This window comes from Vibrio sp. PID23_8 (assembly GCF_003584965.1).
In the GTDB taxonomy this organism is placed as follows: domain Bacteria; phylum Pseudomonadota; class Gammaproteobacteria; order Enterobacterales; family Vibrionaceae; genus Vibrio.
Genome location: NZ_LIXE01000002.1, coordinates 230,687 through 461,372, shown reverse-complemented (window position 1 = coordinate 461,372; position 230,686 = coordinate 230,687). Strand labels below are relative to the sequence as shown.

At 45.1% G+C, this 230,686-nt stretch carries 202 protein-coding genes, 20 tRNA genes, 4 pseudogenes and 1 CRISPR repeat array (2 of these 227 cut by a window edge); of the genes and pseudogenes, 117 read left to right on the top strand and 109 right to left on the bottom strand.

Annotation, left to right across the window (positions count from 1 at the left end; all coding sequences use genetic code 11):
- The 18 genes from AK966_RS06075 to lolB all read right to left on the bottom strand — a co-directional run.
- A tRNA-Gln gene (locus AK966_RS06075) sits at nucleotides 1-48 on the bottom strand (it extends 27 nt beyond the left edge of the window).
- A 39-nt stretch (nucleotides 49-87) separates the two neighbouring features.
- A tRNA-Leu gene (locus AK966_RS06070) sits at nucleotides 88-172 on the bottom strand.
- A 53-nt stretch (nucleotides 173-225) separates the two neighbouring features.
- Nucleotides 226-302: transfer RNA gene (locus tag AK966_RS06065), tRNA-Met, on the bottom strand.
- Between the two features lie 22 nt (nucleotides 303-324).
- Nucleotides 325-409: transfer RNA gene (locus AK966_RS06060), tRNA-Leu, on the bottom strand.
- A 65-nt stretch (nucleotides 410-474) separates the two neighbouring features.
- Nucleotides 475-549 (bottom strand) — tRNA-Gln (locus AK966_RS06055).
- 31 nt (nucleotides 550-580) lie between these two features.
- Nucleotides 581-665: transfer RNA gene (locus tag AK966_RS06050), tRNA-Leu, on the bottom strand.
- Nucleotides 666-698: 33 nt separating this feature from the next.
- Nucleotides 699-773 (bottom strand) — tRNA-Gln (locus AK966_RS06045).
- A gap of 16 nt (nucleotides 774-789) precedes the next feature.
- A tRNA-Leu gene (locus tag AK966_RS06040) sits at nucleotides 790-874 on the bottom strand.
- Between the two features lie 26 nt (nucleotides 875-900).
- Nucleotides 901-985: transfer RNA gene (locus tag AK966_RS06035), tRNA-Leu, on the bottom strand.
- A gap of 67 nt (nucleotides 986-1,052) precedes the next feature.
- Nucleotides 1,053-1,129 (bottom strand) — tRNA-Met (locus AK966_RS06030).
- A 77-nt stretch (nucleotides 1,130-1,206) separates the two neighbouring features.
- Nucleotides 1,207-1,281, bottom strand: a tRNA-Gln gene (locus AK966_RS06025).
- 31 nt (nucleotides 1,282-1,312) lie between these two features.
- Nucleotides 1,313-1,397 (bottom strand) — tRNA-Leu (locus AK966_RS06020).
- A gap of 39 nt (nucleotides 1,398-1,436) precedes the next feature.
- Nucleotides 1,437-1,513, bottom strand: a tRNA-Met gene (locus AK966_RS06015).
- 285 nt (nucleotides 1,514-1,798) lie between these two features.
- Complete coding sequence (gene ychF / locus AK966_RS06005; protein WP_099079243.1) at nucleotides 1,799-2,890, bottom strand: redox-regulated ATPase YchF; 1,092 nt, start codon at nucleotides 2,888-2,890, stop codon at nucleotides 1,799-1,801.
- A 10-nt stretch (nucleotides 2,891-2,900) separates the two neighbouring features.
- Entirely contained in the window at nucleotides 2,901-3,491 is a 591-nt protein-coding gene (pth, locus tag AK966_RS06000) for an aminoacyl-tRNA hydrolase (RefSeq protein ID WP_099079244.1), read from the bottom strand.
- Nucleotides 3,492-3,643: 152 nt separating this feature from the next.
- Entirely contained in the window at nucleotides 3,644-4,588 is a 945-nt protein-coding gene (locus AK966_RS05995; RefSeq protein WP_005449254.1) for a ribose-phosphate pyrophosphokinase, read from the bottom strand.
- A gap of 28 nt (nucleotides 4,589-4,616) precedes the next feature.
- Nucleotides 4,617-5,489, bottom strand: coding sequence for a 4-(cytidine 5'-diphospho)-2-C-methyl-D-erythritol kinase (gene ispE / locus AK966_RS05990; RefSeq protein ID WP_172438113.1), 873 nt, complete (start codon nucleotides 5,487-5,489; stop codon nucleotides 4,617-4,619).
- Nucleotides 5,486-6,124, bottom strand: coding sequence for a lipoprotein insertase outer membrane protein LolB (gene lolB, locus AK966_RS05985; protein ID WP_099079246.1), 639 nt, complete (start codon nucleotides 6,122-6,124; stop codon nucleotides 5,486-5,488). The genes ispE and lolB overlap by 4 nt, the downstream gene beginning before the upstream one ends.
- Nucleotides 6,125-6,258: 134 nt before the next feature.
- Here lolB and hemA point away from each other — a divergent pair, with 134 nt between their 5' ends.
- The 8 genes from hemA (at nucleotide 6,259) to ybaK (ending at nucleotide 14,201) form a co-directional block, all read left to right on the top strand.
- A complete protein-coding gene (hemA, locus tag AK966_RS05980) occupies nucleotides 6,259-7,515 on the top strand; it encodes a glutamyl-tRNA reductase (protein ID WP_099079247.1) in 1,257 nt (418 codons plus the stop codon).
- Nucleotides 7,516-7,544: 29 nt separating this feature from the next.
- Nucleotides 7,545-8,633 (top strand): peptide chain release factor 1, encoded by a 1,089-nt coding sequence (gene prfA, locus AK966_RS05975; protein WP_119463723.1) that lies wholly within the window; start codon nucleotides 7,545-7,547, stop codon nucleotides 8,631-8,633.
- Nucleotides 8,634-8,636: 3 nt separating this feature from the next.
- A complete protein-coding gene (gene prmC, locus AK966_RS05970) occupies nucleotides 8,637-9,497 on the top strand; it encodes a peptide chain release factor N(5)-glutamine methyltransferase (protein ID WP_099079249.1) in 861 nt (286 codons plus the stop codon).
- 37 nt (nucleotides 9,498-9,534) lie between these two features.
- Nucleotides 9,535-9,918 (top strand): SirB2 family protein, encoded by a 384-nt coding sequence (locus tag AK966_RS05965; RefSeq protein ID WP_119463722.1) that lies wholly within the window; start codon nucleotides 9,535-9,537, stop codon nucleotides 9,916-9,918.
- A 5-nt stretch (nucleotides 9,919-9,923) separates the two neighbouring features.
- A complete protein-coding gene (locus tag AK966_RS05960; protein WP_119463721.1) occupies nucleotides 9,924-10,733 on the top strand; it encodes a SirB1 family protein in 810 nt (269 codons plus the stop codon).
- Between the two features lie 54 nt (nucleotides 10,734-10,787).
- Nucleotides 10,788-11,639, top strand: a complete 852-nt coding sequence (gene kdsA / locus AK966_RS05955; protein ID WP_099079252.1) for a 3-deoxy-8-phosphooctulonate synthase — start codon at nucleotides 10,788-10,790, stop codon at nucleotides 11,637-11,639.
- Between the two features lie 314 nt (nucleotides 11,640-11,953).
- Nucleotides 11,954-13,615: a bifunctional UDP-sugar hydrolase/5'-nucleotidase UshA gene (gene ushA, locus AK966_RS05950; RefSeq protein WP_119463720.1), complete on the top strand. Its 1,662-nt coding sequence runs from the start codon at nucleotides 11,954-11,956 to the stop codon at nucleotides 13,613-13,615.
- Nucleotides 13,616-13,727: 112 nt separating this feature from the next.
- Nucleotides 13,728-14,201, top strand: a complete 474-nt coding sequence (ybaK, locus tag AK966_RS05945) for a Cys-tRNA(Pro) deacylase (protein WP_099079254.1) — start codon at nucleotides 13,728-13,730, stop codon at nucleotides 14,199-14,201.
- A 64-nt stretch (nucleotides 14,202-14,265) separates the two neighbouring features.
- On the opposite strand, the gene rluF is transcribed toward ybaK, so the two are convergent.
- The 3 genes from rluF to AK966_RS05930 form a co-directional block, all read right to left on the bottom strand.
- Nucleotides 14,266-15,417: a 23S rRNA pseudouridine(2604) synthase RluF gene (gene rluF, locus AK966_RS05940; RefSeq protein WP_099079255.1), complete on the bottom strand. Its 1,152-nt coding sequence runs from the start codon at nucleotides 15,415-15,417 to the stop codon at nucleotides 14,266-14,268.
- A gap of 103 nt (nucleotides 15,418-15,520) precedes the next feature.
- Nucleotides 15,521-16,102 carry a DNA endonuclease SmrA gene (gene smrA, locus AK966_RS05935; RefSeq protein WP_119463719.1) on the bottom strand — a complete coding sequence of 194 codons (582 nt, stop codon included), beginning with the start codon at nucleotides 16,100-16,102 and terminating at the stop codon, nucleotides 15,521-15,523.
- 131 nt (nucleotides 16,103-16,233) lie between these two features.
- On the bottom strand, nucleotides 16,234-16,374 hold the full coding sequence (locus tag AK966_RS05930) for a DUF3149 domain-containing protein (protein WP_014231074.1): 141 nt from the start codon (nucleotides 16,372-16,374) through the stop codon (nucleotides 16,234-16,236).
- A 259-nt stretch (nucleotides 16,375-16,633) separates the two neighbouring features.
- On the opposite strand from AK966_RS05930, the gene AK966_RS05925 reads away from it, so the two are divergent.
- Nucleotides 16,634-16,710 (top strand) — tRNA-Pro (locus AK966_RS05925).
- A 259-nt stretch (nucleotides 16,711-16,969) separates the two neighbouring features.
- Here the strand turns inward: AK966_RS05925 and AK966_RS05920 are convergent.
- Nucleotides 16,970-17,842: a TraB/GumN family protein gene (locus AK966_RS05920; protein ID WP_119463718.1), complete on the bottom strand. Its 873-nt coding sequence runs from the start codon at nucleotides 17,840-17,842 to the stop codon at nucleotides 16,970-16,972.
- Nucleotides 17,843-18,300: 458 nt separating this feature from the next.
- Between AK966_RS05920 and AK966_RS05915 the strand changes: the two genes are divergently transcribed.
- Both AK966_RS05915 and AK966_RS05910 read left to right on the top strand, forming a co-directional pair.
- Entirely contained in the window at nucleotides 18,301-20,952 is a 2,652-nt protein-coding gene (locus tag AK966_RS05915) for a beta-N-acetylhexosaminidase (protein ID WP_099079258.1), read from the top strand.
- 449 nt (nucleotides 20,953-21,401) lie between these two features.
- On the top strand, nucleotides 21,402-22,055 hold the full coding sequence (locus AK966_RS05910; RefSeq protein ID WP_099079259.1) for an oligogalacturonate-specific porin KdgM family protein: 654 nt from the start codon (nucleotides 21,402-21,404) through the stop codon (nucleotides 22,053-22,055).
- 249 nt (nucleotides 22,056-22,304) lie between these two features.
- On the opposite strand, the gene AK966_RS05905 is transcribed toward AK966_RS05910, so the two are convergent.
- From AK966_RS05905 to AK966_RS05895, 3 genes are all read right to left on the bottom strand, one after another.
- Nucleotides 22,305-22,523: a PAS factor family protein gene (locus AK966_RS05905; RefSeq protein WP_099079260.1), complete on the bottom strand. Its 219-nt coding sequence runs from the start codon at nucleotides 22,521-22,523 to the stop codon at nucleotides 22,305-22,307.
- A gap of 141 nt (nucleotides 22,524-22,664) precedes the next feature.
- Nucleotides 22,665-23,114 carry a DUF411 domain-containing protein gene (locus tag AK966_RS05900; protein ID WP_099079261.1) on the bottom strand — a complete coding sequence of 150 codons (450 nt, stop codon included), beginning with the start codon at nucleotides 23,112-23,114 and terminating at the stop codon, nucleotides 22,665-22,667.
- A 24-nt stretch (nucleotides 23,115-23,138) separates the two neighbouring features.
- Complete coding sequence (locus tag AK966_RS05895; RefSeq protein WP_119463717.1) at nucleotides 23,139-25,835, bottom strand: copper-translocating P-type ATPase; 2,697 nt, start codon at nucleotides 25,833-25,835, stop codon at nucleotides 23,139-23,141.
- 296 nt (nucleotides 25,836-26,131) lie between these two features.
- Here AK966_RS05895 and gltX point away from each other — a divergent pair, with 296 nt between their 5' ends.
- Together gltX and AK966_RS05885 are read left to right on the top strand one after the other, a co-directional pair.
- Entirely contained in the window at nucleotides 26,132-27,556 is a 1,425-nt protein-coding gene (gltX, locus tag AK966_RS05890; RefSeq protein WP_099079263.1) for a glutamate--tRNA ligase, read from the top strand.
- Between the two features lie 306 nt (nucleotides 27,557-27,862).
- Nucleotides 27,863-28,092 (top strand): annotated as a pseudogene (locus tag AK966_RS05885) (OmpA family protein); the annotation flags it as partial.
- Nucleotides 28,093-28,193: 101 nt separating this feature from the next.
- Here AK966_RS05885 and AK966_RS05880 read toward each other — a convergent pair.
- On the bottom strand, nucleotides 28,194-28,700 hold the full coding sequence (locus AK966_RS05880; protein ID WP_099079264.1) for a Fe3+-citrate ABC transporter substrate-binding protein: 507 nt from the start codon (nucleotides 28,698-28,700) through the stop codon (nucleotides 28,194-28,196).
- 499 nt (nucleotides 28,701-29,199) lie between these two features.
- Between AK966_RS05880 and gadC the strand changes: the two genes are divergently transcribed.
- Genes gadC through kch form a run of 3 tightly spaced genes read left to right on the top strand, consistent with a single transcriptional unit; the run spans nucleotide 29,200 to nucleotide 32,872 of the window.
- Nucleotides 29,200-30,726, top strand: a complete 1,527-nt coding sequence (gadC, locus tag AK966_RS05875) for a putative glutamine/gamma-aminobutyrate antiporter GadC (protein WP_119463716.1) — start codon at nucleotides 29,200-29,202, stop codon at nucleotides 30,724-30,726.
- 13 nt (nucleotides 30,727-30,739) lie between these two features.
- The gene (gene glsA / locus AK966_RS05870; protein ID WP_119463715.1) at nucleotides 30,740-31,678 is read left to right on the top strand and encodes a glutaminase A; all 939 of its coding nucleotides are present in this window, start codon (nucleotides 30,740-30,742) and stop codon (nucleotides 31,676-31,678) included.
- Between the two features lie 42 nt (nucleotides 31,679-31,720).
- Entirely contained in the window at nucleotides 31,721-32,872 is a 1,152-nt protein-coding gene (gene kch / locus AK966_RS05865; RefSeq protein ID WP_182852595.1) for a voltage-gated potassium channel protein, read from the top strand.
- 21 nt (nucleotides 32,873-32,893) lie between these two features.
- Here kch and AK966_RS05860 read toward each other — a convergent pair.
- Nucleotides 32,894-32,970 (bottom strand) — tRNA-Arg (locus AK966_RS05860).
- 65 nt (nucleotides 32,971-33,035) lie between these two features.
- Nucleotides 33,036-34,169: a flagellar assembly protein FlgT gene (locus AK966_RS05855; RefSeq protein WP_119463714.1), complete on the bottom strand. Its 1,134-nt coding sequence runs from the start codon at nucleotides 34,167-34,169 to the stop codon at nucleotides 33,036-33,038.
- Nucleotides 34,170-34,339: 170 nt separating this feature from the next.
- Here AK966_RS05855 and AK966_RS05850 point away from each other — a divergent pair, with 170 nt between their 5' ends.
- Nucleotides 34,340-34,978, top strand: a complete 639-nt coding sequence (locus tag AK966_RS05850) for a FlgO family outer membrane protein (protein WP_099079266.1) — start codon at nucleotides 34,340-34,342, stop codon at nucleotides 34,976-34,978.
- Nucleotides 34,979-34,987: 9 nt separating this feature from the next.
- A complete protein-coding gene (flgP, locus tag AK966_RS05845; protein ID WP_099079267.1) occupies nucleotides 34,988-35,419 on the top strand; it encodes a flagellar assembly lipoprotein FlgP in 432 nt (143 codons plus the stop codon).
- 114 nt (nucleotides 35,420-35,533) lie between these two features.
- Here the strand turns inward: flgP and AK966_RS05840 are convergent, their stop codons facing one another.
- The 3 genes from AK966_RS05840 to flgA form a co-directional block, all read right to left on the bottom strand.
- Nucleotides 35,534-35,959 (bottom strand): flagella synthesis protein FlgN, encoded by a 426-nt coding sequence (locus AK966_RS05840; protein WP_099079268.1) that lies wholly within the window; start codon nucleotides 35,957-35,959, stop codon nucleotides 35,534-35,536.
- Nucleotides 35,960-35,985: 26 nt separating this feature from the next.
- Complete coding sequence (gene flgM, locus AK966_RS05835) at nucleotides 35,986-36,297, bottom strand: flagellar biosynthesis anti-sigma factor FlgM (RefSeq protein ID WP_099079269.1); 312 nt, start codon at nucleotides 36,295-36,297, stop codon at nucleotides 35,986-35,988.
- A 128-nt stretch (nucleotides 36,298-36,425) separates the two neighbouring features.
- On the bottom strand, nucleotides 36,426-37,172 hold the full coding sequence (flgA, locus tag AK966_RS05830; RefSeq protein WP_119463713.1) for a flagellar basal body P-ring formation chaperone FlgA: 747 nt from the start codon (nucleotides 37,170-37,172) through the stop codon (nucleotides 36,426-36,428).
- Between the two features lie 76 nt (nucleotides 37,173-37,248).
- On the opposite strand from flgA, the gene AK966_RS05825 reads away from it, so the two are divergent.
- The 14 genes from AK966_RS05825 (at nucleotide 37,249) to AK966_RS05760 (ending at nucleotide 51,907) form a co-directional block, all read left to right on the top strand.
- Nucleotides 37,249-38,175 carry a chemotaxis protein CheV gene (locus AK966_RS05825; RefSeq protein ID WP_099079271.1) on the top strand — a complete coding sequence of 309 codons (927 nt, stop codon included), beginning with the start codon at nucleotides 37,249-37,251 and terminating at the stop codon, nucleotides 38,173-38,175.
- An 11-nt stretch (nucleotides 38,176-38,186) separates the two neighbouring features.
- Nucleotides 38,187-39,014: a protein-glutamate O-methyltransferase gene (locus tag AK966_RS05820; protein ID WP_099079272.1), complete on the top strand. Its 828-nt coding sequence runs from the start codon at nucleotides 38,187-38,189 to the stop codon at nucleotides 39,012-39,014.
- 338 nt (nucleotides 39,015-39,352) lie between these two features.
- Nucleotides 39,353-39,748 carry a flagellar basal body rod protein FlgB gene (flgB, locus tag AK966_RS05815; RefSeq protein WP_099079273.1) on the top strand — a complete coding sequence of 132 codons (396 nt, stop codon included), beginning with the start codon at nucleotides 39,353-39,355 and terminating at the stop codon, nucleotides 39,746-39,748.
- Between the two features lie 5 nt (nucleotides 39,749-39,753).
- Nucleotides 39,754-40,167 carry a flagellar basal body rod protein FlgC gene (flgC, locus tag AK966_RS05810; RefSeq protein ID WP_099079274.1) on the top strand — a complete coding sequence of 138 codons (414 nt, stop codon included), beginning with the start codon at nucleotides 39,754-39,756 and terminating at the stop codon, nucleotides 40,165-40,167.
- A gap of 16 nt (nucleotides 40,168-40,183) precedes the next feature.
- Nucleotides 40,184-40,891, top strand: coding sequence for a flagellar hook assembly protein FlgD (flgD, locus tag AK966_RS05805; RefSeq protein ID WP_099079275.1), 708 nt, complete (start codon nucleotides 40,184-40,186; stop codon nucleotides 40,889-40,891).
- A 31-nt stretch (nucleotides 40,892-40,922) separates the two neighbouring features.
- Complete coding sequence (gene flgE / locus AK966_RS05800) at nucleotides 40,923-42,236, top strand: flagellar hook protein FlgE (protein ID WP_099079276.1); 1,314 nt, start codon at nucleotides 40,923-40,925, stop codon at nucleotides 42,234-42,236.
- A 315-nt stretch (nucleotides 42,237-42,551) separates the two neighbouring features.
- Nucleotides 42,552-43,301, top strand: a complete 750-nt coding sequence (locus AK966_RS05795; RefSeq protein WP_119463712.1) for a flagellar basal body rod protein FlgF — start codon at nucleotides 42,552-42,554, stop codon at nucleotides 43,299-43,301.
- Between the two features lie 18 nt (nucleotides 43,302-43,319).
- Entirely contained in the window at nucleotides 43,320-44,108 is a 789-nt protein-coding gene (flgG, locus tag AK966_RS05790) for a flagellar basal-body rod protein FlgG (protein ID WP_099079278.1), read from the top strand.
- Nucleotides 44,109-44,138: 30 nt separating this feature from the next.
- The gene (gene flgH / locus AK966_RS05785) at nucleotides 44,139-44,918 is read left to right on the top strand and encodes a flagellar basal body L-ring protein FlgH (protein WP_119463711.1); all 780 of its coding nucleotides are present in this window, start codon (nucleotides 44,139-44,141) and stop codon (nucleotides 44,916-44,918) included.
- A gap of 45 nt (nucleotides 44,919-44,963) precedes the next feature.
- Nucleotides 44,964-46,055, top strand: a complete 1,092-nt coding sequence (locus tag AK966_RS05780) for a flagellar basal body P-ring protein FlgI (protein ID WP_099079280.1) — start codon at nucleotides 44,964-44,966, stop codon at nucleotides 46,053-46,055.
- 18 nt (nucleotides 46,056-46,073) lie between these two features.
- Nucleotides 46,074-47,021: a flagellar assembly peptidoglycan hydrolase FlgJ gene (flgJ, locus tag AK966_RS05775; protein WP_119463710.1), complete on the top strand. Its 948-nt coding sequence runs from the start codon at nucleotides 46,074-46,076 to the stop codon at nucleotides 47,019-47,021.
- A 180-nt stretch (nucleotides 47,022-47,201) separates the two neighbouring features.
- On the top strand, nucleotides 47,202-49,118 hold the full coding sequence (gene flgK, locus AK966_RS05770) for a flagellar hook-associated protein FlgK (RefSeq protein ID WP_119463709.1): 1,917 nt from the start codon (nucleotides 47,202-47,204) through the stop codon (nucleotides 49,116-49,118).
- Nucleotides 49,119-49,130: 12 nt separating this feature from the next.
- Nucleotides 49,131-50,321, top strand: a complete 1,191-nt coding sequence (gene flgL / locus AK966_RS05765) for a flagellar hook-associated protein FlgL (protein WP_119463708.1) — start codon at nucleotides 49,131-49,133, stop codon at nucleotides 50,319-50,321.
- A 431-nt stretch (nucleotides 50,322-50,752) separates the two neighbouring features.
- A complete protein-coding gene (locus tag AK966_RS05760) occupies nucleotides 50,753-51,907 on the top strand; it encodes a flagellin (RefSeq protein WP_119463707.1) in 1,155 nt (384 codons plus the stop codon).
- 351 nt (nucleotides 51,908-52,258) lie between these two features.
- Here the strand turns inward: AK966_RS05760 and AK966_RS05755 are convergent, their stop codons facing one another.
- A complete protein-coding gene (locus AK966_RS05755) occupies nucleotides 52,259-53,407 on the bottom strand; it encodes a phage integrase Arm DNA-binding domain-containing protein (RefSeq protein ID WP_119463706.1) in 1,149 nt (382 codons plus the stop codon).
- Entirely contained in the window at nucleotides 53,397-53,648 is a 252-nt protein-coding gene (locus AK966_RS20420; protein ID WP_119463705.1) for an excisionase, read from the bottom strand. Before AK966_RS20420 ends, AK966_RS05755 begins: the two co-directional genes overlap by 11 nt.
- Before the next feature lie 153 nt (nucleotides 53,649-53,801).
- Between AK966_RS20420 and AK966_RS05745 the strand changes: the two genes are divergently transcribed.
- On the top strand, nucleotides 53,802-54,206 hold the full coding sequence (locus AK966_RS05745) for an Arc family DNA-binding protein (RefSeq protein WP_182852593.1): 405 nt from the start codon (nucleotides 53,802-53,804) through the stop codon (nucleotides 54,204-54,206).
- A 266-nt stretch (nucleotides 54,207-54,472) separates the two neighbouring features.
- Nucleotides 54,473-55,376: a CRISPR direct-repeat array (repeat unit 36 nt; unit sequence GCTTCAATGTGGCCGCGGCATTTACCACGGATTACC).
- Nucleotides 55,377-55,582: 206 nt separating this feature from the next.
- On the opposite strand, the gene cas2 is transcribed toward AK966_RS05745, so the two are convergent.
- From cas2 to AK966_RS05710, 7 genes are all read right to left on the bottom strand, one after another.
- Nucleotides 55,583-55,876, bottom strand: coding sequence for a CRISPR-associated endonuclease Cas2 (gene cas2 / locus AK966_RS05740; protein WP_119463703.1), 294 nt, complete (start codon nucleotides 55,874-55,876; stop codon nucleotides 55,583-55,585).
- A 20-nt stretch (nucleotides 55,877-55,896) separates the two neighbouring features.
- Entirely contained in the window at nucleotides 55,897-57,561 is a 1,665-nt protein-coding gene (cas1, locus tag AK966_RS05735; protein WP_220473342.1) for a CRISPR-associated endonuclease Cas1, read from the bottom strand.
- A 19-nt stretch (nucleotides 57,562-57,580) separates the two neighbouring features.
- Nucleotides 57,581-58,255, bottom strand: coding sequence for a hypothetical protein (locus AK966_RS05730; protein ID WP_119463702.1), 675 nt, complete (start codon nucleotides 58,253-58,255; stop codon nucleotides 57,581-57,583).
- Nucleotides 58,248-60,584 carry a type I-U CRISPR-associated helicase/endonuclease Cas3 gene (gene cas3u, locus AK966_RS05725; RefSeq protein ID WP_182852591.1) on the bottom strand — a complete coding sequence of 779 codons (2,337 nt, stop codon included), beginning with the start codon at nucleotides 60,582-60,584 and terminating at the stop codon, nucleotides 58,248-58,250. The genes AK966_RS05730 and cas3u overlap by 8 nt, the downstream gene beginning before the upstream one ends.
- Nucleotides 60,585-60,595: 11 nt before the next feature.
- The gene (gene csb2 / locus AK966_RS05720) at nucleotides 60,596-61,882 is read right to left on the bottom strand and encodes a type I-U CRISPR-associated protein Csb2 (protein WP_119463700.1); all 1,287 of its coding nucleotides are present in this window, start codon (nucleotides 61,880-61,882) and stop codon (nucleotides 60,596-60,598) included.
- Nucleotides 61,879-62,952: a type I-U CRISPR-associated RAMP protein Csb1/Cas7u gene (cas7u, locus tag AK966_RS05715; protein ID WP_119463699.1), complete on the bottom strand. Its 1,074-nt coding sequence runs from the start codon at nucleotides 62,950-62,952 to the stop codon at nucleotides 61,879-61,881. The genes csb2 and cas7u overlap by 4 nt, the downstream gene beginning before the upstream one ends.
- Nucleotides 62,953-64,426: 1,474 nt before the next feature.
- On the bottom strand, nucleotides 64,427-65,020 hold the full coding sequence (locus tag AK966_RS05710; RefSeq protein ID WP_147422372.1) for a hypothetical protein: 594 nt from the start codon (nucleotides 65,018-65,020) through the stop codon (nucleotides 64,427-64,429).
- A 691-nt stretch (nucleotides 65,021-65,711) separates the two neighbouring features.
- Here AK966_RS05710 and AK966_RS05700 point away from each other — a divergent pair.
- Together AK966_RS05700 and AK966_RS05695 are read left to right on the top strand one after the other, a co-directional pair.
- On the top strand, nucleotides 65,712-66,269 hold the full coding sequence (locus tag AK966_RS05700) for a recombinase family protein (protein ID WP_119463696.1): 558 nt from the start codon (nucleotides 65,712-65,714) through the stop codon (nucleotides 66,267-66,269).
- Between the two features lie 112 nt (nucleotides 66,270-66,381).
- Entirely contained in the window at nucleotides 66,382-67,185 is an 804-nt protein-coding gene (locus AK966_RS05695; protein WP_119463695.1) for a hypothetical protein, read from the top strand.
- A 236-nt stretch (nucleotides 67,186-67,421) separates the two neighbouring features.
- Here the strand turns inward: AK966_RS05695 and AK966_RS19895 are convergent, their stop codons facing one another.
- The 7 genes and pseudogenes from AK966_RS19895 to AK966_RS05670 all read right to left on the bottom strand — a co-directional run bounded on the left by AK966_RS19895 (nucleotide 67,422) and on the right by AK966_RS05670 (nucleotide 71,095).
- A complete protein-coding gene (locus AK966_RS19895; RefSeq protein ID WP_182852589.1) occupies nucleotides 67,422-67,598 on the bottom strand; it encodes a hypothetical protein in 177 nt (58 codons plus the stop codon).
- A gap of 448 nt (nucleotides 67,599-68,046) precedes the next feature.
- Nucleotides 68,047-68,307: a hypothetical protein gene (locus AK966_RS05690; protein WP_119463694.1), complete on the bottom strand. Its 261-nt coding sequence runs from the start codon at nucleotides 68,305-68,307 to the stop codon at nucleotides 68,047-68,049.
- Nucleotides 68,300-68,647 carry a hypothetical protein gene (locus AK966_RS05685; protein ID WP_119463693.1) on the bottom strand — a complete coding sequence of 116 codons (348 nt, stop codon included), beginning with the start codon at nucleotides 68,645-68,647 and terminating at the stop codon, nucleotides 68,300-68,302. The genes AK966_RS05690 and AK966_RS05685 overlap by 8 nt, the downstream gene beginning before the upstream one ends.
- Nucleotides 68,648-68,806: a hypothetical protein gene (locus AK966_RS19890; protein WP_182852587.1), complete on the bottom strand. Its 159-nt coding sequence runs from the start codon at nucleotides 68,804-68,806 to the stop codon at nucleotides 68,648-68,650.
- Nucleotides 68,807-68,940: 134 nt separating this feature from the next.
- The gene (locus tag AK966_RS05680) at nucleotides 68,941-69,258 is read right to left on the bottom strand and encodes a hypothetical protein (RefSeq protein ID WP_119463692.1); all 318 of its coding nucleotides are present in this window, start codon (nucleotides 69,256-69,258) and stop codon (nucleotides 68,941-68,943) included.
- A 255-nt stretch (nucleotides 69,259-69,513) separates the two neighbouring features.
- On the bottom strand, nucleotides 69,514-69,918 hold the full coding sequence (locus AK966_RS05675; RefSeq protein ID WP_182852585.1) for an Arc family DNA-binding protein: 405 nt from the start codon (nucleotides 69,916-69,918) through the stop codon (nucleotides 69,514-69,516).
- 219 nt (nucleotides 69,919-70,137) lie between these two features.
- A pseudogene (locus tag AK966_RS05670) lies at nucleotides 70,138-71,095 on the bottom strand (IS1595 family transposase).
- 837 nt (nucleotides 71,096-71,932) lie between these two features.
- Between AK966_RS05670 and AK966_RS05665 the strand changes: the two are divergent.
- Complete coding sequence (locus tag AK966_RS05665) at nucleotides 71,933-73,066, top strand: flagellin (protein ID WP_119463690.1); 1,134 nt, start codon at nucleotides 71,933-71,935, stop codon at nucleotides 73,064-73,066.
- A 73-nt stretch (nucleotides 73,067-73,139) separates the two neighbouring features.
- Nucleotides 73,140-74,264 carry a flagellin gene (locus AK966_RS05660; RefSeq protein WP_119463689.1) on the top strand — a complete coding sequence of 375 codons (1,125 nt, stop codon included), beginning with the start codon at nucleotides 73,140-73,142 and terminating at the stop codon, nucleotides 74,262-74,264.
- A gap of 64 nt (nucleotides 74,265-74,328) precedes the next feature.
- Here the strand turns inward: AK966_RS05660 and crr are convergent, their stop codons facing one another.
- The 5 genes from crr to cysZ form a co-directional block, all read right to left on the bottom strand.
- On the bottom strand, nucleotides 74,329-74,838 hold the full coding sequence (gene crr, locus AK966_RS05655; RefSeq protein ID WP_119463688.1) for a PTS glucose transporter subunit IIA: 510 nt from the start codon (nucleotides 74,836-74,838) through the stop codon (nucleotides 74,329-74,331).
- A 121-nt stretch (nucleotides 74,839-74,959) separates the two neighbouring features.
- The gene (gene ptsI / locus AK966_RS05650; RefSeq protein ID WP_099079288.1) at nucleotides 74,960-76,684 is read right to left on the bottom strand and encodes a phosphoenolpyruvate-protein phosphotransferase PtsI; all 1,725 of its coding nucleotides are present in this window, start codon (nucleotides 76,682-76,684) and stop codon (nucleotides 74,960-74,962) included.
- Between the two features lie 139 nt (nucleotides 76,685-76,823).
- A complete protein-coding gene (locus AK966_RS05645) occupies nucleotides 76,824-77,081 on the bottom strand; it encodes an HPr family phosphocarrier protein (protein ID WP_099079289.1) in 258 nt (85 codons plus the stop codon).
- A gap of 295 nt (nucleotides 77,082-77,376) precedes the next feature.
- The gene (gene cysK / locus AK966_RS05635; protein ID WP_119463687.1) at nucleotides 77,377-78,345 is read right to left on the bottom strand and encodes a cysteine synthase A; all 969 of its coding nucleotides are present in this window, start codon (nucleotides 78,343-78,345) and stop codon (nucleotides 77,377-77,379) included.
- A gap of 156 nt (nucleotides 78,346-78,501) precedes the next feature.
- Nucleotides 78,502-79,245: a sulfate transporter CysZ gene (cysZ, locus tag AK966_RS05630; RefSeq protein WP_119463755.1), complete on the bottom strand. Its 744-nt coding sequence runs from the start codon at nucleotides 79,243-79,245 to the stop codon at nucleotides 78,502-78,504.
- Nucleotides 79,246-79,495: 250 nt separating this feature from the next.
- Between cysZ and zipA the strand changes: the two genes are divergently transcribed.
- From zipA to AK966_RS05610, 4 genes are all read left to right on the top strand, one after another.
- The gene (zipA, locus tag AK966_RS05625) at nucleotides 79,496-80,422 is read left to right on the top strand and encodes a cell division protein ZipA (RefSeq protein WP_099079291.1); all 927 of its coding nucleotides are present in this window, start codon (nucleotides 79,496-79,498) and stop codon (nucleotides 80,420-80,422) included.
- Between the two features lie 89 nt (nucleotides 80,423-80,511).
- A complete protein-coding gene (ligA, locus tag AK966_RS05620; protein WP_119463686.1) occupies nucleotides 80,512-82,524 on the top strand; it encodes an NAD-dependent DNA ligase LigA in 2,013 nt (670 codons plus the stop codon).
- Nucleotides 82,525-83,035: 511 nt separating this feature from the next.
- Nucleotides 83,036-84,100, top strand: coding sequence for a porin (locus tag AK966_RS05615; RefSeq protein ID WP_119463685.1), 1,065 nt, complete (start codon nucleotides 83,036-83,038; stop codon nucleotides 84,098-84,100).
- 73 nt (nucleotides 84,101-84,173) lie between these two features.
- A complete protein-coding gene (locus tag AK966_RS05610) occupies nucleotides 84,174-84,950 on the top strand; it encodes a DUF2057 family protein (protein ID WP_119463684.1) in 777 nt (258 codons plus the stop codon).
- A gap of 551 nt (nucleotides 84,951-85,501) precedes the next feature.
- On the opposite strand, the gene AK966_RS05605 is transcribed toward AK966_RS05610, so the two are convergent.
- The 5 genes from AK966_RS05605 to AK966_RS05580 all read right to left on the bottom strand — a co-directional run bounded on the left by AK966_RS05605 (nucleotide 85,502) and on the right by AK966_RS05580 (nucleotide 90,122).
- A complete protein-coding gene (locus AK966_RS05605) occupies nucleotides 85,502-85,963 on the bottom strand; it encodes an NfeD family protein (RefSeq protein WP_119463683.1) in 462 nt (153 codons plus the stop codon).
- Nucleotides 85,963-86,877, bottom strand: coding sequence for an SPFH domain-containing protein (locus AK966_RS05600; protein WP_099079297.1), 915 nt, complete (start codon nucleotides 86,875-86,877; stop codon nucleotides 85,963-85,965). The genes AK966_RS05605 and AK966_RS05600 overlap by 1 nt, the downstream gene beginning before the upstream one ends.
- 154 nt (nucleotides 86,878-87,031) lie before the next feature.
- Nucleotides 87,032-87,886 (bottom strand): co-chaperone YbbN, encoded by an 855-nt coding sequence (locus tag AK966_RS05595; protein ID WP_099079298.1) that lies wholly within the window; start codon nucleotides 87,884-87,886, stop codon nucleotides 87,032-87,034.
- 454 nt (nucleotides 87,887-88,340) lie between these two features.
- Nucleotides 88,341-89,168 carry an SDR family oxidoreductase gene (locus tag AK966_RS05585; RefSeq protein ID WP_119463682.1) on the bottom strand — a complete coding sequence of 276 codons (828 nt, stop codon included), beginning with the start codon at nucleotides 89,166-89,168 and terminating at the stop codon, nucleotides 88,341-88,343.
- 36 nt (nucleotides 89,169-89,204) lie between these two features.
- Nucleotides 89,205-90,122: a TIGR01777 family oxidoreductase gene (locus AK966_RS05580; RefSeq protein ID WP_119463681.1), complete on the bottom strand. Its 918-nt coding sequence runs from the start codon at nucleotides 90,120-90,122 to the stop codon at nucleotides 89,205-89,207.
- Nucleotides 90,123-90,383: 261 nt separating this feature from the next.
- Here AK966_RS05580 and AK966_RS05575 point away from each other — a divergent pair, with 261 nt between their 5' ends.
- From AK966_RS05575 to yfcE, 6 genes are all read left to right on the top strand, one after another.
- Nucleotides 90,384-91,118: a DUF1538 domain-containing protein gene (locus AK966_RS05575; protein ID WP_099079301.1), complete on the top strand. Its 735-nt coding sequence runs from the start codon at nucleotides 90,384-90,386 to the stop codon at nucleotides 91,116-91,118.
- Entirely contained in the window at nucleotides 91,115-91,906 is a 792-nt protein-coding gene (locus AK966_RS05570) for a DUF1538 domain-containing protein (RefSeq protein ID WP_099079302.1), read from the top strand. The genes AK966_RS05575 and AK966_RS05570 overlap by 4 nt, the downstream gene beginning before the upstream one ends.
- On the top strand, nucleotides 91,896-92,246 hold the full coding sequence (locus AK966_RS05565) for a P-II family nitrogen regulator (protein ID WP_099079303.1): 351 nt from the start codon (nucleotides 91,896-91,898) through the stop codon (nucleotides 92,244-92,246). Before AK966_RS05570 ends, AK966_RS05565 begins: the two co-directional genes overlap by 11 nt.
- The gene (locus AK966_RS05560; RefSeq protein WP_099079304.1) at nucleotides 92,243-92,650 is read left to right on the top strand and encodes a CBS domain-containing protein; all 408 of its coding nucleotides are present in this window, start codon (nucleotides 92,243-92,245) and stop codon (nucleotides 92,648-92,650) included. The genes AK966_RS05565 and AK966_RS05560 overlap by 4 nt, the downstream gene beginning before the upstream one ends.
- 148 nt (nucleotides 92,651-92,798) lie before the next feature.
- On the top strand, nucleotides 92,799-93,008 hold the full coding sequence (locus AK966_RS05555) for a hypothetical protein (RefSeq protein WP_099079305.1): 210 nt from the start codon (nucleotides 92,799-92,801) through the stop codon (nucleotides 93,006-93,008).
- A gap of 70 nt (nucleotides 93,009-93,078) precedes the next feature.
- A complete protein-coding gene (gene yfcE, locus AK966_RS05550) occupies nucleotides 93,079-93,624 on the top strand; it encodes a phosphodiesterase (protein ID WP_099079306.1) in 546 nt (181 codons plus the stop codon).
- Between the two features lie 71 nt (nucleotides 93,625-93,695).
- Here yfcE and AK966_RS05545 read toward each other — a convergent pair whose 3' ends face one another.
- From AK966_RS05545 to AK966_RS05535, 3 genes are read right to left on the bottom strand one after another with little or no spacing between them, the layout of a single operon-like run.
- Complete coding sequence (locus AK966_RS05545; protein WP_099079307.1) at nucleotides 93,696-94,451, bottom strand: sulfite exporter TauE/SafE family protein; 756 nt, start codon at nucleotides 94,449-94,451, stop codon at nucleotides 93,696-93,698.
- Between the two features lie 45 nt (nucleotides 94,452-94,496).
- Nucleotides 94,497-95,012: a regulatory protein ToxS gene (locus tag AK966_RS05540; RefSeq protein WP_099079308.1), complete on the bottom strand. Its 516-nt coding sequence runs from the start codon at nucleotides 95,010-95,012 to the stop codon at nucleotides 94,497-94,499.
- A gap of 11 nt (nucleotides 95,013-95,023) precedes the next feature.
- Nucleotides 95,024-95,896, bottom strand: coding sequence for a transcriptional regulator (locus AK966_RS05535; RefSeq protein ID WP_099079309.1), 873 nt, complete (start codon nucleotides 95,894-95,896; stop codon nucleotides 95,024-95,026).
- Between the two features lie 271 nt (nucleotides 95,897-96,167).
- Here AK966_RS05535 and htpG point away from each other — a divergent pair, with 271 nt between their 5' ends.
- The 3 genes from htpG (at nucleotide 96,168) to hemH (ending at nucleotide 100,138) form a co-directional block, all read left to right on the top strand.
- Complete coding sequence (htpG, locus tag AK966_RS05530; protein WP_099079310.1) at nucleotides 96,168-98,072, top strand: molecular chaperone HtpG; 1,905 nt, start codon at nucleotides 96,168-96,170, stop codon at nucleotides 98,070-98,072.
- A 318-nt stretch (nucleotides 98,073-98,390) separates the two neighbouring features.
- Complete coding sequence (gene adk / locus AK966_RS05525) at nucleotides 98,391-99,035, top strand: adenylate kinase (RefSeq protein ID WP_119463680.1); 645 nt, start codon at nucleotides 98,391-98,393, stop codon at nucleotides 99,033-99,035.
- Between the two features lie 140 nt (nucleotides 99,036-99,175).
- The gene (gene hemH, locus AK966_RS05520) at nucleotides 99,176-100,138 is read left to right on the top strand and encodes a ferrochelatase (protein ID WP_119463679.1); all 963 of its coding nucleotides are present in this window, start codon (nucleotides 99,176-99,178) and stop codon (nucleotides 100,136-100,138) included.
- Between the two features lie 61 nt (nucleotides 100,139-100,199).
- Here hemH and AK966_RS05515 read toward each other — a convergent pair whose 3' ends face one another.
- Nucleotides 100,200-101,588, bottom strand: coding sequence for a peptide MFS transporter (locus tag AK966_RS05515; RefSeq protein WP_119463678.1), 1,389 nt, complete (start codon nucleotides 101,586-101,588; stop codon nucleotides 100,200-100,202).
- A 333-nt stretch (nucleotides 101,589-101,921) separates the two neighbouring features.
- Here AK966_RS05515 and rfaH point away from each other — a divergent pair, with 333 nt between their 5' ends.
- Nucleotides 101,922-102,422 carry a transcription/translation regulatory transformer protein RfaH gene (gene rfaH, locus AK966_RS05510; protein WP_099079314.1) on the top strand — a complete coding sequence of 167 codons (501 nt, stop codon included), beginning with the start codon at nucleotides 101,922-101,924 and terminating at the stop codon, nucleotides 102,420-102,422.
- Between the two features lie 111 nt (nucleotides 102,423-102,533).
- Here the strand turns inward: rfaH and asnB are convergent, their stop codons facing one another.
- From asnB to nagA, 4 genes are all read right to left on the bottom strand, one after another.
- Complete coding sequence (asnB, locus tag AK966_RS05505; RefSeq protein WP_119463677.1) at nucleotides 102,534-104,198, bottom strand: asparagine synthase B; 1,665 nt, start codon at nucleotides 104,196-104,198, stop codon at nucleotides 102,534-102,536.
- 229 nt (nucleotides 104,199-104,427) lie between these two features.
- A complete protein-coding gene (locus tag AK966_RS05500) occupies nucleotides 104,428-106,017 on the bottom strand; it encodes a cation:proton antiporter family protein (protein WP_119463676.1) in 1,590 nt (529 codons plus the stop codon).
- Between the two features lie 81 nt (nucleotides 106,018-106,098).
- Nucleotides 106,099-107,313, bottom strand: coding sequence for an ROK family protein (locus AK966_RS05495; protein ID WP_099079317.1), 1,215 nt, complete (start codon nucleotides 107,311-107,313; stop codon nucleotides 106,099-106,101).
- Nucleotides 107,314-107,315: 2 nt separating this feature from the next.
- Complete coding sequence (gene nagA / locus AK966_RS05490; protein WP_099079318.1) at nucleotides 107,316-108,452, bottom strand: N-acetylglucosamine-6-phosphate deacetylase; 1,137 nt, start codon at nucleotides 108,450-108,452, stop codon at nucleotides 107,316-107,318.
- Nucleotides 108,453-108,941: 489 nt separating this feature from the next.
- Here nagA and nagE point away from each other — a divergent pair, with 489 nt between their 5' ends.
- Both nagE and glnS read left to right on the top strand, forming a co-directional pair.
- Nucleotides 108,942-110,519: an N-acetylglucosamine-specific PTS transporter subunit IIBC gene (gene nagE / locus AK966_RS05480; RefSeq protein WP_099079319.1), complete on the top strand. Its 1,578-nt coding sequence runs from the start codon at nucleotides 108,942-108,944 to the stop codon at nucleotides 110,517-110,519.
- Nucleotides 110,520-110,754: 235 nt separating this feature from the next.
- A complete protein-coding gene (glnS, locus tag AK966_RS05475; RefSeq protein ID WP_099079320.1) occupies nucleotides 110,755-112,425 on the top strand; it encodes a glutamine--tRNA ligase in 1,671 nt (556 codons plus the stop codon).
- A gap of 122 nt (nucleotides 112,426-112,547) precedes the next feature.
- On the opposite strand, the gene fcrX is transcribed toward glnS, so the two are convergent.
- Nucleotides 112,548-112,997 (bottom strand): ferric iron uptake transcriptional regulator FcrX, encoded by a 450-nt coding sequence (gene fcrX / locus AK966_RS05470; RefSeq protein ID WP_099079321.1) that lies wholly within the window; start codon nucleotides 112,995-112,997, stop codon nucleotides 112,548-112,550.
- A 199-nt stretch (nucleotides 112,998-113,196) separates the two neighbouring features.
- Between fcrX and AK966_RS05465 the strand changes: the two genes are divergently transcribed.
- Nucleotides 113,197-113,700: a DUF4442 domain-containing protein gene (locus AK966_RS05465; RefSeq protein ID WP_099079322.1), complete on the top strand. Its 504-nt coding sequence runs from the start codon at nucleotides 113,197-113,199 to the stop codon at nucleotides 113,698-113,700.
- A gap of 52 nt (nucleotides 113,701-113,752) precedes the next feature.
- Here AK966_RS05465 and fldA read toward each other — a convergent pair whose 3' ends face one another.
- The 3 genes from fldA to AK966_RS05450 form a co-directional block, all read right to left on the bottom strand.
- Nucleotides 113,753-114,286 carry a flavodoxin FldA gene (gene fldA, locus AK966_RS05460; protein WP_099079323.1) on the bottom strand — a complete coding sequence of 178 codons (534 nt, stop codon included), beginning with the start codon at nucleotides 114,284-114,286 and terminating at the stop codon, nucleotides 113,753-113,755.
- 48 nt (nucleotides 114,287-114,334) lie between these two features.
- The gene (locus AK966_RS05455) at nucleotides 114,335-114,556 is read right to left on the bottom strand and encodes a DUF2788 domain-containing protein (RefSeq protein WP_099079324.1); all 222 of its coding nucleotides are present in this window, start codon (nucleotides 114,554-114,556) and stop codon (nucleotides 114,335-114,337) included.
- A 112-nt stretch (nucleotides 114,557-114,668) separates the two neighbouring features.
- Complete coding sequence (locus AK966_RS05450; RefSeq protein ID WP_119463675.1) at nucleotides 114,669-115,436, bottom strand: alpha/beta fold hydrolase; 768 nt, start codon at nucleotides 115,434-115,436, stop codon at nucleotides 114,669-114,671.
- Nucleotides 115,437-115,528: 92 nt separating this feature from the next.
- On the opposite strand from AK966_RS05450, the gene seqA reads away from it, so the two are divergent.
- A complete protein-coding gene (gene seqA, locus AK966_RS05445; RefSeq protein WP_099079326.1) occupies nucleotides 115,529-116,071 on the top strand; it encodes a replication initiation negative regulator SeqA in 543 nt (180 codons plus the stop codon).
- Between the two features lie 92 nt (nucleotides 116,072-116,163).
- Nucleotides 116,164-117,810: a phosphoglucomutase (alpha-D-glucose-1,6-bisphosphate-dependent) gene (gene pgm / locus AK966_RS05440; RefSeq protein ID WP_099079327.1), complete on the top strand. Its 1,647-nt coding sequence runs from the start codon at nucleotides 116,164-116,166 to the stop codon at nucleotides 117,808-117,810.
- A 145-nt stretch (nucleotides 117,811-117,955) separates the two neighbouring features.
- Here pgm and AK966_RS05435 read toward each other — a convergent pair whose 3' ends face one another.
- Nucleotides 117,956-118,714 (bottom strand): DUF1853 family protein, encoded by a 759-nt coding sequence (locus tag AK966_RS05435; RefSeq protein WP_119463674.1) that lies wholly within the window; start codon nucleotides 118,712-118,714, stop codon nucleotides 117,956-117,958.
- Between the two features lie 132 nt (nucleotides 118,715-118,846).
- Here AK966_RS05435 and AK966_RS05430 point away from each other — a divergent pair, with 132 nt between their 5' ends.
- Nucleotides 118,847-119,605, top strand: coding sequence for a Nif3-like dinuclear metal center hexameric protein (locus AK966_RS05430; protein WP_099079329.1), 759 nt, complete (start codon nucleotides 118,847-118,849; stop codon nucleotides 119,603-119,605).
- Nucleotides 119,606-119,722: 117 nt separating this feature from the next.
- Here AK966_RS05430 and AK966_RS05425 read toward each other — a convergent pair whose 3' ends face one another.
- Nucleotides 119,723-121,012, bottom strand: a complete 1,290-nt coding sequence (locus tag AK966_RS05425; RefSeq protein WP_099079330.1) for a citrate synthase — start codon at nucleotides 121,010-121,012, stop codon at nucleotides 119,723-119,725.
- 393 nt (nucleotides 121,013-121,405) lie between these two features.
- Between AK966_RS05425 and sdhC the strand changes: the two genes are divergently transcribed.
- From sdhC to sucD, 8 genes are all read left to right on the top strand, one after another.
- Complete coding sequence (sdhC, locus tag AK966_RS05420; protein WP_119463673.1) at nucleotides 121,406-121,798, top strand: succinate dehydrogenase cytochrome b556 subunit; 393 nt, start codon at nucleotides 121,406-121,408, stop codon at nucleotides 121,796-121,798.
- A complete protein-coding gene (sdhD, locus tag AK966_RS05415) occupies nucleotides 121,792-122,136 on the top strand; it encodes a succinate dehydrogenase, hydrophobic membrane anchor protein (protein ID WP_099079332.1) in 345 nt (114 codons plus the stop codon). Before sdhC ends, sdhD begins: the two co-directional genes overlap by 7 nt.
- Nucleotides 122,137-123,903, top strand: coding sequence for a succinate dehydrogenase flavoprotein subunit (gene sdhA, locus AK966_RS05410; RefSeq protein ID WP_099079333.1), 1,767 nt, complete (start codon nucleotides 122,137-122,139; stop codon nucleotides 123,901-123,903).
- 15 nt (nucleotides 123,904-123,918) lie between these two features.
- Nucleotides 123,919-124,629 carry a succinate dehydrogenase iron-sulfur subunit gene (locus AK966_RS05405; RefSeq protein WP_099079334.1) on the top strand — a complete coding sequence of 237 codons (711 nt, stop codon included), beginning with the start codon at nucleotides 123,919-123,921 and terminating at the stop codon, nucleotides 124,627-124,629.
- Nucleotides 124,630-124,721: 92 nt separating this feature from the next.
- Nucleotides 124,722-127,547: a 2-oxoglutarate dehydrogenase E1 component gene (gene sucA / locus AK966_RS05400; protein ID WP_099079335.1), complete on the top strand. Its 2,826-nt coding sequence runs from the start codon at nucleotides 124,722-124,724 to the stop codon at nucleotides 127,545-127,547.
- Nucleotides 127,548-127,575: 28 nt separating this feature from the next.
- Nucleotides 127,576-128,784: a 2-oxoglutarate dehydrogenase complex dihydrolipoyllysine-residue succinyltransferase gene (gene odhB, locus AK966_RS05395; RefSeq protein WP_099079336.1), complete on the top strand. Its 1,209-nt coding sequence runs from the start codon at nucleotides 127,576-127,578 to the stop codon at nucleotides 128,782-128,784.
- A 206-nt stretch (nucleotides 128,785-128,990) separates the two neighbouring features.
- The gene (sucC, locus tag AK966_RS05390) at nucleotides 128,991-130,157 is read left to right on the top strand and encodes an ADP-forming succinate--CoA ligase subunit beta (RefSeq protein ID WP_005426700.1); all 1,167 of its coding nucleotides are present in this window, start codon (nucleotides 128,991-128,993) and stop codon (nucleotides 130,155-130,157) included.
- Complete coding sequence (gene sucD, locus AK966_RS05385) at nucleotides 130,157-131,029, top strand: succinate--CoA ligase subunit alpha (protein WP_099079337.1); 873 nt, start codon at nucleotides 130,157-130,159, stop codon at nucleotides 131,027-131,029. The genes sucC and sucD overlap by 1 nt, the downstream gene beginning before the upstream one ends.
- A 119-nt stretch (nucleotides 131,030-131,148) precedes the next feature.
- Here sucD and znuB read toward each other — a convergent pair whose 3' ends face one another.
- Both znuB and znuC read right to left on the bottom strand, forming a co-directional pair.
- Nucleotides 131,149-131,934 (bottom strand): zinc ABC transporter permease subunit ZnuB, encoded by a 786-nt coding sequence (gene znuB / locus AK966_RS05380; RefSeq protein ID WP_099079338.1) that lies wholly within the window; start codon nucleotides 131,932-131,934, stop codon nucleotides 131,149-131,151.
- Nucleotides 131,927-132,715 (bottom strand): zinc ABC transporter ATP-binding protein ZnuC, encoded by a 789-nt coding sequence (znuC, locus tag AK966_RS05375; RefSeq protein ID WP_099079339.1) that lies wholly within the window; start codon nucleotides 132,713-132,715, stop codon nucleotides 131,927-131,929. The genes znuB and znuC overlap by 8 nt, the downstream gene beginning before the upstream one ends.
- Nucleotides 132,716-132,793: 78 nt before the next feature.
- Here znuC and AK966_RS05370 point away from each other — a divergent pair, with 78 nt between their 5' ends.
- The 5 genes from AK966_RS05370 to AK966_RS05340 all read left to right on the top strand — a co-directional run bounded on the left by AK966_RS05370 (nucleotide 132,794) and on the right by AK966_RS05340 (nucleotide 140,768).
- Nucleotides 132,794-133,669, top strand: coding sequence for a zinc ABC transporter substrate-binding protein ZnuA (locus tag AK966_RS05370; RefSeq protein WP_099079340.1), 876 nt, complete (start codon nucleotides 132,794-132,796; stop codon nucleotides 133,667-133,669).
- A 208-nt stretch (nucleotides 133,670-133,877) separates the two neighbouring features.
- Nucleotides 133,878-137,258 carry an AraC family transcriptional regulator gene (locus tag AK966_RS05365; RefSeq protein WP_099079341.1) on the top strand — a complete coding sequence of 1,127 codons (3,381 nt, stop codon included), beginning with the start codon at nucleotides 133,878-133,880 and terminating at the stop codon, nucleotides 137,256-137,258.
- Between the two features lie 782 nt (nucleotides 137,259-138,040).
- Nucleotides 138,041-138,268: a FeoA family protein gene (locus AK966_RS05350; RefSeq protein ID WP_099079343.1), complete on the top strand. Its 228-nt coding sequence runs from the start codon at nucleotides 138,041-138,043 to the stop codon at nucleotides 138,266-138,268.
- On the top strand, nucleotides 138,268-140,541 hold the full coding sequence (feoB, locus tag AK966_RS05345; RefSeq protein WP_119463670.1) for a Fe(2+) transporter permease subunit FeoB: 2,274 nt from the start codon (nucleotides 138,268-138,270) through the stop codon (nucleotides 140,539-140,541). Before AK966_RS05350 ends, feoB begins: the two co-directional genes overlap by 1 nt.
- A complete protein-coding gene (locus AK966_RS05340) occupies nucleotides 140,538-140,768 on the top strand; it encodes a FeoC-like transcriptional regulator (protein WP_099079345.1) in 231 nt (76 codons plus the stop codon). Before feoB ends, AK966_RS05340 begins: the two co-directional genes overlap by 4 nt.
- Before the next feature lie 94 nt (nucleotides 140,769-140,862).
- Here the strand turns inward: AK966_RS05340 and AK966_RS05335 are convergent, their stop codons facing one another.
- Together AK966_RS05335 and argS are read right to left on the bottom strand one after the other, a co-directional pair.
- Nucleotides 140,863-141,291: an HIT domain-containing protein gene (locus AK966_RS05335; RefSeq protein ID WP_119463669.1), complete on the bottom strand. Its 429-nt coding sequence runs from the start codon at nucleotides 141,289-141,291 to the stop codon at nucleotides 140,863-140,865.
- Nucleotides 141,292-141,401: 110 nt separating this feature from the next.
- Nucleotides 141,402-143,135: an arginine--tRNA ligase gene (gene argS, locus AK966_RS05330; protein ID WP_099079347.1), complete on the bottom strand. Its 1,734-nt coding sequence runs from the start codon at nucleotides 143,133-143,135 to the stop codon at nucleotides 141,402-141,404.
- 220 nt (nucleotides 143,136-143,355) lie between these two features.
- Between argS and AK966_RS05320 the strand changes: the two genes are divergently transcribed.
- Nucleotides 143,356-143,952 (top strand): VOC family protein, encoded by a 597-nt coding sequence (locus AK966_RS05320; RefSeq protein WP_099079348.1) that lies wholly within the window; start codon nucleotides 143,356-143,358, stop codon nucleotides 143,950-143,952.
- 78 nt (nucleotides 143,953-144,030) lie between these two features.
- Here AK966_RS05320 and purU read toward each other — a convergent pair whose 3' ends face one another.
- The gene (purU, locus tag AK966_RS05315; RefSeq protein ID WP_119463668.1) at nucleotides 144,031-144,864 is read right to left on the bottom strand and encodes a formyltetrahydrofolate deformylase; all 834 of its coding nucleotides are present in this window, start codon (nucleotides 144,862-144,864) and stop codon (nucleotides 144,031-144,033) included.
- A gap of 217 nt (nucleotides 144,865-145,081) precedes the next feature.
- On the opposite strand from purU, the gene AK966_RS05310 reads away from it, so the two are divergent.
- The 7 genes from AK966_RS05310 to rnd all read left to right on the top strand — a co-directional run bounded on the left by AK966_RS05310 (nucleotide 145,082) and on the right by rnd (nucleotide 152,552).
- Nucleotides 145,082-146,992 (top strand): ATP-dependent DNA helicase, encoded by a 1,911-nt coding sequence (locus AK966_RS05310; RefSeq protein WP_099079350.1) that lies wholly within the window; start codon nucleotides 145,082-145,084, stop codon nucleotides 146,990-146,992.
- Between the two features lie 58 nt (nucleotides 146,993-147,050).
- A complete protein-coding gene (gene tsaB / locus AK966_RS05305; RefSeq protein ID WP_099079351.1) occupies nucleotides 147,051-147,752 on the top strand; it encodes a tRNA (adenosine(37)-N6)-threonylcarbamoyltransferase complex dimerization subunit type 1 TsaB in 702 nt (233 codons plus the stop codon).
- A 49-nt stretch (nucleotides 147,753-147,801) separates the two neighbouring features.
- Nucleotides 147,802-148,107, top strand: a complete 306-nt coding sequence (locus tag AK966_RS05300; protein ID WP_099079352.1) for a chromosome partitioning protein ParA — start codon at nucleotides 147,802-147,804, stop codon at nucleotides 148,105-148,107.
- A gap of 24 nt (nucleotides 148,108-148,131) precedes the next feature.
- Entirely contained in the window at nucleotides 148,132-148,689 is a 558-nt protein-coding gene (locus tag AK966_RS05295; protein WP_099079353.1) for a Slp family lipoprotein, read from the top strand.
- 6 nt (nucleotides 148,690-148,695) lie between these two features.
- Nucleotides 148,696-149,550: an alpha/beta fold hydrolase gene (locus AK966_RS05290; RefSeq protein WP_099079359.1), complete on the top strand. Its 855-nt coding sequence runs from the start codon at nucleotides 148,696-148,698 to the stop codon at nucleotides 149,548-149,550.
- Nucleotides 149,551-149,655: 105 nt separating this feature from the next.
- Nucleotides 149,656-151,347: a long-chain-fatty-acid--CoA ligase FadD gene (gene fadD, locus AK966_RS05285; protein ID WP_099079354.1), complete on the top strand. Its 1,692-nt coding sequence runs from the start codon at nucleotides 149,656-149,658 to the stop codon at nucleotides 151,345-151,347.
- Between the two features lie 86 nt (nucleotides 151,348-151,433).
- On the top strand, nucleotides 151,434-152,552 hold the full coding sequence (rnd, locus tag AK966_RS05280) for a ribonuclease D (RefSeq protein WP_147422371.1): 1,119 nt from the start codon (nucleotides 151,434-151,436) through the stop codon (nucleotides 152,550-152,552).
- A 1,151-nt stretch (nucleotides 152,553-153,703) separates the two neighbouring features.
- Here rnd and minE read toward each other — a convergent pair.
- Genes minE through minC form a run of 3 tightly spaced genes read right to left on the bottom strand, consistent with a single transcriptional unit; the run spans nucleotide 153,704 to nucleotide 155,462 of the window.
- Nucleotides 153,704-153,967 (bottom strand): cell division topological specificity factor MinE, encoded by a 264-nt coding sequence (minE, locus tag AK966_RS05275; protein ID WP_099080352.1) that lies wholly within the window; start codon nucleotides 153,965-153,967, stop codon nucleotides 153,704-153,706.
- Between the two features lie 2 nt (nucleotides 153,968-153,969).
- Entirely contained in the window at nucleotides 153,970-154,782 is an 813-nt protein-coding gene (minD, locus tag AK966_RS05270; protein WP_099080351.1) for a septum site-determining protein MinD, read from the bottom strand.
- Nucleotides 154,783-154,799: 17 nt separating this feature from the next.
- The gene (minC, locus tag AK966_RS05265; RefSeq protein ID WP_119463666.1) at nucleotides 154,800-155,462 is read right to left on the bottom strand and encodes a septum site-determining protein MinC; all 663 of its coding nucleotides are present in this window, start codon (nucleotides 155,460-155,462) and stop codon (nucleotides 154,800-154,802) included.
- Between the two features lie 197 nt (nucleotides 155,463-155,659).
- On the opposite strand from minC, the gene AK966_RS05260 reads away from it, so the two are divergent.
- Nucleotides 155,660-155,944 (top strand): YcgL domain-containing protein, encoded by a 285-nt coding sequence (locus tag AK966_RS05260; protein ID WP_099080349.1) that lies wholly within the window; start codon nucleotides 155,660-155,662, stop codon nucleotides 155,942-155,944.
- Between the two features lie 45 nt (nucleotides 155,945-155,989).
- Nucleotides 155,990-156,961, top strand: coding sequence for a lytic transglycosylase domain-containing protein (locus AK966_RS05255; RefSeq protein ID WP_099080348.1), 972 nt, complete (start codon nucleotides 155,990-155,992; stop codon nucleotides 156,959-156,961).
- Between the two features lie 261 nt (nucleotides 156,962-157,222).
- Here AK966_RS05255 and folD read toward each other — a convergent pair whose 3' ends face one another.
- A complete protein-coding gene (gene folD / locus AK966_RS05250; protein ID WP_099080347.1) occupies nucleotides 157,223-158,083 on the bottom strand; it encodes a bifunctional methylenetetrahydrofolate dehydrogenase/methenyltetrahydrofolate cyclohydrolase FolD in 861 nt (286 codons plus the stop codon).
- A gap of 201 nt (nucleotides 158,084-158,284) precedes the next feature.
- On the opposite strand from folD, the gene AK966_RS05245 reads away from it, so the two are divergent.
- Nucleotides 158,285-158,361, top strand: a tRNA-Arg gene (locus AK966_RS05245).
- 161 nt (nucleotides 158,362-158,522) lie between these two features.
- The gene (locus tag AK966_RS05240; RefSeq protein ID WP_119463665.1) at nucleotides 158,523-160,214 is read left to right on the top strand and encodes a class I SAM-dependent methyltransferase; all 1,692 of its coding nucleotides are present in this window, start codon (nucleotides 158,523-158,525) and stop codon (nucleotides 160,212-160,214) included.
- A gap of 60 nt (nucleotides 160,215-160,274) precedes the next feature.
- Here AK966_RS05240 and AK966_RS05235 read toward each other — a convergent pair whose 3' ends face one another.
- Entirely contained in the window at nucleotides 160,275-161,576 is a 1,302-nt protein-coding gene (locus tag AK966_RS05235) for a hemolysin family protein (protein ID WP_119463664.1), read from the bottom strand.
- A gap of 217 nt (nucleotides 161,577-161,793) precedes the next feature.
- Here AK966_RS05235 and AK966_RS05230 point away from each other — a divergent pair, with 217 nt between their 5' ends.
- The 7 genes from AK966_RS05230 to AK966_RS05200 all read left to right on the top strand — a co-directional run bounded on the left by AK966_RS05230 (nucleotide 161,794) and on the right by AK966_RS05200 (nucleotide 170,451).
- The gene (locus AK966_RS05230; RefSeq protein ID WP_099080342.1) at nucleotides 161,794-163,029 is read left to right on the top strand and encodes a DEAD/DEAH box helicase; all 1,236 of its coding nucleotides are present in this window, start codon (nucleotides 161,794-161,796) and stop codon (nucleotides 163,027-163,029) included.
- A gap of 389 nt (nucleotides 163,030-163,418) precedes the next feature.
- A complete protein-coding gene (locus AK966_RS05225; protein WP_119463663.1) occupies nucleotides 163,419-164,081 on the top strand; it encodes a TrkA family potassium uptake protein in 663 nt (220 codons plus the stop codon).
- Nucleotides 164,078-165,445 (top strand): TrkH family potassium uptake protein, encoded by a 1,368-nt coding sequence (locus AK966_RS05220; protein WP_119463662.1) that lies wholly within the window; start codon nucleotides 164,078-164,080, stop codon nucleotides 165,443-165,445. The genes AK966_RS05225 and AK966_RS05220 overlap by 4 nt, the downstream gene beginning before the upstream one ends.
- Before the next feature lie 209 nt (nucleotides 165,446-165,654).
- Nucleotides 165,655-167,124, top strand: a complete 1,470-nt coding sequence (locus AK966_RS05215) for a protein adenylyltransferase SelO (protein ID WP_099080339.1) — start codon at nucleotides 165,655-165,657, stop codon at nucleotides 167,122-167,124.
- A gap of 216 nt (nucleotides 167,125-167,340) precedes the next feature.
- Nucleotides 167,341-168,339, top strand: coding sequence for a TRAP transporter substrate-binding protein (locus tag AK966_RS05210; RefSeq protein ID WP_099080338.1), 999 nt, complete (start codon nucleotides 167,341-167,343; stop codon nucleotides 168,337-168,339).
- Between the two features lie 72 nt (nucleotides 168,340-168,411).
- Complete coding sequence (locus AK966_RS05205; protein WP_099080337.1) at nucleotides 168,412-169,086, top strand: TRAP transporter small permease; 675 nt, start codon at nucleotides 168,412-168,414, stop codon at nucleotides 169,084-169,086.
- Between the two features lie 3 nt (nucleotides 169,087-169,089).
- Nucleotides 169,090-170,451 (top strand): TRAP transporter large permease, encoded by a 1,362-nt coding sequence (locus tag AK966_RS05200; RefSeq protein WP_099080336.1) that lies wholly within the window; start codon nucleotides 169,090-169,092, stop codon nucleotides 170,449-170,451.
- 37 nt (nucleotides 170,452-170,488) lie between these two features.
- On the opposite strand, the gene AK966_RS20080 is transcribed toward AK966_RS05200, so the two are convergent.
- The 3 genes from AK966_RS20080 to AK966_RS05185 all read right to left on the bottom strand — a co-directional run bounded on the left by AK966_RS20080 (nucleotide 170,489) and on the right by AK966_RS05185 (nucleotide 173,895).
- Nucleotides 170,489-170,671 (bottom strand): hypothetical protein, encoded by a 183-nt coding sequence (locus AK966_RS20080; protein ID WP_099080335.1) that lies wholly within the window; start codon nucleotides 170,669-170,671, stop codon nucleotides 170,489-170,491.
- 76 nt (nucleotides 170,672-170,747) lie between these two features.
- Nucleotides 170,748-172,085: a sigma-54 dependent transcriptional regulator gene (locus AK966_RS05190; protein ID WP_099080334.1), complete on the bottom strand. Its 1,338-nt coding sequence runs from the start codon at nucleotides 172,083-172,085 to the stop codon at nucleotides 170,748-170,750.
- A gap of 4 nt (nucleotides 172,086-172,089) precedes the next feature.
- Entirely contained in the window at nucleotides 172,090-173,895 is a 1,806-nt protein-coding gene (locus tag AK966_RS05185; RefSeq protein WP_099080333.1) for an ATP-binding protein, read from the bottom strand.
- Between the two features lie 523 nt (nucleotides 173,896-174,418).
- Between AK966_RS05185 and tig the strand changes: the two genes are divergently transcribed.
- The 7 genes from tig to AK966_RS05150 all read left to right on the top strand — a co-directional run bounded on the left by tig (nucleotide 174,419) and on the right by AK966_RS05150 (nucleotide 183,257).
- Nucleotides 174,419-175,723 carry a trigger factor gene (gene tig, locus AK966_RS05180; RefSeq protein WP_099080332.1) on the top strand — a complete coding sequence of 435 codons (1,305 nt, stop codon included), beginning with the start codon at nucleotides 174,419-174,421 and terminating at the stop codon, nucleotides 175,721-175,723.
- A 105-nt stretch (nucleotides 175,724-175,828) separates the two neighbouring features.
- Nucleotides 175,829-176,455, top strand: a complete 627-nt coding sequence (clpP, locus tag AK966_RS05175) for an ATP-dependent Clp endopeptidase proteolytic subunit ClpP (protein WP_099080331.1) — start codon at nucleotides 175,829-175,831, stop codon at nucleotides 176,453-176,455.
- A gap of 71 nt (nucleotides 176,456-176,526) precedes the next feature.
- Complete coding sequence (gene clpX, locus AK966_RS05170) at nucleotides 176,527-177,807, top strand: ATP-dependent protease ATP-binding subunit ClpX (RefSeq protein WP_099080330.1); 1,281 nt, start codon at nucleotides 176,527-176,529, stop codon at nucleotides 177,805-177,807.
- A 130-nt stretch (nucleotides 177,808-177,937) separates the two neighbouring features.
- Nucleotides 177,938-180,289, top strand: a complete 2,352-nt coding sequence (gene lon / locus AK966_RS05165) for an endopeptidase La (RefSeq protein ID WP_119463661.1) — start codon at nucleotides 177,938-177,940, stop codon at nucleotides 180,287-180,289.
- Between the two features lie 190 nt (nucleotides 180,290-180,479).
- Nucleotides 180,480-180,752, top strand: coding sequence for an HU family DNA-binding protein (locus AK966_RS05160; RefSeq protein ID WP_099080328.1), 273 nt, complete (start codon nucleotides 180,480-180,482; stop codon nucleotides 180,750-180,752).
- A 198-nt stretch (nucleotides 180,753-180,950) separates the two neighbouring features.
- Nucleotides 180,951-182,810 (top strand): peptidylprolyl isomerase, encoded by a 1,860-nt coding sequence (gene ppiD / locus AK966_RS05155; protein WP_099080327.1) that lies wholly within the window; start codon nucleotides 180,951-180,953, stop codon nucleotides 182,808-182,810.
- A 147-nt stretch (nucleotides 182,811-182,957) separates the two neighbouring features.
- A complete protein-coding gene (locus tag AK966_RS05150) occupies nucleotides 182,958-183,257 on the top strand; it encodes a ComEA family DNA-binding protein (protein ID WP_099080326.1) in 300 nt (99 codons plus the stop codon).
- 125 nt (nucleotides 183,258-183,382) lie between these two features.
- On the opposite strand, the gene rrtA is transcribed toward AK966_RS05150, so the two are convergent.
- Nucleotides 183,383-183,934, bottom strand: coding sequence for a rhombosortase (rrtA, locus tag AK966_RS05145; RefSeq protein ID WP_099080325.1), 552 nt, complete (start codon nucleotides 183,932-183,934; stop codon nucleotides 183,383-183,385).
- A 3-nt stretch (nucleotides 183,935-183,937) separates the two neighbouring features.
- Here rrtA and AK966_RS05140 point away from each other — a divergent pair, with 3 nt between their 5' ends.
- On the top strand, nucleotides 183,938-184,549 hold the full coding sequence (locus AK966_RS05140) for a tRNA-uridine aminocarboxypropyltransferase (RefSeq protein WP_099080324.1): 612 nt from the start codon (nucleotides 183,938-183,940) through the stop codon (nucleotides 184,547-184,549).
- Between the two features lie 7 nt (nucleotides 184,550-184,556).
- Here the strand turns inward: AK966_RS05140 and AK966_RS05135 are convergent, their stop codons facing one another.
- The 3 genes from AK966_RS05135 to AK966_RS05125 all read right to left on the bottom strand — a co-directional run bounded on the left by AK966_RS05135 (nucleotide 184,557) and on the right by AK966_RS05125 (nucleotide 187,809).
- Nucleotides 184,557-185,891 (bottom strand): anti-phage deoxyguanosine triphosphatase, encoded by a 1,335-nt coding sequence (locus AK966_RS05135; protein ID WP_182852582.1) that lies wholly within the window; start codon nucleotides 185,889-185,891, stop codon nucleotides 184,557-184,559.
- Between the two features lie 3 nt (nucleotides 185,892-185,894).
- Entirely contained in the window at nucleotides 185,895-186,479 is a 585-nt protein-coding gene (gene yfbR / locus AK966_RS05130; protein ID WP_099080322.1) for a 5'-deoxynucleotidase, read from the bottom strand.
- A 115-nt stretch (nucleotides 186,480-186,594) separates the two neighbouring features.
- On the bottom strand, nucleotides 186,595-187,809 hold the full coding sequence (locus tag AK966_RS05125; RefSeq protein ID WP_099080321.1) for a pyridoxal phosphate-dependent aminotransferase: 1,215 nt from the start codon (nucleotides 187,807-187,809) through the stop codon (nucleotides 186,595-186,597).
- A gap of 217 nt (nucleotides 187,810-188,026) precedes the next feature.
- Here AK966_RS05125 and AK966_RS05120 point away from each other — a divergent pair, with 217 nt between their 5' ends.
- From AK966_RS05120 to AK966_RS05090, 7 genes are all read left to right on the top strand, one after another.
- Nucleotides 188,027-189,334, top strand: coding sequence for an isochorismate synthase MenF (locus AK966_RS05120; protein WP_119463659.1), 1,308 nt, complete (start codon nucleotides 188,027-188,029; stop codon nucleotides 189,332-189,334).
- On the top strand, nucleotides 189,331-191,037 hold the full coding sequence (gene menD, locus AK966_RS05115) for a 2-succinyl-5-enolpyruvyl-6-hydroxy-3-cyclohexene-1-carboxylic-acid synthase (RefSeq protein ID WP_099080319.1): 1,707 nt from the start codon (nucleotides 189,331-189,333) through the stop codon (nucleotides 191,035-191,037). Before AK966_RS05120 ends, menD begins: the two co-directional genes overlap by 4 nt.
- On the top strand, nucleotides 191,024-191,818 hold the full coding sequence (gene menH, locus AK966_RS05110; RefSeq protein WP_119463658.1) for a 2-succinyl-6-hydroxy-2,4-cyclohexadiene-1-carboxylate synthase: 795 nt from the start codon (nucleotides 191,024-191,026) through the stop codon (nucleotides 191,816-191,818). The genes menD and menH overlap by 14 nt, the downstream gene beginning before the upstream one ends.
- A gap of 26 nt (nucleotides 191,819-191,844) precedes the next feature.
- Nucleotides 191,845-192,711, top strand: coding sequence for a 1,4-dihydroxy-2-naphthoyl-CoA synthase (gene menB / locus AK966_RS05105; protein WP_099080317.1), 867 nt, complete (start codon nucleotides 191,845-191,847; stop codon nucleotides 192,709-192,711).
- A 130-nt stretch (nucleotides 192,712-192,841) separates the two neighbouring features.
- The gene (gene menC / locus AK966_RS05100; protein ID WP_119463657.1) at nucleotides 192,842-193,831 is read left to right on the top strand and encodes an o-succinylbenzoate synthase; all 990 of its coding nucleotides are present in this window, start codon (nucleotides 192,842-192,844) and stop codon (nucleotides 193,829-193,831) included.
- Nucleotides 193,816-195,237 (top strand): o-succinylbenzoate--CoA ligase, encoded by a 1,422-nt coding sequence (gene menE, locus AK966_RS05095; protein WP_099080315.1) that lies wholly within the window; start codon nucleotides 193,816-193,818, stop codon nucleotides 195,235-195,237. Before menC ends, menE begins: the two co-directional genes overlap by 16 nt.
- Before the next feature lie 120 nt (nucleotides 195,238-195,357).
- On the top strand, nucleotides 195,358-195,558 hold the full coding sequence (locus AK966_RS05090) for a hypothetical protein (RefSeq protein ID WP_099080314.1): 201 nt from the start codon (nucleotides 195,358-195,360) through the stop codon (nucleotides 195,556-195,558).
- On the opposite strand, the gene AK966_RS05085 is transcribed toward AK966_RS05090, so the two are convergent.
- From AK966_RS05085 to AK966_RS05075, 3 genes are all read right to left on the bottom strand, one after another.
- Nucleotides 195,544-196,449 carry a YeiH family protein gene (locus AK966_RS05085; protein WP_182852604.1) on the bottom strand — a complete coding sequence of 302 codons (906 nt, stop codon included), beginning with the start codon at nucleotides 196,447-196,449 and terminating at the stop codon, nucleotides 195,544-195,546. The two genes, AK966_RS05090 and AK966_RS05085, sit on opposite strands and share 15 nt — an antisense overlap.
- 160 nt (nucleotides 196,450-196,609) lie before the next feature.
- Nucleotides 196,610-198,484: an MFS transporter gene (locus AK966_RS05080; RefSeq protein ID WP_119463655.1), complete on the bottom strand. Its 1,875-nt coding sequence runs from the start codon at nucleotides 198,482-198,484 to the stop codon at nucleotides 196,610-196,612.
- 14 nt (nucleotides 198,485-198,498) lie between these two features.
- On the bottom strand, nucleotides 198,499-199,089 hold the full coding sequence (locus AK966_RS05075) for a TetR/AcrR family transcriptional regulator (RefSeq protein WP_099080355.1): 591 nt from the start codon (nucleotides 199,087-199,089) through the stop codon (nucleotides 198,499-198,501).
- Between the two features lie 256 nt (nucleotides 199,090-199,345).
- Between AK966_RS05075 and AK966_RS05070 the strand changes: the two genes are divergently transcribed.
- Together AK966_RS05070 and AK966_RS20075 are read left to right on the top strand one after the other, a co-directional pair.
- Nucleotides 199,346-200,218, top strand: coding sequence for a Tim44 domain-containing protein (locus tag AK966_RS05070; RefSeq protein ID WP_099080311.1), 873 nt, complete (start codon nucleotides 199,346-199,348; stop codon nucleotides 200,216-200,218).
- A gap of 272 nt (nucleotides 200,219-200,490) precedes the next feature.
- Nucleotides 200,491-200,625 carry a hypothetical protein gene (locus AK966_RS20075; RefSeq protein ID WP_099080310.1) on the top strand — a complete coding sequence of 45 codons (135 nt, stop codon included), beginning with the start codon at nucleotides 200,491-200,493 and terminating at the stop codon, nucleotides 200,623-200,625.
- A gap of 64 nt (nucleotides 200,626-200,689) precedes the next feature.
- Here the strand turns inward: AK966_RS20075 and AK966_RS05065 are convergent.
- The 3 genes from AK966_RS05065 to AK966_RS05055 all read right to left on the bottom strand — a co-directional run bounded on the left by AK966_RS05065 (nucleotide 200,690) and on the right by AK966_RS05055 (nucleotide 201,138).
- Nucleotides 200,690-200,774, bottom strand: a tRNA-Tyr gene (locus AK966_RS05065).
- A 97-nt stretch (nucleotides 200,775-200,871) separates the two neighbouring features.
- Nucleotides 200,872-200,956: transfer RNA gene (locus tag AK966_RS05060), tRNA-Tyr, on the bottom strand.
- Between the two features lie 97 nt (nucleotides 200,957-201,053).
- A tRNA-Tyr gene (locus AK966_RS05055) sits at nucleotides 201,054-201,138 on the bottom strand.
- A gap of 293 nt (nucleotides 201,139-201,431) precedes the next feature.
- On the opposite strand from AK966_RS05055, the gene AK966_RS05050 reads away from it, so the two are divergent.
- A complete protein-coding gene (locus tag AK966_RS05050; protein WP_099080309.1) occupies nucleotides 201,432-202,520 on the top strand; it encodes an efflux RND transporter periplasmic adaptor subunit in 1,089 nt (362 codons plus the stop codon).
- Nucleotides 202,520-205,633, top strand: coding sequence for a multidrug efflux RND transporter permease subunit VmeF (vmeF, locus tag AK966_RS05045; protein WP_119463654.1), 3,114 nt, complete (start codon nucleotides 202,520-202,522; stop codon nucleotides 205,631-205,633). Before AK966_RS05050 ends, vmeF begins: the two co-directional genes overlap by 1 nt.
- Nucleotides 205,634-205,981: 348 nt before the next feature.
- Here vmeF and AK966_RS05040 read toward each other — a convergent pair.
- The 6 genes and pseudogenes from AK966_RS05040 to gap form a co-directional block, all read right to left on the bottom strand.
- A pseudogene (locus AK966_RS05040) lies at nucleotides 205,982-207,882 on the bottom strand (BCCT family transporter).
- 173 nt (nucleotides 207,883-208,055) lie between these two features.
- Nucleotides 208,056-208,277: pseudogene (locus tag AK966_RS05035) on the bottom strand (hypothetical protein); the annotation flags it as partial.
- A gap of 185 nt (nucleotides 208,278-208,462) precedes the next feature.
- A complete protein-coding gene (locus AK966_RS05030; protein WP_099080306.1) occupies nucleotides 208,463-209,410 on the bottom strand; it encodes a ChaN family lipoprotein in 948 nt (315 codons plus the stop codon).
- A 78-nt stretch (nucleotides 209,411-209,488) separates the two neighbouring features.
- Complete coding sequence (rlmA, locus tag AK966_RS05025; RefSeq protein WP_099080305.1) at nucleotides 209,489-210,331, bottom strand: 23S rRNA (guanine(745)-N(1))-methyltransferase; 843 nt, start codon at nucleotides 210,329-210,331, stop codon at nucleotides 209,489-209,491.
- A 115-nt stretch (nucleotides 210,332-210,446) separates the two neighbouring features.
- Nucleotides 210,447-211,331, bottom strand: coding sequence for a D-hexose-6-phosphate mutarotase (locus AK966_RS05020; protein ID WP_119463653.1), 885 nt, complete (start codon nucleotides 211,329-211,331; stop codon nucleotides 210,447-210,449).
- Between the two features lie 174 nt (nucleotides 211,332-211,505).
- Complete coding sequence (gene gap, locus AK966_RS05015) at nucleotides 211,506-212,501, bottom strand: type I glyceraldehyde-3-phosphate dehydrogenase (protein ID WP_099080303.1); 996 nt, start codon at nucleotides 212,499-212,501, stop codon at nucleotides 211,506-211,508.
- Between the two features lie 359 nt (nucleotides 212,502-212,860).
- On the opposite strand from gap, the gene msrB reads away from it, so the two are divergent.
- Nucleotides 212,861-213,247, top strand: a complete 387-nt coding sequence (gene msrB, locus AK966_RS05010; RefSeq protein ID WP_099080302.1) for a peptide-methionine (R)-S-oxide reductase MsrB — start codon at nucleotides 212,861-212,863, stop codon at nucleotides 213,245-213,247.
- A 105-nt stretch (nucleotides 213,248-213,352) separates the two neighbouring features.
- Here msrB and AK966_RS05005 read toward each other — a convergent pair whose 3' ends face one another.
- Nucleotides 213,353-214,174 carry a DUF2989 domain-containing protein gene (locus tag AK966_RS05005; protein WP_099080301.1) on the bottom strand — a complete coding sequence of 274 codons (822 nt, stop codon included), beginning with the start codon at nucleotides 214,172-214,174 and terminating at the stop codon, nucleotides 213,353-213,355.
- Between the two features lie 99 nt (nucleotides 214,175-214,273).
- Here AK966_RS05005 and AK966_RS05000 point away from each other — a divergent pair, with 99 nt between their 5' ends.
- Entirely contained in the window at nucleotides 214,274-214,558 is a 285-nt protein-coding gene (locus AK966_RS05000; protein WP_099080300.1) for a YeaC family protein, read from the top strand.
- 237 nt (nucleotides 214,559-214,795) lie between these two features.
- Here AK966_RS05000 and ansA read toward each other — a convergent pair whose 3' ends face one another.
- Both ansA and sppA read right to left on the bottom strand, forming a co-directional pair.
- A complete protein-coding gene (gene ansA / locus AK966_RS04995; protein WP_119463652.1) occupies nucleotides 214,796-215,809 on the bottom strand; it encodes an asparaginase in 1,014 nt (337 codons plus the stop codon).
- Between the two features lie 113 nt (nucleotides 215,810-215,922).
- The gene (sppA, locus tag AK966_RS04990; RefSeq protein WP_119463651.1) at nucleotides 215,923-217,773 is read right to left on the bottom strand and encodes a signal peptide peptidase SppA; all 1,851 of its coding nucleotides are present in this window, start codon (nucleotides 217,771-217,773) and stop codon (nucleotides 215,923-215,925) included.
- A 225-nt stretch (nucleotides 217,774-217,998) separates the two neighbouring features.
- Between sppA and AK966_RS04985 the strand changes: the two genes are divergently transcribed.
- The 3 genes from AK966_RS04985 to AK966_RS04970 all read left to right on the top strand — a co-directional run bounded on the left by AK966_RS04985 (nucleotide 217,999) and on the right by AK966_RS04970 (nucleotide 223,365).
- Nucleotides 217,999-220,011, top strand: coding sequence for an NADPH-dependent 2,4-dienoyl-CoA reductase (locus tag AK966_RS04985; protein ID WP_172438160.1), 2,013 nt, complete (start codon nucleotides 217,999-218,001; stop codon nucleotides 220,009-220,011).
- A 169-nt stretch (nucleotides 220,012-220,180) separates the two neighbouring features.
- Entirely contained in the window at nucleotides 220,181-220,729 is a 549-nt protein-coding gene (locus AK966_RS04980) for an NAD(P)H nitroreductase (protein WP_119463650.1), read from the top strand.
- Between the two features lie 671 nt (nucleotides 220,730-221,400).
- On the top strand, nucleotides 221,401-223,365 hold the full coding sequence (locus AK966_RS04970; protein WP_119463649.1) for a DNA topoisomerase III: 1,965 nt from the start codon (nucleotides 221,401-221,403) through the stop codon (nucleotides 223,363-223,365).
- 43 nt (nucleotides 223,366-223,408) lie between these two features.
- Here AK966_RS04970 and AK966_RS20070 read toward each other — a convergent pair whose 3' ends face one another.
- On the bottom strand, nucleotides 223,409-223,591 hold the full coding sequence (locus AK966_RS20070; RefSeq protein ID WP_099080295.1) for a hypothetical protein: 183 nt from the start codon (nucleotides 223,589-223,591) through the stop codon (nucleotides 223,409-223,411).
- Nucleotides 223,592-223,757: 166 nt separating this feature from the next.
- Here AK966_RS20070 and AK966_RS04960 point away from each other — a divergent pair, with 166 nt between their 5' ends.
- Complete coding sequence (locus AK966_RS04960; protein ID WP_099080294.1) at nucleotides 223,758-224,681, top strand: histone deacetylase; 924 nt, start codon at nucleotides 223,758-223,760, stop codon at nucleotides 224,679-224,681.
- 61 nt (nucleotides 224,682-224,742) lie between these two features.
- Here AK966_RS04960 and AK966_RS04955 read toward each other — a convergent pair whose 3' ends face one another.
- From AK966_RS04955 to AK966_RS04940, 5 genes are all read right to left on the bottom strand, one after another.
- Entirely contained in the window at nucleotides 224,743-225,309 is a 567-nt protein-coding gene (locus AK966_RS04955; protein WP_099080293.1) for a cytochrome b/b6 domain-containing protein, read from the bottom strand.
- 219 nt (nucleotides 225,310-225,528) lie between these two features.
- Nucleotides 225,529-225,678 carry a hypothetical protein gene (locus tag AK966_RS19885; RefSeq protein ID WP_172438159.1) on the bottom strand — a complete coding sequence of 50 codons (150 nt, stop codon included), beginning with the start codon at nucleotides 225,676-225,678 and terminating at the stop codon, nucleotides 225,529-225,531.
- Nucleotides 225,679-225,766: 88 nt separating this feature from the next.
- Nucleotides 225,767-225,857: transfer RNA gene (locus AK966_RS04950), tRNA-Ser, on the bottom strand.
- A gap of 139 nt (nucleotides 225,858-225,996) precedes the next feature.
- Nucleotides 225,997-227,805 (bottom strand): DUF3413 domain-containing protein, encoded by a 1,809-nt coding sequence (locus tag AK966_RS04945; RefSeq protein WP_119463648.1) that lies wholly within the window; start codon nucleotides 227,803-227,805, stop codon nucleotides 225,997-225,999.
- Between the two features lie 22 nt (nucleotides 227,806-227,827).
- Nucleotides 227,828-228,055 (bottom strand): YejL family protein, encoded by a 228-nt coding sequence (locus tag AK966_RS04940; protein WP_099080276.1) that lies wholly within the window; start codon nucleotides 228,053-228,055, stop codon nucleotides 227,828-227,830.
- Between the two features lie 85 nt (nucleotides 228,056-228,140).
- On the opposite strand from AK966_RS04940, the gene yejK reads away from it, so the two are divergent.
- The 3 genes from yejK to AK966_RS04925 all read left to right on the top strand — a co-directional run.
- A complete protein-coding gene (gene yejK / locus AK966_RS04935; protein ID WP_099080275.1) occupies nucleotides 228,141-229,139 on the top strand; it encodes a nucleoid-associated protein YejK in 999 nt (332 codons plus the stop codon).
- Nucleotides 229,140-229,304: 165 nt separating this feature from the next.
- Entirely contained in the window at nucleotides 229,305-229,658 is a 354-nt protein-coding gene (locus AK966_RS04930; protein WP_259343737.1) for an Hpt domain-containing protein, read from the top strand.
- Nucleotides 229,659-229,768: 110 nt separating this feature from the next.
- On the top strand, nucleotides 229,769-230,686 hold the 5' portion of the coding sequence (locus AK966_RS04925) for a chemotaxis protein (RefSeq protein ID WP_099079474.1). It continues 246 nt past the right edge of the window; the window shows 918 of its 1,164 coding nt (coding positions 1-918); it begins with the start codon at nucleotides 229,769-229,771; the stop codon falls past the right edge of the window.

The following is a 230,686-nucleotide window of genomic DNA, read 5'->3' as shown; positions in this document are numbered from 1 at the left end:
GGAATGGCGGCATCAAAAGCCGCTGCCTTACCGCTTGGCGATAGACCTACAGGCGATAGTCAAAAGACATATCAATTTAGAAAAGTATGGTGCGGTCGGAGAGACTTGAACTCTCACACCTTGCGGCGCCAGAACCTAAATCTGGTGCGTCTACCAATTCCGCCACGACCGCGACTTTTCTTTCAACGTTTAGATCAATTGGTGAGATCTAAATGTAGTTGTAAATGGTGGCTACGACGGGATTCGAACCTGTGACCCCATCATTATGAGTGATGTGCTCTAACCAGCTGAGCTACGTAGCCAAATTTTAACTCTTCATTAAGATGGTGCGGTCGGAGAGACTTGAACTCTCACACCTTACGGCGCCAGAACCTAAATCTGGTGCGTCTACCAATTCCGCCACGACCGCATCTTAATATTTATTGTTGAGAGAATTGGTAAAACCTCAACAACATCCCTATTTAGGGAGAATAATGGCAGGTCTACCTGGATTCGAACCAGGGAATGGCGGCATCAAAAGCCGCTGCCTTACCGCTTGGCGATAGACCTGCAGGCAGTAGTATTGCTACTACTTAAAATATGGTGCGGAAGGAGAGACTTGAACTCTCACACCTTGCGGCGCCAGAACCTAAATCTGGTGCGTCTACCAATTTCGCCACTTCCGCTTAATTACTGAGCATGCTCAATAATCAAAATAATGGCAGGTCTACCTGGATTCGAACCAGGGAATGGCGGCATCAAAAGCCGCTGCCTTACCGCTTGGCGATAGACCTGCAGGCAATAAATATATGGTGCGGTCGGAGAGACTTGAACTCTCACACCTTGCGGCGCCAGAACCTAAATCTGGTGCGTCTACCAATTCCGCCACGACCGCATATACTTACTTAAACTGTTTCAAGATGGTGCGGTCGGAGAGACTTGAACTCTCACACCTTACGGCGCCAGAACCTAAATCTGGTGCGTCTACCAATTCCGCCACGACCGCATCTTGAATTTTTACAATCATTAGTTAACTGGTAAAAACTAATGATCTTGTATTCTTATAAAAAGAATGGTGGCTACGACGGGATTCGAACCTGTGACCCCATCATTATGAGTGATGTGCTCTAACCAGCTGAGCTACGTAGCCATCTTTTTGAGCGAGACAATATAAACCTTCGCGCCCTAAGTGACAACCCTTTATTTAAGGAATCTCACTTTGAATAGTGGCAGGTCTACCTGGATTCGAACCAGGGAATGGCGGCATCAAAAGCCGCTGCCTTACCGCTTGGCGATAGACCTGCAGGCAGTAGTATTGCTACTACTTAAAACATGGTGCGGTCGGAGAGACTTGAACTCTCACACCTTACGGCGCCAGAACCTAAATCTGGTGCGTCTACCAATTCCGCCACGACCGCATCTATTCCTAACAATTCTTATGAAAGAATTGTTAGGAATGGTGGCTACGACGGGATTCGAACCTGTGACCCCATCATTATGAGTGATGTGCTCTAACCAGCTGAGCTACGTAGCCATAACCATGTATTGTTGTTCTCGTCGCCTTGTTGCCTTGTCGTCGGGAACGGCGCGCATTATGCGAAGTTGAGTGAGTTCCGTCAATAGTTTTTTTTAATAAATCTCGTAAAATCCATCGTTCGCTTTCTTTTTAAACAAAGAGGCGTGTTTATGATCTAAAACTGGAAATAAATTGGCTTGCAGTGCAGAAGTTAATTATTGGTCTATTATGACAGACATAAAAAAAGCCAGCGCGTTGGCTGACTTTTTATTTAAATGAATTGTTTGAAATTCATTCGTTTAATTATACGTTGAAACGGAAGTGTACAACGTCACCATCTTTTACGATGTACTCTTTACCTTCTAGACGCCATTTACCAGCGTCTTTCGCGCCGCTTTCACCGTTGAACTGGATGAAGTCCTCGTAACCTACTACTTCAGCACGGATGAAGCCTTTTTCAAAGTCCGTGTGGATTTTACCAGCAGCTTTTGGCGCAGTTGCACCAACAGGGATAGTCCAAGCACGAACTTCTTTTACGCCAGCAGTGAAGTAAGTGTGAAGGTTTAGCAGCTCGTAGCCCGCACGAATAACACGGTTTAGGCCTGGCTCTTCGATACCTAGGTCTGCTAGGAATTCTTCACGCTCGTCATCTTCTAGTTCCGCCATTTCTGACTCGATTGCAGCACATACAGGAACAACAACGTTGTTTTCTTTTTCTGCGTACTCACGTACAGCGTCTAGGTATGCATTGTCTTCAAAACCATCTTCGTTCACGTTAGCGATGTACATCGTTGGTTTTAGGGTTAGGAAGTTTAGGTAACCTACTGCTGCTAGTTCTTCTTTAGAAAGCTCAACAGTACGCGCCATGCCACCTTCTGTTAGCACAGGTAGTAGCTTTTCTAGAACGGTTAGTTCAAATTTTGCGTCTTTATCGCCGCCTTTTGCTTTTTTAGCGTTACGCTGGATCGCACGCTCACAAGCATCAAGGTCAGCCATTGCTAGCTCAAGGTTGATAACTTCAATATCTTCGATTGGTGATACTTTACCCGCTACGTGAACGATGTTGTCGTTTTCGAAACAACGTACAACGTGGCCGATTGCGTCAGTTTCACGGATGTTCGCTAGGAATTTGTTACCTAGACCTTCACCGCGAGATGCACCTGCAACTAGACCAGCAATGTCTACGAATTCCATTGTAGTAGGCAAAACTCTCTGTGGGTTAACGATCTTCGCTAGTGCATCTAGACGTAGATCTGGCACAGGAACCACACCAGTGTTTGGTTCAATGGTACAGAACGGGAAGTTTGCCGCTTCGATACCCGCTTTAGTTAGTGCGTTAAACAGAGTTGATTTACCAACGTTAGGTAGACCAACGATGCCACATTTAAAACCCATGATAGTAACCTTATTCAGCTTTGAACGTGTGGAGGCGATTTTGTGCTTTTGATAGACCATCCTTAATTAGGATATCTAGACAGCGTACTGATTCATCAGCTGCGGCGTCTAGTAGCTCTTGCTCTTTCGCTGGAGCCTTGCCTAGTACAAAACCTGCCACTTTATCTTTGTGTCCCGGATGGCCGATGCCGATACGAAGACGATAAAAATCTTTGTTATTGCCCAGTTTACTTATCGTGTCACGCAGGCCGTTATGACCACCGTGACCGCCACCTTTTTTAAACTTAGCGACACCTGGCGGTAAGTCTAGCTCGTCATGAGCAACCATGATCTCTTCTGGCTTAATTTGATAAAACTTCGCTAGTGCAGCGACAGCTTTGCCAGATAGGTTCATGAAGGTGGTTGGGATAAGCAAACGGAGATCCTGGCCGTTGACCATTATACGTCCGGTTAGGCCAAAGAACTTTGGTTCGTTCTTCAGGGTAACGTTGTGAACGCGTGCTAATTCTTCTACGACCCAAGCCCCCGCATTGTGGCGAGTTTTGGCGTATTCTGGTCCCGGATTAGCAAGACCAACGAGAAGTTTGATTGGTTGACTCAAGGTTAGGATCTCTCTGGAATCTCAAAAAGCGCAGTATGATAGCACAGAAAACTCACAGTGGGCGACCAAGCGCAATTCTCTCTTTTCATACAAATAAAAAAAACACCCCAAGGAGGGGTGTTTTTGAAATCAGTGTAACTGAAATGTTCGGATTAGTTGAACATTGCAGAGATTGACTCTTCGTTGCTAATACGACGAATCGCTTCAGCGAGCATGCGCGATAGGCTTAGTGTGGTTACTTTGCCTGTTGCAGCCATCTCTTTAGATAGAGAGATAGAGTCAGTGACGATAACTTGGTCAAGAACAGAGTTCTTAATGTTATCTGCAGCGTTACCAGAGAAAACAGCGTGAGTTGCGTAAGCGAACACGCGCTTAGCACCGCGCTCTTTTAGCGCTTCAGCGGCTTTACATAGTGTGCCACCTGTATCGATCATGTCGTCAACGATCACGCAGTCACGACCTTCAACGTCACCGATTAGGTTCATTACTTCAGAAACGTTTGCACGTGGACGACGTTTATCAACGATAGCGATATCGATATCACCTAGCGCTTTAGCTGTCGCACGAGCACGAACAACGCCACCTAGGTCAGGAGAAACCACTACTGGGTTTTCTAGACCACGAGATTGCATGTCTTCTAGAAGTACTGGTGTACCGAAGATGTTATCCACTGGTACATCGAAGAAGCCTTGGATTTGCTCTGCATGTAGGTCGATAGTAAGAACGCGGTCAACACCAACGTTAGATAGGAAATCAGCAACAACTTTTGCAGTGATTGGTACACGCGCAGAACGTACACGACGATCTTGACGAGCGTAACCGAAGTAAGGAATAACTGCAGTGATACGGCCTGCTGAAGCACGGCGCATTGCATCAATCATAACAACCAGTTCCATTAGGTTGTCGTTAGTTGGGGCACAAGTGGATTGAATGATGAAAACATCGCTACCACGAACATTCTCGTTGATTTGAACTGCAACTTCGCCATCAGAAAAGCGAGAAACAGATGCATCACCTAGAGAGATGTAAAGACGATCAGCAATACGTTGGGCTAGTTCAGGTGTTGCATTACCAGCAAATAGCTTCATATCAGGCACGGTGGAAACCTCGGGTTTGCGTCCAGTTTTAAATAGGTCGGTGTTGGGCTGATTGGTATTCAGCCAAAGTCTCTTTTAGTGGCGAAATATTGCGCCCTTGAGCGACAAATGCCGAGACATTATCAGAGAGTTGTGCAAGGAGAGTTTCTGCTTCAGATTTGCTCGAAAATTCAGCAAAAACGCAAGAACCTGTCCCCGTTAATCTTGACGGCGCGTATTGTAGCAGCCAAGAAAGTTGCTTATCAACCTCTGGGTAGAGCAATCGTACAATTTTTTCGCAATCGTTTACGCTTGGCGTGTTTAAAAGCGTATCTAAATCGCGCTTTGGCGTGTTTCGGATCAAATTTGGATGACCGAATATGTCCGCAGTTGCAATGGAAACGTTCGGTCTTACCACCAAATACCATTTCTCGTCAGGATGAGCAGGAGAAAGTTTCTCTCCTACACCTTCGGCAAAAGCAGAAAAACCACGAACAAAGACCGGCACATCAGCACCAAGTACCAAACCGATTTCCGCTAATTCGTCATCACTTAGGTTGGTTTGCCATAGGAAGTTTAGTGCAACTAGTGTGGTGGCTGCGTTTGAGGAACCACCACCAATACCACCACCCATAGGTAAGATCTTATGCAGATCAATCTGGGCACCGTATGAGCAGTTCGCATAGCGTTGTAGCGCCGTCGCTGCTTTCCAAATCAGATTGTCTTTTAATGGGACGTCTTTGAGCTCTGGGGAAATGGTAATCTCACCAGAGTTGTTGGCTTGAATGGTGAGCTCATCGCCGTGATCGACGAACTGGAATAGAGTTTGTAACTCGTGGTAGCCGTTTTCAGTGCGACCATTGATATATAGAAAGAGATTCAATTTCGCTGGTGATGGCCAGCGGGTTGAAAGATCGATCATTGGGTGATGTTCCATTTTGTGATCACTAAATTAATTTTTACGTCAGCGGTACTTAGCTTCAGTCTGTTCGGCAAAGGCAGCGTTTGCTCATGCCATTCCACGTCACCGTAGCGCTGGTAGGCTATGTTCCAATCGTTTACACCGATCTGTTTATCCAGTGCTTGCAATGTATTGGTTGGTGAAAGTTGGAAAGAGTCGGCATCTGTCGGTAAACCGAGTAGCCAATCCGGCATGTGGTCAACAGGCATCATCAAGCCCGTTAATCGGTAAATCAATTGGTTGGCATCACGGGCAGTAAGGACTTGGTCGTCGTAGGTTTCGACGGTTGCGCCTTGCGGGGTAATCGTGAGCTTTAGTGCCGTCTGGCCGAGTAACGTAGTTAAGCGTAGCTGACTCAGTGCGGCGGAGTGTTTCCAGAAGAAGTTTAAACTCTGCCTTTGATTTGGGCCAATGTAACCGAGTTTGCCCGTCGCTTGAAAATCATTGATGGTTTCAAGTCGCTGCTCGTGCGCTTGCCACTCGACGCTAGTGACGCTTTCAGGTACGGAGGTACAACCTGCAAGTACGATGCTCGATAAGAGCAAGATGAGAAAGGAGCGTAAGGTCATGTTTGATGGCTTATTAATCAGTTTCATCGGTAATCGTTCACAACTATAGCATTGAAAAGACGGAGTTAGGAAAACAAATCCGGCTTACCCTTTCAATAAATGCGTGCTTACAGTAAAATTCTGAACCTATTTTATAACCGATCTCAGAGATACCACGTTAGATGTCCTTGCTTGCTATTGGAATCAATCACAATACAGCGTCTGTTGACTTGCGAGAGAAAGTGGCATTTGGACCCGATAAACTGGGCCTAGCACTTGAGCAACTCAGGGACCATGAAGCTGTTAACAGCAGTGTGATTCTTTCAACCTGTAACCGTACCGAGGTGTACTGCGATGTTAAGCAGGAAACACGAGACGAGCTTATCGGCTGGTTAGCTCAGTTCCACCAAGTTAACCAAGAAGATTTGATGCCGAGCCTATATGTACATGAAGAGCAGGCTGCGATTACGCACTTGATGCGCGTTTCTTGTGGTCTGGATTCTCTGGTACTCGGTGAGCCTCAGATTTTGGGGCAGGTTAAACAAGCGTTTTTAGTTTCTCGCGAGTATCAGTCGGTTGACGCCTCGATGGATAAGCTTTTCCAAAAAACCTTTTCTGTCGCGAAGCGTGTTCGTACTGAAACGGATATCGGTGGTAACGCTGTGTCGGTGGCGTATGCCGCTTGCACATTGGCGAAGCATATCTTTGAATCCTTGTCTGAATCAACGGTACTGATGGTTGGCGCAGGTGAAACTATCGAGCTAGTGGCGAAACACTTAGCTGCTAACGGTTGCACCAAAATGATTGTTGCTAACCGAACTAAAGAGCGAGCGCGAGGGCTCGCTGAGCAGTTCGGTGCAGAAGTGATCAGTTTGAATGAAATACCTGATCACCTGCCGAGAGCGGATATTGTGATTAGTTCTACCGCTAGTCCACTGCCAATTATTGGTAAGGGGATGGTGGAAACCGCGCTGAAAAAACGTCGTCACCAGCCTATCTTGTTGGTGGATATTGCCGTTCCGCGTGACGTGGAGGCTCAAGTCGGTGAACTGAGTGATGCTTATTTGTATACTGTGGATGATTTGCAATCAATCATCGACAATAATATTGAGCAGCGCAAGGTGGAAGCGGTTCAAGCGGAAGCGATCGTCAACGAAGAAAGTGGCGTATTTATGACATGGCTACGTTCACTGCAAGCGGTGGACAGTATTCGAGACTATCGTCAGTCGGCGAATGAAATCCGGGAAGAGTTATTAAGCAAAAGTCTGCAATCTTTGGCAACGGGCGCTGACCCTGAGAAAGTATTGCGTGAACTTAGCAACAAACTCACCAACAAATTAATTCATGCCCCAACTCGCGCATTGCAAAGTGCGGCAGAGCAGGGCGAACAAGCAAAATTAACGGTTATCCGCCAAACACTTGGTCTGGATAATCTGTAACTCACGCTTTTTATTAAGAAAACGACACTATGAAAGCCTCTATTCTAACAAAGCTAGAATCACTAGTAGAACGTTACGAAGAAGTACAACACCTATTGGGTGATCCTGGCGTGATCGGCGATCAGGACAAATTCCGTGCATTATCAAAAGAGTATTCTCAACTCGAAGAAGTGACTAAGTGCTTCCAAGCTTATCAGCAAGCTCAAGAAGATCTTAACGCAGCAGAAGAGATGGCAAAAGAAGATGACGCAGAAATGCGTGAAATGGCTCAGGAAGAGATTAAAGAAGCAAAAGAAGCTATCGAGCGCTTAAACGATGAGCTGCAAATTTTGCTTCTGCCGAAAGATCCAAATGATGAGCGCAACTGTTTCCTAGAAATCCGTGCTGGTGCAGGTGGTGATGAAGCGGGCATCTTCGCGGGTAACCTTTTCCGCATGTATTCTAAATTCGCTGAGAAAAAAGGCTGGCGCATCGAAGTGATGAGCTGCAACGAGTCTGAACAAGGCGGTTATAAAGAGATGATCGCAAAAGTCAGTGGCGATGGTGCATATGGTGTGCTGAAGTTCGAGTCTGGCGGTCATCGTGTTCAACGCGTACCTGAAACCGAATCTCAAGGTCGTGTACACACGTCTGCGTGTACGGTTGCTGTGATGCCAGAAATTCCAGAAGCTGATCTACCAGAGATCAAGGCTGCGGATCTAAAAATCGATACATTCCGAGCATCAGGCGCGGGTGGTCAGCATGTTAACACCACGGATTCTGCAATCCGTATTACTCACTTACCAACGGGTACGGTTGTTGAGTGTCAGGACGAACGTTCACAACATAAGAACAAAGCGAAAGCGATGGCAGTGCTTGCTGCGCGTATCGTTCAAGCAGAAGAAGCCCGCCGTGCAGCGGAAGTTTCTGATACACGTCGCAACCTACTTGGTTCTGGTGACCGTAGTGACCGTATCCGAACTTATAACTACCCTCAAGGGCGTGTTTCTGATCACCGTATTAATCTAACGGTTTACCGTTTGAACGAGGTGATGGAAGGTGATTTAGCAAGCTTGATCGAGCCTGTAATTCAAGAGCACCAAGCGGATCAACTGGCTGCGTTGGCAGAGAATCACTAATTCATGAGCCCAGTTCAATCCATTGAGCAAGCGCTGAAAAGTGCGACGGCAATTTTGAGAGAAGGCGGCGATGAGTCGCCTTCTCTCGATGCAGCAGTCCTTCTTTGTCATGCACTCAACAAACCAAGAAGTTACTTACTCACTTGGCCAGAAAAATTGTTGGAAGCGGATCAGCAAGCGCATTTTGATGCATTGCTTGAACGTCGCATCTCGGGGGAGCCTGTCGCGTATATCATTGGCGAGCGTGAGTTTTGGTCATTGCCGCTTAGGGTTTCACCTTCAACGTTGATCCCAAGACCGGACACCGAGCGCTTGGTTGAGGTGGCGTTGGATAAAACCTATGAGCAAACGGGTCCCATCCTAGATTTAGGCACTGGTACCGGTGCGATTGCATTGGCGTTGGCCTCCGAGTTACCGAAGCGCCAAGTGATGGGGGTTGATCTAAAGCAAGAGGCGAAAGAACTGGCAGAGTTTAATGCCGAACAATTAAATATTAAAAATGTGACCTTTGACCAAGGTAGCTGGTTCGAGCCTATTGCCTGCGGTACAAAGTTTGCTTTAATTGTCTCCAATCCGCCGTATATCGACGAAAAAGATCCGCACTTATCTCAAGGTGATGTGCGTTTTGAGCCGAAATCGGCGCTCGTCGCGGATGAAAATGGCTTGGCGGATATTCGTCATATCTCTGATCTTGCTCGTCAATATCTGGAAGACGGCGGATGGCTCGCGTTTGAACATGGTTATGACCAAGGCGAAGCCGTTCGAGAGATCATGACGAACTTTGGTTATAAGCAAGTAGTCACGGAAAAAGACTACGGCGAGAATGACCGAGTGACGCTTGGTTGCTACACCGCACAATCATAACGAGCAAGTCAGCAGTAACTTATAAAAGAGAAAGAAAATGTACGTAGCTCTAAAACACATTCACTTAGTAACGATCGCATTGAGCGCGACGCTACTATCGATCCGATTTGCGTTGCTGATGATGGACTCGCCAAAACGCAATAATCGCTTCCTGAAAGTTTTCCCACACATTGTTGATACCGCGCTGTTGTTGTCTGGTATTGGCTTGATCATGGTGACTGGTTTTGTTCCATTTACGGATTCCGCACCTTGGCTAACCAACAAAATTACTTGTGTGCTCGCGTACATTGCTCTTGGCTTCTTCGCGCTTAAAATGGCGAAAAACAAGTTGCTGCGAATTTTTGCCTTCTTTGGCGCGTTAGGCTGGTTAGTGATGGCTGCCAATATTGCAGTATCTAAAAATCCAAACTTATTTGGGTAATCTTCATGCTTGAGTTTTTTGACGAAGATTTTGATAACATGGCGTTGGTGGAAGGCGCGTTAGAGTTAAATTATTCCATCAACCCTGACACCAATGTGCATTGGGCGAAACAAGAGTTAGAGCGCCTTTACCAAGAGGCGGAAGCAACATTGGTTCATGAGACTGATGAAGAGCAACGTTTCGATTCGTTCCTGCGTCTATTCTTTCATGAGTGGGGCTTTAAAGGCGACGAGCAAGAGTACTTTATTTCTGACAACAGCTTTATTGATAAAGTGCTAGAACGTAAAAAAGGCATTCCTGTCAGCCTTGGTGCTATCTTACTTTACTTGGGTAACCGTCTTGGCTTCCCAATGAAGGGGGTAACGTTCCCGACCCAATTTCTGATCAAAGTGGATTGGATGCACAAAACACCGGACTATATTAACCCGTTCAACGGTGAGTATGTCGGTGAGAAAATTCTTCAAGCTTGGTTAATTGGTCAAGAAGGCCCATTTGCGACACTTAAGCCTGAACATTTTGAAGAAGCAGACAACCCAACAGTGATTGGTCGATGGTTAGCACTCATAAAAAGCGCCATGCTGCGTGAAGAAAAATATACACTCGCGCTGCGTTGCACCAATCTTGCTTTAACGTTTGTACCTGATGACCCGTATGAAATTCGTGACCGTGGATTTATCTTCCAGCAGCTAGAATGTCATCAGGTGGCGGTGTCTGATTTTGAGTACTTTATTGACCAATGCCCGGACGATCCGGCATCAGAGCTACTAAAATCACAAGTTAACGTGATGAGCGAAAAGCACGTTACGCTTCACTAATTTTGTCGATACGCCAAATTGAGGCGTGTCGAAAACAGACATAAGAGAATCAAAATGGAACAGAAAATCGTTAATATTGGCGACATTCAGGTTGCGAACGACATGCCATTCACCCTATTTGCAGGAATGAACGTTCTTGAGTCTCGTGATCTTGCAATGCAGATCTGTGAGCACTACGTAAAAGTGACCGACAAGCTAGGCATTCCATACGTATTTAAAGCATCGTTCGATAAGGCAAACCGCAGTTCTGTTCATTCTTACCGTGGCCCAGGCCTTGAAGAAGGCATGAAAATCTTCCAAGAACTGAAAGATACATTCGGTGTGAAGATCATCACTGATGTTCATACAGAAGCGCAAGCTCAACCTGTGGCCGATGTGGTTGATGTCATTCAGCTTCCTGCATTCCTTGCGCGTCAAACTGATCTTGTTGAAGCAATGGCAAAAACAGGTGCAGTGATCAACGTGAAGAAACCTCAATTCATGAGCCCAGGTCAAGTTGGTAACATCGTTGAGAAATTCGCAGAATGCGGCAACGAAAACATCATCCTTTGTGAGCGTGGTTCTTGCCATGGTTACGACAACCTAGTGGTGGATATGCTTGGCTTTGGCGTGATGAAAAACGCATCAAAAGGTAGCCCAATCATCTTTGACGTAACGCACTCATTGCAAATGCGTGATCCATCAGGCGCAGCATCTGGCGGCCGTCGTGAGCAAACAGTAGAGCTTGCAAAAGCAGGTCTAGCAACAGGTATTGCGGGTCTATTTATCGAAGCGCACCCGAACCCAGATCAAGCACGTTGTGATGGTCCTTCTGCCCTACCTCTAGACAAACTAGAGCCATTCCTAGCACAAATGAAATCGCTTGATGATTTGATTAAAAGCTTTACGAATATCGACATCAAATAATCATTCTTATTTGAATGTTTCAATAAAGTGGTCAGCATTTGCTGGCCATTTTTGTTTTTACAACAGCACTCTGGTCTACTATAGCTTCTTGTTTTGTAACTATTATCTATAATCTTTCGAAACAACTGTTGCAAACTTCACCACCTAAAGCACTTATTAGTGATCTGCGTATCACAATAATGACATAACAATGCTATTAGCATAGCGTTCTTTTAAACTGCACCCGTTTATAGCGCCTCACTAGCTGGAATTTGATTCCTTTAGTTTCTATACAGCGCAATCTAGTGGACCTCAGAAGAGAATAAGGTAAAACAATGAAGCAACGTCTGATTGTAAAAACCGCTTTAAGCGCCGCGATTTTAGCGACTCTTGCTGGATGTGTAACGCAACCCGCGCACGAATGGAATGAAGATACAACATATAAATTGACGGTATTGCACACCAATGATCACCACGGTCGTTTTTGGCAAAACAAATACGGCGAATATGGTATGGCCGCACGTAAAACGCTGATTGATGAACTCCGCACTGAGATTCAAGCGGAAGGTGGTAGTGTATTACTTCTATCGGGTGGGGATATCAATACTGGTGTACCTGAGTCCGACTTGCAAGATGCGGAGCCTGACTTTAAAGGTATGAGTAAAATTGGTTATGACGCGATGGCGCTGGGTAATCATGAATTCGACAACCCACTAGAAGTGCTGTTCAAGCAGCAAGAGTGGGCAAACTTCCCGATGTTGTCAGCCAACATTTACGACAAAGAAACAGGCGAGCGCTTGTTCCAACCTTACGCGATGTTCAACAAGCAAGGCATCAAGATTGCCGTTATCGGTCTCACCACTGAGGACACCGCGAAACTGGGTAACCCAGAGTACATTGGTCAGGTAGACTTCCGCGATCCGAAAGAAGAAGCGAAAAAACTGATTGATGAGCTGAAAGAGACGGAAAAGCCAGACCTTATTTTTGCAGTAACGCACATGGGCCACTACGAAAACGGTAATCGCGGTGTGAATGCGCCGGGTGACGTTGCACTAGCGCGTTATTTGAATGAGGGTGATTTGGACATGATAGTGGGTGGTCACTCACAAGAGCCGGTTTGTATAGAAGGTCCAAACGTTATCAAGAAGAACTTCACACCAGGTGATGAGTGTAAACCAGATCAACAAAACGGTACTTACATCGTACAAGCGCACGAGTGGGGTAAGTTTGTTGGTCGTGCGGATTATGAGTTCCGTAACGGTGAACTATCCATGGTGAGCTATGATTTGATCCCGGTGAACCTGAAGAAGAAGATTAAGCTTGATGGTAAGTCTCAACGTGTATTTATCGAAGACGAAATTAAGCAAGATCAAGCATTATTAGAATTCTTGCGCCCATATCAAGAGCAAGGTCAAGACAAGCTTAACGTAAAGATTGCCGAATCTAATGGTAAATTGGAAGGTGATCGTAATGTGGTTCGTTTCCAACAAACTAACCTAGGTCGTCTCATTGCTACCGCACATATGGAACGAGCAAAAGCGGATTTCGCAGTCATGAATTCTGGTGGTGTTCGCAATTCGATAGAAGCGGGTGATATTACTTACAAAGACGTACTTATCGTTCAACCATTTGGTAATATGGTGTCCTACGTAGACATGTCGGGTAAGGAAGTATTGGACTACTTAAATGTCGTTGCGACAAAGCCGATTGATTCCGGTGCTTATGCTCAGTTTGCAGGCATTTCGATGACAGTGGAGAACGGTAAGGTTTCGGATGTCTTTATCGGTGAAAAACAACTTCGTTTAGATACTCAATACCGCTTTACTGTACCAAGCTACAATGCATCAGGCGGTGATGGTTACCCAAAAGTGGACACGCACTCAGGCTATGTAAACACGGGTTTTACGGATGCTGAAGTATTGAAAGAGTACCTTGAGTCACATAGCCCAATTGACGTAAATGCCTATGCACCGTCAGGTGAGATGATATACAAATAACCTGAGTGAGATGGCGTAAAAAGCGATTGACTCAAACTCACTGATATCATTAACTTAAAGCGCTGTTCCCAATCATGGGATCAGCGTTTTTTTGTTTTATAGGAGAATCTTGATGACTCCGGCCATTAATCTTGCGAAAAAGAAAAAAGTTCCACACATCATTCACCAGTACGAGCACGATCCTAGAGCGGATAGCTATGGATTAGAAGCGGCAGAAGTTCTGGGGCAAGACCCAAAGAAAGTATTTAAAACGCTGCTGTTCTGTTTGAACGGCGAACCGAAAAACCTTGCGGTTGCGATTATTCCTGTTGATCAAAAGCTGAATCTAAAACTGGCAGCGAAAGCCGCGAAGGGTAAGAAAGCGGATATGGCTGATCCAGAGATTGCACAAAAGGCCACAGGTTATGTTGTAGGTGGGATTAGCCCGTTGGGACAGAAGAAGGCATTGCCGACGTTTCTGCATGAGAGTGCGATGGCGCAAGACACTATTTGTGTCAGTGCGGGAAAGCGCGGCCTAGAAATAGAGTTGGCGCCAAAAGATTTACTGGGTCTAACGCGAGGTCAGTTTGCCCCTTTGTGTTTGTGAGTAGAGGACAAATAAGAAGGACGCTCATAAGCGTCCTTTTTTGATCTCGTCATCTAGTGAAGCGTTACTTCTTCAGACTCAATGTACCACCGGTATGTTTTGCTGGTTTGCTCGGCTTAGCGGTATTTGGGTTCATGTAATGCTGCTTAGGCTTTGATTGCGGTTTGTTTGATGAATGCGGCTTGTTCGCAGCATCTGGTTTATTCCGGTGCGATTTATCATACTCGCTTTGCGAATTACTGCGCTCACCTTGTGGCCTCACTTTGTAATGCTCTTTTGCTGGGCGTCCGTTTTCATCATTACGTTGACGACGTTGTTGGCCTTTGTTCGAGTTCGGTGCATGACGGAACTCATCAGCATTGTTACCACGGAAGGTACGCACTTTTTGGTTGCGTCGGGCGGTAGAAGCTTGGTTTTCTTCACGACTGTCAAATAGCTTAGCGTCGGTCGCTTTGCGAATGTTGCGGCCTTTCGCATCCAGTTTTGACGCTTCTTCTGTGCCGACAGAACCTTCGCACATGGCTAAGATTTCAGCCACTTCCGCATCACTGAGATAGCGCCATTTTCCGTTTGGGATGCCATCTAGAGAGATGTTCATAATACGGACGCGGCGTAGTTTAAATACTTCGTAACCTAGTGCTTCACACATACGACGGATTTGACGGTTTAAACCTTGAGTCAATACGATACGGAACGAGAACTTGGTCTCTTGGGTCACCTTGCAAGGTAGCGTAACCGTATCGAGAATATTGACGCCGCTCGACATCTGTTTGATGAACTCTTTGGTGATTGGCTTATCAACGCGTACAACGTACTCTTTCTCGTGGTTGTTGCCAGCTCGAAGGATCTTGTTCACGATGTCGCCATCGTTGGTTAAAAAGATCAAACCGTCAGATGGTTTATCCAAACGACCGATAGGGAAGATACGCTTTTTGTGACCGATGAAATCAACGATGTTGCCCGGGATATCACGCTCTGTCGTACAGGTAATGCCGGTTGGTTTATTCAACGCAATATAGACCGGTTTTTCTTTTGCTGCGACAGGGTTACCATCGACACAAACATCATCACCTGGGAGAACTTTCGTCCCCATTTCTGGCTGTTTGCCATTGATCGTGACACGACCTTGTTCGATTAGACGGTCTGCTTCGCGGCGCGAGCAAAACCCCGTTTCACTGATGAATTTATTTAAGCGTTTTGCGTTATCTTGTGACATGTTGCTCTCCTAACGTTTCACAACGGCGGTTAATAAAAGTTGCCTTCCCAATATTTTATAGGAAGGCGAGATAAGGTCGGGCATTCTAGCACCGAGCATCCGGTTAGCCTAAACGTTTTTGATGACGTTCACGCGTCTCCATTTTCTTTTCAGCACTCTTTCTCAGCAGTACGTACACTGCACCACTTCCTCCATGGAAGCGTTGTGCCGTATGGACGCATTGCACTTCACGGATTTGTTGCAGCCAACTACTGACAAAGCTCTTCATTAAGGCTGGCGGGTTAGAACGTTCGCCACGACCGTGCACGATCATCACGGTACGGATATCCATTTCAATGCATTGCTTGAGGAAAGTTACTACTTCGTCACGCGCTTCTTTTAGCGTCTTACGGTGTAAATCAAGGCGAGCTTGAATGGGGTACTTCCCAAGACGCAGCTTGCGGTACACGCCATCTTGTACACCATCACGTTTGAACTCGATGAAGTCGTCCGGCTTTAGCATTTCCGCGTGGTCGATAGATAAGTATTCGGGGTCGTCTTCTGTTAACCAGATCGCAGCCTCTTGTTTGGCAAGGTGTGCATCGGTCACCTGGTGGACTTTTTTATGTTCAGCTGTGTCGTGGGTAATTGGCTTAACGTCGCCCATCATCTGTTGGAACAGGTCAAAATCGTCGTCGTGAGACATAACGGCAATCTCATAAAGAACAGGATAAGTAGAGACAATTATATTAAGGAGGTGCTAAAAAAGATCAATAAAAAACCGGAGCAGGCAAATAACCAACTCCGGTGCGAAGCGTTTCTAGAGCTAAGCGAGATCTAGTGAGGAGATTTGTCGTTCATAATCTTGTACATGAAGAAACCGCCGTAAAACAACATCAGACCAATTGCCCCAAAGATTACAATCATTGATGATAGACCCACTGCATTACCAAATAGGAGATCAAGCCAAAAGTCCATATGTTTCCTCCAAGATATTTCCGACAAGGTTTAAACTAATGGCTGGTGTTTTTTGCACACTGATCTGGATCAATGATGTTGCACGAGTTAATAGGTTGTATTTTATTGTGAGTTATTAATCACAATTTACGTGCTAGTGCTCAGTAATTCAGCAATCAAATTAGAGCGTCATCTTTTTTTGAAAAAAGCGCTTGCGTCTCTTCGGATTATCCGTAATATACGCATCCGTTGACGGGGAAAAGTCCTTAGTTAAACATCTCGGTGAATAGCGCAGCTTGGTAGCGCATCTGGTTTGGGACCAGAGGGTCGGGGGTTCGAATCCCTCTTCACCGACCACTTTCAGAAAGCCTGCTCAATGAGCAGGCTTTCGTCGTTTGGCGCGAGCAAATTTTGACTTTGATAGTATCGAACCAAATGGGGTTCGCCTGAAGTTAGAATATGGCTCTTCACCGACCATTTTCAGAAAGCCTGCTCAATGAGCTGGCTTTCGTCGTTTTGGCGCGAGCAAATTTTGACTTTGATAGTATCGAACCAAATGGGGTTCGCCTGAAGTTAGAATATGGCTCTTCACCGACCACTTTTAGAAAGCCTGCCTTTAAATATCACATTTCGCATTTCTGGTGTTTGCTAATGGTTTGATCGCAAAACCGCGCTTTTCTAGTAATTCGATAAGACTGCCCTTACCAACTAAGTGTAAGCTGCCGACCACAACGGTGTAACGGCCTCCTTTCTTTGGTAATACGTTGCCAGAGTCTAATTTTTGTGCCCAATCTCGGTTACGAGAGTATAGAAAGGCTTCATTGAACTGTTCACTGGATTTTTCACTTAGCGATGCTTTTTCTAGCTGACTTCCGGCGCCACTTTTCCAGCTCTCGATTAAGCATTCGACAAGAGCTTCTCCACCATCATATTCTTCGATTGAAGAAAGCAGTAGCTCTTTGCCCCCCTCGGGTTGGCCTGTAATTAAATCGATTTGAAATTGCACCGATTCTAAAGAGAGGATGGGGACGTGTTTTTCTTCTGCCATATTAATTAAATGCATATCGACGCCATGACCTGCCACGTACCCCAATTTGTTAACGAGAGACAACTGAATCGTTAAGGCTGCTGCCCAAGGAGGTGCATTGAGTAATTGCGTTTGTTGCACACCAAGATCTTTGGCAATCTCAGCAAGATGTTGATGCTGCGTTTTATCCAAGACATCTTTGGCGAGAAACGCGGTTTTTGGGTAGGTCACGCCTTCAGTATTTCGAACATCGGTTTCGATGATTAATCCATCACTGTTTCTTAGGAATTGAGTAACGGCTTTAGGCAGCGGGTACATACTTGTATCCCCCACATGAATCGAACCAATAATCATGTATTCGGTATTGCCTTTCTTTGCCAACCAGTGCTGTGGTTCTGCTTGGGTAGAGTAAGAAGTAAAAAAGACAATGAGAGATGACATGACAGACAAGAGTCGAAACATATTTTGTTCCTCGAATTCGATATGCATCTTATCTATATCATGGTTCGACAAAAACGTCATTTTTAAAAATATTGACGTGTTTTGACGGTGACGAAATGAGAGCTAATTCACGAAAGTGTTTTAATTGAGTTTGTTGTTAATGGTAAGTCAAATGCTCTCTCGTGATCAAAATCCTATAAAATCATGCAAAACGCACCAGTTTTTGTGATTGAGATCGCAACAATCTCGTCAAAAAAAGTTGCTCGTTTTTGACAAGTTAAATAAGCAATTGAATTTCATGTATTTATGTTTTTAATCTCAAGACCAAATTTGAGCTGGATCACTTCTTACTTTTATTTATTTTACGTATTAAAATAACTGCTTGTATGTTGAATACAACTGTTAAGCGCCTCGCATTTAGGTGCTCACCATTTTTGATAAATGTCGTTTTGAACCACTGACTTTTTGGGGAAAGTAAGATGTTGAAACATAGTCTGATTGCTGCTTCTGTAATCGCTACATTGGCAGGCTGCTCTTCACTGCAGAACTCTGAGCAACAAGTTGTAAACTCACTGGCTGACAACCTTAATATTCAATATGAAGTACTTACAAACCACGGCGCAAATGAAGGTCTTGCATGTCAAGACATGGGCGCTGAGTGGGCGTCTTGTAATAAGGTTAACATGACGTTAATTAACCAAGGTGAAGCGGTTGACTCTAAAGATTGGGCTATCTACTTCCACAGCATTCGTCTGATTTTGGATGTAGACAACGAGCAGTTCAAAATCTCTCGTGTAACGGGTGACCTACACAAATTAGAACCAACAGATAAGTTTGACGGTTTCGCGGCAGGTGAAGAAGTCGTTCTGCCGCTGATTGGCGAATACTGGACATTGTTTGAAACTGATTTCATGCCAGGTGCATTTGTAACTGCGCCAAACGCAGAGCCTAAGATGATTGCGTCTCTAAATACAGAAGACGTTGCTTCTTTCGTTACTGGCCTTGAAGGCAACAACCTAAAACGTACGCCTGATGACAACAACATCATGGCAAATGCTGTCTCTCGTTTCGAAAAGAATGAAGATCTAGCAAAACAAGATGTATCAACTACGTTACTACCAACGCCAATGCACGTGAAAGCGGGCCAAGGCACAGTAGACATCGCAGGTGGTATTGCGCTGCCGAAAGACGCATTTGATGCGGCTCAATACGCAGCAATTCAAGATCGCGCAGAAGTGGTAGGTGTGGATGTTCGTGGTGATGTTCCTGTTAGCATCACGCTAGTTCCTGCAAACTTCACCGGTGAATTAGCAAAATCGGGTGCTTATGATTTGAGCATCAATGGCGACGGCATTGTGATTGAAGCATTCGACCAAGCAGGTGCTTTCTACGCAGTACAATCTATCTTTGGCCTGATAGATAGCCAAAATGCTGATTCTCTACCACAACTGTCTATTCAAGATGCACCGCGCTTTGATTACCGTGGTGTGATGGTCGATGTGGCTCGTAACTTCCACTCTAAAGACGCAATCCTTGCAACGCTTGAGCAAATGGCGGCGTACAAGATGAACAAACTGCACCTTCACCTGACGGATGATGAAGGCTGGCGTTTGGAAATTCCAGGTCTGCCTGAGCTGACCGAAGTGGGTGCAAACCGTTGTTTCGATTTGGAAGAGAAAAGCTGTTTACTGCCTCAGCTTGGTTCAGGTGCAACGACAGATAATTTTGGCTCCGGTTACTTCAGCAAAGCAGACTATGTGGAAATCCTAAAGTACGCGAAAGCACGTAACATCGAAGTGATTCCAGAAATCGATATGCCAGCGCACGCTCGTGCAGCAGTGGTATCAATGGAAGCGCGTTACGATCGTCTAATGGAAGAAGGTAAAGAAGCAGAAGCGAACGAGTACCGCCTGATGGATCCTCAAGATACATCGAACGTAACGACGGTTCAGTTCTACAACAAGCAAAGCTTCATCAACCCATGTATGGAATCTTCAACTCGCTTTGTTGATAAAGTGATTTCAGAAGTAGCAGCAATGCACCAAGAAGCGGGCACGCCGCTAACAACATGGCACTTTGGTGGTGACGAAGCGAAGAACATCAAGCTAGGCGCTGGTTTCCAAGACGTTAACGCAGAAGATAAAGTAAGCTGGAAAGGCACCATTGACCTGTCTAAGCAAGACAAGCCATTCGCGCAGTCTCCACAATGTCAGACATTGATCGATAATGGCACTGTAAGTGATTATGGTCACCTACCAAGCTTCTTTGCGGAAGAAGTGTCTAAGATTGTGGCGGAAAAAGGTATCCCTGGTTTCCAAGCATGGCAAGATGGTCTGAAATACAGTGAAGGCGCAGAGGCGTTCGCGACAGAAAACAAACGTGTGAACTTCTGGGACGTACTTTACTGGGGTGGTACTTCATCAGTGTACGAGTGGTCTAAGAAAGGTTACGACGTGATCGTTTCTAACCCAGACTACGTGTACATGGACATGCCATACGAAGTGGATCCGAAAGAGCGTGGTTACTACTGGGCAACGCGTGCAACAGATACGCGTAAGATGTTCGGTTTTGCACCAGAGAACATGCCTCAAAACGCAGAAACATCGCTAGATCGTGACGGTAACGGCTTCACAGGTAAAGGTGAGATCGAAGCGAAGCCATTTTACGGTCTATCAGCACAGCTTTGGTCTGAGACTGTACGTAACGATGAACAATACGAGTACATGGTATTCCCTCGCGTACTAGCCGCTGCTGAGCGTGCGTGGCACCGTGCGGATTGGGAAAACGACTACAAAGTGGGTGTTGAGTATTCGCAAAACTCTAATTTAGTAGACAAAGCTGCGCTAAACCAAGACTACAACCGCTTTGCGAACGTTCTTGGTCAACGTGAACTGGCTAAGCTAGAAAAATCAGGCATCGACTACCGCCTACCAGTACCTGGCGCGAAAGTTGAAGATGGTAAACTAGCAATGAACGTTCAGTTCCCAGGCGTGAAGCTTCAATACTCTCTAGATGGCAAAAACTGGCTAACTTACGCAGACAGTGCGCGTCCAAATGTGAAAGGTGAAGTGTTTATCCGCTCTGTGTCGGCAACGGGTGAGAAAGCAAGCCGTGTGACTAGCGTGAAATAAATTCACTAAGTTTCACTTAAATCACTATTTATAGCCAAAGCCCTCAACTCATGTTGAGGGCTTTGTTTATTTTTCTATGGGAAATAAGTGTGAACAATGTCTGATTATTATTTACTGATATATAAAATCGTCATTTAGAACGAAAAGAAGAATGTGATCTCGATGCTTGTTTTTTTGCTTGAATTAAGAGTGTAGCTAACCTGACTTCACACTTTATCTTTTTACGAATTTTTATTTTTCATGGCAAGATATTGTATTTAATGGTTTTTTTAATTTTTACAATGCCAGTTTGAATTGGGTCACTGTTTTAAATGATTTATTTTCCAATGCGAATTAAATTGCGCAGTATTGCCTTAGCCAGGGAGGCTCATCCCAATAATGTTGGCGATGAAGGGCAAGTGATAGCCGCACATCTCATCGCATAACGTGAATAAATATAGGCAGTAATTATGAAAAACGTTTTAGCACTAAGTGCATTTTCTCTTGTTTTCGCTTCTAGCGCTTTCGCGGGTTCTTCTTACGTAACAGGTAACGTTCAGTTTCACTCAGACTTTCAACCTAACGTGACTTCAACACTTGAAGCGGGTCATACGTTTGATACTGGCACAACGTTGCTAACTGAGTTTGATGGTATCTCTCTTGGTAAGTACGACGATAATGCTCTTCAAGATACTCGTCTTGGTTACTCACCATACATCACTCTAGGTATCGAGCAGAGCTACTCTTTTAATGACAATCTATGGGTTGCTGCTGGTTACCATCACCTACTAAACAATGGCGAGACTGTACAATACCGTCCGCTTGTTAAAATCGGTTACTACTTTGATAACGGTATTGCTATCAGTAACCGTACTCGTTACCACGACGTAAAAGATGGCAACGATCAATTGCGCTTTGATAACCGTATCGGTTACGTAGTAAATGAAGAGTTAGCGCTAAGCTACAACAACGTTTACGTACGTACAGACAATGCTGACAACACGATGGATCATGAGCTTCGTGCTACATGGATACGCAATGGCGTTCAACCATATTTCGAATACCGTAACCAAGCTGATAATGCAAACAATGCGTTTGTGTTCGGTGCGTCTTATGGTTTCTAATAAGTCCTAGCTGTTCATGATTAATGAACAGATTCAAAGCTTAGCAATATTCAGATGCTGTTAGCTTTGCGAGCGACCTTGATATTTTTGAGGTCGCTTTTTTTGTATCTAAGAGACTGAATTCATGCAGCAAGTGACGCTTTAAGATAGCAGAGGTTACTACTAAGTATTGAAGAGATGGGGGAAAATAAGCACTGGGAAAAATGGCCCGCAGAGGGGAATCGCGAGCCATATTCTAACTGATGAGGTTTAACGCATCGGTGTCTCAAGCAATTGAAGAGCTCGGTCAACGGCGTTATTGATCACTTCATGACTGTCTAGCTTTCCAGCCCCCGCAGGTCCAAGAGCACAAGCAAATAACGCTAACTGTTTGCCAAAAGGCAGGTTCAGTTGATCGTACAAATCTTGCCGTATCTTTGCGTGTTGTTCTGGTTCCTGGTTAGCAAGGCTAACAAGCGTGTCATAAATAAGTGCTTTCTTAAATTTTCCTTTTTATTGCACGGGGTACATATCCATTTATGGTGCTACGCACAATAAATCAGGAAAGTCAGTCACACAACGAAGCCTTGCAGTAAGAAACTTTCACAATAATCGTGATCGTACCATGGATCACTGGTCGTTCCCTTTGTGGTAGCGATATTCGTACACTTGACCTTTTTCGTTGTACGCGTAAACGGCGTAACTGTCTTTCTTGTCACCATATTCCATGCCGGGAGAGCCCATTGGCATACCTGGAACCGCAAGGCCTTTCGCATTTTTAGGTGGGTTTTCTAAGAAAGCTTTGATGTCCTCGGCTGGGATGTGTCCTTCAAAAACGTAGCCATCAATTTCTGCCGTATGGCAGGAGTATAACTGTTCGTTTTTAATGCCTAAGTCGCGTTTGATGGCGTTCATGTCATCATGCAGCTTCTCTTCAACAGTAAAACCGTTCTCTTCCATGTGTTTAGTCCACTCACCACAACAGCCACAATATGGCGATTTGTGGTTGATGACATCAGCGGCCAATACGTTAGCCGATGTGGCAGCAAGCATGGTAAAGGTCAATAATTTCAACTTCATAATATCCTCGAAAAGAAGGTTCGCTTACTTAATGGTAAACAGCCGTAGTCGATTTGCGTTACTCACGACTGTGATTGAAGACAGCGCCATTGCTGCGCCAGCAACAACAGGACTGAGCAAAAATCCAAACGCTGGGTAAAGCACGCCTGCGGCGATAGGAATACCCAACGAGTTATAAATAAAGGCACCGAACAAATTTTGTTTCATGTTTTTCAGTGTCGCGCGTGATAGCTCAATCGCATGTACTACGGCCAATGGCGACGTATTCAAAATGGTCATTTGTGAGCTTTCGATGGCGACATCACTGCCACTGCCCATAGCCACCCCAAGATTGGCAAGGGCCAAAGCTGGTGCGTCGTTGATACCATCGCCAATCATAGCAACAGTACAGCCTTGCGATTGAAGTAATTTAATATGCTGAGCTTTTTCGTCAGGCATGACTTGGGCAATGATTTCATCAATGCCGAGCTCTTTGCCGATAGCGTTGGCAACGTGTTGGTTGTCGCCCGTTAGCATGACGGTTTTTATGCCCTGCGATTTTAATGCAGACACGGCTTGTTTAGCATCAGATTTAATCGGATCAGCGATGGCAATTAAGCCAATCAGTTCATTGTTTAATGCTACGGCTACCGGCGTCCAAGCATTATTGGCGCAATCTTGAATCGCTTGTTCCATTAGGCTGGTATCAATCTGCTCGGCTTGCATAAATTGCAGTGAGCCTATCAGTAATGGTTGAGCTTGGTAGGTCGCAACAATACCACGACCACGGATGTTCTCAAAGGCTTCTAACTCAAGATCTTCGGTACTGTGCTGTTTTGCATAATCACACACCGCTTTCGCTAATGGGTGCTCTGATTGACGCTCTGCTGCGTACGCCAATGCCAATAGTTCTTCTTGGCTGGTGGTTTGAGTAAACACTTGCTGCACACTCGGTTTGCCCTGTGTCAGTGTGCCGGTTTTATCGAATACAACCGTATTTACTTTGCTGGCGAGTTGCAGTGCGTCGGCGTCTTTAATCAGGATACCCAGCTCTGCGGCTTTACCTACACCAACTGTCACCGACAGAGGTGTTGCCAAGCCAAGGGCACAAGGGCAGGCGATAATCAGCACTGTGGTAGTGACCACGAGCATATAGCTAGCTTTTGGCTCCGGACCTACGGCAAACCAGACCAATGCTGCTAACACTGCAATGCCTATCACCACGGGAACAAATACCGCTGAAATCTGATCAGCCAGTTTAGCAATGGCAGGCTTACTGCTTTGCGCGGTACGTACCATACGAATGATGCGCGCTAGCATGGTGTTTGCGCCAATGCCCGTAGCTTCGATGATCAGTGCGCCATCAGTATTTAATGTTCCTGCAGAAATGTGCGCATTTTGCGTTTTTAATACTGGTACAGGCTCACCAGTGAGCATGGATTCATCGATGTAGGATTCACCTTGAATGACAACCCCATCAACCGGCACTTTTTCACCCGGCTTTATACGCAGTTTCATGCCTAGCGTGATTTGCTCAACCGCGAGCTGTTGATCGCCTTGTTCAGAAATGACGGTTGCTTGCTGAGGCTGAAGGTTAATCAGTGCTTGCAATGAGCGCGTGGTGTTGGCCTTGGCTTTGGCCTCGATATAGTGACCAAGCGAAATCAGACCGATGATCATTGCGCTCGCTTCAAAGTACACATGGCGCGAAGCAAGTGGGAACCACGCAGGGAATATTACCACGAGCATCGAATAGAACCATGCAGCACCAGTACCCAACGCGACTAAGGTATCCATCGTCGCGCGTTTGTGAGTCGCTGCTAACCAAGCATTGGTAAAGAAGTGCTTACCTGCGGTTGCCAATAGTAATAGACACAATACTCCTATCGCCCCCCAAGCGAGCTGATCATTCGCATTACGAATCATCATGTTGCCGCCAAATACACCCCATAGCATTAACGGTGCACCAACAACTAACCCAGCAATAGCATCAAGCTTGAAGCGTTTTTGTTGGGCTCGTTGTTGAGCCGCTTGCTTTTCTTGTTGGGTTGCTGCGTCTTGAAGGATTTCTGCTTGGTAACCTGCTTGTTTTACCAATTCAACAATCGCTTGTTGGAGTGCTTCAGAATCTTGAGTGGCGAACACCAATGCACTTTGCTCAGCAAAGTTTACTTGTGCTTTTTCAATGCCTTCTACGCTAGTGAGCGCTTTCTCTACTGAAGAAACGCAACTCGCACAGGTCATGCCTTGAATCAGGATTTGCAACTGAATACTCGCTGGTGGCGATTGAGCGTGTTCAATGTTGCTCTGCTTTTCTACTTGCTCAGTTGCCGGCGAGCTTTCCTCTTCGGCTTCAATTGTCTCAAGGCTGGCGGTGTAGCCAAGTGTTGCCACAAGCTCGATCACGTGCTGCTCAGAGAGTAGGGTTGTGATATCGAGTTGTGTCGTAGATACGTGAAAAGCAATGACGTCTTGATTCGACTCTAATAAAGAAGAGAGTTTCTTCACGCATCCGCCACAGCTTAACCCGCTAAGGTTGAACTGATATTGATGGCCTGCGTGATAACCCAGTGCCTCGATGGATGCAACAATAGAAGAAAGGGGAGATTCGGTTTTCAATTCAACCATTGTCGGGGACAAATTAATGATCTCAACACTGTGATTTGTGTGTAAAGCTTTCTCAACCTTCCTCGCACAGCTCATGCAGTTGAGCCCAGTCATAGGTATAACGAACTGATACATAATATGTCCTCGATAATCGTAATAGGCTGAGCATAAACCTTCCTGTTAGGGGAAGGTCAAGCATTACTTCTATTGGGCAGTGTCATTTGATTTATACGTATTCACCACGATCACATGACACTTTACTATTATAAGTAGCAGAGCAGAGCCGTTATGCCTGCAGCCCTGTTTGATTTATAACGCCAATCTCCACTGAATGATTGTAGAATTGACTTACGGTGGTAAAATGTCGCCACTTTTATCCTTGATATTACAACGAGAGCGTTCTTGTTGCTCATTACTCCTAAGGAACTCAAATGACGGTTAAAACTCGTTTTGCTCCTAGCCCAACTGGCTACCTTCACGTTGGCGGTGCACGTACAGCACTTTACTCTTGGCTACTTGCTAAACACAATGGCGGTGAATTTGTTCTACGTATTGAAGACACTGACCTTGAGCGTAACTCTCAAGAAGCAGTTGACGCGATCATGGAGGGTATGGAATGGCTTGGTCTTGAGTGGAACGAAGGTCCTTACTTCCAGACTCAACGTTTTGATCGTTACAACGAGATGGTTGATCAGCTACTTGCTGAAGACAAAGCTTACAAATGTTACGCATCAAAAGAGCTGCTAGACGAAGTTCGTGCAGAACAAGAGCTAAACAAAGAGATGCCACGTTACGACGCAGACCATCCAAAGATTAAAGCGGCAAACGATGCGGCAAAAGATGGCGATCCATGCGTAATCCGTTTCCGTAACCCGAAAGATGGCAGTGTGGTATTTGATGACCAAATCCGTGGTCGTATCGAAATCAGCAACACGCAAATGGATGATCTGATCATCCGTCGTACCGATGGTTCTCCAACGTACAACTTCTGTGTAGTGGTTGACGATTGGGATATGGGCATCACTCACGTTGTGCGCGGTGAAGACCACATTAATAATACGCCTCGTCAGATCAATATCTACAAAGCGCTAGGAGCGAAAGTACCAACATTCGCTCACTGTGCAATGATTCTTGGTGATGACGGTGCAAAACTGTCTAAACGTCACGGCGCGGTATCAGTAATGCAATACCGCGATATGGGTTACCTACCAACTGCACTAAACAACTACTTAGTGCGCCTAGGTTGGTCTCACGGTGATCAAGAAATCTTCTCTCAAGAAGAGATGATCAACCTATTCAGCCTAAATGCAGTCTCTAAGTCAGCGTCGGCATTCAATACTGACAAGCTACTATGGTTGAATAACCACTACATTAAGAACTCAGATCCAGCGTACGTTGCAGAGCATCTACAATGGCACCTAGATCAGCAAAAACTGGATGTAACTAACGGCCCTGCTATCACTGAAGTGATCAAGCTTGTGGGTGAGCGTTGTAACACACTAGTAGAACTTGCCGAGCAAATCCGTTACTTCTACGAAGACTTCTCTGAGTTTGAAGCGGGTGCAGCGAAGAAACACTTACGTGGTGTCGCAAAAGAGCCTCTAGAAACAGCCCTTGCTAAAGTTGAGGCCATGACTGAATGGACAACTGAAAACTTACATCAAATGATCGCAGACGTATGTGCGGAGCTTGAAATTGGTATGGGTAAAATTGGTATGCCGCTACGCGTTGCGGTAACGGGTGGCGGTCAGTCTCCTTCCGTTGACGCAGTAATGGCGCTGATTGGCAAAGAGCGTTGTATTGCCCGTATTAAGATGGCGCTTGAATTTATTGCTGAGCGTGAAGCTAACGCATAGTTATTTTGAATAAGTTGTTATAAAAGCCGCGATATTTTTCGCGGTTTTTTTGTATCTAATGAACAAGGAAAGCGTATTTCTAGCTACAGGTTGGTTGAATTTTTCACAGGCATGGCATTATTTAGCGCCATTAAAGATAAGTTTCATTTATTAAAATATAGCAGCCATGAATGTCATAATCGCAATTTAATTCATGCTATGTCTATGATTTATATCCATATCCATATCCATTAAAGTTCCCCAATTGTTGTCATCATTGATGAGAAATTAGTTTTCCTTACTTTTTCCATGTTAACTTTTCACGTAAACGTTGACGTAATTGGTTACACAGCAGCGTACAACCAACAAGTATCGAGAAACGTGCAGAGTCAGTTGCACATGCGCTAGTAGAAAAAGGTATTGATGCTTCACGCATCCACGCTCGTGGTGAAGGTGAAAATAACCCAATCGCTTCAAATGACATTCGTGAAGGTCGTGAGCAAAACCGCCGCGTTGAAATCGTTGTTCCTGAGTTTGATTACCAAGTTCAACAATAAGCGTCTGCCTGACGCTTAGAAGCCTAACTGTACAATGCCCCAAAGAATCTGCTCTTTGGGGCATTTTTGTATTGGGTCTTACGTCAGGAGCATACTGACTGTTATTTGAGGTCGATACTATTAAGTCGCCCCATGAAGGTTAGGATCTCTAAATTATCTTTATGCGCATCTAATAGGGCTTTTTTAGTCTGCATGTAAGCCGCCAGCTTGCCATATTTGTTTATCGAGCGAACCACGGTTTTATACTTATACTCACCTTCATCATTAAATTCACGCCACTTTGCGATGTAGCAAGTATCGCGGTTGTTTGGGTCTTCAAGGGTAGGATTGGGTTTGTGCACTATCTTGGGTTCGACACTGTGCGGTAGCCTTGTCATCAGATAAGGGTCTTTCAAAAGGCGACGCCAAAACTTGCCCCACATTTCAAGTCCTAATTCATTTCGCAACTTAATGGCTTTCTTTAACGCTTTTTCCTCACCAAGACGAACAAAGCCTACAGAGCGATGCAATACTGTATCGTCAGGGGTATGAATGTGAATCTTAAAGGCCGTTTTGCCTTTAGAAATAAATCGGTGTCCGGTGTTAGTTATTAAATTGCTTTTAGACATAGCGATAATTAATAATCTTATTAATAGGCAAAGGGTAAGCAAATCTTACCGATAATTAAAGTAATAAAATTCAAAATTGTAAATGTGCACAATCGAACTTGATTTTCGTGAGAAGGACCTATACCCAAGTAACCTCGCCCTGCGGGAACGTGCCACTGAGGCACTTTCTTTTTCAAAAAAATAGCTGCGACAAACAACTTGGAAAGAGCTAGCTATTACACTGCGTTGTTTTCCTTGAATTTGAATCAGTGACTACGCTCTGAATTCCGCATCTTGAAGTCTCTTGGGTACATGATGGTATTTTGCCATCAATGACGTTCGATACACCGTGAAAAAGCAAAGGTGTCGTGACGATCTTCCCGCTGAATCGTGTGAGAACAGAATGAAAGATGACAACGGCCGAAAGTGGTTAAAGTTTAAATAATTACGGAAGATTTTTATCAAAATACCGATTCCCCACCTAAAATTGTTAGGGAAAATCCAATGACAGGGATCTGAAATGGCAAATGTAGATAAGACAACCAATAAAGGCATAAGCATCTTTGCATTAGCGATGCTAAATATCGTGGCAGTGGTGAGCTTAAGGGGGCTGCCTGCAGAAGCGGAATACGGGCTGAGTTCAATTTTTTACTACATTTTTGCAGCCATCGTATTCTTAGTGCCAGTTTCACTCGTCGCGGCAGAACTGGCGACAGGTTGGTCAGAAAAGGGGGGCGTTTTCCGTTGGGTTGGCGAGGCCTTTGGTCCTAAGTTAGCCTTCTTAGCGGTTTTTTTGCTTTGGATAGAAGTGACCGTATGGTTCCCTACCGTTCTGACCTTTGGGGCGGTGTCACTTGCTTATATAGGGCCCGATCAAAGTTGGGACCAGTCTCTCTCGGAGAATAAGTTTTTCGTACTTGCTATCGTGTTGGCGATCTATTGGTTTGCAACGTTTGTTGGCTTGAAAGGAACGGAAGCTTTCGCGAAAGTCGCTAAATGGGGGGGCTTAATAGGGACAATTATTCCAGGGGTAGTATTGATCGTATTGGGTTTTGCTTATTTAGGTGCAGGTAATGCGTCACAAGTCGAACTCGGTTGGAGTGAGTTAGTACCTGATTTCTCCAACTTTAATAATGTCGTGCTTGCGGCAAGCATTTTCTTATTTTATGCCGGTATGGAAATGAATGCCATCCATGTAAAAGAAGTAAAAGACCCTGGGCGAAATTACCCAATAGCAATAGGCATTTCCTCTATCGGTACCGTGGCTATTTTTGTGCTGGGAACATTGGCTATCGCATTTGTAGTGCCGCAAAAAGACATTAGCCTAACTCAGGGTTTGCTGGTCGCCTATAAACAGATGTTTGTCTGGGCAGGTATTGGTTGGGCATCACCCATTGTTGCGGTTTGCTTAGCATTCGGTGTATTAGCTGGGGTCGTCAGTTGGGTTGCCGGTCCATCTAGCGCTTTGCTGGTGGTAGCAAAAGGGGGGTATTTACCTCGTTTTTGGCAACACACCAACGATAAAGGCATGGCCACTAATATCATGATCGCACAGGCTGTGATTGTCACCTTCCTTTCCGTCACATTCGTTGTGTTGCCTTCGGTACAGGCCGCCTATCAAATTCTTAGTCAGTTAACCGTTATTTTATACTTAATCATGTACTTGCTGATGTTTTCTGCTGCTATTTATCTTCGTTATAGTCAGCCAAACCGCCCACGAACTTACAAAATTCCGGGTGGGAATATCGGTATGTGGATCATCGGTGGGTTAGGTTTCATCGGTTCTCTAATTGCTTTTTTATTCTCTTTTATACCACCCGCACAAGTTGCGGTAGGTAGTCCAACCATGTTTGTGTCAATTCTTGTGGTATTAGCGGCAATCTTTGTTGTTATTCCGTTCCTAATCTTTCGAGCTCGCAAGCCTCACTGGAAAGATCCAGAAACAACCGATTTTGCTCCGTTTACGTGGGAGCTGGAAGATATACACCCAGGCGTTGTGAATCACTCTGATGTCCATGTTCATAAACTGACCAAAAAAGAAGATTGATGGGAGCAGAATCATGGATAAGAAATTGAGTAAAGCCATTGACGATGCGTATGAACGCTACAGAGAGGTTGATGATGGTGCAAATGCATCCTATATCCCTTTTTTAGCGAAAGTCCCATCAGAATTGACAGGGCTGTGCTTTGTGTCGGTATCCGGTCATATGCATGCCATTGGCGATACAGAATATAAATTTGCCATAGAGTCGATTTCCAAAGTGATGACGTTGGCATTAGCGCTTAATCAGCATGGCAGTAAAGTGTTGCATGAAAAAATTGGCGCTGATGCAACGGGTTTACCATTTAATTCAGTGATGGCTTTAGAGCTTCATAACGGAAAACCGTTAAGCCCTTTAGTTAACGCAGGGGCAATGGCCACAGTAAGTTTGGTGAAAGCAACGGATGCAGAAGATCGCTGGGGCAAGATACTCGAGATGCAATCGGCTATGGCGGGGGGTAAGATCAAACTATCTGCACAAGTCAACAAATCTGAACAGAGCACGAACACACATAATAAAGCGATCGCTCTGCTGCTTGAGGCCTCAAATTGCATGTACTCTGATCCTTTTGAGGCGTGTGATGTGTATACCCGGCAATGTTCTACGCTTTTTAATTGTGTTGACCTTGCCACAATGGGGGCGTGTCTTGCCAACGGCGGCGTTAATCCTGTTACCTTAGAACCCGTTTTAAAGAACTCATTGGTTCCTTCCTTGTTGGCAGAAATGACAACAGAGGGATTGTACGAACGCAGTGGGGACTGGGCATTTGAGGTGGGGTTACCCAGTAAAAGTGGTGTAGGGGGCGGCTTGGTTGCCGTCATTCCCAATGTCGGGGCGCTGGCAGCGTTTTCCCCGCCTTTGGATGAAGCCGGAAACAGTGTTCGAGGTCAGTTGATGATCAAGTCTGTTGCAAACAAAATGGGATGGAATATTTTTAATGCACGCGTAAATGAATAACATTTACGAGTGCATGAGTAATGTCAATGATGGGTGAATAATATGTGGGAAAAGTACGGATATATTATAGCATCATTGATGGTGTTACTTAATAGTATATTAATATTTGACGTCGCTTTTGGTGCAAATCAATCTTTTGATATTATTTTTTTAATTGATGATATTTCAAAGCTTAACTTTGAAACGATAAAGAACTTGCCTTGGCTGTTGCTTGGCGTCTTTCAATTGTTAAATTGCATTGGACTATTTTTCAAAGCAAGAGCTGCATGGGCGATGAGCTGTATTTTGCTGATCGTTTATCTCATATTTACTGCGCAGTACTTTCCTAATCTCACTGTTAACTTTTCATTAGGTGTATTGACGCTGTTTGTCATGTTTTTTTTACGAAAGCATTTTCATCATAGCAGTACAGCAGCAGGTAGTATCGTTGCTTTTATCAGTATTATCATTCTTATTATCTACTCTACTTATGGCAGCTTGTACTTTGGAGACGGGTTTAAGCCAGAAATTGATTCGCTGACAACGGCGTTCTATTTCTCTCTGGTTACGATGACAACGGTGGGGTATGGTGACATTTTGCCAGTGAGTGATTCTGCGAGACTTTTTTCTGCCTCCATGATTACTGCTGGGATTGCCATTTTTGCAACATCATTGAGCACCGTGCTTGGTCCATTACTCAATAAAAGTTTTGGTAAGTTAATTCAGGGAGATAGAAAAGTGATGGAAAGGAAAGATCATTTTATTATTTGCGGTACCTCTACAATGGCCATGAATACGGTGCTTCGATTAAGAGAGCGCGGTTTGGCAATTACGATTATTACTATTCGACCAACCGATGAATTTCAGCAAATTGAACAAAGTCTGGAAGGAAAGTATGACATTATATCCGGAGACAGCTGCGATACATCAGTGTTAAAGAGTGCGGGATTAGAAAACTGCAAAGCGATTCTTGCTCTCACTGACACCGATGCAGACAACGCATTTATTGTTCTGTCTGCAAAGGATCTTAATCCAAATGCAAAAACGGTGGTAATTGTCAATGATAGTAAAAACATGAACAAAATAAAAAGAGTTCAGCCTGATGTTTTATTATCGCCACAATTACTTGGCAGTGAGGTGCTCGCTCGGTTATTAAATGGAGAGAGCATGGATAACAACGATTTAATTTCTATGTTTCTTGACTCTGGAAAGTAATACTAACGAGCTGAAAAAAGATGGCGCCCCCAGTAGGATTCGAACCTACGACCTGTCCCTTAGGAGGGGACTGCGCTATCCAGCTGTGCCATGGGGGCGTTAATTCAGATACGTGGTGTATGATATAAAAAAACAGTCACATAACAAGACTCTGTTCATGTTTTTAAAGCACTTTGTTCATTACGTCACCAATCTGTACGCTTGATGCCAGATTTGACTGGTCAATGGTCAGCTCTGCTTCGTGCTCGTAGAGTCGTGAAACCGTTAACGTGATAGCGCTCTGCGAGACTTTATTACGTGGCAGACCCTTTTGGTCGATGAAAGAGGCGGTATGCCACAATTGCAGCTTGTCGCCTTCTTTCACGCCGTGCATGCGACCGAGATCCATGGTGACTGTATTACCAAACACGGCTACTACTTCTGGTAAAGTGATTTTGCAAGACAGCTCTGATTCTAAGTCGAGCATAATATTACGGCTTACACGCAGCATCATTTCACCGTAAGTGGATGCCCAAAAACGTGCGCTGCTTGTATCGACTTGACTGGTTTTGGCAAATGGCCAACGCGCGACTTCACGGTAGTTTTTTTGGTAAACCTCGTGACCGGTTTTTCCATCGTAAACCTTTATTTCCAATGCAAACTGTCGATTGATGATATCATCTTTAAGCACTTTAGCATCAACCGTCGCCGTCAGGTCGGTGACTTCTCCGCCAATGATGTACTGTGCACCGTTGTCCTGGGCGATCATTTGGGTTCGCTCTGGATAGTGGCTATGGATTGAATAATCGGTTGTGCCAACCGAGACAAAGCTACGAGAAGTTTGGTCCAATTGGCGGTTTACTACATCACTGAAATCATCACCCACACGGTAAATTTGTCCCATCACTGCTTGCTGCGGTGACACGACGTCGATGTTGCCGACCAACACGGTTTTCTTATATTGATTCACGTGGCAACCCGTTGCCGATGGATAGATGTCCACACGGATCTTTATTTCCATTTTGCCACGGCGTTTGCGCTCTGATTCCACCAAGATGTAGCGTACTTCATGATTAGTGAATAGGTACTCTTTGCGGTTTTCTTCTAGCAGTGGCATCAAATTGCTAATGCTGCCAATATCTGCGCCCGAAAAATTGACGGCTTTGAAGAGTGCATCCTCTAATGCGTGCAACCTTGCCGCTTCATCTGAAGAAACGATCGTGGCAATGCCTGTCACTTCATACCATGACGCTGCCGTACGAAATGGCAGAAATAATATAAAAGTAATTGAAATTACGCTAAAAAATATTTTTTTCATTGTTTCTTGCCGTTTGGGTATAGATATTGCTTTATCAATTGCAATGAAGTTTGGTGGCTTTTTGTAAGTTTGACAACAGAAGAAAGCAAGGACTGTTCCAATATTGCATTTCTCGGCAGAGAAGTAATCAAAAAAACAGTGACACCTAAGATTATCTGGAGAATCAAACCATGAAAAGATGGCTTGTTGCCGCATCGATGATGACGCTTTTGACATCGTGCGCGTACTCACCAATTTACAATGGTAAAGAACCGTATTCCGGCAGCCAGTTCATGCTCATGGACAGCCCACGCCACACAATGGACTTCTTTATTGAAAGCATGACGGAAGAGTTGATGGTTTCAAACGTAGCGGTGTCATCACGTACACCTGTTGCGATTACATCATTTGTTGATTTGCAAAATATGGATGCGACTAACTGGTTGGGTAACTCGATATCGGAAGGGTTTATTCACCAATTCCAACGTCGTGGTTTTAAGGTCGTGGACTTTAAAACGACAGGGTCTATTCAGGTGACTCAACAAGGTGACTTTGCTCTAAGTCGTGATTGGCAAGATTTGGCGCATGAACAACAAATTCAATACGTACTGACTGGAACGATGTTACGTCAGGAAGGTGGCGTTTTAGTGAATGCACGTATTGTCGGTATGCAAAGCCGTATTGTTGTGGCTTCAGCACAAGCATTTTTGCCAGCAGATCGTATTGGCCGTGATTTAGATACACTGAATAGTATCCGTACTCAAGACGGGGTATTGATTCGTTCTGATCCTACCATTCGACAACCATACACTGTGATTCTCCGCCCGTAGGAAACAAGCATGAAAAAGTTATTATTTATTCTAGTGACATTGGTGCTGGTGGGCTGTCAGCCATTACAACAGATGCGCCAAGATGATATTTTAGTTGCGGTGGGCTACGCGAGCGTGAGTGAGCAAACTGGCCGCACGGTAGAAGAGAAGCGTGTTCGTGCTATGCGTGCGTCGAAGATTGATGCTTACCGAGAGTTAGCTGAGCAAGTGTATGGTATGCGAGTAAGCGGCCGTGCTGAGCTAGAAGATCAGCGTCTTGGTATTGAAACGACAACGGGTGCCGTTGATGGTGTGATCCGTGGGGCGGAGGTTGTGCGTAGCTATCTAGTTGAAGACAGTTACGTTACTGAGCTTCGTTTAGACATCCGTAAGATGGATAAACTGCGTGATTACGGTGAAGTACAACAGGTACCTGAGAAGCGTCAGCAGACCTTGTTTTAACCCATTTCTACGAATCAGGTAATTTTTTCTAGCGACTGATTGGCAACAATTGGTTGCTTTTTTATGTGCGACATTCAGTGCTAACAGGGATGGGCAGGAGAGCAAGGCGCGTTTTTAGGCTTTGATGTTCGTGCCGAGCGTTGAGATGGTATGAGTTTTACCGCCGGCATTGTAGGTCATGCCGATCTTACCGTGGGTATGCTGAAGCATATTGTTGAGCTTGTTGAAGCTCAATTGAGCACGGTTGAGCGATTCCCCATTTATTTGATTGGTGTGTTGGCAATCGAGGATGATGGATTGGATCTGTGCGACAACCTGACTTAGGTTTGCGTCATCAGTAAGTTGATTGACGTGCGGGTGAGAGGCAATTCGTTGATCGGTGGTTCTCAGTTGATCAATGAGTGTCATTTTTTCTTTGGCAAATTTCTCGATCTCAGAAGAGACACGAGCGGTGATCGCTTGTGTTTCTTGGCGTAACACACCAGAAAGTGCTTTTGCATTTTCCAGCTGGAAGTTAACAAGATCGACTAATGCTGCCATCAATACTTACCTTGGGCCTAAGTCAGTTAGCTTTTGCCTTGCAATTCGTTTTCAAACTTAATCATATTGTCGGCCAGTTTTTCTGGATCAACTTTGTATGAGCCGTTTGCGATTGCTTCTTTAATTGCCGCTACTTTTGCACTGTCATAAGCTGGAGATGCAGCCATATCCTTTTGCAGCTTGCTGACGGCCTTACCTTGCTGGCTCAATGAGACGGCGTCTTGTTGTGCTAGCGCTTTTTTTGATTCCGTGGTGCTTGTCGCCGTAGAATCATTACGGGCAGGTGAGCGACTTGTCGTCGTCATCTGGCCTGAGCGTATATTATCTATACTTACCATATTTCAACCTTAAATTCGTATCGTAATACTGGTATCCAGACTATCGACCATTAGCAAAATAACTTTAGGGAATTTTTGCATTTTTATTGTACATTTTTCCATCACCGCCAGTAAGTTATCAAACAGGACTAAAAGGTGATGGTGATTTCCGCAATGCCAGTCACAATGCCTTCTATTATACGTTGGGACTTGTCATTTTTCACTCTTACTTGATCACCAGTGGAACCATCCTGTAATGCCGTACCTTTAGTGGTAATGGTCATGCCTGATTTCACCGCTTTGATCGTCACTTTTTCATTGCGGCAAACCACACACACATCATTGCGCTCGACCACATCACCCAAGCGTACATTGCGTTTTAGTTTTGCCCCAATCACTTGTTCCTCGCGAGTAAAGCCATCTTTACGAAAGCGCTGTAATTCGATCATCGATGTAGTGATATCCGAAGCACTGATGATTTCGCCACGCCCCAGTTGACGAGTCGCAACGATCATTGGTACAGATGCAGAAATCCGAACCGGAACATACACCTTCCAGTTATCGATCGGACACTCAACTAATACATTGATATTACTGCGTGTGCTACTGGTTGAAGATGCAGACGTAGTAAGGGGCTCAGGGCAATCAGTGGCTCTAATACGTGGATCAATATTTGCCGCGCCCACTGACAATTCTCCTCCGACTGGTTGCTCGACCGTGGTAAGAATATGTTGCTCGGCAGCGGTTCTAATTTGTTCGAGTTGGATTTCTGTTGCTGACTGCACAAAAAAGCTAAACATACTGAGCATAATGCCGATAGACTTAGCGTACTTTGTGATGACTGCTCTACCTATAGTCATAGTCAATGGTGTCGCTATTATATTATGGTGCGCCATACTGTTTCCCTGGTATTATGCCTGCCAGTCGTAGAGTATCATTTAAAAACAAAAAGTTTGAGATGGAGATGAGCATATGACGGGGATTCTTGATTCGGTGAATCAGCGTACGCAACTCGTCGGCCAAAACCGATTGGAGCTACTGACTTTTCGGTTGATGGGACGACAGCGCTACGGTATTAACGTATTCAAAGTAAAAGAAGTACTGCAGTGTCCTAAATTGACGTTATTGCCAAATCTACACCCTCTAGTAAAAGGTGTTGCTCATATCCGTGGCCATACCGTGTCAGTGATTGACTTGAGTTTGGCGATCGGTGGTCGCCCAACGACAGATATCGATAAATGTTTTGTTGTGATCGCGGAATTTAACCGAACTATTCAAGCGTTCTTAGTCTCTTCAGTTGAGCGCATTATTAACATGCTCTGGGAAGCGATTTTGCCGCCGCCTGACGGCGCAGGTAAAGCACATTATCTAACCGCAGTAACCAACATCGACAACGAGCTAGTAGAAATCCTGGACGTTGAGAAAATCTTGGCAGAGATTGCACCGGTAGACGAAACCATGGATTCGACCATTGGTGAAGAAATCGCTCAAGCAGAGCAGGCGAAGCCGATAGTACGCCGCATTTTAATCGCGGATGACTCAACGGTCGCTCGTAAGCAAGTGGAACGAGCGATTAGCGCCATCGGATTTGAAGTGATCTCGGTGAAAGATGGTAAAGAAGCATACAATAAGCTGCTAGAAATGGCGCAAGAAGGTAGCATCTACGATCAGATTTCTTTGGTCATTTCTGATATCGAAATGCCAGAAATGGATGGCTATACGTTAACCGCTGAAATTCGCAGAAATGCAGATTTGAAGAACCTTTATGTTATTCTTCACTCTTCATTGAGTGGTGTCTTCAACCAAGCGATGGTCGAGCGAGTAGGGGCAAACTCCTTCATTGCGAAATTTAACCCAGGTGAGTTGGGGAACGCAGTTAAATCTGCATTAATACAATAAAAGAGACATTAATGACTGCTATTACAATCAGTGATCAAGAGTATCGTGACTTTAGCCGTTTTCTAGAATCACAATGTGGCATCGTATTAGGTGACAGTAAGCAATACCTCGTACGCAGCCGATTGAGCCCACTGGTGACTAAGTTTAAGCTCGCATCGTTGTCTGATTTGCTGCGTGATGTCGTAACAGGGCGCAATCGTGAACTGCGTATTGCTGCAGTGGATGCAATGACGACGAACGAAACATTGTGGTTTCGAGATACTTATCCGTTCACGGTATTAGCTGACAAACTCTTGCCGGAGATGGCGGCAAATAAACGACCAATTAAGATTTGGTCAGCGGCTAGCTCTTCTGGTCAGGAGCCGTACTCAATGGCGATGACGGTGCTAGAGACACAGCAGCGTAAGCCTGGATTGCTGCCTAGCGTATCGATCACGGCAACCGATATCTCTTCAAATATGTTGGATATGTGCCGTGCGGGTGTTTACGACAACCTTGCTTTGGGGCGTGGTCTTTCACCAGAACGTCGCCGTACGTTCTTTGAAGACGCAGGTGATGGACGCATGAAAGTAAAAGATAACGTAAAACGTATGGTGAATTTCCGTCCTCAGAACTTGATGGACAGTTACGCCCTTTTAGGGAAATTCGACATTATTTTTTGTCGTAATGTCTTGATCTACTTCTCACCAGAGATGAAATCGAAAGTGCTGAACCAAATGGCAAACAGCTTAAACCCTGGTGGTTACCTGCTGTTGGGTGCTTCGGAATCGCTCACTGGTTTGACCGACAAATTTGAAATGGTGCGCTGTAATCCAGGTATTATTTACAAGTTAAAGTAGCGATAAGCTAAAATAGCGGACTCTTTTTAAAACAATGAAGCCTGACCTTGTTTCAGGCTTTTCTTTTTGTTCCTTTCCATCCCACCATTTCGTTACTCATTTCTGCGTTTCTCCTCGTTAAAGATCTGGCCATTTTTGCCTTCAATGCATCAAAGGGTGTATATTTTTTAGTGAGTCAGATTGATTAACTGACTTGATATGACATTCAATCACCTACTTTGGCTTGCTTATTGCGATCCATTACGTTGATAACCAAACGGCAAAACGGCACATCGCTTTTTGGCATGCTAATTGCTTTTGGTTACTAATGACGGTCAGTTCTTAATGTAGAGGCAAACATGGCTATTTCTTTTGACAATGCACTAGGTATTCACCAACACACGGTGGGTGTACGCGAGCGCAACGCGGAGGTGATTTCCACCAACATCGCGCAAGCAAACACGCCTGGCTACAAATCAAGAGGTTTAGACTTTGCTAAGGAATTACAGGCGGCAAGTTCAGGGGCAAGCATCGGTCTTAGCCGAACGGATGGTCGGCACATTCCTGCCACTACTACGTTGACGGGGGATAAACTGTATCGTCTTCCTACTCAACCAGATACAGGCGATGGCAATACAGTTGATTTGGATTTAGAGCGTAACTTGTTTATGCAAAACCAAATTAGACACCAAGCCTCGCTAGACTTTCTAGGCGGCAAATTCAAGAACTTAACCAAAGCAATCAAAGGGCAATAATTTAGATGAGCTTATTTAACGTTTTTAATGTGACAGGTTCTGCAATGAGCGCTGAGTCTGTTCGTCTGAATACTACCTCGAGCAACTTGGCCAACGCCGACAGTGTCAGCAGCTCTGCGAAAGACACTTACAAGGCGCGTCATGCTGTGTTTGGTGCTGAGTTAAGTAATGCCATGCGTGGCGGTGATACGGTGCCGGTGAAAGTTCTGGGTATTGTAGAAAGCGATAAACCGCTGAATGCGGAGTACAACCCTGATCATCCCCTTGCAAACGAAGAAGGCTACATCTACAAGCCAAACGTGAATGTAATGGAAGAAATGGCAAATATGATTTCAGCTTCTCGCGCTTACCAAACCAATGTGCAAGTGGCTGATTCTAGTAAACAGATGCTGCTGCGTACGCTGCAGATGGGTCAATAGGGTAAGGGGGTAGCGTATGGCCGGAATTAATAACATTGGTCAAAGCGGCTTGTCCTACATCGACCAGCTTAAAAGCCTACAAGAGAACAAAAAAGCCAACGAGAGCACAGGTAAGCAGGACCTGAAACAGGAAGACTTCCTATCTTTGCTCACTAAGCAATTGTCTCAGCAGGATCCTTTTAAGCCGGTAGGTAATGACCAGATGATTGCGCAAATGGCGTCATTTGCGACCGTAGATGGTATCGGCAAGATGAACTCTCAGTTTGAGAGCTTAAACTCGTCAATGACGTCAAACCAAGCATTGCAGGCTTCCTCTTTGGTTGGTCGTGACGTTTTGGTCCCAGGTGCGGCGGGTGTGAAGCAAGACAATGCGAGCATGGCGGCAATGGTGAAGCTTACACAGCCACTCGATAACCTATTTGTTCGAGTGGAAAACGAAGCTGGCCAACTGGTGCGTACTTTTGAGGTAGGTGCGAAACCAGCCGGTGACACTCGTGTGCTTTGGGACGGTAATGATGAAAACGGAAATCCATTACCTGCTGGCAAATACAATGTGAAAGCGTCTGGCTTGGTCGAAGGGACATCGCAAGAGTTTCCAGTATCGACTTATGCGAACGTGAATAGTGTGTTGCTAGGTAAGGGCGACGGAAACGTATTACTCAATCTGGCAGGCTTTGAATCGCCAGTTCGACTTGCAGAAGTGTTGGAAGTCGGCAAAGCGTAATCAATAGCATGTTAGATTAGGAGATTTTGGAATGTCATATGTATCTTTAAGCGGTCTGTCCTCCGCTCAACTGGATTTGAACACCACAAGTAATAACATTGCGAACGCCAACACCTACGGTTTTAAAGAGTCTCGTGCGGAGTTCAGCGATGTGTATTCAAACTCTTTGTTCACTAACGCAAAGACCACACCGGGTGGTGGTGCGCAAGCAAACCAAGTGGCGCAGCAGTTTCACGAAGGTTCAAGCATTTATACCAACAACCCAATGGATTTACGTGTAGCGGGCTCTGGCTTCTTTGCGGTGGCAAAAGAACGCATGGTGCCACAACAGAATGAATTGACCCGTAATGGTGCCTTTCATTTGAACAAAGATAACTACATGGTAACGGCCAACGATGAGTTTTTGCTTGGTTACGAAGTGAATAAAGACACAGGTGACGTTCTCTCTTATGAGCCTCAACCACTCAAAATTCCTGCTGAATTTGGTAAGCCAAAGCAGACAGCAAATATTGAAGTGGGCGTGAACTTGCCGGCAAATGGTGATTTGAAAGATCCAACCCAATTCGATTTTTCAAATCCAGAGACCTATAACCGTTCTACGTCTTCAACGATTTATGACTCGATGGGTCAATCTTACAAGTTAACGACCTACTACTTGAAAGATCAAACCCAGCCGAACACGTGGCAAACCTACTATACCGTAACAGACAAAGCAGGTGAGAAACCGCTAAACGTTGCTAATGGTGATGCTGCAACGCAGACGGGACACATTGGCCACACAATGAAGTTCAATAACGATGGTACGTTGGCAAGCTTGAACAATGGTCAGCCAATCACTTCTGTTGCACTGGGTGACCCAGCAACAAATGGCAGTCCGGTGGATCTAAATGGTGCCGATCCAGCACAGACGCTTAACTTCGGTCTAAATTCAGCGACTCAGTTTGCCGCGCCGTTTGAGCTAACCAAGTTTGATGAAGACGGTGCAACCACGGGCTTCTTAACAAAGATCGATTTTGATGAGTACGGTAGCGTATTGGGTACTTACTCAAACGGTGAAAACGTGACATTGGGGCGAGTGGCATTAGTACGAGTTCCTAACGAACAAGGCCTAGATAAGAAAGGCGGCACTCAATGGGATTCAACTCAGTTTTCTGGTGACAAGATCTGGGGTGAGTCAAACAAAGGCTCTTTTGGCACGATCAACAACGGTACGCTGGAACAGTCAAACATTGATATGACTCAGGAGTTGGTGGATCTGATTTCTGCTCAACGCAACTTCCAAGCAAACTCACGTGCGCTAGAAGTACACAACCAACTGCAACAAAATATCCTGCAGATTCGCTAGGGCGCTAGGCCGATAGTTCGATAATCTGTTTCATCAAACGCTGCGTGCGCTTGCCGCTTCGTTTGATAATAGTATGACATTCATCTAATGCTCAACCGGAACACACCTCAGTTCAGGTTGAGCTTGTTTTGATCTCCTGTTTGCCGCTGTTGCCGCTCGGTGGTTAAAAACTTGCCTCTCCTTCGGTATATTCATCTTAAATTACTTCCGATAATCCGCGCATTTCAACTCAATTCTCTGATTAATAGTGACATTTTAATATTGGCATAGCTTTTGCTATTTACTCCATGGTACAGAGAATTTTTGGAGTAATTTATGGATCGCGCACTGTTTCTCGCAATGAGTGGCGCCAAGCAAAATATGCAGGCCCTGCAATTGCGTGCCAACAACCTGGCAAACGTAAGTACGACTGGCTTTCGTGCTGATTTAGCTCAAGCTCGTTCTATGCAAGCTTATGGTGAAGGTCACCCTTCGCGTGTATTCAGTATGACAGAACGTCCTGGGCATAACTTTGCTCAAGGCAGTGTGATTACGACAGGCCGCGATCTCGATATTACCGTTGAAGGCAGTGGTTGGATCTCTGTTATGGATCACACCGGTAAAGAAGGTTTGACGCGTAACGGTAATCTAAAAGTGGATCAAAACGGTTTACTGACTAACGCAAGTGGTCACGTGGTGCTTGGTGAAAACAACGCACCGATTACCTTACCTGTTCCTGTCTCAAAAATTGAAATCGGTCGTGATGGCACTATCTCTGTACTGCCTCAAGGTGCGCCGGCTGGAGAATTAGCCGTGGTTGATCGTATTAAGCTTGTACGTACAGACGATCAAAGTTTGTTTAAAGATACCAATGGCTTATTTCGCCACAAAACTCCAAATCAGCCTTACGAAGCAGATGGAACCATCAGCATCCAAACTGGTGCAATTGAAGGTAGTAACGTCAACGCCGTAGGTGAAATGACCGCACTGATTGATCTACAGCGTCAGTTTGAAATGCAGGTCAAAATGATGAGCACCGCTGAAGAGATGGATAAATCTTCAGATTCATTGCTTCGTATGAGTTAACAGAGTTAGAGGTTCACAATGCATCCAGCACTATGGGTAAGTAAAACGGGTCTAGACGCTCAGCAGACCAATATCGCAACGATTTCGAACAACTTGGCGAACGCTTCAACCGTGGGCTACAAAAAGAGCCGTGCAGTATTCGAAGATTTGTTTTACCAAAACATCAACCAACCAGGTGGTCAGTCATCTCAAAATACAGAGCTTCCAAGTGGCTTAATGCTGGGGGCGGGTTCTAAAGTCGTGGCAACGCAAAAGGTGCACACCCACGGTAACGCGCAAACCACGACCAACGCATTAGATATGATGGTGGAAGGCGATGGCTTCTTCCAAGTCACGATGCCTGACGGCAATATCGGTTACACTCGTAATGGTCAATTCACGTTAAATGGTGAAGGTACACTGGTGACCTCTGGTTCTGGCTACCCGGTAGAACCAGAAATTGTCATTCCTGAAGACGCGATTTCTATCACTGTTGGTACCGATGGTGAAGTGTCGGTGCGAGTACGAGGCCAGCAAGACAATCAGGTTGTTGGACAGTTGACGATTACGGATTTTGTTAACCCAGGCGGCTTAGAGCCAATTGGTCAAAACCTTTACTTACCAACAGGCGCAAGTGGTGACCCACAAGAAGGTGTCCCTGGTCTCGATGGTTTGGGTGAGATCCGTCAGTCGATGTTGGAAGCATCCAACGTGAATGTGACTGAAGAGCTGGTCAACATGATTGAAGCGCAGCGCGTGTATGAAATGAACTCAAAAGTGATCTCATCGGTTGATAAGATGATGAGCTTTGTGAATCAGCAGTTGTGATAACTAGGACGAATAATTAAGGAGCCAATGATGAAACGTATTTGTCTACTTGCACTTATCGCCACGATGTCTGGTTGCACAATGCTCGACCCCATCGAGACGGTTGAAGTGACGCAAACGACCACCGTTGTGGATGCGGTTGAAGGTGATAAATCGCAAGAAGAGAGTAGCGGCATCATTGACATTTTACGTGGCAGAACGGATCCGGTCGCTGGCGATCCTGCGTGGGCACCGATTCACCCTAAACAGAAGCCAGAGCATTACGCTGCGGCAACAGGTTCATTGTTCAGCGCTGAGCACATTACCGATCTTTATGATGACTCTAAGCCACGTGGTATCGGTGACATCATTACTGTAACGCTAGATGAAACCACACGTGCGACTAAGAGCGCGAACGCGGACTTATCGAAAACCAACGATGCAACGATGGAACCTCTGTCTGTCGGTGGTCAAGAGCTGCAAATTGGCGGCAAATACAACTTCTCGTACGAACTAAACAACACCAACACCTTCGTCGGTGACTCTTCTGCTAAGCAAAGCAACAGCATTAGCGGTTACATCACGGTGGAAGTGATTGAAGTGCTGGCAAACGGTAACCTTGTGATCCGTGGTGAGAAATGGATGACGTTAAATACTGGCGATGAGTACATTCGTTTGAGCGGTACAATTCGTCCTGATGATATCAACTTCGACAATACGATTGCGTCAAACCGTGTATCTAACGCAAGAATTCAATACTCAGGCACAGGCCTAGCACAAGATATGCAAGAGCCGGGCTTCTTGGCACGATTCTTTAATGTCGCTTTGTAAGACGCCGCTAATGACGGCAAATTGACGGCAAGAGATTAAGTAAGCATGAAAAGAATCTTATTAGCACTGCTGAGCGTTTCACTGTTTGCAACCTCAGCCCAAGCTGCACGTATCAAAGACGTCGCGCAAGTGGCAGGTGTGCGTAGCAACCAACTTGTGGGTTACGGTTTGGTTTCAGGCTTACCCGGTACTGGGGAATCTAACCCGTTTACAGAGCAAAGTTTTGCGGCCATGCTGCAAAACTTCGGCATTCAAATGCCGCCAGGTACCAAGCCAAAAATTAAAAACGTTGCCGCTGTCATGGTAACGGCAGAGCTTCCTCCATTTTCAAAGCCGGGTCAGCAAGTTGATGTGACCGTTTCTTCTATCGGCAGTGCGAAAAGCCTACGTGGCGGTACATTACTACAAACGTTTTTGAAAGGTCTTGATGGACAAGTTTACGCGGTTGCACAAGGTAACTTGGTGGTAAGCGGATTCAGTGCTGAGGGCGCGGACGGTTCAAAGATTGTCGGTAACAATCCAACAGTAGGCCTTATCTCTAGTGGTGCAATGGTCGAGCGCGAGATACCAAGCCCATTTGGCCGTGGCGATTACATCACCTTTAACCTACTTGAATCAGACTTTACTACAGCGCAGCGCATGGCTGATGCAGTGAACAGTTTCCTTGGCCCGCAAATGGCGAGTGCCGTCGATGCCACATCGGTCCGCGTGCGTGCACCACGCGATGTAAGCCAACGAGTCGCATTCTTGTCAGCCATCGAAAACTTAGAGTTCGACCCGGCTGATGGCGCGGCGAAGATCATAGTGAACTCTCGTACGGGTACTATCGTTGTTGGCAAGCATGTTCGTCTTAAGCCTGCGGCAGTGACGCACGGTGGTATGACGGTAGCGATTAAAGAAAGCTTTAATGTGAGCCAACCAAACGGCTTCTCGGGCGGTCAAACGGTGGTTGTGCCAGACTCTGATATCGAAGTGAACGAAGAGAAAGGCAAAATGTTTAAGTTCGAACCAGGCTTGACGCTTGATGATCTGGTTCGCGCAGTCAATGAAGTAGGCGCTGCACCTTCTGACTTAATGGCCATTCTACAAGCATTGAAACAAGCTGGCGCTATTGAAGGCCAGCTGATCATCATCTAATCGATTAGGAGGTGAACGGTGGTAAACAATCCTAACGATATCGGCTTTATTCATGACATCAGCTCGCTAGATTCACTGCGTCAAAAGGCAGTAAAAGAAGGCAAAGAGGGTGAACAAGAAGCGCTGCGCGCTGCGGCTCGTCAGTTTGAATCTATCTTTACTTCGATGATGCTAAAATCGATGCGCGAAGCCAATGAAGGCTTCGAATCAAATTTCATGAACAGTCAAAATGAAAAGTTTTATCGTCAAATGCTGGATGAGCAGATGGCCAGTGAGTTGAGTGCGTCTGGTTCAATGGGCTTGGCTGACATGATTGTTCAGCAGTTGACGGTTGGTCAGAGCAACGACAAGAGTGAAACGGCAATGCGCGATGCGGTAAACAATGCGGTGGAATACCGTCGTGTGGATCCGAAGAAAGCGCGTGAAATTGAACAACGCTTGATCGAATCCGGTCAACTGTCTCGCTCTGGGTTAGACATTGCGCGCCCGGAGTCAGAACCATCTCGTTTTGATACACCTGAATCTTTCGTTAATTCGATGAAGCCATACGCAGATCGTGCGGCAAAAGCATTAGGTGTTGAGCCTTCATTATTGCTTGCTCAAGCCGCTCTAGAAACGGGTTGGGGACAAAAGGTGGTGCAAAACGCACGTGGCAGCAGTAACAACCTGTTCAACATCAAAGCGGATCGTAGTTGGCAGGGTGACAAAGTCACCACCCAGACACTGGAGTTTCATGATAATACCCCAGTGAAAGAGACTGCGGCCTTTCGCGCTTACTCTAGCTACCAAGACAGCTTTAATGATTATGTCCGTTTTTTGAGTGATAATCCTCGTTACGAGACCGCACTTCAGCAAGGTGGTGGCTCTGAAGCATTTATTCGTGGCATACATAGCGCAGGTTACGCCACGGACCCTCACTACGCGGACAAAGTTCTGCAAGTGAAGAAAAAAATCGAAAGCATGTAACTCACGTTTTTAACGGTGATATATCTTCGACATTGTCACATTCAATTTCCCTAAGGCTTGCTCAATCGCAAGCCTTTCTTTTTAGCTGTTGAACCTCTGATATAAATTGGCACACCTTTTGCTAATTCCTATTTAGGTGATCGGTTAATACCGATTTTATTTCGTTTTTTGGGGGCATGTATGGCGTCAGATCTTCTGAATGTAGGTACTCAAAGTGTGCTTACTGCTCAGAGACAGTTAAATACGACTGGTCATAATATTTCTAATGCTAATACAGAAGGTTACAGCCGTCAGTCTGTCATACAAGGCACCAACGATCCGCGTCAATTTGGTGGTTCTACCTACGGCATGGGCGTGCATGTGGAAAATGTTCGCCGCTCTTGGGATGAGTTTGCCGTGAAAGAGCTTAATCTCTCCACCACTAACTATGCGAATAAGCTCGACAACGAAAAAAATCTTGATTTGCTTTCAAGCATGTTGTCATCGGTGGCATCGAAGAAAATCCCAGAGAACCTCAATGAATGGTTTGATGCGGTGAAAACCATGGCGGATACACCAAATGATATGGGCGCACGTAAAGTCGTATTGGAAAAAGCCAAGCTACTGAGTGATACCCTAAACGAATTTCATGAGACTGTGCGCCGGCAATCTGATGTGACGAACAAATCGCTGGATATGGGGATTGAGCGCGTGAACCAACTGGCGGTCGAAATCCGTGATATGCACCGCTTAATGATGCGCACTCCAGGCCCTCACAATGATTTGATGGACCAACACGAAAAATTGGTCAAAGAGCTTTCCGAATACACCAAAGTAACGGTCACACCGCGCAAAAACTCAGAAGGCTTCAACGTCCATATTGGCAATGGTCATACGCTCGTTTCAGGCACAGAAGCCAGCCAACTTAAGATGATTGATGGCTCTCCAGATGTACACCAACGTCGCCTTGCTATGGTGGAAGGTGGCGGTATCAAAGCGATCAAGTCAGATGACATCGACGGTAAGATTGGCGCACTGCTGAATATGCGCGATGAGCACATTCCACAAGTGATGGATGAACTTGGCCGTCTGGCTACTGCATTTTCTAGTGAAATTAACCATTTGCAATCGCAAGGTTTGGATCATAACGGCAATGTGGGCGACCCGCTGTTTACCGATGTGAACTCAGAGGTACTGGCTACGTCTCGCGTGATTACTGGGCCGCAGTCTACTGCGGATATGGCGGTCTATATCGATAATATTAGCGCGTTGAAGGGCGGTGAATATTCCCTGCGTTATGATGGCGACCGCTACAGCGTGACTAAGCCAAATGGCGAGACGATTAAAGTTGACACCGTTTCATCCGGTAATGCGTTTTACCTTGATGGTATGCGGGTAGAAGTGCGCAACGAGCCTAAAGTCGGTGAACAAGTATTGCTTCGTCCAACTCGTAGCAGCGCTGCACAAATGAAAGTGGAAACGACGGATCCAAAAGCGATTGCGGCACAAAGTTATGAAGCCTCGACGACGTTTGCTCAAGGTAATGCAAAATTCGAAATCATCGATGCCGGAGATCTGCGTGAGTTTGAAGTTGTGGTATCCCCAACAGGCGATCAATTTGCGGTTACGGATACCCAAGGTAATGTGATCATGGCGCCCCAACCGTATCCACCAAGTGGTTCAGTGTCTGTTTCTCTCCCGAGTAATCACCCAGGTTACAAAAACGGAGCAGAGACGGTATTTGAACTGAGCAGCGGTGCGCTGGCGAATGATAAATTCACCGCTAACCTTGTCCCTTCTGAAGGTGATAACGGCAACTTGCGTAAGATGCAGAATATTCAGACAGACAAAAAAATGAATGATAACGAGTCGACGATTTTGAGCGTGTACTTCAATCTGAATACCGATGTCGGTTTGAAAACGTCAACGGCGACGCGTTTGGCAGATGTTGCACGGTTAGAAAGCGAAGCGGCGCAAGAGCGCATGGCATCGATCTCAGGAGTTAACCTGGATGAAGAAGCGGCCAATATGATGAAGTTTCAACAGGCATACATGGCATCTTCTCGTGTGATGCAAGCGGCAAACGACACCTTCAATACCATCTTGCAATTGCGATAAAGGGGGCCATAGATGTTAACTCGTATTTCTAGCTTCCATAATTACCAGTCGGTGCAAAATGATCTGCGCCGTCAGGAAAATAAAGTACACCATAATCAGGCCCAACTGGCGTCGGGTAAGCAACTCACCAAACCGAGTGATGATCCGCTAGCGACTCACTATATTCAAAGCATTGGCCAACAAGAAGAGCAACTAAAACAGTACCTTGATGCGATAGTGTTAGTGCGTAATCGCCTAGAGAATCAAGAAGTTGTGATTGCGAATGCGGAGCAATTTACCGATGAATCAAAACGCATTTCGATGGAAATGATCAACGGTGCTTTTTCTCCGGAAGATCGAGCGGCGAAAAAGCGCGAGCTAGAAGAAATTGCCGATAACTTTTTGGCCTTAGTAAACACCCAAGATGAATCGGGAAACTACGTGTTTGCGGGCACAAAACCAAAGAGTCAGCCATTTTTTCGTGACTATGATGGCAGTGTGCAATACACCGGTGACGATTATCAGCGCAAGATGAAGATTGCTAGCAACATTGAGTTGGGGATTAACTATCCTGGCAACCATCTTTTCACCCAAGTTCCAAACCCATTTGGTGATTTTGAACCGCAGTATGACTTGAAAGATGGTTCTGAACTGCTGCTTTCCCAGGCATTGAGCCGCTCACGCGACGAATCTAACTACAAGATTACGTTTGTTGATATGAGTAATGGCAAGTTTGGCTACCAGTTGGAGAAAAACGGCAGTATCGTGCAAGTGGACGATTACTCTCCGGTTGTGGGCATCTTATATGAAGGTGTCAACATTCAGCTGAAAGGTCAGGTCACTGCGGGCGACAGTCTGACTCTTGAGCCAAGAAAGGCATTTAGTATTTTTGACTCGTTTAAAGAAACCATGAAATGGTCAGAGAGTTCGGTATCAGATGCATCTGCAACGGCAAAACTGCATCAAATGACAGAAGAGTTTCGCGCTGCGTTTGTTCATATGAACAAGGTGAGAACGGATATCGGTGCCAAGCTAAGTACGCTCGATATCCAGGAACAAAACCACGAAGATTTTAACTTATCTCTGGCGAAAGCGAAGAGCAATTTTGAGGACTTGGATTATTCCAAAGCGGTCATTGAGTTCAGTGAGAATTCACGTGCGCTCCAAGCCTCACAACAAGCTTTTGGTAAAACGAAAGACTTAACCCTGTTTAATTACATCTAACGTTAGCGATCATCTCTCAGTCGCATGAACTCCGCCCCTTATGTGCCAAGCCTTAAGTGCAAGAGCTTCGATTGAAGCGCGACAGAAGATGGACCTACGGCATGTTTTTACCGAAAGCGGCAATGTATAGGTGGCAAAGTGAGCGGCAATGGTTAAACAGTGAACGAAGAGTTATTCATCACGGAAAATAAACACGGCTAAACCTCTCAAGATGCATGCAATATTCTGTTTATTCACTGGTTTTATTGTTTTGCGGTTTTGAATTTTCAAGTTGGCACACTAATTGCTCTGATGATGTCAGAGCAGGTTTACGAGATTCTAAACCCTACCTTGGGGCAGATTTAGTAAGTAATTTATACGGTCAGTGCCTTTCCAAATGAGAGTAAAGCTGGCCGCTTCGCATGAGCTTGCGAACTCAAAAGGAGAGCAAAATGGCTGTAACAGTTAGTACCAACGTCTCCGCGATGACCGCGCAGCGTTATTTGAACAAGGCGACCAACGAACTTAATACCTCGATGGAACGTCTATCTTCAGGTCATAAGATCAACAGTGCAAAAGACGATGCGGCAGGTCTTCAGATCTCGAACCGACTAACGGCGCAGTCTCGTGGTCTTGACGTAGCGATGCGTAACGCGAACGATGGTATCTCGATTGCCCAGACTGCCGAAGGTGCAATGAACGAGGCCACGTCGGTGATGCAGCGTATGCGTGACCTAGCTTTACAGTCATCAAACGGTACTAACTCACCAGCAGAGCGTCAGGCGATTAATGAAGAATCGATGGCGTTAATTGATGAGCTAAACCGTATTGCTGAAACGACGTCATTCGGTGGTCGCCGTCTGCTTAATGGTTCATTCGGCGAAGCAGCATTCCAAATCGGCTCTAACTCAGGTGAAGCCATGATCATGGGATTGACCAGTATTCGTGCTGATGATGAACGTATGGGCGGCATGACGTTCTTGTCTGAAAATGGTAAAGGCAAAGATTGGGGCGTTGATCCAACCAAAGCAGATTTGAAAATTATCCTTCCTGGGTTGGGTGAAGATGAAGATGGCAATGTTGATGATCTAGAAATCAGTATTAACGCAAAAGCTGGCGATGATATTGAAGAACTGGCAACGTACATCAATGGCCAATCTGATATGATTAACGCATCGGTGAGTGAAGACGGTAAGCTACAAGTTTTTGTTGCTCACCCGAACGTGCAAGGCGCTATTTCCATCTCTGGTGGTCTTGCATCTGAGCTAGGTTTGAGTGATGAAGGCGTTGCAACAGCGGTACAAGATATCGATATGACGACCGTCCAAGGTTCTCAGAATGCGGTTGCCGTTTTGGATTCTGCCCTGAAGTATGTTGATTCTCAACGTGCAGATTTAGGTGCGAAGCAAAACCGTTTGAGCCACAGCATCAACAACTTGGCGAACATTCAAGAGAACGTTGAAGCGTCGAACAGCCGAATTAAAGACACGGACTTTGCGAAAGAAACCACGCAAATGACCAAAGCGCAAATTTTGCAACAGGCAGGTACTTCGATTCTTGCTCAAGCAAAACAATTGCCAAACTCTGCGATGACGTTATTGCAGTAGTTTACCTAGCCCGCATGTTCGCTATTCAGACGTGGATGCAAATGCAGGTTATTGGCAAGCAACCTTACCAAAACGAAATGAGCGGCTCTCTCATCTCTCACCTGCCAATCATTTTTCGTGTAGGGTTGCACCCGGTGTGCTGGAAATGTGTTTATTTCTCTTGATCTCCACATTGGCTCTGGCTACCAACCCAGCCCCAGTTCTCTCAAAGGATAGGGGCTTCCTCCTTACCTATTGATATTAAATGGATTATTTGAACTCCCCAAAATCTCCCCAAAACTCCTCCCCAAAACTCTATTATTTATTCGTTATTTTTGAATGCCCATTCAGTATGAATTGTACATGAGCAACTTAGATGCTGTTTCTGTCTTTTGGAGCAGTAATAAACTTGTATGAGTCCAAACGATCGTCTTCATAGCGCTCCGTCATGTCGGACGATTTGTGACCGAGTAAAGTTTGAATATCATATCCAGCTTCTTTGTATGTACGTGCTGAAAAGGAACGTATTTCGTGAAGGCTTATGTTTTTATCAGCAATCTCTGGACATGAGCGTTTGACGGCAAGAAAACGCCGTGTGATAGCATCGGCTGAGCAGGGCTTACCTACATGGCCTTTGCGGTTCATGTGGAGCATGTACTGTGAGGCAATGTTTGTCTCTCTACATTGCTTTATAATATCGCCCAGTGATTCCCCTAAGAAGGGGTTAGTGAGTGTCAGTGGAAATGCCAGCTTCACTTTGCCATTCGATTTACTTAACTCTACGAATAGATGACTCTCTTTCACATCTTTAAACTTAAGTTTACGCAGGTCGGCACCTCGCAAGCCGGTCGTAATGGCAAGTTTAAAAAGCATTTGATTGAGATGATCGCTATGGTATTTATTGCTGCTTATCATTAAGGTCATGTCTTCCTTAGTGATACGCTCACGGAAAACGGTAGGCTTGATTGGGCGAGTTATTTGAGCTGGATTAAAGCCGGTATCTACTTCTCCGGCTCGTTGTGCTTCATTGAACATATCAATCCACGTAGAACGTAGCTTTTCAGCAAAACTTTTCTTACCTTCGGATTTAAGTTCATCCAATACGCATGCAATATCTTTCACCGATAGCTCTTTAAGCCCAGTAGTACCAAATCGTTTGGCAAAGATATTGGCGCGATAAGCATTATTCTCGTAGGTAGCCTGTTTGATTTCATTATCATCAAGGCGAATCTTTTGAAGCTTAATGTACTGTTGAGCCCACGCCTTTGCACTGATACCGGTAATTTTTACCATACCGGTGTCACGTTCCAAGATGCGACGTAATTGGTCTAGCTTACGTTCAGCAAAAATTTGGTTTGCTTTGGTTGCTGCAGCAAACGCTGCATCTCTGTCAGAGCCTAATCCCTGAAACTTACCGGATTCAGGGTTTTTGTACGTGTAATAGGTTTTACCGTTGCGCTTGTCAGTCTTCTGATAAAGATTCTCAACATTATCTTTGTATTTGCGAGGTCTAGCTGCCATTGCTGAAAATCCTATTCAATAGCGGATCATCATTTGCGCTTTCGGGTGGCATGTCGTTTAGCCCGATGAATTCTGCATCACGACGACACATATATTTGCGACCAAACCTAACGGGTAAAGGGTATATTTGCTTGGTTTTTCTGTATTGAGACAGTGTAGTTGGGCTGGGTACATACCCAAACTTGAGCGTGCACCATTCCTGCAAGGTTATATATTCTGAATGGTTTGTTTTATCTTCCATAATTTTTTGTCCTTTTTAGCTAGTTTAAATACGTGTGATTCATAATGATTCTCTTTGATTTATTATGAATCATTATGAATTATTGTCAATATCTGTTAGAAATATAAGCTTATGATGAATCATGGTGATTCATGCCTGGCTTATGGTGATATTTTGAGTAAGACCCCTTCGTTCCCACTTCGAATTCCTGCAGAAACAAGGCAGTATTTAGAGGAGCAAGCGCGCGCGAATGATCGTTCGTTACAAAAGGAAATGTTGAGCCGTATTGATTTGACGGTATGGATGGATACGACTTTTCAAAATCATAAATTTGGGCATTCCGCGGCAGCAGAAAGAATTTCCAATATGATGGAAGAGAATTTAGAGATCCAAAAGCTTCGTGCAGAAAACATCTTGCTGAAGCATGAGTTAAACCAACATAAGGCTTTGATTGAGAAACTCGTAGAGCGTTTTGAGAAAGGAAATCAAAGTAAAGAGTTGAATGAAGCGTATCGCCAAGCATGTGAGCTGAAGGAAACTCTAGAAAAAATGACGTTGAATGTGCCTTCAGAGGAATGATTCTAGCTGAATATAGTTGGTTCTGAAATGAACGAAAAGTTGTTCTAAACCACAATGAGTTCCGTTTAGTTGGAATGCGGACACTTTGATGTGATTTGTATAAAACTGCTATTTCATTAACCGATCAAAGGCTTGTGTATAGATAGCGACAAATCCAACAATGTATATGTAGTCCTCTGTCATTGCATGATCCCTAGGCTAATGTTGGTAGTAGTAACCTAACTCCGTAGTTAGTTCATTGTCATGTGCTGCGAGTTATTTAAATACTTTTAATGTGGCCGCGGGATTTACCACGGATTACCCTGCATGACCTCCTGCTTAAAGGTGTGCGTAAAGACGCTTCAATGTGGCCGCGGCATTTACCACGGATTACCCTGTACACAACAAGTAGCCAAGAGTCAGCGAAGAAAGCTTCAATGTGGCCGCGGCATTTACCACGGATTACCTATTCGACAAGCAGCATGAGGACCTAGAGTTTATCGAGCTTCAATGTGGCCGCGGCATTTACCACGGATTACCCTTGAAGAAGTGCAGAACCGAGGCGGCATCATCCTAGCTTCAATGTGGCCGCGGCATTTACCACGGATTACCCCGTGATGTGACGAGTCATGGCACTTTGAGTCAGGTGCTTCAATGTGGCCGCGGCATTTACCACGGATTACCGCCCGACACTGACCGACTTACTGACCGACGTCCTTGGCTTCAATGTGGCCGCGGCATTTACCACGGATTACCCTATTTGCGAATCTGGAACCGCGCCTAAGCAAGCTCGCTTCAATGTGGCCGCGGCATTTACCACGGATTACCAGGTAGCCAACTTGGGTATGGTTTCGTTTTCGACCCGCTTCAATGTGGCCGCGGCATTTACCACGGATTACCAGGATCTGGCGTCGTTAATTATGCGCCTCAGGTTATTGCTTCAATGTGGCCGCGGCATTTACCACGGATTACCCCTGGCTGTGCTTGGCATCGAATGCGCCGTTGTTACAGGGCTTCAATGTGGCCGCGGCATTTACCACGGATTACCCCACGGACCGCTCGATGATCCGCACATTCACAGCAGGCTTCAATGTGGCCGCGGCATTTACCACGGATTACCACCTACCAAAGAGCAAAGAGTGGTGCATATTGTGAGCTTCAATGTGGCCGCGGCATTTACCACGGATTACCCCCCTCATAACTTAAAGCCTTGATGAATCGGGCTTAGCAGGGCTCTGTGCGAGATCTCTTATTGTAGTACATATTTTTACAGTGAGTTTACTCATGATTCTTTTATATTTTGACTGTAACGTTCAGGTTTGTATGGGCATTTGTAATTTCGAGAGCTTCTAGCTTATTGCTAATTACATAGCCGCTCGCAGATATTCGGCAGTTGCTTATATGATAACAGCCTCTTTTGTTACTGGCTCGAATGTTCTGCCCAAAGATGTTACGTTTGACTTTTTATCATTTGCTACACCAAGGTTGAAAATAAGAACGTGATCATCTTTCTGGACTATTTCAGTATTTAGTTCATGAGTTAGGCGCTGATGGCGTCTTGCACTTAATCTACACTGAAATACGGAAAGTTGTACCCACTCTCCATAGCCTTCTAATAGACGAAAAACTCGACGTAATCTTTTAGAGTCGCTGATATCATAGGTTACCAAGTAAAGGTGTTCTTTATTCATAATTGTCCTCCTGAATATAATTATCGCGTTGTAAAGCACTGATAGTGCTCTATCTCACCACTTAGATATCGCCCTAATAAACGAGCTTCTAGTTCTAGTAATTTCCGGTAAGTTAATTTATAACCAAAATAAGGATGGGTGATTTGCTGGTTTAGCCTACGCTCTATAGTTTTTAGAAAGGCTTTACGCCCCTTAATCGTAAGTCCGCATTGGTCGCCATGGTACACAAAGCTAGACTCATCAACTTCACAGTTATTTATAGCAGTGATCACAGCTGAATCTGCAAGCAGAGGCCTGAATGGTTCCATCATATCAAGTGCTAGTGCTGGCTTTCCTGCTCTTGGCTGGTGCATAAAACCAACATAGGGATCAAACCCAACGGATTGTAATGTTGAAGTCCATGTGCGGGTAAGGATACTGTAAGCGAACGAGAGCAATGCATTAACTGGATCTCGAGGAGGCCGTCGGTTGCGTTTTTTAAAATCAAAACCCAAACTTTGATTTTCAGGAGTGATCATGTGGTTGAATAACTCAAAATAGAGCTTCGCTGCTTGCCCTTCAATGCCAAAGAGTGTGTTTAAGCATGAAACGTGAGTTGCTTGTTCGGCCAAAGCACGTAAATTTTTTAAGGTGTCACTAATAGTGCAATCGGAGTGTTGGTTTCGACGTAGCAGAGTACGGCTATTGAGTATCTTTGCTTTGATGAGTGAGTGAGCAATATATAATGACTTCTGATCATCAAAAGCTGTACGAAATTGGTGTATGCGTAAGTAAACATTTTTTTGGGCTAAGCCCTGAGCTGTCCCGTAAAACCAGCCAGCTTGAGTATGCCAAGACACTGGTATGCCTTTACGCATTAAAGTCTGAAGTGTCGGTGTTGTTAAGTGTATATTGCCATATAAGGCAAGGTGCTCTATCTCGTCTAGACGAATCTTATATTTATCTTGGTTCGCCTCAATTTCTAAAACATCTCCACTTTTCTTTATATTCCCAAAGGGAGCTTGTATATGTACAGGTATTTTTTCTTCAGTATGAACGACGATTGGACGAGGTGATTTCTCTAGTTTACGGAACCAATTGACCTCATCTGGCAAGCAAATAGAAACCAGTGAGCAGCGAGGGCATTTAGGACTATCTTCCAGTGGGGCCGGGGGCGCTTTAAGGCTGATTAAACGACGAATTTCATTAATTACTTTTAAAGTTAATTGCTCTAACTCATGATTGAACTCAACACGTACACGCTCTTTTGAAGCTACAAAGTAAATATAACCCGCATCAACTTTAAAGCCATGTTTGCGAAGTAGAAGTCCTTGTGCGCACAATTGGACCCTTTCAGGATCATAGACTCCTGATTGGACATGAGGACGCTTGCCCTTTTTGTAATCAACGGGGGTTACGTGTTTTCCCTCACCTTCAATTAAGTCGAGCTTTGCGATTATTCCGTAATCTTCATCACTTAAGACTAATGCTCTGGCGTGTATGACTTCTGAGGTAGGGGCAGAATCATCTGTATTTGGCAGTGTTCCTGACGTTTTGTCAACGCGACGATGTGCGTGATGACCCGCCTCGGTATCTTGATTATCTGACCACTCTGCCTGTATCCACACTAGGTATGCAAGCCTAGGGCAATATACATACTCATTTAGCATCCGAACAGGTATTAATTCTAATGCATCATTCTCCACAGCTTTCCCTCACCTTGTATTAACAATTGACCGACGGCAAAAAGAACCCCAACTGTCCGTTCTTTGAAATCAATGATTTGTATTTTGTTCCCTCCCATTTGGTTGTCTGTGCTTTTATGACGGAATACAGCCCATCAATATCGAGTGGTACGCCCCATGTGACCCATGTATATTCCCGTAGTTGTGTCGGGTTAGGGCAAGTTATCGGAAGTGACTCTGCAGCTAGCCACTGACCTGCTAGGTTTGTTTGGTGCTCAGCCGAGTCCGGAGCTTTATTTCCAGGCAGCGTTGCTGCTTGCTTCGTAGCTGCCGGATCCCAGCCTAAACTGACAAAGTCATCAGTGTTTTTCCAAGGTTGGAATAAGTCACGCTCAATGAGTTTTTTGTTGGTAGCTATGGACATTTTTTCAATGACACTAAAAAAATTCACTTTTCCAGAGCTGAAATCTAGATGAATTTTCCCTTTATCATTCACTGGTAGGCTTTTAATCTCATTGATAATACCTTTATCTTTCTGACGATGATTGTCTATAGTATTGACCAGTTGAGTCCTATCTATTCCGTGTATTACCGGGGTGACACGATCCCATGACATAAGAGGCTTCAGGTTATTATTAGCAAGGATACGCATGACACCAACAGCGGCCATCCAGCCTTGTGGTGAGTCGGCTTTAAGCCCTTCTAATCTAAGCATCGCCAATCTCCTGTTCTTTTCTGCTTTGCTCCCAGTCTGCTAGGCGTACAAGGGCTTCTTTGTATGCTAATCCCCAAATCCCATATTGTTCATTTAGTTGTTTTGTCATTTCAGCCCAATGCATGCCTTGCAATTTTTCCCATTGCTTCAGGTCACCACTGATCGGTAAAATCGTCCGAGCATAACCATGATGAGTGGCGATCAGGTAGCGTCTTAAATTGCTGACATCTTCCGACTGTTCTGCAGCAGATTTAAGTTCATGTCGCCATCCTTTCGGAAGTCCACAAAATCTCTTAGCTTGTTTTCTTATCGACGGTTCTTGATGTGCAGGTTTAGCGATAGGAGCATCAAGGCTAGTAGCCCCAAACAATATTTGGCACCTGGGATCAGCTTTGCCATCATCATGATGTAAGGCTGCAGCAATGATGTCTGGATCTCCATGACTCAAACGATTGGCTACATTTGCAACATTTGCTTGGTGTTCATTAAGAACAACAGAGTTCTGTCTTTGTGAACTCTTATATTTGTTACGAACAATAAGTCCCGCGGGGTACGACTCGAAAATAGGGGTATCGATGTCATATTTAGAAATGAGTTCATCTGCGTCGTCAGTGTTATACACACCAATTAAACGTTTTTTGTAGGTGTACTCGTTTCCAATATCCGTGACAGTATCAAGCGATTCAGGATCCCATCCCCATTGGCTATATCCACCATATGAACATGGAACCACGATCTCGGCTCCAGGGCGAATGTGAGTGGCTTGGATCCTTTGGTTATTAGCAATGACCTCCCGACCTTTGAGCCATTGTTTGCAGTCATTTAGACTGCACGGCATACTTTCCGCGATTACGGGGGGAACGGCTTGGACTATTTTTGCCCAATCCGTTTTATTATCCTCGGTTAGGTCTTCACGCCATATAATTGAAACAGTGGCTTGGTTTTCTCTTTCTCCGTGTAAGAAAGGGTGAATGTCTACTTCAATTCGAGGGAGAGTCTGTCTGAGTTGACGCAAAATATCGTCGCTCAATGGAAGGGGACTGCTTAACTCCCTCATTGGCGGAGGATTATTAGTGATTGCGGATTGAATTGCTAAAACCCCAAAATCAACTGCTTTATTACGTCCTTTTCCTGTTTGGGATTTAGTTAACCAAGACCACGTTTTTTTTAGTAACTGTTTACCATATACATAACACTCATGCTCTGGGAGAAGATCTTTGTGAACGATAACCGAAAATGTTTCTCCGAGTTCTCCTAGACGATCCTGACGACCAAAGCGCTGCCGTAGAGAGTCGATAGGAGCTGATTGTGTGACAATGGCATCAAAATCAAGGTCTGCTCCTATTTCTATAGTTTGTGTTGCTACCACAAAAATTGGTTCACGTGTTTCTGTTGTTCGACTACCTACAGAAATGATAGAGATAGCTTGGGCAAGTATTTCACTACGCTCTTTTTCTCGAACTCGTCCAGTCAGCAGCACTTTTTCCTCTTTTTTTAGCTGCTTAAACACTAGCCGAGCATCTTTGGTTGTATTACAAATAATTCCAACCACTTGAGCCCCAGCATCTCTTAAGCTTTTAGCTTCACCAACCATAGTTTTAATGAAGTCTGCTTCACTAACCTTGAAGAGTTTTGCGAGTTTTTGTGCGCAAAGCCTTTTATTTAGCAAAGGATTTTTAGTGTCTTCGTTTGTAAGTCCAAATGTATTATTTAAATCTTGTCCTAATGCTGGTGTTGCAGTCATTGCCGTAAGCCAGAATAACGTCGTTTCCTTGAGTCTTCGTGCTTTAATCTCATATAGCGTATGTAGGAAGGGGGTCGAAATATGTGCTTCATCAAGCACAATGTAGACGTCATTACCCACAAGAGCTGCATGTATTGGAGCGACTTTGGATGTAACTCCATATCCTCGGAACAGCATTCGAGACCCGAGTTGATCTACGGTACAGACAATGATTGTTGGCCTATCTGGAGCCATCAGCCAAGCATTACTCTCAGTTTTACTATTTTGATTTTGTCCTCCTCTCAGACGATGAACCATAATGGCGTTAGTTCTACAAAGTTCTGCGGCATAATCGCTTGTGCTATCAACTAAAAGGCGACGATCGATAACATAAATGAGGCGAGTAGGGACACTAAGCCCCATCTCGGTAGCCCATACCCAAACTGCTATCACTGTGGTTTTACCGACAGCTGTTGGTAAAATGCATGATGGCGGAGGGGTACCGTTTTTTACACTCTCAGCTAGTTTAATCTGCCATGGGAACGGGGAATAGTCATGGCGTTGCTTGTACCATTCTGGGAAGGGAATAAATTCTTGAGAAATCATAATTCTTCCATTTAGCTTAAAATAGGGCGACATAAACCAGAGCCAAAATAACGTTCAGCGCCAATCAGAATCGGACCTTGAACAGGTTGATCCCATTCAATAATTGCATGGGTAAGCAAACGGCGACCATTACGCGTTTTGTATTTGAAAGTAGGAATGGCTCCGTTGAAAAAGGAGTGGGTATTGCACTCAATCTTGGAAGGGGCAGGTAGACCCAAATTCAAAATACTATTAGTTATTACGGTTTCAATTGGCGTATGTTTCTTGGGCCAACGATCCAACGCAATTGGTGTTGCAGTTGCCCATCGTTTAGATTCAGCGCTCCATGTTTCAAAACGTAGTGATTTAAGATCAGAACTGTCTGCTTCAAGCTTCTGGCCATCTAACCGGCATTTCGTTAATGCTCTCCACAGCATGGATACGCTTCGAGCATCGATTCCCTTAGGTATCCAGCACCCTAGTCCGAGAATTTCACCGTGCGCATATTTGTTGCCAACATTTGGTATAGCATTCCATGCAACGTGAAGATGGTTGATATTTTCATCCTCTTTATGACCGCTGATAATCGAAGGAATGTCGATTTCGATAATCGACATGACGATGCGTCTAATCTGTTCACACCAAAACGTTGAGTGTACGCCATTAAGTTGAGTTGGCGGTCTGAGTACGATTAAATCTTCCCAAGGATGGTTTGGTGACATTGATTGAATGCTTTGATACGGAACGTATTGTGCCTGTGGGCTTCGTTGACCTGCGTTATATGCACGTTTTAATTCCTCCAATCTTCCTGCATAAGGGCAGCGCAAATTCATTTTGCTACTCTTAAATGCGCCATTTAATGGTGTCAAATTGGGATTGATTGTGTTTGCGTCAACGACGGACGCAATAACCATGCTGGATGCTCGACCCAAGTGTGTAATTTCGCCGACGATTGCTGTTAAATTGGGAATAAGTTCTGTTTCGACATTACGCCAGATGTAATAAACAGTCGGTTTTTCAGGTAAAACAGTGGGGCTATATTGAGCGGCTCCTTTATGATATCCGGAAGATCTTCTAAAGTTTTCTGGCACATATCGTAAAGGCGCCTTATCACAAACCGCATCCGAAGCCAGAATGTCAGGTTGAGATTCTAGGGCTGCAAGTACAGACATATCCTGTTCAGTTTCAGCGGCAGTAGCGACGCAGGCTTGGAAAAAACGATCTGGATGCGGTGGCCATTCGCCATTTTGAGGTGTGTTCATGGCTGATAGCTTTGGCAATACCTGAAACTCGATTTTGATTGCTAGATCCTGTCTCATAATTTGGCTCCGCGATTAGCCAGATTTTCGAGTTTTTCGTTTGCTGTTAACTTCACCGGTTTTTCAGAAAATACCAGCCCCTTTTCTTTGGCTATCTCAATTGCAGATTCGAGAGCATCGGTTGAACTACTTAGCTCAATGGCTTCTTTGGTACCGTCTGCGTAAATTAATTCACATTGTCTTGACTCAGTGTACAGATCGCACCCGGAACGGAGATCTAGAGAGTCTAATACACGGGAAATACCCAGCTTTGCGACTTCAACTAATACATTGACAGCCGCTTGGTTTCTTTCGGGTGTTATATCTCCGTTCTCGTCGGGGAATTGGTAGCGATTTAAACGAGTAACAGAGATATGCCCGTTGAAGTTTATTTGTTCTACAAACACACCTTTTGATGATGAAGCGGGAATATCTCCATGACCAAGTTCAGAGGGTTTTTTAGCATGCTTATCGTCCTGATTTTCTGCTAAAGAGAGTGCGCCATCAATGAGGTAATATTTTTCTGCATTTCTAGGTATTAATAGGGGATCGATACGTTGAGCTTTGTGATTTCCAGCGGTTCCTGGGCCTGCCCATATCTCACACGCAACCGCTCGGGCTAGTTTTACACCCTGTACAGCATCACCACCGTGTGAGTCCCATCCGCCAAGTAATATGGTGCTTGGTGCATATTTGTATAATGCGGTTGCATCCTTTTTGTCGCTTGATAGTAATTCTTGCCCTATTTCACTTTCACGCCAAGGAGTGCCTTCGAGGTTCGAGTCGCGAAGAATTGCATCATAGATCCTGTGAGGTAGTTCCATTGCTGAGAGCTCTGTGCCATTTACATCTGTGGTTATATTCGGGAGCATCTCTAGGTTATAAAGCTCTGCTTCTATGCGATTGGCAAATGAACCGACGCTATCAACTTCCACAAGTAGAAACTCTCCTGTGCTCTTGTTATATCCAGTGAAGTTGTGATTAGACGGCCCACCTGAATTAGAGTTTGCGTATGTTGAAGGGTAGATATGACTAGAACCATTTACTGGCTTAAGCGTAGCCTCAACACGTATACCAATTAAATTTTTCATAGGATTTTCCTAATTACTTAGTAGTAAAAATGTCAATATAATTATTAGTACAGAAAACTAGGTTTTGCGTAGTTTTTTAACTTATAAACAAGGCAGCCGAGCCACAGAGGCCCGGATTTAAACTTACTATGTACTGAGAAAGTGAGAAAAGCCTATGCTTTAATGTAGCCGAGGTTGATACTCGGTAGGGGAAGGTCAATTAAGCTTAGATGATTAATGTGTTATATAGCAATTAATCATCAATATATTGATGTTTTACATCATCAATTTTAACACCTTGTGAATTAATAGCCTATAAACGTGGTTCTCTATCACCTCAGTGAGGGGGGTATTTTGGGAACTGATATCGTTAACAGGCAGTACTCTGTGATAGGTTAGGGGATGTAATACGGATATGCGTCTATCAAGTAAGTAGTTATTATTAATAAAGTTATTACACTTATACGTGTTTCATGGCATCGCGTATGGCGCCATCTTTAAAGCTTTGGGCTACAACCGTCTAATCCGTGGCTACATTAAAGGGAGTGTCGGTATTTGGTGAACGCAATGAAATGGTTCGAACAAGTTGTGTTCTGACACAGAGCTAAGTCCAAGAAGAGGAAAAAACCGTCAAGAAGATTGGGTTAACTCCAATGCAGGTTAATGAAGTTTGAGTTTTGGGTAAGCGTTAGGTAAGCCTTCTGTTTACAAAGACTACAGAAATATCGATTAGAATGTAAGTTAGTGCTCACTCACTAATTTGTTTAAACTTTAGTTTTTTGAGATTCTATAGTGGGAATCGAAACCGCATCATCCGATAGGTTAGATTAGTCGCAATTAAATGATGGACCCACGCAACGACAAAATGATGCTTGGAAAAGAGATGTCTGTCTAGCGCTTTGATAAACGGCATCTTTTCCCGAATTTCAAGTCATTTCAAATGCTCTCTGTAACGCAATGTAAAGCACTACTTTGCATTTCTGTGTAGATATCTCATCTTTTTCATTTAAATGCACTTAAAATGCGATACAGTGCGAATTAGAGCTCTTCTATGTGTTTGCTTTTGCTGTTAGACTTCAAATTCATCATAAATCTTTCAATAAGCCTTCTGGTATAAGGCAAAACTGTGCGTCACACACAATGTGTCGGGAATCGATCCCCCTTATAGAAACCGCACTCAGAATACGGAACAAATGTACGCTAAACCTCGAACATGGTTCTTATCGGTAACGCCTCCACTTCAGCACTTTGCATGCTGGTGTCACTGACCGAGTGGAAGAAAGCATTCCGGAGGTTGCAAGGGGGGCGTGAGGCGTTTGATGGGGTGATGCCTGAGAGAATACCCTCATATCGCTGTGTTCGATGTTCCGTTTGCTTGCTAAGTATAAGGGTGTTCCGAGATGAGTCAGACTCATTAGCCATTGCCTAAACCAAAGCTCGTTTTTTCTAGGACTCCTGTTTATCAAAGACTCTCCAAGCCTAGACCTGTAAAACGCTAACTTTCCTTCGCGTATTCTCGTTTAACCGAGGCATGTTGCTTGGCAAGTTCAATTTGAAGCGCTTCGCGTTCTTCCAATCCCCGGAAGGCATAGTTACGCCCTTTTTTTCCAATCGGTGTGCCTAGGGACTTAGATAGGTAATCTGCTGCACGCATACAAACAGGAAGAACACGGTGTATCATTTTGACTTTCTTACCGAAGTACTCGACTTCCTTAACGTAAGTGTTGAGCCAATATTCAGCGTTAGGGTCAACTTTATCTTGAGGGATGGGGCCAAACTGCTCTTCATCGATTTGTACTGATACCAAGTCCGAATCCGAATCCGAATCCGAGTATGGCCACTTGCTTACCCACGTTGTTGCTACGTCCACATAGGTATGTTTGTGTAACCGGCGACGGAACAGCGTCTTTTTAACCGCCTCTTGTTCACTCTCACTGAGTACCATCAATATGTGAACATGAAGACGCTTGAATGTTTCCCCGTTGATCACAAGAGACGAGTTAGAGCACTCTTCGAGAACCGAAATGGCATCTTTATTGATGCCTTTCTTGTCTAAAACACGCAACCACTCGGATACTCTTTCTGCCATTGTTGTTTTTTTGAGTCATCAGCATCGAGCTGACGGAGTTTTATGTTTGTTTCATCGTTGAAAGTGGCGGTGATGAGGCAAATCTTTTTGCGTAAAGCATTTGCTTGTTCTGCAAGAAGCCTGAAGGCAACGGAAAGCTTGTCATGATGGTAGTAACTAGCGCTTCCAAAAACATCTGGTATCTCGTGGAGTAGTTCACCTTTATTAGGCTTTCTTATAGCGGTGTATATTAGGTTTTTTAGGAGTACTGGCTCGGTACCAAAAGTTGTTATATGGCGCAAGCGCGAAGCTCAGAGGCTGTCTAACTTCAGGGTGAATTGTGGGCTCTGAACATTCATCGTCAAAATGCAGAAAACTTCCCCGTTTTTCGGGAGTGGTTTTTGTCATGGTAAATCCTTTACGTTCATTCTTCTTTGCAGCGTCCTGCTGCAATCGTCATTGTTAAAAAAACCATCAATACCGGCTTGATGATTAGATTACCATTCATGATTACACAATAGCTTTTTAGCGTGCAAGAGAGGGATTGAGTGATGTGCGTGAACTTGAATATAGCAAATTCGTATGCTTTTGACTTTACTCACATGCACACATTGAGATGATGTTCAAATCCGTATGCATTAGACTTTGTTTTCTTGAATGCATACGCTAGTGTTATCAATATCTGGAATTTAAAGCACACACGGAGAGGCACATGGTTGACATCGCTTACATCCGAGTCAGTAGCGTAGGACAGAACACCGAACGCCAACTTGCTCACTGCGGCATTGAGTTTGATAAGGTGTTTGAAGACAAAGCCAGTGGCAGTAGCACCCATCGTCCTGAGTTGGCGAAGTTAATGGAGTACATTCGGGAAGGCGATATGATACATGTTCATTCCATTGACCGTTTGGCTCGTTCCTTAGATGACCTGAGACGTTTAATTTCGAATTGGAATCGCAAGGGGATCACGGTTCGCTTCCACAAAGAGGGACTGACGTTTACTTCCGACGACAACTCGCCAATGGCAGAGCTGATGCTCAACATGCTAGGTGCGGTGGCGCAGTTTGAGCGTGCCATCATTCGAGAGCGTCAAGCCGAGGGAATTGCGAAAGCGATAGAGAAAGGCAAGTACAAGGGCAGAAAGCCGAACCTGGAGCGAGAGAAGCAAATTCGTGAACTTCGGAAGCAAGGGTTTTCCATTCGTAAGATAGCGGCAGAGTTAGGATGCAATCCGTCGACGGTACAGAGGGCGTTACAACCTAAGGCGTAAAAAGTGATTCCTTGTATACAATTACGTTGAGGCAATATAAACACGCACACCATATCAAACAAAGTGCACACTATATTTAAAAGATGAATCAAGATAATGGTGTATGAAGAACATGGATAAACATCAAGACTACATTGATCCTTCCCAAGCGGCTGGCCTTGCCAATCGCGCCATCCGAGAAGTGAGCTACCTAACTGAAAGACAGCGTAATACCAAATCACAACAAAAGATCAGACGTTTGCAAGAAAAGTTCTGTTATGGCATGAGTCGGCGAAAAATGGATCGCCATTTTCAAAGCTACACTGAGGAGTTAGCCAAAGCGGGAGCATTCTTACCCATTGTTAACCCGGAAGAGTTTGGCATTGGTATCATTGCAGAGTTATTTATTCATCAAGCCCCTCATACTAATCTGAACCACCTCGGTATCATGCCAGGTTTTTTGCTTTACAGCGAAAAAGCCATGCTCAGCAAAGAATTATTCACCATTGCGCCAATGATTCACCTTGATTCACGGCACGTATTGCAACGTTATTTCGAACGAGAACAGCGTAAAAATGCCCTCGGTCTGTACTACCTCGTGATTCTGTCATTTACAGATATATTGTTTCGCGACGCGGAATGTTCCAAATTCATCGGTAATTCTTGCAGTGTGGCGTTGTACAACGGTGGAATGTTACTAGGTGAGTTAATCATGTTAGATGAAAAGCGACAGTGTTTTCGCGCAAAAACCTACTTATGTCGCCATCAAGTGCGTGATCACAACCTGACCCATTGCCTCAATCCTGCTGCACTTTCGGCCATTGCCGAACAAGAAATTCCGGCTATGATGAATCAATTCGATCAAGGAAAGGCGGCTCAACCAGAGATATGGTTTACTGTACTGGGAGAAGACAATCCTCACTGCATGAACCAGTGACCTAACTAGATTTCGGCATACTAAGCGAGGAGTATAGTGTGCTGACAGTGCCAGAAAGAACTCAGAGTTGTTCATTTCCATGCGCGAGGTTGGAATGATCTCTTAGAAAACTAAACTGATCGTTGTGATCATTTAAAAAATAACGATCTTTCCTGCTCGCATAGCTTTCCAGAAAACAATAAAAATCACTACCCATAATTTACACAAACTCATTGGTGATGCGCTTTTCCATCGCTTCACGCGATCTTTTTGGCAGCAACGCCTTTTTCAATGCCGCGTTTCTTCATGTGACGTTGCACGGTCATTTTATGAATGCCGAAGTCGTCGGCAATTTGCTGCAAAGTGTAGTCGCCAGATTCGAACATCGCTTCCGCACGAATCCAATCTCGACTGGTCATTTTTTTCTTGTCCATGAGTGTCAATCCTCGAAAAAAAATAGCGGGAAACAAGGAAGGAAATTCCCGCGATTTTTGCTGTTGATTGACTCTAATTTCCGAGTGGTTTCCTGTATAAAATTTAACCAGTTTTTTGTACAAAATCTAACCAATTTACTGTACAAAATTTAACCAGTTGAGGGGGTGTTTTTTTAGATTCTAATCGAACACTGTTCTATCATAAAAAACAACGATTTATTTGGCATGTCATCACTTTTGAGTCCTTTACTATATATAACACCTGAAAACATTTAATAAAATATTTTAAATAATATGGAAATTCAAAAAGTGATGACGTCCTGTCAAAAGTCAGAAAAACACGGTTTTAGAGTCACGATTTTTACCTTCAAAATTCTCGCTCGGAAATCAAAGTTTCTTGACCGGAATGATGTTGCTCTCTCGGTCATCAAATTTGCGTCGGAACGTTTCAACTTTTCATTTTTGGTTCAAGCGCGTGATAACCCAGTTCTGTCATGCGGAATGTAATTCGACTTCTTCCGCGTCGGATGCTTCGATCGGCTTTTTCAATCACGCCGTAATTTTCAATCATTCTGCGGATAGTGAATTGCATCGCTTGTTTCGACACCTCGTAATCCACACGCTCGATGATTTGGTCTAAATCGACCAGCAAAAATTTGCGTTGTATTCGGTTATGTCGATACGGTTGAGAGTGATGTCGCTCATTCATCCTCCTGAATGGGCTTAGAAGCGCCGTAGAAGAACTGAATCACCACACTTAATACCGTGCCAAGGATAAAGCCCAAAATCGTGTCAGCGAAGCGCTGAGAGCCTTCTGGAATTTCAAGGAACGTGATCGCTCCGATGTAGGCAAACGCAAATGCGGTAATGAGCCACGCGTAGCGGTAGATAAACTCGCGTGCATGAGGCGATTTGGTGTGGATTTCTCTGGTGTGCTTAACGTCTTCCAGATACAGCGCATTAAACTCAGGCGTTTTTGCATTAATGGCTTTCACAAACGCGTGTTCGAGGTGGGGATCGGACGTCAGCTTCTCGACCAGTTTCTCCATTCAAAGGTGATCGCTGGCGCGAATACCCGTGACCGTCTGCGCCACGTCGAGCACCGCTTTGGCAGCGTATTCGGCTTTGTCGCCTGCGATCCATTTTGCCACTTGCGGCGCAAACGCGCTTAAGTCACTGACGATCACAGGCAGGGTGAATAAAGTCATAAATCTCTCCATTTCGCCCTGTGCGTCATTCTGACGCGTCCTTGAGTGATGCGTGCGTGTTTCAGTGTCTGAACAAGTTCCGATGCCTCTGCGTGCTTCTGAACACGTTTTAGAGCATGTTTCCGCTCATCTTCTTACTCGTCATCTGATTGTTCGTCGTTTTCTGCATCGGAATGGAAAATGTGGTCGAGAATGGTGCACGCAATAAACCCTTGCGTATACGCGGCAGTTTCTTGCTCTTGCTGATTGATGTGACAACCCGCGCCACAAAGAATGTTGATCGTCGCATGAAGCGATTCGTGCCAAATCATCGAATCTAACTGTTCATCCAGTCCCGAATCGATCCAAATCAGTTGAAACGCGCCGTCATTAGCCATCATCGAAATGCAAAAACCACCGATACCGTCGGGGACGCGAAGGGTGTTTAGCCACTCCTGCTTATCGTCAAACAAATCCTCAGTGTGCGTTTCAAGTTCTTCCTTAGTACCAAAAAAACAACAGCACTATCACGTTGACATCAAGAAACTGAAACAACATGCTCGGCGTTAAGCACAGCGCCTCCATGGGGCATAAACGCAAAATATTTAACGTTTTTGAAATAGAAAAACAATTCACGCGATGAAAACGTAAAACAGGATAGGTTACAAAGCTCAATTAGGTAGGCGCAGTGATAGAACTTTCAACGCTACTCAAGCTATTCAGAGATCTTACTTCTCTGGAGGTACTGCTACCGCCAACTTTTCTAGAAGATCCTTAAGCTCACAAACTTGTCGATAGGCTTCATCAAGATCTTTACTTTGATCATCTTCCTCAAAATGCCTTATTAGTTTATCTGTCAAAGCCTTATTTTCGTTTAACTGACACTTTAGCAAGGTGTTTGCTGCACGGAGTCTTTGGATCTCCAAATTTTCTTCTATCATCTTGGCAATTCGCTCGACTCCCGCAGAATAGCCGAATTTTCGTTTTTGAAAAGTAGAATCCATCCACACAGTTAAATCAATTCGGCTCAAAATTTCTTTCTGCAACGAACGCTCATTCTCATGTGCTTGTTCTTCTAGATACTGTCTTGTTTCCGCAGGGATGCGAATTGGAAATGAAGGAGTCTTACTCAAAATATCACCATAAATCAACCAAAAACCAGCGATGTATCACTACGTTTCATAATAGGTACGACTTCTAACAGATCTTGACAAAAAAACAAAATGAATCGCAATAAATTGCAGTGAATCAGGCGAAATTACATTGATTTGAACCAAGAAAACGGATTTGGAAGGTCAAAACACTGTGGAAGATAAAGCAAATCAACCAGAATACATAACCATACAAGAACGCTATGTTCCCTTTAACTGTTGCTGGAGACTTAACATTCTGTTTTCATTGAGTTCTTCAGTAACATCCATATACCGATGCCAACCAAGGTAATGATTTAGGTATTTCGTCGCTACTCCATGAAATCGCTTCATCCATTCTTTGGTTCGACTGTGGTAAGCATTTACATTTTGAACATGGAACACTCGGTCAATAACCCTTATTCCTGCTGATACATTCAGCTGCTTATGTACTAAGTCATTGTTAAGGCAAAGGCTAATGTAAGATTTATGACCATCAGTACAGAGCACACTATCTTTTTCTAGTTTGCCTGCTAACTCCTTGGCTAAGGTTTCTTCTTTTACATCAGGCAAGATGGATTCAAACGTATGCTTTGCCTCGGTCTCTGACCGTTAACACTGGAACCCAGCTCTCCTTAGAACGACCACGCTTAGATGCTCTCATTCCTCGTTTTCTTGGTTTACGCGTTAACTTTCTCGAGCCTTTTTCAGAGTACGGAAATAGAGTTTCATCTGCTTCAATAATGCCCTCAAGCTTTGATGCGTTTAGTGTTGTAGGGAGTTCGAGAAAACGGTGTCGCCAGCGAAATGATGTTTTCAGGTTAATACCACACTCTTTGGCACTTACACGCAGCACTTTGCTATCAAGCATGCACTTCATGTAGTTAGCCCATTGTTCTTTATACCGTAATCGTGCTAGAGGTGTTCCCGTCGTTGCGACAAACGTTTTTAAGCAGTTCTTACAGCGATATCGCTGCATGTCATTGACCTTGCCGTGACGGTTTATTAGTGAGCTGTGGCAGTGAGGACACTCTGGAGAGTCGACAACTCTTTGTTCAAGTTCACGAATGACTTGTGAGGTAGGCTCAACACCTCTCAAAAGTTGTTCGAGCAGTACGGATTGATTGTCCGTGAGTTTAGGTAGTAGTTTTACGAGCTTGTGGAACTGTGACTGAAGCATAAGTGTTCCCTCCAATCGTTGCCTACTTTAAGCATAACAACAATTAAAGGGAACATAGCGTACAAGAATGGTGCATGGCTAAATTCGGATTTACGCCGAGTTCATGCCTAAGAAAGCCGCGAGCGCGCTAGACATTCAAGATAGTACTTGTATTTTGAGCTAGGATGGACAAAAACGCGCCGTGAGCGAGCCTCGGCGCTTTGTCGTAAACATAATGTGTCGATTACGTTCGCGCTAAAACGCGCTCGTAGGATATGCCACTGAGATCATTGCTAAAAAATTCAAAGGATACTATCCCCAAAACTAAAGCTAACCATCTGATTTTTAGATAATTTAGTTATGAAGGTTCAATTAATTTAATAGAAAGAATTTGGTTTTAACATGTTGTTTTTAAGCATTTTTCTGTCGTTCTGTGCCAGTTCTCTCAAAGGATAGGGGCTTCTTCTTTTCTCATTCCTTCTATACCCAAGCTTCTCTTTAATAGGCAGGATCCAAGTGCTGTCGTGGTTGCAAACCAAGCCATTCTCGTAGAACTAATCTGTTTGACGTCACCCGCGCATAAAACCTTTCTTTTGTTATCTCGAACTGACGATTTTTAAAAGGGTAACGGCTGTTTTTTTGTTCGATTTCCGTCTCTCGGCTTAAGTCGAAGAAACTTGAGCACGTTTATCGACTTTTCCTCAATTCTTCTAGACAAATCTCGCTATTTCACTTTTTTGAAAATTTATCTAAAGGTTCTGTATTTGGTGTCGTTAATAAAAGTAACTTTGAGAGAACTACTTGGTTTTCCGAGACGTCGGAAACCGCACCAACGGAAAATCAATTGGAGAAATCACCATGGCAGTGAATGTAAACACAAACGTATCAGCAATGACCGCTCAGCGTTACCTAAATAGCGCAAATTCAGCACAGCAAACTTCAATGGAGCGTTTGGCTTCAGGTTCAAAAATCAACAGCGCGAAAGATGACGCTGCGGGTCTACAAATCTCAAACCGTTTGAACGTACAAAGCCGCGGTCTTGATGTGGCCGTTCGTAATGCGAACGACGGCATTTCAATTGCACAAACCGCTGAAGGTGCAATGAATGAAACCACGAACATCCTGCAACGCATGCGTGATCTTTCTCTTCAATCAGCAAACGGCTCTAACTCAAAAGCAGAGCGCGTGGCGATCCAAGAAGAAGTGACAGCGCTAAATGACGAGTTAAATCGTATTGCGGAAACCACGTCTTTCGGTGGTAACAAGCTACTGAACGGTACGCACGGTTCAAAATCATTCCAAATCGGCGCTGACAACGGTGAAGCAGTGATGCTTGAGCTAAAAGACATGCGTTCAGACAACAAGATGATGGGTGGTGTAAGTTACCAAGCTGAAAATGGCAAAGGCAAAAACTGGAACGTTGCTGAGGGTAAAAACGATCTAAAAATCAGCTTAACGGATAGTTTTGGTCAAGAGCAAGAAATCAACATCAATGCGAAAGCGGGCGATGACATCGAAGAGTTAGCAACCTACATCAACGGTCAAACTGATTTAGTAAAAGCATCAGTAGACCAAGATGGCAAATTGCAGATCTTTGCTGATAACAACAAGGTAGATAGCGAAGTTTCTTTCTCTGGTGGTCTATCGGGTGAACTCGGTTTCGGTGAAGGTAAAAACGTAACCGTTGATACCATCGACGTAACGTCGGTTGGTGGTGCACAAGAATCAGTGGCTATTGTCGATGCTGCATTAAAATATGTTGATAGCCACCGCGCAGAGCTAGGTGCCTTCCAAAACCGTTTCGACCATGCAATTAACAACCTAGACAACATCAACGAGAACGTGAATGCGTCGAAGAGCCGAATCAAAGATACTGACTTTGCGAAAGAAACGACTCAAATGACGAAGTCACAAATTCTATCGCAAGCATCAAGCTCTATCCTTGCGCAAGCGAAACAAGCGCCAAACTCAGCGTTAAGTCTGCTAGGTTAACCGACGTCATACGAAAGATACCAAAGCCAGGTTTATTCCTGGCTTTTTGCTTCAAGGCGTTTATTTCGATTAAATGGTCTCTCTAAATACCAATATTACGGCGATGATGACGCAGCGGCATCTCAGCCATGCAGCTGAGCAAAGCATTGAGTCACAACGCAATCTGACTTCTGGCTATCGGATTAATTCGGCCAGTGACGATGCTGCTGGTTTACAGATTTCCAATACTCTGAATGTTCAAACGAGAGGGCTTGATGTTGCGTTGAGAAATGCACATGACGCTTATTCTGTCGCACAAACGGCGGAAGGTGCTTTGCATGAGAGTAGCGAGGTTTTGCAACGCTTACGCTCTCTCGGGCTTCAAGCGGCAAACGGCAGTCACGATTCAAGTGATCGGCAAAGTATTCAATACGAAGTCATCGCGCTACAAGATGAGCTTGAACGTCTTGCGATCACGATGACATTTGGCGACAAGAACTTGTTTGATGGCTCCTACGGATCGCAAAGTTTCCATATTGGGGCGAATGCTAATTCGATTTCTCTGACTCTTAAAAACATGCGTAACCATATCCCCGAGATGGGTGGTCAACATTATATTGGGGATGCCATCGATAAGGACTGGCGAGTTACCAAAGACAATCAAACGCTCGTATTAGAATATCAAGACAGTACCGGCCAGAGCCAAAATGAGTCTATTATGCTTAAGTTGGGTGACCGTATAGAGCAAGTGGCGACTTATATTAATGCCCAGCAATCGGCGGTGAGTGTGTCGGTGACTGAGGACAACGAGCTGCAATTCTTTTCCTCTACATTGAACACCCCTGAAGGGCTTAAGCTGACCGGAAGTCTAGCTGATGAGCTTGATGTGAGCTCAGGCGTGCTGGTGACGATGGATGACATCAACATGTCAACCGTTGGAGGCGCACAGCTTTCTATTGGGGTGATCGATGCGGCAATTAAGTATGTCGATTCACACCGAAGCGAAATCGGTGGATTTCAAAATTGCGTCAGCAGTGCTATGGATAACTTAAACACGGTTAACCGCAGTGTGACTGAATCAAAAGGCCGGATACGCGATACCGATTTTGCTCGGGAGTCAACGGAGATGGTGCGTTCTCAAGTCTTACAAGATGCGACAAGCGCGTTATTGGCACAAGCAAAGCAAAGGCCAAGGGAGGCGTTGGGATTACTCAACTAATCAATTTTAGAAAATAAAAAACGCTGCCATTGGCAGCGTTTTTTCGTGCTGAGCTAAGTAGTGATTACTTAGTTACACGTAGTACTGGAGTTTCACCAACAGTTACAGAACCAGTAAGCTTGTTCAGCTCTTTGATTTCGTCCATGTTAGAGATAACAACTGGAGTAAGAGTCGATTTCGCTTTCTCTTCTAGTAGAGCTAGATCGAATTCGATTACAGTGTCGCCAGCTTTGACAGTTTGACCTTCTTCAGCGATACGCGTGAAGCCTTCGCCTTTAAGTTCAACAGTATCGATACCGAAGTGAACGAAAAGCTCAATACCGTCGTCAGACTCGATAGAGAATGCGTGGTTAGTTTCGAAGATCTTACCGATAGTACCGTTTACAGGAGCTACCATTTTGTTGCCTGCAGGCTTGATAGCAATACCATCACCAACGATCTTTTCAGCGAAAACAACATCTGGCACATCTTCGATGTTCACGATTTCACCAGAAAGTGGCGCGATGATTTCGATTGCACCAGCGGCAGCGCTGTCATCAGATACAAGCTTCTTAAGTTTGTCAAACAGACCCATTGTGTCATGCTCCTAAGGTTTGATTTTATTCTGTCGAATTATAGTATAGCAATAACGTTCATTAGACGACTTTTTTCGCCGCCTAATGACCATTAAGTATTGAATAACCTGGTACTAGCGATTACTGAGTTTTTTCAGCAATGAACTTTTCTACAACGGCTTCGATTTCTGCAGCTGTTGGTAGAGCCAATGCTTCTTCCGCCATCGCTTTTACTTCTGCGAAGTTAGCGTTACGGATCACTTTCTTCACGGTTGGGATAGAGATGCCGCTCATAGAGAACTCATCTAGCCCCATACCAAGAAGTAGAAGTGTTGCACGCTCATCGCCTGCTAGCTCACCACACATGCCTGTCCATTTACCTTCCGCGTGAGACGCGTCGATAACTTGTTTGATAACAGTCAGTACTGCTGGTGATAGTGGGTTGTAAAGATGAGAAATCATCTCGTTACCACGGTCAACGGCTAGCGTGTACTGAGTCAGGTCGTTGGTACCGATAGAGAAGAAAGCCACTTCCTTCGCTAGGTGGTGCGCGATAGCTGCTGCAGCTGGAGTTTCAACCATTACACCGATTTCGATGTTTTCGTCGAATGCATGGCCTTCAGCGCGTAGCTCTGCTTTGTATTCTTCGATTGCTTTCTTAAGCTCACGGATTTCTTCAACAGAGATGATCATTGGGAACATGATACGTAGCTTACCGTGTGCAGACGCACGTAGGATGCCACGTAGCTGATCACGTAGAATTTCACGACGATCTAAGCTGATACGTACTGCACGCCAGCCTAGGAATGGGTTCATCTCTTTTGGAAGATCCATGTATGGAAGATCTTTGTCGCCGCCGATATCCATAGTACGGATGATCACAGCTTCACCGTTCATTGCTTCAGCAACTTCTTTGTAAGCTTGGTATTGCTCATCTTCCGTTGGAAGTGCATCACGGTCCATAAATAGGAACTCTGTACGGTACAGACCAACGCCTTCACCGCCGTTACGGATGATACCGTCACAGTCTTTTACCGTACCGATGTTGCCGCACACTTCTACGCGGTGACCGTCTAGAGTCTCTGCGTGTAGGTCTTTTAGCTTCGCTAACTCTTCTTTTTCTGCAATGAATGCCGCTTTAACTGCTTTTGCATCAGCGATTTCTTGCTCAGAAGGGTTGATAACAATCTTGTTGTTCATCGCGTCAAGGATCAGCATGTCGCCGTTCTTAACTTGTTTTGTGATGTCGTTAGTACCAACGATTGCTGGAAGCTCAAGAGAGCGAGCCATAATTGAAGTGTGAGAAGTACGACCGCCGATGTCACAAGCAAAACCAAGAACGTAGTCTAGGTTGATTTGTGCTGTTTCAGATGGCGTTAGGTCGTATGCTACTAGGATAACTTCTTCATTGATGTCACTTAGAGACACAATGTTGATGCCTAGAGCATTTTTAACGAAGCGTGAACCGATATCGCGAATATCTGTTGCACGTTCCTTTAGGTATTCGTCGTCAAGAGATTCTAGAGCACATGCTTGCTCTTCGATAACGGTGTAGATTGCGTTATCAGCAGACATTTTGTCGTTTTTGATCAGGGCTAGGATTTCCTCTTCTAGCTCTTCGTCTTCAAGAAGCATGATGTGACCTTCAAAGATCGCTTCTTTTTCTTCACCAAACGTTTCAAGCGCTTTTTGCTTGATAGTTTCTAGTTGAGCAGATGATTTGTTACGAGCGTCAAAGAAACGTGCAACTTCTGCTTCTACTTGATCATCAGAAATAGTGTTTGTGTTTAGGACAATTTCATCTTCTTGAAGTAGTAGTGCTTTACCGATTGCAATACCAGGAGATGCTAGGATGCCTGAAATCATAGCTTTACCTTAAGTTGGTCAACTTTATAAAACGGGAGAATAATGGGTGCGCTAACGAATAGTTTTAGCTTAGTTTTGAGTCTATTTCCAACAAAGCCATTTTGCTTGCACAAAATGGCTTCTGAAATAGGAGACCGGATTAGTGTAGCTCGTCCATTAGAGCAACTAGGTGGTCTACAGCTTGTTGAGCTTGTGGGCCTTCAGCTGAGATAGTCACTAGTGTGCCTTTTACTAGGCCTAGTGTTTGTAGTTTGAAAAGGCTCTTAGCGCTAGCGCTTTTACCGTTAGAAGTCACAGTGATGTCTGCGTCGAATGCTTTAGCTTCTTTAACGAACTGTGCAGCTGGACGAGTGTGAAGGCCGTTTTCTGCAGTGATTTCTACTTGCTTCTCGTACATGTGATATACCCCAATAAATGTATTTTTTGTTAGTTGTGACTAAATTCTAGCTTAACTGCTTTATGTCTTGTGCGCTACCGCGGGAGAGTTCAAGCACGTCAGAATTGATACTAGTCAAAAGTTTGGTCACTACGCAACTGTTTGCGTGCGTAATAACTTTGAAACCTTTTTGGTCTAGCTTCTTTATTTTGAAGCTTAAAATAAAACGCCCTGATATTACCAAAGGTGAGGCAGGGATCAACAAAAAAGCCCCTGACCGGGGCTATTTTAAACGAAAAATTGATTTGACCACATATTACTGTTGGTTCTCTTTATCAGTAAAGATGCCTGAAAATAGCGCAGTACTTAGGTAGCGTTCACCAGAGCTTGGAAGGACGGTTACGATAGTTTTTCCTTCAAATTCAGGTAGTTCTGCAAGGCGATTTGCTGCAACAACGGCTGCGCCTGAAGAGATGCCGGCAAGGATGCCTTCTTCAGACATTAAGCGACGAGCCATCTCAATCGCTTCTTCAGAGGTTACCTGCTCCACGCGGTCAATCAGCTCTAAATCTAGGTTGCCGGGGATGAACCCTGCGCCAATGCCTTGGATTTTGTGTGGTGCTGGTTGAATTTCTTCACCTGCTAGTGCTTGTGCAATGACAGGGGATTCTGCTGGTTCAACCGCGACAGAGGTGATGGCTTTGCCTTTCTCGCCTTTGATGTAACGGCTTGTTCCTGTGATCGTACCGCCAGTACCAACACCCGCGACGAATACATCGATTTCACCGTCAGTGGCTTCCCAGATTTCTGGGCCAGTCGTCTTCTCGTGAATTTCTGGGTTGGCAGGGTTGTTGAATTGTTGCAGAAGTAGGTATTTTTCTGGGTTACTGGCGACAATCTCTTCCGCTTTAGCAATCGCACCTTTCATGCCTTTTGCGGCTTCAGTAAGTTCAAGGTTTGCGCCGAGAGCTTTAAGCAGTTTACGGCGCTCAAGACTCATTGACTCTGGCATGGTGAGCGTTAGCTTATAACCGCGAGCGGCTGCTACGAATGCAAGCGCAATACCGGTATTACCACTTGTCGGTTCTACGAGTTCAACCCCGGGTTTTAGTGTGCCAGCTTTTTCTGCTTCCCATATCATGTTTGCGCCGATACGGCATTTAACGCTGAAACTTGGGTTACGCGCTTCGATTTTCGCGAGAACCTTGCCATTGCTCACTTTATTTAAGCGAACGAGAGGAGTATTACCAATGGTAAGAGAGTTGTCTTCGTAGATCTTGCTCATAGTGATGTTCCTTCATTACACGTTTTGTGAATATGGATAAAAGAATATGCCGTATGAAAAAAAGGGAAAAGGATTAAAAAGTTATATCTTATGAGGTTGGTTGAGAATGTACTAAAAAGAAAGGGGAGTCATCCCCCTTCTTGCTGGCATAGCGCACTATTTCTGATGTTTGAACTCGACTACCCACATAGCGGTCGCACCACATACCGCAACAGGCATTACGATAAGATTGAGGATTGGAATGGTAGTAAAGACCGAAACCAACACACCGAACCCATACGCTTTACCCTGTTTTTGTTTCAACTTGTAACGCATGTCATTGAATGGCATTTTATGATTATCAAACGGATAATCACAGTATTGGATTGCTAGCATCCATGCAGTAAAGAAAAACCATAAGAAAGGCCCGACGGTTTGCCCTAACGCAGGGATTAATAAAAGCAGGAATAGTCCAATCGCTTTAGGTAATACATAAAGGAGTTTACGCCATTCACGGGCCATGACTCGAGGCACATCTTTAATCAGTGCAGTTAAGCCGTCGTCATTCACTTTTTGTCCTGTTAGTAACTCTTCCACTTTCTCAGCCAGTAAACCATTGAACGGAGCAGCAATGAAGTTTGCTAATGTACTGAAAAAATAGGAGAAAGCGGCGAGAATTGTCAGAGCTAGGATTGGCCACAGAATATAAGTTAACCAAGACAGAAACTCAGGAAGCTGGCCAATCCACCCTTCAATCCAACGGTCTAAATGAAAAAATAGATAAAAGATGGCACCGCCCACAAGCAAGACATTCGCCAGTAGAGGGAGCAAGACAAAACGTCTAATTTCTGGAGAGAGTGCGAGTTGCATTCCGTATAGGAAATAACCGAATCCGGTTCTTTTCTGGTTGTTTAATTTCATATCCATTATGTATTTTGGGGAGTGAATACTCATTGTACCTGTGGTTACTTTTCTTTCAATGCCCAACAAAAATGGGCTTGTAAAGTAGAATCGTGGCAAGTATCACAACAAAAAATGGAACTTCTTACATTAAGTTGTTCTAAACCTACATATAGTTTTGGTAAAGTAAAGCATCATTCAGATTTATTGCACTTGGGTTGCTACTCATGGAATGGCGAGTAGTCAAGAACAAGTAGATTGAGAGTAAATAATGCAGGAATTGCGATTCGTACTCATTGTCGTTGGCGCACTAGCCATCGCCGCATTGCTGTTTCACGGTTTGTGGACCAGTAAAAAAGAAGGCAAAGCAAAATTTGGTAACAAGCCACTTGGTAAGTTGGATGTTGACCAAGTGGATAGAGAAAATAAAGAACTAGAGCGTGAGTTTGCTCCTGCGCCGGAAGATGACTTTGAGATTATCCGTAAAGATCGCAAAGAACCAGATTTTGGAATAGAGAGTTCATTTGACAACAAATTCGCTTCAGATCCTCTTATTGATGATGTTCTTGATGAAAAAGAGAGAGAGCGAAAAGAAGAGGCCATCCCTGCATTTGTTGCGACCAAAGCAGAAAGTGATATTGAGCCACTGATGCAAGAGCCCATTCAGCCTGTTGTTGATGAGAGCATCATTGAACCTGTTTTCGAACCACTTGAAGTGACGCCGGTTGAAGATACTCCGCTGCAGGCAGAGCAAGCAGAAGAGCCGAAGTCAGCGCCAGAAATGCAAGTGATCGTGCTAAACGTACATTGCGCAGGTGATGAGCCATTTGTTGGCACTAAACTGTTTGATAGTATGCAACAAAATGGTTTGATCTATGGTGAAATGGACATATTCCACCGCCATGTAGATTTGTCTGGCAATGGAAAAGTGCTCTTTAGTGTCGCCAATATGATGCATCCTGGTACATTGGCACACAATGACCCGGCTGAGTTTACCACCAAAGGTATTTCCTTCTTTATGACTTTACCTTGTTATGGTGAGGCTGATCAGAACTTTAACCTTATGCTTCGCACAGCGCAGTTAATCGCTGATGATATGGGCGGTAATGTACTTGATGACAAACGAAACTTAATGACGCCTGATCGATTATCGTCTTATCGCCGTCAAATAGTTGAGTTTACCACCGCTAGCGCATAATCTTAGCACCAAATAATGATAGGGCTCCGTTAGGAGCCCTTTTTCTTAGATTTCCAACTACATTGATTGACTATACACGGGGCTTTAATATGTCTGAATCCGTACTTCAGCGACTAGAAGAGCTAAAAGAGTCGTTGCATTACCACGCCGTTCGTTACTACGTGGAAGATAACCCAGAGATTCCTGACGCAGAATACGACCGTATGATGCGTGAACTGCTGGATATTGAAGCCGAGCATCCAGAACTGATCACACTTGACTCACCAAGCCAGCGCGTAGGTGGTCAACCTTTGTCTGAATTCAGCCAAGTGACACACGAAGTTCCGATGTTGTCGCTAGATAATGCGTTTGATGATGGCGAGCTCGGCAGTTTTCATAAGCGTGCTCAAGACCGAATTCCGGGACAAACCATCAAACAGTACTGCTGTGAGCCAAAGCTTGATGGCCTTGCAGTCAGTCTACTGTATGAAAATGGTATTTTGGTTCAAGCCGCGACACGCGGTGATGGTACGACGGGTGAGAACATTACCGAGAATGTGCGTACTATCAGTGCGATTCCTCTCAAGCTACAAGGGCAAGACTGGCCAGCACGCCTTGAAGTACGTGGCGAAGTATTTATGCCCAAAGCAGGGTTTGACAAACTGAATGAGCTAGCTCGTCAAAAAGGTGACAAAGTTTTTGTTAACCCAAGAAATGCGGCTGCGGGTAGTTTGCGTCAGTTAGACTCACGCATTACCGCCTCTCGTCCGTTAAGCTTTTATGCCTACAGCGTGGGGGTTGTGGAAGGGGCGACGTTGGCTGCCAGCCACTATGAGCGCTTTCTACAGATTAAATCTTGGGGCTTACCCATGTGCCCTGAAACCAAGCGTGTAGGTAGCCTAGATGATGTCAAAGTTTACTATCAAGATATATTGGAACGCCGTGAAGCCCTAGCGTACGAAATTGATGGTGTGGTTATCAAAGTGGATGATATTGCGATTCAAGAGAGGCTCGGTTTTGTTGCTCGTGCTCCACGTTGGGCAATTGCATACAAATTCCCCGCGCAAGAAGAGATCACAACCCTAAATGATGTCGAGTTTCAGGTTGGTCGTACCGGTGCAATTACCCCAGTCGCTAAGCTTGAGCCTGTTTTCGTTGGTGGTGTGACTGTAAGTAATGCGACACTGCACAATGCGGACGAAATCGAACGTTTACAAGTGATGGTTGGCGACCAAGTTGTGATTCGCCGTGCAGGCGATGTCATTCCGCAGGTGGTTTCTGTAATCAAAGAACGTCGACCTGAATCAGCGCGTGAAATTGTCTTCCCTAATTTGTGTCCAGTATGTCGTTCACACGTTGAACGTATCGAAGGGGAAGCGGTAACACGTTGTACAGGGGGACTTGTTTGCCAAGCGCAACGTAAAGAAGCGCTAAAACATTTTGTTTCTCGTAAAGCGCTCGATGTCGACGGACTTGGAGAGAAGGTGATCGAACAGTTAGTCGACCGTGAAATGGTCGAAACACCGGCAGATTTGTTCAAGTTATCTGCGGGCGTGTTGACGGTTCTGGATCGTATGGGGCCTAAATCGGCGACAAACATTGTCAATGCGTTAGAAAAGTCGAAACTCACCACATTGCCACGTTTCTTGTATTCGCTCGGCATTCGAGAGGTCGGTGAAGCGACCGCTGCCAACTTAGCACAACATTTCAAGTCACTTGACGCCATTCAAGTCGCTACGCAAGAGCAGCTCGTTGAAGTGCAAGATATTGGTGTGGTTGTGGCGAAGCACATTACGACCTTTTTTGGTGAAGAGAACAATCAAGCCGTGGTGCAAGACTTGCTAGCACAAGGTATCAATTGGCCAGAAATCGCTGCGCCACAGGAAGGTGTTGAACTTCCGCTAGACGGTAAAACGGTTGTGTTAACAGGAACGCTTTCCCAGTTGGGTCGCTCGGAAGCAAAAGAGGCGCTACAGAGTCTAGGAGCAAAAGTCACGGGCAGTGTGTCTAAGAAAACCGATATTCTATTTGCTGGGGAAAATGCTGGTTCTAAGCTTGCCAAAGCACAAGAGCTTGGAATTGAGATTCAAACCGAGCAAGACTTACTTGATTTGATGAAATAATTCTTGTCAAGAAAGCTAAGAAATAGCTTAAAAGCCTCAGATGACAATCACCTGAGGCTTTTTTGTGTTGATTAAAAAGCGTGCAATTAAGGCTGGCCAATGGCAATGAAATCATTTCAGTGATCGGGATCTCTCAACACGCTATTGCGTTTATTCTTCTGTTTAGTCTGCGATCTGCTTCAAGTTAAATTTCAGTGCTAGCACTTAAGTTGTTGAAAGTATTTATTTTTTACTGAGAATGAAATCTTATGGTAAAAAGTAAGATCTAGATCAACAACTTGTATGGAACTTTGGCGTTGGTCATATTTTTTTAGAAAAAAAATAAGTTCCATTTGGATGTTTATCGCCGCGAAGTTAGTCTAGCACCATGGATACACAGTGTGTATGCAGGAAAAAAAAAAGAACTGAATTTTAAACAATGAGGTTCACATAGGAATTTACTTCTCCCCTTTGGCGGCCAACTTAAGGTGAGCAAGAAAAATACAGCTATATCCATTTTTAGGAGTTTTCCATGGACAAAATGTTTAAACGTACACTACTAGGCGCTGCTGTAGCTGCAGCAGGTTTCGCGGGCACAGCAAACGCAGCAATCCCACTAGCGGGTGATGCGGTTCAATTTTACGGCCAAGCAGCAGGTTTCATGACTTATGTCGACCCAGCAGAAGGTGACGGTTCAGTTGCTACAACTATCGAATCACGCATAGGTTTCCGTGGTGTGGTTGAGTTCGAAGATTTCGGCCCTAACTTCATTTGGCAAATCGAAGGCGGTAACGCAAACAACGGCGGTTTCGATCCTAACCAATCTTGGACGCACACAGATAACGGTCAGTTAGGTGCACGTGATACATACCTAGGTTTTGATTTTGACGGCGTTGGTTCCTTTAAATGGGGTCGTCAACTTGTTGCAGCATACAACTATGTAGACTGGCCGCACTCAAACCCAGGTCTTGGTAACGTTTTTGACTGGAACAACGATATCGGTGCTGGTTACGAAGATCGTGCAAACAACGTATTGCGTTTTGATTCAGCGAACTTTAATGGTTTTAACTTCCAAGCAACATTAAGCGGTATGGGTGCGTCTACAGAGCAAATCGTATCTAACATTGCGGGTTCTTACTCACAAGAGATGTTCAGCGTTCACGCGGGTTACTACACGCAAAAAGGTTACAATGTAGACACAGAAGTTGAGGGTGTTTCTAAAAAAGCGGGTGACATCTCTTACTACGTAGTAGGTGGTTCCGTATTCCTAGATAACCTAACATTGACTGCAGCAATGAAAGGTATGGAAAACAACGCTTACGATGGCAAAGCAGTTAAGGCTAAGCAAAATGCTTATTCTGCAACAGCACAATACGTACTTGATGGTCAGTGGGTATTTAAAGCGGGTTACGCCTCAACTGATGACGCAAAAGTTGGTGGTGATAAGCAAGCTAATACCAACGACCTAGCGGTAACAGCACGTCTTGGTTACCTACTACCGAGCACATACCTATACCTAGATTCTCGTAACTACAAGATGAATGACTCTGACAAGTGGACAAACGGTGTCCTAGCTGGCGTAGAATACTACTTCTAATTTAGCTAAGTCATTATCTAATGTATTATTAGCGAGCGTCATTGACGCTCGCTTTTTAGTTGAGGGGAAGGATATGAAATCAATAGGTAAGTGGCTTGCAGTATCTGTAGGCGTCTTTTCTTGTAGTGCGATGTCAGCAGTCAATATTGATTTGCATCGAGATATCGAGCCAATCGTAGTCAATGGTGAAAAACTGGGTTTTTTTATTAACAAAAAGAGTGTGCTTGCTCTAGACGATGGACTCAATCAAATGGTCGTGAGTGTTGGTAAGTTAGTGCAAAATCAATACGGTGAACGAGAAAAATTTAATTCAAAGCCATTTATCATTACGTTTGAATCATCGAATGCGGATCTTGAACTGCTTTTACCTACTACATTCACCAAAATTGAAGACGCGAAAAAATTTGATCAATCTCCAAGCTATATTTTGAGAAACAAAAAATCAGGTGAACTCGTCGAAAATGTTCAAGCAATACTGCCAGACAGCGGCGGCCTAACCCGTGACTATGAAAAAGAAGTTGCCAAATACAATCACAAAAACGGCTTCTCGATTGGCTACTTAGCAGCAAAAGACGAAAAAGGTAGTGTCAATAATAATTCATATGCAGTAGAAAACGCGAAAGCGGAATCAAATAGTAAATCGGTTGAAATGATTAAGTATTGGTATGAAAAAGCCAACAGTAGTGATAGAAAAACCTTTACTGATTTAGCATTAAGCAATAGAAACTCAGAAATAAAACAAGAAAATAACCAACAATCTCAGAGTTTAGAAATGATGATTTATTGGTTTAATGAGACTGAAAAAAGCGGTAAAAAGTCAATTGCCACATGGCTAATAAATCAAGAATGATCAAATTGGGGGCGATATAAGCCCCCAACATTATTTTATTGCGGCCAAGAGTATGTACCACCTTGGATACGACACATTTCGCTAGGGATGTACTCAACAGAATTGTTGTCCATATTACAATTTACTAAAGGCCCTAAAGCGGTTGACCCTAGTGTACTAGCAGTCGTTGATGCTGAAAATGCAAACAACGCTGTGAGAAGTAATGGTAAAAATGATTTCATAGTTTTCCCTCTTACTTACCTTTAAAAATATAAGCACTTCATACCCATGCTTATGCGTTAAGTATGTATAGAGACCCGAAAAGATCAAAAATAAATTCAATAAGCTTTTATTTTTTAAAATGAATTTAGATTTACATTTAGTCTATTTTGATATGTATGTTGCTGAATGTTTATCAACTTCAAGGAAGGTGTTTTAAAAAAGGATAGGATTTTATTAATATATCTATCACTTAATTTCCATTGGTAATTAAAATAACGTAATGAAATATAATAGGTAGTTAGAAATGACTGAAGTAAGGGGTGATAGTCACCCCTTTATTTTGGCAAAAATTATTGAGAGACGGGTTTTACGGTTAAGATTATACCTTCAATCGCGACGATTTCGACTCTGCTCCCGGCAGGGAGATCATGTTCGCATTGGGCAGACCAGGTGGTATCTGCCACACGAAGTCGGTTGATTCCAACCTTAAAATCTTCTTCAAGGGTGACGATATTACCAATAAGCTGTTTATGTTTTTGGTTAAGATCCCGTTTTTGATCGTTTTGTCTGTCTTTTGTCCATTGCCTACGCCACCATAACCAAGTGGTGACGAGACTGAACGTAGCAAAAGCAAGCCATTGGAGTTGCCAGCTTATGGGGAGGACGGACATTATCATGCCGACAAGTAGAGCCGATATCCCGAGCCAGAGAAAATAACCGGCTGTCCCTAGCAACTCCACGACAAGCAATGCGAGACCAAATGCGATCCAATACCAAAAAGTTACTCCTTGCAGAAAACTAAATAAGCTCATTACGCTTTGCCTTGTTTAAACATTTCTGCCACGCCCGCAATAGACCCCATCAGGCCCGTCGCTTCGATAGGTAACATGATGATTTTGCCATTCTCCGCTTGGCCGATACTTTTCAGTGCGTCGGTATACCCTTGAGCGATGAAATAATTGACCGCTTGCATATCACCCTGAGCTATCGCGTCAGAAACCATTTGTGTTGCTTTCGCTTCCGCCTGAGCCGCACGTTCACGTGCTTCAGCATGAAGAATAGCAGACTGTTTCTCACCTTCAGCTTTTAATATTTCAGATTGTTTTTGGCCTTCAGCTCGAAGTATCTCTGCCTGACGGATACCTTCAGCTTCTAGGATCTCGGCACGTTTGTTACGTTCTGCCTTCATCTGTGCATTCATTGCTGCTGTTAAGTCAGCTGGTGGCTGGACATCTTTTATCTCGATACGAGTGACTTTTACTCCCCATGGGTTCGTTGCTTGGTCGACAATGGTCAGCAATTTTGTATTGATCATGTCTCGCTGACTGAGCATTTCATCCAGCTCCATAGAACCAAGGACGGTACGAATATTGGTTAGGGTAAGGTTGCGGATCGCATGTTCAAGATCGTTGACCTCGTAAGCGGCTTTAGCGGCATCAATCACTTGAACAAAGCCAACGGCATCAATGACGACATTCGCGTTGTCTTTGGAAATGACCTCCTGCGCTGGAATATCGAGAACGCGCTCCATCATGTTGATTTTTTGCCCAACGCGGTCAATGAAAGGGATAATCAAATTTAACCCAGGCTTGAGAGTGTGGGTATAGCGCCCAAAGCGTTCTACCGTCCAGTTATTGCCTTGCGGAACCGTTTTGATTGCAGAGGCGAGAATGATGATCGCCAGAGCGACGAAAATACCGATGGTAATTAATGAGTCAATTGGCATGTGCTATTCCCTAAAGTGCATAATGTGTTGGTTTATTTTTGCGCATTAAGGGGGATTAAACAATTGAATAAATGAGAGTTGTGCTAGATTCCTGACAGAATAAAGGCCAGAATAATCCAGCCTTATAGTTGTACTACATGTTGCCTTAATAAGGCTAATACAAGATAGAGTATAGCTGACGACGGTATTTACTTGCGGTTACGTTACCTTGGCCTAGTGCACTTAAGATATCCATAAAGGTTTTCTTCACTTCGCCATCCTGAGCGCCGAGATTTACTTTGAGAATGTTCCAAAGCAGTTCTAATGCCTCTTCGTCACGGCCAACTTGGTTGTATTGAATCGCAAGTTCACACGCCAATTCTAAGTTGTCAGGATTTGTTGCTCGCTCTTGCTCAAGGCGCTGAAGTTCTGGGCTGTCTGCTGCTTGAAGATGCAGATCTAACTTAGCGATCAAGCCTTTATAGTAGTTGTCTTGGTACTCAAGTGGGATCGCGTTCAACAGCGTTTGTGCCAACTCAAACTGTTTGGTTTCAAGTAGACAGTCTGCGCTGGCGAGCTTTACATCACCACGAGCTTGGATCTCTTCTGGTAAGGTTTGTAGGATAGTGAGCGCTTGCGCATGCTCACCTTGTTGCAATAGATCACTTGCTTGTTGGAGCCGGAGTTCATCTTGGCTTGGCAAATGTTTTTGTAGCATTGCCGCAATCGTATCGATAGCTTGCGGCCCGCCTAAACCATCGACGGCTTGACCGTTGATAAATAAAGCGATGGTTGGCAGTACTTGAACACCAAACTGAGAGGCAAGTGCGGGCTGTTGCTCACAGTTCAATAAAGCAAGTGTGAATGTGCCATTGTATTGCTGAGTCAGCATTTGTAGCTCAGGAATTACCTGCGCACTTTCAGGTTGAGCGCTCGCCCAGAATTGGATCAACACAGGCGTGTTCATTGACCCTTCAAGTGTTTCGCGGAAATTTTGTTCTGTTAACTCAACGATAAATGGGGATTGCATCAGAGTATCCTTGCTTTTGTTTCTTGTTGTTGATTGTAGATATGGAGTTGAAATTATGGAAATTCAAGCGTTCAAGCAGATAGAAAGGAAAAACGCTACCGAAGCAGCGTGTTCCAGATAGCAAGCGAAAGTGCTAATAAATTTGGCCAGCTCCAGTACGATGTAGAGTAGACGTTATTGGTGTGCTAGGTGTGGAATCAAAATAGGATGAGCATGGCCAACACTACACCCACACTAAGCCAGTTAAGCTGATTTAATGTCATTATTGTCTCGTGCAAATACAAAACAGAAAAGGGTGGCGATACCAAATCTAAGTGAGTATCGGCATCGCGTTCAGGCTTGATGGATAAAGATACTGACTAAGAAATTGATTCGAACATTGAGGTTTTCTTAACCTACATGCTCATAATGACATCACATTGTTACGGTAAAATTACATGGTGATAAAAAGTTTTTATGCGGTTTGTCGCAAAATTTTATCAAGTAAACGAGTCGGTAACAGGCGTTTCAGTACGGCAAAGACTTTGGTTGGTGTCGTGATTCGGTAGCGAATTTTGGGTTTGTCGCTTGTTAATGCGTGTAGCACGGGATCAATGCAAGATTCCGCAGGGAGGACGAATTTGTTGTTCGATTTATCATTGTCTAAACGTTGTTTTTGCCCTTCGTAGGCCGCTTTATGTGGGCTGCTTTCAACGTCAATCCATTGCTCAAAAGCTTTTAAAGCATTGTGCCTAAATTGGGTTTCAATTGGGCCAGGCTCGATCAACGCGACTTTGATGTTGGTGTCCATCAACTCCAAGCGGAGGGTATCGGTCCAACCTTCGAGCGCAAACTTAGAGGCGTTATACGCTCCACGATATTTCATTGCCGCAAAGCCTAGTACTGAACTGTTTTGAATGATGCGCCCTTCACCTTGTGCTCGCATTTGAGGAAGGATTTCTCGAACCAACTGATGCCAGCCAAAGAAATTGGTTTGAAACTGCGCTTGAAGTGCTTGAGTAGGTAAATCTTCTAATGCGCCAGGTTGGCCGTAAGCGCCATTATTGAAGACGGCGTAAAGCTTTCCATCTGTCAATTCGAGTGTGCGCTTCACCCCGAGGGAAATGCTGCCAGGATCATTGAGGTCCAGTTTTATGCAGGTTAACCCTTCTCGGTTTAGACGTTCAACATCTTGATCGCGACGGCAAGAGGCGATGACGTTGAACCCCTCTTTCTGTAAAGCATGGGCACATACGTAGCCGATACCCGTCGAGCATCCGGTGATTAGAATCGATTTTTTCATGTAGAAGGCTCACAAAGGGTCAGTGATCCTTATCATTCAACAACTTCTATCGTTAAGCAAGTGCTTGAGTGCAGGTTCGACTCGCGAATAACTGAACTTAAAGCCTAGCTCGGTGAGCTTCTTTGGCTTGGCTCGAATACTATCGAATAACAGGCATGAGGATTCACCCATTGCCATGGTCATCACCCATTTCGGGGTGAATAAGAGGTGAGGACGTTTGAGGGTTTTTGCTAAGGTACGGCTGAAGTTCCGGTTGCTGACAGGGTGAGGAGCGCACAAGTTAAACTCTCCGTGGGCATGTGGTGTTTCCAATAAATACATAATGGCGCGTACCATATCGAGAATGTGGATCCAAGGCATGTATTGATTGCCATTGCCCAAATAGCCGCCTAAGCCCAGTTTGTAAGGCAAGAGCATTTTGGCAAGTGCGCCCCCATTTTGGCCGAGTACCACGCCAGTTCGCAACAGACACACGCGAGTTTGCTCTGATTCTGCGCGCTTAGCAATTTGCTCCCATTTCGCACAGACGGTATGAGTGAATTCATCGCTATTGACTTGTAAGCATTCATCGAAGGGGTGATCTTGTTGATCGCCGTAATACCCCACCGCAGAGCCACTGATAAATACAGAAGGTGGTTCGGTGCTGGCGTGGATCAGTTCTACAATTCTTTCGGTTACCTTCCAACGGCTTTTGCAAATAAGATCTTTTTGTTTTGTTGTCCAACGCTTATCGGCAATCGGCTCACCAGCGAGGTTGATTACAGCGTCAACGTCATTCAAATCTTCGATCGAATCAAGGGAATCCAAATAGTCAATATTACCAACATCGGCATGTTTTAGACGTTGTTTCGCTTGTGCAGGGTTTCGCGTTAACAACATAATTTGATGAGTGGTTAAGAGCTTGAGTAATTCTGACCCTATAAAGCCTGTACCACCAGTCAATAATATCTTCATGAATTCCCTTCGATTGTTAAAACGATGTACATATTATAGTCGTTGTGCGCTAGGCGTGTTCATTTCAACCACTTGTACTGCTATTTTTATTATTAGTAACTAATGAGTTAGACGCATTTTTCTAACTTTCTACTCGAAGCTCACAATTTTGGCTAATGGTAACATTATGTTATGGAGCTTTTTGAGTCGCTCACACTTACCTATAGAAAAGTATGCCATGCTGAATTTAATCACAATCACAACTTACGGTAAGGAGAGTATATGGCTTCGTTTGTTGCTCTAGTTCGAGCCTTACTCAATAGTGCCCGTGATCTGTTACCGATTGTTGTTGTTATTTCTTTTTTTCAGCTCGTTGTGTTACAGGAGCCATTACCCCATTTATTTTCAATTCTATTTGGTCTACTGCTGGTTGTATTTGGACTCACCTTTTTTATTTTCGGTTTAGATCTTGGATTATTCCCTATTGGTGAAAATATGGCGCAAGCCTTTGCGAGAAAAGGCAGCGTGTTTTGGCTTCTCATCTTCTCTTTTTGTTTGGGCTTTGGAACGACCATTGCCGAACCAGCACTGACGGCAGTCGCAGAAGAGGCATCGGAGGTCGCTGCCGAAGGGGGGATGATCCTAAATACTGAGGAGTCAATGCAAGAGTATGCCGAGGGTTTACGAATGACAGTGGCGCTTTCAGTGGGACTTGCGATTGTTCTTGGTGTACTCAGAATTCTAAAAGGGTGGCCAATTCAATATATGATTATTGGTGGTTACATTGGTGTGGTCATACTGACTGGGTTTGCACCAGAATCCATCATAGGTGTTGCCTATGATTCTGGTGGTGTGACTACGTCCACCATTACGGTGCCTTTAGTGACGGCGCTTGGGGTTGGGTTAGCGTCTGCCATTAAGGGACGAAACCCGATGATCGACGGTTTCGGGTTGATAGCTTTTGCTTCATTGCTGCCTATGATGTTTGTGATGGTTTACGGGATGGTGGTTGCATGATTTCGTTTGATCATTTCGCTGACACTTTTCTTTCTACCATTCGTGATGTTGTACCTATTGCGACGATAATCTTTGGCTTCCAACTCGCGGTGTTGCGCCGTCCAGTTACAAACTTACCTAAGGTATTACTGGGTTTCTTATATGTGATTTTTGGGCTTTCGCTATTTCTGCTTGGCTTAGAAATGGCGTTATTTCCTCTTGGTGAAACGATGGCAGTACAACTGACCGCGCCAGAGTTTCTGAACGAATTTAAGATATCGGTAGGCCAGGTGCTGAGTTGGGTTGATTATTACTGGGTGTACTTATTTGCGTTTTTGATTGGTTTTAGTACCACCATCGCTGAGCCTTCTTTGATCGCCGTGGCGATAAAAGCAAATCAAGTTTCCGGGGGGAGTATTAGCGTTAATGGTTTGAGGGGGGCTGTGGCGTTAGGGGTTGCCGTAGGGATTGCGCTAGGCAGCTATCGCATTGTGGTTGGCGATCCGATTCATTATTACATCATTGTTGGTTATATCGTGGTGGTGATTCAAACGTTTTACGCTCCTCGTCTGATTGTGCCGTTAGCTTACGATTCCGGTGGGGTTACGACATCCACGGTTACGGTGCCGTTAGTCACCGCACTAGGGCTTGGTTTGGCGTCTACCGTTCCTGGTCGTAATCCGATGATTGATGGGTTCGGCTTGATCGCTTTTGCCAGCCTATTCCCTATTATTTCTGTTATGGCATACGCTCAAATAACTCAGTGGTTAAATAAAAAACCATCGGAGGAGAAAGAAAATGCGCTTTAAACTCATCCTAGCTTTTGTGGAAGATGGTAAAACAGACAAAGTACTTGATGCCGCACGTGCAGCAGGGGCGACCGGAGCCACCGTGATAAATAATGCTCGGGGTGAAGGCCTAAACCAAAAACGTACTTTTTTCGGGCTTACGCTCGAAGTGCAAAGAGATGTGTTGTTGTTTGTGGTGGAAGAGCATTTGTCACGCCACATATTGGAAACCATTAACGAAGTCGGTGAGTTTGACCAAGAGTCGGGACAAGGCATCGCGGTGCAGATTGATGTGGAAGATGCGGTGGGGGTGGCCCATCAGGTAGAGACATTGACGAAAGTGGTAGAGGATGAGTTATGAGTGATCATGAGCGGATTCGGGTAAGAGACGTTATGGCAGCAACATACGTAATGGTTGATGGATTGATGACGGTCTATGAGGGAATTACATTAGCGAAAAAAAATCAGGTGAAAGCGCTAGTGGTAAAAAAACGCAATGAAGATGATGAATACGGCATCGTACTGATGAATGATATTGCGAAGAAGGTATTAGCGAAAAACAGAGCACCTCAGCGCACAAATATCTATGAGATCATGACAAAACCTGCATTGTGCGTAGACCCTAACATGAACGTTAAATATTGCGCTCGTTTGTTTGAACGCTTTGGTGTTAGTCGTGCGCCAGTGATTGAAAATGGACAAGTGATTGGAATGGTGAGTTATAACAATATTGTTATAAATGGAATGGTGAAGGAAGAGATGTAAGCTAGGTTCGATTTCGTGCGCCTTGCTCAGTATTTGCTCATTTTCTGAATCGAAAAGTATCCTTGCCTGAATTGACTGTATGAGTTGCATATCCTTTTCTTGATGCTTATTCTTTGATAATTCAGAAAGACGTTGAGGAATTCGCATCATGCCATTAGTTGATTGCCCTGTGTGTGAGAAGCCAATATCGAAACGCGCTCATACCTGCCCGTGTTGTGGGGAACCGGATCCACTCAACCATCTCGCGAAATCTAAGTTCTTATCACTCACCGTGTGGTTCATCGTGCTAGTTGGGGTTGGATACGTCGCTTGGTTTTATTTACTCCCGATGTTGATTGAGTTTGTTCGCCATCAGTAATCTCGCACGTTGGTTGAGCTTCCTCAAGAATACCGTAGAATACCCGCTTACTTTTTGAGGAGACGGTGTTGTGAAACTATTTTTTGCCTCAGATTTGCACGGTTCTTTACCGGCAACCGAAGAGACCATCCAGCTATACTTGGCATCAGGTGCTGACCATTTAATTTTGTTAGGCGATATACTTAATTACGGTCCAAGAAACCCGCTGCCAGATGGCCATGACCCACTGCAAGTTGCAGAGTTACTGAATCAGTACAGTGATCAGATTATTGCTGTGCGTGGTAACTGTGACAGCGAAGTTGACCAGATGCTACTTAATTTCCCTATGATGATGGATTACGCCTGGGTTTTACTTGAGTCTGGTAAGCGTTTATTTTTGACCCATGGTCATTTGTATAATAGTGAAAAGCGTCCTTCGCTACGTGAAGGTGATGTCATTGCGCTTGGTCATACACACGTGCCGGTTGCTGAGATGCAAAATGGCGCGGTGATATTTAATCCTGGCTCGATGACGTTTCCACGTAATGGCTTACCAAGAAGCTATGGCTTACTGGAAAATAATACGCTAACAGTGCAGACACCGGAAGGTGAGGTGTTGGCACAAACAACGATTTAGCCGTTTAGTCGAATGAATAGAAAGGGATCCATTGGTTTCCTTTCTTTTCCTTTGTTTTTGATTGAACAACATTACATTAGCAGCTTGATGCCAACAGCAAAAGTGAGGATTTCGAAGGCGATTTTAATCACTCGATTGCTATAACGCGTTGCTGCCCATGCGCCTAGACTCCCCCCCAAGAAAGAGCTCACTAATAATATTGGAAGCCATGCCCAGTGGATCGGAGCGCCAGCTTGAACCACGGCGATTCCCCCAATACCATTCCAAAATAGCCCAACGCATACCATGGTATAAGCAACGGCTTGTTTGTAGTCATAGCCAAACCAGCGGACTAAAAATAGCGTAACGAGTAAACCTGAACCCGCTGTCAGTGAGCCGTTGATCACGCCGATAACCATTAAGCCCATACCGCCCACAGCCAAGCCAAAGGGATCTCGGTGCGATCTGGTTTCAGTTTGGCCGAGTTCTTTTTTAAAGCGAGAATAAGTACCGAGTGCAAGGATCATGGTACCAAGCATTTTTTCTGCAATACCATCAGGGAGCTGCACGATGAGGTTGGCACCTAGAACCACACCAATGCTACCAACCAGTATTAGGTAGAGTGCAACTTTGGCTTTGATTGTTCCTGCTTTTAGATGCGTACTCGCTGCTCCTAAGCCGAGCGCCACTGAAGCGACTTTATGAGTCGCTAGCGCGACAGAGAAAGGCAGCCCAAGAAAGATCAAAAGAGGGAATTGCAGCAAGCCAGCACCGCCGCCAGAAAGCGAAGCTAGCGTATTGGCGATAAGAGAGCCGAGAAAGAGAGTAAGAGTATTTAGCCAATCCATGAGCAAAATAAAGGGGGCGTCTTGCCCCCTACTATCGAATCAAAATCAGTTTCTAAACAGTACCGTAGAACCGTGGTTGAGGCTAGTTAATAGCAGTGTTTTTTCGTCAACGATATCGATGCGGCGACTTTGCTCCGCATCAAGTTTGAAGATTTGTGTAATCAAGTGAAGTTGATCCTCAGAAAAATCTTTGGACTGAGATGAGGAGATATCTTTGAATTCAGATGGCGTGACCAACAAATAATTGTCACTGATTTCCCAGCGACCTCTTTCTGAAATGTTGATGGTGGATTCAGAAGTTGAGTCTTGCGCAAACAACTTGATGTTCGCCACGCGAATGTAATCACCATTTGGTAGGTATTTTACGTTTGATTCAACATTGACACGGCGAAGTGGCCCCATCGTACTATCGGGGGTGGTATCCTTAATCAGTGTCACCATGTTTGACTGCCATTCGTTGGCGGTCAGAACTTGTTCTATTTTTAGGTCACTGCCCCAATATAGCCAACCACTAAAAAGGATAGATACGGCTAAAACCGCAGATGCTACTTTAATCTTCATTTCAGCCTCCTTTAATTACAAATATCGGTTGGGTCGTTACGATCAGCGAAGATACGCAGCGTCACATTTTCATACGAATGGTTGCTATCGTGGATGTAGTTCAAGGTTAGGTGGTTATTTTGACCACCCGTTGCGATAACCTTCATCGGAGAGGAGTCTTCGATGTGGTGCTCAACATAGCGCTTTATACATTGCTCTATAGACGGGAGCCAACGGTTCAGTTGAGGATGGTTCACTGGTGTCATGACGGGCACATTGTGATACTCGCCAATTTGACGGAATTGCGATTCTGCAGGAGAGGTGAACAATACAACACAAATTGGTAATAGTAATGCCAGTAGGAGAAGCGCACGCACTAGCCAGTTGCTTGTGGTAGAAACAGGGGCTGCTTGTGAGGTTTCTAGCGGTGTTTCACCGTCTTTGTTTACGTCTGCAGTGGTTTCTGTGGGCTGTTCCGTAGACTGCTCTAAATCAACGATAGGCGCTTCGCTTTCACTATCAAGGTTTTCGTGAGAAAAGGGGGAATCTGAGCAAAGTGGACTTAAGCGTTCTACGGAACAAATCAGTTGGTAGCCACGTTTAGGAACGGTTTTTATGAATTCAGGTGACTTTGTTGAATCCTTCAACATTTTACGCAAAGTTGAAATGGCTTGAGTTAGGCTTGAATCATCCACCTCAAAGCCTTGTTCACGCCAAACAAACTCGTGCAGTTCGTTGCGTGTTAATACTTCGTTAGGTCTCTCAGTCAACATCAGGAGGATACGACTTTCGTTACTTCCTAATCGAACAACTTCATTGTCGCATTGTTGGTCAGTGAGCGAATTGCTATTTGGATCAAAGACAAATCTTTGAGCAATTAAAAACTTGGTGCCGATGTTTGTCATTTAGCTCTTCTTAAGTGGATGATTCTATATACAAAGTGATTCACGTCACACAATTGGATCGGACGCAAAGGCACGTGTTACGTTTTAGATGATTTTAGGAAAGTAGGATAATTAAAATTATCTTAAAAAACACTGTTTTTAGCAATTTTGACCTTGAATTTACATTTGTCAGCCACATGTTAAATGACATATTAGTAATGCAATTTCGATGAGATTGCTGTTAGGGGTATGTCAGATAACGCCCCCTTAATTTAGATGTTATGGAGTAAACATGAGCGAAACCGTCTCTCAAAACAAAGAAACTCGTGGCTTTCAATCAGAAGTAAAACAGTTACTTCACCTGATGATTCATTCTCTTTATTCCAATAAAGAAATTTTCTTACGCGAGCTAATTTCAAATGCATCTGATGCCTCAGATAAATTGCGCTTCCAAGCGTTATCGAATCCAGACCTATATAACGGTAATGCGGATCTCGGCGTAAAACTGGCGTTTGATGAAAATGCGAATACGCTAACGATTTCTGATAATGGCATTGGTATGAGCCGTGATGACGTTATCGAGCATCTTGGTACGATTGCAAAGTCAGGCACGGCAGAATTTTTCTCAAAATTATCTGATGAACAAAGTAAAGATTCTCAGTTGATTGGTCAATTTGGTGTAGGCTTCTATTCTGCGTTCATCGTCGCTGATACGGTAACGGTACGCACTCGTGCCGCAGGTCTTGCCGCTGATGAAGCCGTACAATGGCGCTCTGCGGGTGAAGGAGAGTACACCATCGAGACCATCACTAAAGATTCTCGTGGTACTGATATCGTGCTTCACATGCGTGAGGAAGGAAAAGAGTTCCTAAATGAATGGCGTCTACGTGATGTGATCAGCAAATACTCTGATCATATCGGCATCCCAGTTTCTATCCAAACTGCGGTTCGCGATGACGAAGGTAAAGAAACGGGTGAGAAGAAGTGGGAGCAAATTAATAAAGCTCAAGCACTTTGGACTCGCAATAAGTCAGATATCTCTGAAGAGGAGTACCGAGAGTTCTACAAGCATGTCTCTCACGACTTCGCAGACCCTCTTACTTGGAGTCATAACCGTGTAGAAGGTAAGAACGACTACACTAGCTTACTTTACATTCCAGCAAATGCGCCTTGGGATATGATGAATCGCGACCATAAATCGGGTCTCAAACTGTATGTACAGCGTGTCTTCATTATGGATGATGCAGAGCAGTTCATGCCGTCTTACCTGCGCTTTATTCGTGGTTTGATTGACTCCAATGATCTGCCATTAAACGTATCGCGTGAAATCCTACAAGACAACAAGGTCACTCAGTCGTTACGTAATGCTTGTACTAAACGCGTCCTGACAATGCTTGAGCGCATGGCTAAGAATGATGAAGAGAAATACCAATCATTTTGGAAAGAGTTCGGCCTTGTGATGAAAGAAGGCGTTGCAGAAGACATGGCAAACAAAGAGAAAGTGGCCGGTCTATTGCGCTTTGCTACAACAGAAGTGGATTCGGCTGAGCAAACCGTGGGTTTGGCGTCTTACGTTGAACGCATGAAAGAAGGCCAAGATAAGATTTACTACCTAACAGCAGATAGCTACGCAGCAGCGAAAAACAGCCCTCACCTAGAGCAGTTCAAAGCAAAAGGCATCGAAGTGATTTTGATGTTCGACCGCATTGACGAGTGGCTGATGAACTACCTGACAGAGTTTGATGGCAAGCAGTTCCAATCGATCACGAAAGCAGGCTTAGACTTAAGCAAGTTTGAAGACGAAGCGGAAAAAGAAAAACAGAAAGAAACGGAAGAAGAGTTTAAGTCTGTCGTTGAGCGCACTAAGTCTTACCTAGGCGATCGTGTGAAAGAAGTGCGTACTACCTTCAAACTAGCAACAACACCGGCAGTGGTTGTTACTGATGACTTTGAAATGGGAACGCAAATGGCGAAGCTTCTTGAAGCAGCAGGCCAAGCGGTACCAGAAGTGAAGTACATCTTCGAAATTAACCCTGAACATGAACTAGTGAAGCGCATGGCGGATGAAGCCGATGAAGAAGCATTTGGCCGTTGGGTTGAAGTTTTACTAGGTCAAGCAATGCTGGCAGAGCGAGGTTCTATGGAAGATCCTACGCAATTTGTAGGTGCTATCAATAAGCTTTTGACTAAGGTTTAATAGTCAAATATCAGCAAAAAGCTCGCAAAATGCGGGCTTTTTGTTTGCAACCTCATAGATTCACCCTTTAAGTGTTGAGTTAGTAATCAATAAGGCAAGAAAGCAGGCTTCACTAACATTCTTTAGTCTTAAACTGCTCATTGAATGATGAACCTGTGTTAGAATCCCAAACTTGAATGTGACTAATAAGGCGTGTATTTTGGCTCGCCTAATACGTTATACCGAAACTTATCGTTGCGTGCTTCTAAGGGTTGATGTCCGGGAAGGTTAGTTATTGTGAGCTTCGGTATAAATCTTAAATAGTAAAGAGGATAAATCATGCGCATCATTCTTCTAGGTGCTCCAGGTGCAGGTAAAGGCACACAAGCAAACTTCATCATGGAAAAATACGGTATTCCACAAATCTCTACTGGTGATATGCTTCGTGCTGCTATCAAAGCAGGTACAGAGCTTGGTAAGCAAGCTAAAGCTGTTATCGACGCTGGTCAGCTAGTTTCTGATGAAATCATCCTTGGTCTTATCAAAGAACGTATCGCTCAAGACGATTGCGCGAAAGGTTTCCTACTAGATGGTTTCCCACGTACTATCCCTCAAGCAGATGGTTTAAATGAAATGGGCGTTGACGTAGATTACGTGATTGAGTTCGACGTTGCAGACAGCGTTATTGTTGAGCGTATGGCTGGTCGTCGTGCGCATCTACCATCAGGTCGTACTTACCATGTTGTTTACAACCCACCTAAAGTGGAAGGTAAAGATGATGTGACAGGCGAAGAGCTTGTTGTTCGTGATGACGATAAAGAAGAGACAGTACGTGCACGTCTCGGTGTTTACCATGAGCAAACTGCACCACTAATCGAGTACTACGGTAAAGAAGCAGAAGCGGGTAACACTAAGTACCTTAAATTCGACGGTACTAAGCAAGTTGCAGAAGTCAGTGCAGATATTGAGAAAGCACTGGCATAATTTGCTAACGGCAAAATTTAATATTTTGATATATTGAAAAGCGACCTCAGGGTCGCTTTTTTTATTCAGCCTGTAAGTATGGTGAACGATTTCGTGTATTTCACCGTACAAGCAAAGTCGTTTACCATGAATAGGATGTTATGAAAAACAATAATAAACAGGGCGTGTTGTTGGTGAACTTAGGTACGCCTGACGAGCCAACTACGACTGCGGTAAAACGCTTTTTAAGCCAGTTCCTCCATGATCACCGCGTTGTCGACATGACAAGGTGGCTGTGGTGTCCGATTCTTCACGGTGTCATCTTGCCAATTCGTTCACCAAAAGTAGCCAAGCTTTATCAATCCGTCTGGATGGAAGAGGGATCGCCTTTAATGGTGTACTCAAAACGACAAGCAGAGAAGCTGCGATCAGCATTAGAGATGCCAGTTGAGCTTGGTATGACTTACGGCAACCCAAGTTTGCTGTCGGGCTTTGAAGCGCTGCAAGCTCAAGGTGTAGAGGAAGTGATTGTATTACCTCTTTACCCACAGTACTCGGGCACAACGACAGCCGCAGTCTCTGACGGCATGACGAAGGCATTCAAAAAGATGCCAGTAATGCCAGAGTTCAGCTTTATTCGTGATTACCACAACCATCCCAAATACATCGCGGCATTGGCTCAATCGGTGCGTGACCACTGGGCTGAGCATGGCCGTGGCGATTATCTGCTGTGTTCTTACCACGGTATTCCAAAGCGCTACGCCGATAATGGCGATATCTACCCTCAACACTGTGAAACGACGACGCGTTTGTTGGGGGAAGCGCTGGGTTTGAATGAAGAGCAAATCGGCATGACATATCAGTCACGCTTTGGCCGTGAAGAGTGGCTACAACCTTATACAGACAAAACGTTGGAAGTACTACCAAGCCAAGGTAAGAAAAAGCTGAATGTCATTACACCAGCGTTCTCTGCCGATTGTTTAGAAACGCTTGAGGAAATTTCTGAAGAGTGTCATGAGATTTACCTAGAAGCGGGCGGCGAGAGCTTTAGCTATATTCCTTGTTTAAATGACAACGACTTACACATCGAGATGATGGCCGAGCTAGTTCGAGCCAAGCTTTAAATTCTTTTTGAATACAAAAAGGGTCGCACTTGCGACCCTTTGTTGTTATTTACACTTTATATTAAGCAACTTGTGTTTGTTGTTCTTCAATCTGTTCTATTGTGCTGTTCGTCTTTTCTGCACCGTGCATCCAGCGTACTAGCGTGTTAGAGAACAGTAGTAGAATCACACCAGAGATCGTTGCTGTGACTGCAATACCGCTGAAGATTGCTAGAGCACCGAGCTCACCTACGTGAGAACCCACGTAACCAGCAACATAGTTTGCAATTGCGTTACAGCCAAACCATGCTCCCATCATAAGTGAAGCAAGACGTAGCGGAGCTAGCTTGGTGACTAGCGATAGACCGATAGGAGATAGACATAGTTCACCCAGCGTATGGAAGAAGAATGCACCTACTAGCCATAGCATTGATGTTTTCACTGCAGTGTCGCCACCTTGTTCAATGACCGCACCAACCATACATAGGAAGCCAAGCGCGAGGAAGAACATCGCCAAAGCAAATTTTACCGGTGAGTTTGGCTCTCGCTTACCTAGTTTCACCCAAAGTACAGCTAATACCGGCGCTAGTGTGATGATGAAAAATGGGTTTAGTGATTGGAACCATGCTGCAGGTACTTCGAAGCCACCAATCATACGATCGGTGTATTGCTGCGTGTAAATGTTCATTAGACCGCCTGCTTGCTCAAAGCCTGCCCAAAAGACGATGGTAAACATGCTCATCACAAGGATTACTTTGATACGATCCGCTTCTTCTTTGGTCAGAGGCTCTTTTTTTGCTGACTTCTTGAGTGCTAGGTCACGCTTCGCAGCAGGTTCACGGCCAATATCACCAAGCCAAGATTGAGCAAATGTCATTTGCATTACAAGGCTGATAAGCATACCAATGCCAGCGGCTACGAAGCCGGCTTTCCAACCGAACTCATTGGTGACTGAACCTGAAATCACACCTGCGAGCAGTGCGCCGATGTTGATACCCATGTAGAAAATAGTGAAAGCACCATCACGACGGTTATCACCTTCGTTGTATAGATCACCAACCATGGTCGAGATATTTGGCTTGAATAGACCGTTACCGCAGATAAGTAAAGCAAGGCCTAGGTAAAAGGTATGTAGAGAACTAAGGCCAAGAATGTCTGCTGGCATTGCTAGTGTGAACTGGCCTATCGCCATCAGCGCACCACCAATCAGGATAGAACGGCGTTGACCTAAGTAGTTATCCGCAAGGTAACCACCAATAAGAGGAGTGATGTAGACAAGCCCAGTATAGATGCCGTAAAGATCTAGAGCATCTTTAGTCGACCAGCCAAGACCACCGTTCATGGTTGCGTCAGTCAGGTAAAGTACTAGAATGGCGCGCATTGCGTAGTAAGAAAAGCGTTCCCATAGTTCAGTTCCGAACAATAAGAACAAGCCACGTGGGTGACCAAAGTATTGATGTTGGTTTGACATAAGCTCTTCTAATAGTCGTTATTACATTTTTTAACGGAGTCTACGTATACATGGCTATTTAGGCGGTGACAAACAATAAAATTTCACGTGACGATTCAATAACTTTATTATGTTGCTGTTTTGTGGCGATTTTGTGGAATATTTGTCGGTGTATTTGATGTGTTACAAACTTACTTTCCATTTTTGTCTATGGACTTGCCCGTTAAGTGTCTGAAAATAAAAAAGTATCATGGCGAAGATTTAGCCATATGCACATAGATTGCTTGAATGTCCATGACTCAATATTGGCTTAATGCTAGGATGATAAAAAATACATAATTGGCTAGTCATGAAATGAAACGTTGGTATCTACTTTATTGCAAGCGTGGAGAGCAAGTAAGGGCGAAGCAACACTTAGAGAATCAAGGTGTGGAATGTTTCTACCCTACTGTTGAGGTTGAAAAGATCTTGCGTAGTAAACGACAAAAAGTCGAAGAACCGTTATTTCCATGTTATGTATTTGCTCGATTTGACTATGAGCAAGGGCCGAGCTTTACGTCGATTCGCTCTACACGTGGAGTGGTAGACTTCGTCCGTTTTGGAGCTCAACCAAAAGAAATCGAAGGAGATTTGATCTTCGAACTTAAGCAGTTAGAGCAATGCACCGTAGAAGATATAAACTCGGAGTGTATGCCGCAACCTGGTGACCAAATTAGAGTCAAAAGTGGGCAGTTTGCCGGTATTGACGCTATCTACCAAGAGCAAGATGGAGAGAAGCGTTCTATTCTGTTGGTGCAGATGATCACTAAGCACGTGCCAGTTAGCTTAAACAACAGTGACTTGGATCTGAAGTAACACGAATTCAAATCAAAAAGAGGTGCGAAAGCACCTCTTTTTGATCGTAGTGAATTTATTTGTCTGAAAGGGCTGGTGGAGCCAGTCCAATCGTTATGTCATGAAAATGACTTAGTAAGCGTCGTTGTGAACGGTTTGTACCGCACGCCCTGATGGGTCTACGCAGTTTTGGAAAGATTCATCCCACTCGATCGCTTTCGCAGATGAACATGCGACAGAAGGGCCACCAGGGACACATTCTGCAGCTGAAGGTAAGGGGAAGAGCTCTTCAAAGATCTCACGATACACATAACCTTCTTTTGTGGTTGGTGTGTTGTACGGGAAGCGGTATTGAGCGGTCTCCATTTGCTGTTCGGTCACTTTCTGTTCCGCGACTTCTTTTAGCGTATCGATCCAGCTGTAGCCAACACCATCAGAGAACTGCTCTTTTTGGCGCCATGCAATCGACTCCGGTAGGTAATGCTCAAAACACTCACGAAGAATATGTTTTTCCATTTTACCGTTGCCGCACATTTTGTCTGCTGGATTCAAACGCATTGCCACGTCGATGAACTCTTTGTCTAGGAAAGGCACACGGCCTTCTACCCCCCAAGCTGCCAGCGATTTGTTTGCTCGTGCACAATCAAACATATTTAGAGCAAGCAGTTTACGTACGGTTTCCTCATGGAACTCTTGTGCGTTCGGTGCTTTGTGGAAGTAAAGGTAACCGCCGAATATCTCATCCGCGCCTTCGCCAGAAAGTACCATCTTAATGCCCATCGCTTTAATCTTACGTCCCATTAAGAACATTGGTGTTGATGCGCGAATTGTTGTGACATCGTAAGTTTCAATGTGGTAAATCACGTCACGAATTGCGTCTAAGCCTTCTTGGATGGTGTAAGTCATCTCGTGATGGACGGTGCCAATTTGCTCTGCGACTTCGCGGGCCGCTTTCAAATCGGGCGCACCTTCTAGACCAACAGCAAAAGAGTGCAGTTGTGGCCACCACGCTTCAGATTTCTCATCATCTTCAATGCGCATCGCGGCGAATCGTTTTGCTACTGCCGAAGTGATCGACGAGTCCAGACCGCCAGAAAGAAGTACACCATAAGGAACGTCTGTCATTAGCTGACGTTTTACTGCGGCTTCCAGTGCTTCGGTTAACTCTTCCTTACTGGTTGAGTTACCTTGCACGGCCGCGTATTCGTTCCAGTCTCGGATGTAGTAACGTTGTGGCTCTGAATCGGCACTAGCGTAATGGCAACCAGGAGGGAATTCACTGACGGTTTTACATACCGATACAAGTGCTTTCATTTCAGATGCGACATAGTAGTTGCCGTGTTCGTCGTAACCTTGGTAAAGCGGAATGATACCGATGTGGTCACGACCTATTAGGTACTCATCTTTTTCTTCGTCGTATAGGACGAATGCGAAAATACCGTTGAGTTCTTCAAGAAGGTCTGCGCCTTTGTCTTGGTAAAGCGCGAGAATCACTTCACAATCAGAGTCCGTCTGAAATTCGTATTTGCCTTCGTAACGCGCACGGATCTCTTTGTGGTTGTAGATTTCACCGTTTACAGCAAGGATGAGTTTTTTATCTGGGCTGTATAGTGGCTGAGCACCGCTATTTAGGCCAACGATGGCTAAGCGCTCGTGCGCTAAAATAGCGCGTTCTGAAGAGTAAATACCAGACCAGTCAGGGCCACGGTGGCGAAGTTTTTTCGACATCTCTAATGCGATAGGGCGCAATGAAGCAGCATCACTTTTAATGTCTAAAATGCCAAATACTGAACACATACAACATCCTTTTTAAACTAGACAATTTTTAATCGGTATGACTCCAATTTGCCATTCTGAGTAAAAAAAGCAACGTTTTTTGAATAAAAAAATCATAAAAAGGCTTGTTAGTTGGAAAATATTTAACAAAATCTAGATTTTGGTGAATGTGATTAAGGTTTGGTTGAAATAGTGTACAAAAAAGCCCTCTTATTCGCAGAGGGCTCAATAAAAATAGGGTTTTTGATGCTTATTTGATAGGGGTAAATTGAGGTTGAAGTTGATCGCAAACATGACGAGCAAAGCCACTACCAGCTTCACTGTAGATGTTAAATGCTGCATCGACTCCACTTTCTAGTAAGCCTTCTAGCTGATCGGGATATTCGGCAATTGCAGCAATTTGGCCTTTGTAGTTTCGGCTTTGTAATTGCTCAAGTGCGGTTTGGTTTCCTTGATGGTGTGGCATCGCCAGAAGAACCATCTTCACGTTCGCGGTATCTAAGATACGTTCCCAAAAATCCGGGTCAGTCGCATCGCCGGAAATCACATTACGGCCTTCAGATCGGTGTTTATGGGCAGCGTCTTCACGAACTTCGACACCAAGAGAGATCTTGCCATAGCGAGCGCGAAGTTCATCATAAGCACCTGTACCAATTCGACCCATACCTAAAATCAATATTTGCGCATGCCCTGGATTGATGAGTTGGTCACGTTGGTTCAGCTTCTCTGCCGCCGTTTCTTGTAGCCACTTACCCGAGTGTTGGTAAATTTGATGACCAAGTCTGTTTAGTGGCGCAGAAATGATGAATGAGATAGAAACGGCGACCGCAATCGCGGCTAGTATATCGCTTGGCATCCATCCCATATTATACGCAAGGCCACCCACAATCAGGCCAAATTCACTGTAATTGAACAGTGAAAGTGATGTAAGTAAAGAGGTACGAACACGGAACTTAAAGTAGTTGATGGTTAGGAAGTAAAGCACCCCTTTGATTGGTAGTAACAGAATAAAGAGCAGCGCGAGGCCTACACCGTTAAAGCTCAGTGATGCGGATAGGCCAATGTTTAGGAAGAAACAGACTAAAAACAGTTCCTTCATGTTAAATAGGGCTTTGGAAAGCTCTGACGCTTTGCGGTGGCCGGCGAGTAGCATGCCAAGGATCAGCGCGCCGAGATCTGGCTTCATACCAACCAATTCAAATAAGCCTGCGCCGACAACGAGTGCGAAAAAGATGCCAAATAGCACCAGCATTTCACCGTGGCCGACTTTGTCTAACACTTTGTAGAACAGTGGACGAAGTAGCGGCAGGGCAAACAGGCCAATGGCATACCATTCAGGGATTTTCCCTGTTGATGCGGTCAAGAACACCACGGCAAAGATATCTTGCATAACAAGAATACCGATAGCCAGAGTGCCGTAAGTGGCATTTATTTCCCCCTTTTCTTGCAGAGTCTTAACAGCAAAAACGGTACTAGAGAATGAGAGGGCGAACGCTAAGAGCAATATTTGCGTGCTGTCCATGTCCGTTAACGAGGACAGGCCAAGCAGCTTTAATCCGATAAGAACCAGCGCAAAGAACAGAGTGGAAATAATATTGTGCACGGTCGCGCCACCCCAGATCTCTTTGGAAAGTAGGGTTTTGACATCAAGCTTTAAACCGATAGTGAAAAGTAGAAGCGTCACACCGAGATCGGCGAGGGTGATGATGACCTCATTGCTCTGATAACCAAAAGCATGCAAGCCAAAGCCCGCAAGCAGAAAGCCAACCAGAGGTGGGAGGTTGCACTTGACCGCAATAAAACCAGCTATAAAAGCCGTTGTAATTAGAATAATTTCCATACTGTTGAGCTATATTCCTGATATACAAAAACGGGCTGTGAAATCACAGCCCGAGATTGTAACTTAATTGGATGTATAAACTTAGTCTTCTAGTAACTTTTGTAACAAAACACCGTTTAACATGGCACGTTTAATCATTGCAAATGCACCCATGGTTGGTTGCTTATCAATATGTGATGCGACGATAGGGAGTTCGTTGTGGAATGTTTTTAAAGATTGGTTTTCTACATTACGTCGAATCGCTGGGAAAACAATTTCTTCGGCCGCAGTGATATCACCCGCAATGACAATCTTTTGTGGGTTAAACAAGTTAACTGTAATTGCGATGGCTTTACCTAGCTGGTTACCCACACGTACCAAGCTTTGTTTTGCCAATTCATCCCCGCTAATGGCGTGACTACAAACATCTTCGATAGTGATGTGTTCCAGCTGAGTGAGGCTGGACTCGTAGCCTTGCGCGATCAATTGTCTGACTCGTTTTACGATGGCAGGGTTTGCAGCCACCGTTTCCAAGCAACCAAAGTTGCCACATTGACATTGTTCGCCTAAAGGGTCGATTTGAATATGGCCGATTTCACCCACGTTGCGATTAAAACCAAGGAATACCTCTCCCTTTACAATGATACCCGCTCCCGTACCTCGGTGAACACTAACAAGAATAGAGTCTTGGCAGTCTTGACTTGCACCAAAGTAGTGCTCGGCTAATGCCATGCTGCGAACATCATTACCGACAAAGCAGGCAGTATTAAACTTTTCACTAATGATCTCCCCAAGCGCGAGGTTATCGATATCAGTGTTTGGCATATACTCGACAACCCCTGTGGTTGGGTTAACCAAACCAGGAAGGGTAATACCAATTGCAATGAGCTGATCAATCTTATCTTGGCAACGATCACGAAAACCTTTCAATAACTCAATTAACCCTGTAATCAAGTCAGCTTGATTTGAGTAATGAAGTTCGTGCTGATCGGTAACTAAAGCCGTTCCGCCCAGATCGTATAAACAGAACTGAACATAGTCACGGCCCAATCGAATGGCGATAGAGTGGAATGGCTTCACTTCAGTGGTCAACGAGATAGCTCGGCGACCACCAGTAGAAGCTTGTTGCGCGACCTCTTTAATTAGACCGTGCTCTAAAAGTTGACGGGTTATTTTGGTAACACTTGCTGGAGCAAGCTGACTTACATCGGCTACCTGTATGCGGGAGATAGGACCTTGTTGGTCGATCAACCTATAAACAGCAGCACTGTTCAACTGCTTTACTAAATCTACATTACCAATCTGTCCGCCATTCATGCTTAATTTTGCTCGTATTGTCCGTTAACAACCGTCGCTTTTACATTGAAGTCACGATCGAAAATAGTTAGGTTTGCCACCATACCTTTTCGAATTCGGCCAAGACGCTCCTCAACACCGATAGCGGTAGCTGGATAAAGCGTAGCCATTCGTAGAGCTTCGTCTAAAGCGATGCCCGCGTGCTCAACGGTGTTCTGAACTGCTTCAATCATTGTCAGAGCTGAGCCGCCTAGTGTGCCGTTTTCATCAACACACTTACCATCTCGGTAATATACTTTCTTACCAACAAAAATAAAGTGATCCATGTCGGCACCTGCTGGAGCTGTGGCATCGGTCACCAAAACAAGCTTTTCACCTTTGATTTTATGCGCAATACGGATGTTCGCGTAATCAACATGGAAACCGTCTGCAATGATGCCTGCGTAAACTTCAGGCGTATCGTAAATAGCGCCCACAACACCAGGTTCACGACCCACCATTGGTGTCATCGCATTAAACAGGTGTGTAGCAAAGGTAATGCCTGCTTCAAAGCCTTCACGCGCTTCAGCATAGGTTGCATTCGTGTGGCCGATAGATACCACGATGCCAGCCGCTTTCAAACGTGAGATGTGCTCAGGATCGTTTTGTTCTGGTGCCAATGTTACTTTTGCAACGATGTCTGCGTTTTCACAGATAAGATCAATCATGCCGTCATCTGATGGGCGAATGAAATCAACGCTGTGGATGCCTTTTTTGGCAACGTTAAGGTAAGGGCCTTCTAAATGTAGGCCTAGTGATTGGTTTTTATATTGGTTGTGGTATTCGCGAGCTGCTGCGATTGAAGCACGCATGTCTTCGTCAGATGAAGTGATAAGGGTAGGCAGAAAGCTCGTACAGCCAGACTTTAAGTTCGCGTTATGCATAATCTGCATGGTTTCTGGTGTGATTTCGTCGTTAAGCATTACGCCACCACAGCCATTTAACTGAAGGTCTATGAAGCCTGGGCTTAGGTTTGCACCGTTTAAATCTCTAACTTCAATAGTCTCTGGTAATTGAGTCACAGGCACTACCGAGTGTATCTGATCGTTTTCAATGATAACCGCATGGTGGGTGAGAACGTCACTACCGGTATAGATTTTACAGTTACTTAGCGCGTACATATTCAGCGAGTCCTTATAAATTAGAATTCAATTTCTGCCTTGTTATCTAGATGATGTACGAGTGAATCCTATGGATTACTTAGTTTGTATCACTGATTTAGATAACAGGTCACATACAGCAAGTCGCGTTTTATTAATGTTATTGTCATTGTAACCATTTGAAAAATATTGAATTAATTGCTTGTTGTTATTATTTTTCAGAGCAAAGCTACTGCGATTAGCCTGTTGAGAGACTAAAATAACACTGATTCTTTCTTGCATATAGTGCGAGAATTTTATCGTTAAAACGCCATTTTTTCGTATAATAAAATAAGTTTTATGATCTCGCTAGCAAAAACCTTTCTATTGGGCGATTTCTGGTGATTGTGATCACAAACAATGAGGTTTTAATTTGCGGAGCAAAATTAATATCATAAACTGGTGCGAACTAAATTGAACGACTGAAATAAGTCTTCAACAAAACATAAAATCCTATAGGGGGAACTTAAGGTGAATATTCTTGGGTACGCGCAGAAGTTAGGTAAAGCACTTATGCTTCCTATCGCAACGCTTCCAGTTGCAGCGCTTTTACTACGTTTGGGTCAAGGCGACCTTTTAGATATTCCATTTATGGCTCAAGCGGGTGGTGCGATCTTCGGTCAACTTCCACTTCTCTTTGGTCTAGGTATTGCGATCGGTCTTTCTAAAGATGGTCAAGGTGCTGCTGGTCTAGCTGGTGCCGTGGCTTACTTTGTAATTACAGCAACAGCAACAACAATCAATGCTGACGTAAATATGTCATTCTTTGGTGGTATCATTGCTGGTATTATCGCTGGTCACTCTTACAACGCTTTCCATGCGACGCGTCTTCCTGAGTGGTTGGCATTCTTCTCTGGCAAACGTCTAGTACCTATCATGGCGGGTCTTTTCGCGCTAGTAGCAGGTGCAATCGCTGGTGTTGTTTGGCCATCAATTCAAGCTGGTCTTGACGCTCTAGCACACGCGGTATCAACATCTGGCGCTATCGGTCAGTTTGTATACGGTACACTTAACCGTGCGCTTATCCCTGTAGGTCTACACCACGTATTAAACTCGTATTTCTGGTTCGGTATGGGTACGTGTCAAGAAGTTATAGTTTCTGGCGCAACAGCAGCTGGTCAAGCACTTCCTGCACTACAACAGCTTTGTGTTGACCCTTCTCTAGCTAAGACTCTAGTTGTTGGTCAAGCTCACACATTTGAATTCGCAAACTCTGTCACTCCAGAAATCACTGCAACAGTTAAAGAAGTAACTGAAACCGTTAAATCTGGTGACCTACACCGCTTCTTTGGCGGCGATAAGAGCGCTGGTGTATTCATGAACGGTTTCTTCCCTGTAATGATGTTCGGTCTACCGGGTGCAGCACTTGCTATGTACCTCGCTGCACCAGTTGAGAAACGCAGCCAAGTTGGTGGCGCGCTATTCTCAGTAGCATTCTGTTCATTCCTAACAGGTATTACTGAGCCTCTAGAGTTCATGTTCGTATTCCTAGCACCTGCACTATATGCAATGCACGCGGTGTTCACAGGCTTGTCTCTAGTAATTGCAAACATGTTTGGTACGCTACACGGCTTTGGTTTCTCTGCAGGTCTTATCGACTTCGTATTGAACTACGGTCTAGCAACTAAGCCTCTAGTACTGCTTGCTATCGGCCTAGGTTTTGGTGCCCTATACTTCTTCACATTTAGCTTCGCAATCCGCGCGTTCAACCTAAAATCGCCTGGTCGTGAAGATGACGACGAAGACACGCCTGCAGCAGCACCAGCAGGTGAAGCGAAAAAAGGTGACCTAGCTCGTCAATACCTAAAAGCATTAGGTGGTCACGACAACCTAACGTCTATCGACGCATGTATCACTCGTCTACGTCTAACTCTTAAAGATCGCTCTATCGCTGATGAAGCAGTACTTAAGAAACTAGGTGCGAAAGGTGTTGTGAAACTGGGTGAAAATAACCTTCAAGTTATCCTTGGTCCTCTTGCAGAAATCGTTGCTGGTGAAATGAAAGCAATCGGTTCAGGTGAAGACCTATCAGATGTAAAACTTCCGTAATTACATCTTAAGACTCTCTATTAAGACCTCCTTCGGGAGGTCTTTTTTTGTTTTGAGGGGATTGAATCTACACCGCTTTCAAGCGAAGTAGCGAAATATTGCTTTTTTAACGACGGTTCTTGTTGTCTAATCGCTAAGAATTGTGGATCATTAGGAATAATGCACTCTGCAAAACCAACCTTGGTTGCGGAGTACTGTTTTCTCTGACAATACTAATATTTTTGAGGTGCTATAGATGAGTGAAGCTGATGCTCGTCCATCAAACTTTATTCGCCAGATCATTGATAAAGATCTAGCGGATGGTAAACACACTAGCGTGCATACTCGATTCCCGCCAGAGCCAAATGGCTACTTGCACATCGGTCATGCTAAGTCTATCTGTTTGAACTTCGGTATTGCTCAGGACTACCAGGGTCAATGTAACTTACGTTTCGACGATACAAACCCTGAAAAAGAAGACATCGAATACGTTGAGTCTATCAAGAAAGATGTAAACTGGTTGGGCTTCGAGTGGGATGGTGAAGTATGTTACTCATCAAACTACTTCGATAAGCTTTACGAATATGCAATTGAATTGATTAACAAAGGCTTAGCGTATGTAGATGAGCTAAGTCCAGAGCAGATCCGTGAATACCGCGGCACACTAACTGCGCCAGGTAAACCAAGCCCTTATCGTGATCGTCCTATTGAAGAAAACCTAGCGTTATTTGAAAAAATGCGTGCGGGTGAATTCGAAGAAGGTAAAGCATGTCTACGCGCGAAGATCGACATGGGTTCTTCATTCATGGTTATGCGTGATCCAGTGATTTACCGTGTACGTTTTGCTACTCACCATCAGACTGGTGACAAGTGGTGCATTTACCCAATGTACGACTTTACACACTGTATTTCTGATGCGCTAGAAGGCATTACGCATTCTATCTGTACGTTAGAATTTATGGACAACCGTCGTCTTTACGATTGGGTTCTGGAAAATATCACGATTGATTGCCGTCCACACCAGTACGAATTCAGCCGCCTGAATCTTGAGTACACGGTGATGTCTAAGCGTAAGCTAAACCAGCTTGTGACTGAAAAATTGGTTGATGGTTGGGATGACCCGCGCATGCCAACAGTATCAGGTCTCCGTCGCCGTGGTTTCACGCCAGCATCAATCCGTGAATTCTGTAAGCGTATCGGTGTAACAAAGCAAGAGAACATGATCGAATTCGGTTCTCTAGAATCTTGTATTCGTGATGATCTAAACGAAAATGCACCGCGTGCGATGGCTGTTCTAGATCCAGTTAAGATTGTTATTGAGAACTACGAACAAGGCGCTGTTGAAACACTAACGCTTGCAAATCATCCAAACAAACCTGAAATGGGTGAGCGTGAAGTACCATTTACTCGCGAAGTATGGATTGAGCGTGAAGACTTCCGTGAGGAAGGCAACAAGAAGTACAAGCGTCTGGTTCTAGGTAAAGAAGTTCGCCTGCGTGGCGCTTACGTAATCAAAGCAGAACGCGTTGAGAAAGATGCGGAAGGTAACATCACAACTATCTTCTGTACTTACGATGTCGATACGCTAGGTAAGAACCCAGCTGATGGTCGTAAAGTGAAGGGTGTTATCCACTGGGTATCTGCGGATAAAGCATTGCCTGCAGAAATCCGTTTGTACGATCGTTTGTTCACGGTACCAAACCCGGCTGCAGCGAATGACTTCGCGGCAACAATTAACCCAGAATCACTAGTGGTTCTAAACGGTTTTGTTGAGCCAAGCCTAGCGGCTGCAGAAGCAGAGCAGGGCTTCCAGTTCGAACGTATGGGTTATTTCTGTGCAGATTCGAAAGATTCTTCAGCAGAGAAGCTAGTATTCAACCGTACGGTTGGTCTGCGTGACACTTGGGCAAAAATTGAGAATCAATAATCTCAATTAACTGCGAATAAAAAACGCCAGCTGAAAAGCTGGCGTTTTTTTGTTTCGGGCAAATAAAAACGCCAGCCTGGGCTGACGTTAAAGTGCATTACTGAGCAAAACTGAATACAGAATTACTGTGCTGGTTTATGTGCGTCAGGGTTATCTTTACAAGTCCCGTCACCACATTTACCGTATAGGTATAAGCTATGGTTAGTAAGCGTGACATTGTACTTAGCCGCAATTTCACGCTGACGTTGTTCAATTATTTCGTCTGAAAACTCAATAACTTCGCCACAGTCTAAACAAACTAGATGGTCATGGTGGTGCTGAGTTGATAATTCAAACACTGATTTTCCACCTTCAAAATGGTGTCGAGTTACAATGCCAGCATCATCAAACTGGTTGAGTACACGGTAAACCGTTGCAAGACCTATTTCTTCACCTAGATCAATCAACTTTTTGTACAAATCTTCAGCACTAATGTGCTGGCAGTCTGGCTGCTGAAGTACTTCTAAAATTTTTAGCCTTGGAAGGGTTACTTTTAAACCCGCATCCTTCAGCGCCTGATTATTGTCTGACATATACTTTCCCGTTGGATCATCTGCAGCGATTTAACAGAATTTAATATGTCTACCATTATAGGCGAAGCATACTGAACATTAAACCACGAACTTCAAAGGGTTAATAGATTCTTTTTGTAAATTGGAAACGGCTCTATTATATTACAGATCAGACCAGTTACATATTAATAACATTGAACTGCAAAGACTATGGATGGTTATGAATAAGCGACTTGCTAAGATATATAAACCAGGGATAGTGAAATTTTCGCTCAATATTTGGCCGCCATTTTGGGGGGCTGGTATCAAAATCTTACATATTTCTGATGATTTTCGAACGGTAAAGGTCCGTTTGAAGCTCTGCTGGTGGAATAAAAATGCGAATCGCACCCAATATGGTGGCAGCATTTTTTCACTCACCGATCCGATTTACTCACTGATGCTTATGGGGATTTTGCGTGAGGAATATTATGTTTGGGATAAAGAAGCAAGCATCAATTTTATCAAGCCGGGACAAAGTGATTTGTTTGCCGAATTTGAAGTAACAGACGGTATGCTAGAAGAGATCTATCAGGTCACCCGTAACGGAGAGAAATGTTTTCCAGAGTTCATTACACACGTTAAAGATAAGGACGGTAATGTGGTATCGCAAGTACAGCGGAAGCTATATGTACGGAAAAAACCTCAATATCGGGAAGAAGAGATTGCCTCCGAAGCTTCATAGCATTCAGATAAAAAAAGACCTCCTGATGGAGGTCTTTTCTATAATGCTTTAATTAGCCTTCAAGCTCGGCTAGGCACATCTCTTCGTGGATTTGCTTAACCCAGTTTGCAACGCGCTCTTCAGTTAATTCTGGTTGACGATCTTCGTCGATACATAGACCAACGAATTGGCTGTCATCGCCTTCAACCAGTGCTTTCGATGCTTCGAACTCGTAACCTTCTGTTGAAGTGTAACCTAGAATAGTACCACCTTTAGACTCAACGATGTCACGTACAGTGCCCATCGCATCACAGAAGTATTCTGCGTAGTCTTCTTGGTCGCCACAGCCAAAGATAGCCACTAGCTTCGTTGAGAAGTCAATTTGCTCAAGCTCTGGGAAGAAATCATCCCAATCACACTGTGCTTCGCCGTAGTACCACGTAGGGATACCAAGAAGAAGAAGATCGAAATTATCAATGTCTTCTTTGCTGCTTTTTGCGATGTCTTGAACGTGAACTAGTTGCTTGCCTAGTTGTTTTTGAATCATCTTTGCAACGGCTTCAGTATTACCTGTGTCGCTACCGAAGAAGATACCTACACTTGCCATAGAATCTATACCTTTACATTGTTTATTATTGGCGATGGGGATAAGGGCTTACCCAAGTCCTGAGCCTTCCCAACTGAGCTGAATCATGCCTTTCGCAATAAATCCAGCACAGCCTAGGAAAAGAACTAACCATACAATACGACGACCAAAAACGGGTACATTACCCTGATTTAGCACATCTTTTATTGCCATCCCAATGAAAAAGAAGATAGCAGCAAAAAGCAGATCGAGCCCGATTGACTCGAGCATATCCATATAGTCGTAGAGCATTGTCGTCCTTCATGCCGAAAATTCTTGCGCGCACTATACCACTGTTAAACGGTAAAGTTAATGCAATACAAGATGGGTTATTTTAATAATCTCGCACGAGTGTTCGAATTTGTTAACTCGAAATGTATTTCCTGATCACGCGCATGACTTCTGCGGGTTTTTCTGCATGTAGCCAGTGACCAGTATTAGCGATTATATGTGCTTTAGCTTGCTTGAACTGACGCTTAACAGCGGTTTGATACTCTGGTATGAGGTAGTCAGAATCACCGCCTTTTACAAACAAGGTCGGAATGTCTGTAGAGGGAATTTCTTGCCAGCCGATAATGTCAGCGTAGTTATCAAACAGGCTAGCTACGTTAAAGCGCCATTCCATTGCTTCGCCGTGTTTATATAACGATTTCGACAGGAATTGGCGTACGCCATCTATCTCAATATGTTGGGCTAGGATGTCCATGGCTTGTTGGCGGTTTGTTGGCTGTTCTTTGAGTACAGCTTGCAGACCATTGAATACATTGTCATGGCGATTGGTGTCGTAAGCGACAGGCGCAATATCTAATATGACGAGCTGCTTTACAAGCTCAGGTGCAATATCCGCCACTTTAATTGCCACTTTACCACCCATTGAATGCCCTATAACAAGTGCAGGTTCGACGTTTAAATGGCGTAGCAACGTCACGACATCTTGTGCCATAGACGGATAATCATGAATATCAGAGTGAAAAGAAAGTCCGTGATTACGTAAGTCGATGCTGATCACGGAGTGATCTTGAGCGAGATCACGTGCCAGTAGGCCAAGATTACTGAAACTTCCAAACAATCCATGAATTAAAACAACCGTTTGACCTTGGCCTTCTTGCTTATAGTTGAGTAATGCTGACATTTTATCTTATTCGTAATGGGTTTAACGTGGAGTATCCGAAAGGATCTCGTTATAATCCCCCAGAGTTTAAACATTGAGAATGTGAAAAGCGAATGAAAACAATTGAGGTTGATGAGGATCTATACCGTTACATTGCAAGCCAAACAAAGCATATCGGTGAAAGTGCCTCGGATATTTTGCGACGCCTTTTAAACCTTGACGGTCAGTTACAGGAAGCAGAAATTGCAACTGTAGTACAGCAGCCTCAAGGGATTGTAGTAAGTAAAGACGCGGGTAAAACAGATTCGGTAGATATGGTGAAAGAGATGCGTTCTCTGCTTATTTCTGATGAGTTTGCTGGTCTTAAGAAAGCGATTGATCGCTTCATGTTGGTGCTATCAACCTTACACAAACTGAATCCAGAGAGTTTCTCTCAAGCAACAAAAGTGAAGGGGCGTAAACGCGTTTACTTTGCTGATAATGAAGAGACTCTGCTAGCGAATGGTAACACCACGAAGCCAAAAGCGATTCCGGAAACACCGTTTTGGGTAATTACTAATAACAACACCAGTCGCAAACGACAAATGGTGGAGCAGGTGATGACTCAAATGGAATTCCAGCCTGACTTAATAGAGAAAGTAACAGGTTCAATTTAAGAAACCTGATAGAAGCCTCATAATGTGTAGCGTTTAGCGGATATTATGAGGCTTTTTTGATTTTATTTGTTTTTAATGAAAGGATGTCAAACATGGCGATGCACCCTCGTGCTGGGCAAAAAGCGCAGCAGGAAGATCTTCACAATATTCCAGCACTCGTTGCTAACTACTTCTTACTTCAACCAGATGCAGCAAACGCAGAGCATAACGTTCAGTTTGGTACTTCTGGTCACCGCGGTACAGCAGACAAACACACTTTTAACGAAAACCATATTTTGGCAATTGCTCAGGCAGTAGCAGAAGTGCGTGCAGAACAAGGTACAACCGGTCCTCTGTTTGTGGGTAAAGACACTCACGCGCTATCTGAACCAGCATTTTCAAGCGTTATTGAAGTATTGATTGCGAACGGCGTAAAAGTGATCGTTCAGCAAGACAATGGCTATACACCAACACCTGGTATTTCTCATGCGATTTTGACTTACAACATTAAGCATGATGATAAAGCGGACGGCATCGTGATTACGCCATCCCACAATCCACCACAAGACGGTGGCATCAAATACAACCCGACTCACGGTGGTCCTGCTGAAGCGGAACTCACCCAAGCGATTGAAGATCGTGCAAACGCATTGATCGCTGAAGGCCTGCAAGGCGTGAAGCGTCTGCCTCTAGCAGAAGCAAAAGCATCGGAATTGTTTGTTGAGATGGACTTGGTGAAACCATACGTCGAGGATCTAGTGAATGTTATCGATATGGATGCCATACAAAAAGCAAATCTGAAGATTGGTGTTGATCCATTGGGTGGCAGCGGCATCGATTACTGGCGTCAAATTGGTCAGGCGTACAATCTAGACCTAACACTAGTAAGTGAAGCAATTGACCCGTCTTTCCAATTCATGTCGCTAGATAAAGACGGCGTTGTACGTATGGACTGTTCTTCTCCTTACGCAATGGCGGGTCTGTTGGCACTGAAAGACGAATACGACTTAGCATTTGGTAACGACCCTGACTACGATCGTCACGGTATCGTTACGCCAAAAGGTTTGATGAACCCGAACCACTTCTTAGCAGTATGTATCGACTACCTATACCGTCACCGCGATGCGTGGGGTAAAGATGTCGCAGTTGGTAAAACGCTAGTATCAAGTGCACTGATTGATCGTGTTGTGGCTGATCTCGGTCGCGATCTTTGTGAAGTACCAGTCGGCTTTAAATGGTTTGTTGATGGCCTTTACGCTGGTAAGTTTGGCTTCGGTGGTGAAGAAAGTGCGGGTGCGTCTTTCCTTCGTAAAGATGGTACGCCTTGGTCAACGGACAAAGACGGTATCCTACTTTGTTTATTAGCGGCAGAAATCACAGCCGTAACGGGTAAGAATCCTCAAGAATACTACGAAGAGCTAGTGGCGAAACACGGCGAATCTAAGTACAACCGTATTCAAGCGGTAGCCAATGGCCCGCAAAAAGACGTATTGAAGAAGCTTTCTCCAGAAATGGTTGCAGCTGAAACACTAGCCGGTGATGTCATTACTGCTCGTTTGACTCACGCTCCAGGTAATGGTGCAGCAATCGGTGGTCTGAAAGTGACAACAGCAAATGGTTGGTTTGCGGCACGTCCATCTGGCACCGAAGACATCTACAAAATTTACTGTGAAAGCTTCAAAGGTGAAGAGCACCTAAAGCAAATCGAAGCAGAAGCGCAAGAGATCGTGAATCAAGTGTTTGCAGCTGCTGGTCTGTAAGCACTTAGTTCCAAATTAGTTATAAAGGGTTGGTGTGAGAGCACCAACCCTTTTTTGTTTACGGGGGGCGCATGGATTAAACGGCAGGGTGTTATTCCTTATCGCAACACCGGAATACGTAAGAGAATCCATGTTAGTCCAAAGCTTATTGGTTATTTGGCCATGAATCTGGCACCACAAACCAAAATTGGCCAAGCCGAGTTTGTGCATGGATGAATTTACCTGATGGCTTGCTTATTGGGTCTTCATGCTTTTCAGTTCCAATTGCCCATAATGGTTTGGAAAGGGCGTAAAGTGGCTGTTCAATTTGCTCCCATTGGCTCTGATAACACCAATAACCGGATATTTGATTCGGGTCTAGTTCGTAGCCTAAACAGCTTGTCGGGATAGGTTCTGCCGAAAAGGGGTTAACGTAAAGACGTCCCTGCATCAGGAGGTGCTCACTCGGTATATTGTCTAACGGTAACTGTTGGTGGAACTCTTCTCTCTGACTCATCTTTAGTTGGTGAGTGAGCATGCGATCGAGCTTCTTGTGCAGTTGGTCGTGAGCATTCGGTCCATACCAAATACCTTCATGAAGTAAGTAAAACTTGATGGCCACTTCCCAATGCTCGTGTTGTTTGGTCTCCTGATTCTCGAGGATCAAATCGACGGCACCAATGGTGCGGCCAGTCGCGTCATTGAGTTGAATCTCTTCAGCAATCAATTCATATCGAGTTGAGCAAGTCAGCAGCTTGGTACAAAGGTGTTGGTAAAGGAAGCCAAGTCGTGGATTGCCATCGTAGACTTCATTGTCCGATAGAGGTGGTGCCAGAATATCTTCGACGCTGACAAAGGGCGTGTGAAGTTTAAAAAGTGGCGGGGTGCTAGCAATCCATTGATAGAAACGTTGTAGAGAATTCATCCATTATCCTGGTTGTTACAGGCAAAGCCTTTCTATTGTATCGAAATTTAAGCGAGTTGGGGATGTCACAACTGGCATCTGGATTGCGGTTCGATATACACTTTGCTCAAGCCACAAGTATTGGAATTAAAAATGAATAATTTTCAGCTAGAAAAGATCCTTAACGAGAAACTGTCGCCGCAACTTATTAAAGACTATGCACCTAATGGTATGCAAGTGGAAGGTAAGTCTGAAATCAAACGCATCGTGACAGGCGTAACCGCTTCACAAGCGTTGATTGATAAAGCCGTTGAATTAGAGGCAGATGCGCTACTTGTTCACCATGGGTATTTTTGGAAAGGCGAGCCAGAGCCCATTCGCGGCATGAAAGGGAAGCGCATCCGTAGCTTGATTAAAAATGACATCAACCTGTATGGCTATCACTTACCGTTAGATATTCACCCAGAACTCGGTAACAACGCAGAACTTGCTCGTTTATTGGAAATTGAAGTTGAAGGCGGACTTGAAGGTCATCCTCAATCTGTGGCTATGTTTGGTCGTTTAAAATACGCGATGACAGGTGCTGAGTTTGCTAACAAAATCAATCAAGTATTAAAGCGTGAGCCTTTGCATATTGCTCCTGAAAATGCAGACAAGATGATAAAGACGGTTGGTTGGTGCACGGGCGGTGGACAAGACTATATTGAACTGGCGGCACAACACGGCTTAGATGCATTTATTTCGGGGGAGATCTCAGAGCGCACAACTTACAGTGCTCGTGAGTTGGATATTCACTATTTCTCAGCGGGTCATCACGCAACAGAGCGTTACGGCATTAAAGCGTTAGGTGAGTGGCTAGAAAAAGAGCATTGCCTCGACGTAGAATTTATTGATATTGATAATCCAGTGTAAGTTCACCGTACAACAAAAATTAAAGGGTTGAGACGTGAGTCGAAACCCTTTATACGCATCCTAGATCCTAGATCCTAGATCCTAGATCCTAGATCCTAGATCCTAGATCCTAAAACCTTATTCGCGCTCATGCAGTGGTGAAAAATCGCGTTGCGTTTCACCAGTGTAAAGCTGACGAGGACGGCCGATACGATTTAGTGGATCACTGTGCATCTCGTTCCAGTGAGCAATCCAACCGATAGTACGAGAAATCGCGAAGATAACCGTAAACATCGATACTGGAATGCCAATCGCCTTTAGGATGATGCCTGAATAGAAATCTACGTTCGGGTATAACTTCTTAGACACGAAGTATTCGTCAGAAAGTGCAATGCGCTCAAGTTCCATCGCTACGTCTAGTAGTGGGTCTTTGATATTCAGCTCTTTAAGAACTTCGTAACAGGTTTCACGCATTACCGTCGCGCGAGGATCGTAGTTTTTGTAAACACGATGACCAAAGCCCATCAGGCGGAATGGGTCATCCTTGTCTTTTGCACGCTCTACATACTCTGGAATGTTATCTACGCTGCCGATCTCTTCAAGCATCTTCAGACACGCTTCGTTTGCTCCACCGTGAGCTGGTCCCCATAGAGATGCGATACCTGCGGCAATACAGGCGAATGGGTTGGCGCCGGACGAACCAGCTAGACGAACAGTAGATGTTGAAGCATTTTGCTCATGGTCCGCATGTAGCGTAAAGATTTTGTCCATAGCACGAGCGACTACTGGATTAACCTCGTATTCTTCACATGGGTTAGCAAACATCATGTGTAGATAGTTTTCAGCGTAGCTTAGGTCGTTGCGAGGGTAGATAAATGGCTGGCCGATCGAGTATTTGTAACACATTGCCGCCAGGGTTGGCATTTTTGAAATCAGGCGATAAGCGGCAATTTCGCGGTGCTCATCGTTATTGATATCCAATGAGTCGTGATAAAAGGCTGCTAATGCGCCAACCACACCACACATTACTGCCATTGGGTGAGCATCACGGCGGAAACCATGGAAGAAGCTTGCGATTTGCTCATGTACCATAGTATGGCGAGTAACGGTTGTTTTAAACTGCTCGTATTGTTCGCGGGTAGGTGCTTCACCATAAAGCAGGATGTAACACACTTCTAAGTAATCTGCGTTATTGGCTAATTGATCAATCGGGTAACCACGGTGCAAAAGAATCCCTTTGCCGCCATCGATATAGGTGATTGATGATTCACAAGATGCAGTGGCAAGAAAACCAGGGTCAAAAGTAAAGTAACCATTGGCTCCCAGTTTACGAACATCAATTACGGGTGTACCGAGGGCACCGTCCATAATTGGCAGCTCGATTGGCGCATGACCTTCGACATGAAGGGTCGCTTTCTTATCCGCCATAACAATCTCCTTTGTTTATTATTTAATCCGTCCAGGATGTATATGTGACATTTTTTACTGTTGTTAAAGCTTAAAGTCAATTTTTCTCCATTTTTGTGTGCACTTGTTATGATTTTTTACATGAAAATCGTTAAAAATCTGTTCCATGTAGCATAATTTGTTACATCAATTGTATTGGAATGTTACTGGTCGTATATTGGCACAGAAAATTTTAGTTAAATCCTTATAAATTCGGGGCTAGAAACAAAAGTGAGGTTTGTTTGTAGATTCCGGCGTTAACAATTCATTTACAATTAACTCTGGGTTTATCCTGAGTGCTTGTTAATTAGATGTTAACTTTTATGCGTTTGGAAGCTGAAATTGGTTATAACAATAAATGCTCAATGGAGCTGAGTGAGCAAGCCCGTGAAAGAAAGAAAGTCAAGACCTGTTAATTTAGATTTACAGACCATCCGCTTTCCCATCACAGCAATCGCGTCAATCCTGCACCGTGTGTCAGGTGTGATTACGTTTGTTGCGGTGGGTATACTACTTTGGTTACTGTCCATTTCTCTGTCGTCCCCGATGGGTTTTATGGAAGCCGCTGACGTTGTCGATAGCTTCTTCGTGAAATTCATTCTATGGGGAATTCTAACTGCACTTGCCTACCACATTGTTGGTGGTGTTCGTCACCTACTGATGGACTTAGGCCACTTCGAAGAACTAGATTCAGGCGCGATGAGCGCTAAAGTCACGTTTGGTGTAACTGTAGTGCTATCACTATTGGCGGGGATCTTGGTATGGTAAAACACGTTTCTTCATTTGGTCGTAATGGTGTTCACGATTTCTTATTGATTCGTGCATCCGCCATCATTATGACGCTGTATACAATTTATCTGGTGAGCTTCTGTGCTTTCTCGGATATCTCTTACGCATCTTGGACCCAATTTTTTGGTGGTACATTCACTAAAGTCTTCACCATGTTGGCACTTGTCTCTGTGTTGATCCATGCGTGGATTGGTTTATGGCAAGTATTCACCGATTACATTAAGTGCGCGAAACTTCGTGGTGCGCTGCAACTTGGTGTTATTGCCGTGCTATTCGGCTATGTCTTCTCTGGTTTATTTATTCTGTGGGGTGCGTAAGTGTCTATTCCAGTTCGTGAGTTTGATGCCGTAGTAATCGGCGCTGGTGGTGCAGGTATGCGCGCTGCACTACAAATTTCGGAGCAAGGCCTATCTTGTGCTTTGCTATCTAAAGTTTTCCCAACTCGTTCTCATACGGTATCTGCACAGGGCGGTATCACAGTTGCGCTTGGTAACTCGCACAAGGACGATTGGCAATGGCACATGTACGACACAGTAAAAGGCTCTGATTACATCGGCGATCAGAACGCGATTGAGTACATGTGTAAAAACGGCCCTGAATCGGTTATCGAACTAGAGAAAATGGGGCTACCATTCTCTCGTTTTGATAACGGTTCTATTTACCAACGTCCGTTCGGTGGTCAGTCTAAAGAGTTTGGTGGTGAGCAGGCTGCTCGTACAGCGGCGGCGGCAGACCGTACCGGTCACGCGCTTCTTCATACGCTTTACCAACAAAACGTAAAACACAAAACAACCATCTTCTCTGAGTGGTATGCACTCGACTTGGTGAAAAACCAAGACGGTGCGATCATGGGTTGTACTGCCATCTGTATGGAAACAGGCGAGATTTGTTATTTCAAGTCGAAAGCAACCATTCTCGCTACGGGGGGCGCGGGTCGTATCTACGCATCGACAACTAACGCCCACATCAATACTGGTGACGGTGTTGGTATGGCACTTCGTGCTGGCGTTCCGATGCAAGACATGGAAATGTGGCAATTCCACCCAACGGGTATTGCTGGCGCAGGCGTTCTTGTTACAGAAGGTTGTCGTGGTGAAGGTGGTTACCTTCTAAATAAAGACGGCGAGCGCTTCATGGAACGTTACGCTCCAAATGCGAAAGATCTTGCAGGTCGTGACGTAGTAGCGCGTTCAATGATGATAGAAATCCGTGAAGGTCGCGGCTGTGATGGTCCTTGGGGCCCACATATCAAGCTTAAACTGGATCACCTAGGTAAAGACGTACTTGAGTCTCGTCTACCAGGTATCTGTGAGCTTTCACGTACATTCGCACACGTGGATCCGGTTAAAGAGCCAATTCCAGTTATCCCAACCTGTCATTACATGATGGGTGGCGTTCCAACACAGGTTTCAGGTCAAGCGATTAAACAGATGGCTGACGGCACGGATGTTGAGGTTCAAGGTCTGTACGCTTGTGGCGAAATTGCATCTGTTTCGGTGCACGGCGCAAACCGACTCGGTGGTAATTCACTGCTTGACCTTGTGGTATTTGGTCGTGCAACGGGCTTACACCTTGGTGAGACACTGGCTGCACAAGCGGAAGCTCGTCCTGCGACAGAATCTGACATCGAAGCGTCTTTAGCGCGCACTATGCGTTGGGAGAACAGTACTGGTGGTGAAGACCCAGTTCAAATTCGTAAAGACCTACAATCTTGCATGCAAAATAGCTTCTCGGTGTTCCGTGAAGGTGATGCGATGGCGACAGGTCTGGAAGAGTTAAAAGTGATACGAGAACGTCTGCAAAATGCGCACCTAGCTGATAAGTCATCGGAGTTCAATACGCAGCGCATTGAGTGTCTAGAGTTAGATAACCTCATGGAGACCGCATTCTCGACAGCAGTAGCAGCAAACTACCGCACAGAAAGCCGTGGCGCGCATGCTCGCTTTGACTTCCCTGAGCGTGATGATGATAACTGGCTATGTCACTCTATCTATAACCCGGAAACTGAAGCGATGACTAAGCGTGATGTCAACATGACGCCAGTGCACCGCGAAGCTTTCCCGCCGAAAGTACGTACTTATTAAAGGGAGGGTATGACTATGAAATTGAACTTCTCTTTGTATCGTTACAACCCGGATGTAGATACCAAACCATACATGAAGGATTACATACTTGAGGTGGAAGAAGGTTCAGACATGATGGTTCTGGACGCGTTAATTCTACTTAAAGAGCAAGATCCAAGTATTTCATTCCGTCGCTCATGCCGTGAAGGTGTATGTGGTTCTGATGGTTTGAACATGAATGGTAAAAACGGCTTAGCCTGTATTACACCGCTCTCTGCATTGCAAGGCGAGAAAATTGTCATCCGACCTTTGCCTGGTTTACCCGTTGTGCGTGATCTTATCGTTGACATGACGCAGTTCTATGATAACTATGCGAAAGTTAAGCCTTTCTTGATTGATGATGACACACTGCCACCTTCACGAGAGAATTTGCAATCGCCAGATGAACGTGCGCATTTAGATGGGTTGTATGAATGTATCATGTGTGCATGTTGCACAACTTCGTGTCCATCATTCTGGTGGAACCCAGATAAATTTATCGGTCCAGCAGGTCTTCTTGCCGCTTACCGTTGGTTAATTGATAGCCGAGATACGGCCACTGATGAACGTTTATCCAATCTTGATGATGCATTTAGCGTTTTTCGTTGCCATGGCATCATGAATTGTGTAAGTGTTTGTCCTAAGGGACTAAATCCGACGAAAGCCATCGGTCACATCAAGTCGATGCTGGTGAATCGTTCGATTTAATTAACAATAAAAATTGCCGACTCAATAGAGTCGGCTCTTAATAGCTCGGCGCAGACCGAAGCAAACGTGAAAACTACTGGTTAAGGGAAAATATGCACAACGGCGTGATGAAGGCATGGCTCGAGTCTTCACACTTGGCTGGCGCCAATGCAACGTATGTAGAAGACCTCTACGAACTGTATCTAAGTGATCCCGATCTGGTAAGTGAGGAGTGGAAACGTGTATTTGATGAGTTGCCTAAGAACTCTGAAGAAGTGGCCGAACAGCCACACTCACGTGTCCGTGACTACTTCCGACGACTCGCTCAAGAAACGAAGCATTACAGTGTCCAAGTTAGTGATCCAGATGTCGACGCTAAGCAAGTAAAAGTTCTTCAGCTTATCAACGCATACCGCTTCCGCGGTCATGAAGCTGCAGAGCTCGATCCTCTAGGTTTATGGCAACGCCCACCCGTGGCGGAGCTTGACCCTGTATTCCACAATCTCACCGAAGATGACTTCGAAGAAACTTTCAACGTCGGTTCTTTTGCCATTGGCCAAGAGACCATGCAGTTGAAAGACATCTACTCAGCACTGAAGAAAACCTACTGTGGTTCGATTGGCGCTGAATACATGCACATGACAGACACAGAGCAAAAACGTTGGATTCAACAGCGTCTTGAGTCTGTGGTTGGTCAACCATCTTTCGATAAAGACGAAAAGCGCACTTTCTTAGAAGAATTGACTGCAGCTGAAGGTTTAGAGCGCTATTTAGGAGCTAAATTTCCAGGTGCGAAGCGTTTCTCGCTAGAAGGTGGTGATGCACTGATTCCGATGACGAAAGAATTGATTCGCCATGCTGGTAAGAGCGGCATGCGTGAAGTGGTTATCGGTATGGCTCACCGTGGACGTTTGAACATGTTGGTCAACGTTCTTGGTAAGAAGCCACAAGATTTGTTTGATGAGTTTGCGGGTAAACATGACGAAACTTGGGGGACGGGTGACGTTAAGTATCATCAAGGTTTCTCTGCAGATTTTGCAACGCCAGGCGGTGATGTTCACTTAGCTTTGGCGTTTAACCCATCTCACCTAGAGATTGTAAATCCAGTAGTGATTGGTTCGGTTCGTGCGCGTCAAGATCGCCTAGGTGATGAAAATGGCAGTCGCGTGTTACCAATTACGATCCACGGTGACTCGGCGATTGCTGGTCAAGGGGTTGTGGCGGAGACATTCAATATGTCTTTAGCTCGTGGTTTCTGTGTTGGTGGTACAGTGCGCATTGTTGTAAACAACCAAGTTGGTTTTACAACCTCTAACCCTCGTGATACGCGCTCGACCATGTACTGTACTGATATCGCGAAGATGGTGCAGGCTCCTATTTTCCATGTTAACGCAGACGATCCAGAAGCGGTCGCTTTCGTAACGCGTATCGCATTGGATTACCGCAACGAGTTCAAACGTGATGTTGTGATTGATTTGGTTTGTTACCGTCGTCATGGCCACAATGAAGCGGATGAGCCGAATGCAACTCAGCCATTGATGTACCAAAAAATCAAGAAGCACCCAACGCCTCGCAAGCTTTACGCTGACGTATTGATTGACAAAAACGAATCAGACATCGAAATTGCGACGCAACTGGTCAATGAATACCGAGACGCGCTGGATAAAGGCGAAGTTGTGGTTAAAGAATGGCGCCCGATGGCGTTGCATTCGGTTGACTGGTCTCCATACTTAGGCCACGACTGGGATGTAGAGTGGGACAATAAATTTGATGCGACTCGCCTTAAAGAGCTCGGTCAACGTCTGATTCAATACCCAGATAGTCATAAACTGCAAAGCCGTGTGAACAAGCTTTACAACGACCGTGCAGCCATGATCAGTGGCGAGAAAGCGATTGACTGGGGTATGGCTGAGACATTGGCTTACGCAACGCTTGTTGATGATGGTAAACGTATTCGTATCTCCGGTCAGGATTCAGGCCGTGGTACGTTCTTCCACCGTCACTCAGTTTTGCACAATCAAAATGACGCAAGCACCTACATCCCGCTAGCGAACATTCATGACAAACAAGGCCCATTCCAAGTCTTTGACTCAGTGTTGTCAGAAGAAGCGGTATTGGCGTTTGAATACGGTTACGCAACAGCAGAGCCAAGTGGCTTGACCATTTGGGAAGCCCAGTTCGGTGATTTTGCAAACGGTGCACAAGTCGTGATTGACCAGTTCATCTCATCCGGTGAACAAAAGTGGGCTCGTCTATGTGGTCTAACAATGTTGCTACCGCATGGTTACGAAGGCCAAGGCCCAGAGCACTCCTCAGCGCGTCTTGAGCGTTATCTACAATTATGTGCTGAGCAGAATATGCAGGTTGTAGTGCCATCTACACCAGCGCAGGTTTACCACATGATCCGTCGTCAGGTGGTGCGCCCAATGCGTCGTCCACTGATTGTTATGTCGCCTAAGTCGCTACTGCGTCATCCACTTTGTACTTCAACGTTGGAAGAGTTATCTGATGGTACATTCCAACCAGCAATTCCAGAAATTGACAATCTGGAACCAAGTAAAGTGAAACGCGTTGTGTTTTGTTCAGGTAAGGTGTACTTCGACCTTCTCGAGCAGCGTCGCAACAACGAACAAGATGATGTTGCTATTGTGCGTATTGAACAGCTGTACCCATTCCCTATGGATGAAGTACAAGCGGCAATTGCGCAGTACACCAATGTTGAAGATTTCGTATGGTGTCAGGAAGAGCCTCAAAACCAGGGGGCCTGGTACTGTAGCCAACACAACTTCCGTGCTGCTATTCCAGCAGGCGCAGATCTTAAATACGCAGGTCGCCCAGCCTCTGCTTCGCCAGCAGTAGGCTACATGTCGGTGCACTTGAAACAACAAAAAGCGTTGGTTGAAGACGCTCTGAATGTGAACTCAAAAACTTCGAATTAAGAACTAGAAGTTAAAGGAAGAAACAGTTATGACAATTGAAATTCTGGTTCCAGACTTACCTGAATCAGTTGCAGATGCAACCGTAGCGACATGGCACAAAAAACCAGGCGACGCAGTAGAGCGTGATGAAGTTCTGGTTGATATCGAAACGGATAAAGTTGTGCTTGAAGTTCCTGCTCCGGAAGCGGGCATATTAGAAGCCATTATTGAAGAAGAGGGCGCGACAGTCCTTTCTAAACAACTAATTGCAAGACTTAAGCCGGGTGCTGTTGCGGGTGAGCCAACAGCAGATACCACAGAAGAAACAGAAGCATCTCCAGATAAACGTCATAAAGCGGTGTTGACAGAGGAGAGCAGTGACGCGCTAAGCCCAGCGGTTCGTCGTCTTCTAGCTGAACACAACCTAGAAGCGTGCCAGGTGAAAGGTTCTGGTGTTGGCGGTCGAATCACTCGTGAAGACATTGAAGCGCACCTTGCAAACGCAAAAGCAGCACCGAAAGCAGAAACGCCTGCGGCAGTTGAAGCGCCAGCAGCGGCTCGCAGTCAAAAACGTGTTCCAATGACGCGTCTACGTAAGACAGTGGCAAACCGTCTTCTAGAAGCGAAAAACAACACGGCCATGCTGACCACGTTTAACGAAGTGAACATGAAACCAATCATGGACCTTCGTAAGCAATATAAAGATCAATTCGAAGAGCGTCATGGCATCCGTCTAGGCTTCATGTCTTTCTACGTGAAAGCAGTAACAGAAGCACTGAAGCGTTACCCAGAAGTGAATGCATCTATCGATGGTGATGACATCGTCTACCACAACTACTTCGATATCAGCATGGCGGTTTCTACGCCACGCGGTCTAGTAACACCAGTACTTAAAGACTGTGACACACTAGGTTTTGCTGACATCGAAAAAGGCATCAAAGAGCTAGCTATCAAAGGCCGTGACGGCAAGCTAACGGTGGATGAGCTAATGGGCGGTAACTTCACTATCACTAACGGTGGTGTATTTGGCTCATTGATGTCTACGCCAATCATCAACCCACCACAATCGGCAATCCTGGGTATGCACAAAATCCAAGATCGCCCAATGGCGGTGGATGGTAAAGTAGAAATCTTGCCAATGATGTACCTAGCTCTATCTTACGACCACCGTTTGATCGATGGTCGTGAGTCAGTGGGTTTCTTAGTAACGATTAAAGAGCTACTAGAAGATCCAGCGCGTCTGCTATTAGACGTTTAATATCGCTAAAACGTCGAGTTATCTTTGGTAACTCGACGTTTACGGCATCCAAGGCTAGACTGGCTCAGCGTCTGGCCTTCACTTGAACTGCCCCCGATATAATCTATATAGCAGTTGATTTGAGAAGACCCTACAGACGTACCGCAATCAAAGCGGTGTTATGGAAATAATAAATCCCTTAAGGGATAAACAAACGGAATATCAAAATGAATTTGCATGAATACCAAGCCAAACAGCTGTTTGCAGAATTCGGTTTGCCTGTACCGGAAGGCTACGCATGTGATACGCCACAAGAAGCTTTCGAAGCGGCGGGTCGCATCACTACCGAAAAGAAAGTTGTAAAATGTCAGGTTCACGCTGGTGGCCGCGGTAAAGCGGGCGGCGTTGAGCTACACGATACAAAAGACGGCGTAAAAGAATTCGCACAAAAATGGCTAGGTAAGAACTTGGTGACTTACCAAACAGACGCAAATGGTCAGCCTGTTACTAAAATCCTTGTAGAAGAAGCGTCTAACATCGCTAATGAACTTTACCTTGGTGCGGTTGTTGACCGCGCAACTCGTAAGATCGTTTTCATGGCTTCTACTGAAGGTGGTGTGGAAATTGAAAAAGTTGCGGAGGAAACGCCGGAGCTTATCCACAAAGCAGCAATCGATCCACTAGTAGGCCCTCAGGCTTACCAAGGTCGCGAGCTAGCGTTCAAACTTGGTCTTGAAGGCGATCAAATCAAACAATTCGTTAAGATCTTCATGGGTCTTGGCACGATGTTCTCTCAGTACGACCTAGCACTGCTAGAGATCAACCCACTGGTTATTACTGGCGAAGGTAACTTACTGTGTCTTGACGGTAAGATCAACATCGATTCAAACGCGCTATACCGTCAGCCTAAGCTTCGTGAAATGCACGATCCTTCACAAGAAGACGAGCGTGAAGCGCATGCAGCTCAGTGGGAGCTGAACTACGTAGCACTAGACGGTAACGTTGGCTGTATGGTTAACGGTGCGGGTCTAGCGATGGGTACAATGGACATCGTAAACCTACACGGTGGCAAGCCAGCTAACTTCCTAGACGTAGGTGGCGGCGCGACAAAAGAGCGTGTAGCAGAAGCATTCAAAATCATCCTATCTGATGACAACGTTAAAGCCGTTCTAGTAAACATCTTCGGCGGTATCGTACGTTGTGACATGATTGCAGAAGGCATCATTGGTGCAGTGAAAGAAGTGGGAGTAACTGTCCCTGTTGTTGTTCGTCTAGAAGGTACTAACGCTGACCTAGGTCGCGAAGTTCTTGCAAATTCTGATGTTGATATCATTGCTGCTGAGTCGCTAACAGATGCTGCTCAGAAAGTTGTTGCTGCTGCGGAGGCTAAATAATGTCTGTACTAATTAACAAAGACACTAAAGTAATCTGTCAGGGCTTCACTGGTGGTCAAGGTACTTTCCACTCAGAGCAGGCAATTGCTTACGGTACACAAATGGTTGGTGGTGTATCTCCAGGTAAAGGTGGTCAAACTCACCTTGGTCTTCCTGTATTCAACACGGTACGTGAAGCGGTAGAAGTAACTGGCGCAACAGCAACAGTAATCTACGTTCCAGCACCATTCTGTAAAGATGCAATCCTAGAAGCGATCGACGCAGGTATCGAGCTTATCGTAACGATCACCGAAGGCATTCCAACGATTGATATGATCGATGTGAAAGTGAAGCTAGAAGAAACTGGCGTTCGCATGATCGGTCCTAACTGTCCCGGTGTTATCACGCCTGATGAGTGTAAAATCGGTATCATGCCTGGTCATATCCACAAGAAAGGTAAAGTGGGTATCGTTTCTCGTTCAGGTACGCTAACCTACGAAGCCGTTAAGCAAACGACTGACGAAGGCTTTGGCCAATCAACGTGTGTTGGTATTGGTGGCGACCCAATCCCTGGTTCAAACTTCATCGACATCCTGAAGCTTTTCCAAGAAGACCCTGAAACTGAGGCAATCGTAATGATTGGTGAAATCGGTGGTACTGCGGAAGAAGAAGCAGCAGCTTACATCAAAGAAAACGTAACTAAGCCAGTGGTTTCTTATATTGCTGGTGTTACTGCTCCTCCTGGTAAGCGTATGGGTCACGCAGGTGCAATCATCTCTGGTGGTAAAGGTACTGCAGAAGACAAATTCGCAGCACTAGAAGCCGCTGGTGTTAAGACAGTGAAGTCTCTAGCAGAGATTGGTCAAGGTCTACGCGAAGTAACGGGTTGGTAATCGACCAAACTGCTTTATCAGCATTAAAAAAGCCTGCGATTTCGCAGGCTTTTCTTTTTCTGTTGGCTCGTCCTGATTTGTGTCTCAAGCATGAGCACTATATTTACCACTCGGTGCGATTACGCTTTACGCCTAATCAGTTGGCTAAGAATAAACAGGGTCGTTGCGCTAATCACAACGGATGGCCCCGCTGGGGTATCAAAATGCCATGAAAGGCTTAATCCCATCAATACAGCGACAGAACCAATAATAGAAGCAAGTAACGCCATTTGCTCTGGTGTTGCAGAAAGCTTTCTTGCCGTAGCTGCAGGGATGATAAGTAATGACGTCATGATCAAAGCACCGACAAACTTCATTCCAATTGCGATCACTACGCCGACCATTAGCATCAACACTAAGCGGATCAGGTCGGTATTTACGCCCTCAACAGCAGCCAATTCTTCGCTCACGGTGCTCGATAGCAGTGGACGCCAGAAAATGTATAAGCAAGCGCTGACAGCAACGACACCTGAATAGATGAATATGAGATCTTGAGGTGAAACGGCGAGTAAATCACCAAATAGATAACTCATCAGATCCACACGCACATTCTCTAAGAAACTCACGGAGACTAAGCCAATCGAGAGTGCGCTATGGGCGAGGATACCAAGTAGGGTGTCCGTCGCAACCAGTTGTTGCTTTTGTAATGTGACGAGCAATACTGCAATCGCCAAACAGCACACCAAAAGTGCTAAATAAAGGTTCACGTTAAGCAGAAAACCCAGAGCAAGCCCCATTAATGAGGCATGCGCTAAGGTATCCCCAAAGTAGGCCATTTTGCGCCACACGACGAATGAACCCAGTGGACCAGCAATGATTGCAATGCCAATACCTGCAAGGATAGAAGGTAATAGAAACTCAATCATGATGGTAATGTCCGTGTTTATGGTGAGAGCATGACGTGGCATCCCCTTTTACTGGCGAACCAGATAAATCATGGTGATGGTGCTCATGGTCATGATGATAAAACGCCAATGATTCGCGTGTCGCATTGCCAAATAATGCAATATAAGACGGATGCTGAGTAATCGTCGCTGGCGAACCTGAGCAACAGACATGATGCTGCAAACAGATCACATCATCGGTTTTTGCCATAACTAAGTGGAGATCGTGTGAAACCATAAATACACCGCAGTCAAAGCGGTGTCGAATGCTTTCAATCAAATCATATAGGTCAATTTGGCCTTGAATATCCACACCTTGTGCAGGTTCATCGAGTACCAATAACTCTGGACGTAGCAATAGCGCACGAGCGAGCAGCACACGTTGCGTTTCACCGCCAGAAAGGCGATGCATATTATGGTTTAAAAGATGTTCTGCGCCCACTAACCTTAACGCATCAAGACACTCTTGCTGACTGTATTTACCAGCGAGATTGAGGAAGCGAATGACGTTCAGTGGTAATGAATCGTTGAGTGTGAGCTTTTGAGGAACATAACCAATTTTCAAGCTACGTTTCTTGATTAATTGGCCGCTAGTCGGCTTCTGAAGACCTAAGATTACCTTGACTAAGGTCGATTTTCCCGCTCCATTGGGACCAATTAGGGTTGTGATCTTGCCCTTTTCTAATTCCATACTGATGTTATCAAGAACTCGACGTCCGTCAAATTCGACACACAGCTGTTCAAGACGAGCTAATGAAGGCATGAATGAAACTCATTTGCAAATCAATAATGTTATAATGTAACATTATTGCACTTTCCACGTGATCCCCCAAGTAAAACTATGAAAAGAGTCCTAATTCTCGCTGCTGCGACAATGCTAACGTTACCAGCGCACGCCATATCGGTATTGACTAGTGTTAAACCTATTCAAATGATCGTTAGTGAGTTGACTGACGGTATTACTCAACCGCAAGTATTGCTTCAATCTAATGCGTCGCCTCATGATTACGCACTTCGTCCGTCGGATGTTAGAAACATCGCCTCTGCAGATTTGGTTATCTGGTATGGGCATGATCTTGAGCCTTTTTTAGAGAAAGTGATGGCTGAACGTTCTAATACGTTCACACTGAGTAACATTCCAGGTCTTGCACTGCGCGCGTATGACACTGAACACAATCATGATGGTCATGACCATGGCTCTCACGATCCTCACTTTTGGCTTGGTGTTGAACCAGTGAAACAAGTGGCGCTCGCTGTGGCAAATAAGTTAGCTGAGGTGGATCCAGTAAATGCAGATCAGTACGAAGTGAATCTTGCCAAATTTGAAGAACAACTCAATGTAACCGACGCTAAAATTGAGCAGCAACTTGCACCCATTCAAGATAAGGGGTATTTCGTTTTCCATGATGCGTATGGGTACTTCGAAGAACATTTCGGAATGAATAATCTTGGCCATTTTACCGTCACACCGGATCGCAAGCCGGGCGCAAAAACATTAATTCATATACGAAAGGCACTGGCGGCTGGGGATGTTGAATGTGTGTTTTCTGAACCACAATTCACTCCTGCAGTTGTTGAAAGTGTGTTGCGCGGTAGCGATGTTAGCAATGGTACGCTTGACCCTCTTGGAAGCGACATTGAAGTTCGATCAGGCAGCTATTTCGTATTATTACAAAACATGGCTAACAGCTTTAGCCAATGTTTAGGGAAACCGTAACAATATTGTTGCTTTCCTAAGAGAGACGACTTTTTATCGTGATCTAACAGTAAGAATTGAAACCTTTGGTAAGACGAGTCTTTTCTCTATAGGGATTTGAGATATCATTATTCATAATTAGTGGCTAAAAATAACGACATTGATGCTTGGCTTTTAAGGCAGAGCAAACCGTGGAACGCCATAAATAGATTAATGAAAGGATTTTATCTTGCTGCGCCATTTAGCCCGAGTGGTATTGGGTTTTATCATCTCATTTCAAGTATTTGCCTTAAGTGATGCCAATGCGGTTTTTTACCCTTTGCCGAATCAGGCTGAGGGGACTTTCATTGCAGCAAAACAGCTGTTTCCAGGTGTGGAAGGCGGGGTATGGATTCACGATGTTCGAGGGCGAGTGCTGTTCTATGACGGCCAAAAGACCTTGCCAAAGTCAGGAAGCTTTCTTAAGCACAAAGCGGAACAATTAGCTTATCACAACGGTTCATTTTGGACTTTTGTCGAAAATGAGGTTTACCAGACTTACCCAAATCAAGAGCGGCAACTCATATTTAGTCTTAGCCCTGGTTCTCAAATTCGCAAGATCGGTGCATCAAGCAAGTATATTTGGGTCAGTGACGGAGCGAACTTCTATACGTATGATCTTTCGACAAGTGCGTTAACCGTTTTTTCTTTGTTGCAATTGTATCAGCACAGTAATAACAGCTATGTCTATATCAATGACGCGATCTTTGTTGAGACTAAGTGGGTGTTGGCAACGACATCTGGGGTGTATTTGTCTGAGGGAACGCGGTTTAATCATGTGACCCCTTCTGGGAAAAATTATGTAGAGAAAGTCTATTATTCGCATACCAGGCGTGAAATTTTAGTTGGAACGCTGAAAGGCGCGTTAATTTTCAATATATACGAGCCCAACAGCCCAGCGATCAAAGTTGGGCAGTCACATGTATTGACCTTTGCTGAAAGTAATCAAGAGTATTGGGTAGGGACAGAACATGGCCTCTATCTTTACTCTTTTCTTACAGGAGAAATATCGAAAGTTGCGCCCGCTAGCTTTCTGGAGTTGGAGATAGCCAACACCAAGGTTTACTCGCTTTTGAGCGATAGCATGGGAGGAATGTGGATTGCGACCAATCAAGGCATTCGTTATCACTCATTGTTTAGTAAGACGTTTGAACGTGTCACTTTTAGTGGTTACGACTCGCACACCTTATCTGGGCGACTAAGGCAGATATTACCCGGGCCTGATGGTGCTTTGTGGTTTATTGATGATCATAAACTGTATCGCACCGGGCCTCGAGGCAGCATGGATGTGCTCAATATTCCCGCTCAAATTAATGAGTTTACATTTCTTAATGAAAAGCTCTGGCTTGCCACGTCAACAGGATTACAGATCTACGATCTCGACAGTTTAAACCCGATTATTTTTCCGTACTTACACACCCTGACTGGGCGTCAAATCGAGCATATTGTTGCTGATGGTGCCACTCGACTCTGGGTTTCAAGTGGCTATCAACTCTTTAATATTGATGTAGAAAGTCAGGAGGTAAGAAACTTTGGTAGTGATTGGCTGGTAAGTAAACACCTACCAGCAAAAATAACGCGACTTTATGATAAAGATGCGTTGCTTCTCATCGGTACAGATCATGGTGTCTATGAGTACGATGGCGACCGGATCCGCTTTAACCACTTCTCAGAACAATTCGGTGAATCACTTAATATCATGACGACTCCAGATGGGGCGCAATGGTTCGCTTCTGCTTATGGTATTTTTAAAACCATCCCTGGCAGTAGAGAGAAACATGTGCTGGAGATGAGCCTGGAAAACTCACGCCCAGCTTGTATGTTGAGTGATAAAAAAGGCGTCTGGTTAGCCTCTTCTGTCGGGTTAAGTTATTACCATTTGTCCGGTCAACTTTTAAAGCACTATTCATCCTCTTCCGGTTTAATAAATAATGAGTTTTTATCCGGAGTCTGTAGTGCTAATCAACGCACAGATGGCAGTGAGCAACAATTGATCTTTGGTTCAAAATTTGGACTGGTAAAAGCGAACACATCGAAGCTGCTTGTCTCGCAATCACCAGAGTCTAAAATTATTTTTAGCCAAGTTCTGTTGGAAAATGAAGTGGTTCAGGTTGGCAGTGCGGATCTCGAAGGGGTGCAATTACCTTACGGCTCTTCGCTGAGCTTCCGATTTGGTGTAATGCCAAAATCTGATAACCAAAATCTGTATTATCGCTTAAATCAGAATGAGCAGTGGCAGTCCTTGGATGGGGAAGTGTTAACACTCGAATACCTTAAGTCTGGTGAGTACCACCTTCAAGTGAGCAATGACTCTCAGCTAGGTAAACAGATCATCGGATTGGATTCACGCTTTGTCGTACTAAAACCATGGTTTATGTCAAAGCGAGCTATTGCTGGTTTCGTTTTCGTTGGGTGTGTTTTTATTATACTGTTGATTTATTGGCGTTCTCGGTATGTTGTACAATCTAACCGAGAATTGGCAGCTCAGGTTACACTAAAAACCAATCAGTTAAGGCACCAAAGCCGGGTACTTCTTGCCAGTAACCAACAGCTTAGAAAGCAAATACAAGTTAGAAACTTATTGGTAGATCATGTCGCTCGGTCTATTAAAACCAGTATTGATGCTATTGTAAATCGACTCCCAACGGAGCTAGATTCGGAAACCCAGGACCATATATCGAAAGCCAGTTGGCAATTGAAAGAGCTTAATAATTCGTCGGAAGGCCGTCATGGTGGAAGCCAAAACTACAATTTGAGTCAGATAACACAATCTGTGGTGGATGTATGGCAGGAAGATTTCTTAAAAGCCGGCATCAAAGTCGAGCTTAACGACGATGATAAAATGAGCCGTATTGCATTAGAAAGCTTTAATCTTGACGTAATTTTCAACAGCATATTTGCCAATGCAATCAAACGATCGTTCCACGGGCAATCGGTTAAAGTCAGCATTGAACAAGGGCATGATGTTGTTTCATTAAGCTTTATTGACCATGGGACACAGCTTCCAAGTAAAGCACCGACAACGCGTTTATCGTCTAGCGGTGGTGATTTGAGTATGGATAATTTACCGGAGTTGGTTGCCGTCAGTGGTGGGCAGCTCTCGATGTTTACTTCTGATGCGCAAAACAAGATTGAAATTACTTGGCCTTGTGCACAAGAGCCTAGTCATGTCGATGAGCCACTATTAGAGTTTATTGAGGTTGAGCAGCCGCAGCCGAGTCAGAGTGTACCGCCTGAGCAGGAGTGGTTGGTGAGAATCTACCAATTGGTGGCTGAGCACTATCACGATGCGGAGTTTGGTACTGCATCTGCTGCGAAAATGTTGTTTATGTCTGAGCGAAGTCTGCAGCGGCGTTTTAAATCAGCGTCTTCGAGAACATTTAAAGATTACCTTACTGAAGTACGTCTCGAGACCGCTTGTGAACAACTTCTTGCTGGTGAAAAAATCAGTGAGGTTGCATTCAATTGCGGCTTTAATGACCCTTCTTACTTTAGTCAGAAGTTCAAACTTCACTTTGGGTTACCACCATCAAAATTTGCGATGGCTCAAGATAGCCAAGTTAGCTTGTAGTGTTGAATAGCGTATTAGTAAGCCCAGTCTATTTTAGGCTGGGCTTTTTTGTATTGGCACAATGGGCGTCGTCTACCGAGGGTATGACTCAAGAGGTTTGATTACAGTCGCTAAGTTTAAGCACACTACTTGCGCAGTAAGGGAGACGATCTGGCAGCGGGTCGTTGTGAGGAGTGTACGGTTTGCGTAATAGAACGTTCACCCCAGAATATAATGCGTCACAAGGTAATAGTGATGTGGGGGTACTGAGCCGATGTTTTGGATTTAAAGGGAGTTAAAGAGAGATGTAATGAAGAAAGAGTAGAAAAAAAAAGTCGTGGTATAGCCGGGGGGACCATACCACGGGTGTCAATGACACCTTCGCTTGCTGCCGGAGTGGCATGTTGCCATACCACCTCTGGAATTTATTTGAGAGGTCGCCCTCTCGATGGGTTAACTATACGAAATCTTACTTATTTTTCTTATAAAAATAACGACAAGTTTACATGAAAAAACCGACAACAGGGTCGGATTTGTAGCTAAGATATTGAAATGTAAGGAATTTATTTTCATGTACACTTTGTTTGTTGCGTATTTGTTGTGTTTTTTTGTGTGCTTTTTCTTTCATTTTGACGTAAGTGACGAGTCTAATATTAACGGAGTTGACGTAGCGAATTACGCTTGGCATAAGTGCAATCTTTGATTTCACACAATAAAACAGAAGGAAGAGCGAGGTATCATCGTCAAATTAATTATTACTAATGATAATGCTTATCATTGGTATTTATTTTTTAAGGGTCGCTATGAAGTTATCAGAGATTACACCTGGAGATACAGTAACAATTCGGCTGTTAGACGGTCTTACATCGGATGTCAGAAAAAAGCTTATGGTAATGGGTTTGCTTCCAAACACTGTAGTAAAAGTGATTAGACGTGCACCAATGGGCGATCCATTGCAAGTGGAAGTGCGTGGCGTTTCTGTCGCGTTAAGAGAAACCATTGCACAAAACATTACAGTGGAGCGAGTGTAATGCAGTATCAAGTTCTGACGGTTGGTAATCCAAATAGTGGTAAAACGACGCTTTTTAATGGTCTGACAGGCGCCAAACAGCAGGTTGGTAACTGGGCGGGCGTTACGGTAGAAAAGAAAACGGGTCAATTTAAGCATGCAGGTGATGATTTTCTGGTTACCGATCTGCCAGGTATTTACTCCTTAGATAGCGGTAACGATAGTAATAGCATCGATGAGTCGATTGCATCTCGGGCAGTATTAACTCATCCAGCGGACTTGATCATTAACGTTGTTGACGCAACAAGCCTAGAACGTAGCTTATATATTACGCTGCAACTTCGAGAGCTAGGCCGTCCAATGATTGTTGTATTAAACAAAATGGATGCGCTTAAGCGTGAACGTCAAATTATCAATGTTGCCGAGCTAGAAAAAGCGCTAGGCTGTCCTGTCGTGAGCATATCTGCCACAAACAAGGGACAAGTCTTTGAGTTTAAAGAAAGGCTACACAAGTCGCTCGTTCAAGGTGTCGCTCTTAAAGATATATCTTTGAACTACGGTGACAAGATGGAAGCGGCGATCGACAACGTCTCGACCCTTTTTAATGATCAAACTGTTTCTCATCGGGCGTTGGCTATTCGGGCATTAGAAAAAGACGCATTAGTGCTAAATAGCATGTCTGACGCTGACCGCAAAGTGGTCAGCGAAGCGATTGCTACGTTGGAGCTTGATGTTGATTTGCAGGTGGCGGATACCAAGTACACTCACCTACACGAACAATGTAAGAAAGTTCGCCGTAGTGAGGGTAAGTTAAGTCGCAGTGTGACAGAGAAGCTGGACCAATTCATTTTGAATAAATGGGTCGGTATTCCATTCTTTTTTGTTGTGATGTATTTCATGTTCATGTTCTCTATCAACATCGGTAGTGCATTCATTGATTTCTTTGATATTGGTGTCGGCGCACTGTTGGTTGACGGTGGACACTATTTACTTGATGGACACTTACCGGTTTGGTTAGTGACAGTGATCGCTGATGGTATCGGTGGCGGTATTCAGACGGTGGCGACCTTTATTCCAGTTATTGCGTGTTTGTACTTGTTCCTTGCCGTGCTTGAGAGCTCCGGTTATATGGCGCGCGCCGCATTTGTACTTGATAAAGTGATGCAGAAAATTGGACTGCCGGGTAAAGCGTTTGTCCCATTGGTTCTTGGTTTTGGTTGTAACGTACCGTCTATCATGGCAACCCGCACACTCGATCAAGAACGCGAGCGTAAATTAGCAGCATCGATGGCGCCATTTATGTCGTGTGGTGCACGTCTTCCGGTTTATGCATTGTTTGCAGCGGCATTTTTTCCTGACTCAGGCCAAAACGTGGTGTTTGCGCTTTACCTATTGGGCATCATCGCGGCTATTTTTACGGGGGTGTTCCTGAAAAAGACGCTTTATCCAGGTAGCAGCGATAGCCTAGTCATGGAAATGCCAAACTACGAGTTGCCGACGTTGCAAAACGTGGTCATTAAAACATGGCAAAAACTGAAGCGTTTTGTCTTGGGTGCTGGTAAAACCATCGTGGTCGTGGTTACGGCGCTTAGCTTCCTAAACTCGTTGGGAACCGACGGCAGTTTTGGTAACGAAGACAGTCAAAACTCAGTACTATCTAAAGCGGCACAAGTGGTCACCCCCGTATTTGCACCAATCGGCATTCAAGAAGACAACTGGCCAGCAACGGTAGGTATCATTACCGGTATCTTCGCGAAAGAAGCTGTCGTCGGTACGCTTAACAGCCTATACACCACGACAAGTGACGAAGAGTCGGCTGGTTTTGATTTAATGGCGAGTTTGGAGGAAGCCGTGATGACGATTCCTGACAATTTCGCAGGCTTAAGTTATTCAGACCCGTTAGGAATTGAAGTGGGCGATCTAACTGACTCAAATGCTGTTGCTGCTGAGCAAGAAGTTGATGCCTCTATTTTCGGCAATATTAAGGCGCAATTTGTGTCTGGCAATGCAGCATTTGCTTACCTGATCTTCATTCTGCTTTATACACCTTGCGTGGCGGCGATGGGGGCTTACGTACGTGAGTTCGGCCATAAGTTTGCACGTTTTATTGCCGCGTGGACAATGGGTTTGGCGTATCTCGGTGCGACGTTCTATTACCAAGCAATGCACTTACTCGCTCACCCTGTGAGCAGTTCAATTTGGCTAGTCGTGATTATCGCTATCTTTATTGCGACGTATATTGGTTTTAAGTGGGTAGGTGAAAAACAACGTACACTAGAGGCGCAAGTAGTATGATTTTAAAAGAGCTTTATCAATACATTGTAGACAAAGGAACCGTCTCCCAGTCAGATCTGGCTAAGCAGTTTGGGATGAGTGAAGATGGTGCCGACGCAATGTTGAGCGTGTGGATCAATAAAGGTCGAATTACGCGTTTGGTGGACACCAATAAAGCTCATGATGTTACCCGTGTTCGCTACGCAGTGACAAGGCAAGATGGGCTGTCACTGACAGTGACCATGTAGCTAAAAGTAATCACGCAAAAACAACCAAGCCGCAGTAGCAATGATGCGGCTTTTTTGTTGCTCTCTGAGCTCTAGCTATAACAGGTTTCTAAATTTAGGCTTTTTGGAAAATAAAGCTCAGTGATAGCACGTTCTTAATTCGACCAAGCACTTCGTTTTGCTCTTCTTCTGTACGGAATTCACCTTTGGTGTTACCCCAAATTGGTCCCGGCCATGCCACATCGTCTTTGAAGCGAGCAATATGGTGAATGTGCAGTTGTGGCACCATGTTGCCTAGTGCGCCAAGGTTTAGCTTGTCAGGGCGAAATGTAGCCTCTAACGCTTGGCTTACCGCTTGAGACTCTAGCAAAAACTGTTGCTGCTCTTGCATTGGTAAGTGGTGCAGTTCTTTTAGGTTTGCACGTTTAGGTACCAAGATAACCCATGGCACCGCATTGTCTTTATGCAGAAGCGCAACACATAGTGGGAAATGACCGATAACGATGGTGTCTTTTGCCAGTTGAGGGTGCAGTTCAAAACTCATGATGGTATTCCAATTAACTTTTGTTTTATCTGGCGTCAGTATACGTCAGATAAAACAAAAGGTTGACGCTTTCACGCCAACCTTTTTAATTATCTCAATTATCGATTCGCTTACATGCGCTCTAGAGTATCGATACCTAGTAGAGACAGACCCTGCTTGATGGTCTTCGCTGTTAGCGCTGCTAGCTTCAGACGGCTTTGTTTCACCGCTTCGTCTTCAGCCACTAGGATAGGGCACGCTTCGTAGAAGCTAGAGAATTGACCTGCTAGTTCGAATAGGTAGCTACACATGATGTGTGGTTGACCTTCACGAGCAACAGATTGAACCGCTTCTTCGAACTGCATCAGTTTTGCGATAAGCGCTTTCTCTTTCTCATCAGTGATCTTGATTTCACCTTGTAGTTCATCCATAGACACGCCAGCTTTAGCGAATATAGATGCTACACGAGTGTAAGCGTATTGCATGTACGGTGCCGTGTTGCCTTCGAACGCGAGCATGTTGTCCCAATCGAACACGTAGTCCGTGGTACGGTGCTTAGAAAGGTCTGCGTATTTAACCGCTGCCATTGCAACCGTGTTAGCGATCGCTTTCTTCTCGTCTTCTGCTAGTTCTGGGTTCTTAGATTCGATCAGCTGTGCTGCACGAACCTCTGCTTCATCCAGAAGATCAGCAAGACGAACCGTACCACCTGCACGAGTCTTGAATGGACGACCATCTTTACCTAGCATCATACCGAATGCGTGGTGCTCAAGAGAGACAGACTCAGGCACGTAACCCGCTTTGCGAACGATAGTCCAAGCTTGCATTAGATGTTGGTGCTGACGAGAGTCGATGAAGTAAAGTACACGGTCTGCGCCTAGTTCTTCGTAACGGTATTTCGCACAGGCAATGTCCGTGGTGGTGTACAGGAAGCCGCCGTCGCGTTTTTGAACGATAACGCCCATTGCTTCGCCGTCTTTGTTCTTGAATTCTTCTAGGAATACAACTTGTGCGCCGTCATCTTCAACCGCAAGACCTTGCGCTTTAAGGTCTGCTACGATCTTAGGCAGCATGTCGTTGTACATGCTCTCGCCCATTACGTCATCACGAGTAAGAGATACATTTAGACGATCGTAGTTGCGTTGGTTTTGGATCATGGTTACGTCAACCAGCTTCTTCCACATTTCTGCGCAGAACTCGTCACCGCTTTGCAGTTTAACAACGTAGCCGCGAGCTTTTACGGCAAATTCTTCGTCTTCATCGTATAGTTTTTTAGATTCACGGTAGAAGCCTTCAAGGTCAGCCAGTTCCATAGATACTTCGCCAGACTCTTGCTGTACGCGCTCAAGGTTTGCGATAAGCATACCGAACTGAGTACCCCAGTCACCGATGTGGTTCGCACGGATCACTTTGTGGCCTAGGAACTCAAGCGTACGAACTACGGCATCACCGATGATGGTTGAACGTAGGTGACCAACGTGCATTTCTTTTGCAACGTTTGGCGCAGAGTAGTCAGCAACGATAGTTTGTGCTGCTTCTGCCGCTACGCCTAGACGTGAATCGGCTAAAGCGGCGTCAGCTTGTTTCGCAAGGAACTCTTCGCTTAGGAAAATGTTGATGAAACCAGGGCCTGCGATTTCTGTTTTACTCGCAATGCCGTCTAGCTCTAGAACATCCAGTACTTTCTGTGCAAATTCTCGTGGGTTAGTACCCAGTTTTTTAGCAACGCCCATTACGCCGTTTGCTTGGTAGTCACCAAATTGTGGCTTTGCTGATTGACGAACAGCTGCAGGACTGCCTGCAGGTGCGCCAGCGGCTTCTAGAGCCTGAGATACTTTGTCATTAATAAGTGCTTGGATATTCACACGCGTTTCCTTCAATTCAAGGACGAAGAACTCGGCAAGACAGGGGCCGAGTACTGTTGGAGTTCACAAAAATAGGATTAATGATAACAACTTTATTGCTTTTCATACAGAGAGGATTGGGGGAAATTTTTACTTTTTCGATTGAATGGAAATATGCGGCGGATAGGGTTTACTATTGCGCCCAGAGTAAAGAGATAAATGGCCCCAAAAGAGAGCAATAATGAGCACACCATTAGTAGAAAAGCGCTTAACACCTGAGCTGATGATCCAAGATTTGGACGCCTTTATGGCAAAGATTGAAGCGTTCGCTTTGATGCTTAAATTAGACCTGAGCTTTGCCCAAGCGGATCATATTGCACTGCGAATCAATGATTGCGATACAGCCAAAGCCGCGCATGAAGCTTGGAATCAATACGGCAAGGTGATCTCACAAGCGAAAATCAATGGGCGCCCAATCATCGTGATTGAATTCGACAAAGCGCTGGAAAGCCGTGGCTGGAAGATTGAGTGTCTGGAATTGCCATACCCAGCGGAAGGTAAAATTTACCCAACTGAAAGCTGGGAGCACGTGGAGTTTGTCATTCCATCGCATGCAGAAACGGCAGATGAGTTTTTCGCTGATCTGAAATATACTTACCCTGCATTTGGTGAGCACTTTGAACAGCTAGAAGAGATGGGCGTGAAGATCAAACTGTCTAGCCCGAAGGGCGAAGGCGAGCGCTTAAACAACCCGACGGTGGCATTTAAGTATCAAGGTATTTGTATCAAACTGCACCCACATTCACTCAAGCGCATTGTGGAGTCTGAACAGGCGTAATTAAACGTTTTTTAACGGCTTGTAGAAAAAGAAGGGTTGCTCAATGAGCAACCCTTTTTGTATTCAAATGTGAGGCCTTTAAAGAATAACCGTCTTATTCCCGTAAACAAAAACGTGGTCATTGAGCACTTTATTTAGCGCTTTGCTCAAAACGTTCTTCTCTACATCGCGGCCTGCTTGAGCCATATCTTGTGCGCTGAACGTGTGATCGACTGGAATCACGTCCTGCTTGATGATTGGGCCTTCATCTAAGTCATTCGTGACGAAGTGCGCGGTTGCACCAATGATCTTCACGCCGCGATCATACGCTTGCTGATACGGTTTCGCACCAATGAATGCGGGCAAAAAGCTGTGGTGAATGTTGATGATCTTATGACGGTATTTCTCTACGAAGGTAGGCGTTAGTACGCGCATGTACTTAGCGAGCACCAAGTAATCGGCATCGTATTGGTGAATCACTTCATGCATTTTTTGCTCGTGTTCTTCACGGCTGAGATCTTCATGGGTCACATGGTGATAAGGAATATCAAAGCGCTCAGTGAGGTTTTGCAGTTTATCGTAGTTACCCACCACAGCTGCGATTTCGACATCTAAACTGCCATCGTAGGTCTTCATTAGAATGTCACCCAAACAATGGGCTTCTTTGGTCACTAAGATAATGATGCGTTTACGACGAGAGCTGACAAGAGTGCGTTTCGCACCTTGCGGCAGTGCTTGGTCTAAATCGGCAAGGAACGTTTGGTCATTGAAGTATCCTTCTAACTCCGTTCGCATGAAGAAGTGCCCACTGGTGTTATCAACAAATTCGTTATTGTGAACGATATTCAGTTGATGCTTATAACAGATATTCGTGATTTTTGAGATCAAACCCGGAGCGTCGCTGCAATGGGTCAACAGTGTTTTCTTTTCCATAAATCAGATGCTTCCATACATTATTTTTCTAGCGCACGAGTAAAGTACTCACTTTAGAAGCGTGAATCGTACGGCAATCTGACTTCATAAATAATCTATTCTCGACATGGTTTCAACCAATTATCACTATTGAGCCGTAAGCTGACCGTATTGTGGGCTGATGTCACACTCTATCCTCTGGTATACTCACACCAATTTTACTAACCAGATATCAGGCATGATTGCAAAAACATTTTCCTCTGATGGTGCTTTGGGTAAAGCGATTCCGGGCTTTCAGGCTCGTCAGCCACAAATAGACATGGCAGAAGCCGTCAGTAGTGCGATCAAGCAACAAAGCCAGCTAGTGGTAGAGGCGGGGACGGGGACAGGTAAAACCTTTGCCTACCTAGTACCAGCGTTGTTAAGTGGCAAAAAAGTCATCATCAGTACCGGTTCCAAAAACCTACAGGAGCAGTTGTACCATCGTGATTTGCCTTTAATGGTCAATGCATTAGGCTTTTATGGTCAGGTCGCGTTACTTAAAGGACGGTCTAATTACCTTTGTTTAGACCGTCTAAGTCGACAGATGGTCGAAAGTCATTCCACCGAGTCCGATCCCACTTTGTTAACGCAGCTAGTCAAGGTACGAGCTTGGTCATCAGAGACCAAAACCGGCGACTTGGGGGATTGTGACGATCTGCCGGAAGACAGCATGATCATCCCGACCATCACCTCGACCAATGATAACTGTTTGGGTAAAGATTGCCCGAGTTACACCGATTGTTTTGTTCTGAAAGCACGTAAACGCGCAATGGACTCCGACGTTGTGGTGGTCAATCATCACTTGTTCCTAGCCGACCTTGCAATTAAAGAAACGGGCTTTGGTGAACTGATCCCTGAAGCTGATGTGTTTATCTTCGACGAAGCTCACCAGCTGCCAGATATTGCGAGTGAATACTTTGGTCAGACAGTGTCGAGTCGTCAAATTCATGAACTGGCCAAAGACATTGAAATTGCCTATCGCACAGAAGCAAAAGACATGCGCCAACTGCAAAAAGTGGGCGATAAGCTGATGCAAAGTGCAATGGACATGCGCATCGTACTTGGCGAACCAGGTTTTCGAGGTAACTGGCGTGAGGCAATGCAATCGGAATCGATTAAGCGCGAGTTAATCCGCCTGATCGATAGTCTTGAGCTTGCCATCGATGTACTGAAACTTGCCTTGGGAAGAAGTCAGCTGTTGGATACTGCATTTGAACGTGCGAATTTGATCAAAGGCCGAATCGATCGGGTCTGTGATGTCGACATCACGGGGTATTCGTATTGGTATGACACGTCGCCACGTCATTTTGCTTTGCACATAACGCCTCTTTCAGTGGCGGATAAATTTCATGAGCAGATAGAAATTAAACAAGGTGCGTGGATCTTCACTTCGGCAACCTTAGCAGTATCGGGGGATTTTAAACACTTTACCGATCGTCTGGGGTTGAAACCCAAGCAGGCGTTTTCTTTACCCTCTCCTTTTGATTATGAGGAGCAGGCACGTCTATGTGTGCCTCGCTATTTACCAGAGCCCAATAGCCCTGGCTTGTCTGATAAACTGGTGCACATGCTTGCTCCCGTGATTGAAGAAAACCAGGGGCGTTGCTTCTTTCTTTGTACTTCGCACAGCATGATGCGTGAGCTTGGTGAGCGCTTCCGTGAAGTACTGGATCTGCCTGTACTGATGCAAGGTGAGATGAGTAAACAAAAGACCCTTGCCGAGTTTATGGCGCTAGGTAATGCACTGCTGGTGGCGACTGGTGCATTTTGGGAAGGGATCGATGTTAGAGGTGATGCGTTGAGCTGTGTTATCATCGACAAATTACCGTTTACCGCCCCGGATGACCCGCTACTGAAAGCCCGGATCGAAGATTGTCGATTACGTGGCGGTGAGCCATTTGCAGAAGTGCAAATCCCTGATGCGGTGATCACCTTAAAACAGGGGGTAGGGCGTTTGATTCGAGACAGAAAAGACCGTGGTGCGTTGATCATTTGTGATAATCGTTTGGTGACACGTGATTACGGTGGCGTCTTCCTCGGAAGTTTACCGCCCATCCCAAGAACGCGTGATTTAGACCGAATCAAAGCATTCTTAAAAACAGAATAATGGGCCATAGACGAGAGCTGTGGCATAACCAAATCAAAGAAGAGTTGTAGAGAATTACATGAGCGCAAAAATTCTTGCTATCGATACCGCAACTGAAAACTGTTCAGTTGCTCTACTGGTTAATGACCAAGTGATTTCACGCAGTGAAGTTGCACCTCGTGACCATACGAAAAAAGTGTTACCTATGGTTGACGAAGTACTGAAAGAAGCCGGTCTAACTCTACAAGATCTGGACGCATTGGCATTTGGCCGTGGCCCGGGCAGTTTTACTGGCGTGCGTATCGGTATTGGTATTGCACAAGGTTTGGCATTTGGTGCCGACCTACCAATGATTGGCGTTTCTACGCTGGCCGCGATGGCACAAGCAAGTTATCGCCTACAAGGTGCCACTGACGTCGCGGTTGCCATTGATGCGCGTATGAGCGAAGTCTACTGGGCACGTTACACTCGCCAAGAAAACGGTGAATGGGCGGGCGTGGATGCAGAATGCGTGATTCCGCCAGGACGCCTAACAGAAGAAGTACAAGCAGACGATAAAACATGGACCACTGCAGGTACGGGTTGGGAGGCGTATCAAGCTGAACTTGCTGGCCTGCCATTTAGCGTCACGGGCAGTGAAGTCCTTTACCCAGATTCACAAGACATTGTGATTCTCGCACAACAAGAGCTGGCGAAAGGTAATACCGTGCCAGTAGAAGAATCGAGCCCGGTTTATCTACGTGATAATGTGACGTGGAAGAAGCTTCCGGGGCGCGAGTAATTAGCATGACAAAAGGCAGGGCGTTTACCCTGCCTTTTTATGGAGCGTTATGGCATCGATTAATGGTTTACCTTCCGCGCTAATACCAGGTGCCAACCGCACCAATAAAGTCGCTAAAAATGGCAAGGTAAAGAAAGCCAAAAACAACCAGCCCGTAGGCCATCCATCCAAGGTAGCAAACGCGGTAGCGCATTCCATAAAGCAAGTGGATGAGTCTCAAATTCATCGAGCTCAAGTCCAATACGACCTCCCAGAAGGACGTGGGCGTAAGGCAATGGAAGAGTATATGGATATCATGAATCGAGCGAAAAAAGAGGAACTCGATCAATTGTTTGGTGTCGATATCTATGTCTGACAAACAAATTAATAGTGGTGGTTTATGAAATTTTCTGGACGCATTTTTCCGGTTATCGTTGCAGCATTTTGGCTTTCTGCCTGTAGCTCGCTTCCTGAAGAGCTGAGCGCAAGCACTGAGCAGGTTTTGACCGATTACAAAACCTTTGCCCAGGATCAAGGGCAAGCAGCAAATGATGTTCGCCTTGGTGGTGTTATTGCAAAAGTCGATAACCTGAAAAATCAAACTCGTCTCGAAATCGTTAACCTTCCTATCAGCAAATCCGGTAAGCCCGATCTCAACAAAGAGCCACTAGGTCGTTTCGCGGTTTATTTTGATGGTTATCTTGAGCCCGTCGCTTTTAGCAAAGGTCGCCTAATTACCGTTGTTGGTAAAGGTGAGGGAGAAGAGAAAGGCAAGATAGGTGAACACGATTATATTTTCCCAGTGATGCACGGAGATGGCTATCGTTTGTGGAAGATTGAAGAGCGAGTGCGCACTTACGATACGCCAACGTATTTTTACCCATGTTATTCCATCAACTGTCGCATGATGCGTGCAGATTTTCCTCAAGACGGAAAAATCATCAAGCAGGTGAAATAGTCAGTGATCAACGAGCGTCGATTTGAGCTCCCAGCGGGAACGATGGCCGCCCTTGAAGTTGGAAGTGTTGAACGAACTGAACTGTCAGTTGTTTTTCTTCATGGGTGGATGGATAACGCAGGTAGCTTTAAAGTGTTGATGGAAAGGCTACATCAGCTCAACCCTAATATTCATTTGTTAGCGATTGACCTGTTTGGTCATGGTTTATCCAGCCATAAATCTTACGACAATTATTATCCTTTTCATGACTATATTGACGACTTGCACCAGTTGTTGGACAAATTATCATCAAACAGACTGATGTTAGTAGGGCATTCGCTTGGTGCTTTGATTGCAAGTTGTTATAGTGCAGCGTTTCCTGAGCGGGTTGAAGCGCTGGTGCAAATTGAAGGGGCGGGTCCGCTATCAGAACCCCCCGACAATAGCCTGCAGCGTTTGCGGGATGGTGTACTGAGTCGGCATCGACAACAGAGTAAGTCGAACAGGGCCATCGCTTCTTTCGACCTGGCGTTAAAGCTGCGAATGCAAACGAATCATTTAACGGCAGACCAATTAATGCCAATTGTTGAGCGCGGAACAGAATGTCGAGAAGACAAATGGTTCTGGCGGCATGACGCTAAGCTGAAATGTGCGTCGCTTTATCGTATGGCGCAAGAGCACGCAAACGCAATAACCAGTCAGATACGTTGCCCTCATCTGATCATACTGGGTGATAAAGGATTCCAACATTTACAGTCTAACCAAGTTGATTGGGGCGAGAACCTGCCAAAAGTAGTCTCTGTCGTCGGTGGACATCACTGTCACTTAGAGCAAGCACTCGAGGTCGCAGAGCGGATTCTTGGTGTAGTTAACAAAATCTAAACAAGTGTTTGAGAGTTACGTGCTCAAGCACGTTTGCTGTGCTGTAATAGTGTTCAAAATTAAAAAGACGCTATTTTTAGCCAGTTATAAACGAGGAGTAACATCGTGGATAAACCATGGCTTTCACGTTATCCAAGTGACGTACCTGAAACCATCAATCCAGAGCAATATGAGTCTTTGGTAGAAATGTTCGAGCAGTCTGTACAAAAATACGCAGACCAACCAGCATTCATGAATATGGGCTCGGTGATGACCTTCCGCAAGCTGGAAGAGCGTAGCCGCGCATTTGCTGCATACCTGCAAAACGAACTTAAGCTGAAAAAAGGCGACCGAGTTGCGTTAATGATGCCTAACTTGCTGCAATACCCAGTTGCGCTGTTTGGTATTTTGCGTGCAGGTTGTATCGCAGTGAATGTGAACCCACTTTACACTCCTCGAGAGCTAGAGCATCAGCTAAATGACTCAGGTGCAACGGCGATCGTTATCGTTTCTAACTTCGCGAACACACTCGAGCAAATCGTTGAAAACACATCAGTGAAGCATGTGGTTTTAACCAGTCTTGGTCAAATGCTGCCACGTGCTAAAGGCACACTGGTTGACTTCGTCGTCAAGTACGTGAAGGGCATGGTGCCTAAGTACGATCTGCCGGGGGCAATCTCAATGCGTAAAGCGTTGCACAAAGGTCGTCGTCTTCAGTACGTGAAACCCTTTATGTCAGGCGATGATATTGCATTTCTGCAATATACCGGTGGTACAACAGGCGTAGCAAAAGGCGCGATCCTGACACACCGCAACATGATCGCAAACGTGATGCAGGCGAAAGGCGCATACGGCCCAGTCTTGTCTCCTGGTCGTGAGTTAGTGGTTACTGCACTGCCGCTATATCATGTATTTGCGCTGACAGTGAATTGTTTATTATTTGTAGAGATGGGTGGGAATAACCTGCTGATCACTAACCCGCGTGATATTCCTGGCTTTGTTAAAGAGCTACAGAAATACCCATTCACGGCGATTACCGGTGTAAACACTCTGTTTAACGCACTGGTGAATAATGAAGATTTCCATGAGTTGGATTTCAGCAATCTTCGTCTCGCTGTAGGTGGTGGTATGGCGGTGCAACGCGCGGTTGCTGAAAGATGGCAAAAGACAACAGGTTGTTATCTGCTAGAAGGCTACGGCCTAACGGAATGTTCGCCATTGGTCGCGGCATACCCGCATGATTTAGTGGAGTACAACGGTTCTATCGGTTTGCCGGTGCCATCAACAGAAGTACGTATCGTTGATGAAGAAGGTAACCCATTAGCAAACACCGAGACGGGAGAACTTCAAGTTCGTGGCCCACAGGTTATGCAAGGTTACTGGCAGCGTCCTGAAGCCACTAAAGAAGTGATCAATGAAGATGGTTGGCTATCGACGGGTGATATCGTTAAGTTTGATGACGAAGGCTTCCTACACATTGTTGACCGTAAGAAAGACATGATTCTTGTGTCTGGCTTTAACGTGTACCCGAACGAAATCGAAGATGTGGTTGCGCTGCACGGTAAAGTATTGGAAGTTGCGGCGATTGGTCATCCACACGAAGTGTCTGGTGAATTGGTTAAGATCTACGTTGTCAAACGTGACCCTAGCCTAACCAAAGACGAGTTGATCACGCACTGTCGCCAACACCTAACGGGCTACAAGATCCCTAAATTGGTGGAATTCCGTGATGATTTGCCAAAGACCAACGTAGGTAAAATCCTTCGCCGAGTACTACGTGAAGAGAACGATGCAGAGCTCGCGAAGAAGAGCGCGTAAGTCGAATTCTTTGTGCAGCAATCATTTATTGCCAAATAGTGTTAGAATGCCAGCGTTTTGCTGGCATTTTTTATAGCGAGAAGTATGTGAATTATCAGATCATCACTAAAAACAAAGACCTAGAAGAAGTTTGTGCTCAAGCCAGAGAAGCAGACGTTGTTATGTTGGATACCGAATTTGTTCGAGTAAGGACGTACTATCCACAGCTAGGTTTGATCCAGCTTTTCGACGGCAAACAACTTTCTTTGATCGACCCAACTGAATTGACGGATATGACGTCATTCACCGAGTTATTAAAAGATACCTCTGTGTTGAAAGTGCTGCATGCTTGTGGTGAAGATTTAGAAGTATTCCAAAATGCGTTTGGCTGTACACCATTTCCCATGGTTGATACTCAGCTTATGGCGGCATTTCTTGGTCACGGCTTATCGACGGGCTTTGCCACGTTGGTGAACGAATACTTAGGCATCGAGCTCGATAAAAGTGAATCACGAACCGATTGGATGGCACGTCCACTGACTCAAAAGCAGCTAGATTATGCGGCGGCAGACGTTCATTATCTCTTACCACTTTATGAAAAGCTCTTTGATCGTGTAACAGAAGCGGGCTGGTGGGAAGCGGTACAACAAGAAAGTGACTCGCTGGTCTCTAAGCGCATTCGTGAAATCAACGAAGAAAACGCCTACCTCGATATTAAAGGTGCATGGCAGCTAAAACCATCAGAGCTTGCAGTGTTAAAACCTTTAGCGACATGGCGTTACCGTGAAGCACTTAAACGCGACTTGGCGTTGAACTTCATCTTCAAAGAAGGAGACTTGCTAACGGTAGCTCGTCTTGGGTTAACCAGCTTCAAGAAAATGGAAGCGGAGGATATTGACCCACGCGCAGTGAATCGTCATGGCGCAAGAATTGCCGCGATGGTGAAGAAGGCTAAGCAAACCCCGGCGGAAGACTACCCAGCGTCAATTGAGCGTTTGATGGATTACCCAGGTTACAAACAAATCTTCAAGAACCTGAAAGATGTGGTGAAGGTGGCTTCACAAAAGTCGGGCCTGGCGACGGAATTTTTGGCCTCGAAGAAGCAAATCAATCAGATCATCAGCTGGGTATGGAAGAAAGACCGCGATCCAGCGAGACTGCCAGATGTGATGCAAGGTTGGCGCCTTGAACTTCTCGGCGAGAAGATGAACAAGGTGCTGAAGTAAGTACAAATTAAAAAGGTTGGCAATGTTGCCAACCTTTTTTGTAACACGCATTTGTATTTTGCTTGAGGTACTCATTTTGATAAGGCTAAGCCGCCGAGTCATTCTAGCTGAAACGCAAGTACCTGGGTGAGAATAGGAATCTACTCACCGCCCGCTTTGAAGCCAAAATCCTATCTCACCAATTCGAGCACTCTGGTAATAGATTCTGAATCACGCTCGTTCCTCGCTGTCCAGAATGACGGGGAGATAGTGGGTCATTCCAGCGAACCTAAGTGAGACTAGGAATCTACTCACCGCCCGCTTTGAAGCCAAAATCCTATCTCACCAATCCGAGCACTCTGGTAATAGATTCTGAATCACGCTCGTTCCTCGCTGTCCAGAATGACGGGGAGATAGTGGGTCATTCCAACGAACCTAAGTGAGACTAGGGATCTACTCACCGCCCACTTTGAAGCCAAAATCCTATCTCACCAATCCGAGCACTCTGGTAATAGATTCTGAATCACGCTCGTTCCTCGCTGTCCAGAATGACGGGGAGATAGTGGGTCATTCCAACGAACCTAAGTGAGACTAGGGATCTACTTACCGCCCACTTTGAAGCCAAAATCCTATCTCACCAATCCGAGCACTCTGGTAATAGATTCTGAATCACGCTCGTTCCTCGCCGTCCAGAATGACGGGGAGATAGTGGGTCATTCCAGCGAACCTAAGTGAGACTAGGGATCTACTTACCGCCCGCTTTGAAGCCAAAATCCTATCTCACCAATCCGAGCACTCTGGTAATAGATTCTGAATCACGCTCTTTCCTCGCTGTCCAGAATGACGGGGAGATAGTGGGTCATTCCAGCGAACCTAAGTGAGACTAGGAATCTACTCACCGCCCACTTTGAAGCCAAAATCCTATCTCCCAATTCGAGCACTCTGGTAATAGATTCTGAATCACGCTCGTTCCTCGCTGTCCAGAATGACGGGGAGATAGTGGGTCATTCCAGCGAACCTAAGTGAGACTAGGAATCTACTCACCGCCCGCTTTGAAGCCAAAATCATATCTCCCAATTCGAGCACTCTGGTAATAGATTCTGAATCACGCTCGCTCCTCGCTGTCCAGAATGACGAAGAGGAGGGCACTCAAAGCAAAGTCGAAAAGTGGTTTATTTCTCGTCGTCTGGCAGTTTTACATTCAACTCAAGAACTGAGATATCATCGTCTTTGTGTTCAAATGTCAGATCGACCATGTTTGGATCAATCGCGACGTATTTGCTGATCACCTTCAGAATGTCCTCTTTCAATTGAGGCAGATAAGAAGGCGCAGGGTCGTTCTGGCTGCGGCGCTCAGCAACGATGATTTGCAAACGTTCTTTAGCTAAACTGGCCGATGTTTTTTTCTGAGGGCGGAAAAATTCTAATAGTGACATGTCTAGCCTCCGAACAGTCGTTTAAAGAGTCCTTTCTTCTCCTCAGTAAGGAAACGAAATTCAACCTCGCTACCAAGAAGGCGCTCTACGGTATCAGTGTACGCCATGCCTGCATCCGTATTTTCATCGAAAGTAACGGGTACGCCCTTGTTTGATGCGTTCAGTACCGCTTGGCTTTCAGGAATCACGCCTAACAAAGGAATATGAAGAATGTCTTCGACGTCTTGTACACTCAGCATTTCACCTTGGTTAACGCGAGCTGGATTATAGCGAGTCAGCAACAGGTGCTGTTTCACAGGCTCAAGGCCTTGCTCCGCGCGCAGTGACTTAGAATCCAAAATGCCCAGAATACGGTCAGAGTCACGAACAGAGGAGACTTCAGGGTTGGTCGTTACAATCGCTTCATCTGCGTAGTATAGCGCCATTAGAGCACCTTGCTCGATACCCGCTGGTGAGTCACAGATGATGAAGTCAAAGCCCATTTCACCGAGTTCAGTGAACACGCGTTGTACACCATCTTTGGTGAGTGCGTCTTTATCACGTGTTTGTGAAGCGGGAAGAATGAATAAGTTATCCGTGCGCTTATCTTTAATCAGCGCTTGGTTTAGCGTTGCTTCACCGTTGATGACATTTACAAAGTCATACACGACGCGGCGCTCACAACCCATGATCAGATCGAGGTTACGCAAACCGATATCAAAATCGATCACCGCAGTCTTATTGCCCTTAAGAGCCAGACCTGAGGCGATGGCTGCGCTTGAAGTGGTTTTACCAACGCCACCTTTACCAGACGTTACTACAATAATGCGTGCCATTTTATTTCCTTTTTAGACTAAATAGTGAGTGCTTCCAGACGTAATGATTCTTCGGCTTTACTGATCATTACTTTCTTTTGCCAATACTCACTCTCAATTTGATCGCTCAACCAGTAATCGCCAGCAATGGAAACCAGTTCAGCTTGTAAATCGTGACAAATAATATGAGCTTCTTGCTGCCCGCTCGCTCCGGCAATCGCACGTCCACGTAGGGTGCCATGAATGTGGATAGAGCCATCTGCTATCACCTCTGCACCAGCACTGACGTGCGCGAGTACCACTAAGTCGCCATCTTTAGCGTAGACTTGCTGACCCGAACGGACGGGGGTGCGAACCACTTTTGTCGGGGCGATTTTAGCTGGAGCTTGAGTCGGCGACTTGCTTGCAGACATAATCGCAAAGCCAGCTTCTGAGGCAAGATTTTGAACGCGCTTATCTTTGCAACCCGTAACCCCGACAGGAATAAACCCGGCGTCAGCAATCCCTTGTTTCAGCGCCCTGAAATCAATATCGCCTTCGACTTTTGCTATATTGATAATCAAAGGAGCGGATGCGAAGAAAGAAGGGGCTTGAGAAACCTTTTCTTGCAAAAAATCGACAGTTTTTTCGACCTCATTATCAGAAAGGTGTAAAACTGACAAAGTAAAACTGCTACCTTTAAGGTCTGGTGTATGGGTCATCGTGGACTACTTGCCTTTATTGAAAGAGCGTTGCCTTAAACTAGGTCTGTCATGTTATATTCCATCCTCTGACGCAGCAAGTTCTCAAGCGGGCAAATCCGAGATTTAATCTCAAATTTGCTATTAAGTTTGCGAGAATTTTACGTTTTCAACAAAATCCGCGCTAAAAGCGGATAAATCAGCACAAAAGGCTTGTCATGCTTTGTTCTATTTATAAAAGCGCAAAAAAAGAAGGCGCTTATCTTTATATCCCGAAAAAAGACGATTTTTCACAGGTTCCTGACACGTTAATGCAAATGTTCGGTAAGCCTATGCCAGTCATGACGATCAAACTTGATGGTCGCACTTTGGCGCAAGTTGATATCGAGAAAGTGAAGGCATCATTACAGAATGAAGGCTTCTTTTTGCAATTACCACCTCCGCCAGAAAACCTACTAGAAAAATACAAAGAACAAAAAACTCAGCAGAAAGGCGAACAGTAAGTCCGTTTTTCATCTGAGAATACTGCCTTACTCAAGGAGGGCAATATGAAAAAGATATTGGCAACGATGCTCAGTGTTGGCATATGTACTTCAGCGTTTGCAAGTAATGAGGGCTTTGAGGAGTACCTCAATAAATTGCGTACAGAAGCGCGTGCTAAAGGCATCTCTGAACAGGTGATCAGTGCCGCTTTTGCTAATGTTGAATACAAACCTCGTGCGGTTAATGCAGACCGAAATCAACCGGAAAAGAAACTGACGTTGGATGAGTACATTCCTCGGGCGGTACCGGAATGGAAGGTAAAGCAAGCGAAGCAATTGTACAAAGAGCATTACGCAGAGTTAAAGCGCATTGGTGACGAATATGGCGTGCAACCGCGCTTTATTGTCGCACTGTGGGGCGTGGAAAGTAACTTCGGTAAGTTCACCGGTAATTTCCGCGTGATCGATGCGCTATCGACCATGGCATTTGAAGGTCGTCGTGAAGAGTTCTTCCGTAAAGAAACCATGGCAGCGCTGCAAATTCTAGATGAAGGCCATATTGGGTTAGAGAGTTTCAAAGGCTCTTGGGCAGGTGCGATGGGCCAGTGTCAGTTTATGCCAAGCTCATTCCTACGCTTTGCCGCAGATGGCAATGGCGATGGTAAGAAAGACATCTGGCAATCAGAAGCGGACGTGTTTGCTTCTACCGCGAACTACCTAAGCGAATCGGGTTGGGACGACAAGTTCACGTGGGGTCGTCAGGTGAAGGTGCCACACGGTATCGACCACAATCTTGAAGGCCGCGGAGAAGAGAAAGGCAAATACCTGCAAGAGTGGAGCAAGCTTGGTATCACCAAATACGATGGCAGCCCATTACCTAAGTTGGACGAAGACATCAAAGCGTGGCTAATCATGCCCGACGATGAAAACGGTCGTACTTACTTGGTGTACAACAACTACAATGTGTTGATGAAGTGGAACCGCTCTTACTACTTCGCACTGGCGGTAAGTCACTTAGCTGACCGCATCACATTCTAAGTTGAATTTCTCAATACGGCTTCCAAGCTATTGCCACGGGCGTAATGGCGAACTTGATGAGTGCATCAATCGCTGGCGTGATTTTGAGCCTTTAACATATTAGAGCGCTGCGTTTCTGGTATCGGGAACGCTTCGCTTCGAGAGGGTAGAGGAAGACAGTTTTGGCTCAGACGCATCTTCTTGCTCCCTCAAAAACAAAAGGGTTGACGCTTCTCGTCAACCCTTTTCATTTCTTCGAATCTCGAATCTCGAATCTCGAATCTATTTCTTCGTATGGAACTGCTCGCAAGCCAGCATCGTATTCTCAATCAAGCTTGCAACGGTCATTGGACCAACACCACCTGGTACTGGAGTAATGAAGCTTGCGCTTTCACGCGCTTTATCATATTCCACGTCTCCGACTAGCTTGCCAGATTCAAGGCGGTTAATACCAACATCAACGACCACGGCGCCTTTCTTAATCCACTCACCAGGAATGAAGTTTGGTTTACCAACGGCGACCACAACCACATCGGCTTGGCGTATATGGCTTTCTAGGTCTTTGGTAAAGCGGTGACACGTTGTTGTTGTACAACCTGCAAGTAGCAACTCTAGCGTCATTGGACGGCCAACAATGTTCGATGCGCCAACCACGACCGCGTGCTTGCCACGTAACTCAATGTTGTAACGATCGAGTAGGGTAATGATGCCTTTTGGCGTACAAGAGCGCAGTTTAGGAATGCGCTGGGCTAAGCGCCCAACGTTATAAGGGTGGAAGCCATCCACGTCTTTTTCTGGGTGAATACGCTCAAGAACGTGCGTTGTATCAATACCCGCAGGAAGAGGCAACTGAACTAGAATGCCATCGATTTCTGCATCGTTGTTTAACTCGTCAATCAGAGACAACAACTCTTCTTCCGAAGTGGTCGCAGGAAGGTCAAAAGACTTAGAGATAAAGCCAACTTCTTCACACGCACGGCGCTTACTGCCAACGTAAACTTGCGAAGCAGGATCTTCACCAACAAGAACAACCGCAAGACCAGGAGCGCGAAGGCCAGCCTCAACGCGAGCTTTCACTCGTGCTGCAACTTCTGATCGAACAGTTTGGGAAATAAGAGTTCCATCTATATTTTGAGCAGTCATGACTTTCCTTTTTAAATAAGAAGGCTAATTATTTGCAGCGCATTGTCGCAGAAAATGGATTTAACATCCATAAGCAAACGTTTGCCTTGGGGTTCTTTTGAACATTTTTCGCATCATTGGCCTTTTTTTAGACATTCAGATCAGAATGTTACGAAAACCCGTTGATTTAAGCGGTTGAACTCGTATAATCCCTCCTGTAGCGCGCCCTTAGCTCAGCTGGATAGAGCACGTCCCTTCTAAGGATGTGGTCGCAGGTTCGAATCCTGCAGGGCGTGCCATTTATTTAGAAACCCCGATAGCTCAATGAGCTATCGGGGTTTTGTCGTTTTTGGTCACCATACTTTTTAGCGTAACGTTCCCTACAACTTTTGCACTACCTTCTAGTCTTTGCAATCAATAGCACTTACTATGTGTTTAGTTTAATTGCAGTCTTACCTTTATGTCCTCAACTTCTAGTTTCTATAACCAAAATGCGAGCTCATTAGCGGAGCAATACAACTCGACAACATTCGAAAAAGTGCATGCGGAATGGTCAGCCTTTTGGCCTCATTCTGGCGACCGTGTCCTAGATGTTGGGGCGGGTTCTGGCCGAGATGCTAAGTGGATGTCAGTGCAAGGCTGTGAAGTCATTGCTATTGAGCCAGCCGCGGCTTTGCTGCAGCAAGGAAAGTCTTTGACGGGAGATGCTGTTACTTGGCTAGATGATGCGTTACCAGTACTTGAGAAGACGACGAATCTGGGACTGCGTTTTGACCTGATTTTGGTTAGCGCAGTCTGGATGCATCTTGCAACCTCTCATCGTGAGCGTGCCTTTCGTAAGCTCTCCAACTTGCTAGCGCCCAACGGACGGTTGGTGATTAGTCTTCGTCATGGCGAGTTTACTGATGGGAGAAAAGCTTACCCAGTCTCCGTTCAAGAGTTAGAACAACTTTCAAAGAACAGTGCTCTTATGGTGAGGCACATATCTGAAAGTGACGATCAGCTCAAACGAGATAATGTGTACTGGCAAACTGTCGTGATGTCTTTACCTGATGATGGCTCAGGTGACCTAAACAAAGTGCGTCATATCATTGTTAATGATTCAAAATCCGCCACTTATAAGTTAGCGTTACTGAGAACCTTATTGCGTATTGCTGACGCACACTCAGGAGCAGTGATTGATCGGACTGATGGCAGGGTTGCGATTCCTCTTGGGTTGGTTGGTCTGTATTGGATTCGTCAGTTTAAGCGTCTCATCGACAAAGAAAATATTCAGCAAAGTTCCAATGCATCAAAAGGGCTTGGTTTTATTAAGCCTGATGGTTGGGGGAAGCTTTTTCACTTGAGCCCTGATGATTTAGCGATTGGTACTGCTTTCTTTGGGGATGATGTAGTGGCTTTAGACAAAGCGATCAAAGACAGCTTAAAAACCATAAAAGACGGGCCAGTGACTTACACTTATCAAGGTGATAAATCGAACCCGTATTTCGAAATGGTTCGTTCCTCGAAGAAGCATAAAGACTCGATCGTTATTGATGGGACTTTTCTTGAAAGCTATGGCCAATTTGTTCTTGATGAGAGTTTGTGGGATTGCTTTAGGCTCTATCACTCTTGGATTGAGCCGCTGGTGGTTAACCAATGGATTCTTGAAATGCAGCGTTTCAGCTCAAACCAAGAACGAGGAATCACACTACAAACGTATCACGATTGTTTGGTTTGGATTGATAAAGACCACGACACTCGCACCGTGCGCAAGAGGGTAGAAGAATTGCGCTCTAGTCAATCTGAGATAATCAGTGTTTGGAGCGGTCGTAAGTTACGCAATGAATATCACGTCGATCATTGTTTGCCTTTTGCATATTGGCCGAACAATGATAAATGGAATCTTCTACCAACCTCCAAAACGGAAAATTTAAACAAGCGTGATCGGCTTCCTGCAGTGTCTCGATTGAATACCTCAAAGCAACGCATTTTGGATTGGTGGGAGTTGGCATGGGGTGAATCAGGCACCCTAAACCAGTCGTTTTTTACTGAAGCATCGTTGTCTTTACCTAACATCCCAGCCTCTTGTCAGGATTTTGAACAGGTATTTGAGGCTATGGGATTACAAATTCGTGGTGTGAAAAGCCGACTTTGTATTGCCGAGTGGTGATTGTTTAGCCGAAATATGTTCTTCCTCGATAATAGAATAGCCTCCAGTACGGAGGCTATTCTATCCGTGCTCAAGCTCCGCCTCTTTCACTGGCTCAGTTTCGGTTACTCTTACCTGTATGATGCGGTGGTTTCGTACGTGCAGTACCTCAAAGCGCCACTCTTGGTATACGACTATCTCTCCTTGTTTGGGTACTCGGCCAAGCAACCAGGTAAGCAAACCATTAAGTGTCTGGAAGCCTTCACTTTCTTCCCCTTCAATGTGACTAAGCGCGAGCTTGTGCTTCAGTTCATTGAGAGGGATTAATGCGTCCATTAGCCAACTGCCGTCTTTTTGTTTCTTCGCCCAAATTTGCTGGGGTGCCATGCCCAGTTCTCCCGCGATGGATTTCAGCAAATCATAGTGGGTCACCAAGCCTTGTACATCCCCATACTCATCAACGATAAAGACCATTTCGGTGCTGGTTTGCTGCATATGATTAAGCAATGGTAGGCCTTTCATGGATTCAGGGACAAAAAGTGGCCTTTTGACGAGCTTACCCAGACGAGTGATGGAGAGGTGATCGTATTCATCCAGCAGGGCTTTGGAGGAAATGGTGCCAATGATTTTGTCGAGCCCACCTTTGCATACCGGCCAAACGGAGTGTTGAGTTTGGCGCAAATGTTTGAGAATAGAGTCAATCGGTTGATCCACATCGAGAAAGTGAATGTCACATCTTGGTGTCATCAACGATAGAGCGAGGCGGTCATTCAGTAGCAGTAAATTTCTTATCATCAGTTGTTCTTGAGGCTCAATCGCACCGGATTCTGATCCTTCGCTGACTACGGCAAAGATATCTTCTTCTGTTACCGCCTCACTATTGCCATTTTGACCGAATAACATGAGCAAGGCGTCGGTGGAACGGGTCAGAAGTATCACAAATGGGGTGGTGAGCTTGGCTAGCCAATGAATAGGGTAGGCAACGATAATGGCGATGTGCTCAGCGTTGTTTTGGGCAAAGCGCTTCGGAACCAGCTCGCCAATGACAATCGCAAAGTAGGTAATGAGGATAACAACCGTAGAGGTGGCAAGCACGGTCGCGATTTCGCTCTCCAGCCCTTGGGCAACGAGCCAGTGCTCAAAAGGAACAGATAATGTGGCTTCTCCAAAGATCCCGCTAAGAATGCCTATCACAGTGATGCCGATTTGAATCGTAGAGAGAAATAGCGTTGGATTGTTTTTTAGTTGCAGGGCGAGACGAGCAGGCGAGCTGTGTTCAGCAATCTTTTTTAGGCGGCCACTTTTGGCGGTGACTAACGCAATTTCAGACATGGCAAACACGCCATTGAGCGCGATCAATCCAACGAGTAGTAAAATGTCCATGATTTTTCCAGTAATCTACACCTCATCAGCATAGCGAGGTTCGGGAATCAGAAACGTGAAGTCGCGAATACATCATCACGCTGCAACAATAGAATGCCTTATTAATAGGATAGAATTTGTTTATTGAATGTGGGGGATGAAGTGCAGAGGAATGGGTCTGTTACTTAGTACGGATTCTGATACACTACGCGCCCATTTCCTCTGTTGAGACGTTTCTATGCCATTTTCTAAGCTTGGTTTAAGCACACCAATCACTGATGCAGTGTTGGCGCTGGGTTATGAAAAACCGACTTCTATCCAACAAAAAGCGATTCCAATTGTTCTGCGTGGTAGCAATCTGATTGCGGCAGCGCAAACGGGCACCGGTAAAACGGCGAGCTTTGTATTGCCGATTTTAGAAAAACTCAGTAAAGGGGAAACGCAACGTAAAAAGCGTGCACGCGCGATCATCTTAACCCCAACGCGTGAGCTCGCACTTCAGGTTCATCAGAGCATTGAAGCGTACGGTAAGAACTTACCACTTCGTTCAATGGCGATGTTTGGTGGTGTGGATTACGCCCCGCAAAAACAAGCACTGATTGAAGGCGTTGATATTGTCGTAAGTACACCTGGTCGTTTGATTGACCTTTATGGCCAGCGCGCCATTCACTTTGATGAAGTGGAAATGCTGGTGCTGGATGAAGCGGACAAGATGCTGGATATGGGCTTCATCGATGCGATTGATAAGATCGTTGATTGTTTGCCTGAGGACGTGCAAAGTCTGCTGTTTTCTGCAACGTTATCGAATCCAGTTCGCGATTTGGCCAAGAACGCGATTGTCGACCCAGAAGAAATCACGATTGCTAAGCACAGCGCATCGAAATCAAACATCAAGCAATGGATCACCACCGTCGATAAAGACATGAAATCGTCGTTATTGAGCCACATGCTGACTCAGAACAACTGGTCGCAAGTGTTGGTGTTTATCGAAACTAAACACGGTGCGGCGAAGCTGGTTACTCAGCTAGAAAAGCGTGGCATTGTGGCAGAAGCCTTCCACAGTGGTCGCAACCAACGTGTTCGCCAAGAGTTGATTGAGCAATTTAAAGCGGGTGAAATTCAATACCTAGTGGCAACAGGCGTGGCGGCGCGCGGTATTGATATTGATAACTTACCAGTGGTCATCAACTACGATTTGCCTTTCCCTGCGGATGAATATGTACACCGTATTGGTCGTACCGGACGTGCTGGTGCGCAAGGTGAAGCCATTTCATTGGTATCAAAAGACGATTTCAAAAATCTATGCATGATTGAAAGCCGCCTTGGCCACCTGCTAGAGCGTGTGGAAATCGAAGGCTTTGCACCAAGAAAACCAGTACCGATTTCGATCCTGAACTACGTACCGAAGAACAAACGCAAGCCACAAGATCAGCGTTCTCGTCGCGACAACGATGAAAAGCCTAACGCGAACTAGTTCCGTGTGAATCCCTTTCGTTGAGATCTCAAATAAAAACAAGCCGCATTTCGATGCGGTTTTTTTATTTGCAATCTATCCCTTACTCTTAGCAATGGTTGCTGCGTAACAAGCTGGGAGCTTACGTATCCGAATTAACACCAATTTATGTGCGGATTTTTCGGTCACATTGATGAGTTCGGCAACGGTCTAACTGTGAGGCGACTGGGTATTTTGTTGATTTAGCAGCGGTTAACTATGAAAAAATTGTCATTGTGTCTTACGCTGTAGAAAGAATGTGCGGAAAGTTTGAGTTAATCTTTTGTCAATTTCTTGTCGTCTTGTTTGCCGATGATAGGGAATAGGCACAGACTTTCGCGCCTGCTATTAAACGCATAAACGAGGCATGAATGAAAACGGGTTATAAGCAATTTGCGGTAATAGGTCTGGGGCGTTTCGGCTTGGCTGTATGTAAAGAACTGCAAGATTCCGGCTCTCAAGTTTTAGCAGTAGACATTAACGAAGATCGAGTGAAAGAAGCCGCCAGTTTTGTGAGCCAAGCGCTCGTGGCTAACTGTACTCATGAAGAGACGGTTGCGGAGCTAAAGCTGGATGATTATGACATGGTTATGATCGCCATTGGTGCTGATGTTAATGCCAGCATCCTCGCCACCTTGATTGCCAAAGAGGCAGGGGTGAAATCGGTTTGGGTGAAAGCCAATGATCGCTTTCAAGCCCGCGTTTTGCAGAAGATTGGCGCAGATCACATCATTATGCCAGAGCGTGATATGGGTATTCGAGTTGCGCGTAAAATGCTTGATCAACGTGTATTGGAATTTCACCCACTAGGCAGTGGACTCGCCATGACAGAGTTTGTGATTGGCTCACGGTGGATGGGAAAAACGTTAGGCGAATTGGCGCTGTTTAAAGAGGAAGGTGTACAGGTGCTAGGCTTTAAACGTGGTCCAGAAATTACCAAAGCGCCAGAATTGAGTACGATGCTTGAAATCGGCGACTTGATTATCGTGGTTGGCCCACAAGACAAATTAGCGAGCAAGCTGCGATCATTATGAAGCACTTTTATCAGAGAGGTGTCTTTTACGTCCCAGAGAGCAAACGAGATAAAGCGAAAGGCAGCGAGCCGCGCATTATATTGCTGAGTTTTCTTGGTGTGCTATTACCATCGGCGGTGCTGTTGACATTGCCCGTATTCTCCGTGACGGGGTTGTCCATGACGGATGCGCTATTTACCGCAACCTCTGCGATCAGTGTGACGGGGTTAGGTGTTGTCGATACGGGACAGCACTTTACGTTGGCGGGCAAAATTTTGCTAATGTGCTTGATGCAAATTGGTGGATTGGGCCAAATGACGTTATCTGCGGTTTTGCTCTATATGTTTGGAGTACGTCTAAGTTTGCGTCAACAAGGTCTGGCGAAAGAAGCGTTAGGGCAAGATCGCCAAGTTAACTTACGTCGATTGGTAAAAAGTATCGTTACCTTTGCTTTGGTGGCTGAGATGATAGGCTTCCTCTTTCTTTCATTCCGCTGGATTCCAGAAATGGGATGGCAGACGGGGATGTTCTACGCGCTTTTCCACTCTATCTCGGCGTTTAACAATGCAGGGTTTGCACTGTTTTCTGACAATATGATGAGCTTTGTGAATGACCCTGTGGTTATCTTCACACTTGCGGGGCTGTTTATCTTCGGTGGCTTAGGCTTTACCGTTATTGGTGATTTGTGGCTGCATTGGCGTCGTGGCTTTCACTTTTTGCAATTACACACAAAGATTATGCTGATCGCGACACCAGTGCTGCTTATTGTTGGTACGCTATTGTTCTGGCTTCTGGAAAGACATAATCCCAACACGATGGAATCTCTACCGATAGCAGGGAAATGGTTAGCGGCGTTTTTTCAATCAGCAAGTGCACGTACTGCGGGCTTTAATAGCGTAGATCTTGCACAGTTCACTCAACCAGCCTTGCTGGTGATGATTGTGCTCATGTTGATTGGCGCAGGCTCAACCTCAACCGGCGGTGGTATCAAGGTCTCTACTTTTGCTGTTGCGTTTATAGCGACGTGGGCATTTCTTCGCCAGAAGAAACACGTGGTGATCTTCAAACGTACCGTGAACTGGTCAACGGTGACTAAATCGCTGGCGATCATTGTTGTCAGTGGCGCGATTCTTACCACCGCGATGTTTTTGCTGATGATCACCGAAAAGGCCGCTTTTGATAAAGTGATGTTTGAAACTATATCGGCATTTGCCACAGTAGGGTTAACGGCGGGGTTAACTGCAGAGTTGTCGGAGCCCGGTAAATACATCATGATTGTGGTGATGATCATCGGACGTATCGGGCCTCTCACGCTTGCTTACATGCTAGCTCGTCCTGAACCGACGTTGATCAAGTACCCAGAGGACAATGTGCTAACTGGTTAATCTTTTTAACAACACAATGATCTTTTATTAGTAATGCGAGCTTCTCTACGCGTAAAGAGTAGAGAAACTCGCATTGTCATTATTTATCATTACGTTTCTTATCTACTTCTATGCAAAAAATACGCAATACCCATGAACAATTCATGGCTGAAAGTGGCGTTATACACGGCGTATACTCATAAACAGGAAGTTGTGCTTAAGGAATCATTATGTCCATCTGGGAAGGGGTCAATTTCACCCATCGCTTCAGTGAGCTGCCGTCTGCATTTTTTACTCGCGTTGCGCCACAGCCTTTAGACAATCCGCGTTGGGTCGTTTGGAATCGTGATTTGGCTTTGCAGTTTGGTTTGCCAAGACAAGCCGATGATGAATTGTTGAATGTGTTTGCCGGGCAAAGAGAATTTGGATCTTTTGCTCCGCTAGCCATGAAATATGCAGGCCATCAATTTGGCGTTTACAACCCAGATTTGGGCGATGGGCGCGGTTTGCTTTTGGCTGAAATTCAGCACCAAGATGGCACTTGGTTTGATATTCATTTAAAAGGGGCAGGGCTGACGCCGTATTCCCGCATGGGTGATGGTCGGGCGGTGCTACGCTCTACTATTCGTGAATATTTGTGTAGCGAGGCCATGGCGGGTTTGAGTATTCCGACCACCAGAGCGCTCGGTATGATGGACAGTAACACGCCGGTTTATCGTGAGAAGATGGAATACGGCGCTCTGTTGATCCGCATAGCAGAAACGCATATCCGCTTTGGTCATTTCGAGCATTTTTTCTATACCAATCAATTGGCCGAGCAAAAACTGTTGGCTGACAAAGTCATTGAGTGGTATTTCCCAGAGTGCGTTCAAACCGAAAAGCCGTATGCAGCGATGTTTGAGGCTATCGTGGATAAAACCGCTGTAATGATTGCGTTTTGGCAAGCCTACGGTTTTGCTCATGGCGTCATGAATACCGATAACATGTCGATTCTCGGGCAAACCTTTGATTATGGTCCGTTTGGTTTCCTTGACGATTACGATCCAAACTACATTTGTAACCATTCAGATTACCAAGGACGTTACGCATTTGATCAACAGCCGAGAGTTGCACTTTGGAATCTGTCCGCATTGGCGCATGCGTTATCTCCGCTAGTGGAGCGAGAAGATCTAGAAGCCGCATTGGGGCAATTTGAAGTTCGTTTAAGTCAGAAGTTCAGCGAACTGATGCGCGCCAAACTTGGGCTTCATACCAAGGTGGATGAAGATGGACGTTTGTTTGAGGCGATGTTTGAACTCTTAAATCAAAACAAGACCGACTACACTCGTTTTTTCCGCGAGCTTTCTTATCTTGATACCCAAGCGCCCCAAGCGGTGGTCGATTTATGTATTGATCGAGATGCGGCGAGCGCATGGGTAGATTTGTACCTTGCACGTTGTGAGTTGGAAGTGGATCAGCAAGGTGAAGTGGTAACAAGTGAGCAGCGCTGTGAGCGAATGCGTCGGGTCAATCCGAAATACATTCTGCGTAACTACTTGGCTCAGTTGGCTATCGACAAAGCAGAAATTGGGGACTTCACCGAAATAAATCGCCTCGCGGAGATTTTAAAGCACCCTTTCGATGAACACCCAGAGTTTGATGATTACGCCAAGTTGCCACCAGAATGGGGCAAGAAAATGGAAATCAGCTGCTCTTCTTAAATGGGTCATTTTCCACCCATCACTCAGGTTTGTATGGGTGGGTTTTACCCCTCTGAATTCCCATTCTTTATCTCTATGAATATAAGTGCATGATATTTATGATTTAAATGAATTGGTCTGTTACTTGCTCCTTGTCATACATCCGTACCCATCACCCTCTACCCATTTTAGGTACTCATGGAAAGGATGGGATGTGATTCAACAAGGAGAATAATAATGTTTAAGCCTCTAACCCTTTTGTCTGTATCCGCTCTTGCTGTCACCAGTTTTAACGCTGCTGCAAACTGTGATCCGGGTGAAACCGTGATTAAGTTCAGTCACGTAACCAACACCGACAAACACCCGAAAGGCATTGCTGCTTCGCTACTGGAAAAACGTGTTAACGAAGAGATGAACGGCAAAGTTTGTATGCAGGTTTTTCCAAACTCGACCCTTTACGATGACAACAAAGTGCTGGAAGCGCTGCTTAATGGGGATGTTCAACTCGCTGCCCCTTCTCTTTCTAAGTTTGAGAAATTCACCAAGAAGTATCGCATCTTTGACCTTCCATTCCTGTTTGAAGATGTGGCAGCGGTCGACCGTTTCCAAAACTCAGAATCAGGTGAAAAGCTAAAGAACGCGATGAAACGTCGTGGATTGCAGGGCTTGGCGTTCTGGCATAACGGCATGAAGCAGATGTCAGCAAACAAACCGTTGATGTTGCCAAGTGACGCAGAAGGCTTGAAGTTCCGCGTGCAAGCATCGGACGTTTTGGTTGCCCAGTTCGAGCAGCTTGGCGCAAACCCACAAAAAATGTCGTTTAAAGAAGTGTATGGCGGCTTGCAAACCAAGGTTATCGATGGTCAGGAGAACACTTGGTCAAACATCTACGGTAAGAAGTTCTTCGAAGTGCAAGACGGCATTACAGAAACTAACCACGGCATTCTCGATTATCTAGTCGTAACATCGAACGATTTCTGGAAAAAACTACCAGACGATCAACGTGAGCAACTCAATACCATCATTCAAGAAGTCACCGCGCAACGTAATGCGGAATCGACCGAAGTTAACCTTGCTAATAAGAACAACATCATTGAAGCGGGGGGTGTGGTTCGTACTCTGACACCTGAGCAACGCCAAGAGTGGGTGACGGCCCTTCAACCGGTATGGAAGAAGTTTGAGAAAGACATTGGTACGGATCTTATTGATGCCGCTTTAGCATCTAACCAACAGTAACAACATTATTGGCCCTCACGTACTTCGAGATGGGAGAGGGCCATTCTTTCCCAATAATGATGTGATGTAATTATGGAACAGACTTTTTTTGCCAAGGCAGGGCGAATCACGGATGCCATTGAAGAAACGCTGATTGCTTTCTTTCTTGGTGCGATGACGCTGCTCACTTTTGCCAATGTAATTTTTCGTTATGTCTTCAACGACAATATTCTATGGGCGTTAGAACTTACCGTATTCATGTTTGCGTGGATGGTGTTGGTGGGGGCATCTTACGGTGTGAAAAAACATTTTCATATTGGTGTTGATGTGATCATCAATATGGTGTCGGAGCGTAAACGTAAGATTTTTGCACTTCTAGCCGCTGCTTGCTGTTTGGCGTTTTCCGTTCTACTTCTGATTGGTTCTTGGAACTATTGGTATCCGTTTGCAACAGAACGCGCATGGTATGAAACCGACGATATTCCAATGCCAGAGATGTTTCAGTTCTTAGCAGATTGGCTCAATGAAGGCGAACGCTATGAGAAACTGCCACGCTTTATCCCTTATTTTGCGCTGCCACTTGGCATGGCGTTACTAACGTTCCGTTTTGTGCAAATTACTTGGCAAATCGCCACGGGCAAACTCGACCGTTTGATTGCTGGCCATGAAGCGGAAGAAGAGCTGGAAACGCTGAAAGAAGCACTTAGCGAAGCCGCCGATCCGATGCCAAGCGGTTCGTCTTCAAAATCCAACAGTAAGGAGCAATAAATCATGGATATTCTGTTGTTATTCTTGATGGTTATTGGCTTCATGCTGATTGGTGTACCAATTGCCGTCTCGCTGGGCCTTGCCAGTATTCTTTTCCTGTTGATGCACTCGGACGCCTCTTTGGCTTCGGTGGCCCAAACGTTGTTTAATGCCTTTGCTGGTCACTACACGCTGTTAGCGATCCCTTTCTTTATTTTGGCTTCAAGCTTCATGTCTACTGGTGGCGTTGCGAAGCGCATCATCCGTTTCGCCATCGCTATTGTTGGTTGGTTCCGTGGCGGTCTGGCGATGGCATCGGTGGTGGCGTGTATGATGTTCGCTGCGCTGTCAGGTTCGTCTCCGGCAACGGTGGTGGCAATCGGTAGTATCGTTATCGCAGGGATGATCAAAAACGGTTATTCCAAAGAGTTTGCGGCAGGCGTGATTTGTAATGCGGGGACGTTGGGTATTTTGATCCCCCCTTCCATTGTCATGGTGGTTTACGCAGCAGCAACTGACGTATCGGTAGGACGGATGTTTTTAGGAGGCGTGATTCCTGGGCTACTGGCAGGAGTGATGCTGATGATTGCCATCTACATCGCAGCGCGTATTAAGAATCTGCCTAAGCAACCGTTTGTCGGTTGGCAAGAAACTTTCGATGCCGCTAAAGACGCGAGCTGGGGCTTATTGCTGGTGGTGATCATTCTTGGCGGTATCTACGGTGGTATTTTTACTCCGACGGAAGCTGCTGCCGTTGCGGCGGTATACTCGTTCTTTATCGCTAACTTTGTCTACAAAGACATGGGGCCATTTGCTGATAAGAAAAATACCAAACCCGCGCTGGTTAAAATCTTCCAAACCTTCGTGCATAAAGACACCAAACACACGTTATACGAAGCGGGCAAGTTGACTATCATGCTGCTGTTCATCATTGCCAACGCGTTGATTTTGAAACACGTACTGACTGAAGAACGCATTCCGCAAATGATCACGGAGTCGATGCTTTCAGCGGGTCTTGGTCCGATTACTTTCCTAATTGTGGTCAACGTTTTGTTACTGATTGGTGGCCAGTTTATGGAGCCATCTGGCCTGCTGATTATCGTAGCGCCTTTGGTGTTCCCGATTGCGATTGCTTTGGGCATCGACCCAATTCACCTCGGTATCATGATGGTAGTGAACATGGAGATTGGCATGATAACCCCACCCGTCGGACTCAACTTATTTGTGACTGCCGGGGTGGCGAAGATGTCGATGATGCAGGTAGTGAAAGCGGCGCTGCCATGGGTAGGGGTAATGTTCCTCTTCTTAATCATAGTGACGTACGTACCTTGGGTATCAACGTGGTTGCCAACCACCTTAATGGGGCCAGAAATCATCACTAAGTAACAGCAACTTTTCTCCAAAATACAAGAGGTGTGAATCTTCACACCTCTTCGTAAATTGACTTGCGAGCCTGTAATCGTGGATCAGCGGCTACCCTTCGCTCATACCCCGTCCACTTTTTTCGGATTTTACGTCGATCTTCTCTTGAACGTCGCTCTTCTTGATAGTGCCCATCGACCATCACAGTATCAGTAATGATAGGTATCTTAGTTTTTTCACCCATACCAATATGACCTCGCCTGCTTATTTGGCAAAAGTATGGCTCAAGCTAAAGATAACCACAAATGACGTGGTGCATTTTATTTATACAGGCCCTTATCTAGTTGATAGCGTTGCATTTTGTCATAGAGAGTTTTTCGAGGGACATTCAATTGCTCCATGGTCTGCTTGATGCTGCCGCTGTTTTCCAGTAATGCACTTTCGATGGCCGCTTTCTCAAACTCAGCGACTTGCTCCGCGAGGCTTAGGGCTGTGCTTTCAGTGGGTGTAGTTTGACCGAGTTGCATCAGCTTACCTAATAAAACAAAACGCTCGGCAGCATTACGAAGTTCACGTACATTGCCCGGCCAATCATGAGCCATAAGCTGTGCGAGATCTTGAGAAGAGAGGCTAGGGGAGGTTTTGCCGTAGCGTGAAGCAGCAACCAACAGAAAATGGTGGAACAGTGCGGGGATGTCTTCTTTGCGCTCCTGTAGTGGGGGTAAGTCTAAGGTCACGACGTTTAGACGATAGTAAAGGTCTTGACGAAATGTGCCTTCTTCAGCCGCTTGTCTTAGGTCAACTTTGGTGGCTGCGATAACACGAATATCGAGCGGTAACAGTTCATTCGAACCAACGCGCTCAATCACTCGCTCTTGCAACACTCTAAGTAATCGAATTTGCGCCTGAATCGGCATTGACTCGATTTCGTCCAAAAACAGGGTGCCACCTTGAGCAAATTCAAACTTGCCTATTCGGCGACGATCTGCTCCGGTAAATGCGCCTTTTTCGTGACCATAAAGTTCGCTCTCGATGAGATTTTCAGGTACGGCACCACAGTTCACCGCGACAAAGTTTTGGTTACGACGAGAGCTTTGTTCGTGTAGGGAGCGGGCAATCAGTTCCTTACCTGTCCCTGTTTCGCCAAACAACAAAATATCCGCATCTGTGTCAGCAATGTGAGTGATGGTATCACGTAGCATCTGGATACTTGTGGTTTCTCCAATAATACGCGGACCAAGGGTTTGACTGGCTTTCAGGGATTGACGTAGTTTTTCGTTTTCATTGGTTAACTGGCGTTTCTCAATGGCACGTTTAACGGTTTCAACTAAGTGCTCCGGCGCAAAGGGCTTCTCGATAAAGTCGTATGCGCCTTGATGGAGTGCGTGAACCGCCATGGTAATATCACCATGTCCAGTAATCATGATCACTGGTAGATTCACATCGCGTTGGGTCAGCGTAGTAAGCAAATCCATGCCAGAAATACCCGGCAAGCAAATGTCAGTGACCACTACGCCAACTTCTTCGTCTTGTTGTATGGCAATTAAAGCGGACTCTGCATCCGGAAAAAATTTGGCTTCGATGTCGGCCAGTTCGAAGGTTTGCTCAATGGCTAGCCTGAGATCAACTTCGTCATCGATAAAAAACACCTGGCACATGGTCTTATCCTTCTGGTTGTTCGGCGAGTGGTGAAACAATAGGTAAGCAAAGAGAGAATCGAGCCCCACCTTGTTCTCTATTCTGTGCGCTTAATTTCCCGTTCATACCGGCCAAGATTTGTTGTGAGATAGAAAGCCCCAAACCTAAACCATTTTGTTTGGTGGTTAAGAAAGGTTCGCACAACTCAGTAAGCGTAAAATCGCCAAACCCTGCGCCGTTATCGTCGATATGGATCCAAACACGCTCGAATTCGCTGTCCCGTTTCACAGACAATCGCACTTGTTTATCTTCTTGATCTTTGAGTGCCTCTATCGCATTGGTCAGCAAATTGACCAACACTTGCTCGAGTTGAATGGTATTGATGTACACATCGATATCTTGTCCTAACACGTCCGTTTCTAACGTTACTTGTGCTGATTTGAATGCTGGCTTCATCAGTTCTTTTGCAGAAGCGATAACAGGAAAGAGGCGAGTATGGACGAGCTCGTTACCACTGGTTTTTTTGGCAAAGGAGCGCAATTGTTGGCTGATCTTTGCCATTCTATCAGTGAGGGCAGAGATTCGGGTTAGATTGTCTTTCACCCGATCAAGCTTTTCTTGGTGCAAGAATCGCTTACCGTTTTCTGCAAAGCTACGGATTGCCGCCAGTGGGTTATTTAACTCATGACTGATGCTCGCAGACATTTGCCCCAATACTGCGAGTTTGGCGGCTTGAACCAGTTCATCTTGAGTGATGCGCAAGGTTTGTTCTGTTTCTGTTCGCTGTGCAATTTCGGCCTGTAATTCAGCAGTTCGAGCCATGACTTGATACTCGAGCTGTTGATTGGCTTTCTGTTGTATTCGCTCAAAATGTAAACGGCGTTGTTGACGGTGATAAACGAGTTGCCCGATTAAGAACAATATCGTAAAGGTAAGCGTGAGTATCAGTAGATAGCCTAACGTTAACCAAACAACGCTCTGTTTGGGAGACAGGACGCGAATCGTCAGTTTAAGCTCAGGCAAAGACAACGAAGAGACCACCAGAGTGCCTTTATTATAAGGGTAACCTTGTTTTACCTCTGAGTGGGGGGCATCCAAGCTGCCGATAAAATTCAGTGATTTAACGGAAGTATCTAGATATTGTCGATTAGCCCACAGTTCTGCTTTTTGGATATCGTTGAGCGGCTGTAAGCTTTTAAATAGCCAGTCATTGCGACTGCTCATAAAGACAATCCCGTATGGATCATTGGCAACAAAAATACTTTTTGGATGCTGCCAGTTATCTTCAATTTTGTCTAAATCCATTTTGACCACGATGACCCCAATGACCCCTCCAGCGTAGGCGATAGGGTAGGAGTAGTAATAGCCTCGCTTACCAGAGGTTGAACCTAGGGCGTAATATTGGCTGCTCTCGCCGATGATGGCTTGTTTAAAGTAGGGGCGAAAAGCAAAGTTTCGACCAATAAACGAACGTGTTTTACGCCAGTTACTCGCGGCGATAGTCGTCCCCCATTTATCAATAAGGTAAGTATCAGCGGCTTCAATGACATGGTTCACGGACTCAAGGTAACGGTTAGTGATTTCCAACTGCGCAGTGTTGGTTGGGTTAAGCAGAGCTTCAATCAGTGGTTCATCTTTGGAAAGCAGTTGCGGAATATGGGCGTATTTATCGAGTTTGTTCTGTATATGGTTGGAAAACCGCTCGAGTTGAGCTTGATGTTTGTCGAGTAGAGATTGGTAACTGCTGTACCACACCCAGCGACCACCAACGAGTGCAAAAAAGAGATAGAAGGCGAAAAAAATCAGTAGAATACAATTTCGCTGTGCCATCCTTTTGCTCCTTGACCTGTTTTTTGGTTTACGTAACGAAATGTTAATGTTTTGTAGGAGAGAATGGGGGTTTAGTTTTCAACTCTGTGGAGTAAAACAAGAGCAAGATCTCTTTTTACGCTTTTCAATAAAAAAAGCAGTCGATTCTCTTGAAAAAGTCGCTATTGTCCCCATTCTAGATATGCTGGCTCGGGTAAAGCGGTGTTGAAATGACATTTTTCGCAGATATTTGAGTCGGTATTCGAGAATTTAGCGCAGACAATGTCCACATAGTGGCTATTGGCTCGACAGGGTAGCGACAGATCGCTAGAATGTCGCGTCTAAAATTCTGTCCTGAGGCTAATAGGAGATACCTTTGGCGTTTCGTTGAAGATATCACTGATTAGTCAGGTGTTGATTTACAACATCGATACTCGTTTTAAATTAGGTGTTCGGACGGAACACTACACAAGGATGAAGCGTGAACTCAAAGATTCTCGCTCATACGCTCGAAAAACCGAGCCACTTTAGAGGTTTATATATAATGCAAGTTACTGTTGAAACGCTAGAAGGCCTAGAGCGCCGTCTAAACATTACTGTTCCAGCCGCAAACATCGAAGACGCTGTAACAGCTGAACTACGCAACATCGCTAAAAACCGTCGTTTCGATGGCTTCCGTAAGGGTAAAGTGCCTCTAAAAATGGTTGCTAAGATGTACGGCAAAGCAGTACGTCAAGACGTTCTTGGTGAAGTTATGCAACGTCACTTCATCGAAGCGATCGTAAAAGAGAAAATCAACCCAGCTGGCGCACCAACTTTCGCACCTGTTGAAAACAACGAAGGCGCAGATCTAGTATTCACTGCAACTTTCGAAGTTTACCCAGAAGTTGAGCTTAAAGGCCTAGAAAACATCACTGTTGAAAAACCAACAACAGAAGTTAAAGATGCAGACGTAGAAGAGATGATCGAAACTTTACGTAAGCAACAAGCGACTTGGACTGAAGTTGAAGAAGCAGCAGAAGCTGGTAAGCGCGTAAGCATCGATTTCGTTGGCTCTATCGACGGTGAAGAGTTCGAAGGCGGTAAAGCTGAGAACTTCCCTCTAGAAATGGGCGCAGGTCGTATGATCCCAGGTTTCGAAGACGGTATCGAAGGTAAAACTAAAGGTATGGAATTCGAAATCGACGTAAACTTCCCAGAAGATTACCACGCTGAAAACCTAAAAGGCAAAGCAGCTAAGTTCGCAATCAAAGTGAACAAAGTTGAAGCACGTGAACTTCCAGAACTAAACGACGAGTTCGTTGCTAAGTTTGGTGTTGTTGAAGGTGGTGTTGACGCTCTTAAAGCTGAAGTTCGCAAGAACATGGAGCGCGAGCTTAAGCAAGCTGTTAAGAACCGCATCAAAGAGCAAGCAATCGACGGTCTAGTTGAGCAAAACGACATCGACGTTCCTGCTGCACTTATCGACCAAGAGATCCACGTTCTACGTCAACAAGCTGCACAACGCTTCGGCGGTAACCCAGAAGCTGCTGCACAGCTTCCACGTGAACTATTCGAAGAGCAAGCTAAACGTCGCGTAGTGGTTGGCCTTCTACTAGGTGAAGTGATCAAGTCTGAAGAGCTAAAAGCGGATGACGAGAAAGTGAAAGCGCTAATCGAAGAAATGGCGACTGCATACGAAGATCCATCAGAAGTTGTTGCTTACTACGAGCAAAACGAGCAAATGATGAACAACATGCGTAACGTTGCTCTAGAAGAGCAAGCTATCGACGCGATCATCGCTAAAGCACAGGTTACTGAGAAAGAAGTAGGCTTCAACGAGCTACTTAACCAACAGCCTGCAGCTTAATAAGCAATATCTTGCGTAGAAGGTTGACTTATCGTTAACTATTCTGCTAACAATGGTCCGTATGATACCCATCATCCGGGCCATTTATTTTAGGGACATAAGAATATGAGCTACCAAGAAAAAAATGCAATGTCGCCAATTATTGACGCGCTAGTACCAATGGTGGTTGAACAAACTTCCCGTGGTGAACGCTCTTACGACATCTACTCACGCTTACTTAAAGAGCGCGTGATTTTTTTAACGGGTCAAGTGGAAGACCACATGGCAAACCTTGTCGTGGCTCAACTACTTTTCCTAGAATCTGAAAATCCAGATAAAGATATTTTCCTATACATCAACTCTCCAGGCGGTAGCGTGACAGCAGGTATGTCTATTTACGACACTATGCAGTTCATCAAGCCAAATGTAAGCACTGTATGTATGGGTCAAGCTTGCTCAATGGGTGCATTCCTGCTTGCAGGTGGTGCGCCAGGTAAGCGTTATGTTCTGCCTAACTCACGTGTGATGATCCACCAACCACTTGGTGGCTTCCAAGGTCAGGCTTCTGATATCCAAATTCATGCACAAGAAATTTTGACCATCAAGCATAAGCTAAATAATCTATTAGCGGAGCACACTGGCCAACCTCTTGAAGTGATTGAACGTGATACAGATCGTGACAACTTCATGTCGTCAGATCAAGCGGTAGAATACGGTATTGTGGATGCAGTGTTGAGCCATCGCGGCGAATAATTTAGCCAGCGCATTTTGGCTAAATTTGATATACACTGATTCATAAAGAGTAAAGGCTAAGAGGTTAGCGAATGACAGATAAAAGCAAAGAAAGTGGCAGCGGCAAATTGCTGTATTGCTCTTTCTGTGGCAAAAGTCAGCACGAAGTTCGCAAGCTAATCGCAGGTCCGTCAGTTTACATTTGTGACGAGTGTGTCGACTTATGTAACGATATTATTCGCGAAGAAATCAAGGATGTTCTCCCTAAGAAAGAATCTGAAGCGTTACCAACGCCAAAACAGATCCGTGAACACCTTGATGACTATGTGATCGGACAAGATTACGCGAAAAAAGTGCTCGCAGTTGCGGTATATAACCACTACAAGCGTTTACGCAATGGTGATACAACGAGCGAAGGTGTGGAGCTTGGTAAGAGTAACATCCTTCTAATTGGTCCAACGGGTAGTGGTAAAACGCTTCTTGCTGAGACGCTAGCTCGTTTCTTGGATGTGCCATTTACTATGGCTGATGCAACCACATTAACCGAAGCGGGTTATGTGGGCGAAGATGTGGAAAACATCATCCAGAAGCTTCTGCAAAAATGTGATTACGATGTAGCGAAGGCTGAACGCGGCATTGTGTACATTGATGAAATTGACAAGATTTCTCGTAAAGCTGAAAACCCATCAATTACGCGTGACGTATCTGGTGAAGGTGTTCAGCAGGCACTACTGAAACTTATCGAAGGTACGGTTGCATCGGTTCCACCACAAGGTGGTCGTAAGCATCCGCAGCAAGAATTCCTACAAGTGGACACGTCTAAGATCCTGTTCATCTGTGGCGGTGCATTTGCTGGCCTAGATAAAGTGATTGAACAGCGTGTAGCGACAGGTGCAGGTATCGGTTTTGGCGCAGAAGTGCGTTCTAAAAACGAAACCAAAACCGTCGGTGAGTTGTTCATGCAAGTTGAGCCAGAAGATCTAGTGAAGTATGGTTTGATTCCTGAATTCATTGGTCGTTTACCAGTAACAACAACGTTGACTGAGCTTGATGAAGAAGCGCTAATTCAGATCCTATGTGAACCGAAGAATGCACTGACCAAGCAATATGCAGCATTGTTTGAGCTAGAAAATGCCGAGCTTGAATTCCGTGAAGACGCACTGCGTGCTATTGCTAAGAAAGCAATGGAGCGTAAAACCGGTGCTCGTGGTTTACGTTCAATTCTTGAAAGTGTACTACTGGAAACCATGTACGAACTGCCATCTGCGACAGATGTGAGTAAAGTTGTGATTGATGAATCCGTGATTAACGGAGAGTCAGAACCATTGCTTATTTACAGTAATGCCGACAGCCAGGCCGCTGGCGCAGAATAAAAACAGCGATGAATAAAAAGGAGGTAAGTAATTACCTCCTTTTTTTATTTCTGTTATTGAATCCAAGCAATTAGCCCCCATATACTGCCTTAAGTAATACGTTAAACGTGAAAGCGGAAGAGAGAATTATATGAACTTGGAACGTTCCGAGCGTATCGAGATCCCGGTACTACCTCTACGTGACGTAGTGGTCTACCCGCACATGGTTATTCCATTGTTTGTTGGTCGCGAGAAATCGATTAGCTGTTTAGAAACGGCAATGGAAACCAACAAACAAGTTCTGCTTGTGGCACAAAAGCAAGCGGATACTGACGAACCGACGGTTGATGACCTATTTGAAGTAGGTACAGTGGCAACCATTCTCCAACTGCTGAAGCTACCAGATGGCACAGTAAAAGTACTGGTCGAAGGTCAGCAGCGTGCGAAGATTAATCATTTCAAAGAGAGCGAGTTTTTCTTGGCTGAGGCGGAATTTATCGTTACGCCTGAGCTGGATGAACGAGAGCAAGAAGTGGTTGTACGCAGTGCGATCAATCAGTTTGAAGGCTTTATCAAACTCAATAAAAAGATCCCACCTGAAGTACTGACTTCGTTAAACGGCATCGACGAAGCGGCACGCCTGGCTGATACCATTGCAGCGCATATGCCTCTAAAATTGGTTGATAAGCAGCAAGTGCTTGAAACGACAGATATCTCTGAGCGTCTTGAGTTCTTGATGGGGCAGATGGAATCAGAGATTGACCTACTGCAAGTGGAGAAACGCATCCGTGGCCGCGTGAAAAAGCAGATGGAAAAATCTCAGCGCGAGTACTACCTGAATGAGCAAATGAAAGCCATTCAGAAAGAACTGGGTGAGATGGAAGATGCGCCGGATGAGTTCGAAACTCTGAAGCAGAAGATTGAAGAATCAAAAATGCCTCAGGAAGCACGTGAGAAGACTGAACAAGAGTTGCAAAAGCTTAAGATGATGTCTCCAATGTCTGCCGAAGCGACAGTGGTGCGTAGCTACATCGACTGGATGGTGAGCGTGCCTTGGAATAAGCGTTCTAAAGTGAAGAAGAACTTAGCGAAAGCAGAAGAGATTCTAAACGAAGACCATTACGGTCTAGAACGCGTGAAAGAACGTATCCTCGAATACTTGGCGGTACAAAACCGTATTAACAAGCTAAAAGGTCCGATCCTTTGCCTTGTTGGTCCTCCAGGTGTGGGTAAAACATCACTAGGTCGCTCTATTGCGGCTGCGACAGGTCGTAAATATACTCGCATGGCTCTAGGTGGCGTGCGTGATGAAGCGGAAATTCGTGGTCACCGTCGTACTTATATCGGTTCGTTGCCAGGTAAGCTCATTCAGAAAATGTCGAAAGTTGGCGTGAAAAACCCACTTTTCCTTTTAGATGAAATCGACAAGATGTCGTCAGATATGCGTGGCGATCCGTCTTCTGCACTGCTTGAAGTCCTAGACCCAGAGCAAAACAATGCGTTCAACGATCACTATCTAGAAGTGGATTACGATCTGTCTGACGTGATGTTTGTTGCAACGTCGAACTCGATGGATATTCCTGGTCCACTACTAGACCGTATGGAAGTGATTCGCCTATCTGGTTACACAGAAGACGAGAAGCTAAATATCGCGAAACGCCACCTTGTTGATAAGCAAGTTCAGCGTAATGGTCTGAAGGCAAAAGAAATTATTATCGAAGATTCTGCAATCATCGGCATTATTCGTTACTACACGCGTGAAGCGGGTGTACGTAATCTAGAGCGTGAGATTTCCAAGATCTGCCGTAAAGCAGTGAAGAATATCCTGCTTGATAGCAGCTTGAAGTCAGTAACCGTAACGATGGACAACCTAAAAGAATACTTAGGCGTACAACGTCATGATTTCGGTAAAGCAGACGACAGCAATCGTATCGGTCAAGTTACGGGTCTAGCTTGGACACAAGTTGGCGGTGATCTACTGACGATTGAAACCGAATCGATGCCAGGTAAAGGTAAGTTGACGCAAACAGGTTCACTTGGCGATGTCATGAAAGAGTCGATCCAAGCGGCAATGACGGTTGTACGTTCACGTGCCGAAAAACTGGGCATTAACTCAGACTTCTACGAGAAGCGTGATATTCACGTACACGTTCCTGAGGGCGCAACACCAAAAGATGGCCCAAGTGCCGGTATTGCAATGTGTACTGCACTGGTTTCTAGCTTGACGGGGAATCCGGTTAAAGCCGAAGTGGGTATGACAGGGGAAATCACGCTACGTGGTGAAGTTTTACCGATTGGTGGCCTGAAAGAGAAGTTACTTGCGGCACATCGTGGTGGCATCAAAACTGTGTTGATTCCGAAAGACAACGAGCGTGATTTGGAAGAGATTCCAGAAAATGTTATCGCAGATCTGAAGGTTATCCCGGTACAGTGGATTGACGAAGTTCTGAAAGTTGCACTAGAGCGAGACCCGACTGGCGTTGAGTTTGACGCGAAAAAATAGTGATATGCAGCAAAAATAAGTAAAAGTTTACGCTGATAGGCCCGAAAAGGCTTGTCAGCGTTTTTTTTGGAAGCTAACTTAGGCTCGATAGCTGCCAGCCCTTGAAATACAAGGGGTGACAACTTTTTCTTTATTATGGAACGAAAGTCATCACAAAAATAATCACAGATGACGTTAAGGGGAAATCACAGTGAATAAAACTCAATTAGTAGAACAAATTGCAGAAAACGCAGACATCTCTAAAGCATCAGCTGGCCGTGCTCTAGACGCATTCATCGAAGCAGTAAGTGGTACGCTTCAATCTGGTGACCAAGTTGCTCTAGTTGGCTTCGGTACATTCAGCCTTCGCACTCGTGCAGCACGTACTGGCCGCAACCCAAAAACGGGTGAAGAAATCCAAATCGCAGAAGCTAAAGTTCCTGCTTTCAAAGCAGGTAAAGCTCTAAAAGACGCTTGTAACTAATCCTAAGCGGATAGAAGCGTCGGCATTTGCATGACTTTTGCTCAAACAGTCCGTTTGGAACAAAAATTTACAAACTCGTCGCCGAACTTTTTTAAAATATGCGCATCCTACTGATGCGCATTTCTTTTTCTGATATTATCGCGTCATTACATTTTCTAGTAGAAGCAGTTGGCTTCAATTGTGGAGAGCAGTTAAATTATGATGGATCGACTACGCGAAGGCGTGAATAGCATCGCGGTCAAAATTATCCTTGGACTTATCATCCTTTCTTTCGTCTTTGCAGGTGTAGGTAGCTACATCGTTGGCGGTAGTAACAACGTCGCCGCTAAAGTAGGGAATACCGAAATTGCTCGTGGTGAGTTCGAGATGGCCTACCAAAATGAGCGTAATCGCATGCAATCTCAATTGGGTGATTACTTCTCTCAAATGCTGGCAGACCCTGCATACGTTGAATCTTTCCGAAAATCCGTTCTCGATCGCATGATTAATGACGTATTGCTTGACCAACAAGCAGAAGCGCTTGGTCTACGTATTAGTGATGCGCAAGTTCGTAGCATGATTCTAGAAATGCCTCAGTTCCAATCTAACGGCAAGTTCGATCAAGAGATCTACCAAGCGTCTCTGCGTCGTGCTGGTTTCTCTCCAGACTCTTTTGCAGAGTACATGCGTCGTGAATTGGTTCGTGAGCAATTATTGAACGCATTGCAAACCAGTGAATTCACACTACCTGGCGAAGTTCAGGCAGAAGGTAAGCTGTTTACTCAAACTCGTGATATTCGTACCGTAACGATCGATTTGGCTGAGTTTGCAAAACATGTCAATCTAACTGATGAAGAAATTCAAGCGTACTACAAAGCAAACCCAGATAACTTTACTCGTCCAGAGCAGGTTAAAGTTGCTTATATCGAACTTTCTGCTCAAGAGTTGAAAAAGCAAATCCAAGTTTCTGACGAAGAAGTTAAGAAATACTACGATGAGCATCAAAATAAGTACTCTTCTGAAGAGCAACGCCGCGTAGCACACATCCTAGTGGAAGGTGATGACGAAGCGAAAGCACAAGCGATTCTTGATGAGCTAAACGCTGGTGCAGACTTTGCCGCTGTTGCTCAAGAAAAATCGGACGACTTCGGTAGCGCTGAAAACGGCGGTGACCTAGGTTGGATTGAGCGTGATGTGATGGACCCTGCATTTGAAAATGCCGCCTTCGCACTTAAGAACCCAGGCGATATGTCAGGTCTAGTTAAGTCTGATTTCGGTTACCACATCATCAAGCTTGAAGAGCTAAAAGATTCCGTTGCGAAGCCTTTCTCTGAAGTCGCAGCAGAAATCAAACAAGAAATGGTTGACCAGAAAGCGGTCGATCAATTCTACGAGCTACAAAACGAGCTTGAGAAAGTGGCGTTTGAATACCCTGATTCTCTAGACGATGCTTCTAAAGCCGTTGGTCAGAAAGTGAAGACAACCGACTTCATCTCTCAAGTTGATGCTCCTGAAGTTCTTAAGAACCAAGCGGTAATGCAAGCAATCTTGAGCCCAGAAGTGAAAGAAGACGGTTTGAACTCTGAAGCTATCGAGGTAGCACCAGAGCACATTATCGTGGTTCGTGTTGAAGGCGCTCGCAACGAGACAGTACTTCCTCTTGCTGAAGTGAAAGACCAAGCGGTTGCTGAGCTATCTCGCGTTAAGGGCGAGCAGGGTGCGATGGAACTGGCGACTAAGGTTGTTGCAGCCCTTAAAGAAGGTAACACAGCCGTTCTTGCGGAAAACAATCTAGAGTTTGGTGAGCAAGAATCCATTGACCGCCGTTCACCGCTTGCGACAACGGTATTTGCAATGGCAAAACCAGTGGACGGCAAGCCAGTGTATGCTCAGTCTAAAGACCTTGAAGGCGACATCGTAGTTATCGAGCTAGATGGTGTGCATGCAGCGCTAGATAGCTCTCTAGAAGAGCAAGTCGCAATGCAAATGCAACGAGTATCATCACAGCAAGATCTGACTTCTGTTCTTGCAGTATTACGTGAAAATACGGAAATCGAATACTTTGTTGTGAGCAACTAAGCACAATACATGTAATTTGTATGTTAACAAAAACGGGTCGCATTAGCGGCCCGTTTTATTTTTCTCGGTCGTGCCTTCAATGTCATCGGCGTATTTTCTAGAGTAGTGGTAATTTTTAATCACAATAACTCAGGAGAAAATGGAATAATGAAATGGATGTTAACTTTGTGCCTAATGTTGTTGGCCCCAATGGGCTGGGCGGCAGATAGTAAAGTCGCGAACGGTAAAGCAGAAAAATACGAAGGTATTGAAATCACCGTCAATGTGAACACGGCTTCAGCGGAAGAAATCGCCACTTTACTGAAGGGGATTGGTGAGAAGAAAGCCAAAGATATTGTTGAATATCGCAATGAGCACGGTCCATTTAAAACTGCAGCGGATCTGAGCAAAGTGAAAGGCATCGGAGAGGCGACGGTGAAGAAGAACGAAGCACGTATTTTGTTGTAATCAATGTTCTACCATTGAGAAGCTAAGTTTGTTGTGTCCGAACCTTACTTTCCCGAACCAGCACTTTTTACTGGTTCGGGATTTTATTCATTGTTTTAACGCTAAAGTATTTTACCCAAAGAGGCTTAGCCAAAGAGACGGCGATGCATTAATTTTTCTACCCCTGCCATCCCTAAGCCGCCAATTGCACCAAGCAGGTGAGCATCAACCGCAACGCGTGCGCCAATCATAGCCGCGGTACTGGGCGATGGCCCGTAGAATTGCTCCCAAGCGATTTTAGCGACAAGCCCGGCCACTAGTAGCAAGCTGCTTCTTCTACCCTCGAATACTTCTCTCAGCGCCCAAAAGCCAAATAGTCCATGTAACACACCAGACAGACCGACATAAATCGACATATTGGTGAATAAGTTCATCGCACCAATGAAGGTACACAGAATAAGAAATACGATGGAGAAGTTACGAACGCTCGGCCGAAAGATAAAACTGATGACCCACAAACCCGCTAAGTTCATGCCAAGATGAGCAAAGTTGGTATGCGTTAGATTTCCTGTTACGATTCGCCACCATTCTCCATGGCGAATATTGTAGGCGTGCCATTCGGCAAGGCTGGCCATTGGTTCGAATTGCAGTACTAAGCAGATAATGCTGATGATCGTCAGCAATGTATAAAGGTTCACTCAATGTCTCGTTATTGTTCTCAGTGTGGAAAGTCGCGTAAAGCTTGTATTTGCCAATGGATAGTACCGTTAGCAAGTGAGGCTGAACTTATCATTCTTCAGCACATCAGTGAAGTGCACCGTCCTCTTGGTACGGCACGGATTCTCAAATTGAGTTTAAATTACTGTACTTGTTTGATCGGGGAAGACTTTTCTGAGAACTCAACATTAAACGAACTGCTTGCGGATGAGGCGTATTGTCACGTGATTTTGTACCCGTCAGAGCACTCGTTGTGTTTGTCAGCTTTCGGTTGTGAACAACATGATGATAAGAAAGTGCGCTTGATATTATTGGATGGGACTTGGAAGAAAGCGTATAAAATGTGGCAACTGTCTACCAATCTACATGGCTTGCCAACCGTGAAACTCCCGGAAAACTTGCAAGGCCATTACACCATTCGTAAAGCGCCCTCAGAAAACAGCTTATCAACGGTTGAGGCTGGCTACCATGCGCTCAGCCTACTTGAGCCAGAAAAAGACTTTACGCCTTTGCTGAATGTGTTCGAGAAAATGATTGAATTTCAAATCGCCCAGATGCCTCCAGGCGTATTTGAGAAGAACTATTTGAAAGATTAGCCCCGCGCTAAAGAACGATGGAAGAAAACAATTGGCGATGCAGTTTTTGGGCGTGGCCGTCTGTCATGGAGGAAATGTAATCGGCAATTACTCGCATTTGTGCTCTTTCATCACTTGCGTTACGCCAAACTTCTTGGGTGTGCCTTGGTAGTAAACGTTCTGGAGCCGCGCTTAATGCTTCAAACAAGTCCATGATAATCTGTTGACCCTTGTACTCAACGATCTGTACTTGTGGAACTTGGATAACGTACTGGCTGACGAAGTTTTTTAGCACATCGAGTGTCTTTGCCATGTGTGGATCGAGACACGCATTCCAGGCCAATAATGGGTTATTGAAAGGCTCATCGACGACCTTGATAGAAATACTGGTGAGTAGCGCATTCACCATGCCACCAATGGCATCTTTACGTTGATGGTGTTTACCGCTAAACAGCATTTCTCCAATGAAACCAATGTGCTGTTCAAACCACGGGTCACCGCAATCGGCAAGCTGACTTGCCGCGCCTTCTTGCCATTCTTGGCGAGTCACCATGCCAAGCACAATCGCATCTTCCAAATCGTGCACGCCATAAGCAATATCATCTGCCAGCTCCATAATGGAGCAATCCAGCGATTTGAAGCGCGTTTTTCTGTGTTCGAAATCGGATTCTGGCGAGTGTCGCATTTGGCTAAGTAGTGTTTTGTCGTTATCCGTCAGCGGTGCGACTACCCAGTCAAACAAATCTTTATCGCAATCGTAAATTCCTTTGGCGGGGCTCCATTCTTGAGCTTTAAGTTTACGCTGATGCTCAACAGGATCTGGTAAATAGACGGATCGGCTTTGACTGATGAGAGCCGGGTATTTGATGAGACCAAGTAAGGTACGGCGAGACAAGTTCATGCCGAAGTGCTCGGTATACGGCTCTAATTTGGTGACAATGCGAAAGGTTTGCGCATTGCCTTCAAAGCCACCGTGCTCACGCATCATGTAATTTAATGCGACTTCACCGCCATGGCCATAGGGCGGGTGACCGATATCGTGTGCCAAACAGAGTGAATCAATCAAGCTATCTGAGGGTAGTAAATCGCGAAATTCCGGTTGTTTCTTCTTTAGCTGGGCAACGATCCCCGTTCCAAGCTGAGCCGCCTCTAAAGAGTGAGTCAGGCGGGTGCGGTGAAAATCTTCCAAGCTGTTGCCATGGACTTGAGTCTTAGCTTGTAGACGCCGAAACGCAGCAGAATGAAGAATGCGAGCACGGTCTCGCTGGTAAGGGCTGCGGTGATCATCGCGGCGGATCTTGTGTTCATCATCATGGCGCTCTTGCCATTGAGTAGGTAGTTCAAACGACACGGCTCTCTCCATCAACTAGCTGATTTCATCCAGCGATAATTCAAAACTTGGGGCAAAAGTATGTAGGAAGTATTCCATTTCTGGTGTTTTTCGTTCTTGCAATGTGATGTCTAGGCGTTTTTTCGCGAGGGCAAATTCGTGGTTGCCAGCACTAAGCTCTTCCAGACATTTTAGGTAGGCACAGATTGAGTCGGCTTGTTTAACGATTTGTGCATCGTCTTCATGTGCTGAATGAGAAAGTAAGTAAGGTGCGAAATCGTCGTGGAATTCTTCAGGTAGCATGGACAGTAGTTTTTGCTCGGCAGCTGCTTCTATCTTTTTATATTCTTTTGCGATTTCTGGGTTGTAGTATTTTACGGGCGTTGGCAAATCACCCGTAAGCACTTCACTTGAGTCGTGGTACATCGCGAGAATGGCAATGCGTTCAGGGTTGAGGTTACCGTCGAATTTTTTGTTTTTTATTAGGGCTAGGGCATGAGCGACAAAAGCAACTTGTAAGCTGTGCTCAGAGACGTTCTCTGGTGAGACCGATCGCATCAAAGGCCAGCGTTGGATTAGCTTCATCCGTGCTAAATGGGCGAAAAAATGGCTTTCTTTCATTGCTCTCTCCTGTATACCAACTTCACTAACTATTGCGTTAGTGGTATTGATACCTGATACGAAAAAGGAGCTCACGTGGAGCTCCTCTAAGCATATGAGAGTTCAGCGGTAATTACTACTGGCTGTAAGTCGATAGGAATCGTTCAAAGCGTCCAATCGCGGTTTCGAGATCCTCTATGTGCGGTAGTGTCACGATACGGAAGTGGTCAGGCTTCGGCCAGTTGAAGCCAGAACCTTGTACTAGCAGTACTTTTTCTTGCTTCAAGAAATCCAACACCATTTGCTGATCATTTTTGATGTTGTACATCTTAGTGTCAATTTTTGGGAATAGGTACATTGCCCCTTTTGGTTTAACGCAGGATACACCAGGCACTTGGTTAATCAGCTCCCAAGCACGGTTGCGTTGTTCAAGGAGGCGGCCACCTGGCAGGATCAACTCATTAATGCTCTGGTAACCGCCCAGTGCCGTTTGGATCGCGTGCTGCATTGGCACGTTGGCACACAAACGCATGGACGAAAGCAATTCAAGACCGTTGATGTAACCTTGAGCTAGGTGTTTAGGGCCTGTTAGGAACATCCAACCACCACGAAAACCACAAACGCGGTACGCTTTAGATAGACCGTTGAAAGTCATCACCAATACGTCATCTGTTAGCGTGGCTACAGAAGTATGTGTCGCGCCGTCGTAAAGCACTTTGTCGTAGATTTCGTCTGCAAAAATGATCAGTTTGTGCTGGCGAGCGATTTCGATCACTTCAAGTAGGAAATCACGGCTGTATACCGCACCTGTCGGGTTGTTCGGGTTGATCAGCACGATACCACGCGTTTTTGGCGTGATCTTCTTTTTGATGTCATCTAGGTCAGGGTACCAATCTGCACTTTCGTCGCACATGTAATGCACTGGTTTGCCACCCGACAACGCAACGGATGCGGTCCACAATGGGTAGTCTGGTGATGGGATCAGCATTTCATCGCCGTTGTTTAGCAGCGCTTGCATTGCCATCACGATCAGTTCGGATACACCATTACCGATGTATACGTCTTCTACATCGAGAGAGCGGATGCCTTTACGTTGATAGTGCTGCACAACCGCTTTACGCGCGGAGTAAATACCTTTGGAATCACAGTAACCTTGAGATGTTGGTAGATTGCGGATGACATCTACTAGAATCTCATCAGGAGCGTCAAAGCCAAATGGGGCAGGGTTACCAATGTTTAGTTTTAGGATTTTATGCCCTTCCTCCTCCATGCGTTTAGCATGTTTGAGTACAGGTCCCCTAATGTCGTAGCAGACATTGTCGAGTTTTGACGACATCCCGATATTTTGCATTGTGTGATTCCTAAAAAATCGTTAATTTCTTTATTAAAGTACAATAATTTGTTTTTTATTAGAATAAAAATCTGTAAATTATCTGTTTGCTGGCTAACTTTTGTACGGCGTTTGTCACAGGATTTTGCAAAAGTTAGCATATGACCTTGATTTGCTTTGGGTCTAAACTTAGAGTACCCGTCAGTTATCCCTTATCCTCACGTACTTCGAGGTTGATTTGTCACAGTTCCACCAAGCCGTAAAGAGAATTATCGAGAGAGTTCAGCAAACGGAAGGCAATCAAACACGTTTAGTCGAGCCCCTCAATGCGAAGCCTCATTTCGCTTTTATTGATTGGCTTGAAGCCCAACCACTTTTTCCCAAGTTTTACTGGCAGTCCCGTGATACTCGTGAAGAAGTTGTTGCCCTTGGACAGCTCCATACTTTTGTCGAACCAGGCCCTGCCTATACGATACTGGGTGAAGGCCAGCGTGTATGGGGTGGACGCTCATTTGATGGTCAGCACGAGAAAAATCGTCGCTGTATGCCATCTTTCTTCTTCCTTCCACAAATTGAGTTAATTCGTTTCGATCAGACGTGGTCGCTCGCGGTGAATATCTCACAAGATAAAGCAAGCACGTTAGCCGGTTTACACAAATTAGTGTGTGATGTACCCGCATTGTCGCCAGTTTCTTCACATATTCGATCGATTGAGCATACGCCATCCGAGCCACAGTGGCATGAGTTGGTGAATAAAGTGCTGTCTGGGATCGCAAGTGATGACTTCAAGAAAGTGGTATTAGCACGTAAGTCATCCATCTATTTAGATTCGCCTCTCAGTGCAGCGCAGCTATTGAAAGCCAGTTATTTGAGTAATCATCACAGCTTCCACTTCTTGTTTAGCTTGGACAGTAAGCACAGTTTTATGGGCTCAACACCTGAGCGTTTGTATTTGCGTGTGGGGCATGAGCTGCATACCGAAGCGTTAGCGGGTACGATTGGTCGTGGCGATAATGCAACGCAAGACATGGAGCTGGCGAATTGGCTGTCTACTGACACAAAAAATCTCAACGAGAACCAATATGTCGTGGATGACATCATTGAGCGTTTGCTGCCTTATTCAGAAAGCGTGGAAGTCGACCAAGAGGCGAGTTTAGTTCGTCTGAGAAAAGTACAGCATCTTAAACGCCATATTCACGCGCACCTCCAGTCGGGGATCAATGGTGTTCAGCTACTTTCTGCCTTGCAGCCAACGGCAGCCGTAGCTGGTTTGCCGCGTAAGGAATCGATGCAGTTTATTTTGGATAATGAGCCGTTTGCACGCGGTTGGTACGCGGGTTCGATGGGTTACATTAGTCATGAGCGAGCTGAGTTCTGTGTCGCAATCAGAAGTGCGTTGGTTTTAGGTGATCAAGTCCAGTTGTTTGCTGGGGCAGGCATCGTCCCGGGCTCTGTTGCAGAGCACGAGTGGGTCGAACTTGATAAAAAGATGTCTACTCTGTTATCCCTGATTTCTGATCATCCCCCGCTTGGAGTGGCGTTATGAGCACAGATCAAGCTGTGTTAAATCGTATCTGGTCTGAAGCCATCTTATTAGAACTGAGTCGATTTGGGGTAAAGCATGTTTGTATTGCACCAGGCTCACGTTCAACACCGTTAACGTTAGAAGCTGCAGAGAACCCACACTTTACCATTCACACCCATTTCGATGAGCGTGGATTGGGCTTTATGGCGCTGGGGCTTGCAAAGGCAAGTAAAGAGCCAGTGATCGTGATTGTGACCTCTGGTACGGCAGCCGCGAACTTGTTGCCTGCCATCGCAGAAGCAAAGCTCACTGGCGAAAAGCTGGTGGTGCTCACGGCTGACCGTCCGGTTGAATTGGTGGGCTGCGGCGCAAACCAAGCCATCCACCAGATTGGTATTTTCTCTCAGCACGTTTGTGACAGCTTGAATCTACCAAGTCCTTCGCTTGCAACACCACTCAACTGGCTACTGACGTCGGTTGATGAAGTGATGTTCACCCAGCGTTTGAAAGGCAGTGCTGTTCATATTAACTGCGCATTTCCTGAGCCTTTATACTCCAATGGTGAGAAGAGCATTTATCAAAGCTATCTCGATATGGTGGGATCTTGGCATGAGAGTTCGGACACGTATTGTCGCCGCTTTATCTCGCTGACGAATGGCGAGCGTCCTAAATGCGATGATAAGAAAGGCTTGGTGATCATCGGCAGTTTACCGTTAGAGCAAGCACAAGCCGCTAAACAGTTTGCTAGGCAGATGGGTTGGCCTATTTTGGCTGATCCACAAAGCGGTGTGAGTTCTGATTGGGCTTACTATGACTTATGGTTGCAACATTCGACGTTTGCGGAGCAAATAGAATGCTGTGATCTCATTGTTCAGTTTGGTAGCCGTATTATCTCTAAACGCTTAAATCAGTGGTTGGAAAAACAGGTGTCGTGCTCACAAGCTGGCTATTGGTTGATTTCACCGCGTTTAGAACGTGATAATCAAAGTCATCTTCCGCAATCTCATTGGGTTGAAGAGCCTTCCGAATGGATCGCTCAATCGCCCCGTTGCGAGTCTTATCATACGGGGTGGGCAGAGAAACTGGCAAAAGATATTGCGTTGGTAAGCCAAAAGTCGAAAGTGTTGTTTGCTTCTGATCCTCAAAGTGAGCTTAATGAGATTGCCTTGGCCATTGATGTCGCAAAACGAGCACAAGGTGTTGACCTGTTCATGGGCAACAGCTTGTTTGTTCGTTTGGTTGATATGTTTGGTAAATTGGATAATACAGAGATATTCACTAACCGTGGCGCGTCTGGCATTGATGGTCTGTTTGCGACAGCGAATGGTGTTCAACGTGCACGCAACAATCCTATTTTGATGTACATAGGTGACACCTCGGCACTTTATGATACGAACTCTCTCGCTTTGTTTACGCATACTCAGCAGCCGACCGTGATTGTGATTACCAACAATGATGGGGGGGCGATTTTTGATATGCTGCCAGTACCTGTCTCACATCGAGAAAAATTCTATCAAATGCCGCACGGCTATGAGTTTGAACATGCTGCGAAGCAATTCGGTTTGCAATACTGTAAGCCCGAGACGTTGGTTGAGTATCAAGCTGTGGTCACTGAACATTTTACGGCGGGTAAGGGGACTTTGGTGGTGGAAGTACAAACACCACCAAACCAAGCGACCGAGCATTTAAGAGCCTTCAATAAGAATCTGCATGCTTTATTCTGAACACTTTCCTGCTACTGAAAAACACCAAAGTGGCACGGTGCCAACTTTGGTGTTTTTGCATGGTTTGCTTGGCAGCGGCACGGATTGGAAAGAATGCATAAAGGTATTGCCTCAGTATGAACGAGTGACCATCGACCTTCCCGGACATGGTGCTAGCCACTCTATTTTTTGCCACGATCTCAGTGATTGCTGCAAACAGCTCAATTCCACACTATCTTTACTATTTCCTTCTCAACAACCGCTTATCCTTATTGCTTACTCAATGGGTGGACGCATTGCTATGCATGGCCTTGCTCACCAGTGTTTCCCTGATCTCAATATTCGTGCTGCCATTGTTGAAGGGGGAAACTTTGGGCTGCAAAGCGAGTCAGAAAAGCAAGCACGATTAGATAATGACTTGCGCTGGGTACAGCGTTTCAAAACGGAGTCTCTTGCCTGTGTTTTGAACGATTGGTACCAACAGTTGGTCTTTTCTTCAATAAACCATGAGCAAAGACAAACATTGATTGCAAAACGAAGTGCTAATCTTGGTTCTGCGGTTGCGGACATGCTGCTTGCAACATCACTGGCAAAGCAATCTTACTTGTTGCCAGCACTGCAACAACAAGCGGTTCCGCTGTATTACATCTGTGGCAAAAAAGACAAAAAATTTAGTCAACTGGCTGAAAGTAGCGGGTTGGCTTATCGACAAGTTGAGGATGCGGGACATAATGTCCACCAAGAGCAACCCCATCAATTTGCGATGCACATTAATCAAATAATTCATTCTCACTTCAAGTGAGAGCAACGAGAACAATGGGAATCACCATGGCTAAAACAGTAGGCATTTCTGAAGAAGAACTTTACGCTCCGGTTCAATGGAAAGATTGCGGCGAGAAATACGAGGATATCCATTACCACAAGTCTGAAGATGGTATCGCGAAAATTACGATTGCACGCCCTCAAGTGCGTAACGCGTTCCGTCCTCAAACGGTAAAAGAGATGATTGATGCGTTAGCTGATGCACGTTATGACTCAGGTGTTGGCGTAATCATTCTGACTGGTCTAGGTGAAGACGCATTCTGTTCTGGCGGTGACCAGAAGATCCGTGGCGACTACGGCGGCTACAAAGACGATCAAGGTACGCACCACCTAAACGTATTGGATTTCCAACGTGATATCCGCACATGTCCAAAACCTGTGATCGCATCGGTAGCTGGCTGGGCGGTTGGTGGCGGTCATGTTCTACACATGATGTGTGACCTAACGATTGCTGCTGACAATGCTCAGTTTGGTCAAACAGGTCCTAAAGTCGGCTCTTTTGACGGTGGTTGGGGCGCATCTTACATGGCTCGCATCGTAGGTCAGAAGAAAGCACGTGAAATCTGGTTCTTATGCCGTTTCTACAATGCGCAAGAAGCAGTAGACATGGGGCTAGTCAACACAGTGGTGCCACTAGACGATCTAGAGAAAGAAACCGTTCGTTGGTGTCGTGAAGTTCTCCAACACAGCCCTATGGCACTACGTTGCTTGAAAGCCGCCTTGAACGCGGACTGTGATGGTCAAGCGGGCCTACAAGAGCTTGCTGGTAACGCAACCATGATGTTCTACATGACAGATGAAGGCCAGGAAGGTCGTAACGCATTTAACGAGAAACGTCGCCCAGACTTCGATAAGTTCCCTCGTAACCCATAATCCGTATAAGAAAGGGAGCCATTGTGCTCCTCGGTTTCGTTTTTTGTCCTGAGTGTCTCGCCCTCTAGGAGGCTAACGGGTCCTCTCGTTAAAGAGCTCAGAATATACGGCATTACATAGGATTCGAATTATGCGTAAAGCGAAGATTTACCGCTACTGCCTACCAATGGACAGTGGCGTTATACTGCGTGATAACAAGCTGACGGAACGTACAGGTTACATTATTGAGTTGTCAGAAGGTGATAAGGTGGGTCGTGGAGAAGTGGCCCCTCTGATTGGTTTTAGCCTCGAAGACACTCAAGATGCGGGCATTCAACTGCAAGCACAAGTTGAACGCTGGGTGGCAAATTTCCCCTTGGATTACAACCATATGTACTCATCGGTAGCATTTGGTTTATCGATGGCTCAACTTGAGCTTAAAGGCGGCTTACCTGCACAAGGCAAGTACCAAGTTGCTCCGTTGTGTAACGGTGATCCAGACGACCTCATCCCTAAACTTAACGAGATGGAAGGTGAGAAAGTTGCGAAAGTAAAAGTGGGTTTGTATGAGCCGATTCGCGACGGTATGCTAGTGAACTTGTTCCTAGAATCGATCCCACAGCTTACCCTTCGTCTTGATGCAAATCGTGCTTGGACATCAGAGAAAGCGCATCAGTTTGCTAAGTATATTGCACCGTCACTGCGTCAGCGTATCACTTTCTTGGAAGAGCCATGTCGCTCTCCGGGTGACAGTTTGTCTTTTGCGATCAATACCGGCATTGCGATTGCTTGGGATGAAACATTGCAAGACGCGGTTCGCCGTGAAGACTTCAGCCTAGAAGATCTCACGGGTGTGAAAACCATCATCATCAAGCCAACGCTGATTGGTTCGGTGGATTTCTGTATTAAGCTGATTGAAAAGGCGAAGACGCTTGGCATCAAAGCGGTGATAAGCTCAAGCATTGAATCAAGCCTTGGTCTAAACCAGCTTGCGCGCTTAGCACAATGGCAGTTGCCTAATGAGATCCCTGGTTTGGATACCATTGGTCTGTTTAAAGTGCAGCTAGAGCAAGGTTGGCCTAATTGTGAACTTCCAATTATTCCGCTATCAGAGCAGGAGTTAGTGTGGCATTCAGCATAGATGATACTGCGATTGCACCATGGAAATATTGGGCTCAAGTGAGCCCTTTTTCTATTGCGCTTGAAACCAACAATGAATCGCTGAGTTGGCAGCAATTAACCGCTCACATTGACCGGTATGCTCACGACCTGCAACAACAAGGGGTGAAGAGCGGTGATCTGCTCACTCTCGTCGGTAAAAATCAAGCCGAGACACTATTGTTTTACCTTGCCGCGCAGCAGTTGGGTTCCATTACAGCGTTAACCATGCCGCAACCTCTTGAGGCATTACAAGGTAAGCTAAACACCTTGTATAAGCCAAACCAGTCGCGCTTTGTTTGGTTAGCTGATGGTATGGAGAGTGCGTACTCGGAGCCGCAATTATCACAACTGGATGTTACCTTACTCTCATTTCCGGTAGTGGCAAACACGGAGGCCATCGCTTCAACAGAAGTTTATGAACACGATGCGCTAGCCTCAATTGTGTTTACCTCTGGCTCAACAGGATCCCCTAAAGCGGTGGCTCATAGTCACAGGCAGCACCTTGCTTCTGCTCAAGGCTTGTTGGGTGAATTTCAGTTCAACCAACAAGATACTTGGTTGCTCTCTCTGCCGCTTTACCATGTATCAGGCCTCGCGATTGTGTATCGATGGCTGTTTGCTGGTGCAACACTCAAAGTTGGGACAGGGAACTTAGCTGAAGACATTGTTGGCGTCTCTCATGCGTCTTTGGTTGCAACACAGCTCAAGCGGTTATTGGATGAACAAGTGACGTTGTCTCTGACTCATGTACTGCTCGGTGGTAGCCATGTCGCGCATGAGTTGGCATTACGCGCAACTTCGCAAGGCATTGAAACTTGGCTAGGTTACGGCATGACAGAAGCGGCCTCTACGGTTACCGCAAAGCAAATCGACAGGGTGAGCAATGCAGGGCATCTACTGCCAAATCGCGATATTAAGCTGTTGAACGAAAGAATTTATATTGGTGGACAAACGCTTGCGTCTGGCTACTTTCAGCAAGGAAGTTTGACCAAGCTGGTGGATGAAAATGGTTGGTTTGACAGTAAAGACCTAGGTGTGTGGCAAGGCAATGAACTTAAGATCATTGGTCGAGCAGATAACCAGTTTATTTCTGGCGGTGAGAACGTTCACTGTGAAGAAATTGAAGCGGTACTAAACCAAATCGAGAGTATTTCGCAGAGTATTGTGGTGCCAATAGAAGATGTGGCATTCGGACATCGCCCAGTCGCGGTGATTCAAACAGAATCCTTACTGAGTAAAGCGCAATATGAGCAGCATCTGCAAACCAAGTTGGAAAAATTCAAATGGCCAGTAGCTTACCACTTAATGCCTCAAAGCTTATTAGGAGGAGGGATTAAAGTGTCACGCAAGGCGGTTAAAGACTGGCTATTCTCCATACTTAACTGATCTACATTCAGGTTAACTAGTCAATTTTGCTATCAATTAGTCGAAAAGGGAATTTCGTATCCTTATAACTCTGAATCATAATCATGCTCAAAGATTAAGGAATAAGGCATAAGTTTCAGAATGATCAAATTAGCGTTAGCGGTGGCGGTATTACTGCAAATCGGTGTTGCTATCAGCAGTGAGGGCTTAATGCGTTCATTGGCTGAGTTAACCGCTTTTCTGGTCGCTTTGGCTTTAGTGTTAGTACACAAAAGCCAAAGCGTTCGAAAAGCTGAGTCAGTTCAGCCAAAGAAAATCAATCGAAGCTTAGCTGAGAAGTAGCCAACCCAGTGATATTGTTGAAATCAGCACCCAAAGCGTCACACCAAACATTAACGGCTTTGCCCCTGCCGATTTCAGTTTTGATACTGAGATACTACAGCCAATCAAGAACAAACATACCACAAGCGCCTGTTTAGCAATCGTAAAGATACCTTGATATACCATTTCAAACTGTGGGAAGAAGTCGCTGAATGCGATGGCAGCACAGTACCAAAAGATGAAGTAAGGAATTACTAGCTTACTCTTACCTTCTTCGCCATTCCCACGAGAGAAAATTATCGCGCTGATTAGTGCAACAGGAATGATCCACAACGCGCGAGCGAGTTTTAATGTTGTTGCGGTTGTGAGTGCTTCCTCACCGTAAGCCGATGCAGCACCGACGACTGAAGAAGTATCATGAATGGCAATCGCTGCCCATGTACCAAATGTGTGCTGATCCAAACCAAGAGCATGACCAAGCACCGGAAAAATAAAGAGCGCTAAAGAGTTAAGGACAAACACAGTCGCTAAGGCTAAGCCAATTTGCTCATCCTTCGCTTTGATGGCGGGGGCAACAGCGGCAATGGCACTGCCACCACAAATCGCAGTACCAGAAGCGATCAAATAAGCGGTAGTGCGTTCGAGTTTAATGACTTTCGCGATCATCATACCAATTACTAGCGTACCCACGATGGTTGTGATGATCAGACCAATACCGTCAGAAGTGACGGCCAGTGCTTGCTCAAAATGAATACCAAAGCCCAAGCCAATAATGGAGTAAGAAAGCAACTTCTTGGTAAACGAAGCAATAGGAAGCTCTGTCGGTACTAGGCTAAAGCTCGCCAATAGAAAACCAATCATAAGCGCAATAGGAGAGGACGCAAAAGGGGTGAAGCAAAACAGCAGTGCCAGTCCAAAGGGAATATTCTTTGTATTCAAGGATGTCGTTCGTTGTAATGAATTAAAGCGTCAAGTATACAGTAACGTTTTTGGTCAGAAAGTCTTAATGAATTGAACAAGCGTTCAGAAAAACTAAACGTATGTATAAGAGCCAGAAATACTTCGCTTAAACTCAGCGCCAGTTACCGCGCAGCGCTTTTACTTTCTCAAACATGGCGCTTGCAGTGGCTTCTTTGGGCTCGACAGGTGTACCCGCCTCGATTTCTAATTTAGACCAAAAACGCGTCGGCATGCCTTTACAAGCTCGACCTTTTGCACGACTGAAGTAGCTGCCCCAGAGTCCTTTTAGTGCCATTGGGATGACTGGTACAGGGCTACGACGAAGAATAATATCGATACCACGCATAAACTTATTCATCTCACCATCTGCAGTGAGTCGACCTTCAGGGAAGATACAGACGATGTGGCCGTCGTTCAGTGCTTGTTCAACATCATTGAAGGCACGACGAATGGATGTTCGGTTGCTTGCCGAGATCGGGATCACGCCAGCACGGCGTAAGAAGCGTCGTAGCGGCGGAAGGTTGGCATAATCCTCTTCCATGACAAAGCGGATCAAACGGGGGCATACTGCGCTCAGCAATAGTGCATCCATGTAGCTGACGTGGTTACAGACGATCAGCGCACCACCATGATCTGGCAAATAGTGCAAGTTCTTGTGTTTCACACGGTAAATAGTGTGGGTCAGTACCCACATAATAAAACGCACAACAAAGATAGGGATCTGCAAAAAGATATAAGTCGCGACGAGAAAATTCATTATGGCTAATAGTGCGAACAACTGAGGGATTGTCATCTCTATCACGCTGAGACAAACAATGCCGAGGATGGCGCTACCAACCATAAACAGGGAATTGAAAATGTTTAACCCTGCAATCACCTGAGCGCGTTCCGTCTCTTTGGCTCGAAGTTGCATCAGAGCGTACAGCGGTACAATAAATAGCCCCCCTGATGCGCCAATCATTAATAAGTAGAAGAACAGTGGCCAAAATGCTTCGTAGCTAATGAAGTCCGCTAAGGTATGGAATCTTGGCAATTCGGAAGGGATAGAGGTGGTCATCAGGTAACCGAATAGAGTGATACCAAGCGCACCAATGGGTACGATCCCTATTTCGATACGGTGGTTGGAAAACCAGTTACACGCTAACGAGCCTAATGCAATCCCAATGGAAAATAGAGCCAGTAAGAAGGAAACGGCACTTTCAGTGCCGTTCAAATATTCTTTGGTAAAGTTTGGAAATTGAGTTAAGTACGCAGCACCTAAGAACCAGAACCAACTAATGGCCATAATACACTCAAATACGATACGATCAGATTTAGCAATCGAAAGTGTGTGCTTGGTTTGTTTATAAGGTTGCCAGCGGAATTGAATGTTCGGAGCGCTTGAAGCCGCGAACGGAATAAACCGACTGGATAAATAGCCAAGCAAAGCGAAGATAACCACGCAGAACGCGGCTAAGTATTTTGCGTTGTCTGCAGAGGCAATCAGCCCTGCACCAATAGTACCAATGAGAATGGCGATGAAGGTTCCGGCTTCTACGAGTGCGTTACCTGGAATAAGCTCTTTTTCGTTGAGTTGCTGAGGTAAAAGTGCGTATTTAACCGGGCCAAAGAAAGCGGACTGAGTTCCCATGAGGAATAATAATAGCAGCAAGATACCGTAGCTTTCGGTAATAAAGCCTATCGCACCGAGCAGCATGATGCCGATTTCGCACAGCTTTACGTTACGGATAAACCATGATTTTTCGTATTTGTCGGCCAGAACACCTGCTGATGCAGAAAACAAAAAGAAGGGCAGAATGAATAAGCCAGCGGCTAAGTTGATGAATAGATTGCTTGATATAGGTAAGGCGCTCGAACCAGCAAAGGCCACAAACAGCAACAGCACATTCTTGAAAATATTGTCATTGAAAGCCCCCAAAAACTGGGTCACAAAGTAGGGAAAGAACTTTCTTTGAGTAAGTAGAGACGGCTGACTGTCAGATGGCATGAATAATCCCTTTATTACCAGTTGACGAGATAGTTAGAGAGCAGGTTATTAATCAGCTGTTTACCATCAATGGGTTCACTCGAGAAAAACTTATCATCGACGCTAAGAAGAGTAATACCATGCACGCCTGACCATAAAACACGACTCGCTTGTAGTACTTCGGATTCTGTTCGATGAGGGGAAATTTGAGCAAGTAATGATTCCAACATAGATGTCATGCCATCAATACGTTTAGCGTGCCACTCTGGTAATTCAGCACCGTTCATGTTGTGCTCAAACACAAGCTGCCAACGGTTAGGGTGCTGTTTTGCGAAGTCGTGATAGCAGTAGGCTAGTTCAAACAAGGCTTGATGGGGATCTTCACAATTGTGAGTTGCTTTTAGCGCTTCTTGCTGTAGCTCGTCCAGTGTTTGTGCTACAACGTGTAACAACAGTAAATTGTAGTTTCCAAAAATGTTGACCAATGTGCTAGGCACGTAACCGATCATATTTGCAATCTTACGAAGACTGAGTTCGTGGTAAGAATTTTCATCTAAAAAGTGCTTGACCGTCATTAAGGCCAAATTCACTAACTCTTCCCTAGTATGATCGTTTCTGCGCGCCATAGTCCCAAACCACATATTGAACAATGTTCAATATGATAGTCAGCTCGTGAATATGCGTCAATAAGACAAAGAAGTCATAAGCCTATAAGTTTGGCAATATTCTGATACATGTCTTCTATTGTGGAGTGTTTCATTGTTGAATGTGACGGAGTATGATGGTCATATCTCATATTTAGCGTGCTACTGACATTAGATGCTTGTTCGTCGCACAGTCCGCAGCATGATTAAGTACTTATCGTCAATTTTAAGGATAACGATGAAACGTTTATTTTCGATTGTCGCCCTACTGATGTTTACTGTTGCTGTAACGCCTATCGCGGAAGCGAAGAAGTTTGGTGGTGGTAAATCTTTCGGTAAGAGTTATAAAACCGCGCCTGCGCCAAAACAGCAGCAGCAAAATACAAATACGATCGGTAAAGAGCAAACGACTAAGTCTTCAAGCAAGAAAGGCTTGATGGGAGGTTTACTTGGTGGTCTTCTTGCCGGTGGGTTACTAGCCGCATTCTTTGGTGGTTCGTTCGAAGGCATCCAGTTTATGGATATCTTAATCATTGGTTTGATTGCTTTTGTCATCTTCAAGCTAATGCGAGGCCTGCTTGGAGCTAAGCAGGGCAGTATGAACCAGCATCGTCAGCAGCCTGCATTTGGTGGTAATCACTCTAAGTTCGAACAACCAAACATGCAGAACTTTGAACAGCAGCCAAATACAAACACAGGTGGCTTTGGTGGTTTCGGCAATCAAGCGGATATCCCACATAACTACCCTCCGGGCTTTGACCAAGCAGCATTCATTAATGGTTCTCGTGAACACTACCGAATCCTGCAAGGTGCTTGGAATCACAATCAACTAGACACGATTGAAGAGTATGTTTCTCAGAGCTTATTTGAAGACCTGAAGGCAGAGCGCGCGAAGCTAGAAGGCGAGCAACATACAGATGTGATGTACGTTGATGCGGAGATTGTTCGTGCGGATTACGATGCGAATAAAGCACAGCTTAGCCTACAGTTCAGCGGTCGCTACCGTGATGCTGCTGAAAATATCGAAGAAGATATCAAAGATATCTGGCATCTTGAGCGTGATCTAACTGTGCCAAATGCACCTTGGTTGATCGTTGGTATTCAAGGTTAATCGCCAAACATTCGATTTCGTTTTAATAAAATCCCGTTTCTAAGCGGGATTTTTTATGTCTGGAATCTGAAGCTAAGTATGTTCTGGGTTGTGTTGTTAGGTGGAGTATCAAAGAGCGCTAATAGTTTAAGAGCATCAATCGATTATTGTCGATTATTCACTTAGCGTAACTCAATGCAGTATTGGTTCTGTAGCTATCAGCCAATCTATTCTTGTGCTTTGGCTTTTAATGGTTGTTTATGTATTAATGAATACAAGTCAGGGGTAACTCGATGGGAACGATATTAGGTCTTTTGCTGCTCGTGTTATTAGATTACATGTTGTTTAAGAAGGCAGGCATGCATTTTCCCAAATGGGTAGAGAAGCAATACGCTGATCATTTAGAAAAAAGCAAAGACGAGCGCTAAGCGTTAGTCTGTTTTGTGTGTAATAGAACGAAAAAAGCCAGCTCAATGAGCTGGCTTTTCAATATGGTGGAGGGGGACGGATTCGAACCATCGAAGGCGGAGCCGGCAGATTTACAGTCTGCTCCCTTTGGCCACTCGGGAACCCCTCCAGGGTGTTGTCTTACTCTTCACAAAGTAAGCTTGAAAAGTGTTTTCCCAACACGGCTTTTCAAGTGGTTTCTTATGATGTGCTCACAAGAAGCAATATGGTGGAGGGGGACGGATTCGAACCATCGAAGGCGGAGCCGGCAGATTTACAGTCTGCTCCCTTTGGCCACTCGGGAACCCCTCCAGGGTGTTGTCTTACTCTTCACAAAGTAAGCTTGAAAAGTGTTTTCCCAACACGGCTTTTCAAGTGGTTTCTTATGATGTGCTCACAAGAAGCAATATGGTGGAGGGGGACGGATTCGAACCATCGAAGGCGGAGCCGGCAGATTTACAGTCTGCTCCCTTTGGCCACTCGGGAACCCCTCCAGGGTGTTTTCTTACTCATTGCAGAGTAAGCTTAAGAGTGTTTTCCCAACGCATCTCTCAAGTTCGGAGCGAATCATAGCAAACTCGCTCCGGCTGTAAAGCGTTTTTCTTACGTTTTCACATCGAATGCTGCCTTTTTGGGCAAAGATGATAGAAACTCGGCATTTTGTATGTGGAATATACAAAGTAGATACTGACTTTTTACTCGAATTTACACTCCTTGACGTTATTAAGGGATTCAACTGATAAACTGTAGGCAGTTTAATGAGATAACCCTAAATGACATCAAAATTATGAGCATGAAAGCCACTTTATCTGTTTTAACGCTTTCTATATTGATGGCATCACCGACCGCTATTGCAGCAAAGCGTGGTCCATCGGCTGTTACGGTTGTGACAGAGCAAGTAGAAACGCATGAAATTAACCAATCTCTGTCGCTTATTGGCAAGTTAGAAGCCGCTGAATCTGTGGTGGTTGCCTCTGAGGTCTCTGGAAAGGTCAAACAAATCACCGTTAGTGCGAACCAAAACGTTCAGCAAGGTCAGCTCTTGGTCCAACTCAATGATGATAAAGCTCAAGCGGCTTTGATTGAGGCAAAAGCTTACCTCAGCGATGAGCAGCGCAAGCTCAAAGAGTTCCAACGTTTGTTAGAACGCAATGCGATTACCCAAACTGAAATTGATGGGCAAAAAGCGCGTGTAGAAATAGCACAAGCACGCCTTGACGCGGCTAAAGCTAACCTAGCGGATCTTCACATTACTGCCCCTTTTGCCGGTACCGTTGGTTTTATTGATTTTAGCAAAGGTAAAATGGTGAGCGCAGGCACCGAGCTCTTAACGCTTGATGATTTGTCGGTGATGGAACTGGACTTGCCAGTGCCAGAACGTTACCTGTCAATGCTTTCTGTTGGTATGGAAGTGCACGCAACGACCAGTGCTTGGGGTAATCTCGACTTTACAGGAAGAGTGACTGCCATTGATACCCGCATTAACGCGGAAACGCTGAATTTGCGCGTTCGAATTAAGTTCGATAATCCTGAGAATCGCTTAAAACCAGGTATGTTAATGAATGCAGCGTTGGCATTCCCGGCTATCGAAGCGCCTATTATTCCAGTGCAAGCCCTAGAGTACTCAGGGACGAAACGTTTTGTTTACGTAATCGATGAAAACAACAAAGCCAAGCGTCAGCAAGTTTTCCTTGGGGCTCGAGTTGAGAACGAAGTGGTGATCGACTCAGGTGTGGAAATTGGCGACAAGATCGTCGTTCAAGGCATTGTTAATATGCGCGATGGTGTAGAAGTAAAAGAGATTGCCGCGCCTTCTGAAGTAAAAAATGCCGATGCCAAGGGCGAGCAACATGAAGCCGCTAAGGAAGTGAATTAATGTTACTTTCTGATGTTTCGGTAAAACGCCCTGTTGCTGCGTTGGTGTTAAGTTTGCTGCTCTGTGTTTTTGGCTTTGTTTCATTTACTAAGCTTGCAGTCCGCGAGATGCCAGACATCGAAAGCCCGGTGGTTTCGATCAGTACACGTTATGAAGGCGCATCGGCCACGATCATTGAAAGTCAAATTACTTCGGTACTTGAGGATCAGCTTTCGGGCATCAGTGGCATCGATGAGATCAGCTCAACGACGCGCAACAGTATGTCGCGCATCACCATTACCTTTGAATTGGGTTATGACTTAAACACCGGCGTGAGTGATGTTCGTGATGCCGTGGCGCGTGCACAGCGTTCGTTGCCGGATGAAGCGGACGATCCCGTTGTTTACAAGAATAATGGTTCTGGTGAAGCCTCCCTCTATATTAACCTCAGTTCATCAGAGATGGACCGTACCCAGCTAACGGATTATGCCGAGCGCGTACTCATGGACCGTTTCAGTCTGATATCGGGCGTCAGTTCGATCGACTTGTCCGGTGGTTTGTACAAAGTGATGTACGTGAAGCTAAAGCCGGAGCTGATGGCGGGGCGCTCTGTCACTGCCTCTGATATTACTGCCGCTCTGCGAAGTGAAAACTTGGAAAGTCCAGGTGGTGAGGTTCGTAACGATTCAACCGTCATGTCAGTACGTACAGCACGTACGTACAATACGCCGGAAGACTTCCAATATCTTGTCGTGAAACGTGCTAGCGATAACACGCCTATTTATCTGAAAGATGTGGCGGACGTGTTCATTGGTGCGGAAAACGAAAACTCAACCTTTAAGAGCGATGGTGTAGTCAACATTAGCTTGGGCGTCGTTCCGCAATCAGACGCCAACCCACTAGAAGTGGCACAGGCGGTGCGCTCAGAAGTGGATAAGATTCAGAAGTTCTTACCGGACGGTACGCGTCTGGCCATCGACTATGATGCCACAGTATTCATTGAACGCTCGATTGATGAGGTATACAGCACGCTCTTTATTACGGGTGGTCTGGTTATTTTAGTCCTCTATATTTTTATTGGTCAGGCTCGGGCAACGCTTATTCCAGCGGTCACTGTGCCGGTATCGCTGATTTCTTCTTTTATCGCCGCCTATTACTTTGGTTTCTCGATAAACCTGATCACCCTGATGGCATTGATTCTGTCGATTGGTTTGGTGGTTGATGACGCGATTGTGGTGGTAGAGAACATTTTCCACCATATAGAACGCGGTGAATCACCACTGCTTGCTGCCTATAAAGGTACGCGGGAAGTTGGCTTTGCAGTGGTCGCTACGACACTGGTTTTGGTGATGGTGTTCCTGCCCATTTCCTTCATGGATGGCATGGTTGGTTTGTTGTTTACCGAATTCTCAGTCTTGTTGGCGATGTCGGTGATCTTTTCGTCATTGATCGCGTTGACGCTAACGCCAGTGCTTGGCAGTAAGATTCTAAAAGCAAACGTAAAACCAAACCGTTTTAATCTCGTCGTAGATAAATTATTTGCCCACCTAGAAACCGGCTATCGAAAAACGTTAAAAGGTGCACTTAAGTTACGTTGGGTCGCTCCGTTGGTGATTGTTGCTTGTATGGGGGGCAGCTATGTCTTGATGAATCAAGTACCTGCACAGTTAACACCGCAAGAAGATCGTGGTGTTATTTTTGCGTTTGTTCGTGGTGCGGATGCCACGTCATACAATCGTATGTCGGCAAATATGGACATTGTAGAAGACCGCTTAATGCCATTGCTTGGCCAAGGCTTTTTAAAATCATTCAGCATCCAGACGCCTGCTTTTGGTGGTCAAGCTGGCGATCAAACTGGCTTTGTGATCATGATTTTGGAAGATTGGAACGAAAGAGATGTGACCGCGCAAGAAGCGTTAAACCAGGTTCGTAAGTCGTTGGCCGGTATTCCTGATGTCCGAGTATTTCCTTTCATGCCTGGTTTCCGTGGTGGTTCAAGTGAACCTGTCCAGTTCGTGCTAGGTGGCTCTGATTATGATGAGCTTTTGGTTTGGGCTGAAATGCTAAAGAATAAAGCGGAAGAGTCTCCAATAATGGAAGGTGCGGAGATCGATTATTCTGAGAAAACCCCAGAGTTATTGGTCTCGGTTGATAAGCGTCGCGCAGCAGAACTGGGTGTGAGTGTCAAAGACATCTCGGACACATTAGAAATAATGCTCGGCGGTAAGAGTGAGACCACCTTCGTTGAGCGCGGTGAAGAGTACGATGTCTATTTGCGTGGTGATGAAAACAGCTTTAGCAATGCGGAAGATTTGAGTCAGATTTACCTGCGTACCAACAGCGGTGAATTGGTGACGTTAGATACGGTAACCAAAATCGAGGAGGTCGCGGCCTCGATCCGTCTGTCCCACTACAACAAGCAGAAATCGATTACCATTAAAGCGAACTTGTCGGATGGTTTTACGTTAGGCGAGGCACTGAACTTCCTCGACCAACAAGCGATTGATAATCTGCCGGGTGATATTTCGGTGAGTTACTCTGGGGAGTCGAAAGACTTCAAAGAGAACCAGGCTAGCGTCGCGATTGTCTTTGGCTTAGCTTTACTGGTGGCTTATCTAGTACTTGCCGCGCAGTTCGAAAGCTTCGTTAACCCATTAGTGGTAATGTTCACCGTTCCAATGGGGGTATTTGGTGGGTTCTTAGGCCTTGTGGTTATGGGGCAAGGAATGAACATCTATAGCCAGATCGGTATGATCATGTTGATAGGCATGGTGACCAAAAATGGTATTTTGATTGTTGAATTTGCTAACCAACTCCGTGATCGAGGTATTGAGTTTGAAAAAGCCATTATTGATGCCGCCGCTCGTCGTCTTCGTCCGATCATGATGACGGCGTTTACTACGCTAGCTGGGGCCATTCCACTCATTGTTTCCACCGGAGCCGGTTATGAAAGCCGCGTCGCGGTCGGTACCGTGATTTTCTTTGGTATGGGCTTCGCAACCTTAGTGACGTTATTCGTTATTCCAGCAATGTACCGCCTGATCTCTGCGAAGACTCGAGCGCCAGGACATGTGGAAGCGGAGCTTAATAAAGCGCTTAGTCACGATAACAAGGGGCGTATCGCTCACCCATAATATGAGCGATAGCGTAGCCAATCAAAGCGTCGAACACTGGTTGTTCGGCGCTTTTTTATGTCAATCATTTCTGCCATTTCTCAAGCGTTTTTTCTACGCTATACCACTTACTTATCTGAGTCGGTATCACGCATCGTCCATTGCTCGGCTGTTCACTATGCCGTGTGGTTAATAAGAGGATTATTAAAACCGCGAGCTGCCGGTTTAAAACAAAGAGAACGATGAAGCAATTATTGGATCGTGATACGGGCTTTCACTTGTGTGAGGGGGCGTTTTTTGGCGGTAGAATAAAGCCCACCGAAATGGGCTTTAGTTTTCAGTTTAAGAGGTAAACGTCTTAGCGAAAGATTACGCAGGAATCGCAACAGTTTGTGCGACAACCACTTGATTGAAGTCCATGCGAGCTTGCTGTGCTTGCTCAGACAATTGTAGTTTTTTGTCTTGAGTCGCTGTTACAGCATCAACTAGAGCCTGCAATTCATCTTGCATGTCTTGAGGTAGGTGATGATCAGAAAAGTTGGTGTCGTTGCTGTGCTCCAAGGCAAAGGCACGAATACGTTTACGCATTTTCATCAGTGCTGCTAATGCTTCACGTTCTTCTTCTGCCGCTTCTTGAGCCGCATCACGTGCACGTTCGAACTTCGCCATCGCCATCCCTTCCGTTGACCATGGGTCAATGTCCGGAAGTTCTTCAATGTTGATAGTTGGCTCGACGTAATCTTCTTGATGTCTGATATCGAGTGATGTTGCGCGCACGGCGGAGACCATCAGCATGACTGAGATACCAAGTAGAGGTAAACCGCCAACGATCGCTGCTGTTTGTAGTGTGCTTAAACCGCCCATAAACAGGAGAACAGTCGGCAAGAACGACAACGTGAATGCCCAGAACATACGGTTCCAACGCATTGGTTCTTCCGTTACGTTATTTTGCACAACAGAAGCGAGGATGTAAGAGATCGAGTCAAATGTCGTTGCGGTAAAGATGATACAAAGTATGGTAAATACTGCGATCACGACGGTGCTCATTGGCAGCGCATCCAACATAGCGAAAATAGCAGTGGTAGCGCCTTCAGCATTGAGAATGCCAACCACGTCAAGTTCACCGGATAGCTGCAATGATAGGCCGTAGTTACCTAAGATCATGAAGAACAAGAAACAGCCTAGAGAACCGAAAAAGATCGAGCCAGAGACCATTTGCTTAATAGTGCGACCACGAGATATGCGTGCGACAAACAAGCCCATGCTTGGTGCAAACACCAGCCACCACGCCCAGTAGAAGATAGTCCAGTCTTGTGGGAAATGAGTATCATCAAAGCTACCGTAGCCACCAAATGGTTCTGCCCATGTCGCCATGACAAAGAAGTTAGACAGCATACGGCCAATCGAATCGAGACCGGTTTCCAACATAAAGATGGTTGGACCTGCTACTAATACGAAAGCAAGTAGACCCATTGCGCCCCAGAAGTTGATGTTACTCAACACCTTGATGCCTTTCTCCATACCTGCGTAAGAGGAGTAGGCAAAAATGGCGGTACAGATGAGAAGAACAAGTACTTGGCTAAAGGTATTCTTTGGTAAACCAAACAGGTAGTGCAGGCCTTCACCAATCAGTGGTGCCGCTAAACCTAAACTGGTTGCCGCACCGCCAAGCAAGCCGAAGATGAATAGTACATCGACCACTTTACCTGCCGCGCCTTTACTGCGCGCTTCACCTAGTACAGGCATGAGTGCACTTGATACTTTTAGCACTGGCTGTTTACGCACATAAAAGAAGTAAGCGATCGGTAGTGCTGGGATAAGGTAAATTGACCATGCGATTGGCCCCCAATGGAACAGGCCATACGTTGCCGCCCAGCGAACCGCTTCTTCACTGCCTGGTTCTAGTTGGAATGGTGGCGACGGTAGTAATATGCCCATTCGATACAACCCCAGTAAAGAATACTGGCACCGATGCCACCGCAGAACAGCATTGCAGCCCAAGACGCTGTTGAGAACTCTGGCTTTTCATCTGGGTCGCCGAGTTTAATTTGTCCCATGTCGCTGAAGACAACATAGATCATAAATACAAAGGCAGCGAGGCCGAGTGCCAAATATAGGAAGCCAAGTTTGTCTGTCATGAAGGTTTTCGCGACAGCAATCCATTCAGCGCCTTCTACAGGAAATAAAATTAAAGGGAAAACAATGGAGAGAAGTAGCGCAATGGCGCCAAAAAAAGTGGGTTTGTCGATAAGAGAAAATGCGTTTTTCAAAGTTCATCGTCCGTTAATGAATAGTTAATTATTATGGGGTGGAGTAAAAAAACGTTCAAACGAGGAAGCTTGTCGTAAAGAAAGATAATCTTGTTCATACCCAAGTAACCTCGAGATGCTTGGTTCATCGAGAATGACTTAGCTTGAAGTCACTTGGGTATAATGACTAACGTTTACACAAGTGCGAGAAGAACACCGTCAACCGCTAATACTGCAGAGAAGTATTGGCCTGCTGAGTATGAATCGTCTTCTTCTGCTTCAATGGTGTCGGGGTGAGCCATAGCTAACGCACCATGGGCAAAAGGTTCCACTTGCTCACCGACGGTTTTGTTTTCCGCTTCTACTTTTTTGCTTTCGTGGTCAATGTGCTTCAGTGCAGCAAGCAAGGATATACCTCCGAACATTAGCACTCGTTCACTGAGTGCAGGTAAAAAGGTGTTATTTTTGTATTGGTGAAGTGAGTAATTTCTTACGTGAATTCTATAAGAAATAGATCTGTTTCTGTCGATTTTACATGACTGAAAAATAAGCAAAAACCCGACCGGCTTTTCGCAGCAAGGTTAGGAAATAGGCAAATATTCTATTTGCATCGAAGAGTGTTGTTCCGTTCGGCAAGGTGTTGGTACGCTTGGAGGAGATTGTCTCTTTGGACGAATCGTACTGGTGGCGCTAATACGTTGAGTTGGTAATCTGCGCTATCTGTTGTGATCGCTTGGCTAGGGGTAATCACGACCACATTTAAGTTTGGATTGCGGTTGAGGATCGATGCTGCCGTGCCTAAGCCGCCTTCAGTGTGGAATTTACCGGCAACGTGAATCACTTGAGTGCCGGGATGTTTTTCTAAGTATTTGACGATGGACTCCGCCATGGTCTCATCCCATGTAACCTGAGCTGCGTATTGCTTTTCAGTTTGTTCCGGTTTGCCATGGTGCATGGATGCCATGAACTTTTCTTTGTATGGGCTGCTTGCTGTGTTGATTTCATCCGCAACAAAATTGCGCTCATCGCTATCGAGTTTATCTAGGTAAGCGACACCTTGGCGACCAATACAACGCACAATGTTTTTTGGCGCGTTTGCGGCAATGACTGGAATCTCAGTTTGCTTGGCAAATTCGACCAACGGGCGGTAATCACTTGCGTAATTTGGCCATGCATTACTTTGTTTCATGAAGTACTGCTCGCCAATTTCACCGTTTAGGTATGAATCCAAGATCGCTTGCTTATCACGCGCCACTTGTTCCATGGAAAGTGCAAGAGGACGGTTTATAGAAGATAGCTGTTTTAGCATGTCGGTCTGAAAACGGTGGATACCAGCGTGTGTATGCCATTCACCAATCAGAATCACATCGGCTTGCTGTAGCTCTGGCGTTAATTGATTGACAGAGATGGCTTCACCAGAAGGAGCATGAAGTTGGTAGTCATAGAAACTGGTCACGTTACCAGCAACGGTATTAGGAGTGGTCGGTGTATTAGATGTACAGCCTGTAATTAAGCCCGTAAAAATCAGACCTAGGGTAGAAAAGCGCATTGAAAGCCTCCAGAAATGTCTGAATGATATTGGTGGAGGCTGACTAGCGAATGAGTAATGGCAATTTAGTCTTTGACGTTAAGCCTTGCCACTCTCCACAACGGTTTTTTTGCGGTAAACACGCAACATAAAATCCGCCTCACACTGGAAAAGTGTAGCGGACTTGAGCTCCTCTCGAAGTTCGTCTGTTGCTTTCCATGCTAAAGGTGTCATCTGCAGAAGATCGAAGGCGACACCATTTTGTAAATCCATGCTGTAGTTAAGCTGTTGCTGATGCTCTAGCTCAAAGCCTTCGATGTTCTCAGGCTCTTCGTTGTGGAGGCGCACGTCTTGGTAAATACGCTCACGGAATTGATATAAGTGGCGAGCCGCAGGGGTGACGGTAATGACAACACCGTTGTCTCTTATCACTCGTTGCAGTTCCTCGGCTTTGCACGGAGCGTAGATACGCAGAATGGCATCTAATGATTGCTCAGCAAATGGTAAGCGATGGCTCGATGCCACACTGAAATCGCAGTTAGGGTAACGCTTTGATGCAAAGCGAATGGCGATTTTTGAAATGTCCAAGCCGAAGACTTGTGCTTGTTCATCTTGCGCTTGCAGTGATTGTTGCACTTGATCAGTGTAGTACCCCTCACCACAGCCAATATCGAGCAATTGGTGGCGAGTACCTTCTGTGTACTTTGCACACAGGCGAGCCACTTCTTGGCGCAATGGATCGTAATGGTTCCCGTCAAGGAAGCGACGACGCGCTTGCATCATCTCTTTGTTGTCACCTGGATCTTTAGAGCGCTTGTGGTGTGCTGGCATCAAGTTCACATAGCCTTCTTTTGCTAGGTCAAACTGATGGTTGTTTTCACACTTAAACGTCTTTACGGTTAGCGTTAGCGGTAAGTGACATAGAGGGCATTGGTAGTTCATGACGATCTCTGACGGAGGTTAGGGCGACAAATTCTACCAAAAGGATAGCCTCAAGCGAAATAAAAAAGGCCGGATAAACCGACCTTAAATAATCTGAATTCTGGTTCCACACCATTTATCTTACGGAGATGATGGTCACCAGTTCATGGCTTTCTCCAGGTTGTAGAGTTTTACCTTGTTCAATACTTGGCGCATGAAGAGCGGATTCGACACAAAGCATTGTTTCATAGCCGTTGTCTGCCATGTCACCCATACCTTGTGCGCCTTCTGCCCAAGGATTCCACAATACTGCAGAGTTATGACCGTGGTTTTCTACGCTCAGTGTGCGGCTGAATACTGGATCTTTCACGAAGATTTGCGCTTCAGGCTGAGTGTAAACACGATCGATAGTGTCCGTCAGTTGCAGAACGTCACCACCTTGGCATACTTCGCCGGCTTTCAAGCTATCAATATATTCAGATCCCATACCGGTGGTGTGCGCTTGCTTGACGTCACCCACGTTGAGGTAAGTGTGCAGTGCACCAGAGAACGTCCAAGCATCGTCATCAATATTGGTCACTTTTAGTGTAATTTTCAGTTCTTCACTCACTTCAACAATTAGGCGAGCATCAAACATGTGTGGCCAAATGTCGTGAATCTCTTTTGAAGGGAGCAAAGCCAGTTCAACGATCACACCATTGTCGTTTTCGCGATGCTCAACCAGTTCCCATTCTGCTGTACGAGCAAAACCGTGTGCCGGCGCGGCAATGCGACCAAACCAAGGCCAGCAGACTGGGATACCGCCGCGGAGTGCGGCTTTACCATCAAAAAGGGCTTTTTCGCTCATCCAAATGAGATCGTCTTGACCTGCAGGCGTAAACGAAATCACATGACCACCGTGTAAAGCGATACCAGCGATGGCTTTATCATGAATAATGCGAACCACTTTTACTTGGTCGATTTCTACGACAGTGACATTGTCAGATAGAACGGTTAAGGCAGGTAGAGTATTTAAATCCATGTGATGTTTCCTATAGCTGGGGGGCGGAGGGACCTTGGCCCATTTACCATGGTTACTAGGGCGCATGTTGAAGGCAACCCTCAATTTCCAGATACAAAAAAGGCGACTCTAAGGCCGCCTTTTATTCAAATCTTATGTTTCAAACACAAGCTTCGCTAATGACTCAATATCTAATTACTTAGAAACGTGAGCGATTAGGTCTAGAACTTTGTTTGAGTAACCGATTTCGTTGTCGTACCAAGATACAACTTTAACGAAGTTATCAGTTAGAGCGATACCAGCTTTAGCATCGAATACTGAAGTTTGAACTTCACCGATGAAGTCTTGAGAAACAACTTGATCTTCAGTGTAACCTAGAACGCCTTTTAGTTCGCCTTCAGAAGCTTCTTTCATTGCTGCACAGATAGCTTCGTAAGATGCGCCGTTCTTAAGGTTAACTGTTAGGTCAACTACAGAAACGTTAGCTGTTGGTACGCGGAAAGCCATACCAGTTAGTTTGCCGTTTAGTTCTGGAAGAACAACGCCTACAGCTTTAGCTGCACCAGTTGAAGATGGGATGATGTTCTGAGAAGCACCACGACCACCGCGCCAGTCTTTAGCAGAAGGACCGTCTACAGTTTTTTGAGTTGCTGTAGTCGCGTGAACTGTTGTCATAAGACCAGATTCGATACCGAACTTGTCGTTAAGAACTTTAGCGATAGGCGCTAGACAGTTAGTAGTACAAGAAGCGTTAGAAACGATGTCTTGACCTGCGTAAGAAGCGTGGTTAACACCCATTACGAACATTGGAGTTGCGTCTTTTGAAGGACCAGTAAGAACAACTTTCTTCGCACCAGCTGTGATGTGCTTACGAGCTGTAGCGTCGTCTAGGAATAGACCAGTTGCTTCAGCTACTACGTCAACACCGATTGCATCCCATTTTAGATCTTCTGGGTTACGCTCAGCTGTTACACGTACAGTTTTACCGTTAACGATTAGGTTACCGCCTTCAACTTCAACAGTACCGTTGAAACGGCCGTGAGTTGAGTCGTACTTCAGCATGTATGCCATGTAATCTACGTCGATAAGGTCGTTAATACCTACAACTTCGATGTCGTTGCGCTCTTGCGCTGCACGGAATACGAAACGACCGATACGGCCAAAACCGTTAATACCTACTTTGATAGTCATTATAGTTGCTCCACAACTTAATTTCTGATTAAAGATAACTGGTAGTAAAATTACAGAATCCAGTAAACATCTGCAACAGATAATCGGACTTAACTTGTCTAAAGTCAAAAAAATGCGACGCTTTTTTTAACAATTCTTCGCAAGTGCTCGATTTTTAAACTTTTTGCTGGCTATTCTACATTCCAGTTGGCGTAATATAACTTTTGAGATAAGTACTCGTAGCAATTTAATTACACGTGGTGTTCTGGTGAGAAAGTATGTGCTACAAATGTTACGAGAATCAAGTTTTTTGCCAAAAAAGTCATGACCAAAAAAAATAGAAGGAATAACCATTGGTGAAAGAAAGTAGAGTAAAGGTGATGAAGTCTGATGAACAGTGGCGTGAACAGCTTTCAGATGAAGAATTTCGAGTCTGTCGAGAGCAAGGCACAGAGCCACCATTTACGGGTAAGCTATTGCATAATAAGGAGACAGGTGTGTACGCCTGTACCTGTTGTCATGCCCCTCTGTTTGTTTCAGATAGCAAGTATGATTCTGGCTGTGGTTGGCCAAGTTTTGATGCGCCAATTGATGATAAAGCAGTACGATATTTAGATGATCTAAGTCACGGAATGGTTCGAACTGAGATTCGATGTGCGACCTGTGATAGCCATTTAGGTCACGTTTTTGAAGATGGTCCCCAAACAACGGGTGAACGTTACTGCGTGAATTCGGTGTCGTTAATTTTCAACAAATCTGGTCAATAATACGGATATTCATTGAAAGAATGTTTCATCCTTTCAATGAATAGACGACTTGTTCACGATGACCATGCATAAATAAACTCCCGAGTTTAACGGGAGTTTATTATTTTATAAATCGTTAGGAATCATCCTTGGTGAATAATTTCCTTTGGCTATCGACTTAGAAATAGAACTAGCCAGATCTTCCAACTCTTCATACGTTTCTGCTTTTGTAAAATTGAACATCCGCTTCAATTGGGTTTCATCGGCAAGAGGCACATCAAAGCGTTTCCCCACCATTGCCCATAAGTAAGCTTGCTCTTTATTTCCTAGGCCTTGGTTAATGCTCGCCATGGACTCGAGTATGACAGGATTCAGATTGCTAGCGTTGGACATCGATAACGCATTATTAAGTAAAACGAGTGTTTTGTGTGGGTCGCGGCTAGTATAGAAGGTCGCGAGGGCATATTGCAGTTCAGCGGAATTTAACTCTGGTTTGCCTTCTTTTTGAAGAAACTGACGACGGGCCTGCTCATCACCCGTTTGTGACCACAAGAAATAAAGCGTCGATGGATCATCCGATCCTTGTAGTTCAGCCACTATTCGATCCAGTTCATCAATGCTATGAACTAACGCATTGAAGCGCTTTCTCTTCAGCGCACTTTGATCGATTGGTGTGATCTGAGAGGCAAGCTCTAAACATTTACGGTATTTTGCGACTAAGCCGTATTCAACCACTTGATTGGCTTCAGAGGGCTCTTTGAGTTGTTCAAAGCGGTGCCAAACCAGATCCGTTCGTGGGATTCGGCATTGTCCGTCGTCCATATTGAGATGTTCACAACGCAGCTTAGGGTTGTTTTGACATAATTCTTCTGTCGTTATATTGCCTTCAAAGCAGCCTGTTAATGTTGCAGTGGCAAGACTTGCCAGTAACCAGTATGTTCGTTTCATGGTTTGCTTGTGATCCGTTACACCAATTCATTTGTGTGTTCTTGACTCTGTTTCTTAACTCGTTATGTTCTGTAAACGAATGTGATAAGAAGGTACATTATGGACGCAGAACAACTATTAAAAGCGATCACGCCAGAAGTCTATGACCGATTAGTCTATGCAGTAGAAACAGGAAGATGGCCAGAGGGTACAACACTTTCCCAGCAGCAGCGAGACTCATGTATGCAAGCTGTGATGTTGTATCAATCAAAACATAACACCGATGCTCAGCACATGACGGTAGCGGCAGGTGGTGAAATCAGCTTTAAGTCTAAGCAAGAATTGAAAAAGCAATTCTGTGAAGATGAGAGTGACATCGTCCGCGTGAACCCAAACCATACCTGATGGTGTGAGACAATTATACCAATCGTAGTAAATAATTGGTGATTATAGCTTGTAATAACGCTCGATAACTTCGTTTAAATTTTTGATTGTAGAATCACTATTTATCGAAAATTTTAGCCTTGTTCTTAAACGTTTTTCCTGTGCTGACTCTGCTCACTTACGGTGATTGAGATTAGAAGAAAAAGCCCAATTATCATCATTGGGCTTATGCATTCTAAACGTGTAGGTGCGCTAAGCTTACAGGCTCATTTCACCGCGTAGAACTTGCTGCATTTTTTCCTTGATTTCTTCGTACGACAGGTTTTGGCTAAGTAAGTAGTGCAATTTCGCCAGTGCCGCTTCGGAAGTCATATCAAAACCACTGATCACGCCAGAATCAGCAAGCGCACAGCCCGTCGCATAGCCACCCATATTCACCTTGCCCGCTAGACATTGCGTTAAATTGACCACAATAACCCCACGTTCAGAGGCTTCTTTCAAGTGGCCTAATAGCTCTGGATTTTGTGGCGCGTTGCCAACGCCGAAAGTGAGTAGGATCATTGCGTTGACGGGTTGGCGTAACGTGTTACGGATAACTTCGTGTGAAATACCCGGATACATAGTGATCACACCAATTGGCTGTGGCGTGATGTTATGTACTTTGAATTCACCTTCTGGTTTTGTACCCACACTCACATTGTTGCTGATCTGGATGTTAATCCCCGCTTCCAATAGTGGCGGAAGGTTCGGTGAAGTAAACGCATTAAAACCATCTGCGTGAGATTTGGTGCTGCGGTTACCACGCATCAATTGGTTATTGAAGAAAAGTGTCACTTCATTGATTGGGTAATTTGCGGCAATGTGCAACGCATTTAATAGGTTTGCTTGACCATCAGAGCGCAGTTCAGCCAATGGAATTTGCGAACCCGTTACGATGACCGGTTTACCCAAGTTTTCAAACATGAATGACAAAGCAGACGCAGTGTATGCCATGGTATCCGTACCATGCAGAATTACGAAGCCATCGTAGTCATCGTAGTTAAAACGAATATCGTCAGCGATTTGCTGCCAATCTGCGGGCGTCATATCGGATGAGTCGATCAGAGGCTCGTACTCATGAATCGTGTATTCTGGCATTTCCGCACGGTGAAACTCGGGCATACTGGCGAGTTGCTTTTCCATAAAGCCAGCCACAGGCACGTAGCCGTGATCCGATTTTTGCATGCCGATGGTGCCACCGGTGTACGCGATGTAGATGTGTTTTCTAGTCATCGTTCTACTTTGTTTTCATGTATGGGAACAGTGGCGGGGATTATAGCGAAATGAAGCCTAATAAAAAGGGGCATCTCGCACAGAGATGCCCCTTTTTGGCTAAGCTAAAAAAGCTATTGTACTTGGCAGGTCAAACAGAACGCATATTGACCTTTTGGATCGTTAAAGCTTCGCAGCATGCTTGCGTCTTGTTCGAATTGTTGAACCACTGGCTGAAGACTTTTTGGTAGAAAGCTTGAGGCATCGATACCTAAAGACACTTTCGCCTGATTCATGAATTCTTGAATGAATTGTTCTGAAGGTGATAATGGCTCTTCAACCCAGTAAATGTTGTACTTATCGAGTTGCGCCAATTCTGCTGCCAGCTTGACCGCATCATCAAAGTCACCCATTTGGTCTACAAGTCCGAATCCTTGCGCATCTTGGCCTGTCCAAACACGACCTTGCGCGACTTTATCGACTTGTTCTAGCGACATATCACGATTAGAACCCACTAAAGAAATAAAGCGTTTGTAGCCGTGTTCGATACCGAGTTGAAACGCTTGAGACGCGCCTTCCGATAGACCCGTAGTGAGTCCTTCACCAGAGAAGGGGGATGTGCCAACCCCGTCGGTATTGATACCCAGTTTATTAAAGCCTTTCTCAAAAGTCGTGATCACGCTGAAAATACCAATGGAGCCAGTGAGAGTGGTTGGCTGAGCAACGATCTTATCTGCACCCATTGAGATCCAATAACCGCCAGATGCCGCTAAGCTAGACATAGAAGCCACGACGGGCTTACCTGCTGCTTTGAGTGCCTCGACTTCATTGCGAATCACTTCTGAAGCAAACGCGCTACCGCCAGGGCTGTCAACACGAAGAACCACCGCTTTTACTTTGTCATCGTTACGCGCTTGGCGAAGTAGACTCGCGACCGTATCGCCACCGATACTACCGCGTGGCTGCTGACCGTCCATAATGGTACCGCTCGCGACCACAACCGCGACGTCACTTTCGGCGATATTAACATCTGGACGAATCGTTGCGAGGTAGTCGTAGTAGCCAATGGCGTTGTAACTGTCTTTACCATCACTGCCAAACTTATCCGCAAATAGGCGACGAATATCTTGACGGGTGGCGAGTTCATCCACCAACCCTACTTTTACCGCCAATTGTGCAATGTCACCATCGACAGACTTCATTTCAGCCAAAAGCTCATCCATCGTTGGGTTAAGAACGTTGGCATTGATGTTGCGGTTGGTGGCGACGTCATCAACGTAAGCGCTCCAAAGCTGAGTAATCCAACGAGTGGCAGACTCTTTTGCTGCATGAGACATATCATCACGAATGAATGGTTCAATGGCAGACTTATAGGTACCGACACGAAAGACATGAGTAGAGACATCGAGCTTTTCTAGCAGAGTTTTGTAGTACATCGAGTAAGAGCTGTAGCCTTTAATCAGTACACCACCGTCTGGGGCTAGGTAAACTTTGTCGGCGTAGCTTGCTAGATAGTATTGGCTTTGATTGTAAAACTCTCCAACTGCGTAGATTGGTTTGCCGGAAGACTTGAACTCATTCAATGCTTTTGCGATGTAGCGAAGCTTGGTGAGATTGGTTTCTGGCATATCACGTAGCGCAAGCACAAGGCCTGAAACTTTCGGATCATCTTTCGCGTAGCGAATGGTATCGACAATATCGAACAAAACATTTTCTTTTGGCAGCTCATTGCCTAATACTGAACTTGCAACTGAGTCCATCGGGTTGACGTAACGACGTTGCTCCACGATAGGTCCAGAAAGGTTCATGACTAACGCCGATTCTTTCTCAATAACGGGCTGGCCATTCCCTGTGTAGGTAAAAGCAAAATAGAAAATGGCGATCATCAATAAGAAAATCAAGTTAGCCAATGCAAGCCTGACAAAGGTGATGGCTTTCCAAATCCCCTTAAATATCAGACCAATAAATTTGAAGAGTTTTTTCATCTTGTCTCCACAATGAGATAGTCATTCCCTAATCTTATAAAGTCTGGGTTCTTATCTCTAAGATCTCATAAGATAACATTTTTTTAGCTTATCACGGTCACTCAATAATTGGCATATTTTCACTTGAGATTGATCGGTGTTACAAAAATGTAAACGTGCGTTTGATTTTTTTATGGCGCAGGCGTACTCTGGTCAGACCACAAAAATAACAATGGATGTTGAGCGATGTCTGCCATGTACCCAAATTTGTTAAAGCCATTAGATCTCGGTTTCACTCAATTGAAAAACCGTGTGTTGATGGGATCAATGCACACCGGTTTAGAAGAGCACAAAGAGGGGCTGCAGAAGCTCGCTGCTTTTTATGAAGAACGTGCGAAAGGTGGCGTTGGTTTGATTGTTACCGGCGGTTTTTCCCCTAATTTACGTGGTCGATTACACCCTTTAAGCGCTGAGTTCAGCAAGCCGAAGCATGCTAAAGCGCATAAAGTGGTCACTGACGCCGTGCATAAACACGGTGGTAAGATTGCCTTACAGATTCTTCATGCTGGTCGTTATGCGATGCATCCATTCGCGCAAAGTGCATCAGGCACGAAAGCACCCATCGCCAAATTTGCTCCGTGCAAAATGAGTGAACGCCAAATCAAGAAAACCATTGATGCTTTTGCCAATAGTGCCGAACTGGCACAGTTCGCTGGTTATGATGGCGTGGAGTTAATGGGCTCAGAAGGTTACTTGATCAACCAGTTTTTATGTCAGCGCACTAACATGCGATATGACGAGTGGGGCGGTAGCTACAAAAAACGCATGCGCTTTCCGGTTGAAATCGTTAGGGCGGTTCGTAAAGCGGTGGGTGACAAGTTCATTATCATTTTCCGTTTATCGATGCTTGATCTCGTAGAACAGGGCAGTACCTTTGAAGAAGTGATAGAACTTGCTAAAGCGTTAGAAGACGCGGGAGTGACCATCATTAACACGGGTATTGGTTGGCACGAAGCGCGCATACCAACGATTGCTACTCAAGTCCCACGCGGCGCATTTACTTGGGTTACAGAAAAGGTTAAGCCGCATGTTTCTGTGCCTATCATCACCTGTAACCGAATCAATACACCGGAAGAAGCTGAGCGTATTCTTGCTTCGGGCCAGGCTGACATGGTTTCCATGGCGCGCCCATTCCTCGCTGACCCATATTTTGTCGCGAAAGCAGAGCAAAATAAATCTCAATTCATCAATACTTGTATCGGCTGTAACCAAGCGTGCTTGGACAATGTGTTCAAAGGAAAACGTGCAAGTTGTTTGGTCAATCCTCTTGCCTGCTATGAAACCGAAATTGTGGTTAAGGACGCATTTAAGAAGAAAAATATTGCTGTAGTGGGCGCGGGGCCTGCGGGTTTGGCATGTGCGACGACCTTGGCTAAACGCGGGCATAAAGTCGACCTGTTTGAGAAGAATGATCGTATTGGGGGGCAGTTCCGCCTCGCGATGCAGATCCCAGGTAAAGAAGAGTTTCGCGAAACCATTCGCTATTTTGCCAACCGTCTTGATGAAACGGGCGTCCACTTGCACTTATCGACGGAAGCAAATTACGATTTACTAACGGAGTACGATGAGGTTGTCATGGCATCGGGTGTTGAGCCGCGTAAAGTGAACATTGATGGCATTGATAACCCGGAAAAAGTCATCGATTATCAGACTCTGATCCGCGATAAAACCCCGGTGGGTGAAAAAGTGGCGATTGTTGGTGCTGGTGGCATCGGTGTTGACGTTGCAACCATGATAACGGAACCAGAAGGACAAACTCTGGACGATTGGTTACATGAGTGGGGCATTGATAAAGAGATGTCTCAACCTGGCGGTTTATACCCTTATCCCGATTCAATCAGTGATAAAGAAGTGTGGGTGCTTCAACGTCGTAAAGGCCGTGTGGGTAAAGGCCCTGGCAAAACCACTGGCTGGATCCATAAACGTACACTGGAAAAGCGCGGCGTTTATCTATTGGGTGGTGTATCGTACGATAAGATTGATGTTCAGGGATTACATATTCATGTCGATGGTAAAGAACGTTTGATTGAAGCGGATACTGTGGTGATTTGTGCTGGACAAGAGTCAGTACGACCGTTTGAAGACAAATGGCATCAATTGGGTGATAAGCTACACATCATTGGTGGCGCGGACCACGCAGGTGAACTCGATGCTGTTCGAGCGATTCGTCAGGGGGTTAAGCTCGCTGTTGAGCTTTAGCGATTCAAAGTAAGAAAAAGCTGCGTGTTTTGCGCAGCTTTTTTTGTTGTGAGAATCTCTTTCTCCTCACGCGCTGACACCATTTAAAACAGAGTGTTATTCGTGGTAGGGGATTGTGCTAAAGTGAGCAACGTAAACAATAATAGCTATATTCAATAAGGAACCGTTCATGGATGCTCTCGATCTTTTGCTCAATCGTCGTTCTATCGCTAAGTTGTCAGAGCCTGCGCCTGAGGGGGTGGCACTAGAAAACATCATTCGTGCTGGTCTTCGCGCGCCAGACCACGCTGGTTTAACACCATGGCGATTTGTCATCGCTCAAGGCGAAGGTTTAAAGAAACTCTCGGATATTCTGGTTAAAGCCGCTATCGCAGACAATAGTGAAGACGAGGTGATGGAAAAAGTGAAGAATGCCCCGTTTCGTGCACCTATGGTGATCACTGTGATTGCTAAGGTCACTGAGCATGAAAAAGTGCCAGCGTTTGAACAATACCTTTCTGCTGGCTGCGCAGCACAAGCGATGCAAATGGCAGCGGTAGCACAAGGCTTCCAAGGCTTTTGGCGTTCAGGTAAGTGGATGTTCCATCCAACAGTGCACCAAGCATTTGGCTTAGAAGGCGAAGATCAAATTGTTGGTTTTCTATATCTGGGGACGCCGGGTTGTACTGCAATGAAAGTTCCAGAGCGTGAACTCTCTAAGTTTGTTGAGTTTTTATAGCGTTAAATATTAAAGCCGATTAGATAAACGAAATTAAATAGAGGCCATTCCTACGGGGATGGCCTCTGTTCATATATTTATCCATAGGCCGTGTTATAAGATTGGGCGTTAGCGTGAAGAAAGATACGATATTAAAGAAGATTACTCTAACTTGATTCGCACCCTCTCGCCATAATCGGTTAGAATGTGGTTATTATGTTGAAGTAATTGAGAAAGCGAAGATTTATAACGAACAGTGTCTTTTTAGTGCTTAATAAAAATAGGAGGTAAACAGGTGAAAAAGAGATAAAAGAAACCCTAAACATTACTGCTTAGGGTTATCTTGTGCATTGACCAGATTGTGTTCTAGCTAAGCACCTTTAGATTCGAACCCAAAGGATAGCAAAGAACGCAATCGCTTAACATTATTTTATCTTTCAATCTTCGTTTTAAAGCGAAGTAAGGGTTATATATGCGTTTTTTCCGTAATTTGTTGTTTAAAATTAAACCTTGGGATCTCATGGCTTTGGGTCTCAAGCTACTTGCTCATGTGCTTTTCTGTGAGAAGTAGTGGCTGGAACGGTAGTTAATACAAGATATGGATTAATTACTGTTTATCTGTACAGTTTCTCTTGATTTGTTAGGGCGACATTAGATAATGTGGCCCTAATTATTATGACTTCCAAAAACTTATGTCTCGTCTGTTTATTGCTGAAAAACCAAGTTTAGGCCGCGCGATTGCGGCGGCACTTCCTAATCCTCAAAAGAAAGACCAAGGTTTTATTCGTTGTGGCAACGGCGATGTGGTCACTTGGTGCATTGGCCACCTGTTAGAGCAAGTTGAGCCTGACGCATACGACGAGCGTTACAAAAAATGGAACCTGGCAGATTTACCGATTGTTCCCCAGCAGTGGCAATTAAGGCCAAGGAAAAGTGCCAGCAAACAGCTCACTGTGATCCGTAAGCTTCTCAAAGAGGCAACGGAAGTGATTCACGCCGGAGACCCAGATCGAGAAGGTCAGTTGCTGGTGGATGAGGTACTGGATTACTGCAAGCTTTCCAAAGCCAAAAAAGAGGCCACTCAGCGCCTGCTGATTTCCGATTTGAACTTACCCGCAGTCAAACGCGCGTTGAACTCGATGCGTAGCAATCGTGATTTCATTCCTCTTTCGGTTTCTGCGCTTGCGCGCTCAAGAGCCGATTGGCTTTATGGTATGAACATGTCTCGCGCGTATACGTTGCTTGGGCAAAAAGCGGGTTATCAGGGCGTGTTGTCGGTAGGGCGGGTGCAAACCCCCGTGTTGGGCTTGGTGGTTCGCCGCGATGAAGAGATCGAAAACTTTGTGCCTAAAGATTACTTCACGCTACACGCTCTCATTCCGTATCAAGATCACAATGGCGCTTTTGATATTCGAGCACGCTGGAAACCCAGTGAAGCTTGTAAGCCTTGGCAGGATGAAGAAGGGCGCATTTTAAACCGAAAACTGGTAGAGAATGTGGCGAGTCGCATTGCAAACCAACCCGCTAACGTGACCGAGTCGGAGCAAAAGCAAACCAAGCAATCTGCGCCACTTCCGTACTCCTTATCTGCGTTACAGATTGATGCGGCAAAGCGTTACGGCATGAGCGCACAGCAGGCCTTGGATACCTGTCAGGCATTGTATGAAAAGCACAAGTTGATCACTTACCCTCGTTCAGATTGTCGTTACCTACCGATAGAGCATTATGCGCAAGCGGGGGCGGTGACATCGGCTATCTCGAACAACGCTAAAGAGCTTCATAGCGCGGTACAAGGTGCCGATTTGTCCATCAAATCCAAAGCATGGAACGATAAAAAGGTCGACGCGCACCACGCGATCATTCCCACACCGAAACAAGCCAATGTGAATGCCTTGTCGGGTAACGAGATGAAAGTGTACCAGCTCATTGCTCGCCAGTATTTGATGCAGTTTTATCCAGCAGCGGTGTATGCAGAAGCGAAGCTGGTCTTCGATATTGCGGGTGGCACGTTCGTGGCGAAAGGTCGTCAGTTGGTGTCCCCTAGTTGGAAAGCGTTAATGGGTAAAACGGACAAAGAAGATGAGGGCATTGATGCGGTGCCACCGTTACCCGAAGGAACCGTGCTGACGTGTCGCGAAGGGGAAATAAAAGATCGCAAGACTGAGCCGCCAAAACATTTTACAGAAGCAACGCTGCTGCAAGCCATGACAGGAATTGCCCGTTATGTTGCCGATAAAGAGCTGAAAAAGATCCTCAGAGACACCGACGGTCTTGGTACAGAAGCCACGCGTGCGGGGATTCTCGATACGTTGTTTAAGCGGCAACTTTTGACTCGGCAAGGTAAATCGATACTGAGCTCCCAAGCAGGGCGAGGTCTGGTTCATGCTTTACCGATCGATGCGACCTACCCGGATATGACTGCAAACTGGGAGCACCAACTGCAAGGAATGGCCGAGAGAAATCAAGCTTACCAACCGTTTATGCACGCTTTAGAGCAGCGTATCGATGGATTGATGGGACAGGTCAAAACAGGGCCGATTCCTGAGTCGTTACGACATTTGCCAAAAGTCGAGCGACCAGCTTTTAAACGTAAGAAACGCAGTTATTCAAAGGGCAGTACATCTAAATCGAGTGCCGCTAAGCGTCAATCCTCCTAAAGAGTAAAGCGGCACATTTGGGTGCCGCTTTACTCTTTACCTATTAATCAAACAAGTTATCGTTATTGTGAATCGCCCCTCTTACATCGTCCTGAGTGAGAACACGCTTACCTAAGTCTTGTTTCACTTGTTTGCCCAAATCCACCAGCGCATCGCGATTGACTTGGGTTTGACGCTTGCCTGCACTTCTTAAGCAGTAATTGAGATCATGATCTTCACTGCAAATTCACCAAGTCTGGTTTGAAAATGGCGAAACTCAAGTCATTAAGTTGGGTTTAAGACGCAGGGAGAGAGGACGAAAGAGCATCTTCAGAAATCGTCAGTGATGAGCCATTTTTATTCATTGCTCGAAGTTGGTACTATTTCCTCATCATGTACCAAAAGACCGACGTATGCTGCCATTGATTTATCACCCTATCTATTCGCAACTCGATTTGCCAATTGGGCACCGCTATCCAATCATGAAGTATCAGTTTCTTTACCAAGCGGTATTGACGAAGATGAATGAAGCACGTTGGGGTCATCAGATACAGCTTTTCCAACCTGAGCCATTGACCGCCGATCACATTAAGCGAGTGCATGGCGAGGAGTATGTGGATTTACTGGTCAGTGGTACTTTGCCCGCAGCGAAGATGCGTCGAATTGGTTTCCCTTGGAGTGAGTCATTAATGACCAGGACGTTCACCTCGACGGCAGGCACCGTCCTGACAGCAGAACTCGCACTAGAGCAGGGAATCGCGATTCATCTTAGTGGTGGTTATCATCATGCTCATAAAGACTTCGGAAGTGGTTTTTGCCTTTTCAATGATTTGGTGATTGCTGCAAAACATATGCTAGATAATGAGCTGGTGGATAAAGTGTTGATCATTGATAGTGACGTACACCACGGCGATGGTACGGCAACCTTGTGTGAGCATGAGCCAGACATTGTGACTTTATCATTTCACTGCGATAAAAACTTTCCGGCGAGAAAACCAGCCTCCGATCTTGATGTGCCTCTCGCTCGAGGAACGGATGATGAAGCATTTTTGATGGCATTTAAGGAAGTGACCAAGATGGCAATTCACCTGCATCGTCCAGACTTGGTGATTTACGATGCAGGCGTCGACATTCACACCGATGATGAACTGGGGTATTTCGATGTTTCCACGCAAGGCATCTTGGAGCGCGACCGTTTTCTAATGCAGTTGATGAAAGACAAAGGCATTCCGGTCGCGGCTGTCGTTGGGGGAGGCTACCGAACTCAACACGCCGATTTAGTGCCCATTCACATGCAGCTCATTCATGCGGCCCACGATGTGTTTTTTCGGCAATGAACCGCTTCTACAAGTCACTGGTGAACGTCGAGTATTACTGTTTTATCTCAGATTCTAAAAACTAAGAGGTAGAGGATTCACGCCACCATTGCACTAAATGCAGCAACGCAAATAGGGCATGTCCAAAGAAATAAACTTGGATAAACGTGACGGACAGTTTGTGGATCGAGAGTAGCCACTCACTTGGACCACTAGTGAAAACCGTTAGATACCAAACGGAGCCAGTCACAACCGCAAGTATGAGCGCTAAAATCCCGAGCCCTTCTATTGTTGCTGCTAACCCGGATGGCTTGGCTTCGGGTAGCTCAAGTTTCAATAACGACTCTGCGTCCTCTTTAATCACTTGGTAATGACCAGATAGCCAAGGGTAAAGATCTTGAATTTTACGACGCATGATGACCTTAGTGGCGAAGATTAGGCTAACCGGAAGCAACACCAGACCAGAATAGATATGAATAAAGGCGAGGTCGCTAATTTGGTTCAATTCAGTGTCTCCATGGACATGCATCAAACCGCTTGAAAGTAATTGCAATAATACCCAGAAAAGCACCGCAAAATGTAGGTATCGTTCGATATTGGGTAATGTTCCAAAAAGCGTTTTTAGACCTACTTTTAGTTTGTTTTCCATATGTTTACGTCCAAATTGTGACTCTTCACATAGGTTGATATCAGTTTATAACTAAGTGAATAAAGCTTAGTTGAGAGTGTAAATAATTACGAACTGATATGTTGAGTTGAACTATGCTAAGTGTCGATTTGGTTAGAAGTACACTTGATATCTATAGGTGAACAAAAATTACAGTTCTGCTGTTGCTTGATTGTGGCAAAGCTCTGTGAAAGATCATTATCATGATGGGGTGACAGCGACGAAGCGCAATATTTCGCCCTTTGGTTTCAGGCTGAATTTAACATCGAATGGAAAGCCGAGTGCGACTAGACGCTTGGGAGAACAGATACGGCCGTAGTAGATGCTGTCGCGGTTTTTATATAAATACATTGACTCACCAAATTGACTCAGTGAGCAAATCGAGCGGACCAGAAAAGAAAAAAGCCGCTGAAAATCAGCGGCTTTTTTCTATGAATAGTGGCGGAGAGATAGGGATTTGAACCCTAGGTACGCTATTAACGTACGCCGGTTTTCAAGACCGGTGCTTTCAACCACTCAGCCATCTCTCCGTTGTTGAGCGCATAATATAAGGCTTTGAAAATCTTGTAAACCCCAAAATGAATCGTTTGGACGTTTACTGCTCGATTATGAACTGTTTGCTGATAAAAGACACAAAAAAGCTCCCCGAATGTAGAGATTTTGCTCGAATTAATTGCTTTTCGAATAGAAGCGTTGTAATTCTGTTAAGCCTTGCATCAGCACTGGTAGCTTGGGTGTGGTTTCTCGCAAGCGCTTGTAGTCGTCATTGTACAGTTTATAGTTACCAAACTTGTCGATGACGGTTGTTTGAGAACCAGTGATTAAGGCAATTTCTTGGGTATCACCCGCTAAGATCCAGCGACGGCGGCTTTCATCAAATAAATTGCGGCCACTGCTGTAGTCGTAGGGATTGGATGATACACCCAACATATCTTGTAGCAGTGTGACTGAAAGATCCAAGTGGCTTGTGCTATGAGAAAACTCCCCAGGAAGCATGCCCGGCCAATGAATAATCATAGGCACCTGAAGTTGGTAACGACTGTAGTTGCTGTTAGCGCCCCAACTGTTGGTATTGGTTTCATTAAACTCACTACCATGGTTAGAGGTGATAATCACAATGGTGCTGTTTAATAATTGCTGTTGCTCAAGGGTTTCAATAATCCCTGCAACGGTCTTGTCTGCGGATTTAACGGCTTTTTCGTATGCCTTTTTGAAGCGTTCACTCGCAAGCGTTTCTTTGTTCGCAACTGTAGGTTCTGATTCGAAATTATCAACAGCTGTCACTTCGATATAGCTAAACCATGGCTGTTTCGCTTGTTCTGTTAGCCAATGCTTCCAAGCATTGATGGATTGTTTATCGTTGTGTGCTTGCGTTCCATCAATCTGCTCTGCAAGGTTTAGATCTCTGAAGATGACTTCGGAATACAGAGTATCTTCAAATCCATTGCCGCTAAACAGGCCAAAGTTATAATTTTGTTCTGTTAGTACATCAAGCAGTACAGGAGCAGAGCCTTGAGCTTTGATACTGCTTGCGTAGCTGCTCGGTAAGCCGTAAAACAAGCCAAACGCCCCGTAAGCGTCGTTGCTTGAGCTGTAATGATTGATAAAATTTTGGTTGTTTTGCGCAAACCGATAGAGTTCTGGCATTTCGTCTTGGTTAAGTGCATCGGCACGAAGGTTGTTGACGCTGATCATCAGTACGTTCAACTTACTACCACGACGGTTAAATTCAAGCGGTTCGAGCGGGTAGTTCACGAGGGCTACATTGTTTTGGTTTTCTGCTAAGCGCTTAAGGTACTCTTCATGATCGAGTAAGCCATGCTTTTCCATGAAGCTTTTCGCTGTCATCGGATAAGACAATGGGAAATTAGAACGCTGGCTAGTAATCGGGTTATAGAAGTAGGCATCAGCCCAAATGTAAACCAAGTGACTAGTGATAAAGCTCAAGAAGAACACAGCGGCCAATGGACGGCCTATGTGTTTGTAAGAAAGTTTGCGCTGTTTGCGCCAAACCCATTCAGACAGACCAAGCTGAATCAGGAAGATCAGTGGCATAACAACAAAAAGGTGTTGTAAATCTGCACTAATGGCGCTTTTATCTTCACTAAATAACAGCTCCCAAACGACAGGGGTCAAGTGAAGGTTAATTGACTGATAGGCCTGCGTATCGACCAACAAAAGGGTTTGACCAATCGTCGCGAATATCACTGCCACCAAACGGAAAAGCTTCCGAGATGGCAGGACAAACGTCAGCGGGAATAGAACCAACAGATAAAGAGCGAAAACGAGGAAGCCAAAATGGCCAACCCAAGAAACCGCAAGATAGAATTGTCCCATCAAGGTTTCTGGCCAAGGCGACTGAACGATATAGCGTGTACCTATCAACATCGATGCGACGATATTGAAGAATGCAAACCAATGACCCCAACCAACCAGTCGAGATACGCGTTCGCCGTATGAGTTTCCGCTGTCTACCATGTACTTGTTCTATTGTCCGTGATTAGTGTGTTTTTGGCACGTCAAGAGAAGACATCAGTGCCTGAGCAAATTTTTCAGCAATAAGTTTGCGTTGTGAAGCAGCAACTTGTTGATTTAAGACATTGGTTGCGATATTTCCGGCAATCATTAGCGTCAACTCAGGAGAAGCTGCGTGTTTTTCTAGGACAGCACCCACTTCAGCAAGAATTTTCTCTACTTGTTCGTCAGTATATTTAGATGTAATCGGCATAAAGACTCTAATAATGATAGTAAAAGCGGCTTATGATAACCTACAATGCCTAATAACTTAAACCTTGTAGCAAGATAAAATCACTATGAGCCTTCATCTTTCAAATGTCATTTTGCACCAACTGTGCAAAAACGATCAGGACGAACTGGTTGTAAACTTTCGCCCGGCATCGTTAGAGAACGATACCTCGACAGAGAATCTCGTTGCGGAACTGCATCGCGTATTCCATTCTAAAGCGGGCAAAGGTTTCGGCTCTTTCCAGTCAGACAGCGAATTCCAGTTTTGGCTTCAGGAAATGCGCAAAGGAGAGAGAGATTTTTACGACTTCTCACAAATCAGTGCAAATCGCTTGAAACAAGAGTTGATTAAGTATCCATTCGCTGACGAAGGTATTTTAGTCTTCGCTGAGTATCAAAGTTTAGCTACTGACTATCTGTTTATCGGTATTTTACCAATGAACCAAAGCCTAAAAGTAACAGAAGGCTTAGATATTAGTGCCACTGACTACCTAGACATCACTAAAATGGACATCGCTGCACGTATTGATCTATCTAGCTACGATACGGATCGCGATTCAAATCGTTACCTTTCGTACATTAAAGGGCGTGTTGGTCGTAAAGTGGCGGATTTCTTCCTCGATTTCTTGCAGGCAGACATAGGTTTAGACACTAAGTTGCAAAACCAAGTGTTGATGCAGGCGGTAGAAGACTTCTGTGCAGATTCAAAGTTGGAAAAGCAAGAAGCGAACGAGTACAAGAAGCAGGTTTACAACTACTGTAACGAGCAAATCAAATCGGGCGATGAAGTGCAAATAGCTGAACTGTCTGGTGAATTGCCGGCAAGCCAAGGTGGCACGAGTTTTATGGACTTCACCAAAGAGCAAGGTTATGAGTTAGAAGACTCTTTCCCTGGTGATCGTTCAACTGTCCGTAAGTTGACTAAGTATGTCGGGGCTGGTGGTGGTTTGAACATCAGCTTCGATAGTCTGTTACTTGGAGAGCGTATTTTCTACGACCCTGAAACCGACACACTAACGATCAAAGGCACTCCACCAAACCTAAAAGATCAGTTAAGCCGTAACTAATTCATAAAAAAGAGAGCCGCGTGCTCTCTTTTTTTATGTGCAGTGTGCAAGCGAAGAACAAGCTCTTATCGGTTGTTGGCTCATCCTTCACTCAATCGTTAAAAATGAATGAAGGCGAATTTAGTCACGGATAAGAAAGAACATTTGGAGGATATGCTCTTGGCAGTGGAAGAACCCATTCTCGATATTGATAACATTCTTGATTCATTGTCAGGTGACGAGGCGGCCGTTCGCTTTTTGCTTGAACTTTTTATTCACGACCACTCCGGTGATGGAGAGAAGTTCAGGCAGTTAATGAATAATGACGACCGAGAGAGAGCTCAACGACTAGTACATAGCCTGAGGGGCGTATCTGGTAACTTAGGGGCGATGGTTCTGTATAGCGTATCTAGCGATATTGAACACTTAATGAAGCAAGATATTGAAGTTCCAAAGGCTCTGATTGCCAAGTTGAGCAATGAACTTAAACGAACGGTCGATTTTGCCCAGCAAGTTCTCAATCTTGAAAAGATGCGATAATTACTAACGGGTTGAACTCTCTCTGGCTTAAAATAGCCGCGATAGCCAAGTTACTTCTGTGACTTGGTTATTTCTTTTTTGTTCTGTAGATTTTGACCATAGGTAATTTCATGTCTATCCGCCGACTATCCTCATTGATGGTGGCTTGTTTCGTTTTGACGCTTTCAGGCTGCTCGCTGCTGGAAATCAAAATTGATAGCCAAACGGTTCCGCTGACCAAGCAAGAATTAAACATGCGTATTATGACACGGGAATACGCTCAACAGTTTTTTGCTCAAGTCGAGCAAGCCGCAGATGTGCTCCACGAACGTTACGAGCCGAGAGATAAAGTGCATCAGTCTTACATTTTACTTTGGAAAATTAACGCAGAAGAAGGCTTGCAAGCTGCGGCATACCAAGTTTCTCCTATGGCCGCGTTGATTGATACTTGGGTGTTTACACTGCAAATGAATCAGTTTTACTCTCAAGGCGCTGGGAAGGATTTGTTTGCCACCACAGAAGCCCAGCAAGTTTCCGCCCACCTTGCGAAAGAGGTCGATAAGCTAGCGCAATCGTTATTGAAGAAAGACGTATACAACAAGACCAAACTCTTTGTGGCAGACTTTGTTGCACAATACCCGTTTGCTGATTTAAGCATGATTCGTACACCGGCTTATCGAGCGTGGTTAGAGGCGAGCAAAATCAGTGAAGAGGAGGCGGTGACGACGTTAGGTACGATGCCAGAAGCGATTGGTGATGTATCTGACCGGCTAAGCCTCGTGTCTGAGCAAACGCCAAAAATTATGACGTGGAAAGCACAGTTATTAGCGTTGAACAGCGCGGCAAGTATTGAACACGTTAATGCCGCATTGAATAGCTTAAAAGTGACATCAGAGTCTCTTAAAGACTTTATCGACAACAATCCTGAGTACATGCGAAATCTGGCACAGCAAATGGCCGTGCAGTTGCAGCCACTGGTTGAAGATATTGATGAAAAAGCGGAAGAGCGTTTATCTCAGCTAAGTGAAGAGCGACAAGCACTAGAGAAA

Bases quoted from the DNA above. Each gene is read 5' to 3' on its own strand.
- AK966_RS04985 (WP_172438160.1), top strand. From the start codon at position 217,999: ATGTCTGCCATGTACCCAAATTTGTTAAAGCCATTAGATCTCGGTTTC.
- AK966_RS04955 (WP_099080293.1), bottom strand. From the start codon at position 225,309: ATGGAAAACAAACTAAAAGTAGGTCTAAAAACGCTTTTTGGAACATTA.
- zipA (WP_099079291.1), top strand. From the start codon at position 79,496: ATGCAGGAATTGCGATTCGTACTCATTGTCGTTGGCGCACTAGCCATC.
- AK966_RS05585 (WP_119463682.1), bottom strand. From the start codon at position 89,168: ATGAAAAAATCGATTCTAATCACCGGATGCTCGACGGGTATCGGCTAC.
- cas3u (WP_182852591.1), bottom strand. From the start codon at position 60,584: ATGATTTCTCAAGAATTTATTCCCTTCCCAGAATGGTACAAGCAACGC.
- tig (WP_099080332.1), top strand. From the start codon at position 174,419: ATGCAAGTTACTGTTGAAACGCTAGAAGGCCTAGAGCGCCGTCTAAAC.
- AK966_RS20420 (WP_119463705.1), bottom strand. From the start codon at position 53,648: ATGGAAGATAAAACAAACCATTCAGAATATATAACCTTGCAGGAATGG.
- flgM (WP_099079269.1), bottom strand. From the start codon at position 36,297: ATGGTAAGTATAGATAATATACGCTCAGGCCAGATGACGACGACAAGT.
- ligA (WP_119463686.1), top strand. From the start codon at position 80,512: ATGTCTGAATCCGTACTTCAGCGACTAGAAGAGCTAAAAGAGTCGTTG.
- AK966_RS05595 (WP_099079298.1), bottom strand. From the start codon at position 87,886: ATGCAATCCCCATTTATCGTTGAGTTAACAGAACAAAATTTCCGCGAA.
- ptsI (WP_099079288.1), bottom strand. From the start codon at position 76,684: ATGATTTCAGGCATCCTAGCATCTCCTGGTATTGCAATCGGTAAAGCA.
- ychF (WP_099079243.1), bottom strand. From the start codon at position 2,890: ATGGGTTTTAAATGTGGCATCGTTGGTCTACCTAACGTTGGTAAATCA.
- glsA (WP_119463715.1), top strand. From the start codon at position 30,740: ATGGATAAGAAATTGAGTAAAGCCATTGACGATGCGTATGAACGCTAC.
- gadC (WP_119463716.1), top strand. From the start codon at position 29,200: ATGGCAAATGTAGATAAGACAACCAATAAAGGCATAAGCATCTTTGCA.
- flgC (WP_099079274.1), top strand. From the start codon at position 39,754: ATGAGCTTATTTAACGTTTTTAATGTGACAGGTTCTGCAATGAGCGCT.
- AK966_RS05295 (WP_099079353.1), top strand. From the start codon at position 148,132: ATGAAATTTTCTGGACGCATTTTTCCGGTTATCGTTGCAGCATTTTGG.
- AK966_RS05080 (WP_119463655.1), bottom strand. From the start codon at position 198,484: ATGCCATCTGACAGTCAGCCGTCTCTACTTACTCAAAGAAAGTTCTTT.
- AK966_RS04970 (WP_119463649.1), top strand. From the start codon at position 221,401: ATGTCTCGTCTGTTTATTGCTGAAAAACCAAGTTTAGGCCGCGCGATT.
- purU (WP_119463668.1), bottom strand. From the start codon at position 144,864: ATGGAAAAGAAAACACTGTTGACCCATTGCAGCGACGCTCCGGGTTTG.
- AK966_RS05825 (WP_099079271.1), top strand. From the start codon at position 37,249: ATGACGGGGATTCTTGATTCGGTGAATCAGCGTACGCAACTCGTCGGC.
- AK966_RS20080 (WP_099080335.1), bottom strand. From the start codon at position 170,671: ATGGGTGAAAAAACTAAGATACCTATCATTACTGATACTGTGATGGTC.
- flgP (WP_099079267.1), top strand. From the start codon at position 34,988: ATGAAAAAGTTATTATTTATTCTAGTGACATTGGTGCTGGTGGGCTGT.
- AK966_RS05910 (WP_099079259.1), top strand. From the start codon at position 21,402: ATGAAAAACGTTTTAGCACTAAGTGCATTTTCTCTTGTTTTCGCTTCT.
- AK966_RS05880 (WP_099079264.1), bottom strand. From the start codon at position 28,700: ATGTCTAAAAGCAATTTAATAACTAACACCGGACACCGATTTATTTCT.
- AK966_RS05895 (WP_119463717.1), bottom strand. From the start codon at position 25,835: ATGTATCAGTTCGTTATACCTATGACTGGGCTCAACTGCATGAGCTGT.
- flgG (WP_099079278.1), top strand. From the start codon at position 43,320: ATGCATCCAGCACTATGGGTAAGTAAAACGGGTCTAGACGCTCAGCAG.
- AK966_RS05690 (WP_119463694.1), bottom strand. From the start codon at position 68,307: ATGAATGAGCGACATCACTCTCAACCGTATCGACATAACCGAATACAA.
- menB (WP_099080317.1), top strand. From the start codon at position 191,845: ATGGCTAAAACAGTAGGCATTTCTGAAGAAGAACTTTACGCTCCGGTT.
- seqA (WP_099079326.1), top strand. From the start codon at position 115,529: ATGAAAACAATTGAGGTTGATGAGGATCTATACCGTTACATTGCAAGC.
- AK966_RS05070 (WP_099080311.1), top strand. From the start codon at position 199,346: ATGAAACGTTTATTTTCGATTGTCGCCCTACTGATGTTTACTGTTGCT.
- AK966_RS05605 (WP_119463683.1), bottom strand. From the start codon at position 85,963: ATGAGCTTATTTAGTTTTCTGCAAGGAGTAACTTTTTGGTATTGGATC.
- AK966_RS05435 (WP_119463674.1), bottom strand. From the start codon at position 118,714: ATGAATTCTCTACAACGTTTCTATCAATGGATTGCTAGCACCCCGCCA.
- rlmA (WP_099080305.1), bottom strand. From the start codon at position 210,331: ATGAACTACCAATGCCCTCTATGTCACTTACCGCTAACGCTAACCGTA.
- AK966_RS19895 (WP_182852589.1), bottom strand. From the start codon at position 67,598: ATGGACAAGAAAAAAATGACCAGTCGAGATTGGATTCGTGCGGAAGCG.
- ushA (WP_119463720.1), top strand. From the start codon at position 11,954: ATGAAGCAACGTCTGATTGTAAAAACCGCTTTAAGCGCCGCGATTTTA.
- AK966_RS05185 (WP_099080333.1), bottom strand. From the start codon at position 173,895: ATGGCACAGCGAAATTGTATTCTACTGATTTTTTTCGCCTTCTATCTC.
- AK966_RS05235 (WP_119463664.1), bottom strand. From the start codon at position 161,576: ATGGACATTTTACTACTCGTTGGATTGATCGCGCTCAATGGCGTGTTT.
- AK966_RS05425 (WP_099079330.1), bottom strand. From the start codon at position 121,012: ATGGCGGATAAGAAAGCGACCCTTCATGTCGAAGGTCATGCGCCAATC.
- AK966_RS05210 (WP_099080338.1), top strand. From the start codon at position 167,341: ATGTTTAAGCCTCTAACCCTTTTGTCTGTATCCGCTCTTGCTGTCACC.
- AK966_RS20075 (WP_099080310.1), top strand. From the start codon at position 200,491: ATGGGAACGATATTAGGTCTTTTGCTGCTCGTGTTATTAGATTACATG.
- clpP (WP_099080331.1), top strand. From the start codon at position 175,829: ATGAGCTACCAAGAAAAAAATGCAATGTCGCCAATTATTGACGCGCTA.
- fcrX (WP_099079321.1), bottom strand. From the start codon at position 112,997: ATGTCAGACAATAATCAGGCGCTGAAGGATGCGGGTTTAAAAGTAACC.
- lolB (WP_099079246.1), bottom strand. From the start codon at position 6,124: ATGAAACTGATTAATAAGCCATCAAACATGACCTTACGCTCCTTTCTC.
- clpX (WP_099080330.1), top strand. From the start codon at position 176,527: ATGACAGATAAAAGCAAAGAAAGTGGCAGCGGCAAATTGCTGTATTGC.
- AK966_RS05190 (WP_099080334.1), bottom strand. From the start codon at position 172,085: ATGTGCCAGGTGTTTTTTATCGATGACGAAGTTGATCTCAGGCTAGCC.
- tsaB (WP_099079351.1), top strand. From the start codon at position 147,051: ATGAGCGCAAAAATTCTTGCTATCGATACCGCAACTGAAAACTGTTCA.
- prmC (WP_099079249.1), top strand. From the start codon at position 8,637: ATGAGCCCAGTTCAATCCATTGAGCAAGCGCTGAAAAGTGCGACGGCA.
- AK966_RS05230 (WP_099080342.1), top strand. From the start codon at position 161,794: ATGCCATTTTCTAAGCTTGGTTTAAGCACACCAATCACTGATGCAGTG.
- AK966_RS05555 (WP_099079305.1), top strand. From the start codon at position 92,799: ATGCCATTAGTTGATTGCCCTGTGTGTGAGAAGCCAATATCGAAACGC.
- AK966_RS04960 (WP_099080294.1), top strand. From the start codon at position 223,758: ATGCTGCCATTGATTTATCACCCTATCTATTCGCAACTCGATTTGCCA.
- fldA (WP_099079323.1), bottom strand. From the start codon at position 114,286: ATGGCAAGTGTAGGTATCTTCTTCGGTAGCGACACAGGTAATACTGAA.
- cas2 (WP_119463703.1), bottom strand. From the start codon at position 55,876: ATGAATAAAGAACACCTTTACTTGGTAACCTATGATATCAGCGACTCT.
- AK966_RS05535 (WP_099079309.1), bottom strand. From the start codon at position 95,896: ATGACAAACATCGGCACCAAGTTTTTAATTGCTCAAAGATTTGTCTTT.
- AK966_RS05820 (WP_099079272.1), top strand. From the start codon at position 38,187: ATGACTGCTATTACAATCAGTGATCAAGAGTATCGTGACTTTAGCCGT.
- AK966_RS05900 (WP_099079261.1), bottom strand. From the start codon at position 23,114: ATGAAGTTGAAATTATTGACCTTTACCATGCTTGCTGCCACATCGGCT.
- AK966_RS05795 (WP_119463712.1), top strand. From the start codon at position 42,552: ATGGATCGCGCACTGTTTCTCGCAATGAGTGGCGCCAAGCAAAATATG.
- AK966_RS05220 (WP_119463662.1), top strand. From the start codon at position 164,078: ATGAAGCACTTTTATCAGAGAGGTGTCTTTTACGTCCCAGAGAGCAAA.
- AK966_RS04940 (WP_099080276.1), bottom strand. From the start codon at position 228,055: ATGCCGATTACATCTAAATATACTGACGAACAAGTAGAGAAAATTCTT.
- AK966_RS05370 (WP_099079340.1), top strand. From the start codon at position 132,794: ATGAAAAGAGTCCTAATTCTCGCTGCTGCGACAATGCTAACGTTACCA.
- AK966_RS05340 (WP_099079345.1), top strand. From the start codon at position 140,538: ATGATTTTAAAAGAGCTTTATCAATACATTGTAGACAAAGGAACCGTC.
- AK966_RS05915 (WP_099079258.1), top strand. From the start codon at position 18,301: ATGTTGAAACATAGTCTGATTGCTGCTTCTGTAATCGCTACATTGGCA.
- prfA (WP_119463723.1), top strand. From the start codon at position 7,545: ATGAAAGCCTCTATTCTAACAAAGCTAGAATCACTAGTAGAACGTTAC.
- AK966_RS05730 (WP_119463702.1), bottom strand. From the start codon at position 58,255: ATGCTTAGATTAGAAGGGCTTAAAGCCGACTCACCACAAGGCTGGATG.
- AK966_RS05200 (WP_099080336.1), top strand. From the start codon at position 169,090: ATGGATATTCTGTTGTTATTCTTGATGGTTATTGGCTTCATGCTGATT.
- AK966_RS05560 (WP_099079304.1), top strand. From the start codon at position 92,243: ATGAGTGATCATGAGCGGATTCGGGTAAGAGACGTTATGGCAGCAACA.
- hemH (WP_119463679.1), top strand. From the start codon at position 99,176: ATGAAAAACAATAATAAACAGGGCGTGTTGTTGGTGAACTTAGGTACG.
- AK966_RS05660 (WP_119463689.1), top strand. From the start codon at position 73,140: ATGGTCTCTCTAAATACCAATATTACGGCGATGATGACGCAGCGGCAT.
- smrA (WP_119463719.1), bottom strand. From the start codon at position 16,102: ATGTCTCACGACGACGATTTTGACCTGTTCCAACAGATGATGGGCGAC.
- msrB (WP_099080302.1), top strand. From the start codon at position 212,861: ATGAAGTCTGATGAACAGTGGCGTGAACAGCTTTCAGATGAAGAATTT.
- AK966_RS05500 (WP_119463676.1), bottom strand. From the start codon at position 106,017: ATGGAAATTATTCTAATTACAACGGCTTTTATAGCTGGTTTTATTGCG.
- kdsA (WP_099079252.1), top strand. From the start codon at position 10,788: ATGGAACAGAAAATCGTTAATATTGGCGACATTCAGGTTGCGAACGAC.
- yfbR (WP_099080322.1), bottom strand. From the start codon at position 186,479: ATGAAAGAAAGCCATTTTTTCGCCCATTTAGCACGGATGAAGCTAATC.
- rfaH (WP_099079314.1), top strand. From the start codon at position 101,922: ATGAAACGTTGGTATCTACTTTATTGCAAGCGTGGAGAGCAAGTAAGG.
- AK966_RS05575 (WP_099079301.1), top strand. From the start codon at position 90,384: ATGGCTTCGTTTGTTGCTCTAGTTCGAGCCTTACTCAATAGTGCCCGT.
- AK966_RS05710 (WP_147422372.1), bottom strand. From the start codon at position 65,020: ATGGCAGAAAGAGTATCCGAGTGGTTGCGTGTTTTAGACAAGAAAGGC.
- AK966_RS05140 (WP_099080324.1), top strand. From the start codon at position 183,938: ATGTCTCGTTATTGTTCTCAGTGTGGAAAGTCGCGTAAAGCTTGTATT.
- AK966_RS05850 (WP_099079266.1), top strand. From the start codon at position 34,340: ATGAAAAGATGGCTTGTTGCCGCATCGATGATGACGCTTTTGACATCG.
- cas7u (WP_119463699.1), bottom strand. From the start codon at position 62,952: ATGAAAAATTTAATTGGTATACGTGTTGAGGCTACGCTTAAGCCAGTA.
- AK966_RS05645 (WP_099079289.1), bottom strand. From the start codon at position 77,081: ATGTACGAGAAGCAAGTAGAAATCACTGCAGAAAACGGCCTTCACACT.
- minE (WP_099080352.1), bottom strand. From the start codon at position 153,967: ATGTCACTATTAGAATTTTTCCGCCCTCAGAAAAAAACATCGGCCAGT.
- AK966_RS05665 (WP_119463690.1), top strand. From the start codon at position 71,933: ATGGCAGTGAATGTAAACACAAACGTATCAGCAATGACCGCTCAGCGT.
- odhB (WP_099079336.1), top strand. From the start codon at position 127,576: ATGACAATTGAAATTCTGGTTCCAGACTTACCTGAATCAGTTGCAGAT.
- hemA (WP_099079247.1), top strand. From the start codon at position 6,259: ATGTCCTTGCTTGCTATTGGAATCAATCACAATACAGCGTCTGTTGAC.
- sppA (WP_119463651.1), bottom strand. From the start codon at position 217,773: ATGAAAAAACTCTTCAAATTTATTGGTCTGATATTTAAGGGGATTTGG.
- menD (WP_099080319.1), top strand. From the start codon at position 189,331: ATGAGCACAGATCAAGCTGTGTTAAATCGTATCTGGTCTGAAGCCATC.
- rluF (WP_099079255.1), bottom strand. From the start codon at position 15,417: ATGTCACAAGATAACGCAAAACGCTTAAATAAATTCATCAGTGAAACG.
- cysK (WP_119463687.1), bottom strand. From the start codon at position 78,345: ATGAGCAAGATCTACGAAGACAACTCTCTTACCATTGGTAATACTCCT.
- AK966_RS05965 (WP_119463722.1), top strand. From the start codon at position 9,535: ATGTACGTAGCTCTAAAACACATTCACTTAGTAACGATCGCATTGAGC.
- znuC (WP_099079339.1), bottom strand. From the start codon at position 132,715: ATGCCTTCATTAGCTCGTCTTGAACAGCTGTGTGTCGAATTTGACGGA.
- AK966_RS05930 (WP_014231074.1), bottom strand. From the start codon at position 16,374: ATGGACTTTTGGCTTGATCTCCTATTTGGTAATGCAGTGGGTCTATCA.
- AK966_RS05090 (WP_099080314.1), top strand. From the start codon at position 195,358: ATGATCAAATTAGCGTTAGCGGTGGCGGTATTACTGCAAATCGGTGTT.
- kch (WP_182852595.1), top strand. From the start codon at position 31,721: ATGTGGGAAAAGTACGGATATATTATAGCATCATTGATGGTGTTACTT.
- AK966_RS05215 (WP_099080339.1), top strand. From the start codon at position 165,655: ATGTCCATCTGGGAAGGGGTCAATTTCACCCATCGCTTCAGTGAGCTG.
- AK966_RS05405 (WP_099079334.1), top strand. From the start codon at position 123,919: ATGAAATTGAACTTCTCTTTGTATCGTTACAACCCGGATGTAGATACC.
- flgE (WP_099079276.1), top strand. From the start codon at position 40,923: ATGTCATATGTATCTTTAAGCGGTCTGTCCTCCGCTCAACTGGATTTG.
- AK966_RS05150 (WP_099080326.1), top strand. From the start codon at position 182,958: ATGAAATGGATGTTAACTTTGTGCCTAATGTTGTTGGCCCCAATGGGC.
- AK966_RS05960 (WP_119463721.1), top strand. From the start codon at position 9,924: ATGCTTGAGTTTTTTGACGAAGATTTTGATAACATGGCGTTGGTGGAA.
- cysZ (WP_119463755.1), bottom strand. From the start codon at position 79,245: ATGAAATTAAACAACCAGAAAAGAACCGGATTCGGTTATTTCCTATAC.
- AK966_RS05000 (WP_099080300.1), top strand. From the start codon at position 214,274: ATGGACGCAGAACAACTATTAAAAGCGATCACGCCAGAAGTCTATGAC.
- AK966_RS05780 (WP_099079280.1), top strand. From the start codon at position 44,964: ATGAAAAGAATCTTATTAGCACTGCTGAGCGTTTCACTGTTTGCAACC.
- AK966_RS05020 (WP_119463653.1), bottom strand. From the start codon at position 211,331: ATGGATTTAAATACTCTACCTGCCTTAACCGTTCTATCTGACAATGTC.
- minC (WP_119463666.1), bottom strand. From the start codon at position 155,462: ATGACCCATACACCAGACCTTAAAGGTAGCAGTTTTACTTTGTCAGTT.
- sucD (WP_099079337.1), top strand. From the start codon at position 130,157: ATGTCTGTACTAATTAACAAAGACACTAAAGTAATCTGTCAGGGCTTC.
- nagA (WP_099079318.1), bottom strand. From the start codon at position 108,452: ATGTACGCGCTAAGTAACTGTAAAATCTATACCGGTAGTGACGTTCTC.
- sucC (WP_005426700.1), top strand. From the start codon at position 128,991: ATGAATTTGCATGAATACCAAGCCAAACAGCTGTTTGCAGAATTCGGT.
- AK966_RS05310 (WP_099079350.1), top strand. From the start codon at position 145,082: ATGATTGCAAAAACATTTTCCTCTGATGGTGCTTTGGGTAAAGCGATT.
- flgD (WP_099079275.1), top strand. From the start codon at position 40,184: ATGGCCGGAATTAATAACATTGGTCAAAGCGGCTTGTCCTACATCGAC.
- asnB (WP_119463677.1), bottom strand. From the start codon at position 104,198: ATGTGTTCAGTATTTGGCATTTTAGACATTAAAAGTGATGCTGCTTCA.
- AK966_RS05465 (WP_099079322.1), top strand. From the start codon at position 113,197: ATGAATAAGCGACTTGCTAAGATATATAAACCAGGGATAGTGAAATTT.
- AK966_RS05540 (WP_099079308.1), bottom strand. From the start codon at position 95,012: ATGAAGATTAAAGTAGCATCTGCGGTTTTAGCCGTATCTATCCTTTTT.
- AK966_RS05030 (WP_099080306.1), bottom strand. From the start codon at position 209,410: ATGCGCTTTTCTACCCTAGGTCTGATTTTTACGGGCTTAATTACAGGC.
- AK966_RS05685 (WP_119463693.1), bottom strand. From the start codon at position 68,647: ATGGAGAAACTGGTCGAGAAGCTGACGTCCGATCCCCACCTCGAACAC.
- AK966_RS05695 (WP_119463695.1), top strand. From the start codon at position 66,382: ATGGATAAACATCAAGACTACATTGATCCTTCCCAAGCGGCTGGCCTT.
- AK966_RS05570 (WP_099079302.1), top strand. From the start codon at position 91,115: ATGATTTCGTTTGATCATTTCGCTGACACTTTTCTTTCTACCATTCGT.
- AK966_RS05240 (WP_119463665.1), top strand. From the start codon at position 158,523: ATGTCCTCAACTTCTAGTTTCTATAACCAAAATGCGAGCTCATTAGCG.
- vmeF (WP_119463654.1), top strand. From the start codon at position 202,520: ATGTTACTTTCTGATGTTTCGGTAAAACGCCCTGTTGCTGCGTTGGTG.
- AK966_RS05920 (WP_119463718.1), bottom strand. From the start codon at position 17,842: ATGTTTCGACTCTTGTCTGTCATGTCATCTCTCATTGTCTTTTTTACT.
- ppiD (WP_099080327.1), top strand. From the start codon at position 180,951: ATGATGGATCGACTACGCGAAGGCGTGAATAGCATCGCGGTCAAAATT.
- AK966_RS05350 (WP_099079343.1), top strand. From the start codon at position 138,041: ATGAAGTTATCAGAGATTACACCTGGAGATACAGTAACAATTCGGCTG.
- AK966_RS19890 (WP_182852587.1), bottom strand. From the start codon at position 68,806: ATGACTTTATTCACCCTGCCTGTGATCGTCAGTGACTTAAGCGCGTTT.
- AK966_RS05075 (WP_099080355.1), bottom strand. From the start codon at position 199,089: ATGGCGCGCAGAAACGATCATACTAGGGAAGAGTTAGTGAATTTGGCC.
- AK966_RS05300 (WP_099079352.1), top strand. From the start codon at position 147,802: ATGGCATCGATTAATGGTTTACCTTCCGCGCTAATACCAGGTGCCAAC.
- AK966_RS05455 (WP_099079324.1), bottom strand. From the start codon at position 114,556: ATGCTCTACGACTATATGGATATGCTCGAGTCAATCGGGCTCGATCTG.
- flgL (WP_119463708.1), top strand. From the start codon at position 49,131: ATGTTAACTCGTATTTCTAGCTTCCATAATTACCAGTCGGTGCAAAAT.
- AK966_RS05005 (WP_099080301.1), bottom strand. From the start codon at position 214,174: ATGAAACGAACATACTGGTTACTGGCAAGTCTTGCCACTGCAACATTA.
- crr (WP_119463688.1), bottom strand. From the start codon at position 74,838: ATGGGTCTGTTTGACAAACTTAAGAAGCTTGTATCTGATGACAGCGCT.
- AK966_RS05610 (WP_119463684.1), top strand. From the start codon at position 84,174: ATGAAATCAATAGGTAAGTGGCTTGCAGTATCTGTAGGCGTCTTTTCT.
- AK966_RS05565 (WP_099079303.1), top strand. From the start codon at position 91,896: ATGCGCTTTAAACTCATCCTAGCTTTTGTGGAAGATGGTAAAACAGAC.
- AK966_RS05335 (WP_119463669.1), bottom strand. From the start codon at position 141,291: ATGAGTTTTGAACTGCACCCTCAACTGGCAAAAGACACCATCGTTATC.
- pgm (WP_099079327.1), top strand. From the start codon at position 116,164: ATGGCGATGCACCCTCGTGCTGGGCAAAAAGCGCAGCAGGAAGATCTT.
- menH (WP_119463658.1), top strand. From the start codon at position 191,024: ATGCTTTATTCTGAACACTTTCCTGCTACTGAAAAACACCAAAGTGGC.
- AK966_RS05255 (WP_099080348.1), top strand. From the start codon at position 155,990: ATGAAAAAGATATTGGCAACGATGCTCAGTGTTGGCATATGTACTTCA.
- sucA (WP_099079335.1), top strand. From the start codon at position 124,722: ATGCACAACGGCGTGATGAAGGCATGGCTCGAGTCTTCACACTTGGCT.
- AK966_RS05760 (WP_119463707.1), top strand. From the start codon at position 50,753: ATGGCTGTAACAGTTAGTACCAACGTCTCCGCGATGACCGCGCAGCGT.
- minD (WP_099080351.1), bottom strand. From the start codon at position 154,782: ATGGCACGCATTATTGTAGTAACGTCTGGTAAAGGTGGCGTTGGTAAA.
- AK966_RS05855 (WP_119463714.1), bottom strand. From the start codon at position 34,169: ATGAAAAAAATATTTTTTAGCGTAATTTCAATTACTTTTATATTATTT.
- flgH (WP_119463711.1), top strand. From the start codon at position 44,139: ATGAAACGTATTTGTCTACTTGCACTTATCGCCACGATGTCTGGTTGC.
- AK966_RS05260 (WP_099080349.1), top strand. From the start codon at position 155,660: ATGCTTTGTTCTATTTATAAAAGCGCAAAAAAAGAAGGCGCTTATCTT.
- gap (WP_099080303.1), bottom strand. From the start codon at position 212,501: ATGACTATCAAAGTAGGTATTAACGGTTTTGGCCGTATCGGTCGTTTC.
- AK966_RS05545 (WP_099079307.1), bottom strand. From the start codon at position 94,451: ATGGATTGGCTAAATACTCTTACTCTCTTTCTCGGCTCTCTTATCGCC.
- AK966_RS05840 (WP_099079268.1), bottom strand. From the start codon at position 35,959: ATGGCAGCATTAGTCGATCTTGTTAACTTCCAGCTGGAAAATGCAAAA.
- ybaK (WP_099079254.1), top strand. From the start codon at position 13,728: ATGACTCCGGCCATTAATCTTGCGAAAAAGAAAAAAGTTCCACACATC.
- glnS (WP_099079320.1), top strand. From the start codon at position 110,755: ATGAGTGAAGCTGATGCTCGTCCATCAAACTTTATTCGCCAGATCATT.
- feoB (WP_119463670.1), top strand. From the start codon at position 138,268: ATGCAGTATCAAGTTCTGACGGTTGGTAATCCAAATAGTGGTAAAACG.
- AK966_RS05700 (WP_119463696.1), top strand. From the start codon at position 65,712: ATGGTTGACATCGCTTACATCCGAGTCAGTAGCGTAGGACAGAACACC.
- AK966_RS05515 (WP_119463678.1), bottom strand. From the start codon at position 101,588: ATGTCAAACCAACATCAATACTTTGGTCACCCACGTGGCTTGTTCTTA.
- lon (WP_119463661.1), top strand. From the start codon at position 177,938: ATGAACTTGGAACGTTCCGAGCGTATCGAGATCCCGGTACTACCTCTA.
- AK966_RS05125 (WP_099080321.1), bottom strand. From the start codon at position 187,809: ATGCAAAATATCGGGATGTCGTCAAAACTCGACAATGTCTGCTACGAC.
- ansA (WP_119463652.1), bottom strand. From the start codon at position 215,809: ATGACTAGAAAACACATCTACATCGCGTACACCGGTGGCACCATCGGC.
- folD (WP_099080347.1), bottom strand. From the start codon at position 158,083: ATGACTGCTCAAAATATAGATGGAACTCTTATTTCCCAAACTGTTCGA.
- csb2 (WP_119463700.1), bottom strand. From the start codon at position 61,882: ATGAGACAGGATCTAGCAATCAAAATCGAGTTTCAGGTATTGCCAAAG.
- AK966_RS05755 (WP_119463706.1), bottom strand. From the start codon at position 53,407: ATGGCAGCTAGACCTCGCAAATACAAAGATAATGTTGAGAATCTTTAT.
- htpG (WP_099079310.1), top strand. From the start codon at position 96,168: ATGAGCGAAACCGTCTCTCAAAACAAAGAAACTCGTGGCTTTCAATCA.
- menC (WP_119463657.1), top strand. From the start codon at position 192,842: ATGCGTAAAGCGAAGATTTACCGCTACTGCCTACCAATGGACAGTGGC.
- AK966_RS04945 (WP_119463648.1), bottom strand. From the start codon at position 227,805: ATGGTAGACAGCGGAAACTCATACGGCGAACGCGTATCTCGACTGGTT.
- AK966_RS19885 (WP_172438159.1), bottom strand. From the start codon at position 225,678: ATGTATTTATATAAAAACCGCGACAGCATCTACTACGGCCGTATCTGT.
- AK966_RS05135 (WP_182852582.1), bottom strand. From the start codon at position 185,891: ATGGAGAGAGCCGTGTCGTTTGAACTACCTACTCAATGGCAAGAGCGC.
- AK966_RS05205 (WP_099080337.1), top strand. From the start codon at position 168,412: ATGGAACAGACTTTTTTTGCCAAGGCAGGGCGAATCACGGATGCCATT.
- yejK (WP_099080275.1), top strand. From the start codon at position 228,141: ATGAGCCTTCATCTTTCAAATGTCATTTTGCACCAACTGTGCAAAAAC.
- ispE (WP_172438113.1), bottom strand. From the start codon at position 5,489: ATGATCGATCTTTCAACCCGCTGGCCATCACCAGCGAAATTGAATCTC.
- flgK (WP_119463709.1), top strand. From the start codon at position 47,202: ATGGCGTCAGATCTTCTGAATGTAGGTACTCAAAGTGTGCTTACTGCT.
- adk (WP_119463680.1), top strand. From the start codon at position 98,391: ATGCGCATCATTCTTCTAGGTGCTCCAGGTGCAGGTAAAGGCACACAA.
- AK966_RS05580 (WP_119463681.1), bottom strand. From the start codon at position 90,122: ATGAAGATATTATTGACTGGTGGTACAGGCTTTATAGGGTCAGAATTA.
- AK966_RS05615 (WP_119463685.1), top strand. From the start codon at position 83,036: ATGGACAAAATGTTTAAACGTACACTACTAGGCGCTGCTGTAGCTGCA.
- AK966_RS05430 (WP_099079329.1), top strand. From the start codon at position 118,847: ATGAATAATTTTCAGCTAGAAAAGATCCTTAACGAGAAACTGTCGCCG.
- AK966_RS05450 (WP_119463675.1), bottom strand. From the start codon at position 115,436: ATGTCAGCATTACTCAACTATAAGCAAGAAGGCCAAGGTCAAACGGTT.
- znuB (WP_099079338.1), bottom strand. From the start codon at position 131,934: ATGATTGAGTTTCTATTACCTTCTATCCTTGCAGGTATTGGCATTGCA.
- AK966_RS05600 (WP_099079297.1), bottom strand. From the start codon at position 86,877: ATGCCAATTGACTCATTAATTACCATCGGTATTTTCGTCGCTCTGGCG.
- AK966_RS05320 (WP_099079348.1), top strand. From the start codon at position 143,356: ATGAGCACACCATTAGTAGAAAAGCGCTTAACACCTGAGCTGATGATC.
- flgB (WP_099079273.1), top strand. From the start codon at position 39,353: ATGGCTATTTCTTTTGACAATGCACTAGGTATTCACCAACACACGGTG.
- AK966_RS05225 (WP_119463663.1), top strand. From the start codon at position 163,419: ATGAAAACGGGTTATAAGCAATTTGCGGTAATAGGTCTGGGGCGTTTC.
- sdhD (WP_099079332.1), top strand. From the start codon at position 121,792: ATGGTAAAACACGTTTCTTCATTTGGTCGTAATGGTGTTCACGATTTC.
- gltX (WP_099079263.1), top strand. From the start codon at position 26,132: ATGACGGTTAAAACTCGTTTTGCTCCTAGCCCAACTGGCTACCTTCAC.
- flgA (WP_119463713.1), bottom strand. From the start codon at position 37,172: ATGGCGCACCATAATATAATAGCGACACCATTGACTATGACTATAGGT.
- AK966_RS04980 (WP_119463650.1), top strand. From the start codon at position 220,181: ATGGATGCTCTCGATCTTTTGCTCAATCGTCGTTCTATCGCTAAGTTG.
- AK966_RS05050 (WP_099080309.1), top strand. From the start codon at position 201,432: ATGAGCATGAAAGCCACTTTATCTGTTTTAACGCTTTCTATATTGATG.
- AK966_RS05495 (WP_099079317.1), bottom strand. From the start codon at position 107,313: ATGAATGGCGGACAGATTGGTAATGTAGATTTAGTAAAGCAGTTGAAC.